205 protein-coding genes, 6 tRNA genes and 1 riboswitch (1 of these 212 running past the window's edge) are annotated in these 229,172 nt (G+C 60.1%); of the genes, 86 read left to right on the forward strand and 125 right to left on the reverse strand.

Annotated features, from left to right (window positions below; genetic code table 11):
• Nucleotides 1-233: 233 nt before the first annotated feature.
• The 27 genes from F3H58_RS13405 to F3H58_RS13530 form a co-directional block, all read right to left on the reverse strand.
• Entirely contained in the window at nt 234-497 is a 264-nt protein-coding gene (locus tag F3H58_RS13405) for a hypothetical protein (RefSeq protein ID WP_149741357.1), read from the reverse strand.
• Nucleotides 498-617: 120 nt separating this feature from the next.
• Entirely contained in the window at nt 618-1,991 is a 1,374-nt protein-coding gene (locus tag F3H58_RS13410; protein ID WP_149741356.1) for an ISNCY family transposase, read from the reverse strand.
• A 295-nt stretch (nt 1,992-2,286) separates the two neighbouring features.
• Nucleotides 2,287-3,015, reverse strand: coding sequence for an arsenical resistance protein ArsH (gene arsH, locus F3H58_RS13415; RefSeq protein WP_286169556.1), 729 nt, complete (start codon nt 3,013-3,015; stop codon nt 2,287-2,289).
• Entirely contained in the window at nt 2,990-3,412 is a 423-nt protein-coding gene (gene arsC / locus F3H58_RS13420; RefSeq protein ID WP_149742546.1) for an arsenate reductase (glutaredoxin), read from the reverse strand. Before arsC ends, arsH begins: the two co-directional genes overlap by 26 nt.
• A 2-nt stretch (nt 3,413-3,414) precedes the next feature.
• Nucleotides 3,415-4,473 (reverse strand): ACR3 family arsenite efflux transporter, encoded by a 1,059-nt coding sequence (gene arsB / locus F3H58_RS13425; protein ID WP_149742547.1) that lies wholly within the window; start codon nt 4,471-4,473, stop codon nt 3,415-3,417.
• On the reverse strand, nt 4,473-5,000 hold the full coding sequence (locus F3H58_RS13430; protein WP_149742548.1) for an arsenate reductase ArsC: 528 nt from the start codon (nt 4,998-5,000) through the stop codon (nt 4,473-4,475). The genes arsB and F3H58_RS13430 overlap by 1 nt, the downstream gene beginning before the upstream one ends.
• A gap of 83 nt (nt 5,001-5,083) precedes the next feature.
• Entirely contained in the window at nt 5,084-5,437 is a 354-nt protein-coding gene (locus tag F3H58_RS13435; protein WP_149742549.1) for an ArsR/SmtB family transcription factor, read from the reverse strand.
• Nucleotides 5,438-5,538: 101 nt separating this feature from the next.
• Nucleotides 5,539-6,768 carry an SDR family oxidoreductase gene (locus tag F3H58_RS13440; protein ID WP_149742550.1) on the reverse strand — a complete coding sequence of 410 codons (1,230 nt, stop codon included), beginning with the start codon at nt 6,766-6,768 and terminating at the stop codon, nt 5,539-5,541.
• Nucleotides 6,769-6,781: 13 nt separating this feature from the next.
• The gene (locus tag F3H58_RS13445) at nt 6,782-7,549 is read right to left on the reverse strand and encodes an SDR family NAD(P)-dependent oxidoreductase (protein ID WP_149742551.1); all 768 of its coding nucleotides are present in this window, start codon (nt 7,547-7,549) and stop codon (nt 6,782-6,784) included.
• Nucleotides 7,546-8,910 carry an aspartate aminotransferase family protein gene (locus tag F3H58_RS27385; RefSeq protein WP_210246917.1) on the reverse strand — a complete coding sequence of 455 codons (1,365 nt, stop codon included), beginning with the start codon at nt 8,908-8,910 and terminating at the stop codon, nt 7,546-7,548. The genes F3H58_RS13445 and F3H58_RS27385 overlap by 4 nt, the downstream gene beginning before the upstream one ends.
• Before the next feature lie 17 nt (nt 8,911-8,927).
• Entirely contained in the window at nt 8,928-10,601 is a 1,674-nt protein-coding gene (locus F3H58_RS27390) for a PfaD family polyunsaturated fatty acid/polyketide biosynthesis protein (RefSeq protein ID WP_210246918.1), read from the reverse strand.
• Nucleotides 10,598-14,761, reverse strand: coding sequence for a hotdog fold thioesterase (locus F3H58_RS13455; RefSeq protein WP_149742552.1), 4,164 nt, complete (start codon nt 14,759-14,761; stop codon nt 10,598-10,600). The genes F3H58_RS27390 and F3H58_RS13455 overlap by 4 nt, the downstream gene beginning before the upstream one ends.
• A gap of 143 nt (nt 14,762-14,904) precedes the next feature.
• On the reverse strand, nt 14,905-22,002 hold the full coding sequence (locus F3H58_RS13460; protein ID WP_149742553.1) for a type I polyketide synthase: 7,098 nt from the start codon (nt 22,000-22,002) through the stop codon (nt 14,905-14,907).
• A gap of 405 nt (nt 22,003-22,407) precedes the next feature.
• The gene (locus F3H58_RS13465; RefSeq protein WP_149742554.1) at nt 22,408-23,067 is read right to left on the reverse strand and encodes a TetR/AcrR family transcriptional regulator; all 660 of its coding nucleotides are present in this window, start codon (nt 23,065-23,067) and stop codon (nt 22,408-22,410) included.
• A 134-nt stretch (nt 23,068-23,201) separates the two neighbouring features.
• Nucleotides 23,202-23,981 carry an amidohydrolase gene (locus tag F3H58_RS13470; protein WP_149742555.1) on the reverse strand — a complete coding sequence of 260 codons (780 nt, stop codon included), beginning with the start codon at nt 23,979-23,981 and terminating at the stop codon, nt 23,202-23,204.
• Between the two features lie 24 nt (nt 23,982-24,005).
• Nucleotides 24,006-24,770, reverse strand: a complete 765-nt coding sequence (locus F3H58_RS13475; protein ID WP_188128909.1) for a 4'-phosphopantetheinyl transferase family protein — start codon at nt 24,768-24,770, stop codon at nt 24,006-24,008.
• Nucleotides 24,770-27,904 (reverse strand): efflux RND transporter permease subunit, encoded by a 3,135-nt coding sequence (locus F3H58_RS13480; RefSeq protein ID WP_286169507.1) that lies wholly within the window; start codon nt 27,902-27,904, stop codon nt 24,770-24,772. The genes F3H58_RS13475 and F3H58_RS13480 overlap by 1 nt, the downstream gene beginning before the upstream one ends.
• On the reverse strand, nt 27,904-28,968 hold the full coding sequence (locus F3H58_RS13485) for an efflux RND transporter periplasmic adaptor subunit (protein ID WP_286169558.1): 1,065 nt from the start codon (nt 28,966-28,968) through the stop codon (nt 27,904-27,906). The genes F3H58_RS13480 and F3H58_RS13485 overlap by 1 nt, the downstream gene beginning before the upstream one ends.
• Before the next feature lie 274 nt (nt 28,969-29,242).
• On the reverse strand, nt 29,243-30,544 hold the full coding sequence (locus tag F3H58_RS13490) for an MFS transporter (protein ID WP_149742559.1): 1,302 nt from the start codon (nt 30,542-30,544) through the stop codon (nt 29,243-29,245).
• A gap of 489 nt (nt 30,545-31,033) precedes the next feature.
• Nucleotides 31,034-32,815: a chloride channel protein gene (locus tag F3H58_RS13495; protein WP_149742560.1), complete on the reverse strand. Its 1,782-nt coding sequence runs from the start codon at nt 32,813-32,815 to the stop codon at nt 31,034-31,036.
• Between the two features lie 21 nt (nt 32,816-32,836).
• A complete protein-coding gene (locus F3H58_RS13500; protein ID WP_149742561.1) occupies nt 32,837-33,661 on the reverse strand; it encodes an MBL fold metallo-hydrolase in 825 nt (274 codons plus the stop codon).
• A gap of 2 nt (nt 33,662-33,663) precedes the next feature.
• Entirely contained in the window at nt 33,664-34,446 is a 783-nt protein-coding gene (locus F3H58_RS13505; RefSeq protein WP_149742562.1) for a TatD family hydrolase, read from the reverse strand.
• Nucleotides 34,447-34,457: 11 nt separating this feature from the next.
• Nucleotides 34,458-36,008, reverse strand: coding sequence for a methionine--tRNA ligase (gene metG / locus F3H58_RS13510; RefSeq protein WP_149742563.1), 1,551 nt, complete (start codon nt 36,006-36,008; stop codon nt 34,458-34,460).
• A 270-nt stretch (nt 36,009-36,278) separates the two neighbouring features.
• Nucleotides 36,279-37,304 carry a DNA polymerase III subunit delta' gene (locus tag F3H58_RS13515; RefSeq protein ID WP_149742564.1) on the reverse strand — a complete coding sequence of 342 codons (1,026 nt, stop codon included), beginning with the start codon at nt 37,302-37,304 and terminating at the stop codon, nt 36,279-36,281.
• Nucleotides 37,297-37,971, reverse strand: a complete 675-nt coding sequence (gene tmk / locus F3H58_RS13520; protein ID WP_065655460.1) for a dTMP kinase — start codon at nt 37,969-37,971, stop codon at nt 37,297-37,299. Before tmk ends, F3H58_RS13515 begins: the two co-directional genes overlap by 8 nt.
• 135 nt (nt 37,972-38,106) lie before the next feature.
• Nucleotides 38,107-39,279, reverse strand: a complete 1,173-nt coding sequence (locus tag F3H58_RS13525) for a D-alanyl-D-alanine carboxypeptidase family protein (RefSeq protein WP_137451954.1) — start codon at nt 39,277-39,279, stop codon at nt 38,107-38,109.
• A 75-nt stretch (nt 39,280-39,354) separates the two neighbouring features.
• Complete coding sequence (locus F3H58_RS13530) at nt 39,355-40,443, reverse strand: septal ring lytic transglycosylase RlpA family protein (protein ID WP_149742565.1); 1,089 nt, start codon at nt 40,441-40,443, stop codon at nt 39,355-39,357.
• 318 nt (nt 40,444-40,761) lie between these two features.
• On the opposite strand from F3H58_RS13530, the gene F3H58_RS13535 reads away from it, so the two are divergent.
• Nucleotides 40,762-41,100 carry a hypothetical protein gene (locus tag F3H58_RS13535; RefSeq protein ID WP_149742566.1) on the forward strand — a complete coding sequence of 113 codons (339 nt, stop codon included), beginning with the start codon at nt 40,762-40,764 and terminating at the stop codon, nt 41,098-41,100.
• Nucleotides 41,101-41,230: 130 nt separating this feature from the next.
• Here the strand turns inward: F3H58_RS13535 and F3H58_RS13540 are convergent.
• The 4 genes from F3H58_RS13540 to F3H58_RS13555 form a co-directional block, all read right to left on the reverse strand.
• Nucleotides 41,231-41,320, reverse strand: a tRNA-Ser gene (locus F3H58_RS13540).
• A gap of 87 nt (nt 41,321-41,407) precedes the next feature.
• Nucleotides 41,408-41,560 (reverse strand): hypothetical protein, encoded by a 153-nt coding sequence (locus F3H58_RS13545; protein WP_162856850.1) that lies wholly within the window; start codon nt 41,558-41,560, stop codon nt 41,408-41,410.
• A gap of 342 nt (nt 41,561-41,902) precedes the next feature.
• The gene (locus tag F3H58_RS13550) at nt 41,903-42,130 is read right to left on the reverse strand and encodes a hypothetical protein (protein WP_149742567.1); all 228 of its coding nucleotides are present in this window, start codon (nt 42,128-42,130) and stop codon (nt 41,903-41,905) included.
• Nucleotides 42,131-42,145: 15 nt separating this feature from the next.
• Nucleotides 42,146-42,409, reverse strand: a complete 264-nt coding sequence (locus F3H58_RS13555; RefSeq protein WP_035261275.1) for a hypothetical protein — start codon at nt 42,407-42,409, stop codon at nt 42,146-42,148.
• A 137-nt stretch (nt 42,410-42,546) separates the two neighbouring features.
• On the opposite strand from F3H58_RS13555, the gene F3H58_RS13560 reads away from it, so the two are divergent.
• The 3 genes from F3H58_RS13560 to F3H58_RS13570 all read left to right on the forward strand — a co-directional run bounded on the left by F3H58_RS13560 (nt 42,547) and on the right by F3H58_RS13570 (nt 45,242).
• Entirely contained in the window at nt 42,547-43,266 is a 720-nt protein-coding gene (locus F3H58_RS13560; RefSeq protein ID WP_149742568.1) for a hypothetical protein, read from the forward strand.
• Nucleotides 43,267-43,404: 138 nt separating this feature from the next.
• Nucleotides 43,405-44,898 (forward strand): D-alanyl-D-alanine carboxypeptidase family protein, encoded by a 1,494-nt coding sequence (locus F3H58_RS13565; protein ID WP_149742569.1) that lies wholly within the window; start codon nt 43,405-43,407, stop codon nt 44,896-44,898.
• 83 nt (nt 44,899-44,981) lie between these two features.
• The gene (locus F3H58_RS13570) at nt 44,982-45,242 is read left to right on the forward strand and encodes a hypothetical protein (protein WP_003502750.1); all 261 of its coding nucleotides are present in this window, start codon (nt 44,982-44,984) and stop codon (nt 45,240-45,242) included.
• A 96-nt stretch (nt 45,243-45,338) separates the two neighbouring features.
• Here the strand turns inward: F3H58_RS13570 and gyrA are convergent, their stop codons facing one another.
• On the reverse strand, nt 45,339-48,131 hold the full coding sequence (gyrA, locus tag F3H58_RS13575; protein WP_035261270.1) for a DNA gyrase subunit A: 2,793 nt from the start codon (nt 48,129-48,131) through the stop codon (nt 45,339-45,341).
• Nucleotides 48,132-48,348: 217 nt separating this feature from the next.
• Here gyrA and F3H58_RS13580 point away from each other — a divergent pair, with 217 nt between their 5' ends.
• Both F3H58_RS13580 and F3H58_RS13585 read left to right on the forward strand, forming a co-directional pair.
• The gene (locus F3H58_RS13580) at nt 48,349-48,978 is read left to right on the forward strand and encodes a MarC family protein (protein WP_003525062.1); all 630 of its coding nucleotides are present in this window, start codon (nt 48,349-48,351) and stop codon (nt 48,976-48,978) included.
• 132 nt (nt 48,979-49,110) lie between these two features.
• Nucleotides 49,111-50,259 (forward strand): CBS domain-containing protein, encoded by a 1,149-nt coding sequence (locus F3H58_RS13585; RefSeq protein WP_065655438.1) that lies wholly within the window; start codon nt 49,111-49,113, stop codon nt 50,257-50,259.
• 77 nt (nt 50,260-50,336) lie between these two features.
• On the opposite strand, the gene F3H58_RS13590 is transcribed toward F3H58_RS13585, so the two are convergent.
• The 3 genes from F3H58_RS13590 to F3H58_RS13600 form a co-directional block, all read right to left on the reverse strand.
• A complete protein-coding gene (locus F3H58_RS13590) occupies nt 50,337-50,627 on the reverse strand; it encodes a type II toxin-antitoxin system RelE/ParE family toxin (RefSeq protein WP_149742570.1) in 291 nt (96 codons plus the stop codon).
• Entirely contained in the window at nt 50,620-50,886 is a 267-nt protein-coding gene (locus tag F3H58_RS13595; protein WP_149742571.1) for a type II toxin-antitoxin system ParD family antitoxin, read from the reverse strand. Before F3H58_RS13595 ends, F3H58_RS13590 begins: the two co-directional genes overlap by 8 nt.
• 93 nt (nt 50,887-50,979) lie before the next feature.
• A complete protein-coding gene (locus F3H58_RS13600; RefSeq protein WP_065655441.1) occupies nt 50,980-51,555 on the reverse strand; it encodes a single-stranded DNA-binding protein in 576 nt (191 codons plus the stop codon).
• Between the two features lie 264 nt (nt 51,556-51,819).
• Between F3H58_RS13600 and uvrA the strand changes: the two genes are divergently transcribed.
• Both uvrA and F3H58_RS13610 read left to right on the forward strand, forming a co-directional pair.
• The gene (uvrA, locus tag F3H58_RS13605; protein ID WP_020809937.1) at nt 51,820-54,741 is read left to right on the forward strand and encodes an excinuclease ABC subunit UvrA; all 2,922 of its coding nucleotides are present in this window, start codon (nt 51,820-51,822) and stop codon (nt 54,739-54,741) included.
• 56 nt (nt 54,742-54,797) lie between these two features.
• Nucleotides 54,798-55,598, forward strand: a complete 801-nt coding sequence (locus tag F3H58_RS13610) for a DUF72 domain-containing protein (protein WP_149742572.1) — start codon at nt 54,798-54,800, stop codon at nt 55,596-55,598.
• A gap of 6 nt (nt 55,599-55,604) precedes the next feature.
• On the opposite strand, the gene dusA is transcribed toward F3H58_RS13610, so the two are convergent.
• On the reverse strand, nt 55,605-56,615 hold the full coding sequence (gene dusA / locus F3H58_RS13615) for a tRNA dihydrouridine(20/20a) synthase DusA (RefSeq protein WP_149742573.1): 1,011 nt from the start codon (nt 56,613-56,615) through the stop codon (nt 55,605-55,607).
• A 137-nt stretch (nt 56,616-56,752) separates the two neighbouring features.
• Between dusA and F3H58_RS13620 the strand changes: the two genes are divergently transcribed.
• Entirely contained in the window at nt 56,753-57,442 is a 690-nt protein-coding gene (locus tag F3H58_RS13620; RefSeq protein WP_149742574.1) for a fumarylacetoacetate hydrolase family protein, read from the forward strand.
• Nucleotides 57,443-57,475: 33 nt separating this feature from the next.
• Nucleotides 57,476-58,009 (forward strand): gamma carbonic anhydrase family protein, encoded by a 534-nt coding sequence (locus F3H58_RS13625; protein WP_149742575.1) that lies wholly within the window; start codon nt 57,476-57,478, stop codon nt 58,007-58,009.
• A 36-nt stretch (nt 58,010-58,045) separates the two neighbouring features.
• Here the strand turns inward: F3H58_RS13625 and zur are convergent, their stop codons facing one another.
• The 3 genes from zur to znuC are packed head-to-tail and all read right to left on the reverse strand — an operon-like array spanning nt 58,046 to nt 60,181.
• Complete coding sequence (gene zur, locus F3H58_RS13630) at nt 58,046-58,459, reverse strand: zinc uptake transcriptional repressor Zur (protein WP_020809932.1); 414 nt, start codon at nt 58,457-58,459, stop codon at nt 58,046-58,048.
• Nucleotides 58,456-59,274, reverse strand: a complete 819-nt coding sequence (gene znuB, locus F3H58_RS13635) for a zinc ABC transporter permease subunit ZnuB (protein ID WP_149742576.1) — start codon at nt 59,272-59,274, stop codon at nt 58,456-58,458. Before znuB ends, zur begins: the two co-directional genes overlap by 4 nt.
• Complete coding sequence (znuC, locus tag F3H58_RS13640) at nt 59,267-60,181, reverse strand: zinc ABC transporter ATP-binding protein ZnuC (protein ID WP_149742577.1); 915 nt, start codon at nt 60,179-60,181, stop codon at nt 59,267-59,269. The genes znuB and znuC overlap by 8 nt, the downstream gene beginning before the upstream one ends.
• Nucleotides 60,182-60,285: 104 nt before the next feature.
• Between znuC and znuA the strand changes: the two genes are divergently transcribed.
• Complete coding sequence (gene znuA / locus F3H58_RS13645; RefSeq protein WP_149742578.1) at nt 60,286-61,278, forward strand: zinc ABC transporter substrate-binding protein ZnuA; 993 nt, start codon at nt 60,286-60,288, stop codon at nt 61,276-61,278.
• A gap of 196 nt (nt 61,279-61,474) precedes the next feature.
• Here znuA and F3H58_RS13650 read toward each other — a convergent pair whose 3' ends face one another.
• The gene (locus F3H58_RS13650; protein WP_188128911.1) at nt 61,475-62,527 is read right to left on the reverse strand and encodes a LacI family transcriptional regulator; all 1,053 of its coding nucleotides are present in this window, start codon (nt 62,525-62,527) and stop codon (nt 61,475-61,477) included.
• Between the two features lie 489 nt (nt 62,528-63,016).
• On the opposite strand from F3H58_RS13650, the gene F3H58_RS13655 reads away from it, so the two are divergent.
• From F3H58_RS13655 to F3H58_RS13665, 3 genes are all read left to right on the forward strand, one after another.
• Complete coding sequence (locus F3H58_RS13655; RefSeq protein ID WP_188128912.1) at nt 63,017-65,515, forward strand: beta-mannosidase; 2,499 nt, start codon at nt 63,017-63,019, stop codon at nt 65,513-65,515.
• Nucleotides 65,516-65,618: 103 nt separating this feature from the next.
• Nucleotides 65,619-66,650, forward strand: coding sequence for an L-glyceraldehyde 3-phosphate reductase (gene mgrA / locus F3H58_RS13660; RefSeq protein WP_149742580.1), 1,032 nt, complete (start codon nt 65,619-65,621; stop codon nt 66,648-66,650).
• 190 nt (nt 66,651-66,840) lie between these two features.
• The gene (locus F3H58_RS13665) at nt 66,841-67,167 is read left to right on the forward strand and encodes an RcnB family protein (RefSeq protein ID WP_003525025.1); all 327 of its coding nucleotides are present in this window, start codon (nt 66,841-66,843) and stop codon (nt 67,165-67,167) included.
• A 69-nt stretch (nt 67,168-67,236) separates the two neighbouring features.
• Here the strand turns inward: F3H58_RS13665 and gnd are convergent, their stop codons facing one another.
• From gnd to ccoG, 5 genes are all read right to left on the reverse strand, one after another.
• Nucleotides 67,237-68,667: an NADP-dependent phosphogluconate dehydrogenase gene (gene gnd, locus F3H58_RS13670; protein ID WP_003525022.1), complete on the reverse strand. Its 1,431-nt coding sequence runs from the start codon at nt 68,665-68,667 to the stop codon at nt 67,237-67,239.
• A gap of 164 nt (nt 68,668-68,831) precedes the next feature.
• Complete coding sequence (ccoS, locus tag F3H58_RS13675; RefSeq protein WP_003502794.1) at nt 68,832-68,990, reverse strand: cbb3-type cytochrome oxidase assembly protein CcoS; 159 nt, start codon at nt 68,988-68,990, stop codon at nt 68,832-68,834.
• A complete protein-coding gene (locus tag F3H58_RS13680) occupies nt 68,987-71,278 on the reverse strand; it encodes a cation-translocating P-type ATPase (RefSeq protein ID WP_149742581.1) in 2,292 nt (763 codons plus the stop codon). The genes ccoS and F3H58_RS13680 overlap by 4 nt, the downstream gene beginning before the upstream one ends.
• Nucleotides 71,275-71,775, reverse strand: coding sequence for a FixH family protein (locus F3H58_RS13685; RefSeq protein ID WP_149742582.1), 501 nt, complete (start codon nt 71,773-71,775; stop codon nt 71,275-71,277). The genes F3H58_RS13680 and F3H58_RS13685 overlap by 4 nt, the downstream gene beginning before the upstream one ends.
• Nucleotides 71,772-73,355 (reverse strand): cytochrome c oxidase accessory protein CcoG, encoded by a 1,584-nt coding sequence (gene ccoG, locus F3H58_RS13690; RefSeq protein ID WP_149742583.1) that lies wholly within the window; start codon nt 73,353-73,355, stop codon nt 71,772-71,774. Before ccoG ends, F3H58_RS13685 begins: the two co-directional genes overlap by 4 nt.
• A 119-nt stretch (nt 73,356-73,474) precedes the next feature.
• Here ccoG and F3H58_RS13695 point away from each other — a divergent pair, with 119 nt between their 5' ends.
• Nucleotides 73,475-73,879, forward strand: a complete 405-nt coding sequence (locus F3H58_RS13695) for an SRPBCC family protein (RefSeq protein WP_149742584.1) — start codon at nt 73,475-73,477, stop codon at nt 73,877-73,879.
• 10 nt (nt 73,880-73,889) lie between these two features.
• Entirely contained in the window at nt 73,890-74,246 is a 357-nt protein-coding gene (locus tag F3H58_RS13700; protein WP_149742585.1) for a VOC family protein, read from the forward strand.
• A 217-nt stretch (nt 74,247-74,463) separates the two neighbouring features.
• Here F3H58_RS13700 and ccoP read toward each other — a convergent pair whose 3' ends face one another.
• From ccoP to cobU, 5 genes are all read right to left on the reverse strand, one after another.
• A complete protein-coding gene (ccoP, locus tag F3H58_RS13705) occupies nt 74,464-75,327 on the reverse strand; it encodes a cytochrome-c oxidase, cbb3-type subunit III (RefSeq protein WP_149742586.1) in 864 nt (287 codons plus the stop codon).
• 3 nt (nt 75,328-75,330) lie between these two features.
• The gene (locus tag F3H58_RS13710) at nt 75,331-75,483 is read right to left on the reverse strand and encodes a CcoQ/FixQ family Cbb3-type cytochrome c oxidase assembly chaperone (RefSeq protein ID WP_003502810.1); all 153 of its coding nucleotides are present in this window, start codon (nt 75,481-75,483) and stop codon (nt 75,331-75,333) included.
• 13 nt (nt 75,484-75,496) lie between these two features.
• Entirely contained in the window at nt 75,497-76,228 is a 732-nt protein-coding gene (ccoO, locus tag F3H58_RS13715; protein WP_149742587.1) for a cytochrome-c oxidase, cbb3-type subunit II, read from the reverse strand.
• A 10-nt stretch (nt 76,229-76,238) separates the two neighbouring features.
• Nucleotides 76,239-77,861, reverse strand: a complete 1,623-nt coding sequence (gene ccoN, locus F3H58_RS13720) for a cytochrome-c oxidase, cbb3-type subunit I (protein WP_149742589.1) — start codon at nt 77,859-77,861, stop codon at nt 76,239-76,241.
• Between the two features lie 239 nt (nt 77,862-78,100).
• Entirely contained in the window at nt 78,101-78,622 is a 522-nt protein-coding gene (gene cobU / locus F3H58_RS13725; protein ID WP_149742590.1) for a bifunctional adenosylcobinamide kinase/adenosylcobinamide-phosphate guanylyltransferase, read from the reverse strand.
• A 503-nt stretch (nt 78,623-79,125) separates the two neighbouring features.
• Here cobU and F3H58_RS13735 point away from each other — a divergent pair.
• A complete protein-coding gene (locus F3H58_RS13735; protein WP_003524993.1) occupies nt 79,126-79,818 on the forward strand; it encodes a DUF599 domain-containing protein in 693 nt (230 codons plus the stop codon).
• A 91-nt stretch (nt 79,819-79,909) separates the two neighbouring features.
• The gene (locus F3H58_RS13740) at nt 79,910-80,875 is read left to right on the forward strand and encodes a heparan-alpha-glucosaminide N-acetyltransferase (RefSeq protein WP_149742591.1); all 966 of its coding nucleotides are present in this window, start codon (nt 79,910-79,912) and stop codon (nt 80,873-80,875) included.
• 171 nt (nt 80,876-81,046) lie between these two features.
• Here F3H58_RS13740 and F3H58_RS13745 read toward each other — a convergent pair whose 3' ends face one another.
• Nucleotides 81,047-81,433, reverse strand: coding sequence for a MerR family transcriptional regulator (locus F3H58_RS13745; protein ID WP_003524989.1), 387 nt, complete (start codon nt 81,431-81,433; stop codon nt 81,047-81,049).
• A gap of 72 nt (nt 81,434-81,505) precedes the next feature.
• The gene (gene mgtE, locus F3H58_RS13750; protein WP_149742592.1) at nt 81,506-82,933 is read right to left on the reverse strand and encodes a magnesium transporter; all 1,428 of its coding nucleotides are present in this window, start codon (nt 82,931-82,933) and stop codon (nt 81,506-81,508) included.
• Between the two features lie 393 nt (nt 82,934-83,326).
• Between mgtE and F3H58_RS13755 the strand changes: the two genes are divergently transcribed.
• Genes F3H58_RS13755 through F3H58_RS13765 form a run of 3 tightly spaced genes read left to right on the forward strand, consistent with a single transcriptional unit; the run spans nt 83,327 to nt 86,441 of the window.
• A complete protein-coding gene (locus F3H58_RS13755) occupies nt 83,327-85,627 on the forward strand; it encodes an FdhF/YdeP family oxidoreductase (RefSeq protein ID WP_188128913.1) in 2,301 nt (766 codons plus the stop codon).
• The gene (locus F3H58_RS13760) at nt 85,627-85,929 is read left to right on the forward strand and encodes a hypothetical protein (protein ID WP_149742594.1); all 303 of its coding nucleotides are present in this window, start codon (nt 85,627-85,629) and stop codon (nt 85,927-85,929) included. The genes F3H58_RS13755 and F3H58_RS13760 overlap by 1 nt, the downstream gene beginning before the upstream one ends.
• Nucleotides 85,930-85,946: 17 nt before the next feature.
• The gene (locus F3H58_RS13765) at nt 85,947-86,441 is read left to right on the forward strand and encodes a peptide deformylase (RefSeq protein WP_149742595.1); all 495 of its coding nucleotides are present in this window, start codon (nt 85,947-85,949) and stop codon (nt 86,439-86,441) included.
• A gap of 3 nt (nt 86,442-86,444) precedes the next feature.
• Here the strand turns inward: F3H58_RS13765 and F3H58_RS13770 are convergent, their stop codons facing one another.
• Nucleotides 86,445-86,870 carry an OsmC family protein gene (locus tag F3H58_RS13770; protein WP_149742597.1) on the reverse strand — a complete coding sequence of 142 codons (426 nt, stop codon included), beginning with the start codon at nt 86,868-86,870 and terminating at the stop codon, nt 86,445-86,447.
• Between the two features lie 111 nt (nt 86,871-86,981).
• Here F3H58_RS13770 and F3H58_RS13775 point away from each other — a divergent pair, with 111 nt between their 5' ends.
• Nucleotides 86,982-87,149, forward strand: a complete 168-nt coding sequence (locus F3H58_RS13775; RefSeq protein WP_003502827.1) for a Thivi_2564 family membrane protein — start codon at nt 86,982-86,984, stop codon at nt 87,147-87,149.
• Between the two features lie 76 nt (nt 87,150-87,225).
• On the opposite strand, the gene F3H58_RS13780 is transcribed toward F3H58_RS13775, so the two are convergent.
• Nucleotides 87,226-87,651 (reverse strand): PAS domain-containing protein, encoded by a 426-nt coding sequence (locus F3H58_RS13780; protein WP_003524978.1) that lies wholly within the window; start codon nt 87,649-87,651, stop codon nt 87,226-87,228.
• A gap of 260 nt (nt 87,652-87,911) precedes the next feature.
• Between F3H58_RS13780 and F3H58_RS13785 the strand changes: the two genes are divergently transcribed.
• Entirely contained in the window at nt 87,912-88,073 is a 162-nt protein-coding gene (locus F3H58_RS13785) for a hypothetical protein (protein ID WP_149742598.1), read from the forward strand.
• A 198-nt stretch (nt 88,074-88,271) separates the two neighbouring features.
• Here the strand turns inward: F3H58_RS13785 and F3H58_RS13790 are convergent.
• Nucleotides 88,272-88,356 (reverse strand) — tRNA-Leu (locus F3H58_RS13790).
• A 189-nt stretch (nt 88,357-88,545) separates the two neighbouring features.
• On the opposite strand from F3H58_RS13790, the gene lipB reads away from it, so the two are divergent.
• The 3 genes from lipB (at nt 88,546) to F3H58_RS13805 (ending at nt 91,436) form a co-directional block, all read left to right on the forward strand.
• Nucleotides 88,546-89,277, forward strand: a complete 732-nt coding sequence (gene lipB, locus F3H58_RS13795; protein ID WP_149742599.1) for a lipoyl(octanoyl) transferase LipB — start codon at nt 88,546-88,548, stop codon at nt 89,275-89,277.
• Between the two features lie 66 nt (nt 89,278-89,343).
• Nucleotides 89,344-90,411 carry an NAD(P)-dependent alcohol dehydrogenase gene (locus tag F3H58_RS13800; protein WP_149742600.1) on the forward strand — a complete coding sequence of 356 codons (1,068 nt, stop codon included), beginning with the start codon at nt 89,344-89,346 and terminating at the stop codon, nt 90,409-90,411.
• An 89-nt stretch (nt 90,412-90,500) separates the two neighbouring features.
• Nucleotides 90,501-91,436, forward strand: coding sequence for a DMT family transporter (locus F3H58_RS13805; RefSeq protein WP_188128926.1), 936 nt, complete (start codon nt 90,501-90,503; stop codon nt 91,434-91,436).
• A gap of 20 nt (nt 91,437-91,456) precedes the next feature.
• On the opposite strand, the gene F3H58_RS13810 is transcribed toward F3H58_RS13805, so the two are convergent.
• The 5 genes from F3H58_RS13810 to yajC form a co-directional block, all read right to left on the reverse strand.
• Entirely contained in the window at nt 91,457-91,915 is a 459-nt protein-coding gene (locus tag F3H58_RS13810) for a hypothetical protein (RefSeq protein ID WP_059753108.1), read from the reverse strand.
• Nucleotides 91,916-92,060: 145 nt separating this feature from the next.
• Complete coding sequence (locus F3H58_RS13815; RefSeq protein ID WP_149742601.1) at nt 92,061-92,906, reverse strand: phytoene/squalene synthase family protein; 846 nt, start codon at nt 92,904-92,906, stop codon at nt 92,061-92,063.
• Between the two features lie 23 nt (nt 92,907-92,929).
• Nucleotides 92,930-93,322: an Mth938-like domain-containing protein gene (locus F3H58_RS13820; RefSeq protein ID WP_149742602.1), complete on the reverse strand. Its 393-nt coding sequence runs from the start codon at nt 93,320-93,322 to the stop codon at nt 92,930-92,932.
• Nucleotides 93,322-95,895, reverse strand: a complete 2,574-nt coding sequence (gene secDF / locus F3H58_RS13825) for a protein translocase subunit SecDF (protein ID WP_149742603.1) — start codon at nt 95,893-95,895, stop codon at nt 93,322-93,324. Before secDF ends, F3H58_RS13820 begins: the two co-directional genes overlap by 1 nt.
• A gap of 80 nt (nt 95,896-95,975) precedes the next feature.
• Nucleotides 95,976-96,323, reverse strand: coding sequence for a preprotein translocase subunit YajC (gene yajC / locus F3H58_RS13830; RefSeq protein ID WP_149742604.1), 348 nt, complete (start codon nt 96,321-96,323; stop codon nt 95,976-95,978).
• 206 nt (nt 96,324-96,529) lie between these two features.
• Between yajC and F3H58_RS13835 the strand changes: the two genes are divergently transcribed.
• A complete protein-coding gene (locus tag F3H58_RS13835) occupies nt 96,530-97,402 on the forward strand; it encodes an ATP-binding protein (protein WP_149742605.1) in 873 nt (290 codons plus the stop codon).
• Nucleotides 97,403-97,563: 161 nt separating this feature from the next.
• The gene (gene fdhA, locus F3H58_RS13840) at nt 97,564-98,754 is read left to right on the forward strand and encodes a formaldehyde dehydrogenase, glutathione-independent (RefSeq protein ID WP_188128914.1); all 1,191 of its coding nucleotides are present in this window, start codon (nt 97,564-97,566) and stop codon (nt 98,752-98,754) included.
• Nucleotides 98,755-98,852: 98 nt separating this feature from the next.
• Here the strand turns inward: fdhA and F3H58_RS13845 are convergent, their stop codons facing one another.
• Nucleotides 98,853-99,512 carry a TetR/AcrR family transcriptional regulator gene (locus F3H58_RS13845; RefSeq protein WP_149742606.1) on the reverse strand — a complete coding sequence of 220 codons (660 nt, stop codon included), beginning with the start codon at nt 99,510-99,512 and terminating at the stop codon, nt 98,853-98,855.
• Between the two features lie 111 nt (nt 99,513-99,623).
• Between F3H58_RS13845 and F3H58_RS13850 the strand changes: the two genes are divergently transcribed.
• Complete coding sequence (locus F3H58_RS13850; RefSeq protein ID WP_149742607.1) at nt 99,624-101,018, forward strand: cytochrome P450; 1,395 nt, start codon at nt 99,624-99,626, stop codon at nt 101,016-101,018.
• 55 nt (nt 101,019-101,073) lie between these two features.
• On the opposite strand, the gene F3H58_RS13855 is transcribed toward F3H58_RS13850, so the two are convergent.
• The 3 genes from F3H58_RS13855 to F3H58_RS13865 all read right to left on the reverse strand — a co-directional run bounded on the left by F3H58_RS13855 (nt 101,074) and on the right by F3H58_RS13865 (nt 103,223).
• Nucleotides 101,074-101,277 carry a DUF3126 family protein gene (locus F3H58_RS13855; RefSeq protein ID WP_003524869.1) on the reverse strand — a complete coding sequence of 68 codons (204 nt, stop codon included), beginning with the start codon at nt 101,275-101,277 and terminating at the stop codon, nt 101,074-101,076.
• Nucleotides 101,278-101,419: 142 nt separating this feature from the next.
• Nucleotides 101,420-102,244, reverse strand: a complete 825-nt coding sequence (gene cysE / locus F3H58_RS13860) for a serine O-acetyltransferase (protein ID WP_080816963.1) — start codon at nt 102,242-102,244, stop codon at nt 101,420-101,422.
• Nucleotides 102,245-102,446: 202 nt separating this feature from the next.
• On the reverse strand, nt 102,447-103,223 hold the full coding sequence (locus F3H58_RS13865) for an alpha/beta fold hydrolase (RefSeq protein WP_149742608.1): 777 nt from the start codon (nt 103,221-103,223) through the stop codon (nt 102,447-102,449).
• Nucleotides 103,224-103,393: 170 nt separating this feature from the next.
• Between F3H58_RS13865 and F3H58_RS13870 the strand changes: the two genes are divergently transcribed.
• Nucleotides 103,394-103,639 carry a zinc-finger domain-containing protein gene (locus F3H58_RS13870; RefSeq protein ID WP_035261222.1) on the forward strand — a complete coding sequence of 82 codons (246 nt, stop codon included), beginning with the start codon at nt 103,394-103,396 and terminating at the stop codon, nt 103,637-103,639.
• Between the two features lie 29 nt (nt 103,640-103,668).
• Entirely contained in the window at nt 103,669-104,850 is a 1,182-nt protein-coding gene (locus F3H58_RS13875; protein WP_149742609.1) for an FAD-dependent monooxygenase, read from the forward strand.
• A gap of 2 nt (nt 104,851-104,852) precedes the next feature.
• Here F3H58_RS13875 and F3H58_RS13880 read toward each other — a convergent pair whose 3' ends face one another.
• On the reverse strand, nt 104,853-106,040 hold the full coding sequence (locus tag F3H58_RS13880; protein WP_149742610.1) for a cystathionine beta-lyase: 1,188 nt from the start codon (nt 106,038-106,040) through the stop codon (nt 104,853-104,855).
• Between the two features lie 376 nt (nt 106,041-106,416).
• Between F3H58_RS13880 and F3H58_RS13885 the strand changes: the two genes are divergently transcribed.
• The 7 genes from F3H58_RS13885 to F3H58_RS13915 all read left to right on the forward strand — a co-directional run bounded on the left by F3H58_RS13885 (nt 106,417) and on the right by F3H58_RS13915 (nt 111,590).
• Nucleotides 106,417-107,439 carry an amino acid ABC transporter substrate-binding protein gene (locus F3H58_RS13885; RefSeq protein WP_003524863.1) on the forward strand — a complete coding sequence of 341 codons (1,023 nt, stop codon included), beginning with the start codon at nt 106,417-106,419 and terminating at the stop codon, nt 107,437-107,439.
• A gap of 105 nt (nt 107,440-107,544) precedes the next feature.
• Nucleotides 107,545-108,741 carry an amino acid ABC transporter permease gene (locus F3H58_RS13890; RefSeq protein WP_065655014.1) on the forward strand — a complete coding sequence of 399 codons (1,197 nt, stop codon included), beginning with the start codon at nt 107,545-107,547 and terminating at the stop codon, nt 108,739-108,741.
• Between the two features lie 2 nt (nt 108,742-108,743).
• A complete protein-coding gene (locus tag F3H58_RS13895; RefSeq protein WP_149742611.1) occupies nt 108,744-109,901 on the forward strand; it encodes an amino acid ABC transporter permease in 1,158 nt (385 codons plus the stop codon).
• Nucleotides 109,902-109,912: 11 nt separating this feature from the next.
• Nucleotides 109,913-110,686, forward strand: coding sequence for an amino acid ABC transporter ATP-binding protein (locus tag F3H58_RS13900; RefSeq protein ID WP_003524857.1), 774 nt, complete (start codon nt 109,913-109,915; stop codon nt 110,684-110,686).
• A 303-nt stretch (nt 110,687-110,989) separates the two neighbouring features.
• Nucleotides 110,990-111,064 (forward strand) — tRNA-Glu (locus tag F3H58_RS13905).
• A gap of 107 nt (nt 111,065-111,171) precedes the next feature.
• On the forward strand, nt 111,172-111,297 hold the full coding sequence (locus F3H58_RS27540) for a hypothetical protein (protein ID WP_272872066.1): 126 nt from the start codon (nt 111,172-111,174) through the stop codon (nt 111,295-111,297).
• Nucleotides 111,298-111,515: 218 nt separating this feature from the next.
• Nucleotides 111,516-111,590, forward strand: a tRNA-Glu gene (locus F3H58_RS13915).
• 142 nt (nt 111,591-111,732) lie between these two features.
• Here the strand turns inward: F3H58_RS13915 and recJ are convergent.
• The 5 genes from recJ to F3H58_RS13940 all read right to left on the reverse strand — a co-directional run bounded on the left by recJ (nt 111,733) and on the right by F3H58_RS13940 (nt 117,901).
• Nucleotides 111,733-113,541, reverse strand: a complete 1,809-nt coding sequence (gene recJ, locus F3H58_RS13920) for a single-stranded-DNA-specific exonuclease RecJ (protein WP_127756171.1) — start codon at nt 113,539-113,541, stop codon at nt 111,733-111,735.
• Nucleotides 113,542-113,635: 94 nt separating this feature from the next.
• Entirely contained in the window at nt 113,636-113,860 is a 225-nt protein-coding gene (locus F3H58_RS27240) for a hypothetical protein (protein WP_174036016.1), read from the reverse strand.
• Between the two features lie 187 nt (nt 113,861-114,047).
• Entirely contained in the window at nt 114,048-115,358 is a 1,311-nt protein-coding gene (locus F3H58_RS13930) for a homoserine dehydrogenase (protein WP_003524852.1), read from the reverse strand.
• Between the two features lie 60 nt (nt 115,359-115,418).
• On the reverse strand, nt 115,419-116,639 hold the full coding sequence (locus F3H58_RS13935) for an LL-diaminopimelate aminotransferase (RefSeq protein WP_035260789.1): 1,221 nt from the start codon (nt 116,637-116,639) through the stop codon (nt 115,419-115,421).
• 302 nt (nt 116,640-116,941) lie between these two features.
• Nucleotides 116,942-117,901 carry a nucleoside hydrolase gene (locus F3H58_RS13940; RefSeq protein ID WP_149742612.1) on the reverse strand — a complete coding sequence of 320 codons (960 nt, stop codon included), beginning with the start codon at nt 117,899-117,901 and terminating at the stop codon, nt 116,942-116,944.
• 183 nt (nt 117,902-118,084) lie between these two features.
• On the opposite strand from F3H58_RS13940, the gene F3H58_RS13945 reads away from it, so the two are divergent.
• A complete protein-coding gene (locus tag F3H58_RS13945) occupies nt 118,085-118,888 on the forward strand; it encodes a TSUP family transporter (RefSeq protein ID WP_149742613.1) in 804 nt (267 codons plus the stop codon).
• Nucleotides 118,889-118,920: 32 nt separating this feature from the next.
• On the opposite strand, the gene F3H58_RS13950 is transcribed toward F3H58_RS13945, so the two are convergent.
• The 8 genes from F3H58_RS13950 to hemN form a co-directional block, all read right to left on the reverse strand.
• Entirely contained in the window at nt 118,921-119,616 is a 696-nt protein-coding gene (locus tag F3H58_RS13950) for a hypothetical protein (RefSeq protein ID WP_035240634.1), read from the reverse strand.
• Between the two features lie 279 nt (nt 119,617-119,895).
• Complete coding sequence (locus F3H58_RS13955; RefSeq protein WP_188128915.1) at nt 119,896-120,825, reverse strand: lipid A biosynthesis lauroyl acyltransferase; 930 nt, start codon at nt 120,823-120,825, stop codon at nt 119,896-119,898.
• A 5-nt stretch (nt 120,826-120,830) separates the two neighbouring features.
• Entirely contained in the window at nt 120,831-121,859 is a 1,029-nt protein-coding gene (locus F3H58_RS13960) for a zinc-binding dehydrogenase (RefSeq protein WP_149742615.1), read from the reverse strand.
• A gap of 145 nt (nt 121,860-122,004) precedes the next feature.
• Nucleotides 122,005-123,288 carry a beta-ketoacyl-ACP synthase gene (locus F3H58_RS13965; RefSeq protein ID WP_149742616.1) on the reverse strand — a complete coding sequence of 428 codons (1,284 nt, stop codon included), beginning with the start codon at nt 123,286-123,288 and terminating at the stop codon, nt 122,005-122,007.
• An 11-nt stretch (nt 123,289-123,299) separates the two neighbouring features.
• Nucleotides 123,300-124,496 carry a beta-ketoacyl-ACP synthase gene (locus tag F3H58_RS13970; protein ID WP_149742617.1) on the reverse strand — a complete coding sequence of 399 codons (1,197 nt, stop codon included), beginning with the start codon at nt 124,494-124,496 and terminating at the stop codon, nt 123,300-123,302.
• Nucleotides 124,497-124,705: 209 nt separating this feature from the next.
• Nucleotides 124,706-125,185 (reverse strand): 3-hydroxyacyl-ACP dehydratase FabZ family protein, encoded by a 480-nt coding sequence (locus tag F3H58_RS13975; protein ID WP_020810293.1) that lies wholly within the window; start codon nt 125,183-125,185, stop codon nt 124,706-124,708.
• A gap of 88 nt (nt 125,186-125,273) precedes the next feature.
• Nucleotides 125,274-125,558 (reverse strand): acyl carrier protein, encoded by a 285-nt coding sequence (locus F3H58_RS13980; protein WP_003495848.1) that lies wholly within the window; start codon nt 125,556-125,558, stop codon nt 125,274-125,276.
• Nucleotides 125,559-125,672: 114 nt separating this feature from the next.
• Entirely contained in the window at nt 125,673-127,022 is a 1,350-nt protein-coding gene (gene hemN / locus F3H58_RS13985) for an oxygen-independent coproporphyrinogen III oxidase (protein ID WP_149742618.1), read from the reverse strand.
• Between the two features lie 213 nt (nt 127,023-127,235).
• On the opposite strand from hemN, the gene fnrN reads away from it, so the two are divergent.
• A complete protein-coding gene (gene fnrN / locus F3H58_RS13990) occupies nt 127,236-127,961 on the forward strand; it encodes a transcriptional regulator FnrN (RefSeq protein WP_149742619.1) in 726 nt (241 codons plus the stop codon).
• A gap of 611 nt (nt 127,962-128,572) precedes the next feature.
• Here fnrN and F3H58_RS13995 read toward each other — a convergent pair.
• Nucleotides 128,573-129,100, reverse strand: coding sequence for a hypothetical protein (locus F3H58_RS13995; protein WP_149742620.1), 528 nt, complete (start codon nt 129,098-129,100; stop codon nt 128,573-128,575).
• A 38-nt stretch (nt 129,101-129,138) separates the two neighbouring features.
• Here F3H58_RS13995 and F3H58_RS14000 point away from each other — a divergent pair, with 38 nt between their 5' ends.
• The 6 genes from F3H58_RS14000 (at nt 129,139) to F3H58_RS14025 (ending at nt 135,770) form a co-directional block, all read left to right on the forward strand.
• A complete protein-coding gene (locus tag F3H58_RS14000) occupies nt 129,139-130,998 on the forward strand; it encodes a PHA/PHB synthase family protein (protein WP_149742621.1) in 1,860 nt (619 codons plus the stop codon).
• A 32-nt stretch (nt 130,999-131,030) separates the two neighbouring features.
• Complete coding sequence (gene sfsA / locus F3H58_RS14005) at nt 131,031-131,750, forward strand: DNA/RNA nuclease SfsA (protein WP_149742622.1); 720 nt, start codon at nt 131,031-131,033, stop codon at nt 131,748-131,750.
• A 31-nt stretch (nt 131,751-131,781) separates the two neighbouring features.
• Entirely contained in the window at nt 131,782-132,621 is an 840-nt protein-coding gene (map, locus tag F3H58_RS14010; protein ID WP_149742623.1) for a type I methionyl aminopeptidase, read from the forward strand.
• Between the two features lie 14 nt (nt 132,622-132,635).
• On the forward strand, nt 132,636-133,469 hold the full coding sequence (radC, locus tag F3H58_RS14015; RefSeq protein ID WP_149742624.1) for a RadC family protein: 834 nt from the start codon (nt 132,636-132,638) through the stop codon (nt 133,467-133,469).
• 137 nt (nt 133,470-133,606) lie between these two features.
• On the forward strand, nt 133,607-134,029 hold the full coding sequence (locus tag F3H58_RS14020) for a TadE/TadG family type IV pilus assembly protein (RefSeq protein ID WP_003524819.1): 423 nt from the start codon (nt 133,607-133,609) through the stop codon (nt 134,027-134,029).
• A 1-nt stretch (nt 134,030) separates the two neighbouring features.
• Nucleotides 134,031-135,770, forward strand: a complete 1,740-nt coding sequence (locus F3H58_RS14025) for a TadG family pilus assembly protein (protein ID WP_149742625.1) — start codon at nt 134,031-134,033, stop codon at nt 135,768-135,770.
• A gap of 169 nt (nt 135,771-135,939) precedes the next feature.
• On the opposite strand, the gene F3H58_RS14030 is transcribed toward F3H58_RS14025, so the two are convergent.
• From F3H58_RS14030 to rpiA, 4 genes are all read right to left on the reverse strand, one after another.
• Nucleotides 135,940-137,316 carry a class II 3-deoxy-7-phosphoheptulonate synthase gene (locus F3H58_RS14030; protein WP_065654997.1) on the reverse strand — a complete coding sequence of 459 codons (1,377 nt, stop codon included), beginning with the start codon at nt 137,314-137,316 and terminating at the stop codon, nt 135,940-135,942.
• 247 nt (nt 137,317-137,563) lie between these two features.
• Nucleotides 137,564-138,952, reverse strand: coding sequence for a glutathione-disulfide reductase (gene gor / locus F3H58_RS14035; protein WP_149742626.1), 1,389 nt, complete (start codon nt 138,950-138,952; stop codon nt 137,564-137,566).
• Between the two features lie 147 nt (nt 138,953-139,099).
• Nucleotides 139,100-139,669: a DUF2059 domain-containing protein gene (locus tag F3H58_RS14040; RefSeq protein WP_003524811.1), complete on the reverse strand. Its 570-nt coding sequence runs from the start codon at nt 139,667-139,669 to the stop codon at nt 139,100-139,102.
• Nucleotides 139,670-139,685: 16 nt separating this feature from the next.
• Nucleotides 139,686-140,381: a ribose-5-phosphate isomerase RpiA gene (gene rpiA / locus F3H58_RS14045; protein WP_065654995.1), complete on the reverse strand. Its 696-nt coding sequence runs from the start codon at nt 140,379-140,381 to the stop codon at nt 139,686-139,688.
• Between the two features lie 190 nt (nt 140,382-140,571).
• Here rpiA and F3H58_RS14050 point away from each other — a divergent pair, with 190 nt between their 5' ends.
• Nucleotides 140,572-141,273, forward strand: a complete 702-nt coding sequence (locus tag F3H58_RS14050; RefSeq protein WP_149742627.1) for a phosphoglycolate phosphatase — start codon at nt 140,572-140,574, stop codon at nt 141,271-141,273.
• A gap of 67 nt (nt 141,274-141,340) precedes the next feature.
• Here F3H58_RS14050 and F3H58_RS14055 read toward each other — a convergent pair whose 3' ends face one another.
• Nucleotides 141,341-143,290 (reverse strand): L,D-transpeptidase family protein, encoded by a 1,950-nt coding sequence (locus tag F3H58_RS14055; RefSeq protein WP_502706418.1) that lies wholly within the window; start codon nt 143,288-143,290, stop codon nt 141,341-141,343.
• Nucleotides 143,291-143,702: 412 nt separating this feature from the next.
• Here F3H58_RS14055 and fumC point away from each other — a divergent pair, with 412 nt between their 5' ends.
• Nucleotides 143,703-145,094, forward strand: a complete 1,392-nt coding sequence (gene fumC / locus F3H58_RS14060) for a class II fumarate hydratase (RefSeq protein ID WP_149742628.1) — start codon at nt 143,703-143,705, stop codon at nt 145,092-145,094.
• A gap of 300 nt (nt 145,095-145,394) precedes the next feature.
• On the opposite strand, the gene pyrG is transcribed toward fumC, so the two are convergent.
• From pyrG to F3H58_RS14080, 4 genes are all read right to left on the reverse strand, one after another.
• Nucleotides 145,395-147,023, reverse strand: coding sequence for a CTP synthase (gene pyrG / locus F3H58_RS14065; RefSeq protein WP_188128916.1), 1,629 nt, complete (start codon nt 147,021-147,023; stop codon nt 145,395-145,397).
• Between the two features lie 161 nt (nt 147,024-147,184).
• Nucleotides 147,185-147,646 carry a preprotein translocase subunit SecG gene (gene secG / locus F3H58_RS14070; protein WP_149742630.1) on the reverse strand — a complete coding sequence of 154 codons (462 nt, stop codon included), beginning with the start codon at nt 147,644-147,646 and terminating at the stop codon, nt 147,185-147,187.
• A gap of 116 nt (nt 147,647-147,762) precedes the next feature.
• On the reverse strand, nt 147,763-148,533 hold the full coding sequence (gene tpiA, locus F3H58_RS14075) for a triose-phosphate isomerase (protein WP_149742631.1): 771 nt from the start codon (nt 148,531-148,533) through the stop codon (nt 147,763-147,765).
• Nucleotides 148,534-148,746: 213 nt separating this feature from the next.
• Complete coding sequence (locus tag F3H58_RS14080; protein WP_149742632.1) at nt 148,747-149,628, reverse strand: alpha/beta fold hydrolase; 882 nt, start codon at nt 149,626-149,628, stop codon at nt 148,747-148,749.
• A 225-nt stretch (nt 149,629-149,853) separates the two neighbouring features.
• Here F3H58_RS14080 and parE point away from each other — a divergent pair, with 225 nt between their 5' ends.
• On the forward strand, nt 149,854-151,974 hold the full coding sequence (gene parE / locus F3H58_RS14085) for a DNA topoisomerase IV subunit B (protein ID WP_149742633.1): 2,121 nt from the start codon (nt 149,854-149,856) through the stop codon (nt 151,972-151,974).
• A gap of 42 nt (nt 151,975-152,016) precedes the next feature.
• On the opposite strand, the gene F3H58_RS14090 is transcribed toward parE, so the two are convergent.
• The 3 genes from F3H58_RS14090 to F3H58_RS14100 are packed head-to-tail and all read right to left on the reverse strand — an operon-like array spanning nt 152,017 to nt 153,337.
• Nucleotides 152,017-152,628 carry an ATP-dependent Clp protease proteolytic subunit gene (locus F3H58_RS14090; RefSeq protein ID WP_149742634.1) on the reverse strand — a complete coding sequence of 204 codons (612 nt, stop codon included), beginning with the start codon at nt 152,626-152,628 and terminating at the stop codon, nt 152,017-152,019.
• Nucleotides 152,629-152,669: 41 nt separating this feature from the next.
• Nucleotides 152,670-153,026: an SRPBCC family protein gene (locus F3H58_RS14095; protein ID WP_149742635.1), complete on the reverse strand. Its 357-nt coding sequence runs from the start codon at nt 153,024-153,026 to the stop codon at nt 152,670-152,672.
• The gene (locus F3H58_RS14100; RefSeq protein WP_003524773.1) at nt 153,023-153,337 is read right to left on the reverse strand and encodes an ArsR/SmtB family transcription factor; all 315 of its coding nucleotides are present in this window, start codon (nt 153,335-153,337) and stop codon (nt 153,023-153,025) included. The genes F3H58_RS14095 and F3H58_RS14100 overlap by 4 nt, the downstream gene beginning before the upstream one ends.
• Nucleotides 153,338-153,496: 159 nt before the next feature.
• Between F3H58_RS14100 and F3H58_RS14105 the strand changes: the two genes are divergently transcribed.
• Nucleotides 153,497-155,053, forward strand: a complete 1,557-nt coding sequence (locus tag F3H58_RS14105; protein WP_149742636.1) for a phospholipase D family protein — start codon at nt 153,497-153,499, stop codon at nt 155,051-155,053.
• A gap of 16 nt (nt 155,054-155,069) precedes the next feature.
• On the opposite strand, the gene F3H58_RS14110 is transcribed toward F3H58_RS14105, so the two are convergent.
• The 3 genes from F3H58_RS14110 to F3H58_RS14120 form a co-directional block, all read right to left on the reverse strand.
• Nucleotides 155,070-155,903 (reverse strand): response regulator, encoded by an 834-nt coding sequence (locus F3H58_RS14110; RefSeq protein WP_149742637.1) that lies wholly within the window; start codon nt 155,901-155,903, stop codon nt 155,070-155,072.
• Between the two features lie 160 nt (nt 155,904-156,063).
• Nucleotides 156,064-158,577, reverse strand: coding sequence for a GcvT family protein (locus F3H58_RS14115; protein WP_149742638.1), 2,514 nt, complete (start codon nt 158,575-158,577; stop codon nt 156,064-156,066).
• 252 nt (nt 158,578-158,829) lie between these two features.
• Nucleotides 158,830-161,337, reverse strand: coding sequence for a mechanosensitive ion channel family protein (locus F3H58_RS14120; protein WP_502706419.1), 2,508 nt, complete (start codon nt 161,335-161,337; stop codon nt 158,830-158,832).
• On the opposite strand from F3H58_RS14120, the gene F3H58_RS27545 reads away from it, so the two are divergent.
• The 3 genes from F3H58_RS27545 to F3H58_RS14130 all read left to right on the forward strand — a co-directional run bounded on the left by F3H58_RS27545 (nt 161,336) and on the right by F3H58_RS14130 (nt 162,074).
• On the forward strand, nt 161,336-161,563 hold the full coding sequence (locus tag F3H58_RS27545; protein WP_286169564.1) for a hypothetical protein: 228 nt from the start codon (nt 161,336-161,338) through the stop codon (nt 161,561-161,563). The two genes, F3H58_RS14120 and F3H58_RS27545, sit on opposite strands and share 2 nt — an antisense overlap.
• 25 nt (nt 161,564-161,588) lie before the next feature.
• Nucleotides 161,589-161,843: a GlsB/YeaQ/YmgE family stress response membrane protein gene (locus F3H58_RS14125; RefSeq protein WP_149742702.1), complete on the forward strand. Its 255-nt coding sequence runs from the start codon at nt 161,589-161,591 to the stop codon at nt 161,841-161,843.
• 155 nt (nt 161,844-161,998) lie between these two features.
• Nucleotides 161,999-162,074 (forward strand) — tRNA-Lys (locus F3H58_RS14130).
• A 176-nt stretch (nt 162,075-162,250) separates the two neighbouring features.
• On the opposite strand, the gene tolA is transcribed toward F3H58_RS14130, so the two are convergent.
• Nucleotides 162,251-162,694 (reverse strand): cell envelope integrity protein TolA, encoded by a 444-nt coding sequence (gene tolA, locus F3H58_RS14135; protein WP_286169539.1) that lies wholly within the window; start codon nt 162,692-162,694, stop codon nt 162,251-162,253.
• Between the two features lie 497 nt (nt 162,695-163,191).
• Here tolA and F3H58_RS14140 point away from each other — a divergent pair, with 497 nt between their 5' ends.
• From F3H58_RS14140 to F3H58_RS14150, 3 genes are all read left to right on the forward strand, one after another.
• Complete coding sequence (locus F3H58_RS14140; RefSeq protein ID WP_020810465.1) at nt 163,192-163,443, forward strand: hypothetical protein; 252 nt, start codon at nt 163,192-163,194, stop codon at nt 163,441-163,443.
• 200 nt (nt 163,444-163,643) lie between these two features.
• Nucleotides 163,644-163,874, forward strand: coding sequence for a hypothetical protein (locus F3H58_RS14145; protein ID WP_003524760.1), 231 nt, complete (start codon nt 163,644-163,646; stop codon nt 163,872-163,874).
• A gap of 278 nt (nt 163,875-164,152) precedes the next feature.
• Nucleotides 164,153-164,341 (forward strand): hypothetical protein, encoded by a 189-nt coding sequence (locus F3H58_RS14150; protein ID WP_149742640.1) that lies wholly within the window; start codon nt 164,153-164,155, stop codon nt 164,339-164,341.
• 236 nt (nt 164,342-164,577) lie between these two features.
• Here the strand turns inward: F3H58_RS14150 and F3H58_RS14155 are convergent, their stop codons facing one another.
• Nucleotides 164,578-164,826: a hypothetical protein gene (locus F3H58_RS14155; protein WP_003502962.1), complete on the reverse strand. Its 249-nt coding sequence runs from the start codon at nt 164,824-164,826 to the stop codon at nt 164,578-164,580.
• 590 nt (nt 164,827-165,416) lie between these two features.
• Between F3H58_RS14155 and F3H58_RS14170 the strand changes: the two genes are divergently transcribed.
• Complete coding sequence (locus F3H58_RS14170; protein WP_149742642.1) at nt 165,417-165,854, forward strand: PACE efflux transporter; 438 nt, start codon at nt 165,417-165,419, stop codon at nt 165,852-165,854.
• 23 nt (nt 165,855-165,877) lie between these two features.
• Here the strand turns inward: F3H58_RS14170 and F3H58_RS14175 are convergent, their stop codons facing one another.
• The 5 genes from F3H58_RS14175 to F3H58_RS14195 all read right to left on the reverse strand — a co-directional run bounded on the left by F3H58_RS14175 (nt 165,878) and on the right by F3H58_RS14195 (nt 170,947).
• Nucleotides 165,878-166,840, reverse strand: a complete 963-nt coding sequence (locus tag F3H58_RS14175; protein WP_149742643.1) for an alpha/beta hydrolase family protein — start codon at nt 166,838-166,840, stop codon at nt 165,878-165,880.
• Nucleotides 166,841-166,939: 99 nt separating this feature from the next.
• Nucleotides 166,940-167,545 carry an ABC-type transport auxiliary lipoprotein family protein gene (locus F3H58_RS14180; protein ID WP_149742644.1) on the reverse strand — a complete coding sequence of 202 codons (606 nt, stop codon included), beginning with the start codon at nt 167,543-167,545 and terminating at the stop codon, nt 166,940-166,942.
• Between the two features lie 15 nt (nt 167,546-167,560).
• Nucleotides 167,561-168,931 carry an MlaD family protein gene (locus tag F3H58_RS14185; protein ID WP_149742645.1) on the reverse strand — a complete coding sequence of 457 codons (1,371 nt, stop codon included), beginning with the start codon at nt 168,929-168,931 and terminating at the stop codon, nt 167,561-167,563.
• 8 nt (nt 168,932-168,939) lie between these two features.
• Nucleotides 168,940-169,776 carry an ABC transporter ATP-binding protein gene (locus tag F3H58_RS14190; RefSeq protein ID WP_003502972.1) on the reverse strand — a complete coding sequence of 279 codons (837 nt, stop codon included), beginning with the start codon at nt 169,774-169,776 and terminating at the stop codon, nt 168,940-168,942.
• Between the two features lie 10 nt (nt 169,777-169,786).
• Nucleotides 169,787-170,947, reverse strand: a complete 1,161-nt coding sequence (locus tag F3H58_RS14195; protein WP_149742646.1) for an ABC transporter permease — start codon at nt 170,945-170,947, stop codon at nt 169,787-169,789.
• Between the two features lie 143 nt (nt 170,948-171,090).
• On the opposite strand from F3H58_RS14195, the gene dgcA reads away from it, so the two are divergent.
• Nucleotides 171,091-172,074 (forward strand): N-acetyl-D-Glu racemase DgcA, encoded by a 984-nt coding sequence (gene dgcA / locus F3H58_RS14200; RefSeq protein WP_149742647.1) that lies wholly within the window; start codon nt 171,091-171,093, stop codon nt 172,072-172,074.
• 245 nt (nt 172,075-172,319) lie between these two features.
• On the opposite strand, the gene F3H58_RS14205 is transcribed toward dgcA, so the two are convergent.
• Nucleotides 172,320-173,159 (reverse strand): UDP-2,3-diacylglucosamine diphosphatase, encoded by an 840-nt coding sequence (locus F3H58_RS14205; RefSeq protein WP_188128917.1) that lies wholly within the window; start codon nt 173,157-173,159, stop codon nt 172,320-172,322.
• 228 nt (nt 173,160-173,387) lie between these two features.
• Between F3H58_RS14205 and F3H58_RS14210 the strand changes: the two genes are divergently transcribed.
• Together F3H58_RS14210 and F3H58_RS14215 are read left to right on the forward strand one after the other, a co-directional pair.
• Nucleotides 173,388-175,703, forward strand: a complete 2,316-nt coding sequence (locus F3H58_RS14210) for an NADP-dependent malic enzyme (protein ID WP_149742649.1) — start codon at nt 173,388-173,390, stop codon at nt 175,701-175,703.
• Nucleotides 175,704-175,838: 135 nt separating this feature from the next.
• Nucleotides 175,839-176,939, forward strand: a complete 1,101-nt coding sequence (locus F3H58_RS14215; protein ID WP_188128918.1) for a DUF2865 domain-containing protein — start codon at nt 175,839-175,841, stop codon at nt 176,937-176,939.
• 191 nt (nt 176,940-177,130) lie between these two features.
• On the opposite strand, the gene bluB is transcribed toward F3H58_RS14215, so the two are convergent.
• Nucleotides 177,131-177,847 (reverse strand): 5,6-dimethylbenzimidazole synthase, encoded by a 717-nt coding sequence (bluB, locus tag F3H58_RS14220; protein WP_149742650.1) that lies wholly within the window; start codon nt 177,845-177,847, stop codon nt 177,131-177,133.
• 95 nt (nt 177,848-177,942) lie between these two features.
• Nucleotides 177,943-178,125: riboswitch (cobalamin riboswitch) on the reverse strand.
• Between the two features lie 70 nt (nt 178,126-178,195).
• Nucleotides 178,196-179,026, reverse strand: a complete 831-nt coding sequence (locus tag F3H58_RS14225) for a TolB family protein (RefSeq protein ID WP_149742651.1) — start codon at nt 179,024-179,026, stop codon at nt 178,196-178,198.
• A 191-nt stretch (nt 179,027-179,217) separates the two neighbouring features.
• On the opposite strand from F3H58_RS14225, the gene F3H58_RS14230 reads away from it, so the two are divergent.
• Nucleotides 179,218-179,595, forward strand: coding sequence for a glyoxalase superfamily protein (locus tag F3H58_RS14230; RefSeq protein WP_149742652.1), 378 nt, complete (start codon nt 179,218-179,220; stop codon nt 179,593-179,595).
• Between the two features lie 253 nt (nt 179,596-179,848).
• Here the strand turns inward: F3H58_RS14230 and F3H58_RS14235 are convergent, their stop codons facing one another.
• Complete coding sequence (locus F3H58_RS14235; RefSeq protein WP_149742653.1) at nt 179,849-181,528, reverse strand: NAD+ synthase; 1,680 nt, start codon at nt 181,526-181,528, stop codon at nt 179,849-179,851.
• Nucleotides 181,529-181,750: 222 nt separating this feature from the next.
• Here F3H58_RS14235 and F3H58_RS14240 point away from each other — a divergent pair, with 222 nt between their 5' ends.
• The 3 genes from F3H58_RS14240 to sthA all read left to right on the forward strand — a co-directional run bounded on the left by F3H58_RS14240 (nt 181,751) and on the right by sthA (nt 186,500).
• A complete protein-coding gene (locus F3H58_RS14240) occupies nt 181,751-183,691 on the forward strand; it encodes an LTA synthase family protein (protein WP_188128919.1) in 1,941 nt (646 codons plus the stop codon).
• A gap of 115 nt (nt 183,692-183,806) precedes the next feature.
• A complete protein-coding gene (locus F3H58_RS14245; protein WP_149742654.1) occupies nt 183,807-184,340 on the forward strand; it encodes a DUF1003 domain-containing protein in 534 nt (177 codons plus the stop codon).
• A gap of 756 nt (nt 184,341-185,096) precedes the next feature.
• Nucleotides 185,097-186,500, forward strand: coding sequence for a Si-specific NAD(P)(+) transhydrogenase (sthA, locus tag F3H58_RS14250; RefSeq protein ID WP_149742655.1), 1,404 nt, complete (start codon nt 185,097-185,099; stop codon nt 186,498-186,500).
• Nucleotides 186,501-186,731: 231 nt separating this feature from the next.
• On the opposite strand, the gene F3H58_RS14255 is transcribed toward sthA, so the two are convergent.
• Nucleotides 186,732-187,379 (reverse strand): hypothetical protein, encoded by a 648-nt coding sequence (locus F3H58_RS14255; protein ID WP_149742656.1) that lies wholly within the window; start codon nt 187,377-187,379, stop codon nt 186,732-186,734.
• A gap of 438 nt (nt 187,380-187,817) precedes the next feature.
• On the opposite strand from F3H58_RS14255, the gene F3H58_RS14260 reads away from it, so the two are divergent.
• Entirely contained in the window at nt 187,818-188,807 is a 990-nt protein-coding gene (locus F3H58_RS14260) for a carbon-nitrogen hydrolase family protein (protein WP_149742657.1), read from the forward strand.
• Nucleotides 188,808-188,939: 132 nt separating this feature from the next.
• Here the strand turns inward: F3H58_RS14260 and tig are convergent, their stop codons facing one another.
• Nucleotides 188,940-190,418 carry a trigger factor gene (gene tig, locus F3H58_RS14265; RefSeq protein ID WP_078053057.1) on the reverse strand — a complete coding sequence of 493 codons (1,479 nt, stop codon included), beginning with the start codon at nt 190,416-190,418 and terminating at the stop codon, nt 188,940-188,942.
• A gap of 228 nt (nt 190,419-190,646) precedes the next feature.
• Nucleotides 190,647-190,729: transfer RNA gene (locus tag F3H58_RS14270), tRNA-Leu, on the reverse strand.
• Between the two features lie 665 nt (nt 190,730-191,394).
• On the opposite strand from F3H58_RS14270, the gene F3H58_RS14280 reads away from it, so the two are divergent.
• The 3 genes from F3H58_RS14280 (at nt 191,395) to trmFO (ending at nt 194,106) form a co-directional block, all read left to right on the forward strand.
• Nucleotides 191,395-191,541, forward strand: coding sequence for a DUF1127 domain-containing protein (locus tag F3H58_RS14280; RefSeq protein WP_004433052.1), 147 nt, complete (start codon nt 191,395-191,397; stop codon nt 191,539-191,541).
• A gap of 481 nt (nt 191,542-192,022) precedes the next feature.
• Nucleotides 192,023-192,166 carry a DUF1127 domain-containing protein gene (locus tag F3H58_RS14285; RefSeq protein WP_003495735.1) on the forward strand — a complete coding sequence of 48 codons (144 nt, stop codon included), beginning with the start codon at nt 192,023-192,025 and terminating at the stop codon, nt 192,164-192,166.
• A 482-nt stretch (nt 192,167-192,648) separates the two neighbouring features.
• Entirely contained in the window at nt 192,649-194,106 is a 1,458-nt protein-coding gene (gene trmFO, locus F3H58_RS14290) for a methylenetetrahydrofolate--tRNA-(uracil(54)-C(5))-methyltransferase (FADH(2)-oxidizing) TrmFO (RefSeq protein WP_188128920.1), read from the forward strand.
• Between the two features lie 43 nt (nt 194,107-194,149).
• On the opposite strand, the gene F3H58_RS14295 is transcribed toward trmFO, so the two are convergent.
• The 3 genes from F3H58_RS14295 to F3H58_RS14305 are packed head-to-tail and all read right to left on the reverse strand — an operon-like array spanning nt 194,150 to nt 196,318.
• Nucleotides 194,150-194,728 carry a TadE/TadG family type IV pilus assembly protein gene (locus F3H58_RS14295; protein ID WP_149742659.1) on the reverse strand — a complete coding sequence of 193 codons (579 nt, stop codon included), beginning with the start codon at nt 194,726-194,728 and terminating at the stop codon, nt 194,150-194,152.
• Entirely contained in the window at nt 194,725-195,252 is a 528-nt protein-coding gene (locus F3H58_RS14300; protein WP_149742660.1) for a TadE/TadG family type IV pilus assembly protein, read from the reverse strand. The genes F3H58_RS14295 and F3H58_RS14300 overlap by 4 nt, the downstream gene beginning before the upstream one ends.
• Nucleotides 195,233-196,318, reverse strand: coding sequence for a TadE/TadG family type IV pilus assembly protein (locus F3H58_RS14305; RefSeq protein WP_149742706.1), 1,086 nt, complete (start codon nt 196,316-196,318; stop codon nt 195,233-195,235). Before F3H58_RS14305 ends, F3H58_RS14300 begins: the two co-directional genes overlap by 20 nt.
• Nucleotides 196,319-196,867: 549 nt before the next feature.
• On the opposite strand from F3H58_RS14305, the gene F3H58_RS14310 reads away from it, so the two are divergent.
• The 5 genes from F3H58_RS14310 to F3H58_RS14330 all read left to right on the forward strand — a co-directional run bounded on the left by F3H58_RS14310 (nt 196,868) and on the right by F3H58_RS14330 (nt 202,179).
• Nucleotides 196,868-197,995 carry an S-(hydroxymethyl)glutathione dehydrogenase/class III alcohol dehydrogenase gene (locus F3H58_RS14310; protein ID WP_003525152.1) on the forward strand — a complete coding sequence of 376 codons (1,128 nt, stop codon included), beginning with the start codon at nt 196,868-196,870 and terminating at the stop codon, nt 197,993-197,995.
• 287 nt (nt 197,996-198,282) lie between these two features.
• The gene (locus F3H58_RS14315) at nt 198,283-199,023 is read left to right on the forward strand and encodes a hypothetical protein (RefSeq protein ID WP_188128921.1); all 741 of its coding nucleotides are present in this window, start codon (nt 198,283-198,285) and stop codon (nt 199,021-199,023) included.
• A gap of 105 nt (nt 199,024-199,128) precedes the next feature.
• The gene (locus F3H58_RS14320; protein ID WP_127756912.1) at nt 199,129-199,392 is read left to right on the forward strand and encodes an acyl carrier protein; all 264 of its coding nucleotides are present in this window, start codon (nt 199,129-199,131) and stop codon (nt 199,390-199,392) included.
• Nucleotides 199,389-200,918, forward strand: a complete 1,530-nt coding sequence (locus tag F3H58_RS14325; protein WP_149742662.1) for an AMP-binding protein — start codon at nt 199,389-199,391, stop codon at nt 200,916-200,918. Before F3H58_RS14320 ends, F3H58_RS14325 begins: the two co-directional genes overlap by 4 nt.
• Nucleotides 200,902-202,179, forward strand: coding sequence for a type III PLP-dependent enzyme (locus F3H58_RS14330; RefSeq protein ID WP_188128922.1), 1,278 nt, complete (start codon nt 200,902-200,904; stop codon nt 202,177-202,179). Before F3H58_RS14325 ends, F3H58_RS14330 begins: the two co-directional genes overlap by 17 nt.
• Nucleotides 202,180-202,383: 204 nt before the next feature.
• Here the strand turns inward: F3H58_RS14330 and F3H58_RS14340 are convergent, their stop codons facing one another.
• From F3H58_RS14340 to coaD, 6 genes are all read right to left on the reverse strand, one after another.
• Nucleotides 202,384-203,541: an aminodeoxychorismate synthase component I gene (locus F3H58_RS14340; RefSeq protein ID WP_149742663.1), complete on the reverse strand. Its 1,158-nt coding sequence runs from the start codon at nt 203,539-203,541 to the stop codon at nt 202,384-202,386.
• A gap of 37 nt (nt 203,542-203,578) precedes the next feature.
• Entirely contained in the window at nt 203,579-204,709 is a 1,131-nt protein-coding gene (gene tgt / locus F3H58_RS14345; protein WP_080856425.1) for a tRNA guanosine(34) transglycosylase Tgt, read from the reverse strand.
• Nucleotides 204,709-205,791, reverse strand: coding sequence for a tRNA preQ1(34) S-adenosylmethionine ribosyltransferase-isomerase QueA (gene queA / locus F3H58_RS14350; RefSeq protein WP_149742664.1), 1,083 nt, complete (start codon nt 205,789-205,791; stop codon nt 204,709-204,711). Before queA ends, tgt begins: the two co-directional genes overlap by 1 nt.
• Before the next feature lie 192 nt (nt 205,792-205,983).
• Nucleotides 205,984-206,493, reverse strand: coding sequence for a peptidylprolyl isomerase (locus F3H58_RS14355; protein ID WP_149742665.1), 510 nt, complete (start codon nt 206,491-206,493; stop codon nt 205,984-205,986).
• 36 nt (nt 206,494-206,529) lie between these two features.
• Nucleotides 206,530-207,099, reverse strand: a complete 570-nt coding sequence (locus F3H58_RS14360) for a peptidylprolyl isomerase (RefSeq protein ID WP_004442095.1) — start codon at nt 207,097-207,099, stop codon at nt 206,530-206,532.
• Between the two features lie 29 nt (nt 207,100-207,128).
• Entirely contained in the window at nt 207,129-207,623 is a 495-nt protein-coding gene (gene coaD / locus F3H58_RS14365) for a pantetheine-phosphate adenylyltransferase (RefSeq protein WP_149742666.1), read from the reverse strand.
• Nucleotides 207,624-208,059: 436 nt separating this feature from the next.
• On the opposite strand from coaD, the gene F3H58_RS14375 reads away from it, so the two are divergent.
• From F3H58_RS14375 to F3H58_RS14410, 8 genes are all read left to right on the forward strand, one after another.
• Entirely contained in the window at nt 208,060-208,239 is a 180-nt protein-coding gene (locus F3H58_RS14375; protein WP_004442101.1) for a hypothetical protein, read from the forward strand.
• Nucleotides 208,240-208,279: 40 nt separating this feature from the next.
• On the forward strand, nt 208,280-208,414 hold the full coding sequence (locus F3H58_RS27550) for a hypothetical protein (RefSeq protein WP_256387174.1): 135 nt from the start codon (nt 208,280-208,282) through the stop codon (nt 208,412-208,414).
• A 268-nt stretch (nt 208,415-208,682) separates the two neighbouring features.
• Complete coding sequence (locus F3H58_RS14385) at nt 208,683-210,575, forward strand: peptidylprolyl isomerase (RefSeq protein ID WP_149742670.1); 1,893 nt, start codon at nt 208,683-208,685, stop codon at nt 210,573-210,575.
• 16 nt (nt 210,576-210,591) lie between these two features.
• Nucleotides 210,592-211,611, forward strand: a complete 1,020-nt coding sequence (gene trpD / locus F3H58_RS14390; protein WP_127756917.1) for an anthranilate phosphoribosyltransferase — start codon at nt 210,592-210,594, stop codon at nt 211,609-211,611.
• A 10-nt stretch (nt 211,612-211,621) separates the two neighbouring features.
• Nucleotides 211,622-212,437 carry an indole-3-glycerol phosphate synthase TrpC gene (gene trpC / locus F3H58_RS14395; protein ID WP_149742671.1) on the forward strand — a complete coding sequence of 272 codons (816 nt, stop codon included), beginning with the start codon at nt 211,622-211,624 and terminating at the stop codon, nt 212,435-212,437.
• 7 nt (nt 212,438-212,444) lie between these two features.
• Complete coding sequence (gene moaC / locus F3H58_RS14400) at nt 212,445-212,936, forward strand: cyclic pyranopterin monophosphate synthase MoaC (protein ID WP_065655981.1); 492 nt, start codon at nt 212,445-212,447, stop codon at nt 212,934-212,936.
• Nucleotides 212,937-214,154: a molybdopterin molybdotransferase MoeA gene (locus tag F3H58_RS14405; protein WP_149742672.1), complete on the forward strand. Its 1,218-nt coding sequence runs from the start codon at nt 212,937-212,939 to the stop codon at nt 214,152-214,154.
• 506 nt (nt 214,155-214,660) lie between these two features.
• Complete coding sequence (locus F3H58_RS14410; protein WP_149742673.1) at nt 214,661-215,731, forward strand: GGDEF domain-containing protein; 1,071 nt, start codon at nt 214,661-214,663, stop codon at nt 215,729-215,731.
• Nucleotides 215,732-215,956: 225 nt separating this feature from the next.
• Here F3H58_RS14410 and F3H58_RS14415 read toward each other — a convergent pair whose 3' ends face one another.
• The 3 genes from F3H58_RS14415 to F3H58_RS14425 all read right to left on the reverse strand — a co-directional run bounded on the left by F3H58_RS14415 (nt 215,957) and on the right by F3H58_RS14425 (nt 219,078).
• The gene (locus F3H58_RS14415; RefSeq protein ID WP_149742674.1) at nt 215,957-216,565 is read right to left on the reverse strand and encodes a pyridoxamine 5'-phosphate oxidase family protein; all 609 of its coding nucleotides are present in this window, start codon (nt 216,563-216,565) and stop codon (nt 215,957-215,959) included.
• Nucleotides 216,566-216,619: 54 nt separating this feature from the next.
• A complete protein-coding gene (locus F3H58_RS14420; protein WP_149742675.1) occupies nt 216,620-218,431 on the reverse strand; it encodes a monovalent cation:proton antiporter-2 (CPA2) family protein in 1,812 nt (603 codons plus the stop codon).
• A gap of 278 nt (nt 218,432-218,709) precedes the next feature.
• Nucleotides 218,710-219,078, reverse strand: a complete 369-nt coding sequence (locus F3H58_RS14425; protein ID WP_003522738.1) for a gamma-butyrobetaine hydroxylase family protein — start codon at nt 219,076-219,078, stop codon at nt 218,710-218,712.
• Nucleotides 219,079-219,210: 132 nt separating this feature from the next.
• On the opposite strand from F3H58_RS14425, the gene moaA reads away from it, so the two are divergent.
• The 5 genes from moaA to mobB all read left to right on the forward strand — a co-directional run bounded on the left by moaA (nt 219,211) and on the right by mobB (nt 223,736).
• Nucleotides 219,211-220,260: a GTP 3',8-cyclase MoaA gene (moaA, locus tag F3H58_RS14430; protein ID WP_149742676.1), complete on the forward strand. Its 1,050-nt coding sequence runs from the start codon at nt 219,211-219,213 to the stop codon at nt 220,258-220,260.
• Between the two features lie 171 nt (nt 220,261-220,431).
• Nucleotides 220,432-221,400 carry a DMT family transporter gene (locus F3H58_RS14435; RefSeq protein WP_149742677.1) on the forward strand — a complete coding sequence of 323 codons (969 nt, stop codon included), beginning with the start codon at nt 220,432-220,434 and terminating at the stop codon, nt 221,398-221,400.
• A gap of 1 nt (nt 221,401) precedes the next feature.
• Nucleotides 221,402-222,601 carry a multidrug effflux MFS transporter gene (locus F3H58_RS14440; protein ID WP_078053076.1) on the forward strand — a complete coding sequence of 400 codons (1,200 nt, stop codon included), beginning with the start codon at nt 221,402-221,404 and terminating at the stop codon, nt 222,599-222,601.
• On the forward strand, nt 222,598-223,224 hold the full coding sequence (gene mobA, locus F3H58_RS14445; protein WP_149742678.1) for a molybdenum cofactor guanylyltransferase MobA: 627 nt from the start codon (nt 222,598-222,600) through the stop codon (nt 223,222-223,224). The genes F3H58_RS14440 and mobA overlap by 4 nt, the downstream gene beginning before the upstream one ends.
• The gene (gene mobB, locus F3H58_RS14450) at nt 223,221-223,736 is read left to right on the forward strand and encodes a molybdopterin-guanine dinucleotide biosynthesis protein B (RefSeq protein WP_149742679.1); all 516 of its coding nucleotides are present in this window, start codon (nt 223,221-223,223) and stop codon (nt 223,734-223,736) included. Before mobA ends, mobB begins: the two co-directional genes overlap by 4 nt.
• Before the next feature lie 303 nt (nt 223,737-224,039).
• Here mobB and F3H58_RS14455 read toward each other — a convergent pair whose 3' ends face one another.
• The 5 genes from F3H58_RS14455 to tatC all read right to left on the reverse strand — a co-directional run.
• Complete coding sequence (locus F3H58_RS14455) at nt 224,040-225,605, reverse strand: peptidoglycan DD-metalloendopeptidase family protein (protein ID WP_188128923.1); 1,566 nt, start codon at nt 225,603-225,605, stop codon at nt 224,040-224,042.
• Between the two features lie 345 nt (nt 225,606-225,950).
• Nucleotides 225,951-226,604 (reverse strand): protein-L-isoaspartate(D-aspartate) O-methyltransferase, encoded by a 654-nt coding sequence (locus tag F3H58_RS14460; RefSeq protein WP_003522731.1) that lies wholly within the window; start codon nt 226,602-226,604, stop codon nt 225,951-225,953.
• Complete coding sequence (surE, locus tag F3H58_RS14465; protein ID WP_065655992.1) at nt 226,601-227,371, reverse strand: 5'/3'-nucleotidase SurE; 771 nt, start codon at nt 227,369-227,371, stop codon at nt 226,601-226,603. The genes F3H58_RS14460 and surE overlap by 4 nt, the downstream gene beginning before the upstream one ends.
• Before the next feature lie 175 nt (nt 227,372-227,546).
• The gene (gene serS, locus F3H58_RS14470) at nt 227,547-228,830 is read right to left on the reverse strand and encodes a serine--tRNA ligase (protein WP_149742681.1); all 1,284 of its coding nucleotides are present in this window, start codon (nt 228,828-228,830) and stop codon (nt 227,547-227,549) included.
• 102 nt (nt 228,831-228,932) lie between these two features.
• Nucleotides 228,933-229,172 carry the 3' end of a twin-arginine translocase subunit TatC gene (tatC, locus tag F3H58_RS14475; protein ID WP_065655994.1) on the reverse strand. 564 nt of this gene lie beyond the right edge of the window, so the window shows 240 of its 804 coding nt (coding positions 565-804); its start codon lies off the right edge, out of view — the gene reads right to left on this strand; it ends in the stop codon at nt 228,933-228,935.

Below are 229,172 nucleotides of genomic sequence, written 5' to 3' on the forward strand. Positions count from 1 at the left end.
TGTGGCGGCAAGGTTGGAATGTCGCGGATCGTGCAAAGTTAAAATGTCATCTGTCGCTCTGCCAGCCAGTTAGAAATGCGACACTGGCGCCGACGGCCAGCCCCCGACCGGACCGGCTGGGCCGGGTTGCAAGGGCAGGGAGGGGGCGGGTGATGGAACCCCCCTTCGGCTTTAGCTTCCTCAGCGTCTTGGCTGCTTTGCGCCAATAACGGCCATCAGCTCTCAGCGAAAAGTTACCGAGGAACCTTCGCCAGCCACTCTTCTGCACGGGAGATAACAGGGCCAATATGTGGACTAAACTCTTCTTTATCGTGCCAAGCCGCAATCTCAAGGTCCATTCCGATGTCTTCCATCTCTTTGACGAGATGATACGGGAGTGCTTCCAGCGCCCGTCCGTTAAGCAGGAAGGAACTTGCAGCAGATGACGGAAGAATTTCCCGACGACATAATGACAAAAGCGATTGCTCAATTTTTTGTACGAGCGACGCGTTTGACAATGGCGACTCCTGTATCTCTGGATCAGAGTGCCAATTGTCTATCATTTTTACTCGATCTGAAAAGCGGGCGGGTATCGTATCAGTCTAGTACAAATGTCTCCTTCGGGCCAAAAGCGGCCTTCACTCAGCCGCATCCATTTGAGCAAGAGCCTTTTGCCGTCTCGCAATGACGTCCGGATCATTCATGAAATCCGTCCGCCGACCGGGCTTGCGACCTGTTGGCTTATAGCCGTTCTTGTTGCTGTTGGTCTTCGGCTTCCCGACGTGGTGTCGATCTTGCTGATCTTTTATGTAAGCCAACACATCACTGAGACGCTTGTTCTCCACGACCGCCGCATGTGTCACGCTTTGGTCCTTATCGAAGGTTCTGTGAGGTAAAGAGTGACCTTTCCATCGGATATCCAGCCGACCATCGGCGTAAGCATATGTCTCGACATACTTTCCGACCAGGCCGCGTGTGATGTCGTTCTCCTCGAGCATGATGCGTTTGCGCTCATAAGAGAACGTCAGCTGCGCACCGACATAACGTTGCTCCCGTTTGCAGAGCACGTCGTTCAGCCTGTTTGCTGCCAGACTGACGGGTCGATGACGGTTCTCGGGGCGGGTAGGGGTCACCGCAAAGCGGTCATTGTATCGCTCGATGAAAGCAGGCACGAAGGCATTGCCGGCCTCCACGTCACTGATATTGGCAAGTCGCAATTCCTTGACCAAGCGATCTTGCAAGGTCCGGTTCATGCGCTCGACGCGTCCCTTGGCCTGGCTGGAATTGGCGCAAAGAATCTCGATATGCAGCTCCGATAGAGCGCGGCCGAACTGCGTCATGCCTTGGCCGCCCTTGGGGTCTTTCTTTGCCACCCGAAAGACCGAATGCTTGTCGGAATAGAAGGCAATCGGTGCGCCATGCTCTTTGAGGTAAAGCGCCAATGCCTCGAAATACGTAAACGCGCTCTCAGATCGAACAAACCGGAGCTGCATCAGCTTACCGGTCGCGTCGTCAACGAATACCAGTAGAGAGCAGGCCGGACCACGATCCTCGAACCAGCGATGCTCCGACCCGTCGATCTGCACCAACTCGCCATAGGCCTCACGCCGCAACCGCGGCTGATGAAACGTTCGCCGCTGCTTTCTCGAAAGCCATATGCCGGCATCCTGCATCCATTTGCGCAGCGTCTCACGCGAGATTGTGACGCCATGCTCTTCCTGAAGCTTCTCGGCCGCGAACGTAGGTCCGAAATCAAGGTAGCGTTCACGCACCAGCATCAAAACGTAATCACGGACGCCGGTGGCTATTTTATTGTTGGACGGTCGACCGATCGCTTTATGTCTGATCGAGGCAGCGCCGGTAGCCTCAATACGACCAATCAGTCTCTGAACATGCCGAACGCTGATTGCCAGTACATGTGCCGCTGCGACAATGGTCATGCGGCCATCAACGACTTTCGACAAAACCTCGATCCGCTGCAAATCGCGCTCACTCATCGTGATCAATCCCATCTGCATCTCCCAGGCATCGTTCAGACCCGGGGAGTGTGACATTCCAACTTTGCAGAAACAGGACACTTTAACTTTGCGGCTACAAGGAATAATCGCATAAGATAGATTATGGAACTTATTCGATGATGTAGTACCGGATTTTTACGGCTCTTGCTCATTACATATGTCGCCGAAAAATCGAGCCATGGCTGGTTCAACGCCTCGAAACCCTGCGTATATCTTCTCCCGCCGCAATCGAACTGATCATATGGTTCCGGAATTGAAAAGCACGAAGCGTTGAACTGAACTCACCTTGTCAGATTGATTTTAGCGAAACACGTTTCTCAAGTTCATCTGCCAACTCTTTGCGTTCGCTATATCGATCTGTGAGATAGCTGGAAGCGTCACGCGTCAGCAGCGTGAATTTTACCAGTTCCTCACAGACATCCACGACACGGTTATAATAGGATGACGGCTTCATCCGGCCTTCCGCGTCGAACTCCTGATACGCCCTTGCCACTGACGACTGGTTGGGAATGGTGATCATCCGCATCCATCGGCCGAGAATTCGCATCTGGTTCACGGCGTTGAAGGACTGGCTGCCGCCGGACACTTCCATGACGGCGAGCGTCTTGCCCTGTGTCGGCCGTACAGAACCGATTGCAAGAGGAATCCAGTCGATCTGCGACTTCATGATGCCGGTCATCGCGCCATGACGTTCCGGGCTTACCCAGACCTGTCCTTCCGACCATTCTGAAAGTTCACGCAGTTCCTGCACCTTGGCATGGCTGGCTGGCGCTTCATCGGGCAAAGGCAGGCACTTCGGATCGAATATCCGAACCTCGCAACCGAGCCGTTCGAGCAGCCGCCCAGCCTCGAATGCCAGCAGACGGCTATAGGACACCTCGCGCAGCGAGCCATAAAGGATCAGGATGCGTGGTTTATGGGTCGAAAACGCCGGACGCAGAGCCTCCGGGTCAATGCTGTGCAGGTGATGCGCCTGCAACGCGGGAAATCTGTCAGACAATGCGCTTTCCTTCATTATCGAGAACCTGCTCGCCATCCTCCTTGAAGAATGGCCCTTTGAAAGCGTCCGGCAGAATATCCAGCACGACCTCTGAAGGACGGGCGAGCCTGGTGCCGAGCGGTGTTAAGACAAAGGGGCGATTGATGAGGATCGGCGTTTCCATCATCGCATCGAGCAACTGATCGTCATTCAGGTCCGGATTGTCGAGACCGAGCTCGGCATAGGGCGTCCCCTTCTCGCGCATGGCTTCGCGCACCGTCAGGCCAGCATCCGCAATCATTCTTGCGAGATTCTCGCGTGTCGGCGGTTCCCGCAGATATTCGATCACGGTCGGTTCGATCCCCGCCGCGCGGATCAGCGCCAGCGTGTTGCGCGACGTCCCGCAGGACGGGTTGTGATGGATGGTGATTTCCATGGTCACTGCCTTTCGGTCATTATCGTTCGGGAAACGGCGGGTGCGGCCTCATACCAGCCCTTCGAGCGGTTCACGATCCAGACGACCGAAAGCATGACCGGAACTTCGACGAGGACGCCGACAACGGTTGCCAGCGCCGCACCTGACTGAAAGCCGAACAGGCTAATGGCGGCCGCTACCGCGAGTTCGAAGAAGTTGCTGGCGCCAATGAGTGCGGAAGGCCCGGCGACGCAATGGCGCTCACCCGTCATGCGGTTCAGGAGGTAGGCAAACCCCGAATTCAGATAGACCTGGATGAGGATGGGAATGGTGAGCAGGCCGATGATGGCCGGCTGGGCGATGATTTGCTCGCCCTGAAAGGCGAAGAGAAGAATGAGTGTCGTAAGCAGCGCCGCCAGAGAAACCGGCTGCAGCTTTGCGAGCACGCAATCCAGCATCCGTGAGGTTCCGTCAGTCATGAGCCGATGCCTGATCAGCTGCGCAAGGATGACCGGAACGACAATATAGAGCGCAACGGAGAGAACAAGCGTATCCCAGGGCACGGTAATGGCGGAGAGGCCAAGCAGCAGGCCGACCACGGGAGCAAAGGCCACGACCATGATCGCATCGTTGAGCGCGACCTGCGACAGCGTAAACAACGGGTCACCGCGTGTAAGGTTGCTCCAGACGAAGACCATGGCGGTGCATGGAGCAGCGGCAAGGATGATCAACCCGGCAACATAGGAATCGATCTCTCCAGCCGGAAGATAAGGGCGGAACAGCCAGCCGATGAAAAACCAGCCCAGCAGCGCCATCGAGAACGGCTTGACGGCCCAGTTGATGAACAACGTCACGCCAATGCCGCGCCAGAATATGCCGACCTGCGAAAGAGACCGGAAATCGATCTTGAGCAGCATCGGAATGATCATCAGCCAGATCAGGATCGCGACCGGAATATTCACTTTGGCGATCTCGGCCGTAGCGATGAGCTGAAAGACGCCGGGCATCAAATGGCCGAGCGCGACACCGGCGACGATGCACAGAAACACCCAGACGGTCAGATATCGTTCGAACAAGGACATCAGGCCGACTTTCCTTCAGGATTGGTGGTTCCATCCAATGCACCGATCTGTCGAAGCCGGGCTTCCAGCGCCATTCGATCGATGGATTGCAGGGGTAGGCTGACGAAAGCCGCGATCCTGTTCTTGAGGAAACGCGCGGCCTGCGCGAAGGCGCGCTGAACCTCGATCTCCGAGCCGACCACAGCGGCAGGATCCTCTATCCCCCAATGGGCCGTCATCGGATGGCCGATCCAGACCGGACAGGCTTCGCCGGCGGCGCTGTCGCACACAGTGAAGATGAAATCCATCCGTGGCGCATCGGGCCCGGCAAACACGTCCCAGCTTTTCGAGGTGAAGCCGCTGGTAGGATACCCCAGCACCGCCAGTTCCTTCAGGGCGTGAGGATTTACCTCTCCCTTCGGCTGGCTGCCGGCCGAATAGGCATTGAACCTCCCCTCACCTTCCTTGGCGAGAATGGATTCGGCAAGAATGGAGCGAGCGGAATTGCCCGTGCACAAAAAGAGCACGTTATAGATCTTGTCGGTCATGGTTTCGGTCCGTGGTTAGATCGGTGGTCTGGCAAGCGCCGCGATCGAAGCAGAAGAAATGGTGGACACCAGCCCGGCGGCGTTCATGACGGCTTTACCTGCGGGCTGCAGCAGGGTGTCAGCTCAGCAATCAACGGCGCGCAAAGCTCCGTCGAACCACCGCAGCAATCCTTCAGCAAAAACAGGGTCAGCAGGCGCAACCCGTCAAGATCGGCGCGATAGATGATAGAACGGCTCTGCCGCTCACTCTTGACCAGACCGGCCCGGGAAAGCGTGGCGAGATGCGCAGACATCGTGTTCTGTGGAACGTCGACAAGACGCGCGAGCTCACCGGCCGGAATGCCATCCGGCTCGTGGCGCACGAGAAGCCGGAAGGTCTCCAGACGGGTAGATTGGGCGAGCGCGCCAAGCGCGGTTATTGCACTACTTTTATCCATATATCCAGAATAATGGATATATTGATTGTGTCAAGTGACGGATATCGTCATGGTCGACAGGTCGGGCGAAGGAATCCCCCTCGCCCTGCCCCTGTAAGCGCTTAAACCAGCTTCGCGTCGTAAAGCCGTTCCATGAAACCGCGCGGCACGACGGTCCTGGAAATTTCAGCCAGCGGAAAGCCGCTACCGGCGAGCGGCAGAAAACCTTTTTCGAAGGCATAGTCGAGATAGCGCATCATCAGCATGACATCGCATTCATGGCAGCTTATACCGCTTCCCGCGAGCGCCTTCCGGGTGTTGGCAGTATCGTATTTGCCGCTGTCGCGTACATAGTCGCCATTTCCCAGCATTGACAGCAGATCGGTGAAGACCGAGCTGTATGCCTTGCCCTCCCGCAGCATCCGGCCCTGATTGAGCGCATCGAAATAATTGTCGCGCGAGAGTTCGCGGATCACGTAGCCGCAATCGCGCACCTGTTCCACCAACGTATTCCAGTCGATGGGCTTCGGGTTGACGAGATTGAAGATGCGGCGGTTATGCACACGCCAGTTCATGGCGAGGTGAAGGCTTGCCCGCGCCACATAATCGACCGGCGTGATGTCGAAATCCTCATCAGACGCGAAGGTGAAGCCGGTTTCCACGATGGCGCGCACCGCTTCGTAATAAATGCCCTTCACCTTGGTCTGAGTCAACGGATAACGCCCGGTGCGGCTGTCGCCCCAGATATTGCCCGGCCGCACGATAATGAAATCGAGGCCCTTTTGCCCGGCGGCATGCATCAGCTTTTCCGACTCGAATTTGGAGCGTTCATAATCCATGTCGGGAAAACGTTGCCCGACATCGAGCGCATCCTCATAAAGCGTGAAATCCTCATAGATCTTGTCGCCAATGACGCTGAAGCTCGATGTGTGCAAAAGGGGAATTTTCCCCTCGAGGCAGAGCTCCACCATGTTAGTCGAACCGCCGACATTGACCGGCGCGATCCTGCTATAGGAGGCGATCAGATTGACATTGGCCGCGCAATGCAGCGCAAGGTCGATCCTGGCGGCAAGATCGCGCCACACCTGCCGTTGCAAGCCTAGATTGGACCGGGAAACATCGCCGAGAACCGGCACGATACGCGCGTCGGCCTCCTGCTTCAGGCTTCGCTCCTCATCGTAGCAGAACAAAACGCTTTCAATCTTGCTTTTTGCCTCTGCCGCATCGGTCGCGCGTACAAGGCAATAAATCGTCGCTTTCGTCGCGCTCAATAGTTCCTGCAGCAGACGGCCGCCCATCACGCCGGTGGCGCCGGTCAGCAGGATGTTTTCTACATCGTTCCCATATGTCATCGCCGATCTCCGTTCACAGCGTTCCGACCCGCATGCCGCCATCCATGGGGATCACCGCGGCATTGAGATAATTGGTTTTGCAGGTGGCGAGGAAAGTCACGACTTCCGCCACATCCTCAGGCGTGCCCCAGCGCCCGACCGGCACGATGGAGCGCACCAGACGTTCATCGGCCACCGTGTCGTTGATGCCCTCCTGTTCGAAAGGCTTCGACATGTTGGTCTTGCAGATACCCGGCGCAATCGCCGTGACGCTGATGTTGAACTGGCCGAGTTCCTGCGCCCAGGATTCCGAAGCCTTGATGAGACCGGCCTTGGAGGCGGCATAGGCCGCCCCTCCCCCTGCCCCCCAGATGCCCGCAATCGAGGCGATGTTGATGACGCGCCCGTAACGCTGGCGCACCATCGAGCGTGTGAATACGCCGGTGCAGTTGAACGCGCCCGCAAGGTTGACGTCGATGACCTTGCGGGACTGCGTCTGTCTGCGATCGTTGACGCAATAGGTGCGGTCGAGAATGCCGGCATTATTGACCAGCACGGTCACCGGCAGTCCCATTTTATCGGCAATGGCGCCGGATGCCTGCTCGACGCTGCCATGGTCCGTCACATCCATGGCGAAAATGCCGAGCCGCTCCGGATTGCCGGTCTCCCGCGCGAGGCGTTGCAGCGCGGCGACGTCGATATCCGTCGCCGCAACCGCATAACCCACCTCGAGCAATGAGAGGGTAATGGCGGCGCCAAAGCCGCCAGAAGCACCGGTAACGACCGCGATTTGCTGGCTCACGCGACTTCCTCGTCCTTGAAGGCGATTTCCATGACCTTGCGTGCATTGACGAGTGCGTCGGAAATGCGTTCCTCAAAGAAATGCACATCGTCCTGGTTCATCAGGAGGTTGGAATAGATGCGCGACAGCGGCGAGAACTGGATGCCGTGGCGCTTGCTCACCTCACGGATGATGATGTCGCAGAATTTCACCTTGTGCGAATAGCCTTCGGAACGATCCACCGGCTCTTCCTGCGAGTGATAGACCAGCGCCGTCGGCATGCCCTGAATGACGAGCGGCATGCCGGCGGCCTTGGCCGCGCGAGTGAAAACGCCGGAAATCTGTTCGGTGTAGCGGCGCATCCGCTCGTAGCAACCGGGGTCCTTTTCGACGATATCGAAAGTCGCCTTGATTGCGGCGAGACCCAGCGGATAACCGTTGAAGGTGCCGGCATGGATGACCTTGCCGCGCGTATAAAGGTCCATGATATCGCGCCGGCCGGCGATGGCGGAAATCGGCATCGATCCGCCGCCGAGCGCCTTGCCGAAGGTGGCGAGATGCGGGGTGACGCCCAGAATATCCTGCGCGCCACCGAGACCCAACCGCACGCCGGTAATGATCTCGTCGAAGATCAACACGATATTATGCTCTTCGCACAGTTCCTTGGTCCGCTCCAGATACCCTTCGACCGGGAAGATGCCGCCGCCATTGATGCAGATCGGCTCCATCAGCACGGCGGCGATTTCGTTGCCGTAGCGGCGGATGGTGGCTTCCAGCGCATCGATATCGTTCCACGGCAACATGAAACTCTGGCTTTCGAGCACGCCTTCGGCACGGCCGAGCGTATCGAGCATGTCGCCCTGGTATTTTTCCGGTACGGGAAAATCGAGATTGTCCTTCTTGCGGAAGCCCATGACGTTGTCGGCGTTGCCGTGGTAGTGGCCATGGAAGCGGATGAAACGGTTCTTGCCGGTAAAGCCGCGCGCAAGCCGCAGCGCATTTTGCACGGCTTCCGTGCCGCTCAGGCAAAAGCGCACCATCTCGGCGCAGGGAATATGCTTGATCATCAGTTCCGCCACCTCGATCTCCAGATCGCAGGTATCGACGGAGGTGACCTTTTCCATGTAGCGGATGAGCGCCTCATTATAGGCTTCATTGTGGTGGCCGACGAAAAGCGCGCCGAACTTGCAGAACAGGTCCAGATGTTCGTTGCCGTCCAGATCCCATACGCGGGAATTGCGGCCCTTGTTGAAAGGCACCACGAAGGCGCGCTCGGCATCGCCGAAATTATAATGGGTGCCGCCCGGCATCAGTTCCCAGAGGCGCTTGTAGAAATCGCGCGAAATCTTCAGCGTCAGCTTGCTGTCTGTATCCGTGATCATGGCTGTGCTTTCTCCAGTTAGGCCGGCTGTGCTGCCGGCACGGTTCCGATTGGCAGGGAGGAATTGGCTGAGGACGGTATCAGGTGCGGCGCGAAATTCTCCGCCCAGGGCCGGTAGCGATAAAGCGCTTCTGGCACCGGCATGCCCGCATGTTTGAGGGAGGCAAGCCGCGCCAGATAGGCCGCATTGCGCATTAGGAGATCTGCGATCGCGACGACGGAGCGGCTTTCGACCGCCTCATAGGGACTCCCGCGCAGCCATTCATTGATCGCGCCCATGGCGGGGCCGCACCATATCTGGTAGTCGACCGCGCGGGTTTTCTCGCCGGCAATCGCCCAGCGGGAGGATTGGCCGAGATACCACTGGAAGACCAGCGCCATGCGTTTCTTCGGATGCGCTTCCGCCGCTTCCACAATTTTAGGGTTGCCGCGCGACTGGAAAAACTGCCGTGTCTCCTCCCAGACCTGCGGCAGCGACTTCTGGAAAATCACGCTTTCCAGACTGGCGATCTCGACGGCGGGAATATCTTCGAGGCCGTCATATTGCTTGTAGAGATTGTAGAGCTTCTGCGCCCGCATGGCATACATGGTGCCGCTCTTCAGCACCTGCACCCTGGCCCCGATCTCGAACATGTCGGCGGAAGGTGCCATCGCCACATCGTCCGTTTTCGCGCGTCCGAGCAGCGTCTTCACCTGCGGCGAGGTGCCCGCCTCCATGCAGGCCTGATTGATCGAACCGGTGCAGACATAGGCCGCACCCATGGCGAAGGCCGCGTAAACCGCCTGCGGATTGCCAATGCCGCCCGCCGCACCGATACGAATGCAGAAGGCTTCGCCGCGAGCTTCGACGATCTCATCGCGCAGCGCCGCAATGGAAGGAAAGGCGCAGCTCAGCACGCCATTATCGGTATGGCCGCCGGAATTCGCCTCGACGGTGATATCGTCGGCCATCGACACCTCGCCCGCCATCGCCGCCTGCTCAGTGGAGATCAGGCCGTCCTCGACCAGCCTCGCCAGGATTTTTTCCGGGGCCGGATGGATGAAATGCTGCGCCACCTCGCGCCGCGAAACCTTGGCGATGATGCGGTGGCGGATGTCGATGCCGCCCTGCCCGCTTCGGACAAGCCCGGACGCACGCCAGTAAACGATGGCCGGCGAAAGGTTCATATAGGCTGAGGCTTCCACCACCCTGACCCCGTGGCGGATGCACAGGCGCACCACATCCATCTCCCATTCGGCGTCGCCGGGATTGTGCAGGAGATTGACGCCCCACGGCCCCTGCGGCAACGCCGCGCCGATGCGCGCCAGCGCCGATGCGACACGCTCGCGGCCGAGCCCGCCCGCGCCGAGAAAGCCGAGAAGCCCCTGCCGGCCAAGCGCAATCACCATGTCTTCGGAATTGATGCCGTTGGCCATCGCGCCGGCGTAATAGGCCATGCGCACGCCGTAATCGTGACGGAACGCCGGATCGCCAAGCTGCTGCGGTTCCAGTGCCGGCACCATGCCCTCGCATGCCTGCGCATTGTCGCAGGCTGTTTCAAGCGACAGCCGATCGCCGGTATTCACCACATAGAGCCGCTGGCCGAGATCGGCGAGAAGCCGGCCGGTCGCCTCGACGGAAGCGGCGCTATCGGCCTGTTTCCGCCATGCCCGCAGAAGCGGTGTGGAATTGATGTGCAGGTTCTCGTTCATGCTGCGGCCACCCATGGTGATTGGTCGTTGCGGCGACGGGAAAAACCGGCGCCGAGATTGTCGCAAATGCCGATGACATTGTCCTTGTGGATGATCTCGGCGACGAAGACGAAGGCTGCGCGCTCCAGCGTGACGCCATCCTCGCCATAGGCGACGTCGATCGACTTGCAGGTCAGGCGGTAGCGCAGCGTATCGCGCTGCGGCTTCACTTCGCCGCGGAACTTGGCGCTATACTGGTGATCGGTCAGCGTGTGGCCATCGAGACCGGGAGCCGAATAGAGCCCGAGATAGGCCAGATAGAATTTGAGGAGCTGTTCGCAGCCTTCCACCAGAAGCGTTCCCGGCAAGCAGGGGTCGTTCTTGAAATGCGCCCTGAAAGCCCAATGGCCGGGATCAATATCGCGCTCGCCCACCACCACGCCGAGGCCGAACGCCCCGCCTTTGGCATCGACGGACACCACCCGGTCGAGCATCCGCGCCATCGGCGTCCAGAGCTTTGGCGGAACGGCCTCGGTCCGATAGTCGGTCCCGAAGCAGCCGGCGGGATCGCCGGCGCCCAGCGCCTCGATCTCGGCCTCGCCAAAACGCTGTTTCGCGCAGGTGAGAAGCGGCACGAACGGGCTTCGCGCCGTGCCGTCATTCTTGAGGAACGATGAGGAATCCACGCCTTTGGACCGTTCCAGATCGCGCGGCAGGAAGAAGCCGGAATTCGCCTCCAGCCGGAAGACGGGACGCTCATCCGCAAGGCACCAATATTCATAGGAGACCAGAATATTGCGCCCGACCTTGAGGAAGGACTTGATATCCACCCGCCCCCGCAGCAATTCGCCGGCGCGCGGCATTTCGCCGTAAACGAAGGTGCGGCTGTCCACGGCCCGGTAGCGCAATTCGCCCCGGAAAAGCTGGTCGCAGCCGATGAGCGTGAAGGCGACGATCATCGCATGCGAGGATTCCAGCGCCACGAAAGCCGGAACCTTGCCCTCGCACATGAACCAGGCACCGTCAGGCAAATCGAGTTCCCATTCGATGCGGCACGGCTCCAACGCACCTGCTTTTGCGGTCGTACCGGTGATGCGTGACGCGAACATATAGGGCGGCGACGGCATGCGCGTGCGGATCGCGTAGCTATCGGCCAGCGCATAATCCGGCCCGAGCACGCGGCTCACCGAACCGTCCGTCAGTTCGATCAGTTGCGCTTCGTCGAACAGCGCGAGACGCGAAGGCACGGCCGTTTCGCTGGCCATCATTTGGCGCAGGCAGCGATAAAACGCCTGTTCGGTTTGCATGAAGCGCAGATTGGTGCGGGCATTGCGGACCGCCTGCCGCTGCTGCCAATCCAGCGGCAGGCGTTGGAGGCAGTCGGTAACCGGATTGGGGAAAGATTCGGCCACCACTGCCGGGGACGGCCGAAGCGGCGTCCCGAAGCGCGATTTTTGAAAGAGGGTTATATTGGCGGGATCGAGAATGATCTCGGGGATGGTGCGCTCGCGTCCAGTGAAAACCCTGACCAGCAGCGGATCGGCCGCCGGCGTCTGCGCCGCTGAGCGCGCGGCATGCGGCCGTGCCACGGCCGGGCTTTCCAGCACGATATGCGCATAAGCCCGGTCGACACCCATGCCGCTGATGGCCGCCAGCTGCCGCCCATTGGTGGATCGCGGCGACAGGCCGTAATGCAGAACCAGTGCCGAATGAATGAGGCTGAGCATGCCGGATGCCGCACCGAGATGCCCGTAATTGTTCTTTGAACTTCCTGCGGGAACCGCCGCGCCATAAACCTGCGCCAGCCCTTCCGCCTCGACACGCGCCTCCGTGTCCTGCGCCATGCTGTAGCGCTCGATATAGCTGATATCCGCAGGTCCGACGCCGGCTTTTTGCAGGCAGGTTTGCACCGTGCGCGCCACCGCATCCGCCGATGGCTGGAAGGTCACGCCAGGGGTCGTGTCGTGCTGAATTTCGAGCCCGCGCAGGCGCGCATAGGCACGGCCCGCCGCCCCACTCCCGGCCTTTTCCAGCATCAGCACGCCGCAGCCCTCACCCACGGGCTGGCTGCGATGGGGCGTGGCATAGACCATGTTTTCAAGCCCGCCGTCGCAGGCACTGCTCGCGAGAATGACCGCATCGACCATATTTTCGGAGAGCATGTAGCGCGCCAGTTGCAGCCCCTTGAAAGCCGAGCTTTCATGCGAGCAGAGCGCAAAGGCCGGTCCGTCGAGCCGAAGATGCGCGGCGACGCGGCTTGCGGCGATATTGCCGACCCCACCGGTAATGCCTTCCGCAAAAGGTTCCGGAAACAGGCTGTCCTTGACGATGCCTTGCAGCGCCTGCATCTGCTCGGCGGAAAGTGCGACGCCGCAGCGCTCGAGGCTGTCGCGCAATTGCCAGCCGATCTCGTTGCGCGCCTGATAGCGCAGGCAGCTATGATCGACATCCCGCGCGACGATCACCGCAATATTGCGTCTCTGCCCGTCAAGCGCATAACCCGCATCGAGAAACGCCCGCTCTGCCACGGGCAGCAGGAAGGCATGGGCGAGAAGATGATTGCCGATGACCTTGGGCGGCAGCTTGAAATGGCGGCAATCGAAATCGAAGCTCTCGATATAGCCGCCCTTCGGCGCTTCTTCCATGCCGCCGATGGCGAGAATATCGCGGCGCGGTTCGAGGCCGAGCCAGCGCGTGCGCGGCAGGGGCTGGAACCATTGGCGTCCGGTGGCGACGGTCTCGCGGAAGGTTTCGACATTGTCGGTTCCCGGCAGAGCCATGGCGATGCCGACAATATCCAGTTCGGCCGGGGCAGCAATCGGGGTGGTGGCAACGGCCGGAGCGGCTTCGCCGGCAACATGTTCGCGCAGCACCATATGGCCGTTGACACCACCGAAACCGAAGGCGTTGATACCGGCGCGGCGCGGTTTCGCCCTCTTCGCCCAGGGCCGGTTCTCACGCACGATATGATCGCGGTTGACGAGGCCCTTCGGCGTGGCGACGAGGTTTTCGATATCCAGCGTCGCCGGTATCAGGTCATGGCGCATTGCCAGAAGCACTTTTAGAAGGCTCGCCATGCCGGATGCGGTGAGGCTGTGGCCGTTATTGGCCTTGTTCGCGCCGAGAAGCGGCAGCGCGGCTTCGCCGAAAAAGCGCTCGATGGTGGAAAGCTCCACCTGATCGCCGGCCGGCGTGCCGGTCGCATGGCATTCCAGATAATCGATCTCAGGCGAAATGCCGGCATAGGCGCGCTGCAGCGCCAGCATCTGCCCATGCGGGTCCGGCAACAGCATATGTTTGGCGCCGCCATCGTTGGAAACGCCGATCGCCTCGATGACGCCGTAAATCCGGTCGCCGTCGCGGAGTGCATCCTCGTAACGTTTAAGTGCCACGATGCCGGCGCCCTCCCCGGCCTTCAGCCCCTGCGAGGCCCGGTCGAAGGGAACCGAGCGCCCGTCGGACGGAAACGCCTGCAACACGTTGAAGCCGTGGTCGAGATAAATATGATCGGCATGGCAGACCGCGCCGGCCAGCATCATGTCGGCGCTGCCATCGAGAAGGTAGGAACTCGCGACGCGGATGGCGTAAAGCGCCGAGGAGCACGCAGCATCGATGGCATAAGTCGGGCCGGACAGGCCGAGCGCCAGAGCCGCAATGGTGGCGTTGTGACTGCCGGTCATGAGGTTGAGCCCGGAAAGACCCGAGGCATCCCAATAGGAGGCGAAAGTAAAATCCGGCCTGTCGAGCAATTCGCGCAGATAAGGCTCGAGGATGCGATGGTAAAAACCCGACATCAGCCGTTTGCCCGAATGGGTCGGCATGCCGATATTGCCGGCAATCAGGCCGCAGCGCTGCGGCGACGAGCCGCTATCCTCAAGCGCCTGCCGTGCGGCATGCATCGTCCAGTGAAACAGCGGATCGAGCGCGCGAAGCTCATTTGGCAGCAGCCGGTAACCCTCGGCATCGAAACGGAAGTCACGCACATGCCCATTGCGGGTATAGCAGATGTGATCGGGCGTTCCCGGCTCGGGATGATGGTAAAGGCCGGGATCGACGCCCAGTTCGACGGCGGAAAGCAGGGAGGTGCAGTCCCTGCCCTCGACCAGATTTTGCCAGTAACGGTCGGGCGAATCCGCTCCGGGAAAAACGCATCCAAGACCCGTGATTGCTATCTGTCCCATCGCCATCGTCCTTCGTCAAATTGCGCGCAGAAGAGAGCGTTTCCGGCCTCAACGACCAGATACGGAATGCGGAAACGCGTCTCTCTGCCTGTTGTTACGATTGCCCCGGAAAGCCTTCGCTTTTCCGAAGAATTGTCGGGCGGTTATTCGGCCGCCTCGACCTTGTCTTCACGCCCCACCAGCCGCTCGCGCAATTGCCGGGAAACGGTGAACTGGACATCCAACAGCCGGAAATAAAGCTGCCCCACCTCGTCATGCACGGCGATATCCACCAGCAGGCTTGCCTGTGTGAGCGATTTGATCGTCATCGAGAGGAAGAACTTCTCACCGAAACCCAGCGTGGCGAAACGGTCGATGCGGCCGATGGCGGAAGGCAATCCGACATAGTCGCTGCCGAGGATCAGCCACAGCCACGGCGCCTGCATGAAGACGTCACCGAGATAGGCGTTGAAGGATGTGGTGCGGAACTGCCCCTGCATCGCCTCTTCCACCGGCGTCAGCTCGCAGGCGAGCGTCAGACCCTGCTCGCCGCCATTCAGCACCTCCCGCAGCCCTCGGAAACTCGGACCGTGGAACAGCAACGGGCCTTCCTGCGGCGTGCCATAGAGCGGATAACCCAAGGGCTCGTCATCCTTGCGCAGATCGAAGGAGCCGAGACGCGGGCGAAAGCTCATTTCACGGCTCAAGACCACGGTGCCGATATAGCGGTTGTGACGTTCGGATTCCGACCGGCTGGAAACCGAGATCGTCAGCGCATGCCGGTCGCCGGCAGCCAACGTCTCCGCCGCCGGCTCGATATGCGCTTCCAGCAGGCAGGTTTCCCCGCTCTCAAGGGCGACGCCCTTCAGAACCTTGAAGCCGAGCAGGGTCTCGAAACGGTAGCCGGGCAACATGTCTTCCGCAAGCTTTACCAGCCAGCTCGCCGCCGCCGTCGCCGGCAGGACGAAGCGCCCGTCGACCATATGGTCGGCGAGGAAAGGCGCGGTCCGGAGATCGACACTGCGCTCGACGATGCGCGATGTAGTGACGGTCTTGACCGTCCGCGCCACCTTGTAGCTTTCGCCACCCACCAGGATTTGCGCACCGTCGCCAGAGCCGAATTCGTCTGCGAAGAACTTGATACCTGTCTCCACCGGGATGATCGCCAGCCCGCGCTCGCTATAGGCTTTCTTGAGCACGTCATTGACCATGCCGCTATCCCATGGACCCCAGCCGATGCTGCGGACGAAAGCGTCGGGATAGTCCGCCTTGAACATATGCGCGAACTTGTTCAGCACCTCGTTCGCCATGGCATAGTCGGTCTGCCCGGCATTACCAAAGAAACCCGAGACGGAGGAAAACAGCACCAGATGTTTTATCGCCTCCGGCTGGAGCGCCTGCATGAGGTTTTGCAGGCCGCGCACCTTGGTATCGAAAACCGCAGTGAAATCCTCAGCCGTCTTTTTCTCGATGCGTTTGTCGGCCAGAAGACCAGCGCCGTGGACGATGCCGGTGATCTTGCCGAGGGTTTCCTCGACAGCGGCGACCGTGTGTTCGACATCCTTGGCGTCGGCGATATCGCAGGCGAAATAAGCCGCCTTGCCGCCAAGTTCCTCGATCCTTGCCAAGGTCTGGCGGATTTGCGCCGCATGGCGCGAGCCATTCAGCATTTTTTCCACTTTTACCGGCGTCGGCTGCTCGCCTTCGGCCTTTAAGGCTGCAATCGCCGCTGCCTTGAGGGCCTCATCGCCCTCAATGCCCTCGGCCCATTCGGGCAGCGGCGCGTCGATATCGGTGCGTCCCAGCAGGGCGAAACGGACTGGATGACGTTCGGCAAGGGCGATCACGCAATCGGCGGTAATGCCGCGAGCGCCGCCGCTGACGAGAAGCACGCTGTCCGCATCAAGCCCAGTGTCCTGCTGCGTGGCCACCGGTTCGGCGCGGCATATCAGGGTTATACGCGATCCTTCAGGACCACGTCCAACCTCCACCAGCGCCGTCTGCGGGTCTTCCAGCTCCTCGACGATGAGGTCGGCCGTCTCTTCGGCCGTCAGGTCCGGATCGATATCCACCCAGCGGCAAAAGACGTCTTCCCATTCGACGACGAGCGATTTCGTCAATCCGCCGACACTCGCGCCGGCCGCATTGAAGAGACCCCTGCCCGCCGTTCCCAGCGCACCGTCATATTGGCTGACGGCAAAGAAGGTGCTGCGTCCCTCCGCATTCGTCAGTCTCGGCCGCAGGACGCCGGCCAGGGTGAAAAGCGTCACGGCGGCGTCATAACCCGCCTCGGCAAAGACCTCGCCCATCGATGCCGCAGCGGTTGCGGGCTGCAGGTGGATGAACCCGCCGATGGGGCCTTCCGCCCGTTCGATTTCGGCGATCAAAGCCTCGACACCCGCTTTGCTTCGGTCCTGGAGACTGTAATCTCTCACACCGTCAATAGCCGTTCCGGCGGCTTGCTTTCTTTTGCCCTTTGCCGGTTTGGCCAGCGCGGACAACTGAATACGGACGACTCTCTGACCCTGCGCCAGCAGGCGCGTGGCCAATATATCGCTCAATCGCTTGCCGTCATCGACAAGCAACCAGATGCGGCCGGCGGCGAGCGAAAGCGGCATTCTGTCCGGCCGTGCAAGGTCCTGACGCACCACAATGTGACGATAGACGGAAGGGACAGCGATAACCGGCTGAGCAAGAGGTGCGAAGGCATCCTGCTCAGCCAAAGCTTTTTTTGGCTGGGAGGTCTCCTCGTCGCCGGTGCCGGAGAGCTTCGTGGATGTCACCACGCCGAGACGCTGGAGAGTCACGACGGAAGCGCCGGCCACGGCAGGCGCGCTGCCGGGGGCAGCAGGCTTCGGCGTTTCCGTAACGGCGGTCAGGGTCGACACGCCTTTGATATCGGCCAGCAATTCGTCGATGGTGCGCAGGAAGAACTGCGTCATCTTGTGGATATTGCTCATGGTTTCGATGTCAAAATTCTCGTCGTTGCGGTTCTTGTCCGCATCCTCCAGAAGCCGGGTGCCATTCGATAGACGGTCGAACATCGCACCGAAAATCTCCAGACGCTTTATGGAATCGATACCTAGATCGGCCTCGAGATCCATCTGATCACCGATCATGTCGACCGGATATCCCGTTCGCTCGCTGACGATTTCCGTCAATTCCCGCACCAGCCGCTCTTCGGTGATCCCTTCAAGCGTCGAAATTCGCGCCTGATCGTCGGGGCTGAGAACCCGAGCCGGCATCGCTATCGGCGTTACGATCTCTGCGGCGGGTGTGACGGCGGGCGACGAGCCTTTGATGCCGGCGAGCAATTCGTCGACCGTGCGCAGGAAGAACTGCGTCATCTTGCGGATATTGCTCATGGTTTCGATATCAAAATTCTCGTCGTTGCGGTTCTTGTCCGCATCTTCCAGAAGCCGGGTGCCATTCGACAGACGGTCGAACATCGCACCGAAAATCTCCAGACGCTTGATGGAATCGATACCTAGATCAGCCTCGAGATCCATCTGATCGCCGATCATGTCGACCGGATATCCCGTTCGCTCGCTGACGATTTCCGTCAATTGGCGGATCAGCCGCTCTTCGGTGATGGCTTCAAGAACGGCGATCCTCGACTGATCCTCGGCGCTGAGAACTGGAGCCTGAGCGGCGGCCGGCACTGGCTGAGGATCGGCTATTGCCGGCACAACCGGTTTCGGAGCGACAATGGCCGTAACCGGCGCAGCGAGAGGCTGCGGAGCCGGGACAATAGCGGGTTTCGCTACGGCCTGGGTTGCGGGCGCAAAACTCTGCTGATGCGGCAATGCCAGCGGCTCCGCCGGTTTCGGCATTTCCAGCGTGTTCGGCAAAAGGGCCGGAATAGGCGGGCGGCTGCGAACCGCCTCGCCGCTCATCAGCGACATCTGGTTATCGAAGTAGCGCTCATGGTTGAGATGGTAGAGTTCCTGATTGCGCTCCAGCAATTGCAGGCTGCGGGCCAGACTTGCGGTCATGCTCTCCATCTGCGGATGGCCGTGGAACTTCTCCAGCAGGCTGTGCTGCTTGCTGACCAGAGACCCCAGCATGTCGATATAATCTTTCTGGTTGGTCTGGAACTGCTGGTGAAGCTGGCTGAGCAAATTCTGGCTTTCGATCTGCCTGTCCATCTGGTCCGGCTTCGGAATATTCTCGGATTGGCGCGTCATTGCTATCTCGATCCTGTCAGTGGCATGGGAGGACAAAGTGTGGAGAACGGGTTTGGCAACCGACGGGAAAACCGGAATGTTCTGCGTCGGCTGAGGCTCGGCCTTGGGGTCCGGATAAACAATCGGGCCGGGCATATTTCGTGCGGTGCGCTCGGCGAGGAATTTCTCCACCACGCGCGTATCGTGGCGCAGCGCATGTTCGCGCCGCTTGCGGTTCTTCTCGGTCAGGTAAAAGCCGCCCTGAAGGGTGAAGCTGGAAGCCTGTCTGGTCGGCCGCTCCTCCGGCGGGCGCTTGCGGGCATAGGGGTCGGCGTCAGAGAGGGCAACGCCCTCCACCACCAGCTTCGCCAGCGCCCGGCGCAATTGCACCGCTTCTTCGCCATTGGCGCTCGGATTGAGCGAAACCACCGCATGCGGTTTGCCCTTCAGAATGTCGGCGGTCAGTTTGCCGAGAATGCCCTTGGGTCCAATCTCGACGAACAGATAACCGCCATCGGCGTAGAGCCGCTCGATCATTTCTCGAAAACGCACTGGCTGTACGAGTTGCCCAACCAGCGCATCGCGATAATGCGCAGGGTCTTCGCCATAGGGTTCGGCCGTTGCGCTGGAATAAAGCGCGCAGCGCGGTCTTGCGAACTCGACGCCGGCAATACCTTCCCGGTAGGGATCGGCCGCATGGCTGACATAGGATGTGTGGAAGGCTGTCGAAACCGGCAGGGTCTGGCTGCGGCGGCCACGCTGCGAAAGCCAGGCATGGGCGCGCGCAATCGCCTCGGTCGAGCCGCCGAAAACAAGCTGTTCCGGCGCATTGTCATTGGCGATCACGATATCCGGAACGGCGGCAAGCAATTCCCCGGCTTCCTCATAACGCATCTGCGCGGCAAGCATCGCGCCCGGATCGGCAAGACCGCTCGGCATCTCGACCGCGCGGCCGCGGGCAAGCGAGGCCCGGTGAAAATCCGCATCCGAAAGCACGCCCGCCGCCCAGAGCGCGGTCAGTTCGCCATAGCTGTGCCCGGCGACGAAATCCGGGGTAAAGCCGAGACGTTGCAGCAGCCGGAAATAACCGGCGCTCACCGCGCCGATGGCCGGCTGGGCATTGGCGGTGCGGGTCAGTTCACGGGCCTGCGCAAAAGTTTCCTCATCGGAAAAGGCCGGCGGCGGATAAATGACAGCCGACAAAGGCGGCAGGCCGACGTCGCGCGCCACGGCATCGGCATCTTCCACCGCCTGACGCAGCTCCGGATAATCGAGGGTCACGCCCGCGCCCATATTGACATATTGCGCGCCCTGCCCCGGGAAAAGCGCAACGACACGGCCCGCGACCAGCGCCGCCTCGGGCCTGTAATAAATACCCGCCGGATGTTCCAAACTATTGTCGGGTTCGGATTGCAGCAGGGTCAAGGCCTGCGCCAGCAGCTCGGAGGCCTCTTCCGGCGTCACTGCGGCGAAAGCCAGACGAGCGGAGGATGGCGCAGGTGCGAGCCTGCCGCTATCAGCCAGATGGGCTTCGAAAAAGGCGGTCTTCGCCTCCCCGGAAAGCTGTGAAAGAGCGTCGCGGCAGGTCGCCTCCAGCATGGCCGGGTTCGGTGCGTGAAACGCCAGAACCTGCGCCGACCGGCTCAGCCTGTAGGCCTGCTCGCGCGTTTCCGGTTCATATTCTTCCAGAATGACGTGGAAATTGGTGCCGCCAAAACCGAAGGCGCTCAAGGCGCCGCGCCGCAATTCGCCGCCCTGCGGACGCATCCATGGCCGCGCCAGCGTGTTGACGTAGAATGGCTTGGTCAAAATCTCGGTGGGTTCTTCCACATTGATCGTCGGCGGCAGGACCTTGTGATAAAGGCCAAGCGCCACTTTCATCATCGCGACAGCACCGGCGGCACAACGCGTATGGCCGATCTGCGATTTGATGCTGCCGACAGCGATGGAATGGCTCGTATCGATACCTTGTTCTTCGGACAGCCTGATAAGGCTTTTGATCTCAGTCTCGTCGCCGGATTCCGTGCCGGTGCCATGCGCCTCGATCAATTGAATATCCGCCAGCGTCAATCCCGCTTGGGCATAGGCGCGCTTCAGTGCCTTGACCTGCCCCTCGGAACGCGGCGCGAAAATGCTCTTGGCGCGGCCGTCGCTGGAAGCGCCGAGCGCCCGGATCACCGCATAGATGCGGTCGCCGTCGCGCTCCGCATCCGCAAGCCGCTTCAGCACCAGATAACCGACGCCATCGCCCAGCATCATGCCGTCGGATTTTTTGTCGAAAGGCCGCGAACGGTTGCTTTTCGACAAAGCGGGCGTCTTGCTGAAGCACAGGAACGAGAAAATCGAATTTTCGAGATTGACGCCGCCGGTCAACACGGCGTCGCAGCTGCCATCCGCCAATTCGCCGATGGCGGCCTTGATAGCGGCAAGACTGCTCGCGCAGGCGGCATCGACCATATAAGAGGTGCCGCCGAGATCGAAATAGCTGGCGATGCGGCCGCAGGCCACATTGCCGAGAAAGCCGGGAAAACTATCCTCGTTCCATTCCAGCGACAGGCCCTGCAACCGCTCGATCGTGTCCTCCGCCACCTCTGCGGACAGGCCGCTATTGAGGAGGATATTGCGCAGGAACGGTATCTGCTGACGCACCGCCAGCGAAAACGCCGTATTGCCGTTGCCGGAACCGCCCAGAATGACGCCGATCCGGTCGCGGTCGATCTTGTCGGCCCCCGCCCCCAGAAGACCGGCATCCGCCATGGCCTGTTTTGCCACATGCAGCGCGAAAAGCTGCGCCGTGCTGATCGATTGCATCATCAGAGGCGGCAGTTTGAAACCGACGGGATCGAAATCGATCGGCGGCACGAAGCCCGCCTTGCGGCCATAGACCTTGTCGGCAGCGCGCGGATCCGGATCGTAAAAATCTTCCGGCCTCCAATATTCGACCGGATCGACCGTATCGACGTCGCGGATCGCGTCGTGACCGTTCACGATATTGGACCAGAAATCATAGAGATCGGCTGCATCGGGAAAATGGCTGGCCATGCCGACGATAGCGATCTCCAGAGGCGGCGGTGCGGGAGTGTGGTTCTGCGGCATCACAATAATAGTCCTTCCCTGGGGACGGAAAGCAGCGCTCCCGTCAGAGACAAGAAAAATCAGGATGTAATTCGAGTTTTCCGCGCCGTAGCGCGTACATAGGCCCAATCAATACTCCAAAATCGGAATATTAATTCAGTGTATTGATCACTTAATTTCGCACTTAGGCGTCTAAGGACGTATAAAACATATATTCATTCACTTGAAAAGCATTAATATACTTTACGTTGAAGTTTTCATAATTCAGACATCTTTGGTTGAGTTGGTGAAAACTGGCAATCAAAATCCACACATCAACGATCGGATTTCTCGTGGACACAAGCGAGCCCGCCGCCGCATGTCGGCGGCTGCCGGAGACAAGAAATAAAAACCGCAGTCCGGTTTTCCAGGACTATTCGTACGGGCCTATGCCCCAGCCGTTGCCGGCGTCGGACATCGTCCGGTTTCATCCGCTGCATTGGAATATTGCCGTGCCGAAAGGAAGCGGCCGATGACCAGATGCATCATCTCGGCTTCTTTCAGGGGCTGGAAATCGGGATCGACCGCCAGACGCGAGAAAACACCGTCAATCAATGCGGCAATCCAGGTGGCGGCGCGCTCGGCGTCGAGATTGGCGTCGATCTGTTCGCGCTCCATTCCCTTGCGCACGAGATCGGCGATGCCCGCGCGAATTTCCTGGTCGGCGGTGCGTACAAGCGCGTGAATGGCTGGATTGCGAATGGCTTCGGAAGCGATTTCCAGCACCAGCCGGGCATAAGTCGGATCGGTCGCAAGCTCCAGCGAGGCGTCGACGAAACCCAAAATCGCACCGAACTGATCGTCCGCTGCGCCGAGTTCGGCGAAATAGTCGGCGGTTTCCCGTCGCTCTTCGGCAACGATCGTTTCGATGATCGCTTCCTTGCTGTCGAAATAATGGAAGAGATTGCCGGAGCTCATACCGACCGCCGCGCAAATCTGCGCCGTGGTGGTCTGGTGAAAGCCGTTTTGCGCGAAGCAGGTGATGGCGGCCTCGATAATCTGCTGCCGCTTGGCTTCATGCTTGGCTGGATCCAGCTTGCGGGCCATGATTGCTCCTATAAATTAATTGAGCACTTAATCCATTAATTATATCGCGGTCGCCTGTCAACCCGTCCTACCCGTAAAAGGCGAATGGGGGCGGAGAAGAACCCGCCCCGCTAGGATTTTGGCTGCCAGACGTATCAGGCGGTCAATTCAAACCGCTCGCATTCGCGAAGAAAAGGCAGTTTTATCCGGGTTTCATCCAGCAATTGGCGGGAGAGCCGCCGCTGATGCACGGTTGGCTTCACATTGGCGTGAAAACATATCTCGCCCAAGGGGTCGATGACCATGCTGTCGCCGTCATAGGAGAGATCGTTGCCATCGATACCCACACGGTTGACGCCGATGACATAGGACTGGTTTTCGATGGCCCGGGCCGGCAGCAGCGTTTTCCAGTGGGAAGCCCGGCGGGCGGGCCAGCTCGCTATATAGATCGCCGCATCATATTGGCCGCGATTGCGCGACCAGACCGGAAAGCGCAGATCGAAGCAGATGAAGGGAGCGATGCTCCAGCCCTTCAGCTCTATCAACTGCTGCGCCTGCCCCGGTGTGTAATGCTCGTGCTCGCCCGCATAGGTGAACAGATGCCGCTTATCGTAATGAATGAGCGTGCTGTCCGGGCGCGCCCAGATCAGCCGATTGAAATAACGCCCGTCCTCGGCAATCGCCACGCTGCCCACGATATCCGCGTCGTGCCGGCGCGCGGTCTCCAGCAGCCAGTTTACCGCAAGCCCATCCATGGGTTCCGCCACGGCCTTCGGGTTCATGCTGAAACCCGTGGTGAACATCTCTGGCAGGACGATCAGATCCGTCGCCTCGATCTCATCGAGATGCCGGTCAAATTGCTGCAAATTCCGCTCGGTATTTTCCCAGGCCAGATCGGCCTGCACGAGCGTTACGCGAAGATCCTTATCACTCATCAATATCTCCTTGAAAACATGGGTTTAACGACAAACAAGCCAGGTGCGGACAAAACTGCCCGTCACCAAAAAACGGATGGAAAAACGGCGTCCCGCCGGAAGCAAGCGATGCAGCGGGCGCGTCAGGTCCAACCGCAATTCATCGCGGCCGGGCTTTTCGAAAAGGCGCGCCGCCTGGAAATCGAAATGGCGTCCAACCACCGGATAAAGCGCCTTGAACAGCGTCTCCTTGGCGGAAAACACCAGAAAAGGCAGTATGCCTGCGTCACACTCCTCGCGGTCGGCGATCAGCCTGCGCTCTAGCGGCTCGAGGGCGCGCTTCAGGATGACCTCCATTACCGCTCCCGGCTCGATTTTTTCGATATCGACGCCGACCCTCACGTCGCAATCATGCGTTACCATGCAGACGCAGATGCCGTGGGAATGGCTGATCGAACCGCTTATGCCTGATGGCCATACCGGCTCGCGCTTGTTGCCGATGCCGATCGGCTGAGGGCCATGCCCGAAAAACGTGAGCGCCGCCTGCCCCAGAAAACGGCCCGCGAGAAACTCCGCCTGCCGCTTGGGAACCGCTTCGGCCAGGAGTTTCGGCATCGCCACCTCCAGTCGGTCGAACAGGGCCGTCCGGTAGAATGGCAGATGATATTGCACCTCGAGCGCGATGACGTTTTCCGATCCGGTATCGAGAAAAACCGGACCAGAGAGGAAACCCTCGGATCGTCCGACGGTGGCGGCGATATGCTCGTGCACGGCGGGCGCCTTCAGGCCTGATATCCGATAATCCGCCATCATCCCTGCCCCTGCACCGTTGCGGCCTCGCCTTCGGCTATCCGACGCTCCGCCCCTGCCCGGTCTGCGGCGGTCACGGAAGTGAGATGCTGCAGCCTGCGGCCGAGCCAGCCGCGCAGATCGTCCATATAGGTGAAGACCACGGGCACGAAAACGAGGCTCAGCAGGGTGGATGTAATCAGGCCGCCGATCACGGCAATCGCCATGGGCGCGCGGAAACCGGCATCCGCCCCCACCCCCAGCGCCGCCGGCATCATGCCGGCAACCATGGCAAGCGTGGTCATGATGATCGGGCGCGCGCGCTCGACGCCGGACTCCACCAGCGCCCGTTGGCGGCTCAGCCCGCCATTGCGCTTCTCGATGGCGAATTCCACCAGCAGGATGGAGTTCTTGGTGACGATCCCCATCAGCATCAGCAACCCGATGACCGCCGGCAGATCGAGCGCGCCGCCATAAAGCAACAGGCCGACGATTGCGCCGCCCACCGAAAGCGGCAATGCCACGAGAATGGTGATCGGCTGGAGAAAATCCTTGAAGAGAACGATCAGCACAGCCAAAACCATCATCAGGCCAAACAGCATGGCGGCGCTGAAACTCTGGAACATCTCGCCAATATATTCGGCATCGCCATATTGCACCTGCCGCACACCGGCCGGAAGCGAGGCCACGGCGTCGAGCGCATTGATGCGCTCCAGCGCGACGCCAAGCGGAATGCCGGCGAGATCGGCGCTGATCGTCACCCGCCGCTGGCGGTCGAAGCGATTGAGCTGCCCCGGCCCTTCCGAGACCGAAAGATCGGCGACCGACATCAGCGGCAGGCTGCCATTCGCCACCGATACCCTCAGCATGCCGAGCGTATCGAGATTGCTCTGCGCTCCCCGTTCGATCATCACGCGGATCGGCACCTGCCGGTCGCCGATATTGAACTTGGCGGAATTGGCGTCCGTATCGCCAGTGGTGGCAATGCGCGTGACGGCGGCGATGGATTGCGTGGACACGCCAAGCCGGGCCGCCTCGTCAAAACGCGGCCTGATCTGCAATTCCGCCCGCGGCAGGGGCTCGGTGGTCTGCACATTGGCGATGCCCTCGATGCCGCGCATGCCGGTTTCCACGGCAAGAGCCGCAGTGGCGAGCTTCTCAGGCTCATCGCCGACGAGGATGATGGAAATATCGCGCGCCGCATTTTCATTCTGGAAGGCGAAGCGGATATTGGGGGTGCGGGCAATCAGGCCTGCTGCGCCAAGCTCGAACTGACGCTGGGAAAACGAACGCTCGGAAGTCGGCACGAGAGTGACCAACAGCGAGGCACGGGCAACGTCGGGGCCGTCATCCGTCCTGCCGATGGAGGCGAAGACGCTTTTGACCTCCGGCATTTCCCGGAGCGCTGATGTCACCGACTGCACGGCACTGTCGGTATCGCGCAGCGTCGAGTCCGGCGGCAACTCGATCAGGATACGCGACAGGCTGCGGTCGTCGCTCGGCAGGAAGCCCGAGGGCAGAAGCGGCACCAGCAGGAAGGAACCGACGAGCACCAGAACGCCGATGCCGCAGGTTTTCAGCCGATGGCGAAGCGCAAGTTCCAGAAGCGCCACGTAACCCCGGCCTATACGGGATTTTGGCTGGGATTTCAGCGCGCCGTGCTCTTCATGCTTCACCGCCTTCGGCACGAGAATATAGGCGGCCATCAACGGCGTCACGAGACGCGCCACCAGCATGCTGGCGAGTACGGCGACGGAGACGGTCAGCCCGAACTGCTTGAAATATTGGCCGATGACGCCGCCGATGAAGCTGACCGGCAGAAACACCGCGACGATGGTTGCGGTGATGGCGAGAACCGCAAAACCGATCTGGTCCGCCGCATCGATAGACGCCTGAAACGGCCGTTTGCCCATATGCAAATGCCGGTCGATGTTCTCCACCTCGACGATTGCGTCATCCACCAGAATGCCGATCACCAGCGTCAGCGCCAGAAGGGTGATGCTGTTGAGGGTAAAATCGAACCACAACATCACTGCAAAGGTGGGCAGGATCGAAAGCGGCATGGCGACAGCCGCGATCAGCGTCGCCCGCCAGTCGCGCAGGAACAGGAAGACGACAACGACGGTCAGCGCAGCACCTTCGATCAGCGTCTCCATGGCGACCTGATAGCTCGCCCGGGTATAATCGACGGTCGAGAGCACCCGGTCGATCTCGACACCCGGATAGATGTCGACCAACCGCGCAATCGTGGCATTGACGGCGTCTTCAACCGCCGTGTCGCTCGACCCCTTGGCGCGAAACACGGAAAAGCCGACCACCGGCTCGCCGTCGAGACGCGATAATTCGCGCGGCTCGGCCTCACCGTCCGTTACCTTGCCGAGCGTCGCGAGCGTCGTCCATTGGCCGTTCGGAAGGCTGATGGGCCGCTCCGCCAGTTCGGCGGCGGTGATCGCGCCGCCAACCGCGCGGATCGACTGTTCCTTCTCGTTGAGCCGGCTTCTGCCGCCGGGCACATTGGTGTTGAAGGCCTGAACCTGATTGTTGATATCCTCGGCATTGATGCCGAAGGCGATCAGCTGGTCCGGATCGAGCTGGACGGTGATTTCGCGGCTCACACCGCCGATACGCTGCACCCGCTGCACGCCCTTGGTTGTCAGCAATTCGCGGCCGATGATCTCGTCGACGAACCAGGAGAGATCGACGGGCGACATCTGCGCGGCGCGGACCGCGAAATAGAGGATCGCCCCGCCCTCGACATCGAGGCTGGCGATTGTCGGCTCCTCGATGTCACGCGGCATTTCGGAGCGTATCTGCGAGACGGCCTGGCGCACGTCATTGGTGGCGCGGGCCGTATCGATGCCAAGCTGGAATTCCACCGTCGTGGTGGAAAGCCCGTCGCCAATGGTCGACTGGATATGTCTTATGCCGGCAAGGCCGGAAATCGCGCCTTCGACCCGCCGCGTCACCTGTGTTTCCAGTTCCGCCGGCGCGGCGCCCGCCTGAACGATGGAGACAGTGACAATCGGAAAATCGACGCGCGGATTGGCGTTGACTGGCAGCTTCATGAAGGACTGGATGCCGACAAGCGTCAAAAGCAGGAACAGGACGATGGTGGGGATGGGGCGGCGGATGGCCCATGAGGAAATATTGGTCATCAGCGATCCGCCTCCTTCTGCGCGACTTCGCTGACGCCGACGATCTCATCGCCGTCGCGCAGGAAGGCGCTCGCGCTTTCCACGATGCGCTCGCCGGCACTCAACCCTTCGAGGATTTCAACGACGCCGTTCTGCGCCTGCCCCACACGAACGGCGCGGCGCGCCACCCTGTTCTCATCATCGACCACCACAAGTTGGGCCGCACCTTCGCGGCGCAGCCGCAATGCTGCTTCAGGAACGGAGACGAGGAAGCGGCGCTCGCCGAGATCGACCTTGCCGCGCGCGAAAGCCCCGGCCCTGAGATCGGCGGAGGGCGGAACCGCGATGCGCACGATGCCGAGGCGGCTCTGGGTGTTGACCGCCGGTTCGACGACACGGATGGTCCCCTGAATGGCCCGACTGACGCCATTGACCGCGATTGCCACGGATTGACCGGTTTGCAGGGACGGCAGCACCCGTTCCGGCGCTTCGGCGAGAAATTCCAGTTCGCCATCCTGCAACAGGCGAAACAGCGGCTCAGTACTATCCGGCATCGCGCCGATACGGGCATGGCGCTTCCTGATGAGGCCGGGTTTCGGCGAGAGGATCTCGGTCCGCTCCAGTTCGAGACGGTGCTGGGTCAATTGCGCCTGCGCGCCCGCCAGTTCGGCACGCGCGCCCTCGATCTTGGCCTGTGCCATGGCCGCCGCGGCGCGGCGCTGGCCAAGCTGTTCCTTGCTGACGCTGGAGCCGGAAAGACCTTCGGCGCGACGCAGATTCTCGCTCGCCTCGATCTCCGCCGCCTCGGCCTCGGCGAGTGTGGCATGGGCGCGGGCGACGGTCGCCTCCGTCTGTTCGACCTGGGCCGCGAGCGTCTTGCTTTCCAGCCGCGCCAGCAATTGCCCGGCCGCAACCGTATCGCCGACATCGACAAAAACCTCGACGATGCGCTGGCCGGTCACGGCCGTACCGATGGAAATATCGTTGCGGGCGGCGAGAAGGCCGGCAACGTCCTGCCCGGCGTTGAAACCATAAGGCGCTGAGGTGACGACGGACACATGCGGCCGCACCTTGACGGGCGTCATGCTCACGGCGGGCGCCTCCTCAACCGGCAGTATCAGGCAGGCCCCGCCGCCTGCAAGTCCAATGGCGAGCAGCGCCCACCAGAACAGGCGTCGCGAAGGTCGTCGTCCGGTCGTTTCTCCGGGTAGTGGCCGAGGGTTTGCAAGCTGAGGATTTGGGAAAGAGGAATTCAGGTCGTTCATGGCAGGACGGGTCCGGGTTTGAACATCGGGTGCGGCAAAAACTGCGGCGCACGGGTGGTTTGATCGCATCTCGAAGGAACAGGTGGTCGCCCGCTCATGGCGGCGATTTCGCCAGCGCACGTGCGGCCGGGCTGAGGAAAACCCAGAACACCAGCAGGCAGAGCGTGGCGCTGAGCCCCCACAAGAACCAGGCGGCGCCGGCGGCCTGGAGGCCGAAACCGGCGATCAGCACGGCAAGCGGCGTCGCCATCATCGCAATCGCCGCCGTGGTTCCAAGCACGCTGCCGCGGATCGCAGCCGGCGCGCGTTTCAGAAACATCGCATTGGCGAGCGGGCCGAGCGCCCCGGTGGAAAGACCGATCAGGGCGGCCGCGATGAGCAGCAAAGGACCGCTCTCAAAGAACGCGATGAGGCCGATGGAGAGCGTCGCGCCGGATATGCCGGCGAGCAGCACGGCCCGGCTGTTCCACGAGTGGCCGCGAATGGCGAAAACCACCGCAGACAAAGCCGCCCCTGCCCCGGAAACCGAGAGAAACAGCCCGAGGTCGAGGACATCCGCTCCGCTGGCCTTAAACAGTACCGGCAGGACAACGGCGTTGAGCGCCCCGAAAACCGCCAGCATCACCATGGCGACGACAAGCAGAAGACGCAAAAGCGGCTCCGTCAGCAGAAAGCGCAGACCTGCAAATGTCGCATCGCCGCGATCCGCACCGGCGGATTTGCGCCTATGACGCGGCAAACAGATCGCGCCGATCACGGCAGCGAGCAGCGAACAGGCCGCCGTGATCAGCAGGGCATATTCCATCCCGAAAGCGGCAATGGCGATGCCCGCGACCGGCGGGCCAAAAATCATCGCCGCATTTTCAAGCAATTCATCTATCGAGGTGACCCGCTCGATCGGCATCCGGGCGATGCGGGCAAGTTCCGGCACCCTTGCATCATGGGCGATCATGCCCGGACCGTCGAGCAGCGCCCCGACCACGATCAGGCCGAGCAGAAGGCCGATATCCATGTGCCCCGCCATCATGAGAAAGGGAATGGCCACGACGCTCAGGGCGCTGGCGAGATCGGCGGTAACCGCAACGATGCGCGAACCGAAACGGTCGACGACGGGGCCGCCACAGAAAGCGCCGATAACCAGCGGTATCATGCCCGCCGCCGCCGCCATCCCAGTCCAGGCGGCATTGCCGGTCAGGGACAGCACGATCCACGGCAGCGCAACGGCCGCCACCGCATTGCCGAAAAGCGACAGGCCTCCGGCAAGGATGACGCCATAAAGCGGCGCACGGCGATGCGGAAGGCCGAGCCCGCGATAACCGGATGCGGAAACCGTTTCGAGTTGGCAGCAGGACGTCGCAAGAGGCATCGTCTCAACCGTGCTGCTGTCTGAAGGCATAACACTCTCCAAGTTTCATCTGCTCACGGCGCCGCCGGTAAGGAGGGAAGGCGGTAAATATCCGGCCGCACAGGTTCCCGGAGCGACGCGTATGAACGATCCTCACACCTCGCCCGCCCGGCTTATTTCAGCCACTTATTTCATTAATTAAGTAGTCAGTCTATTTATTGCGACGGATGTTTTTTTTGTCAAGCGGGGCTTGAGAAAAATGACAGGGTGACGGGAAATGTCGTTTGCGGTCGCGTGTGCAGGCGATGTCAGGCGATGGTGAAGGCTGGACATTGGGGCAGCTTTTTCTGCGCCCATACGCGACAAATTGGCTCCCCGTGCCGGAGCCAGTCCTCGACCCTCATTTCCGTGCTTGTCACAGGGATTCAGCCGACGCGTGTTTGCGCGGAGAAAAGCCTCTTTTCCGCGAAGAATTGGGGTGAATATGGATAGAAATAATATAATTATATCAAAATTTAAACCAGACAATATAATGTAATTTCAAAACTCACCAGACGCCTCCCGGCGTCTCAGGTCCAGTTCTTCGCTATAGCGCCTCAGCGTATGGCTTTCGGTAAGCAATCCGACAGGGCGATTTTCGATCTTGTCATTAACGACAACCAGCGCTTCGCTCTCCGCCGCATCAAAGGCTGCCGCCGCCTGGCGGGCATTCATGGTCGGCAGCAACACATCGTTCTTGTATTGCAGATAGGTTTCGAGGCTGATCTTGCTGGGGTCGCGATCCATCGGGTCGGCGTAAATTTCCGGCACGAGGACGATGCCGGCATAACGCCCGTCATCATGGGTCATGATTACCCGTTGCGTCGAGCCGAGCGGGAACTTCTCCTTGAAGGCCGGGAGGCCCATGCTGACATTGGCCTTGCGGATATCGGCGCGCATCATCCTGCCGACCGTCAGGTCGCGGATCCAGCCAATATCATGGGCGCTGCGAATGCTCTCACCCCGCAGGTGAAAACGCCAGGTGGCGAAGGAGTAACCGAAGGTCGTGCGCACCACGAGCGAAGTGGTGATGACGGCGGCAAGCACCAGCGCCGTGATCTGAAAGTCGCCTGTCAGTTCCAGCGCCAGAAACGTCATCGTCAGCGGACCGCCGATAATGGCGGCGGCAAAGGCGCTCATACCGATCACGGCATAGACGATAGGCGCTGTCGACCCATAGCCGATATACGGTGCGCAGAGCGCGAAAATCTTGCCGAGCAGCGAGCCCATGAACAACGACGCGAAAAACAGGCCGCCGCGGAAATTCGAACCGATGGAAATGGCGCTGGCCGCCGCCTTCAACAGGAACAGTCCGGCCACCCCGTATATCGTCAGTTCCGCATCGATATTGAGATGCAGCGCGCCATGGCCGCTCGACAGCACCTGCGGTGAAATCAGCGCGAGCCCGCCCACCGCCACGCCGCCGATGGCAGGACGCAGCCAGCTCGGAATGGCGCTTTTGCGTGCGGTTTCTTCGATGAAGGACACCGCCTGCATCAGCACGATGCCGATGGCCGCACATACGACGCCGAGAAAGATGGCGGGCACATAATCCGCCGGTGTTACACGGCTGGCATCGACAATATCGATCGAGATACCATGGCCGCCGATGATCCCGATGACCGTCGTCGCCACCAGTGCCGAGACGATGAGCGGCGCAAGCGTCACCACGGTATAGGTGCCGATGATGAGTTCGATGGCGTAGAACGCCCCGGTCAGAGGCGCATTGAAGGCAGCAGCAATCGCGCCCGCCGCACCGCAGCCGACAAGGATACGCATGTCCCCTCGCCGCAGCTTCAGCTTGATGCCGATCTTCGAGGCGACGCCGCTGGCGATCTGGGTGTAACCGGCCTCCAGCCCGACGGACGCGCCAAAACCGTTGGAAACGACATTCTGCACGCAGACGATGATACTGTCCGTCAACGACAACCGGCCGCCATGCAGCGCATTCGCCTCGATGGGGTCGACCATGGGTTTCTTGCGGGTCTTCGAAAGGATGAAGATGATCAGCCCGAGCACGATGCCGCCGATGATTGGGCCGGCAAGCACGATCCGTCCGGAAAGATCGCTGCTGCTCAACCGCTCGACGCCGAAAACCAGCAGATGCAACGCCGTGCTCAAGGCGCCGATCAGCGCCACCAGAAAGCCCGCCGCAATGCCGATGAAGACGGCAAGGAGCACCAGTCCCAGCTCGCCCCGCCGAAACATCGCCCGCAGGCGACTGGCGCGCAGATTGTCGAAAAAGCTCGCCATACTGGGTGCACGGAAAGGCTTGGTCGACATGCTGTTCCTTTTCAGGCGGCGTCAGGCTGCTTCGAACTCGATCTCGAAACGCATCTGATCATAGGCCGGTTCGACATGATCAGGCGTTTCCCGCATCACCGTCTCATAATCGAGCGGAATATGCATGTGGGTCAAGATCGCCCTTTTGGGTGCGAATCTCTCGATCCAGCCAAGCGCCTGTTCCAGTGAAAGATGGCTGGGGTGATACCGGTGCTGCAGCGCGTCGATGACGAGGACATCGAGACCGGCAAGCTTCGGCAGGCTTTCTGCCGGAAAATCGCTGACATCGGTGCAATAGGCGACGTCACCAATGCGGAAGCCCAGCGAATGCACATCGCCATGCTGCTGCATATGCACGTTGAACGGGATCGGCCCGCCTGCCCCATCGACGATCAGCGCCGCGTCGATATCGGCGATGATCCGCGGTTCGACGATGGGCGGATAGCTGCTGCCCGGCGGGGTCTCCAGGCAATAGGCGAAACCGTCCTTTATCCGCGCCATGGTAATGGGATCGGCATAGATCGGAATGCGGTTTTGCTGAAGGGCGAAATAGATGCGCAGATCGTCGATACCGTGCAGATGGTCGGCATGGGCATGGGTGTAAAGCACCGCATCCACCGCCTCCACCTTGGCCGCGATCATCTGCTCGCGAAAATCCGGGCCGGTATCGATGACGACAGTCGTCCTGCCGCCATCCGGGCCGATCTGCTCCACCATGAAGGCCGTTCGCGTGCGCCGGTTCTTCGGGTTTTCGGGATCGCAGGCGCCCCAGTCGCCGTTGATGCGCGGCACGCCGGGCGACGACGCGCAACCGAGAACCGTGAAGCGACGACGGTAGATTGCCACACCTACACCCTTGTCATCTTGGAAAAGCAGCGGAAGGCGTTTTCGGTGGTGATTTCGGCCATGCGCTCATAGGAAACGCCATGCACCTCGGCCAGAACCTCAGCGGTATTGACCACATAGGACGGCTCGTTGCGCTTTCCCCGCCAGCGCTTCGGCGCAAGATAGGGCGCATCCGTTTCCACCAGCAGCCGGTCCAGCGGCACGGTGGCGGCGATATCGCGGATGTCCTGCGATTTAGGAAAGGTCAGAATGCCGGAAAAGGACACATAACCGCCAAGCTCGACACCGGTTTTCGCCAGCTCGGGACCAGCGGAAAAGCAGTGGAGAATGAAGGGGAATGGTCCCTTGTCGCTTTCGGCGCGCAAAATAGCGGCCATGTCGTCATCGGCGCTGCGGCTGTGGATGACAAGCGGAAGCTTCGTTCGTCTTGCTGCCTCGATGTGGCGAATGAGGCCGGTCTTCTGGTCTTCCGGCTTCTGCGTATCGTAGAAATAATCCAGACCCGCCTCGCCGATTGCCACGATCTTGTCATGGCTCTCCGCCAGCCGCACAAGCTCGTCGGCGGAAATATCCAGTTCCTCATCGGCATTGTTCGGATGCGTGCCGACCGAACAGAAGACCGACGGATATTTTTCCGTGATCTTCAAGAGTTCGGGCAGCCGGCGCACCCGGGTCGAGATCGTCACCATCTGGCTCACACCCGAAGCATGGGCGCGGGCGATGATATCGTCGCGCTCAGCCTCGAAATCGGGAAAATCCAGATGGCAATGTGTATCGATCAGCATGGGTCTGGCCTTCACGCTTCCGGTGCGACGTAACGCGGGAAGACCGGCTTCGGTGCTTCCAGCGGCGTGCCCGGAACCAGACGGCCCGCTTCGCCGAGTGCGGCAAAATCACGTTTGTCGGCAGGGGCAGCAACGAGATCGAGCAGCTTCCCGCAGGATTCCGGCATGAAGGGCTGCAGGAGAATGCCGATCTGGCGCACCACTTCTGCCGTAACGTAAAGCACGGTGCCCATGCGCTCGGGATCGGTCTTCTTCAGTGCCCACGGCTCCTGAGAGGCAAAATAGCGGTCGGTCTCCGAGACAACGGCGATGATGGCCGCAAGCGCGCGGTGGATGAGCTGCTTGCCCATTTCCTCGCGGCAAATTTCAAGCAGCCCATCGGCGGAAGCCAGCATCGCCTTGTCTTCTTCGGTGAACTCACCGGGCGTCGGGATCTGGCCTTCGCAATTCTTGACGATCATCGACAGCGAACGGCTGGCGAGATTGCCGATACCGTTGGCAAGATCGGCATTGATGCGGGTGGCGATGCCCTCTTCGCTATAGCTGCCGTCCTGGCCGAAGGAGACTTCGCGCAGGAAGAAATAACGGACCTGATCGAGACCGAAATGGTTCACCAGATTGGCCGGATCGACGACGTTGCCGAGCGACTTAGACATCTTCTCGCCCTTGTTGAGCAGGAAGCCATGCGCATAGACCCGCTTGGGCAACGGCAGCTTCGCGCTCATCAGGAAAGCCGGCCAATAGACCGCGTGGAAGCGGATGATGTCCTTGCCGATGATATGCACGTCGGCCGGCCAATATTTCGCACGCGGGCCGTTCCTGTCTTCGATGTAACCCGTGGCGGTGATGTAGTTGGTCAGCGCATCGACCCAGACATACATGACGTGTTTCGGATCGTTCGGAACCTTGATGCCCCAGTCGAAGGTGGTGCGGGAAATCGACAGGTCCTTGAGGCCGGATTTGACGAAGGAGATGATTTCGTTGCGGCGTTCTGCCGGGCCGATGAACTCCGGGTTCTCCTCGTAGAGCTTCAGCAGCTTGTCCTGATATTCGGAGAGCTTGAAGAAGTAGCTTTCCTCCTCCACCCACTCGACCGGCGTGCCCTGCGGCCCGTAGCGAACGCCGTCAGCGCGCACTTCCGTCTCGTCCTCGGCGTAATAGGCCTCGTCGCGCACGGAATACCAGCCGGCATAGCTGTCCTTGTAGATGTCGCCGCTGTCGGCCATCAGGTTCCAGATATTGCGCGAGGTCTCGTGGTGACGCTCTTCCGTGGTGCGGATGAAATCGTCGTTCGAGGCGTTGAGCAGCTTGCCCATCGCCCGGAACTGGTCGGAATTGCGCTCAGCCAGTTCTTCCGGCGAAATGCCTTCCGCCCGCGCCGTCTGCTGCATCTTCTGGCCGTGTTCGTCGGTGCCGGTCAGGAAGAACACATCCATTCCGTCCAGGCGCTGAAAGCGTGCCATGGCGTCCGTCGCAATCAACTCATAGGCATGGCCGATATGCGGCTTGCCGTTAGGATAGGAGATCGCGGTGGTGATGTAGAATGGTGTCTTGTCTGTCATGACGGTCTATCGACTTTACAGGCTGTTTTTTGGATAGACCGCTCTTAAACCATTGTTCGCAGCAGCGAAAGGCAGAGCGTACGTTTTGTACGACAGCTTGCAGACAAAGCGGATTTGGCGAGCGCTTGGCTCCGCACTCCGTCACCCCGGACCTGATCCGGGGTCCAGCCACGGCACGGACGCGCCGTGGCTGGATGCCGGATCCAGTCCGGCATGACGGAGGAGAATTTATCCACCGTCGAATCGTACATTCCGCACGATCCCTCGCCTTCAAGCGCCGCGAATATCTTCCAGAATGGAAAGCACCATCTGCTTCTTGTCGAGATTATAGGCCTGCGCCACGGTGATGCGTTCCGAGAGCGCCGAGGAAAGCCGTGCATGTTTCTCTGCCGCTGCAATATCGCCCGCCATCGCCGCCGCCCTTGCGCGTTCCATCAACTCTTCCGTCACATGCTCCATGAAGAAGCCGAGAACGATGTCGCCATCCTTCTGTGCCAGAACCTCGGCAAGCTTATGCATCTGCTTGCGCACGCCGGGCCCTTCGGAAGCCATGACCTCCGCAAAGGCCTCGACAATGTCGGAGCCGCCGTAATTCATCAGCTTCAACGCCTGCGCCACGCTGCCCTTGGAGGCGGCGAGCAGGGCGTCGCGTTTTTCGCCTTCCGGGCTGATGCCGAGATGATCGAGGGACTGCACCATGGCCGCATCAGAAAGCGGCAGGAGCCTGAGCGGCATGCAGCGTGAACGGATGGTCGGCAGCAATTTTCCCGGCGCATGGGAGAGAACGAGGAACATCGCCCGTTTCGGTGGCTCCTCCAGTATTTTGAGGATCGCATTCGCGGCGTTGCGGTTGAGATCGTCGGCGGGATCGATGATGACGATACGCCAGTTGCCGGTGCCGGAGGTCTGCGAAAAGAAGTGCCCTGCCCGCCGCACCTCGTCCACGGTGATGGCGGATTTCACACGGCCGGTCTTTTCATCCACCGGACGGGTCAGATGCAGCAGATTATGCGAGGCCCCGGCAGTGATCTGGCGGCTGACGAGAGATTGCGGATTAGGATCGGCGAGAAAATCCGGCGCCAGCGAGGGATCGGGATGGTTGAGCACATGATTGGCGAAACGGAAGGCAAGCGTCGCCTTGCCGATCCCCTCCGGCCCTTCGATCAGAATGGCATGATGGCCCTTGCCGGAGCGATAGGACTGCGCGAGGAAGGCTTCCGCTTCCTCATGCCCGAAAAGCTTCGTGTTCTGCTGCGGCGCAATCGCACCGTCGAGAACGCCCTGGACCTCACTCATGCGCCGCGCCCGCTGCTGTTTTCAGCTGTTCGAGCAAGGGTTCGACAAAGGACATGACATCCTCCGCCACTTTTTCTTCCGGCTGATCGGCGTTGACGATCCGGCAACGACGCGGCTCGGCAAGCGCGATGTCGAGATAGGCCTCACGCCGCTTCTCGTGGGTCTCGATTTCCTCTTTTTCGAACCGGTCCGGCGCAGCGCCTTCATCCGCGCGCTTTCTGGCGCGGGCGAGCCCCTTTTCGGCGGCAATATCGAAAATCAACGTCAGTTCCGGCACGACGCCGTCAATCGCAATGCGTTGCAACGTCTCGATGAAATCCGGCTCCAGATTGCCGGTCGTGCCCTGATAGACACGCGACGAATCGAGGAACCGGTCGCAGAGCACGATCTCACCGCGCGCAAGTGCCGGGCGAATGACCTCTTCGACATGGTCGTTGCGCGCCGCCGCAAACAGGATCGCTTCCATGCGCACCCCGAAGGATTCCGCAGCGCCGGATAGAAGAACATGACGAACGGCCTCCGCACCTGGCGAGCCGCCCGGCTCACGCGTCACGACCACCTCGAAACCACGGCCGCGAAGCGCCTCGGCAAGCGTGCGAATCTGCGTCGACTTGCCGGCGCCTTCGCCGCCTTCGAAGCTGATGAACAATCCGGTCTTTTCGGCCAATGTCACGTCCTGCACGGGTTTCCTCGAATTCGAAATGCCTGTTTACAGCATCGAACCGAAATCTGTGAAGCGCTTTTCAGAAAAACCGATGCCTGAACAAAAGCATAGGAACAAGGTCGCGCATGGAACAGGCTTTCAGAGCCAGAACAGCAGCAGTTCCTTCAGCGCACCTGTCGCATTCTGGGTGAGAGACCCCTTGCCGACTGCCGCCTTCGTATAAAGCGGCACTTCCCGCAACAGGCGCTCGCCCGAAAAAATCTTGAGCGTTCCGGCATTCGCCCCGACGTCCAGCGGCGCATTCAGGGGCCAGCGATAGACGATACGGCCGGAAATACGATCCGGATTATTGACCGGCACCAGCACGCTGACATCTTCCTTCGGCGAAAGATCGATATGCGAAACATCGCCGCCATAAACGCTGACAGACCCGACGGCTTCGTCCTTGCTGAAGAGATGGCGTTTTTCAAAGGCGGTCAGGCCCCAGTCCACCACCCGGCGGGCCTCTTCCTGCCGCGTCTTGTCGTCCACGATGCCGGCAAGCGCCAGATAGACCCGGCGGCCTTCCCGCTCGGCCGAAACGACAGCGGCAAAACCGCTGCCTTCCGCAAAACCGAGACCGAGACCGTCGATACCGCTGCCGGGCATTAGCAGCGTATTCTTGTTGCGCTGGAAAATCCGGTTCCATTCGAAATCCGGTTTGGTGAAAAGCCCGTAACGCTCGGGATAGGTATCACGCAGATGTTGCGCAAGACGCACCATGTCCCTCGCGGTCGTCCGGTTGCCGGGGTCGGGAAGCCCGGTCGAATTGGTGAAGGTGCTGCTGCTCATGCCCAGTTCGCCCGCCCGCGCCGTCATGCGCTTGGCGAAGGAGGCATCCGAACCCGCCATGCCTTCGGCAACGACGATGCAGCCGTCATTGGCGTTCTGCACGATGATGCCGGTCAAAAGATCGTTGATGCCGACGGAGGATTTCAGCGCCGCGAACATGGTCGAGGTGCGCGAGGGCGCGCCGCCCGTGCGCCAGGCATATTCCGAGACGGGGTAAGCCGTCTCTGCCGTCACCTGCCCCTTTGACAACGCATCCAGCACCACTTCCACCGTCATCAGCTTGGCAAGCGAAGCGGGCGGAAAAGGCTGATTCTCGTTTTGCGAAAGAAGCACCGTGCCGGTTTCGGCATCGATCATATAGGCCTGTTCGGCCTTTGCGATGAAGGGGCCGGTCTGCGATTGCACCGGGCCTGCACTGAAAAACGCAAACGCTGCCGCTGCGACGACCGAACAATAGGAGCGATGAATGGCCTTGCGCATGAAACCGCCCAGTTCTGCCTGCCGTAACCGGCTGCCCGCGATAAAGGCGAGAGGCCGGCCGTATCCTTCAATTCGTCAGCGCGACTTCGCCTGCTGACGCTTCACATGGGCGAGTATCGATTGCTCGTTGAGCGCGCCACGGTCGACGAGCACGCTGTCGAAGGCGCTCGCGGTCCTGGAGACCGTAGCCGATTCTTCGGCATAGGCCGCCGCAAATTTGGAAGAAGGCGTCGGCACGCGCAGATAATTGCCGCCAGGCGCCGCCGGCTCACGCATGAAATTGCCTTCCGGGCGCTCCGCCAGGATAGGACCGATTTCCGGCAGGATCGCGAACTGCTCGAAAGCCGGCGCCGGGCCGTTGACCAGCGGCATGGCCTGAAGCGCCGCATTCTTCTTGGAACCGACGAGCGCCGTCTGTGTGGAGCCGCCATAATTCGGGTTGGACGCAGGAGCCGGAACGAAATTCGGCGAGGCCGAAGCCACCATCACGCCCGTCGCGATCTGCCCTTCGGGCGCCACACCCGGCGAGCGCGAACCCTTCGGAATATAGGATGCCATCAGATAAGGCATGTCGTGACCATCGAGCGGTGCGCGACCGGCATATTGTACCCGCACATTGGCCGTGCCGGTGGCCTTCATGTCGAGAAGATCGGCCGTCTTGCTGGAAACGTCGATCAGGCGGCCTTCGTGGAACGGTCCGCGATCGTTGACGCGCACCAGAACCGAAGCGCCATTTTCCATGTTGGTGATGCGCGCGTAGCTCGGCAGGGGAAATGTCGGATGTGCGGCAGAAAGATGTTCTTTGTCGTAGACCTCGCCATTGGCGGTCAGGCGACCATGGAAGGCGGAACCGTACCAGGAAGCAAGACCGGTTTTATTGTAACCCGGCTCTTCCTTCGGGAAATAACGGCGGCCCTTGACGGTATAGGCATTGCCGATCAGCTCTCGCCCGCCACCCTTGGGTATGGCCTTGCCATCGGCCACACGCGGACTAGCTTTGACGCCATATTCGGATTCGGAAAAATATTCCTTGCTGCGCTTGGGCTTAGGCTTGGTCTCGGATGTCGTGGAACACGATGCGGTTGCGGCGCAAAGCACGGAAATTGCAAGCCACTTCACGCCCGACCTGGCGTTGATGCCGAGTTTCTTGACCGTAGAATTCAAATCGTCTGCCCCACGCTGCTATTGGCTCGGAGAACCGCACCCTCACTTGCCTCGATTATTTGCCCCTGCCATCGAAGCACCTAACAGTCGCTTAATCTTGTGCATAACGTGGCGAAAATGCGAACGACTTCTGCAAATTCGATAAAATTGTAACGAACGTGGTTAATGATTTCTATCTTTTGAGCCCACCCGTCGGGCCGGATTTACCCGCCTCAACATCTCCCGCTCACCGCGTCTGCAAGGAACAAACGGACGGCAACCGCGTTCTCTTCCCGCAAACAAACGAGCTTTCCGCCGGTTTCGGCTGAGGGAGGAAACATGATCAAGATTATGAAAACCACAGCTCTTGCGATGGGCATCGCCCTGGTATCCTTCGCCGCGCCGATCCCCGCAGGTGCGCAGGACATGGAACTCAGAATCGGCCCCGACGGCGTTCGCCCCGTCATCCGCGATCGCGACCGGGACTTAGACCGCCGCGGCCCGCCTCGCATGCGTGGCTGCAGCGAACGCGAAGCCCGCGCCGCCGCCCGTGAAGCAGGCCTGCGCGATCCCGAGGTCGTGCGCGTCACCCCGGGCCGTGTCGTCGTCGAAGGCTTCACGCGCCGGGGACCGGATCGCATCACCTTCGCCAATGAACGGGGCTGCCCGGAAATCTGATTGGATGAACACATGGAACCCGCCACAAGGCGGGTTTCTCATTGGCGCTGAATTCGAGCCATTCCAAAGCTGATTAACGCGATCGAGGCATCCCTCGTCGCAGCGTTGTTCGAATGATTTTTGCGCTTTATGGCAGATGGGGTGGGATTCGAACCCACGGTACGCTCTCACGCACGCCGGTTTTCAAGACCGGTTCCTTAAACCACTCGGACACCCATCCATCGGTGGTGACGCTTTATAGCGGTTTGAAAAAGGCCGTCAATCCCGCCCGGGCGAGCCGTGTCGCCCTTCTCTTACGGCTGGCATATCATTGCCCCGGGGTCGTTGCCGGCGGCAGCAGGGATCCGTCACCTGAAGGTATCGAGGGCACCTGCTGAGCCGTATCGAATAGCGTCAGGCTCAAAACGATTGCGACAAGCACCAGCAAAAGCGCCACGAAGAGGATTCCCGATTTATCCATGCGTCTGCTCATGTCACGTTATGTTAAAGGCGAATATGTGCAATTCGAGGCAATGCGAAGAATAAAGCGAAAGTCTGTCAAGTTGTCTTACAGATTGTCCAAACTCATCGTTTAAAAATCTGCTGGTTGAGCGAAATTTATGCATAGGCGTACTGTTTGGGGCGGAAATGGCCTATCGCGTCAGCACTATTGTCACTTATATCAACCCATCGCTCCCGGGCATTGCCCAACTTTCCCCGAGCGATCAACCTGCCCCGCCTCTTTGCGGGGCTTTTTTCTTTTTTGGCCCAGAAGGCGAAGCGCGGCCAAAAAAGGCCAGCGGCTCTCCATACCGCCCTCACCTCAGACGCCGATGCTCGGCCCGCCATTGCCATGCCGCCCGTCACCGCGGAGAATATCTTCGAACAGGTTCAGCAGCGCCGGCGGCAAGGTGTCGGACAATTCCGAGATGATTTCGTTGGCGCGATTATAGGAGTAAATGGCTGAGAGCGTCAGCACCAGCAGCACGATCCACGGCCAGATCGGCTTGCGCCTTTGCGGCGCTCCGTTCGGTTGTTGCGGTAAAGTCATGCTGGCACCTTCCCTTCAGGCCTTCACGCGCGGCTCGCCTCCGGGCGCATAGGCGGTTTTCTGCAGGAAACGGAATATATTGCCGCACTGGGCGCAGCGGATCATGAAATCCGTCGGATCGCCCGAGGCGCGCTCCGCGCGAAATCCACGCGGCATTTCATCGATGCGAAAATCGACGTCCCGGCGGCTCTTGTCATCCGATTCCGACGCTTCGGCAAAACCCTGATGACCACATCTGGAACATTCGAGCTTCCGGGAATATCTGTCGCGCGCTGCCATATGCCGTCCTTTGCTTGGTGGTTATCAGGTAGCAGCGGCAAAACATCATTTCAATGCCGATCGCCCCGGGTTAAAGCTTTGCACGGCTATTTCCCGGCCGGAAACCCATCCGGCGGCCGGAACGAATATGGAAGCCCATGAACGACCAGAAACCCCTGCTTTCATCGTCACTCATGCTCCGGGCCGCTCTCATCGCCGGAATTCTTCTGGTCTTTCTCGGCCTCCTCAATGTCGGCATCAAATGGTATGGCGAGCGGATTCTCCAGGCGGGCCATACGACGGCCACCGAGGAGGTTGAGATCGTCATCGGCAACGACCGGCTGAAGCTTGCCAAAAACACCCTGCGGGCGCCTTCCGAGCGCCTCGGCGGGGAACGCGAGCGCGTCGACCTTTATCTGAGCTGGCCTGACCTCAAGGGTTATGAGGAAGCGAATCGCGCCGTCTTCGACGATCCGGCGCAGGCGGCCGGGCTGATCTTCATCCAGCTTTCGCAAAGCACCATGTCCAAGGACATGTCCGGTCGTTTCGGGCCGATCTATTCGCGGCTGACGGAAGGAGAGCCCGCGCCGCTAAAGCACGGCCTGCTGCTGCACCGCCTGCGCGCCGATTCCGGTTACGGCAAGGAAGTCATATTGACCGGCGAGCGCGAAGGCAAAAGCGCCTATGTGGTGCGCTGCCTGCTGCCGCAAACGCCGCAGGCGGCCACCGGCAGCGATTGCCAGAGGGATATTCACGCCGGACAGGACCTTAGCCTGTTCTATCGTTTCTCCTCCGCCCTGCTGCCACAATGGCAAAAGCTGGACGCGGATGTGAAAAACTATATCGAGCGCCGCCTCGTAAAAGACGGAAATCGGTGAAACAGCACGGCACAGATTGCGTGCGAAAAGTCGCATTTTATGGAAGGCAGATACCTTTCATAAACCACTTGGTAACGCCATCCCGATAAAGTTTCTTCCCGGAGCATCGGGCGGGGCGTGTCCGAGCGGAACAGAAATATGCGATTGAAGAGTTCAGCAGTGTTGAAAAGTCTATCTGGGGCACATTCGCGCAAAGCGGGTGCGACGTCTTTCGTAAGGTTTATTGCGCTAACCCTTGCTGCGGCGTTCATAACCGCAACATCCGTTCAGACCGCAAAGGCCGATCCGAAATATGCGGGCATCGTCATCGATGCCAAGACCGGCAAGGTCCTCTATGGCGAGGATCCGGACGGGCTGCGTTATCCGGCTTCGCTGACGAAGATGATGACGCTTTATCTGACATTCGAAGCGCTCAATACCGGACGTATCTCGCTCGATTCCAAGGTACCGGTGTCAGCCAACGCCGCCAAGGAGCCGCCATCCAAGCTCGGCGTGCGCGCAGGCGGCAGCATCACCGTGGAACAGGCTATCCTTGCACTCGTCACCCGGTCCGCAAATGACATGGCAACCGCGCTCGGCGAATATCTCGGCGGCTCGGAAGACCGTTTCGCCAGAATGATGACCGCCAAGGCCCGCGCACTCGGCATGACCCGCACGACCTATCGCAACGCCAACGGCCTGCCCAACACGGCGCAGATGACGACGGCACGCGATCAGGCCCGTCTCGGCGTCGCGCTTCGCCAGCATTTCCCGCAATATTACGGCTATTTCTCCACCCGCACCTTCAATTTCGGCAAGCAGGTTATCGGCAACCATAACCGCCTCGTCGGAACTGTGAAGGGTGTGGATGGCATCAAGACCGGTTACACACGTGCAGCCGGCAGCAACCTTGCCACATCGGCACAGCTTGACGGCCGCTCCATCGTCGCCGTCGTTCTCGGCGGCCGCTCCAGCGCTGCCCGTGACGCCACCATGCGCAAGCTTGTCGCAACCTACCTGCCGCAGGCATCGCGTGGCGGCAACAGCAACCTCATCGCGCAGACCCGCTCAGCGCCTGTCGAAGAGCCCGTCGCCGTGGCCGCTGCTGTTCCGTCTGTGGCAGTTGCAGCAACCGCAGCCGGCCTGCCCAATTCCGGTCCGGTGCCGCAGACCCGTTACGAAGAAGCGCCGGTTACCGCCTTTGCAGGATCCTCTTCCAATGCAGCCGTCAAGGCCATGGAAGCCGCCACCTGGCAGAAGGGCAAGGATCCGATCAATCAGGCGCCCGCTGCGCCGGACCCCAAGTTGATCACCAACTCGACCAAGGTGGACAATATCGTCACCGCCTCCACCACGGCGCCTGTCGTCTCCGCCCCTTCGGTTTCGGCCAGGTCCGAGGCTCCGCAGGGCGGCTGGGTGATCCAGATCGGTGCATCTCCCGATGAGAACTCCGCGCGTGGCCTGTTGCAGAATGCGCAGGAAAAGGGCGGCGCGGCACTGCGCTCCGCAAAACCCTTCACGGTCGCCTTCAGCAAGGACGGCTCCCAGATCTACCGCGCCCGTTTCGGCGGTTTCGATGGCCAGAACGCCGCGGTAAATGCATGCAATGTATTGAAAAAGAAAGGCGTCAGCTGCTGGGCGTCACTCCAGTAACAGACGTTTCCACAGGCGGTGGTTCATGGTCGAAACATCGCCTGTATCCTCGAAGTTTGTAATGTGTAGCGAGGCTTTCCAAGATGGCAGTCAACGAGAATTATTCGGACATTGCGTCTGGCAACGGGCATGGCAGCCTGTCGGTTCTGCATCCCATTCACGAGGCGGCGATGCGTATCGCCGATCTCGGTCTTAATCGTTCCAAGGCGAAGACACGCGATCTCGTGGCGCTGCTTCTGTCGCATGGCGCCCGCGCCTGGCGCTCCAATCAGCCGGAAGCGAACATCCACCTTCATGTCGCGAGCCGCTCGGGTCGCGCTCCGGTCCATATTCGCATTCGCTGAAAATCAAACGCAATCGACAAGACACAAACAAAAAACCCGCGGAGCCTGAGCGCCGCGGGGTTTTTCTTGATTGGTCACCGAAGATGACGAGGCGGCTTACGCCTCGTTTTCCGGTGCCTCCGGTGTATCGGGCAGATCGTCGGCGGCATCTTCGCCATTGCCGTTCTCTGCTTCGTCATCGCCTTCCGGCTCGTTGATGCGCTCCACGGAAACCACCTTCTCATCCTTCGCGGTCGAGAAGATCGTCACACCCTTGGTGGCGCGGCTGGCGATGCGGATGCCGTTGACCGGCACGCGGATGAGCTGACCGCCATCGGAAACCAGCATGATCTGATCGCCTTCTTCCACGGGGAAGGCCGCGACAAGTTCGCCGATCTCGTTGGTCTTGGAGGTATCGGTGGCGCGGATGCCCTTGCCGCCGCGACCAGAGGTGCGGAAGTCGTAAGAAGAGGAACGCTTGCCGAAGCCCTTCACGGAAACCGTCAGCACGAATTCTTCGCGTGCCTTCAGTTCCTGATAGCGCTCTTCGCTGAGTTCACCCTCTTCCGTCACTTCCTCGCCGACGAGCGCGATATCGTCCTCATCCACGCCTGCGGCACGCCGTTCGGTAGCCGAGCGCTTCAGATAGGCCGCACGCTCCCACGGTTCAGCTTCCACATGGCCCACGATGGTCATGGAGATGATGCGGTCGCCCTCGGCCATGTTGATGCCGCGCACGCCGACGGAGTTGCGGCCGGCAAAGACGCGCACATCGTCCACGGGGAAACGGATGCACTGGCCGAGCGCGGTCGTCAGCAGCACGTCGTCGCGGTCCGTACAGGTTTCGACGGAGAGGATTTCATCGCCCTCCTCGTCCAGCTTCATGGCGATCTTGCCATTGCGGTTGACCTGCACGAAATCGCCGAGCTTGTTGCGGCGAACCGTGCCGCGCGTCGTCGAGAACATCACATCCAGCGTTTCCCAGGTCGTTTCGTCCTCGGGCAACGGCATGATGGTGGTGATGCGCTCGCCGGGCTCCAGCGGCAGCATGTTGATGAGGGCCTTGCCCTTGGACTGCGGCGTGCCGATCGGCAGGCGCCAGACCTTTTCCTTGTAGACGATGCCACGCGAGGAGAAGAACAGCACCGGCGTATGGGTATTGGCAACGAAGAGACGGTTGACGAAATCCTCGTCGCGCGTCGCCATGCCGGAACGGCCCTTGCCGCCGCGACGCTGCGCCCGGTACGTGGTCAGCGGCACGCGCTTGATATAGCCGAGATGCGAAACGGTGACGACCATGTCCTCGCGGGCGATGAGGTCTTCATCGTCCATATCGGGACCGCCCTCGACGATCTCGGACCGGCGCGGCGTGCCGAACTCGTCGCGGATGGCGACAAGCTCGTCCTTGACGATCTGCTGGATACGCAGGCGCGACGACAGGATTTCGAGGTACTCGGAAATTTCGGCACCGATCTTGTTCAGCTCGTCGCCGATTTCATCGCGGCCGAGCGCCGTGAGGCGGGCAAGGCGCAGTTCGAGAATGGCGCGGGCCTGCTCTTCCGAGAGATTATAGGTGCCGTCTTCATTGATGCGGTGGCGCGGATCGTCGATCAGACGGATCAGGCTTTCCACATCCTGCGCCGGCCAGCGCCGCGTCATCAGCTCTTCGCGGGCCGAAGCGGGATCGGGCGCATGACGGATAACCCGGATGACCTCGTCGATATTGGCAACCGCAATCGCCAGACCAACCAACACATGCGCACGCTCGCGCGCCTTGCGCAGCAGATATTTCGTACGACGGCTGACGACATCTTCACGGAAGGCCACGAAGGCGCGCAGCATGTCGATGAGCGTCATCTGCTCCGGCTTGCCGCCGTTCAGCGCCACCATGTTGCAGCCGAAGGAGGTCTGCAGCGGCGTATAGCGGTAAAGCTGGTTCAGGATGACTTCGGCATTGGCGTCGCGCTTCAATTCGATGACGACGCGATAGCCCTGACGGTCGGATTCGTCGCGCAGGTCGGAAATACCCTCAATGCGCTTTTCCTTGACCAGTTCGGCCATCTTTTCGATCATGTTCGCCTTGTTCACCTGATAGGGAACTTCGGTGATGATGATCTGCTCGCGGTCGCCGCGCATCGGCTCGATGGTGGCGCGGCCGCGCATGATGACCGAGCCGCGGCCGGTCTCATAGGCCGAACGGATGCCGGAACGGCCCATGATCAGCGCACCGGTCGGGAAATCCGGGCCGGGAATGATCTGCATCAACTCCGGCAGCTCGATCGCCGGATTGTCGATCATGGCGATACAGCCGTCGATGACTTCCGAGAGATTGTGCGGCGGAATATTGGTGGCCATGCCGACCGCAATGCCGCCTGCCCCGTTGACAAGAAGGTTCGGGAACTTCGCCGGAATGACGACCGGCTCCTGCAGGGTGCCGTCATAGTTGTCGCGGAAATCGACCGTTTCCTTGTCGAGATCGTCAAGCAGCGAATGGGCGGCCTTTTCCAGACGGCATTCGGTATAACGTTCTGCCGCCGGCGGATCGCCGTCGATGGAGCCGAAATTGCCCTGCCCGTCGATCAGCGGCAGGCGGAGCGACCAGTCCTGCGCCATACGCGCCAAAGCGTCATAGATCGCTGCATTGCCGTGCGGATGGAATTTACCCATCACGTCCCCGGTAACGCGGGCGCATTTGACGTATTTCTTGTTCCAGTCGATGCCGAGTTCGGACATGCCGTAAAGAATACGGCGATGAACCGGCTTCAGGCCGTCTCGCACATCGGGAAGCGCGCGGGACACGATGACGCTCATGGCGTAATCGAGATACGACCGCTGCATTTCCTCCATGATGGAAATCGGTTCAATGCCTGGCGGAAGTTTTCCGCCGCCGGGGGGGCTCTGGTCAGTCAAAACGGATCACATTCTCTGTTAAGAATCGGATGGATTTTTATAGCGGAAACAGCCACGTTAAGCCAATTTCCCGGCGAGTTTTGAACAGGCTTTTGCGTCATTTGCAAGACGAACGCCGCTTTTCACGATTTAGCCCGGCAAAAGCGCCGCCGCTCCCTTTCAAAGTGCCGGCGACTTGCGTAGGCTCCGCCCTAAAAACAGATAAGACGGGGAAAGAATGGCCAGCAGCGAAACGCTCATCAACGCGCTTACCACACTTCTGGTCACGCTCGATCCGCCGGGCCTTGCCCCCGTCTTTCTGGCGCTGACCGCCGGCATGACGCGCGACCAGCGCAGCCAGGTGGCGCTGCGCGGCTCCATCATTGCCTTCGGCATTCTCGCCGTTTTCGCGCTCTTCGGCCTTGCCATCCTCAATCTTCTTGGCATCTCGCTCGGCGCTTTCCGCATCGCCGGCGGCCTGTTGCTGTTCTGGATCTCGTTCGAGATGATTTTCGAAAAACGCCAGGAGCGCAAGGAAAAGACCTCCGAGATCGCCATCACCAAAGACCACCTCCACAATCTGGCGGTCTTTCCGCTGGCGCTGCCCCTGATCGCCGGGCCGGGCGCCATTTCCGCCACCGTGCTACTTGCCGGCTCGATGAAAACCACCGTCGAGATGCTGGTGCTCATCCTGATCCTCGCTTTCGCCATGGCCCTCGTTTATGCCGCGTTGATCGTCTCGGAACGGATGGACCGTTTTCTCGGCAATACCGGCCGCGCGATCCTGACCCGTCTGCTCGGCGTGCTGCTTGCCGCCCTTTCCGTGCAATTCGTGGTCGATGGCATAAAATCGGCCTTCGCTTTTTGAAAGGCCGACCTTTGGCGGTGCCTGCGCAATAAATTCCCGCCAACCGCTGAAATGCCGGAAAATCCTCCCTTTAAATCCGACCGCCGCTTCGGCTAAAAGACGCATGTTTTTTCGGATTCGAAAGTTATCTCCATGCGTTCCACGCTGCGTCGCCTCATCCCGGATGCCGCACCCGTCAGCAACAGGGAAAGGCTGCGCTCCGCAACCGGCGCCTTTGTCGGCATTCTGCTGACCGGCCTTCTGGGAAGTCTCGCTCTGCGTTTCGATCCCACCCTGCCCGCCATGATCGCGCCGATGGGCGCTTCGGCCGTGCTTCTGTTCGCCGTGCCCTCCAGCCCGCTGGCGCAGCCCTGGTCGATCCTCTGCGGCAACCTCGTTTCGGCCTTCGTGGGCGTAACCGTGGCGTTGCTGGTTCCGGATCTATTCCTTGCCAGCGCGCTTGCCATCAGTCTTGCCATCGCCGCGATGATGGCTTTGCGCTGCCTGCACCCGCCAAGCGGTGCTGTGGCGCTGACCGCCGTTCTCGGCGGCCCTGCCGTTCACAGCCTCGGTTATGGCTTTCTGCTGTGGCCGGTCGCCGGAAATTCGCTGATCCTTCTTGCCTTGGCCCTCGCCTATAACAATGCCACCGGCCGCGCCTACCCACACGGCCTGAAGCTCGGCAAGGCCGCCCATGGCACCACCGATCCGACCCCCATCCAGAAAATCGGCTTTTCCTCCAACGACCTCGACGAGGTGCTGAAGGAATATGACCAGGTCCTCGATATCGACCGTGACGAGCTCGAAACCATTTTACGCAAGACCGAACTGCGCTCCTGGCGTCGCCGTGCGCTGCATCTCGATTGCGCCAGCGTCATGTCGCGCGATGTCGTCGGTGTTGCGCCCGATGACAGTCTGCGACACGCCCACGCGCTGATGCACAGCCACCATTTCAAGGCATTGCCGGTCACCAACGATAAAGCGGAGATCGTCGGCATCGTCACCCAGACGGATTTTCTGGAAAAGGCAAGCTGGAGAAACGGCCGTCCCTCCATCGGTTTCCTGCAGCGGCTGCGCCTCATCCTCTCCGGCGCAAGCGCCCCCAACGATACCGTCAAGGACATCATGACATCGCCGGTCAGAACCGTACGGCCTGAAACGGCAATCGAAGAGGCCATCATCCGCTTTGCCGAAGAAGGACTGCACTACCTGCCGGTCATCGACGCCAGAGGCAAGATGGTGGGCATCGTGTCGCAATCCGATGTCATGGTCGCGATGCTGGCCGACAAGGTGGCGGCATAAGCGGCAGCACTCAAGCCAATGAACGGTAAGAACACACGCTGAAAAATTCCAGGGACGTCAACCGCTACCCGAAAGCGTCAAAGCTTCAGGCGGCGGATGCTTCTACCATGCACCACCGTGAGAATGAGGACGCCTGAACCGTCAATTTCATAGAGGACGATATGGCTTCCATGCTCATGTCGGCGCACACCTTCCCCAATCGCCGGGGCAAGACGTCCCATGCGCGGATTCTCGCCAAGCAACTGGAAACAGCTTTCCATTTCATTCTTGTAAAAATGTGCCTGTCTCAATCCGAACTGTTCAACGCCATAGATAAAGATATCGAGAATTTCGCTTTCGGCCTGTTTAGTCAGCCGATAGCTATTCACGCACAACTCCACGTGCCGCTGTTATCCGTTCGGCTTCCGCAAACAGATCATCCATACTGCGGGAACCGATGCCGCTCGCGCGGGAATCCGCGACGATCTGGCGAAGCTCATCAACGCTGAACTCCTGCCCCCGCCGCGCCCGGTCACGACGCACCAGATCGCGCACATAGTCGCTAACGCTGGCATATTCGCCTGTCAGGACCTGGGTCTCGATCCATTCTTTCATGGGATCTGGCAAGGAAACGGTCATGGTCGCCATGTGTGTAAATCTCCCGTCAGTCCTCCCAAGATACCAGAGAATATGAAAAAATCACAAAGATTCCGACTTGTGATAGTTTCCTCGATATCAGAGTCAGAACGGAATATCGTCATCCATATCGTTGGAGAAGCCGCCGGAAGGCTGGCCGCCGCCACGGGAAGAGCCGCCGCGCGACGAGGACTGCTGGTCGTAACCGCCGCCATAGCTGGAGCCGCCGCCGCTGCCATAATCGTTGCCGCCGCCGAAATCGCCGCCGCTGCGGCCACCGCCCTCACCGCGACCATCGAGCATCGTCAGCGTGGAGTTGAAGCCCTGCAGCACGATTTCAGTGGAATAACGGTCGTTGCCGGTCTGGTCCTGCCATTTGCGCGTCTGCAGCTGGCCTTCAATATAGAGCTTGGCGCCCTTCTTGACATATTGCTCGACGACCTTGCACAGGCCTTCGTTGAAGACGACGACGGTGTGCCATTCGGTCTTCTCGCGGCGCTCGCCGCTGTTGCGGTCCCGCCAGGTCTCCGAGGTGGCAATGCGCAGATTGGCAATGGGGCGGCCATCCTGCGTCCGGCGGATTTCGGGATCGGCGCCCACGTTCCCGATCAGAATTACCTTGTTTACGCTACCAGCCATCTCGTCATCCTGTCCGCCGGCCATCATGACCGGCAATTGCATTTCAAAAAATTCGCCACACAATAGCTGCCGCCGCCCGCAAAGGGCACCGCAAGCATGGAACTATCCACAAAGAATAATCTTAAGCTGCGGGAGCAGACATTCGCGCTTGCAATTCGTTCCTTTTTTGTTCTATTAAATCGCAGATTTCGAGTCAAGCATTCCGAAAAGCTGCGACCGATTGGGAATAGACCTCGACACATCCGGCTGCGTCACTACATAAGGACGCGCTGCCATCAAGCCTGTTATTTTTGTCCGAGCCTTGTCATGAGTGAACTGAAGACGATTTCCATCCGTGGCGCCCGCGAGCATAACCTCAAGGGCATCGATCTGGACCTGCCGCGCAACAAGCTGATCGTCATGACCGGCCTTTCCGGTTCGGGCAAGTCGTCGCTTGCCTTCGACACGATCTATGCCGAAGGTCAGCGCCGTTATGTCGAGAGCCTTTCGGCCTATGCGCGCCAGTTCCTGGAAATGATGCAGAAGCCGGATGTCGACCAGATCGACGGCCTCTCGCCAGCGATCTCCATCGAGCAGAAGACCACCTCGCGCAATCCGCGTTCCACGGTCGGCACGGTCACTGAAATCTACGACTATATGCGCCTGCTGTTCGCACGTGTCGGCGTCCCCTATTCGCCGGCCACGGGCCTGCCGATCGAAAGCCAGACGGTGAGCCAGATGGTCGACCGCATCCTCGCTTTCGAGGAAGGCACACGTCTTTATATTCTCGCGCCGATGGTGCGCGGCCGCAAAGGCGAATATAAAAAGGAACTCGCCGATCTGATGAAGAAGGGCTTCCAGCGCGTCAAGGTGGATGGCCAGTTCTACGAAATCGCCGACGTGCCCGCCCTCGACAAGAAATACAAGCACGATATCGACGTTGTGGTCGACCGTGCGGTGGTGCGCCCGGATATGGCCGCGCGCCTTGCCGACAGTCTCGAGACCTGCCTCAAGCTCGCCGATGGTCTGGCGGTTGCCGAATTCGCCGACAAGCCCCTGCCGCCGGAAGAAACCGCCGCTGGCGGCTCCGCCAACAAGTCGCTCAACGAAACCCATGAGCGGGTGCTGTTTTCGGAAAAATTCGCCTGCCCCGTTTCCGGTTTCACCATTCCGGAAATCGAGCCGCGGCTGTTCTCCTTCAACAATCCCTTCGGCGCCTGCCCGAGCTGCGATGGCCTCGGCTCGCAGCAGAAAGTGGATGAAAACCTGATCGTGCCGGAGCCCGCCCGTACCCTGCGCGACGGCGCCATCGCTCCCTGGGCCAAATCCTCCTCGCCCTATTACAATCAGACGCTGGAAGCACTCGGCAAAGCTTTCGGTTTCAAGCTGTCGAGCAAGTGGTCGGATCTCTCGAAAGAGGCGCAGCACGCCATTCTGCAGGGCACCGATGACAAGATCGAATTCAACTATCAGGACGGCGCTCGCTCCTACAAGACGGTGAAGAATTTCGAAGGCATCGTGCCCAATCTGGAGCGTCGCTGGAAAGAGACCGACAGCGCCTGGGCGCGCGAGGAAATCGAACGCTACATGTCGGCGGCCCCCTGCCCGGCCTGCGCCGGCTATCGCCTGAAGCCGGAAGCGCTCGCCGTCAAGATCAACAGGCTGCATATCGGCGAAGTCACCGAAATGTCGATCCGCACCGCGCGCGACTGGTTCGAGGTACTGCCGGAAAGCCTCAACGCCAAGCAGAACGAGATCGCAGTCCGCATCCTCAAGGAAATCCGCGAACGCCTGCGCTTCCTCAACGATGTCGGGCTGGATTATCTCAGCCTGTCGCGCAATTCCGGCACGCTTTCCGGCGGTGAAAGCCAGCGCATCCGGCTGGCCTCGCAGATCGGTTCGGGCCTCACCGGCGTTCTCTATGTTCTCGACGAACCCTCGATCGGCCTGCACCAGCGCGACAATGCCCGCCTGCTCGATACGCTGAAACACCTGCGCGATATCGGCAATACCGTCATCGTGGTCGAACACGACGAAGATGCCATTCTGACGGCGGATTATGTGGTCGATATCGGCCCGGCCGCCGGCATTCATGGCGGTCAGGTGATCGCTGAGGGCTCACCGCAGGAGGTGATGGCCAATCCAAAATCGCTGACCGGCAAATATCTGTCCGGCGAACTCGGCGTTGCCGTGCCGGCGGAGCGCCGCAAGCCCAAGAAGGGCCGCGAGATCAAGGTGTTCGGTGCACGCGGCAACAATCTGAAGAATGTCACCGCAGCTGTGCCGCTTGGCGTCTTCACCGCCGTAACCGGCGTATCTGGCGGCGGCAAGTCCACCTTCCTAATCGAGACGCTCTATAAATCGGCGGCGCGCCGGGTGATGGGTGCGCGCGAAATCCCGGCCGAACACGACCGCATCGACGGTTTCGAATTCATCGACAAGGTCATCGATATCGACCAGTCGCCGATTGGCCGCACGCCGCGTTCCAACCCGGCCACCTATACCGGCGCCTTCACCCCGATCCGCGACTGGTTCGCCGGTCTGCCGGAAGCGAAGGCGCGCGGTTATGCGCCGGGCCGTTTCTCCTTCAACGTCAAGGGTGGCCGCTGCGAGGCCTGCCAGGGTGATGGCGTCATCAAGATCGAGATGCACTTCCTGCCTGACGTCTACGTCACCTGCGATGTCTGTCACGGCAAGCGTTACAATCGCGAGACGCTCGATGTCACCTTCAAGGGCAAGTCCATCGCCGATGTGCTGGATATGACGGTGGAGGAAGGCGTGGAGTTCTTCGCCGCCGTGCCGGCCGTGCGCGACAAGCTGCAATCGCTTTTCGATGTCGGCCTCGGTTACATCAAGGTCGGCCAGCAGGCCAATACGCTCTCCGGCGGCGAGGCGCAGCGCGTCAAGCTCGCCAAGGAACTGTCGAAGCGCTCGACGGGCCGCACGCTCTATATTCTCGACGAGCCGACGACCGGCCTGCATTTCCACGATGTCAACAAGCTCCTGGAAATGCTGCATGCGCTGGTCGAACAGGGCAATTCCGTCGTGGTGATCGAACATAATCTCGAAGTCATCAAGACGGCTGACTGGATCATCGATATCGGGCCCGAAGGCGGCACGGGCGGCGGCGAGGTGGTGGCGACCGGCACGCCGGAGGACATCGTCAAGGTCGAGCGTTCCTATACCGGTCACTTCCTGAAGGAGCTTCTCGAGCGCCGGCCGGCCGGAAAACGGGAGGCTGCGGAGTAATCCACAGCTTTCGTCGCAAGGGTTCGATAGGCCGAAGGCCGGAGGAGGAACAGCATATGTCGACATCAGGCACGATCCGCACCGGTATCGGCGGCTGGACCTTTGAGCCATGGGAAGGCACGTTTTATCCCGAAAAATTGCCGAAGAAGCGCCAGTTGGAGCATGCGAGCAGGCAGCTCACGGCCATCGAGGTGAACGGCACCTATTACAGCAGCCAGAAGCCGGAAACTTTTGCCAAATGGGCTTCCGAAGTGCCCGAGGATTTCGTCTTCTCGCTAAAGGCGAGCCGTTTCGTCACCAACCGCAGGGTTCTGGCCGAGGCCGGTGAATCGATGACGAAGTTTCTGACGCAGGGGCTGACGGAACTCGGGTCCCACCTCGGTCCGATCCTCTGGCAATTCGCGCCCACGAAAAAATTCGACGCGGAGGATTTTGGCGCATTTCTGTCCCTGTTGCCCGAGAAGCAGGACGGCATCCGTCTTCGCCATGTCGTCGAGGTACGCAACGAGACATTTCAGGTTCCGGAATTCATCGATCTTCTCGCCAAACACAAGGTCGCCGTCGTCTGCGCCGACCATCATGACTATCCGATGCTGCCGGATGTGACGGCCGATTTCGTCTATTGCCGCCTGCAGAAGGGCGAGGACGATATCAAGACATGTTACCCGAAAAAGGACATCGACCACTGGGCCGAGCGGGTAAAGACCTATGCGAAGGGCGGCGTGCCGGACGATCTGCCGCTGATAGCGCCGGATCGGAAGGTCGAAAAGACACCGCGCGATGTCTTCGCCTTCTTCATCACCGGCGGCAAGGTGAACGCGCCTGTTGGTGCACAGGAACTGCAAAAGGCGATCTGAGCGCTTTTAGCCCGCCATGTCTTTCGTCGGGCTGAAATCGATGGCCGAAAAAGCGGCTTCGATCACCTCCGGGCCAGCGCCCGGCCGAGTGGCGTCGCTGGAGAGGATTTGCCGGAAACGGCGCGCGCCGGGCATGCCCTGAAACAGCCCGACCATGTGGCGGGTGACGTGGTTGAGGCGTCCGCCTGCGGCAATATAGTCGGCGGCATAGGCCATCATCGCGTCACGCAGCGCCATCCAGTCCGGCTGGCGAGCCTCTTCGCCATAGATGCGATGGTCGACATCGGCAAGAATGGACGTGTTGTGATAAGCGGTACGGCCGAGCATCACGCCATCCATATGCTGGAGATGCCCGCTCGCCTGATCGAGATCGGCGATACCGCCATTGATGCCGATAAAGACATCAGGGTTTTCCCGCTTCATGCGATAGACGAGATCGTAATCGAGCGGCGGCACTTCGCGGTTTTCCTTCGGCGAAAGCCCCTGCAGCCAGGCTTTTCGCGCATGAACCCAGACCGCGTCCGCGCCCGCCGCAACAACCCGTCTCAGAAAATCCGGCAGAACCGCTTCCGGCTCCTGCTCATCCACCCCGATCCGGCATTTCACGGTAACCGGCACGCTGGCGGCAGCCTTCATTGCGGCCACACATTGCGCCACCACATCGGGCTCGCGCATCAGGCAAGCGCCGAAGGTGCCGGATTGCACCCGATCCGAGGGACAGCCAACATTCAGATTGATTTCATCATAACCGTAGTCCCCGGCGATCCGCACCGCTTCGGCAAGCTTGGCCGGATCCGATCCGCCAAGTTGCAGCGCAACGGGATGTTCCTCAGGGTGATAACCGAGCAGCCTGTCGCGCTGGCCATGGATGATGGCGTCGGCGACGATCATTTCGGTATAAAGCAGCGCGCGCTTCGACAATTGCCGGTGCAAAAATCTGCAGCGGGTATCGGTCCAGTCGATCATGGGGGCCACGGCGAAGATTTTTTCGCCGTTTGCAAGCGCTTGTCTGTACATGAATTAACCTCTTTGCGCCGGCTTCTACAGCAAAGGACCGTAAAAAGCCAGTTTTGCAGCCAGGGTCATTTTGAACTGGAAATCGCCCCGGAATCGCGGGACAAGAATTGCACCGAAAAAGACGACAGGAAATCCACATGGCCGCCACCGTCATCCCCGCTGCGAAACCCGTTCTCCTGCCCGTGGAAGGCACGGACGATCTGTTCCCCGTACGGCGGGTCTATTGCGTCGGCCGCAATTATGCCGATCACGCGATTGAGATGGGCCACGATCCCTCGCGCGAGCCGCCCTTTTATTTCCAGAAAAACCCGGACAATCTGCTGCCCGCCGGTCAGGATTTCCCCTACCCGCCGCTGTCGTCGAATGTGCACTACGAAGTCGAGTGTGTCGTGGTTCTGAAAAGCGGCGGTGCCGATATCCCGGCGTCCAAGGCGCTGGACCATGTCTGGGGTTATGCCGTCGGTATCGACATGACCCGCCGCGACCTTCAGGACGGCCTGAAGAAGATGGGCCGTTCCTGGGAAGGCGCAAAGGCTTTCGAATATTCCGCACCGGTCTCCCCCATCGTCCCGGCAGACAGGATTGGCCATCCCGCTACCGGCGCGATCTGGCTCGACGTCAATGGTGAACGCAAGCAGACGGGCGATCTTGCCCAGATGATCTGGAAGGTGCCGGAAGTGATTGCCGAGCTTTCCAAGCTGTTCACGCTTGCCGCCGGTGACGTCATCATGACCGGCACGCCGGCCGGCGTCGGCCCCATCGTGCGTGGCGACCGCATCGAATGCGGCGTCGAGGGTGTCGGCACGCTGGGCGTGACGGTTGCCTGAGGCCGTCAAAAAAACAAAAGGGAGGAGACCACCATGCCGCTTTACCGCCTCGCCCACCGGGTGCCGCAGACCCCTGCGCCTGATCGCTACTGGGTTGCCCCGGATGCCAATGTCATCGGCTCGGTGACGCTCGGTGAGGATGTCGGCATATGGTTCGGCGCAACGCTGCGCGGCGATAACGAGCCGATCAGCATCGGGCGCGGCACCAATATTCAGGAAGGCGTGATGGTGCATAGCGACCCCGGTTTTCCCGCCGTCATCGGCGAAATGTGCACCATCGGCCACCATGCCATCGTGCATGGCTGCACCATTGGCGACAATTCGCTCATCGGCATGGGTGCGACGATCCTGAATGGCTCGAAGATCGGCCGCAACTGCCTCGTCGGCGCCAATGCGCTGGTGACGGAGGGCAAGGAATTTCCGGACAATTCCCTGATTGTCGGCTCGCCGGCGCGCGCCATCCGCACGCTGGATGATGAGGCCGCCGCGGGGCTCCGCCGCTCGGCGGAAAAATACATCGAAAACTGGAAGCGTTTTTCAAAAGATCTGGCGATCGTCGAAGGATAGGAAACGGCGGGCATCCACGCCCGCCCTGCCATGAGACTAAGCCGAGCAGGCGGCGCAGAGGCCGCGAATTTCAATGGTGGTCTTTTCCGCCTTGAACTTGCTGTCCTTCACCCAGCGCTCGAGGCGGTGGTCGATTTCATGATCGTGGAATTCCGTCACCTGCCCACAGGATTCGCAGATGGCGAAAGCCACCGTGCCATGGTGGTGCGAGCAGCACTCCGCCTGCGTATGGGTGCAGGCAACGAAGGCGTTGAGGCTCTCAAGCCGGTGCACGAGACCAAACTCCACAAGCTTTTCCAGCGCCCGGTAAACCTGCAGCGGCGCACGAAAACCCTCATCCCGCAGCTTGTCGAGGATCATATAGGCGCTGAGCGGCTGATGCGCGTTTGAGAGGGCATTCATGACCAGCGACTGGTTCTTGGTGAGGTTCTGCTGGGTCTGCGCATTCATGATTTGCCTCCTTCATCCGCGGCGCGGGAAAAACCCGGCGCCGGCAACAGGCTTATAACGAAGAGGATCACCGCGGCAACCACGATGGATGGGCCGGACGGTGTATCGTAGGTGAGCGAGCCGAACAGGCCGCCGACAACGGCGACCGCGCCGATCAGCGAAGCCACCACCGCCATCACCTCAGGCGTCGCGGAAAAACGTCTGGCGGTCGCCGCCGGTATGATGAGCAGCGACGTGATGAGCATGATGCCGACCACCTTCATGGCAATGGCGATCACCAGCGCCATCAACAGCGTGAAGATCAGCTTTGCACGCTCCGGGTTCAACCCCTCGGCTTCGGCCAGCTCCGTATCGACGGTGGAGGCGAGCAGCGACCGCCACAGGAACACCATGGAGACGATGACCACGAGTCCGCCGCCCCAAATTAGGGCGATATCGCTGCGGGTGACGGCGAGAATATCGCCGAAAAGGAACGAGACGAGATCGATGCGCACCCAGCTCATGAAAGCGACGATAACGAGACCGATCGCCAGCGCCGAATGGGACAAGATACCAAGCAGCGCATCGGCGGAGAGCGCCTGCCGCCGTTGCAAAAAGAGCAGCAGGATCGAAACCGCCGACGCCACAAGAAAGACGCTGACGATGAGGTTGAGCTGCAACAGCAGCGACAGCGCGACGCCGAGCAGCGCCGAATGCGCCATTGTATCGCCGAAATAGGCCATGCGCCGCCAGACGACGAAACAGCCGAGAGGACCGGCAGTGAGCGCAACGCCGATACCGGCGACCATGGCGCGAACGAAAAAATCGTCAAACATGGCGCTCTCCCTGTCCGTGGCTGGGTGGCGTATGGCCCTCATGCTCATGGCCGCAGCCGCATTCGTCATGGCTGTCGTGATGGTGGCCGTGGTCATGCATATGGTGGTGCCCATCCTCGGGGTGGCAATGATCGGTCACCGAACCATCCGCATGCTGCACCCGGCCATCGGGCAAATGGGTATGATCGTGATGGTGGCTATAGACGGCAAGCGCCTTGGCAGCGGCGCCGCCGAACAGCCGCATATATTCCGGGCTCTGGCTCACCGCCTGCGGCGTGCCCCGGCAGCAGACATGGCCGTTCAGGCATATGACGGTGTCGGTTTCGGCCATTACCACATGCAGGTCATGTGAGATTAACAGAATTCCGCAATTATTTGAATTTCTGATATTTTTTATCAGATCATAGAGCGCGATCTCGCCGGAGAAATCGACCCCCTGCACAGGCTCGTCAAGAACCAGCAGATCGGGCTTGCGGGCGATGGCGCGGGCCAGAAGTGCGCGCTGGAACTCGCCGCCGGAAAGGTGCTGGACCTCGGCATTGGCGAGATGCGCAATGCCCGTCGCATTCAGCGCCGCATCGATTTCGCGGGCTGGCAGCGGGCCGGTCAGTGTCATCAGCCGCCGCACCGAAAGCGGCATGGTCCAGTCCACGGCAAGCTTCTGCGGCACATAACCGACCTTCAGACCGGCAATGCGCGAAACCTCGCCCTCGGTCGGCTTCACCACGCCGATCGCCATTTTCGCGCTGGTGGATTTGCCGGAACCGTTCGGCCCGATCAGCGTGACGATCTCGCCTTTGCTGACGGAAAACTCCACGCCGCGCACCAGCCAGCGGCCATTGCGCTGCACGCCGGCATTGGCAAGGGAAACCAGTATCTCTTTGCCCCGATGGGCGGAATGAAGCATGGGATTGTCCGTTTGGCGATGTTGCTTACCGCTATTGCATACGTTATAGAGTTACGCAATAAATGTAATAACATAACTATACTTCTTCAAGTGGAGTGCATTTCATGAAATCGTTCCTGATCCCGCTCATGGCATCGGTGGCAATAGCGGCCGCCGCTTCCGGCGCCACCGCCGCGCCCGATGTCGTGGTCTCGATCAAGCCCGTCCATTCCCTCGTCGCCGCCATCATGCGGGGCGTCGGCGAACCGCAGCTCATCGTCGACGGCGCGGCTTCGCCGCACACCTATAATCTCAGACCGTCCAATGCCCGCAAGCTGGAAAAGGCCGATGTGGTCTTCTGGGTTGGGCCGGGACTGGAAGCATTCCTGGAAAAGCCGCTCGAAGCGCTTGCCAGCAAGGCAACCGTGGTGGAACTGGAAGACGCAAAGGGTCTGGAAAAGCTGCCCTTCCGCGAAGGCGGCCCCTTCGAAGCACACGACCATGGCGATGAAGGCCATGAGGCGCATGACGGCCACGCTGAAGAGGAAGGCGCACACAATCATGGACACGACCATGCGGAGGGTCACGAGGACCATGACCATGGCGCATACGACACCCATCTCTGGCTCGATCCTGCCAATGCCAAGGCCATGGCGCAGACGATAGAAACCGCGCTGATCGCCGCCGATGCCGGCAATGCCGCTACCTATCAGGCCAACACCAAAAAACTGATCGACGACCTCGATGCGCTCGATACCGAACTCAGGGAAACGGTCAAGCCGGTGAAGGACAAGCCCTTCATCGTCTTCCACGATGCCTATCAATATTTCGAGCATCGTTACGGCGTGAAGACGGCGGGATCGATCACCGTCAGCCCCGAAACCCTGCCGGGTGCGGACCGCGTCAAACAGATGCAGGAAAAGGTTCGCCAGCCTGGCGCAACCTGCGTTTTCGCTGAACCGCAATTCGAGCCTAAGCTGATTTCGGTTATCACCGAAGGCACCGCCGCGAAATCGGCGACGCTCGATCCGGAGGCCGCGACACTGGAACCCGGCCCGGACCTCTATTTCAAGCTGATGCGCGGCATTGCAGGCTCGCTGAAGGATTGCCTGTCCTGATGCGCATTGCCGCCCCTAACGCCCCGGCTCCGTCATTCCGGCTTTGAATCGGAGTACGGGCCGAGGCGTGATTGATCGGAATAATATATATTTCACACCAATTACTTGCGCTTGAAATATAAAGCACTGCATAAGGAAACGAGGCGCGACAATCGCTGGGTAAGAGACGTCGCGCCATCAATCGAAAGGCAGCTCCTTACGGCTTCGGCGCCATTGAAGACCAGACAGGGCTGCTGATGCTCTGCAGGGTTTCCGGCGGCGCGCCGTTGATGCGCGCCAGAAGGGCCTTCGCAAGCTCCCTGCCCGCCAGCTTGATATCCTCATTGACGGTGTGGATCTGCGGTTTGATCCAGTTCAGGAACTCGGCGGACTGTTTCGAGACGATATCGATATCTTCGCCGATTTTCACACCGGCTGCCTCAAAACCAGCCACCAGCGCAATGGTGCTGCTGCCGCTGATCGAAACGATGCCGTCGGGACGGTCATCGGATTGCATCAGCCGCTGGCCGAAATCGCGGATTTTTTCGAGCGGCGTTTCGATGGTGATGGCATCCAGCGGAAATTCGCTAAGGCCGAAATCCCTGATCGCCCTCATGAACCCCTTGCGGGCGTGATCGTGGAACGAAAACCGCGATGGCGGCACGACGACGGCGATCCTTTTGCGCCCGCATTGCGCCAGCCGCTCGACCGCCTCATAGGCATAGGCCTCATTGTCAAAATCATGAAAGGCATGGTCGATGCCCATATCGGAGCGCCCATGGGTGACGAAGGGCATGTTGCGCTCCGTCATGAAACGAACACGCGGATCGTTGGGCTCGATCTTCGAAATAATGACCCCGTCCGCCGAACCGGTATCGAGAATATAGCGGATCGGCACCATCGAATCCTTGGCATGGATGTGGGGCGTTACGACCAGGTGATATTGTGTCGTGGAAAGAACCTCAGTGATGCCGAAGACCATCTGGCTGGTGAAACCCATCAGTTCTTCATCGACGCTCAGCACAAGGGCAATCACATTGGTCTTACCGGTGCGAAGGCGCACCCCGGCGCGGTTTGGCTGGTAACCGATCTGCCTTGCGATCAGCCGCACGCGCTCCTTGGTTTCAGCGCCGATATCGGGCGCATCCTTCAGTGCGCGCGAGACGGTGGTGATGCCGAGACCCGTCATATAGGCGATTGTCTTCAAGGTCGGACGCTCGCCCGTGGTCGCGGGTATGTCGTTCCCGCCGGATTTGCCAGTATCGTTCATGTCATTTCGCCACGCTTTACCGAACGATAATCATAGATAGCTTTTGCTCCGTTGCAAAGGCAAAGGTCCGCGGTCAAAGGTCGGTCTTGTCCGGCTATCGGCTAATTCAGCTAAAACGATATAGGCCGGAAAATATTTCCCGACCGCGTTCCTTTTCTTACGGGGCCAAAAGTCCGGATATCATTGGATGAATTTCCTCATTATATAGATAAAAAAATTCACATAACACGCTAATATAAAATGATAAAAATCGATAATTTTTGGACGATGCAACAGCATTGTCAAGACCCGCCGTTCCCCGGCATTTTTCATGGTACCGATTGTCACTCAAAGGAATGACGGAACGATTGTTTTACGGTAACGTTGCCGAAGGGAGGAAATCGCAAAGCCGGATAAATGTGAGGCAGCCGCTTTGCGAGCGTCCATTCCCCCCAGATTCTGACACAAGCTTGCACCATGATGCAGGCCAGTCTTCTTCGAATTCATATTATGCAGGGTCCGATTATGATTTCTTCTTCCTCGCCCGAAACCGTCATCGATCTGGCCGGGTCCTGGCGCCTGACCTCGGTGGAAGGAGACCACGCCACCCAGCTTTCCGTACCGGGCGATATTCACACCGCGCTCAAAAATGCGGGCATCATTCCGGATCCCTATCACGGCGCCAATGAGAAGGCGGTACAATGGGTCGCGCAGCAGGACTGGATCCTCGAGCGCACATTCATTCTCGATGAGGCGGATGCCAGCTGGTATCTCGATATCGATTACCTCGATACCGTCGCCATCGTCTTCGTCAACGACATCCCGGTGCTGAGCGCCGACAATTGTTTCCGCCGTTACCGCCCGGATGTTTCGCGGGCTGTGCGGCCGGGTGAAAACACCATCCGCATCCATTTCCATTCCAACATCGCCGCCGGTGCGGAACGGCAGGCACGCCAGCCTTTCTATATTCCCTATCACCCAGGCAATTCGCCGATTGCCAATGGTAACATGCTGCGCAAGCCGCAATGCCATTTCGGCTGGGACTGGAATATCGCGATTGCCCCGCTCGGCCTTTACGGCAAAATCCTGCTGAAGCGCCTCGATACAGCCCGCATCGAACATATCGTCACCTCGCAGCACCATGTCGAAGGCGGCGTGGAACTGCATGTGGCTGTCACGCTGTTTGCCGAAGGCCCCGCGAGCTTACCGGTCTATCTGTCGCTGAATGACGAAAGGCTCAGGCTCGATTGCGGCGTCGGCGCCGGCGAAACGGTGGTGCGCCATGTCTTCTTCGTGGAAAATCCGGAACTCTGGTGGCCAGCCGGCAGTGGCGAACAGACGCTCTACGGGCTGACTGTGGAAGTGCCCGATGAGACCGTGACCCGCCAGATCGGCTTCAGGACCATCGAGCTTCTGACGGACAAGGACGAGGCCGGCAGCCGCTTCGCCTTCCGCATCAACGGCCGGGAAATCTTCTGCCGCGGCGCCAACTGGATCCCCGCCGATGCGCTTTATTCGCTGACCAGCCGGGAAAAGACCGAAGACCTTCTCTGCTCTGCGGTCGAGGCCAATATGAACATGATCCGCGTCTGGGGCGGCGGGTTCTATGAGGAAGACTGGTTCTATGATCTCTGCGACCGCCTCGGCCTGCTGGTCTGGCAGGATTTCATGTTCGCCTGCAATCTCTATCCCTGCAGCGATGATTTCCTCGACAATGTCGAACACGAGGTCGACTATCAGGTCAAACGCCTCTCCTCACATCCCTCCATCGCGCTCTGGTGCGGTGATAACGAGCTGGTGGGTGCGCTGACCTGGTTCGATGAATCCCGCAACAATCGCGACCGTTATCTCGTGGCCTATGACCGCCTGAACCGCACCATCGAACGGGCCCTGAAAAAAGCCGCTCCCGAAGCGCACTGGTGGCCATCGAGCCCCGCGTCGGGTTATCTCGATTATGGCGATGCCTGGCATGCTGATGGTTCCGGCGACATGCATTACTGGTCCGTCTGGCACGAGAACAAGTCGTTCGACAATTATCGTTCGGTGAAACCGCGCTTCTGCTCCGAATTTGGGTTCCAGTCCTATACATCCATGCCCGTCATCCGCACCTACGCGGAAGACCGGGACATGAACATCGCCTCTCCTGTCATCGAGCTGCACCAGAAGAATGTCGGCGGCAATGAGCGGATTGCGGGCACCATGTTCCGCTATTTCCGCTTCCCGAAGGATTTCGAGAATTTCGTTTATCTCAGTCAGGTCCAGCAGGCGCTGGCGATCCGCACGGCTGTCGATTACTGGCGCTCGCTGAAGCCCCATTGCATGGGCACGCTTTATTGGCAGCTAAACGACACCTGGCCGGTCGCCTCATGGTCGAGCCTTGATTATGGCGGCGGCTGGAAAGCGCTGCATTATGCCGCCCGCCGTTTCTTCCAGCCGGTTACAGTCTCGGCCATCCCTTCAGAAGATGGAGGCCGGGTGAGCTTCTCCATGGTCAACGACACGGCGGAGGATGTGGAAATCGACATGAACATCGTTGCGCTGACCATGGACGGCAACCGCGTGCCACTGAAATCCGCCAACGGCACCTGCGCGACCGACAGGGCCGCCATGCTGACCGATATCGACATGGACAGCCTGCCTGATGGCGCCGTCCTTGCCTGGAGCTTCATCGCCTCGAACGGCATGACAGGCGAAGGCCACCATGTGCGCGACACTTACAAGGCGCTGGAACTTCAGCCTGCCGGCCTGACATTCACAACCAGCACATTGAAAAACGGCCAGTTCGAAATCGATGTCACCGCCACCGGTCTCGCCCTCTTTGTCATGCTGGAGGCAGATCAGCCCGGACGTTATTCCGACAATCTCTTCGATCTTGCCGCCGGCGAAACGCGCCGCATCATCTTCACCTCGAAAGCGGACGGCCCCCAGCCGCACTTCCGCATCTTCGATCTTCATACCTGCCAATCCTCGCCCAATCCCGGCATTGAAAGCATGCGGAGAAAGGCATAACCATCCCTCTCGGGAATGACAGGTGAACCCACGCCTGTCTTCATCAGTTCAAAAGGTTGCCGGGTTCTCCGGCAGCCAGTCATCAGCAAGCGGAGGAAGACCCATGGTTTGGCAACCGGCCGAAAACCGATATGCATCCATGAAATACAATCATTGCGGCAAGACCGGCCTGAAGCTGCCGGCGATTTCGCTGGGGCTCTGGCACAACTTCGGCAACGACACGCCGCACCAGACCAAACAGGCCATATGCCGTCGCGCTTTCGATCTCGGCATCACCCATTTCGATCTCGCGAACAATTACGGCCCGCCGCCCGGCAGCGCCGAAACCGCCTTCGGCGAAATTCTGAAGACGGATTTCAGAGGGTATCGCGACGAGATGATCATCTCCTCCAAGGCCGGTTACAACATGTGGCCCGGTCCTTACGGTGAATGGGGCAGCCGCAAATATCTTATCTCCTCCTGCGACCAGAGCCTGAAGCGCATGGGGCTGGACTACGTCGATATTTTCTACTCCCACCGTTTCGACCCCAACACGCCGCTTGAGGAAACCTGCGGCGCACTGGACCAAATCGTGCGCTCGGGCAAGGCGCTTTATGTCGGCATCTCGTCCTACAACTCGAAGCGCACCCGCGAGGCCGCCGCGATCCTCAAGGGCTTCGGCACGCCCTGCATCATCCATCAGCCGAGCTATTCGATGATCAACCGCTGGATCGAGGAAGACGGTCTCGTCGACACGCTGGAAGAACTGGGCATCGGCTCCATCGTCTTCTCGCCGCTGGCGCAGGGCATGCTGACGACGAAATATCTCGGCGGCGTGCCGGATGGCAGCCGTGCCTCGCAGAGCAAGTCTCTCAACCCGGCCTTCCTCAACGAGCGCAATGTCGAGAACATCCGTGCACTCAACAGCATTGCCGAGCGGCGTGGCCAGACGCTGGCGCAGATGGCGATTGCCTGGGTTCTGCGCGGCGGCCGCATCACCTCGGCGCTGATTGGCGCAAGCCGTGTCGAACAGGTCGAGGATTGCGTGAAGGCGCTCGACAAGCCGGATTTCACGGCAGAAGAGCTTGCCGAAATCGATCGTTACGCCAAGGACGCGGATATCAACCTCTGGGCAAAATCCGCCGAACGCGTCTGACTGAGGAGAGACCGCCCGGTTATGCCGGGCGGTCTGCACATTGCAAAAGCCGGGCCGAAAATCTCAAAACAAAAGATTAACTCCCTCCCCTAACCGTTAATAACCATTACATAAATGTAATTTTAAATTCAGTTTCCGTTCATTCGTTTATTCGTAAGTTCTCCTCATCGAAACACGAGAGGAAACTTCCATGAAAAAGTTCGTCACCATTCTTCTGGCTGCCACCGTTCTCGCCGCTCCGATGGCTCAGGCCCAAAGCCGCCACGACGATCGCCATCGCGGTGTTACCGTCGAGCGTCAGGTCACCACCAAGAAGGTCATCGTCAAGAAGCACCGCTGGGATCGCGGCCAGCGCCTTTCGGCCCGTGAACGCCGCAACATGGTAGACCGTCGTGACTACCGCCGTTACCACCTTGCAGAACCGCGCCGCGACCAGCGCTGGGTACGCGTCGACAACCAGTTCCTGCTCATCAACGCCGTCAGCGGCCTGATCGTCGGCCTCGCCGCCGCCCGCTAATCCAGGCATCGATGAAATCAAAAAAAGGCCCGCTCGCGCGGGCCTTTTGTCGTTTGTTGTTTCAGCCGATCAGAAAATGTCGGCGCCGCTGCCCCACGGGCCGTGCGGCTTGTCTACACCGTCGGTGCGTTCGAAACCATGGGCACCGAAGAAGTCGCGCTGCGCCTGAATGAGGTTGGCGCTGCCGCGGCCACGGCGATAGGCGTCGAAATAACCGAGCGCCGAAGCCAGCGCCGAAACCGGCAGACCGGAGAGAACGGCATAGGAGACGACACGGCGCAGCGGCGCGTCGGTATCCTTGACGATGCCGGCAAAGGCAGGCGTCACGATGAGGTTGGCCACATGCGGGTCCTTGGTGAAGGCCGAGGTGATCTCGTCGAGGAATTCCGAGCGGATGATGCAACCGGCGCGCCAGATGCGGGCGATCGTCGGCATCGGCAGGTTCCAGTTGAACTCCTTGGAAGCGGCCGACATGATGGCGAAGCCCTGCGCATAAGCGCCGACCTTGGCGGCCAGAAGCGCGCTTTCCAGATCGGCGATAAAAGCCTTTTTGTCAGCCGGTGCAGGCGCAACGGTCGGCAGGCCGAAGATCTTCTCGGCAGCTTCACGCTCGTCCTTTTGCGAGGAGAGAATACGCGCAGCCACGGCCGCCTCGATGGCGGTTGCGGCGACGCCCATGTTCTGCGCCTCGATGACCGACCACTTGCCGGTGCCCTTCTGGCCGGCCTTGTCGAGGATCAGATCGACCATCGGCTTGCCGGTGATCGGATCGGCGGCGCGCAGAACCTTCTCGGTGATTTCGATCAGGTAGGAATTCAGGCGGCCCTTGTTCCATTCGGCGAAGACATCGGCGATTTCGACGGCGCTCATGCCAAGGCCGTCACGCAGGATGCCGTAGATTTCGGCGATCATCTGCATGTCGGCATATTCGATGCCGTTATGGATGGTCTTGACGAAATGGCCAGCGCCGTCATTGCCGAGCCATGCCACGCACGGATCGTTATTGTACTTGGCGGAAATGGAAGTCAGCACCTTCTCGACGCGCTTCCAGCTGTCCTCGGTGCCGCCGACCATGATCGACGGTCCATGGCGCGCACCTTCTTCACCGCCGGAAACGCCCATGCCGATAAAGGTCAGGCCGCTATCCTTCAGATTGTCGAAACGGCGGATCGTATCGCGGAAATTGGCATTGCCGGCATCGATCATGATGTCGCCATTGGCGAGATGGGGTTTCAGGATTTCCATCTGCTGGTCGACCGGATCGCCGGCCTTGATCATGATGATGATCGGGCGCGGAGGGCGAATGGCGGCGACGAATTCCTCGATGGTTTCGCAGGGGATCAACTGTCCCTGCAAGTCCCCGGCCTCGGCGTAGAATTTTTTCGTCGCTTCAGGGGTTCGGTTGAATACGGCAATCTTGTTGCCCTTTTCCGCGATGTTCAACGCCAGGTTCGAGCCCATGACGCCGAGACCGATCAAACCGATTTCTGCCTGTTCCACGGATGTGCCTCCATCTTGCTTTTTGGTGGTCGTGTTGTGGCACTGTAATGAACAAACGGCAAGGCTAGCCGCGACTGAAACGATTAAATTTTGATGACGCAAATCAGCTTTGCATATTTGCGACAGGTCGAGGCCGGCTCAAAACGGCAAGCCCGACTCGCCTTTCATGATCGTCGGGGCCGGTCGTCACCATCATCCAGCGCCCGCCAGGCGGCCCCGTCCATATCTTCATATTGGCCGGAGCGCACCGACCAGAGGAAGGCGAAAAGGCCGAGCGCTCCTAAAAACAGCGCGACGGGAATGAGATAGATCAGCATGTTCATGCCAGTTGCGCCCCCTCGCCTGCAAATCCGGTCTTCGCTTCATTCTGAGGACGGACGGTTTCAGCCGTACCGGCAAGCCGCAGGGCATTGGCGACGACGATCAGCGAGGACGTCGACATGGCGATGGCCGCGATCATCGGCGTCGCATAACCGGCAATCGCAATCGGCACGGCGATGATGTTGTAGCCGATGGCAAGCGCGAAGTTCTGCCGGATCAACCGTCCGGCCCGTTGCGATGTTTCGATTGCGAAAGGCACGGCATCGAGATCCTCCTGCATGAACACGAAATCGGCGGCCTGCCGGCCGATATCGGCGGCGGTGGCGGGCGCCATGGACACATGCGCGGCGGCGAGCGCCGGCGCGTCGTTGATACCGTCTCCCACCATCAGTACCCGCCGCCCCTCGCCCGCAAGCTCGGCGCAACGCGCCGCCTTGTCCTTCGGCGACAGATCCGCACGCCAGTTACCGATCCCCAGCCGCTGCGCCATGGCGCTGACGGCTGCGGCCCGGTCGCCCGAAACGATTTCCTGCATCAGACCCCGCACCGATAGGCTGCGCAAAGCCGCAACCGCACCCGCCCGCGGATTATCCTCGAAACCGAAGCTCGCCAGATGCCGACCTTCGAGAGATAGCACCACTTCCGACCGCGCATCGCCATTATCGACGCTCGCTTCACTTGGGCACGCGAAACGGCGATTGCCCAGCCGATAGGTTCCGGCTTCCGTCTCCGCCTCGACACCGGAGCCCGGAATTTCCCGCACCGCCTCATAGGCCGGCACCGCGCCGCTATAGGCAGCATGCAGGGCTTTCGACAGGGGATGCCGCGAATGGGCGGCAAGCCCCGCTGCAATCGCAATGGTCGCGGGCTTCACATCTCCAGTCTCAACCAACCCCGGTTTACCGATAGTCAGGGTGCCGGTCTTGTCGAACAGCACGGTGTCGATTTCGGCCAGCCGCTCCATGGCCGAGCCTTCCTTGACCATGATGCCGTGCCGGAAGAGCCTTCCGGCGGCCACCACCTGCACGACGGGAACGGCAAGGCCAAGCGCGCAAGGGCAGGTGATGATGAGAACCGCAATGGCGATCAGCATCGCCTGTTTCCAGTCGCCACCGAAAATGCCCCAGCCGAGAAACGTCACCAGCGCAAGAAGATGCACCACGGGAGAATAATAGCTTGCGGCACGGTCGGCGATGCGGCGGTAACGCGCCCGCCCACCTTCGGCCGCCTCCATCAGCCCGATCACTTCCGAAAGAAAGGAATCCTTCGCCGATGCCGTCACCCGTGCAGTGAGCGAACCGGTGAGATTGAGCGTGCCAGCCTGAAGGCTGTCGCCTGCCGTAACGCGGCGCGGCGCGCTTTCACCGTTTACGATGGACATGTCGAGATCGCTGCTGCCGGAGACGACCACGGCATCCACCGCCACGCGGTCCCCGGCCGCAATCGCAATCGACATTCCCGGCTGGATATCGGCAAGCGGCCGATACTCCCGCGTTCCATTCTCACCGATCACCGTTGCCCCGCGCGGCGAAAGCCGGGCAAGCCCGGCAATGGCCGAGCGCGCCTTGTCGCGCATGATATGATCCAACGTGCGGCCGATCAGCAGGAAGAACAGCAGCGAGACGGTCGCATCGAACCATGCATGTTCGCCGTGATGGATCGTCTCCCACAGGGAAACGGCATAGGAAAGCGTGATGGCGAGGGCGATCGGCACATCCATATTGGTGCGGCCATGTTTCAGCGCGTTCCAGGCCGACTGGTAAAAGAAACGCCCGCCATAGATCAGCGCCGGCGCGGCGATCATCGCCGAAATCCAGTGGAACATGTCGCGCGTCGCCGCATCCGCCCCCGACCAGACGGAGACGGACAGAAGCATGATATTGGCGGAAGCAAAACCGCACAGCGCCACCGCCCTGATCAGCTGCGAACGCAAGGCGTCCGAGGCATCCTGCCCGCTGACGAAAAGATGCGTGCGATATCCCGTCGCAAGAATGGCGCGGGCAATCTCGGAAGGGTCAGTCCTGACGCCATCGACTTCTTCTTTCCAGACGACCGCCACGCGTTTGGACGACAGGTTAACGCGCGCCCGCTCCACTTGGCCAAGACGGTCGAGCGCGGTCTCGATGGTGGTGATGCAGGCGCCGCAATACACATCCGGCACGCTGAGGTCGGTCTGGCGCAGCCCCTGCCCCAGATCGCGGCTTGCCAGCAGCAATTCCTCCGACGATGGCGGATTGATCCGCTCGCCAAGTTGCAGCGAACCTTCCGTTCCCGGTGCGCAGCAGCTCATTTGCGCCCCCTGATGACGGCAATCCGCGTGCCCTCATGCACGATAATCCGGCCGTCCTTGACGGCGGTAACCTCAACGATCCATTGGCCCGGCAGCATGTCATGCGGGCCGGTGAAGAGGCCGGTGGAAACCGGGGTCAGTTCCATGTCGAAATTCTGGCTTTCCCCGACAGGCCGGCGAAAATGCGCCGTCACCTTATCGGTGTCGACCTGGCCGGTGTCGGGATGAAACACCTCGTAACGCACCGTCTTTTCATCCACGATAAGCTTGCCCTTGATACCGGTCGCAGCCCTTGCCTTGGCGGCTTCCGCCTTGGCGTTGAACTGCTGGCTGGCCACATAGGTATTGGGCACGACAAGCCCGCTCCAGCTGTTGACCGCGTTCCAGGCCATCACCATGTTGACGGTGATGACGGTGCCGAAAAACAGCAGCATGACACCCAGCATATGCCAGCCGGTGAACGTGAAACCGGACGTCTGGCGATTGTTCACGGTCATTTTTTCACTCCCGGAGCGTTGAAGACAGCATCGTAGCGGGCCGTCTCATGGCCGCCCGTATCGCTGACGATGAATTCGAAATTTTCCGCCGCCCGTGCAACATCTTTGCCCGGCAGTGTGACAAAGACCTTCAGCGTCGTCGCCTCGTCCGGCTCAACAGTCACCTCGAAGGTGCGCGCGGCCGTATCCGGCATGCCGTTGATCTTCATCACCGCATTCGGAATACCCTCGATGGTCAGGCTCATTGTGCGTGGCTGCGGCACCATGTTCAGAATGCGCACCGTATAGCCGTTGCGAATGGAGCCGTTCGATTCCAGCACATATTGCGGATTGCGGTCATGCAGGACATTCAGCGCCAGCCGCTCGCGCGTCACCAGCGCAAACAGCATGCCGATGCCGACCGCCGACCAGATGGCCGTGTAAAGCAGCGTGCGCGGCCGGAAGACGATGCGCCAGTTGAAGTGGCGGACACTCTGCCTGAAGCTGCCGTCCTCCTCGCGCACATTGGCGGGGCGGATGGCATGCTCACCATTGCCGGTCGCGAGCGCCATGTTGGACTGGTATTCGGAAAGCGTCGCATAGGCGATCAGCCCGCGCGGCTTGCCGATCTTGTCCATCACCCCGTCGCAGGCATCGATGCAGAGCGCGCAGGTGATGCATTCCAGCTGCTGCCCGTCCCTGATGTCGATGCCCATGGGACAGACCGCGACGCAGGCATTGCAATCGACGCAGTCGCCGATGCTCTCCCCTGCCGCCGCAGCCTTCTTGGCATGCCGCGAGCGCGGCTCGCCGCGCCAGTCATTATAGGTGACGACAAGCGAGTTCTCATCCAGCATCGCCGCCTGAATGCGAGGCCAGGGACACATGTAGGTGCAGACCTGTTCCCGCATCAGCCCCCCGAAAACATAGGTGGTGGCGGTCAGGATGGCGACGGTCGAATAGGCGATCATCGGCGCCTGACCCGTGACAAATTCCCTTGCCAGCGTTGGCGCATCGGCGAAATAGAAAATCCAGGCGCCGCCGGTCAGAACGCCGATCACCAGCCAGATCGCATGTTTCAGCACCCGCTTGCGCAATTTGCCGAATGTGAAGGGCGCGGCATCCAGTTTCATGCGCGCGTTCCTGTCACCCTCTATCGCCCGCTCGACCACCAGAAACAGGTCGACCCAGACGGTCTGCGGACAGGTGTAACCGCACCATGCGCGCCCGACAGCGGAAGTCACGAGAAAGAGCCCCAGCCCGGCCATGACCAGCAATCCGGCGACGAAGAAGAACTCCTGCGGCCAGATTTCGATGAAGAAGAAATAAAAGCGCCGGTTGGCGATATCGATCAGCACCGCCTGATCCGGCGCATAGGGACCGCGATCCCAGCGCAGGAACGGCGTCAGATAATAAATGCCGAGCGTGACCAGCATCACCAGCCATTTGAAGCGCCGAAACCTGCCCTCGGCGCGCTTGGGAAAAATCTTCCTGCGTGCCTCGTAGAGCGGTTTGCGCGTTTTTGCGGAATTGACGGCTTCCGCCTCCAGCCTTTCGACAGGCTGTTGCGGGCGATCCTGTCCGGCGCGATAGATGTTCATGATAGGAGTCCGTTTTTATCTCCTTGCTTTCTCCCATCTCCCCGGTGAAACATCCTTGACTTACATCAAGTGACGACAAAGTGGCGCAGTATGGGAACGCGCCGCCAAGGGAGGATGAAATGCCTGTCATGCAGTCGAGAATCATTCATCTGTCGGTCGAAAAACCCTGGAGCCACGTCTATGACTTCGCCTCCAACCCGCAGAACATGCCGCACTGGGCCGCAGGCCTTGCGGGCGGCCTCACACCGGACGGCGAGGACTGGATCGCCGAGGACGGGCCGCTTGGCGAAGTGCGCGTCAATTTCGCGCCCGCAAACGAGTTCGGCGTCATCGACCATGTCGTGACATTGCCGGATGGTGTGAAGGTTTATAACGCGCTACGGGTAACGCCGAACGGCAGCGGCACGGAGGTGAGTTTCACCCTGCTTCGCCTTCAGGACATGACGGACGAGGATTTCGAGCAGGATGCAAAAGCGATCACGGCCGATCTCGAAACGCTGAAGGCGCTGCTCGAAAAGGATTGATGGAGGAACCATGACCACGAATACGAACGACCGGCGGATCGACTATGTCGAATTCAACGTCGCCGATATCGAGCGCAGCAAGGAATTTTACGGCGGCGCCTTCGGCTGGTCCTTCAAGGATTACGGTCCGCAATATTGCGAATTTTCCGATGGCCGGCTGACCGGCGGTTTCACCACGACGGCTCCGGTCTCGGCCCAGGGCGGACCGCTCGTCATTCTCTACGCCGCCGATATCGAGGATGTGCAACGACGCGTCGAAGCCGCCGGCGGGCAAATCAGCGTCGCAATCTTCGAGTTTCCGGGCGGCCGGCGTTTTCACTTCACTGATCCGGACGGGTATGAACTGGCCGTCTGGTCGGACAAATAAAAAAAGGGCCGCATAGCGGCCCTTTGAGTGTAATGGCAAAGCTTCTTTACACTCGACGTCATCCTTGGGCTTGTCCCAAGGATCTAATCACGTCCAATTAAATCGAGACGTTGCAGATGCTCGGGACAGGCCAGAGCATGACGGGGGAGAACTTTCAGGCCGCTGTCATCTATCCGGGGCGGCATGACACGGCCCTCTCCATTTCCTGTCTCTGCTATCACTCGCCCCCGCCAAGCGAGTGCACGAAGATCGCCAGCTGCTTGACCGTCGTATCGCCGAGACGCTCACCCCAGGCGGGCATGACCCCGTGTTTGGGCGAACGGATCTGCGCGACGATGCCTTCCTCCCCATGCGACTTCAGCCAGATCGCATCGGCCAGATTGGGCGCGCCGAATTCGCGATTACCCTTGGCGTCTTCGCCGTGGCAGGAGGCGCAATTGTCGGCAAAGAGTTGCTTGCCTGGCTCCACCAGAGCCGGGTTGGATGGGGTGCCGGTGAGGCTGACGACATAGGCCGCAACCTCGCGGATTTCGTCCGATTTCAGAATTTCACCGAAAGCGGGCATTTCCGAAGCACGCGTATCCGCATCGTCGGCAAAACGAATGCCGTGCTTCACCGTCGTATAGATGTCGTCGACGCTGCCGCCCCACATCCAGTCGTCATCGTTGAGGTTGGGATAGCCCTGCCCGCCTTCCGCGCCCGAACCGTGACACTGAATGCAATTGACCTTGAAAGCGGCAGCGCCGCCGGAAAGGGCAAATTGCATCAGGGTCGGGTCGGCCTGAATTTCGGCAAGCGACGAATTGACGATCTTGTCGACAAAGACGCTCTGCGACTGTTTTGCATCGGCAATTTCGGCGGCAATATCGCCGCGGCTGTTCCAGCCGAGCAACCCTTGCGTCGCCCCATTGATCAGCGGCCATGCCGGATAGGCGATGGTATAGCCGATGGCCCAGAGGATCGTGAAATAGAAGGTCCAGACCCACCAGCGCGGCATGGGATTGTTCAGCTCGCGGATACCGTCCCATTCATGGCCGGTGGTTTCGACGCCGCTGATGTCATCAATGTGTTTTTCGGACATATCCTAGTCCTCCTTGAGCGGAATACTGGCGGCATCGTCCGCGGCCTTCTTCGAGCCGGGGCGAAGGGTGAAAACGACGACGCCGGCAAAGAACAGGGTCATGGCAAGCAGGCCCCAGCTATCGGCGAAGTGGCGCATGGCCGTGTAGGTTTCCATGGCTCACACCTCCTCACCGGTATCCGGTGGCATCGTCATAGGTCGAGAAATCGACCAGCGTGCCGAGCATCTGCAGATAGGCGACCAGAGCATCCATTTCGGTGAGCCTGGCCGGATCGCCGTCGAAATCGCCCACCTTCGCCTTGGGGTAACGCGCCAGAAGTTCCGATGAATCCGCATTCGGGTCGGCCTGGGCGGCAAGATCGGCAGCGGATTTCTCGATCATCTCGTCGCTATAGGGCACACCGACAGCGCGGTTGGCCTTCAGCTCCATGGAAACGTCGGTGATCTTCAGCGGCGTGGTCTTCAGGAACGCATAGGAGGGCATGACCGATTCCGGCACCACAGAACGCGGATCGGCCAGATGCTGCACATGCCATTCGTTCGAATAACGGTCGCCGACGCGCGCAAGGTCAGGCCCCGTGCGCTTGGAACCCCACTGGAACGGATGATCGTACATGGATTCGGCTGCCAGGCTGTAATGCCCGTAACGCTCCACCTCGTCGCGGAACGGCCGGATCATCTGGCTGTGGCAGACGTAACATCCCTCGCGGATGTAGATGTTGCGCCCGGCCAGTTCCAGCGGCGTGTAGGGCCGCATGCCCTCCACCTTCTCGATGGTGTTTTCGAGATAAAAGAGCGGTGCGATTTCCACGATACCGCCGATGGAAACGACCAGCAGGGAGCCGACCAGTAGCAGCGTGGCATTGCGTTCGATGACGCCGTGTTTGTCAAGTATGGACATCGGCCTCTCCTTATTCAGCAGGCTGCAGCGAAGGGGTCGCGTCCTTGCTGGCGCCCTCCTCGCGTTGATGACCGAGGATGGTCATCGTGACGTTGTAGGCCATGATCAGCGCGCCGCTGAGGAACATCAGGCCGCCCAATGCACGCATCACGTAATAGGGAAACAACGCCGCGACCGATTCCGCGAAGGAATAGACGAGGAAACCTTGGCTATCATATTCGCGCCACATCAGCGCCTGCTGGATGCCGGCCACCCACATGACAGCGGCGTAAACGACGATGCCGAGCGTGGCGAGCCAGAAGTGCCAGTTGACCAGCTGCAGGCTATAGAGGCGCTCCCTGCCCCACAGTTTCGGCGTCAGATAATAGATCGCGCCGAAGGTGATCATGCCGTTCCAGCCGAGAGCGCCGGAATGAACATGGCCGATGGTCCAGTCGGTATAGTGGCTGAGCGAGTTGACGGCCTTGATCGACATCATCGGGCCTTCGAATGTCGCCATGCCGTAGAAGGCGACCGCCATCACCATCATGCGAACGACGGGATCGGTACGGATCTTGTCCCATGCGCCCGAAAGCGTCATCAGACCGTTGATCATGCCGCCCCACGAGGGCATCCACAGCATCACCGAGAACACCATGCCGAGCGTCTGCGCCCAGTCCGGCAGCGCTGTATAGTGCAGGTGGTGCGGGCCGGCCCAGATATACATGAAGATCAGCGCCCAGAAGTGGATGATCGACAGGCGATAGGAATAGACCGGACGGTTCACCTGCTTCGGGATGAAATAATACATCATGCCGAGGAAGCCGGCCGTCAGGAAGAAGCCGACGGCATTGTGGCCGTACCACCATTGCGTCAGCGCATCCTGCACGCCCGAAAAGGCCGAGTAGCTCTTGACGCCGAGGAACGAGACCGGAATGGCGAGATTATTGACGATATGCAGCATGGCAATCGTGACGATGAATCCCAGGTAGAACCAGTTCGCCACATAGATATGCGGCTCCTTGCGCATGAAAATGGTGCCGAGGAAGGCGACGAGATAGGCAACCCAGACGATGGTTAGCCAGATATCGACATACCATTCCGGCTCCGCATATTCGCGGCCCTGCGTGATGCCGAGCAGATAGCCGGTGGCGGCCATGACGATGAAGAGATTGTAGCCCCAGAACACGAACCAGCCGAGATTGCCGCCGAACAGGCGTGCCCGACAGGTTCTCTGCACCACGTAAAAGGAGGTGGCGATCAGCGCATTTCCCCCGAAAGCGAAGATCACCGCCGATGTGTGCAGCGGCCGCATCCGGCCGAAATTGAAATAGGGCGCGATATTGAGATCGGGAAAGGCGAGCTGAAGCGCCACCACGACGCCGACCAGAAAGCCGACGATACCCCAGAACACGGTGGCGATGACGCCGTATTTCACCACCTCATCGAAATATTCCGATTTGAGGCGGGCACGCGCGGCTGAATCGACAGGCGCGAAGGAGACACGGCGCAGCAGAAGCACCGTGCTGACCAGAAGCGTAAAGAACAGCACCCACATATGGGCGGCGAAAAGACTGTCATGGGCAAAGGCTGCCCCAAGCAACGCGAGAAAGGCCCCAAGGGCCACGATCGCGGTTTCTAACGTGTAATTCATTGTTGGTTTCCCCCAACGTGCAAGCCGACCGACGAAAGGCACGGCACGCGCCTGGGAGAGCGGAAACGCGCCTTTGCGTCGGTTGGAGCATTGCCACCGGCAGGGGAACGCCACCTTGATCCAGATCAAGAAAGCAAAGCTGTCGCAGCCCCGGCAAAACGGGGCGCGGCTTTATGAGAGGAATTTGCGTAAGAGCAAAAATACACGGCGACGTCGGCCCCGCTTTCGCGGGTGCCGCTTCAGCCCTTCATCTTCAGGGGCAGACCGGCGGCGACAAAATAGACCTCACCGGCAATGGCGGCGATTCGCTGATGCAGGCGTCCGGCGTGGTCGCGGAATTCCCGCGCCATGCGGTTTTCCGGCACGATGCCGAGACCGACTTCGTTGGAAACGAAAATCAGCCTCGCCCGAGCCGACACAATCGCCGCCTCGAGCGCCGCAAAGGCAACCTCGATATCGGCATTCTCCATCATCAGATTGGTGAGCCACAGGGTGAGGCAATCGATGAGAACGACATTTTCCGGCGCATCGAGCTGCTCCAGCACGGCGGCAATATCGACGGGCGCTTCATGCGTGGTCCATTCGCCGCCGCGCCGCCCCTGATGATGGACGATGCGCTCACGCATCTCGTCATCCCATGCCCGGCCGGTGGCCAGATAATGCAGGCTTCCACCGGACTTGCCCGCAAGCTCCTCCGCAAAACGGGACTTGCCGGAGCGCGCGCCGCCAAGAATGAAAACGGAGCGGTTTTTATCTGTCATCTAAAACCTGAAGGAAGAGAATGAAGCGGACCGGCATCTTCGCCGTGTCGCAAGCCAAAGACAGGCAGACATGAAGGGAACGATTCGTAGAAAAAGGCGTCCCCCGGTTGCTCATGCCGGACTGCCGCTGATACCGGGCCGGAGAAAACAAGACCTGCCTGCAGGATGCGGGGCATATCAGCCTTGGCGACTCCGGATACCGGAAACACCGGTCCTGATGAAAGGCTAGGTGCGAACGGCCATCCTGTCAATCGGTCCCTGACGTTAGCCAAAAATCAGGCGGAACCGGAACGCAAAACCTTAATCCGGAACCGGCAGACCTGTCGTCCGCGACTGGATTGATAAAGCGACTTAGTTACTGGAAAGTTAGCGAAAAACCGAATGATGAAACCGCAACGCCAAAGGAGAATATGGAGTGACGGCAGCCGCCGCCATTGCCTTGCCATGGCCTTCAAATCAATATGCTTTCAAAGATTCGCAAACAGCAAGGTGGCCTGCCCGTGATGACCGTCATGGACTATATCTCGATCGTCGTTTTCATCCTGTTATGGGCCGTCTATACCCATGTCACGACGGGAACGAGGCTGTTTTCGAGAGCCAGCCTCAATCAGGCCATGGCCGAGCGTCGGCGAGACTGGATCATGAATTCGCTGAAGCGCGACCTGAAGATGATCGACACCCAGATCATGGCCGGCCTGCAGAACGGCACGGCCTTTTTCGCTTCCACCTCCATCTTCGCCATCGGCGGATGTTTCGCACTTCTGGGCGCGACCGAACAGGTCGAATCGGTATTTCGCGACATGCCTTTCGTGCATTATGCCGGGCGCACGGCTTTCGAACTGAAGGTCATCGGGCTCACCTGTCTTTTCGGTTATTCCTTCTTCAAATTCGGCTGGTCCTATCGCCTGTTCAACTATTGCACGATCCTGTTCGGCGCCATCCCCATGGTCCACGATGTCGGTGCGGATCGCGAAGCGGCGGAGCGGGCGGCCGAAAACGTCATAAAGATGAACATCATCGCTGCTAAGAACTTCAATGACGGCCTGCGGACGATCTTCCTGTCCATCGGTTATCTCGGCTGGTTCATCAGCCCTTACGTCTTCATCGCCAGCACGGTCATCATCATCGTGGCGCTGTTACGCCGCCAGTTCTTTTCCGAAGCGCGACGCGCCATCATGGAAGAAAACAGGCCTTGAAATAGCCGCACTTAAAGGGCCAAGCCCACACGTCATTTCAAGCGAATCCAAGTGAATGTCGGCCCCTCGAAAAGCTGAAAAAGCGGAAAACATGGACACAGACGCAGCCGCAAATGAAAACCGCCGCAAAGGCCGCATCGGCGGGCTGGATACGCTCAGAGGGATCGCCCTTCTCGCCATGGCGTCCTACCATTTCACATGGAATCTGGAATATTTCGGCTATCTCGAACCCGGCACGGCAACCACGGGTCTCTGGAAGCTCTATGCGCGCGGCATCGCCAGCTCGTTCCTGTTTCTTGCCGGCTTCAGCCTGTTTCTGGCCCATGGCAAGGGTCTGAACTGGCCGTCTTTCGGCAAGCGTTTTGCGATGGTGGCGGGGTCTGCCCTGCTCATCACCGTCGCCACCTATTTCGCCTTTCCGGACAGCTTCATCTTCTTCGGCATATTGCACAATATCGCCGCTGCAAGCCTTGTCGGGCTGCTGTTCCTGCGTGCGCCCGCACCCGTGACGCTGCTTTTTGCGGTGGTTGCTTTCATCCTGCCGCACTATCTGCAATCGGAGCTGTTCAACGCAAAATGGCTGGCCTGGATCGGTTTTTCCACCATGCCCCCCCGCTCGAACGATTATGTGCCACTGCTGCCCTGGCTTGCGCCCTTCCTCGCCGGACTTGCGGTCTCGCAATTCGTCACGCCGCGCGACTGGCTCGACCGCTTTCGAAGCCCAAGTTCGCCTCGCAACCTGATCGCAGGCGCCGGCCGTCACAGCCTTGCCTTTTACCTCATCCACCAGCCGGTGCTGATCGGCCTCGTCTACACCCTGTCGCTCATCGCCCCGCCCCCGCCTGTCGATCAGGTAGAGCTTTACAAATCGAGCTGTGAAAAGAGCTGCGTCGAGCAGGCGAACGGACTGGAACTGTGCCAACGTTTCTGCGGCTGCACGCTGGAGAAGCTGCAGGCGGAAAACCTGTTCGACACTATGATGGAAGGCAAGCTCAGCGCCGATCAGCAGACGAAGGTCAGCGAGGTGGCGCAGCAGTGCACTGTTGAAGCGCAGTAGGCTCAGGTAGCCAGAACGTTAGCGCTTGCCGCCTTTTCTTCTCCCCGCCGGGGAGAAGAGACAAGCGAAACCCGCTCGTTCCATATGCAACAAAAGTGAAATGGCTTCGGAGCCATTCTTGACAGCTACGTCAACGGAATAGCCAACACCGCTATAGGGCCGGGGCCGGCTTCACGTCCCCACGCCGATTTCGGCAAGCCGCGTCAGACAGGCTTCTTCGACATTGTCGAGTTCCGCCAGCGTCTCTTCGATGTCCTTGCGTTTTTGCCGAAGCTCGGCGCGCTTTTCATCGACCTTCTTCATCAGAAGCACCAATTGGCCCGATTCGCCCGGCGGTTCCTTGTAGACGTGAATGATTTCGCGAATTTCGGAGATCGTGAAACCGATACGGCGGCCGCGCAGGATTTCCTGAATGAGGCGGCGGTCCGCAGCCCTGAAAAGCCGTGTGCGCCCGCGACGCTCAGGGTGAATCAGCCCCTCGTCCTCGTAAAATCTCAAGGTACGGGTGGAAACACCGAATTCGCGTGTCAGTTCGGTTATGCTATAATACTTGTCCAAGGGCCTATCCGATTCATAACCGGATGATATTATTTGACCTTCACGTAAAAGTCAATTTTCGCCCGCTTGGCCCTACCCGGAAATACCGTACCACCAGGTCGCGATCCCCAGAAAGGCGAAAAAGCCGACAATATCGGTGACCGCCGTGACGAAGACCGCCGAGGAGACCGCCGGGTCCGCCCCGAACTTGTCGAGCACCAGCGGAATGAGAATGCCCGCCAGCGCCGCCGCCAGCATGTTGAGACACATGGCCGTGGCGATGATGCCGCCAATATGGATATCTTGAAACCAGACGCCGGCAACAATGCCGATGGCGCAGCCGAACAGCATGCCGTTCAGGATACCCACACCCGCCTCGCGCCGGATGATGCGCGCGGCGTTGTGAATATCGAGGCTTTTGGTGGCAAGTGCCCGCACCGACACCGTCATGGTCTGCGACCCGGCATTGCCGCCCATGCCGGCCACCGCCGGCATCAGGATTGCCAGCGCGACGATCTGCTGGATCGTCGCATCGAACAGGCTGATGACAGAGGCGGAGAGAAAGGCGGTGATGAGATTGACCGCAAGCCAGGGCACGCGTGAACGGGACGTGCTGGCAATCGAGTCCGACAGTTCTTCGTCACCGACACCGCCAAGGCGCAGCAGATCCTCTTCGGCCTCTTCCTGAATGACGTCCACCACGTCATCGATGGTCAGCACGCCCACCAGTCGGCCGTTGTCATCGACCACGGCAGCAGAGAGAAGGTCGTATTGCTCGAAAAGCTGCGCGGCCTCTTCCTGGTCCATTTCCGCTGGAATGGAGTGGTTGGTCTCGTGCATGATCGTTTCGATCTTCACCTGACGCTTGGCGCGCAGCACCTTGTCGAGATCGAGCGCGCCGACCAGCTTGAAGGTGGGGTCGATGACGAAGATCTGCGTGAAGGAATCCGGCAGCTCCTCCTCCTCGCGCAAATAATCGATGGTCTGCCCCACGGTCCAGAACGGCGGCACGGCCACGAATTCCGTCTGCATGCGGCGGCCGGCCGAGCTTTCCGGATAATCCAGAGCCCGCATCAGCCGCACACGTTCGGTGAACGGCAGTTGCGAGAGAATATCCTCGCGGTCCTCGTCGTCGAGGTCCTCGAGAATATAGACGGCGTCGTCCGAATCCAGCTCGCCGATACCGGCGGCGATCTGCTCGTTCGACATCTGGTCGACGATATCGAGGCGGATACCCTCATCCACCTCGGTCAGCGCCGTCATGTCGAAGTCGGAACCGAGAAGGCGCACCAGCGCATGGCGCTGTTCCGGCTGGATGGATTCCAGCAGGTCGCCGAGTTCGGATTCGTGCAGCCGCGCCACGTTCTTGCGCAGGAAAAGCAGATCGCGGTCAGCGATCGCGGCACCCACCATCGTCAGAAAATCCGAGCGGACGGAGCCGTCTTCTGCGTAAATATCGGAGGGCGCTTCCGCAGGCTTCATGTCCTCGGGCGCGACAGGATCGTCGTCACGGTCTGTCATCTGGCGTCCCCTTGTATTCAAATGCCGCAGTGCACGGATGCGCAGGCAGAATGGCGTTAAAAGGTTTATTGTCAACAACCGGATAGCGGCAAATGAACAAGCTCTCCGGCTGCGACGAAAAATCCATTCGACATTCCTCTTCCTGTTCGCAGGCTTAGCCACGGCCAGCGGCTATAGGCATGTTTAGCCAGGCTTTGCAGCTTGTTTTACGACAACGCCCACCCCCTTTACGCCGTTCCCGTTTTAAATGTCGAACGGGCGAACAAAGGTTTCGCCGCAATGCACAATTAAGACATTGACAGGCAGCGTGGAACGGCGCTTCTGGATAGGCATTTGACAAACGGCAAGCGCCGACAGGCGGGCACGAGAAGACAGATTCCGGGAATCAGGAACATGAGCAAGACGGACTTCATTGGCAAGGCATCGACAGCCGCAGGCGGCTGGGGCGCACTCAAAAGCGTCGGTAAACGCCTTCTCGAATCCGGCGCCCCGATTTCCGGCGCCCGCACGCTTTTGAAGACCAACCAGCCGGATGGATTCGACTGCCCGGGCTGCGCCTGGGGCGACCCGGAACACGGCTCCTCTTTCGAATTTTGCGAGAACGGCGTCAAGGCCGTTTCATGGGAAGCGACGGAGGCCCGCGTGCCGCCGGACTTCTTCGCCAGCCGCACCGTCTCGGAACTGCGCGGCTGGTCCGATTACGATCTGGAAAAACAGGGCCGCCTCACCCATCCCATGCGTTATGACCGGGCGAGCGACAAATATCTGCCCGTCTCCTGGGACGATGCCTTCGCCGAAATCGGCCGTATCCTCAACAGCCTCGACAGCCCGGACCGCGCGGAGTTCTATACCTCCGGCCGCGCCTCCAACGAGGCGGCCTTCCTTTATCAGTTGATGGTCCGGCTTTACGGCACCAACAATTTCCCCGATTGTTCGAACATGTGCCACGAAGCGAGCGGCGTCGGCCTGAAGGCTTCGATCGGCGTCGGCAAAGGCACCGTGCTGCTTGAGGATTTCGAGCAGACGGACGCCATTTTTGTCATCGGGCAAAATCCCGGCACCAACCATCCCCGCATGTTGGGCGACCTGCGCCGCGCCGCCCTTCGCGGCGCTCGCATCGCCGTTTTCAACCCCATCCGTGAAAAGGGTCTGGAACGCTTTGCCGACCCGCAGGACAAGGTGGAGATGATTACCGGCGGCAGCACCCGCATCGCCACCAATTATTACCAGCCGCGCCAGGGCGGCGACATGGCGGCCGTGCGCGGCATGAGCAAGGCGGTCTTCGCCGCCGACGATGCCGCAAGGGCAGCGGGCGAACCCGCCATCATCGATTACGACTTCATCGCCGAACACGCGGCGGAGTTCGAGGCCTATCGCGCCGCCGTCGATGCGACGAACTGGGAAAGCATCCTCGACCAGTCCGGCCTCACCCGCGCGGAGATCGAGGAAGCCGCCCGCATCTACATGAATGCCGGTTCCGTCATCGCCACCTGGGCCATGGGCGTCACCCAGCACAGGCATTCGGTCATCATCGTTCGCGAGATCACCAATTTCATGCTGCTGCGCGGTAATATTGGCCGTCCGGGCGCCGGCCTCTGCCCGGTGCGCGGCCATTCCAACGTGCAGGGCGACCGCACCGTCGGTATCGACGAAAAGGCCCCGCCAGCGCTTCTCGACGCGCTGGAGAAGGAACTCGGCGTCCCCATGCCGCGCAAGCCCGGCCACAATACAGTCGAAGCCGTCGCCGCCATGCTGGACGGCGAGGCTCAGACCTTCATCGCGCTCGGCGGTAATTTCATGCGCGCGACGCCCGACAGCCCGCTGATCGTCAAGGCCTTCGAAAAGCAGAAGCTGACCGTCAACATCGCTACCAAGCTCAACCATTCGCATCTGGTGCCGGGCGAAACCTCCTTCGTGCTGCCCTGCCTCGGCCGAACGGAAATCGACCGCAATTCGGCCGGCCGGTCGCAGATCGTCACGGTGGAAGATTCCATGAGCATGGTGCACGGTTCCGGCGGCATCAATTCGCCGGCTTCGGATGAGCTGCGTTCGGAAGTCGCCATCGTCGCCGGCATCGCCGAGGCGACGCTTGGCAATGCCCAAGTCGACTGGAAGGCGCTTGCCGATGACTACGATCTCATCCGCGACATGATCGAGCGGGTCATTCCCGGTTTCGATAATTTCAACGAGCGCGTCCGCGTGCCGCGCGGTTTTCATCTGCGCAACGCAGCAGCCGAACGGGAATGGAACACGCCGGCAAAAAAGGCCACCTTCTACAGCGGCCCCTTGCCCGAACAGACAGAACACCAGCAGGCGCTCACGCGCGATGACCTGTTCGTATTGCAGACCTTCCGCAGCCACGATCAGTACAACACCACGATCTACGGCATGGACGACCGTTATCGCGGCGTCTATGGCGAGCGCCACGTCATCTTCATGAACCCGAAAGACATGGAAGCGCTCGGCGCCCATTCCCGCCAGCGCGTCGATGTCATCGGCGAATATGGCGACGGCATGGAGCGCATTGCGCGGAATTTCCGGCTGGTGCCCTATAATATCCCGCAGGGCAGCATCGGCGGTTATTATCCGGAACTGAACGTGCTGGTGCCGCTGTCGAGCTATGGCGAAGGCAGCTTCACGCCGACATCGAAATCGGTGCTCGTCTCCGTTCGCCTGCGCCGGGATGCCTCCTGATGGAAGAGGAGCAATCCACTGCGGCGTTCATGGCGGCGGTGGAGCGGGTTCAGGAAAGCTCCTCACGGGCGCTGACCGCCACGGGCGCGGCTATCCTTCTTTCGGTTCATCTGAACATCGCCGCTGACAGCCGCAGCATCGCCAACCGGCTGGGGCTTGCACACGCCCTCATTCTGCGCGAAATCATGGCCCTGTCGCCGCGTTTCGTGCGGATGGTAAAACGCGATGCCCGCACCCAGCGCAGCTTTCTGGAGGCAACCGAAGAAGGACAGGCCCTTGCGGCGGCGTCCCTGCGGATTTGAAACGAACGGAGCATTCCTTGGCAATCAGGCCGATCCTGCCCTACCCCCATCCCGGCCTCTCCGAAATCTGCGCGCCGGTCACGGCCTTCGACGGGCAATTGCAGGAGCTGGTGAGCGACCTCATCGATACGATGCGCGCCGCACCCGGCGTCGGCATCACCGCCGCCCATATCGGCGTCAAACAGCGAGTCTTCGTGCTGGAGCTGACACCGGGAACCGTGCTCACCTACATCAATCCTGAAGTCGTCAGCCAATCCACGCAGACCATGCGCCATATGGAGGGCAGCGTCTCCATGCCGGGCTTCACGGAGGAAGTGGAGCGGCCATCCGAAATCGAGGTGACATTTCAGGACATAGCCGGCGGCGAACACCGACAGACCGCCGAGGGATTTCACGCCATCTGCATACAGCACGAGATCGACCAGCTGGACGGCATTTTCTGGCTGAAGCGCCTCTCGAAGCTCAAGCGTGACCGGATGGTGAGAAAATGGGAAAAATCCCGGAAATCCTGATGGTCAGCCGGTAATCGATAGCGCAAATTCCGCATCGCCCTTCAGCGTGTTGCTGACGGTACAGATATCCTCCGCCATGTGGGCGATGGCGCCGCGCGTGGCCTCATCGAAATCCCCCTTTATCTCTATCCGGACATCGAAACGCACGATCCGCGACGGCTCCTCCTCAGCCTTTTCGCCAGATACATGCACCACGACCTTTTCGAACCGGTCGAGCACGCCCATGCGGCTCGCCGCAATCCGGGCACTGAGCGCCAGACAGGCCGACAGCGACGAATAAAGAAGATCGAGCGGATTGAAACCCGGCTCCGAGGCCGCCGTCACCACCGTCAGGGCGCCTCCGGTGGCCGTGACGATATCGGGATGCCCGAGACGGCCAAGAGTGACGACAGCGCCCGTCGGCCGCTTTTTAACCCTGAACTGATTCATGCCCGACCTCACACCGCGATTTCACCCGATGGAACCAAAATTAGCCTCGCGCTTTTACTCACGCAACGGTGAACGACCGTTGAGTATTGATTGAAAAGGGAGCTGGGACATATGGTTACATCTACGCTCGTCAGCATTCTGATCACCTTCCTGGTGATTGTGCTCGTCTTGTGGCTTATCGCGCGACTGCCGGTCGGCGGCGGTGCGAAACAGATCGCACAGGTGATCGTCATCATCATCGGCATTATTTCGCTGCTGAAATATCTCGCCGTCTTCTGATGTCCCCGCACGGTGCAGACGAAAAAAGGCGGCGAAAGCCGCCTCTTTTTATGCGCGGTTTTCACTCGTCCGGTCGCTATTGCCGAGGCTCGAACTGATAGGTTTTTTTCAGGGTAATATCCCGAACGCTGCCAATACCCAGAAACGGCGTATTGTCAGCATCAAAAATCGCCCTGCCCTTCGCCACGATCCACCGATCCGACCCATCCGGCAGATTGACCTTGTAGCGCTGGTCGAAAAACACACCGGTAGTGATGCTCTCAAAAATGGCCTGCGCCACCTGATCGCGCATCTCGACATCGATTCTTTCGAGAATCTCCTCGATCGTCACCCCACGCGACGCAACCGGCTCCGAAAACCCATGGCATTCCGCAGTGACCGCATCCATGATCAGCCTGTTATCGGAAATACTCCACATGTAATAGCCAAGCGCATTGTCTGAATCCGTTTTGTCCCCCTGCACGAAAACCCCCAGACATATTTTCCTGACAAAAGCTAACATCGGACCTCTAATATTCCACCCCTCCTTTTTGTAGGGGGAAACGCACGGCTACTACAGCGTGCATCGATATCCACTGAAATTTGACGATGAGCGAATCCAGCTCGAGCATTTCCAGTAAAAGCGATAGAGCACGCCCCACGATTCCGTTTTGACCGGACGTGCTCCAGGGTTCCGAAATGGACGATAAATTTCGAAGAGGCATCGCAAACCCACCTGCCTGCGCCTACATGGCCTGTGATGACATGTCGAAGGAGTTCAATATGGTGCGAGCCGCCCTCACTCTCGGATTGCTGATCGCAACCGTCTTTCTGGCCGGGTGCCAGACGTGGCATAGTCCATATCGTGGAAACGAGTGGCGCATGGATCAGGTCATGGATGGTGACCCGTACCGTGTCGGTGACGGCCAGCGCAACCGACGCTGATCCACCTCGTCCATTCAATTCGAACGGCGGCAGGTCGATAATTTGCCGCCGTTAATTCGTGGCGCTCTGGCCACGGGATAAAGCAGATTGGTCTGGTTTGGGACACATCCAATACGGCCCAACGAACCGGGGACAGAAAACAGAGAGCAAGCTAAACGACTGGCTAAAAAAGAAAAAACCCGCCGAAGCGGGTTTCTTTGGTGCGGTCGAGAAGACTCGAACTTCCACGGGTTGCCCCACAGCGACCTCAACGCTGCGCGTCTACCAATTCCGCCACGACCGCATCGTGGTAGGCGTCGACTTGCGCCGACGGGGGTGCATGTAGCAAAAGGATTTTCGGTGCACAAGAGCGTCGTGACAGTTTTTTGAAATTAAAAATCGCACCGCACCATCCTATATGCAGGAAGCCCGGAAATGCTGGGGTTGCGGCCCTGTCGCCATTTTGCGAGAAGGCTGTGGAAAGGACTTTTTCATGCTCACACGCACCGATATCGAGACAAACATGCTCCCCGCCGCCGGTTCGCCGCCCGTTCGCTGGCGAATCTCGGAAGGCCTCGTCCCCTATGAGCAGGCGATTGAGGAAATGGAGCGTGAAGTCGCCGCCATTGCCAGCGGCGAAGCAGACGAACTCGTCTGGCTTCTGGAACATCCGCCGCTCTATACCGCCGGCACCAGCGCCGATGCCGCCGATCTCATAGAGCCGGAGCGTTTCCCCGTCTTCGCCACGGGTCGTGGCGGCGAATATACCTATCATGGGCCGGGACAGCGGGTCGTCTATGTCATGCTCGATCTGAAGCGGCGGCGGCAGGATGTCCGCGCCTATGTTGCGGCGCTGGAGGATGTCATAATCCGTACGCTCGACAAGATGAATGTGCGTGGCGAGCGGCGCGAGGATCGCGTCGGCGTCTGGGTCAGGCGCCCGGAAAAACCGCTGCTTCCCGATGGCGGCATGGCCGAGGACAAGATCGCGGCACTTGGCATCAGGCTGCGCAAATGGGTGAGCTTCCACGGGCTCTCGATCAACGTCGATCCGGACCTCGCGCATTTTTCCGGCATCGTTCCCTGCGGCATCAGCGCCTATGGCGTCACCAGCCTTGTCGATCTTGGATTGCCGGTTATGATCGGCGACGTCGACGTTCTGCTGCGCGAGGCCTTTGAGGAAGTGTTTGGCGAGGCAGTGCCCGAAACCGGCGCAAGCGGCTGATCCCACCGCAACCTTTGCCGCAGGCCGGTGTTTCCAGCATCGATCACCACAAGAGGAGGAACGATCATGTTCACTACGTCCGCCTACGCCTGCGATGACGGTTCTTCGCCGATGAAGCTTGCGACCATCAAGCGTCGCGATCCCGGCCCGCGCGATGTCGAAATCGAGATCGAATTCTGTGGCGTCTGCCACTCCGATATCCACACTGCCCGCAGCGAATGGCCGGGCTCCCTCTATCCCTGCGTTCCCGGCCACGAAATCATCGGCCGCGTCGGCCGTGTCGGCGCGAAGGTCACCCGGTTCAAGGCGGGCGACCGCGTCGGCGTCGGCTGCATCGTCGATAGCTGCCGGGAATGCGCAAGCTGCGCCGAGGGGCTGGAGCAATATTGCGAAAACGGCATGACCGGCACCTATAATTCGCCCGACAAAGCGATGGGCGGCGGCGCGCATACGCTCGGCGGTTATTCCGCCCACGTCGTCGTCGACGACCGTTACGTCCTCAACATTCCCGAAGGCCTCGATCCGGCAGCAGCAGCACCCCTGCTCTGCGCGGGTATCACCACCTATTCGCCACTGCGCCACTGGAACGCCGGACCCGGCAAGCGTGTCGGCGTCGTCGGTCTTGGCGGTCTTGGCCATATGGCCGTCAAGCTCGCCAATGCCATGGGCGCGACCGTGGTGATGATCACGACCTCGCCCGCCAAAGCGGAGGATGCGAAAAAGCTCGGCGCCCACGAGGTGATCGTCTCGCGCGATGCCGAGCAGATGAAAAAGGCCGCCTCGAGCCTCGATCTCATCATCGACGCCGTGGCCGCCGACCATGACATCAACGCCTATCTGGCGCTGCTGAAACGTGACGGCGCGCTGGTGCAGGTGGGCGCGCCTGAAAAGCCGCTCTCGGTTATGGCCTTCAGCCTCATTCCCGGCCGCAAGACCTTTGCCGGCTCGATGATCGGCGGCATTCCCGAGACGCAGGAAATGCTGGATTTCTGCGCCGAAAAAGGCATCGCCGCCGAAATCGAGATGATCGATATCGATCAGATCAACGACGCTTATGAACGCATGATAAAAAGCGATGTGCGTTATCGTTTCGTCATTGATATGAAGAGCCTGCCGCGCCAGAAGGCCGCCTGACCCCGGAAGGGGGGGCGACCTTGCGGGCGTCCCCTCTCCCGTCGGACCTTTTGGTCGAAAGCGCAGCCTGACCCATGACTCCCCGATCCATGACCAGCCTGACCGGTTTCAACGATATAGCCAAGGGCATGACCATCATGGCGGGTTGCATGCTGGTGCTGCCGGTCATGGATGCGATTGCCAAATATATGGCGGTGAGCGGCGGCATGTCGCCGGCGCAGGTGACCTTCTACCGTTTCTTTTTCCAGGTGCTCTGCACCCTGCCGCTGCTGATCGTGGTGTCGCCCAGGGCGCTGTTCAGCGCCAAAAGGCCGTGGATGAACTGCCTGCGCGGCGTGCTGCACGCCTCGGCCAGCCTGATGTTTTTCGCCGCCGTCAAATACATGCCGCTCGCCGATGTCTTCGCGATCTATTTCGTCGAACCTTTCATGCTGACGATGATGTCGGCCCTCTTCCTCGGCGACAAGGTGGGCTGGAAGCGCTGGACGGCGATTGCGGTCGGCTTCGGCGGCGCGCTGATCGTCATACAGCCCAGCTTCGAAATCTTCGGCTGGACATCGCTCCTGCCGGTCGCCTGCGCCTTTCTTTATACGCTCTACCTCTTCCTGAACCGCGCCATCGGCGATGCCGACAGCCCGTTGGTCATGCAGACAATGTCCGGCATTGCGGGAACCGTGTTCATGGGCGCCGCACTTTTCGCCGGCGATGCGCTGGGCGACAAGGATTTTGCCGTCTCGCTGCCGCAATCCGGCTTCGCACTTGCCCTGCTCGTATTGTTGGGATCGATATCCGGCTACATGCACCTGTTGATCGTCAGGGCCTTCCGGCTGGCGCCGCTCTCTCTGCTGGCGCCGTTCCAGTATTTCGAGATCATCTCGGCGACGATCCTCGGTTATGCGCTGTTTTCGGATTTCCCGACGCCGTCGAAATGGCTCGGCATCCTCATCATCGTCGCATCCGGCCTGTTCATCATCTGGCGCGAGCGCCAGCAGGCCGGTGCGAACCCGCCGCTTGACGGGCAGTGACAGCCGACACCTGACGTGCCTCAACCGTTCGAGGGCAGCGGGCCTTCGTCGTGATGGTCCTGCGCCTCCACAAGGCTGCCGAGCAGCCAGAGGGAAACCTCGGCCGCTTCTCCGGCCGATTTGAAACGGTATGAGCCGCTATATTTCGGCATGTCGAAAAAGGTGACGACGAAACCGTCGCCGCTTTCAAGACTTTCGACCCGGATGCGCTCGGGATCGATCATCACGCACACATAATGCGACCCCATATTGCGCATGAAGCCGGCCTTGTTGTCGTGCAGCCGCACGAAGGCTGCGCCGCCATCCGCCGTCATATGCAGACTTCTGATCGCCTCATTGGGAAAGGCGCGGGCGAAATCCATGATCGCCTGCCCCACATCATGACTGTTATCCTCATCCGTCGCCCGCGACATGCGCCAGGCATAAACAGCGAAGACCGAAAGCAGCACGAAAACGATAATCCAGATCGCAATACTCATCCGGGACGCTCCCTCAGCATCGAAACATCAAGATTCGCGAATCGAAACGATGCGAACCCGGTTCAGGTTCATATAGACCGAGGCTTGTGTGAAGTGTGGCTTTGTGGGATCGACGTCGTTTCGCCGCCTGGCACGGTCCGCACCATCATAAACGCTTGAGGAACGAAGCCTTCGCCAGCAGCCATTGCCGGCGAAGCTGCGACAGTTGCAGGTCTCCGTCGAATACGCCGCTCCCCGCCTTTCTCGCGGCGGCGATGACCGGCGCGGACAGGGCGACGGGAAGATAGGCGGCAAAGACATTTTTTGAAATCTTCGCGCGTCTCGCCTTCTCAATATGATCCAGCGCATGGGCCGCGAAAATTTCGATGGCGATGCCGATGCGCTGCCTGTCCTGCCCTTCAAGAAAGGTCTCGCGGTCGAGCCCGGCCGCAGCCAGCATATCGGCGGGAATATAGACCTGCCCGCGACGCCGGTGCAGCGGCATGAGCAGCAGCATGCCGGCCATGGCCTGCGCCACGCCCGCGTGCCCTGCTGCCTCCGCGCTGGATGCGGCGTCTTCGGCGGAAAGCACGAGGCTTGCAAGCTGGATCAATGCGGATGCGGTCTCTCCGGCATAGCCTTCCAGCGCATTGCGATCCTCGAACAGGTCGTCATAGAGATCGAAGATACGCGCCTCGATCATATTGGCGAGAACCGGGCGCGGCAGGCGATAGTGCTCGATCGTCGTCAAAAGCGCTGCAGCCACCGGGTGGGACTGGCTGTCGCCATGTGGATTGCCGTCGAGAAGATCGCGCCACCATTGCATGCGCACCTCACCGGGCAGCGCTTCGCGCACGGAATCGCGGATACGGGCGATCTCGGCATTGAAGGCGTATAGCGCGGCAAGCGCATTACGCCTGTCGGCAGGCGACAAAAGACAGGCGAGATAGCGGTCGCGATCGGTATCGCGCAGCGTCGCGAGGCAGACGTCGAGATTTTCTGTGGGTGCCATGGTTCCCCGCGCGAAACGTCCTGTCAGCCTTCGACGGCAATCAGCGCCGCAGCCACGGCGCGCGATTCCGACAGCATAATATTATAGGTGCGCACGGCAGCACCCGTGCTCATAGGGTCAACGGAAATGCCCGCTTCCTTGAAGGCGGCGCGCAATTCCTTCGGCAGAACCCGCATGCCGTCGCCCGTGCCGATCAGCAGCACTTCGATATCCTGCGCTTCCGCCAGAACCTTTTCGAAATGTCCGACCGTCAGTTCTGTCGCATCGACAGGCTCCCACCCGTAGATGCCCGAAGGCAGGAGCAGAAGCGAACCGCGATGCGACATGTCGGCAAAACGGAACCCGCCATTGCCATAGGCATCGATGGGCGCCCGGCCGGGAAAATGGGCCGGGCGTATTTCAATCCCGCCGGCCATCAGACGGCAGGCTTGCCGCCAATGGCGCCGGTGTTGTTTTCTTTCTTGTCGTCCTTCTCATCTTCCGCATCCTTGGTATCAGGACGCAGCTTGAAGGCGATCAGCACCGGAGCGGCGATGTAGACCGAGGAGAACACGCCGATACCGACACCGAACAGCATGGCGAAGGTGAAGGAACGGATGACCTCGCCGCCGAAGAGATAAAGCGCCAGCAGTGCCAGAAGTACGGTCAGACCGGTAAGGATCGTACGCGACAGAGTCTGGTTCAGCGACACGTCGATGATCATGGAAAGCGGCATCTTCTTGTATCGCCTGAGGTTTTCACGGACACGGTCGTAGATGACCACGGTATCGTTCAGCGAATAACCGATGATCGTAAGGATCGCCGCGATACTGGTCAGATTGAACTCTATCCCAAGGAAGACGAACAGGCCGATAGTGAAGACCACGTCGTGCACCATGGAGATGACCGCGCCGAGTGCAAACTGCCACTCGAAGCGAACCCAGATGTAGACCATGATCGCCGCCATCGCGAGCATAACGCCGATGGTGGAGGTAACGGTCAGGTCGCCGGAAACGGCAGGACCGACGACTTCCACGCGACGGAAGTCATAGTTGTCCTCAAGCTCGCCGCGCACCATGGTGATGGCGGACTGCTCGGCATTTTCGCCGCCGTCCTGCGCCTGGATGCGGATGAGAACATCCTGCGGCGTACCGAAGTTCTGCGCCTGGATTTCACCGAGGTTGAGCTGGTTCAGACGATCGCGAATATCGGCGAGATCGGCCTCGCCCTGCTTGGCGCGCACTTCGATGACCGAGCCGCCCTGGAAATCGATACCGAGGTTCAGACCCTTGGCCACGAAACCGCCGACGCAGGCGAGCATGATCGCGCCGGTAATCATGAACACCACGCGGCGATAACGCATGAAGGGAATGTCGCGACCGTCGAACATGGCGGTGCGGACACCTTTCGGCAGGTGTTTCGGACGGCTGCGGCGAACCCAGTAGCCGAACATCCACGCTGTCAGCGTATAGGCGGTGAAGACGGTGGTGATGATACCGACAGCCAGCGTAACGGCGAAGCCCTTGACGGGGCCGGTGCCCATATAGAACAGCACGCTTGCCACGATCAGCGTCGTCAGGTTGGCGTCGATAATGGTCGCAAAGGCGCGGGTGAAGCCGTTATCCAGTGACTGGATCAGCGGTTTGCCGCTCTTCACCTCCTCGCGTATGCGTTCATAGATGAGAACGTTCGAATCCACGGCCATGCCGATGGTCAAGACGATACCGGCGATACCCGGCAAGGTCAGCGTCGAACCGATCACACTGAGGACGGCGAGAAGCATGACGACGTTGACGATGAGCGCGATATTCGCCAGCAGGCCGAAGAAGCCATAAAAGACGAACATGAAGATGAGGACGCCAACCGCGCCGATGGCGCTGGCCGTCAGGCCGGCGGTGATGGAGTCGTTACCGAGGCTCGGGCCGACGGTGCGTTCTTCAACCACGGTCAGCGTGGCCGGCAGCGCGCCGGCGCGCAGCAGAACCGCGAGGTCGTTGGCGCCCTGCACCGAGAAATTACCCGAAATCTGCCCCGAACCGCCGATGATCGGCTCGCGGATGACAGGTGCGGAAATGACCTGGTTATCGAGAACGATGGCGAAAGGCTTGCCGACATTCTGCTGCGTCGCCTGCGCGAAGCGCTGCGCACCGCGGCTGTCGAAGCGGAAGGTGACGACCGGTTCGTTGGTCTGCTGGTTGAAGCTTGCCTGTGCGTCGACGAGATTGTCGCCGGAAACCAGGGCACGGCGTTCCACCAGATAGGGAACCGGCGGATCGTCCTGCGAATAGAGAACCTCGGAGGTCGCGGGCGGACGGCCGTTCATGGCTTCCTGTACCGGCATCGTCGTATCGACCATGCGGAAGGACAGCTTTGCCGTCTGGTTCAGAAGCGATTTCAGGCGCTGCGGATCCTGAAGGCCGGGTACCTGCACGATGATGCGGTCCGAACCCTGACGCTGGATGAGCGGTTCGGTGGTGCCGACTTCGTCAACGCGACGGCGCACGACTTCGATCGACTGCGAAACGGCGGACGACAGGCGGTAGTCGATGCCTTCATCCGTCAGGTTGAGCCGGAGCAGATTGTCGCCGCCGTCATTCATCGTCACTTCGGTGATCGAGCCGCCGACCAGCGTGCCGGCGGACACCGGCTGCGTCAGGTCGCGAAGCGCGTTCTTGGCGGCCTCCACCTGAGCGGGATCGCTGATGCGAACCTGAATCTGCTGGCCGTTGCCGGTCAGCCCCGAATAGCGGATGTTGGCGTCGCGAAGCTGCGTGCGCACATCGCCGACGATCGTTTCAAGCCGTTCCTTGACGATGTCGGAACGCTCGATCTTGAGCATGATGTGCGAACCGCCCTGAAGGTCGAGACCGAGCGTTACCTTGTTGTCCTTGTACCAGGCAGGCATGCCCTCCAGCTGTTTGTCCGTAAACAGGTTGGGAGAGGCGATGAAGACGCTTGCCAGCACAAGCAGCCAGATGAAGACTGTTTTCCAACGGGAAAAATGAAGCATTTCGATCTCGGTCAGGGTTGGGGTAGCGCTTTGCGCAACCCGTCAAAATTCGCAATCGGGCATTCGATAATCCGGCAGGATCAGGAAGCGGCTTCCGTCTTGACCACTTCGCCCTTCACACGCACTTCGGCAATGTAGGCACGGGCGGCACGGATTTTCACGCCTTCGGCGATTTCGACTTCGAGTTCATTGTCATCGATGACCTTGGTCACCTTGCCGACGATGCCGCCGCCGAGAACGACCTGATCGCCACGGCGAATATTGGTGAGCGTTTCCTGGCGCTTCTTCATCTGCGCGCGCTGCGGGCGGATAAGGAAAAAGTACCAGACCACCATGAGCGGCGCAAACAGGAAAAGCATTTCAAGGCCGGAACCGAAGGCCGATGCGCCGCCCGCTACGTCCTGGGCAAAAGCTTGACTAATGAACATATAAAACTCCTCAGAATTACGGCACGACCTTGGATGCCGCCCCAGCTTTCAAGCCGCCGGAATATAGTGGGGAACGCCGGGATTGCAACAGATGCAGGGCCCTCGCCGTACCGATTCCGGACCTCTTAACCTTTATGGGCCTGAAACACCATGCTAGGCCGGGCGCAAAACAGAGTTTTGAACACCAGACAAGCGGAAGAAACACCATGATTCGAGAAGAAACGGCCTCCCTGCTTCTTTCAGAACTGCGCCGGCTCACCATTGCCGTGGAACGTCTGGCCGGACCGGCGCCCGCCGTAAACGACTGGAATGCGGCCGATTGTTTCGTCTGGGTACCAGCCAACTCGTTTATCCAGCCGGTTGCCCGCCCCAACCGCATCGCACTGAAGCTGATCCGTGGCGTCGACCATGTCCGCGACATTCTCCACGAAAACACGCTGCGTTTCGCGGAAGGTTTTGCCGCCAATAACGTGCTTCTGTGGGGTGCGCGCGGCATGGGCAAATCCTCGCTGGTCAAGGCCGTTCACGAAGATGTGCGCGCCGCAAGCGGCGTTTCCCTGAAACTCGTGGAAGTGCATCGCGAGGACATCCACACCCTGCCCGCCTTGCTCGACATATTGAAGGCGTCAGGTCACCGCGTCATCGTCTTCTGCGACGACCTCTCCTTCGACCATGACGACACCGCCTATAAATCGCTGAAGGCGGCGCTTGACGGCGGCATCGAGGGCCGGCCGGACAATGTGCTGTTTTATGCGACCTCCAACCGCCGCCATCTTCTGCCGCGCCACATGATGGAAAACGAGCAGTCCACCGCCATCAACCCTTCGGAAGCGGTGGAGGAGAAGGTCTCGCTTTCGGACCGTTTCGGCCTGTGGCTCGGCTTCCACAAATGCGGCCAGGAAGATTATCTGACGATGATCGACAGCTATGCCGCCCATTTCGATCTGGGGCTGGACCGCGAAACGCTGCATCACGAGGCGCTGGAATGGGCGACCACGCGCGGCGGCCGCTCGGGCCGTGTCGCCTGGCAATATATTCAGGACGCCGCCGGCCGCCTCAGAAAACCGCTCGACAGATAACGCCACCGTGACATCGGGCGAAACGCGGTGTCGTTACGACCACACCGCGTGTCGTATTCCCGAACGCCACATCTCCCCTCACATGGTTTGCTGCACCCATGGAGTCACCTGTTTCCGGAGGAGCGGACAGGTACGGTGTTCAAACCATGGAGGAGATGGATATGAGCAGGAACAGAGGCGTCGTTTACATGCGGCCGGGTCAGGTCGAGGTTCGCGATATCGATGACCCGAAGCTTGAGGCGCCGGACGGCCGCCGCATTGAGCACGGCGTCATTCTCAAGGTGATTTCCACCAATATCTGCGGTTCCGACCAGCATATGGTGCGCGGCCGCACCACGGCGATGCCGGGTCTCGTCCTCGGCCATGAAATCACCGGTGAAGTCATCGAAAAAGGCGTCGATGTCGAGATGCTGAAAATCGGCGATATCGTCTCGGTGCCCTTCAACGTCGCCTGCGGCCGCTGCCGCTGCTGCAAGTCGCAGGATACCGGCGTCTGCCTGACCGTGAACCCGTCCCGCGCCGGCGGCGCTTATGGTTATGTCGATATGGGCGGCTGGATCGGCGGACAGGCCCGTTATGTCACCATTCCCTATGCCGATTTCAACCTGCTGAAGTTCCCGGACCGCGACAAGGCGATGTCGAAGATCCGCGACCTCACCATGCTGTCCGACATTCTGCCGACCGGTTTCCATGGCGCGGTCAAGGCGGGCGTCGGCGTCGGCTCCACGGTCTATGTCGCGGGCGCCGGTCCGGTCGGCCTTGCCGCCGCCGCATCCGCCCGTATTCTGGGTGCTGCGGTCGTCATGATCGGCGATTTCAACAAGGATCGCCTTGCGCACGCGGCAAAAGTCGGTTTTGAACCCGTCGATCTTTCCAAGGGCGACCGGCTGGGCGATATGATCGCCGAAATCGTCGGCACCAATGAGGTGGATAGCGCCATCGACGCCGTCGGCTTCGAAGCGCGCGGCCATGCGGGCGGCGAACAGCCGGCCATCGTTCTCAACCAGATGATGGAAATCACCCGCGCCGCGGGCTCCATCGGCATTCCGGGCCTCTATGTCACCGAAGACCCCGGCGCGGTGGATGCGGCGGCAAAACAGGGCAGCCTGTCGCTGCGCTTCGGCCTCGGCTGGGCCAAGGCGCAATCCTTCCACACTGGACAGACGCCGGTGCTGAAATATAACCGCCAGCTCATGCAGGCGATCCTGCATGACCGCCTGCCGATTGCCGATATCGTCAACGCCAAGATCATCGCGCTCGACGATGCGGTGCAGGGCTATGAAAGCTTCGATCAGGGCGCAGCCACCAAGTTCGTTCTCGATCCGCATGGCGATCTGCTGAAGGCTGCCTGATACTTCAGCGGGATATGGCTGATAATCGTAAAAAGCGCCCGCGACGGATATCGTCGCGGGCGCCCTTGTTTTCCGGCCCTGTCACTACCCGGTGAAATTTACGGCTCCCCTACCAGCAGCGCCTCCAGCTCGGCTTTCGCTTCCGGAGAGAGATAAGGTCTGAACAGGCTTGAGACCTGCTTCAATCCCCAGTCCAGCTGCGGCGGACCGAACTCGGTGATGCCTTCCTGAAGGTTGAGATAGGACGCCCAATAGGTGGAGACGATCCAGAGGTTCGTCAGAACGGCGGGCCGTTCTTCCTCGGGTATCGCGGCGAGGCCCGCTTTCTCCATGCGCGCGACGATATCGCCGACGGCAAGGCGCATCGCAGCGCTTATGGTTCGCACGGGCTCCACCAGCGCCGGGGCAGAAGAGATAAGACCGACCAGATCGCGAAACAGGAAACGATAGTCCCACACCAGCGAAAACCAGAGCCGCAGAAAACCGGCATAGGTTGCCGCCGCTCCCTCATCGGCCCCTTTAATCTTTCCAACAATTGCCAGCGCATCGGCCTCGAACCGGGCAAACAACGCCAGAACCAGCGCTTCCTTGGTGCGGAAGTGATAATAGAGATTGCCCTCATTGATCTCCACCGCCCTTGCGATTTCGGCGGTCGTCACATGGTCAGGCCCGCGCTCGTTAAACAGAGTAAGAGCGGCGTCGAGAATTCTCTGGCGTGTGGGACGTGCTGCCGTCCGCCCGGTACTGCTTTTCTTCATTGATTTCGAACCCGACCGTTGAAATATAAGGTACGCACCTTAAATGCCCATAATAAGGTATACACCTTAACAGGAAATGTAAGTGTTCAACGCGGACAAAGGACCTGTAAAATGACCGGAACCGACCTTCGCACCGCCTCCCCGGATACGCCCGGAATCGCTCCCATCTCCAAATTCGCAACCGCCCGCGTCGCGCTGTCGCTCATCCGCAATCCGTTGAAGGCTTTGCCACCGGAAATTTTCAGCGAGCCGGCGGTCTTTACCCGTCTCGGCGGCGTCATGCGGGTTCATCTTGCCGATCCCGCGCTTATTCATGAGGCATTGGTCAAGAACGCCCATCTGCTCGGCAAGGGGGAAGATGTGCGCCGCGCCCTCGGCCCCGCGCTCGGCCAGGGGCTTCTGACAGCCGATGGCGATCACTGGAAGTGGCAAAGGCAATCCGTCGCCGCAGCGTTCCGGCACGAGAAGCTGCTGGAATTGCTGCCGGTCATGATCGACGCCGCGCGCCGCACGCAACAGCGCTGGCACGCATCGCCTGCCGGCGACATCGATATCGGCCATGAGATGATGCGGACGACCTTCGATATCATCGTCGAAACCATGATGTCCGGCGGCCATGAGATCGATATAGCCCGCGTCGAGCAAAGCATCACCGATTATCTGAAACCCACGGGCTGGACCTTCGCACTCGCCATGCTGGGCGCACCGGAATGGCTTCCGCATCCGGGCCGGCGCAAGGCGCGCGCGGCGGTGGACTATCTTCGCTCCAGCCTTGCAACCGTCATTTCCGAAAGGCGACAAAATCCGATTGAGAGGAACGATCTGGTTTCCATGCTGCTAGAAGCGAAAGATCCGGAAACCGGGCGCATGATGAGCGACACGGAAATCATCGACAATCTCCTGACCTTCATCACCGCCGGGCATGAAACCACGGCCCTCGGCCTTGCCTGGACCTTCCATCTGCTCTCGCAAAACAGCGACGTGGAGCGCAAGGTCATCGACGAGATCGAAACCGTTACCGCCGGTGAACCGGTCGCGGCCGACCATATCGCCCGCCTGACCTATACCAGACAGGTATTTTCGGAAGCGATGCGGCTTTACCCGCCCGCCCCTGTCGTGACACGCACGGCATTGCAGGACTTCAGGCTCGGCGAACACGACATCTCGGCCGGCACCGTTCTTTATGTGCCGATCTACGCCGTCCACCGGCACACAACACTGTGGGAAGAACCCGACCGCTTCGACCCGTCGCGCTTCGAGCCAGAAAAGGTCACGGCGCGTCACCGCTATGCCTATATGCCCTTCGGCGCTGGCCCGCGCGTCTGCATCGGCAATGCCTTTGCCATGATGGAGGCTGTTGCGATCCTTGCCGTTCTTTTGCAGAACGACCACCTCAGGAACAAAAGCCCGACAAATACCGAGCCGCTGATGCGGGTTACCTTGCGGCCGGAAAACCGCCTGATGATGCAGGTCAGCAGCCGAAAAAACAAATCGCCCGCGGCGTAACCGCCACGGGCGACTGGTTCAGTGCGAAGCTCCATCCGTCACCGGATGGTGACGATCACAGATCGACGTCGAGGATCGCCATGGAGAAGTTGTAGGAGCGGTCGCCGTCTTCGTCATCGATATAAACGACGCCGAGAAACTCTTCGCCAAGATACACTTCGGCGGAATCGTCCTTGCGCGGACGCGCCTTGACCACCATCGTCGGGTTGAAGGTGCGCTTGAAATAGGCGTCGAGTTTTTTGATTTCGTCGGCTTTCACCACTATTCTCCTGTGCGGTTCGCGTTGGCCCGCTTTTGGCATGGGACAAAGGCCAAAGTAAAGTGAAAGCGGCAAGTCATCCGTGTCTTCCACACGGACGACCGTGAAAAATGCCGGCCCCATCGGGGCGCGACAGGACCGGTCAGATATCGGCCCCGATAAGCTGGTCCATCAGGCGCGAGGGTTCGGAACACCCTGCTTCTCCCACCACACGCGCCGGCACGCCGGCAACGGTCGTCTTGGGCGGAACCGGCTTCAGCACCACCGAGCCGGCGGCGATGCGCGAGCAGCTGCCGATCTCGATATTGCCGAGGATTTTTGCCCCTGCCCCGATCATCACGCCATTGGCGATCTTCGGATGGCGGTCCGCGCCTTCCTTGCCGGTACCGCCGAGCGTGACGCCGTGAAGGATGGAGACGTTGTCGCCGATCACGGCGGTCTCACCGACCACCAGCCCGGTGGCATGATCGAGGAAGATGCCCTTGCCGATGCGCGCGGCCGGATTGATATCGGTCTGGAAAATGCTCGATGAGCGGCTTTGCAGATAAAACGCGAAGTCCCTTCGGCCCTTCTGCAGCAGCCAGTGGGCGAGCCTGTGGGTCTGGATGGCCTGGAACCCCTTGAAATAGAGGAGCGGCTCCATGAAGCGCGTGCAGGCGGGATCGCGGTCGTAAACGGCCTGGATGTCGACGCGCAGCACGCTTCCCCATTCCGGCCAGTCATCCAGCATGTCCTGGAAGGTCTGGCGCAGAAGCACGGCCTGCATGTCGGGATGATCGAGGAGTTCGCAGATGCGGTAGATCACACATTCTTCGAGAGACCGGTGATTGAGGATCGTCGAATAAAGAAAGGCCGAAAGCAGCGGGTCCTGCGCCGCGGCGCTGCGGGCTTCATTGAGCAGGCTGCCCCAGATGGGATCGACGATCGCCAGCTGTTCGGGCTGACGGGCCTCGGTACGTGCGACCATGAATGGTCTCCTCGTTTGCAGTGGTCGTTCTTTATACAGAAAAAGACGTGCATTAGAAATGGGATTCGAATGACGACTTTAAAGGCGGCAAGGCTTCAGTTTTTCTTCATGCAGCATGAAAAACCGTTTCTTACCGTGCCCTCAGCGTTGCCACATTTCCGCACGGAAAACCGGGCTCCGCTTTTCCTGAAAATGCTCCTGATCAAAACGAGCGGTAAAATTCCAGCACCGCCGCCTTGAACACCCGATCGCCGACGGCCAGCATGTGGTCGCGGCCGGGAATATCGATCGCCCGCGCATGCGGCATGATCGCGGCAAGCTCCGCGCCTGATCCGGCGATATCGTCCTTCGTTCCAACCGCTATCAGCGTTGGCGCATCGATTTTCTCAGCCTGTTCGCGGGTGACGAGAACCCGCGACGTCTCGATACAGGCGGCCAGCGCCAGCCGGTCGCTTTTCGTCTGGTCGGCAAAGGCGCGGAACATACGGCCGCGCTCATGGGTGACGACATCGAGCGAAGGTGCGAGAAGCGCCTCGGCAATCGGGTCCCAGTCGCCGACACCTTCGACCATGCCGATGCCGAGCCCGCCGAAGACCAGCGAACGCACGCGCTCCGGATGCGCCATGGCCAGAAAGGCGGAAATGCGCGCGCCCATGGAATAGCCCATGACATGCGCTTCGGCGATGCCGAGATGGTTGAGCAGCGCCACCGCATCCCCGGCCATGACCGGAGGATAATAGGCTTCGGAATCGTGCGGCTTGTCGCTTGCGCCGTGGCCGCGATTGTCGATGGCGATCACCCGGTAGCCCGCATCCCCCAGTGTTTTCAGCCAGCCGGGATGCACCCAGTTGACATTGGCGCTGGAGGCAAAGCCGTGGATCAGCAGAACCGGTTCGCCCGCCGGATCGCCCTCGTCGAAATAGGCAAGACGAAGGCCGTTATGGGAAAAATCGGAAAACTGCGGCGTGTTGAGATTCATCAAGGACATCCTTTTTGCCGGACCATATGGCAGGAATTAGCAATGTTGAACATGTTTTGCTGACGATTTTTATGGAGATGCAATGCGTTTGAGGCTACATATCCGCAACGACGGGCCGGCACGCGAAGACGGATTGCGGCTCGATAACGATATTGCATTTGGAGACGAACATGGCCGGGCATTCCATTCCCCACTTCCAGAACGATGGCGGACACCGCATGATCGAGATCGGCGTCAAGGAATTCATGTGCACCGGCGCTTCCGTTCCTTACGATCATCCGCATATCTTCATCGATATGGGCGACGACAACGAGAAGGTCTGTTCCTACTGCTCCACCCTTTACCGCTACAATCCGTCGCTGAAGGCCGAGCAGACCAATCCTCCGGGCTGCGTTTTCCACGTGAAGGCCGCCTGACCTTCCCCTCTTCCTGATCGGGGCGCAGCATGCCCATAAAATCCGTAGCCATTGTCGGTGCCGGCATTGCCGGTCTCACCGCGGCCCTTTCTTTTGCCCGGTACGGTATCGACTGTGACATCATCGAGCAGGCCGGTGAGCTGACGGAAGTGGGCGCAGGCCTGCAACTCTCGCCCAATGCCGCACGCATTCTCGCCGAACTCGGCGTGCTGCCGGAAATCGAAGCGCGCTGGACCGAACCGGTCAGCGTCGAACTCGCCTCCGGAAAATCGCTTGCCACGCTGCTCTCGCTGCCGATGGGCGCGGTGGCGCGCACACGCTGGGGCGCACCCTATGGCGTGCTGCACCGCTCGACGCTGCAGAATGCGCTTCTCCAGGCGGTGACACGCAACCCGCTCTGCCGCCTGCATCTCGGCAAGCGCATCGAAAACGCGACGGTGGACGTGATTGCCGCAACTACCTTTCGTGACCATGATCTGATCGTCGGCGCGGACGGCGTCTGGTCGGCGGCCCGCTTCGCGGTCCCTTCCGCCCCCACAGCCACCTTCTCCGGCAATATTGCCTGGCGCTTCACCGTTGCCGCAAATGACGTGCCGTCAGCCATCAACAAGAGCGCAGTAACCGCCTATCTCGGTTCCGGCGGCCATATCGTCGCCTATCCGCTGAAGGAAGTCGGCGGTTTCAACATCGTCGCCATCGCGCTCGGTGCCGACCCCGGCGCAACCTGGCGGGCGGAATCGAGCGGGCGGCAGAAAGCCATGCTGCTGGAACAGTTTCGCGGCTTCAGCCCGGATATCGTCCGATTGCTCGATTCGTCAGAGAATCCGACTTTCTGGCCGCTCTATCAGGCCGGCCCGGGCCGCTGGCACAATGGCCGCGACACGGTGCTGATCGGCGATGCGGCGCATGCCATGATGCCCTTCGCCGCACAGGGCGCGGCCATGGCGATAGAGGATGCTTTCGAACTTGCGGGAGCGACGGCAGGCGGCAATGCCGAAAAGCCCCTGCCCTTGCCGCAGGCCCTTGCCAGCTTCGAGGCCCTGCGCTCGCCGCGCATAGAAAAGGCCCGCAAGCGGGCCTCTCTCAATCGTTTTGCCTATCACGCGAGAGGCCCGGTGCGTATTGCGCGGGACTTCGTGTTTTCCACGCGGCCCACCGACGCCTTCCTGAAGGACTTCGACTGGCTCTACGGCTATCGCGCCAAAGGCTGAGGTCAAACCCCGGCCGCTGCAGCAAACCCGGCCTCAAGGTCCTTCTTGAGATCGGCGATATCCTCAAGCCCGATCTGCAGGCGGATAACCGGCCCTTCCGAGGGGCCCTTGGCAATGGTTCTGTCGACAAGCGAGACCGAAACGGCAAGCGATTCGTATCCGCCCCAGGAATAGCCGAGCCCGAAGAAGGTCAGCGCATTGAGGAAGGCGGCCGCCGCCTGCTTGTATTTGCCTTCTTCCGCCTTCAGCACGAAGGAGAAGACACCGCTTGCGCCCTTGAAATCGCGTTTCCAGAGTTCGTGCCCGGCAAAACTCGGCAGCGCGGGATGCAGCACACGGACGACGTCGTCACGGCTCTCCAGCCATGTGGCGATATCGAGCGCGCTTTTCTGGTGGTGCTCCAGCCTTATTCCCATGGTGCGCATGCCGCGCAGGATCTGGTAGGCATCGTCAGAGGTGACGCAGATGCCGAGATTGGCATTGGCCTGATAAAGCGCCTTCCAGTGCTTTTCATTGGCCGAAACGAAGCCCATCAGCACATCCGAATGACCCGAAGGATATTTGGTGGCGGCGTGAATGGAGACATCGACGCCAAAATCGAGCGGCTTGAAATAAAGCGGCGTCGCCCAGGTATTGTCCATCGTCACCACGCAATCATGGCGATGAGCGATATCGGTGATCAGCCTGACATCCTGAATCTCGAAGGTGTTGGAGCCCGGCGCTTCCAGATGTACCAGCTTGGTGTTCGGCCGGATGAGAGCCTCAATGCCCTCCCCGATTGCCGGGTCGTAATATTCCACCTCAACACCGAGCTTCTTCAGCATCGTGTTGCAGAAACGGCGCGTCGGAAAATAGACGGAATCGACGATCAGCGCATGATCGCCGGCGCCAAGATAGGCAAGGAACGGCACGGTGATGGCCGCAAGGCCCGAGGGCACGAGAATGGTTCGGGCAGACCCTTCCAGCTCGTTGACGAGATTGCACAAAGCGTCCGTCGTCGGCGTGCCGTGCGTGCCATAGGTATATTTCTGGTTTTCGGTCGAAAGCGTCTCCGCGTCAGGAAAAAGCACTGTCGAACCGCGCACGATGGGCGGATTGACGAAACCGAAACAGTCCGCGGGATCGTTGCCGCCATGGGTCAGGCGCGTATTCACACCTGCGGCGGAAAGCAGGTCATTTGTCTTGGTCATTTCAGATCAGCTTTCGAAGGAACATTGACGCGTGCGACAATGCTAAGAGCGCAACGCAAGGTCAAGTCCCGCAGGGACGCCTGAGCAGGTCGGATTGACGCATCGCCGATCAGAATACAAGAAGTATACAAATACTGTGCAAGTGCAAATTTCCGAAAAAATATGCTTATATTTTCACCCTTTGCACACTTCCCGACCAAAATTTGGAAAATTCCGTTTTATAGGCACAATTATTGCCCGCACGTCTTGACCCCGCTGCCAATTGCGATTGTGATAGAAAAAGCGGATCGAAAAAGATCTCGCTGAAGGGGGAGCTGGGGAAGACAAACATGCCGGTCCCCTTCCAAGTGACGATAACAAACAAAGGTTGGGAAAAATGAAAAAGGCAATTCTGTCGGCCGCCATCGGCGCAGCAGTTTTGGGAGGAGCCTCGGTCGCTTCGGCTGCGACGCTTCAGGATGTGAAGGGCAAGGGTTTCGTCACCTGCGGCGTCAGCGCCGGCATTCCGGGATTTTCCAATCCCGATGACAAGGGCGAATGGTCCGGTATCGACGTGGACTATTGCCGTGGTATTGCCACAGCGGTTTTCGGAGATCCTTCGAAAGCCAAGTTCGTCGCACTTTCGAGCAAGGACCGATTCCCGGCTCTCCAGTCCGGTGAAGTCGACGTTCTGACACGTAACACCACCTGGACGATCAGCCGCGACACGTCGCTGGGCTTCAACTTCCGTACCGTCAACTACTACGACGGCCAGGGCTTCATCGCCAAGAAGAGCCTTAACGTGAAGTCCGCTCTCGAGCTCTCCGGCGCCGCCGTCTGCGTTCAGACCGGCACGACCACCGAGCTCAACCTGGCCGACTACTTCAAGACCAACAATCTGCAGTACAACCCGGTCGTTTTCGAAAAGGAATCCGACGCAACCTCCGCCTATGATTCGGGCCGTTGCGACGTTTACACCACCGACCAGTCGGGTCTCTATGCAATCCGTCTGAAGCTGAAGAACCCGGACGAAAACGTCGTTCTGCCGGAAGTCATCTCCAAGGAACCGCTTGGCCCGGCCGTTCGCCAGGGTGACGACCAGTGGTTCGACATCGTGACCTGGGTTCACTATGCGATGGTCAACGCCGAAGAACTTGGCGTCACCTCCAAGAATGTCGATGAGCAGAAGAACAGCGCCAATCCGGACGTGAAGCGCCTGCTCGGCACGGAAGAAGGCACCAAGATCGGTACCGATCTCGGCGTGACCAACGACTGGGCCTACAACATCATCAAGCTGGTGGGTAACTACGGCGAAGTCTTCGACCGCAACGTCGGCGCTGGCTCTCCGCTGAAGATCGAGCGTGGCCAGAATGCGCTGTGGACCAAGGGCGGCCTGCAATACGCACCGCCGGTCCGTTGATCGGCCCCATTACCGGCTAGATCATAAGGAGGCTGGGCAACGCCCGGCCTCCGTTCAAATTATATAAATAAGCTCGCAAAGAGCACATAAAAGGGAAAGGTGCCTATGGCAGGCAACGCGGTCAGTTCGCAACGATCGCGCGCGCAAAGCGCGTCGTCACTTATCTACGATCCACGCATACGCGGCATTTTTTATCAGGTCCTGACAGTCGTCGTCCTGGCCGCTTTCGTCTGGATCATCGTGACGAATACGATCACCAATCTTCAACGGTCAAACATCTCGTCCGGCTTCGGCTTCCTCAACGGAAGAGCCGGTTTCGATATCGGCCAGTCGCTGATCGCTTATACCAGCGACGCGACCTATGGCCGGGCATTGCTCGTTGGCATTCTCAACACGATCCAGGTTGCATTTTTCGGCATCATCGCCGCCTCGATCATCGGTTTCATCGTCGGCATCGCCCGGCTGTCCAATAACTGGCTGATTTCGAAACTCGCGCAGGCCTATGTGGAAATCTTCCGCAACATCCCGCCGCTGCTCGTCATCTTCTTCTGGTACAAGGGCGTCATCTCGGTTCTGCCGCAGGCGCGCGAGTCGCTCGAGCTTCCGCTTGGAGCCTACCTCAATAATCGCGGCTTCTTCTATCCCAAGCCGCTGTGGGGAGAAGGCACCTGGCTCGTGCCGCTGGCCTTCCTGGTCGCCATCGTTCTCAGCGTCTTCGTTTACCGCTGGGCGAAAGCCAGACAGGAAAGAACCGGACAGCAGTTCCGCACCGGCATAACGGTGACGCTTCTCATCATCGGCCTGCCGCTGGCGACATTTCTGGCGCTCGGGGCGCCGCTGACATTCGACTATCCGATTGCCGGGCGATTCAATCTCTCGGGCGGCGCGGTTGTCGCACCTGAATTCATGTCGCTGTTCCTGGCGCTTTCCTTCTACACCGCCTCCTTTATCGCCGAAATCGTTCGCGGCGGCATCAAGGCTGTGGCGAAGGGTCAGACGGAAGCTGCGGATGCACTGGGACTTCGCTCCAGCACCACGACGCGCCTGATCGTCGTTCCGCAGGCGATGCGCATCATCATCCCGCCGCTGACGAGCCAGTATCTCAACCTGACCAAGAACTCCTCGCTTGCGGTCGCTGTCGGCTTCGCCGACATCGTCTCGGTCGGCGGCACGATCCTGAACCAGACGGGACAGGCAGTCGAAGTCGTTGCAATCTGGCTGGTCATCTATCTCTCGCTGTCCCTGCTCACGGCCGTGGTCATGAATTGGTTCAATGCGAAAATGGCCCTGGTGGAGCGATAACGATGACGATCAGCAATCACGCATTCGTACGACAGACCATCGAGGACGCCAAACCCGCGCCCTCGAGCGCGGTCGGCTTCGGCCATTGGCTGCGCACCAAACTCTTCGCCACGCCGAAGGACACCGTTCTCACGGTTATCGCCCTTGCCCTGCTCGCCTTTCTGGTGCCGCCGATCATCAAGTGGCTGTTCATCGACGCGGTATGGACCGGCAGTGATCGTATCGCCTGCCTGACCGCTTCGCAGGGCGGCGCGCTGCCGGACGGCCAGTCCGGTGCGTGCTGGGCTTTCGTTTCGGCAAAGCTCGGCCAATTCGTCTTCGGCCGCTATCCGATCGACGAACGCTGGCGTCCCATCTTGGTGATGGTGACGTTTGCCATCCTGCTTATACCGATGCTGATTCCAAAAGCGCCGTTCAAGCGACTGAATGCGCTGGCGCTTTTCATCATCCTGCCCTTCATTGCGTTCTTCCTGCTCATCGGCGGCGTCTTCGGCCTTCCGAAGGTGGAGACGCAGCTGTGGGGCGGCCTGATGGTGACCCTCATCCTATCGTTCTTCGGGATCACGGTGTCGCTCCCCTTCGGCATTCTTCTGGCGCTCGGCCGGCGGTCGAACCTGCCGGTGATCAAGATGCTCTGCGTGCTCTTCATTGAGGTCATTCGTGGCATTCCGCTGATTACCGTCCTGTTCTTCGCCAGCATCATGCTGCCGCTGTTCCTGCCCGACGGCTGGACCTTCGACAAGTTCCTGCGCGCGCTCGTCGGCGTGTCGCTGTTCTCCTCGGCCTATATGGCGGAGGTGATCCGCGGCGGCCTGCAGGCCATTCCGAAGGGACAATATGAAGGTGCGGATTCGCTCGGCCTGAACTACTGGCAGAAGACGAGATTGATCGTGCTGCCGCAGGCGCTGAAGCTAGTCATTCCGGGCATCGTCAACACCTTCATCGGGCTGTTCAAGGACACGTCGCTGGTTTCGATCATCGGCATGTTCGACCTGCTCGGCATTGTCACACTCAACCAATCGGATGCGAACTGGGCCACGCCCGTCACCGCCATGACTGGCTATATTTTCGCAGGCTTCGTATTCTGGATATTCTGCTTCGGCATGTCGCGTTATTCGCTGTTCATGGAACGGCACCTCGACACCGGGCATAAACGATAAGGGACGCTCAAATGGCAGAAACCCAAGCAAAAAAACTGACCGTCTCGACAACGGACGTGGCGATCGAACTCATCGGCATGAACAAGTGGTATGGCGACTTCCACGTGCTGCGCGATATCAACCTGAAGGTCATGAAGGGCGAGCGCATCGTTATCGCCGGTCCTTCCGGGTCGGGCAAATCGACCATGATCCGCTGCATCAACCGGCTTGAAGAACATCAGTCGGGCACGATCAATGTCGATGGCATCGAACTCACCAACGACCTTAAGAAGATCGATGAGGTGCGTCGTGAAGTCGGCATGGTGTTCCAGCACTTCAACCTCTTCCCGCATCTGACGATCCTCGAAAACTGCACGCTGGCGCCGATCTGGGTTCGCAAGATGCCCAAGAAGGAAGCCGAAGAAGTGGCGATGCACTATCTGAAGCGCGTCAAGATCCCCGAGCAGGCGAACAAATATCCCGGCCAGCTCTCCGGCGGCCAGCAGCAGCGCGTGGCGATTGCCCGCTCGCTCTGCATGAAGCCGAAGATCATGCTGTTCGACGAGCCGACCTCGGCGCTCGACCCGGAAATGGTCAAGGAAGTGCTCGACACCATGGTCAGCCTCGCCGAAGACGGCATGACCATGCTGTGCGTCACCCACGAAATGGGCTTCGCCCGCCAGGTGGCAAACCGCGTCATCTTCATGGACCAGGGCCAGATCGTCGAACAGAACTCGCCCGCCGAATTCTTCGACAATCCGCAGCACGAGCGCACCCGGCTGTTCCTCAGCCAGATTCTGCACTGAGCCGCAGTTCAATACGCATATCGAGCGGGGCCGTTTCGGCCCCGTTTTCGTTTCTGGAGACCTGCTGAAATCCTTATCTCCATGCACGAGCGCGCCGATTTCGATTCCGTGATTCCACCGTTCTCGAAGCGCCAAGAGCACGAAAATGAGCGCGGCGCAGCAGTTTAACCATTTGTTACGAAACAGGAATCCTTGTTTTTCAGGGCTTCTGGCGGCCCATGTCATTTTTTTGTCAAATCATGCATTTTTCCGCTTGCAGACCTTCGGGAGCCTGACTATAAGGGCGCCACACCACAAGCGCACGCGCCCTTCGTCTATCGGTTAGGACGTCAGATTTTCATTCTGAAAAGAGGGGTTCGACTCCCCTAGGGCGTGCCACTTGCCTTCGTGTTCTCCCCCTTCAAAATATGACAGCATCGCATCAGCTCGCAAAATCGCTAAGCGTGTTCAATGCGCCGGAACCGATTCCCGCCGGGCACGTTAGAATGCTGTCCCCCCCGATGGAAGGCAAGCCGGACGAAACGCCAACAGGCAAATCGACCGGCTTGCCTTTCCCCTTCAGCTCTCCCCACAGCATCCGCTTCATCGAGCCGGCCGCCTTTGCCAGCTAAGGGTTAGAGACTGCGTCCCCGGACTCCTGCAAGGCATGGGGGCACTACTGAGGCGCAGCGATAGGGGCGATATTTCAAGGCCTTGGCCATTTCTCGCGCAGTTTTCCACAGCCCTTCCGGCCTCCATAAAAAAACTCGTCACGAAGCGAGAAAAATCAATTTTTCCGCTTGCGGACCAACCGGAGCCTGACTATAAGGGCGCCACACCACAAGCGCACGCGCCCTTCGTCTATCGGTTAGGACGTCAGATTTTCATTCTGAAAAGAGGGGTTCGACTCCCCTAGGGCGTGCCACTTGCTTCTCCTTTAAAATCAGCTGCCTGCACGAAAATCTTCACGCATCGCGTAAAGAAGTCTCGTTGCACCTCATCCACTCGCCTGGGCCAGTGTCCGGTGAAATTCCAAGATAGCTGGAAGGCCCTGTCAGTGCGCAAAGTCAGGGCGCGAAAGCCGCGTCCAGGACGCGCAGTTGAACGCGCCTCTGGCCCTGCCAGAGATCGGCGCCCACGGTGCCGGCGACGTGAATGTTCCGGCCACGCGCATTCAGCAGCATCTGCCCCAAAGGCGCTTCTGCGGCGCGAAAAGCGATGCCGTCCAGCCGCGAGCCGTCCATGGCCTCCAGCGTGATCTTGACGTGAGCTGTACCCACAAGCCGCACATCGCGCAGACGATGTGCCGGCACGGCAAAGATGGGCTGCGAATGACCGGAGCCATATGGACCGGCCTGCTCCAGCTGGTCGACAAGCTGCAATGTGGCACCCGACGCGCCGATAGCGCCGTCAATTTTCAGCACGCTGCTTTCCACCAGCTCGTTCACGGTCTTTGCCGCCGCTTCCTCGAAGAAAGTCCTGAGCTTGCCGAGATTGGCGCGCTCCACCGTCAGGCCGGCCGCCATGGCGTGACCGCCGCCCTTGACCAGCAAGCCGGCCTCCACGGCGGCGCGCACCATGCGCCCCATATCGAAGCCGTTGATCGAACGGCCTGAACCGGTGCCCTTGCCGGAGGGATCGAAGGCAATGGCGAAGGCGGGACGGCGGAAGCGATCCTTCAGACGCGAGGCAAGCAGACCGACAATGCCGGGATGCCAGTTTTCACGCGCAGTAACGATGACACCCGCACCCGAGCCGTCGCCATATTCGAACAGCGCCTCCGCTTCGGCTTCCGCAAGCATGGCCGCTTCCATGGCCTGCCGCTCGCGGTTCAGCTCATCCAGCCTCTCGGCAATGACCTCGGCCTGCGACGCATCGTCGATGGTCAGGAGACGGCTGCCGAGCGCAGCGTCGCCAATGCGGCCGCCGGCATTGATGCGCGGCCCGATCAGGAAACCGAAATGATAAGGCGTCACGGGCCCGCCCAGCCCCGCTTTCTTGAAGAGAGCAGCAAGCCCGGCATTGTTCATATGGCGCGCGGCAATCAGCCCCTTCACCACATAGGCGCGGTTGAGCCCCTTCAGCGGCACCACATCGCACACGGTGGCAAGCGCAACGATATCGAGAAGCGACAGCAGATCGAGCGTGAAGGCCTGCCTGTGCCGCTTCTCCTTCAACAGCCGCAGGGTGGCCACCAGCACGAGGAACACGACGCCGGCGGCGCAGAGATGCCCCTGCCCCGAAAGATCGTCCTCGCGGTTGGGATTGACCAGCGCCACGGCCGGCGGCAGCTCCGTGCCGACCTGGTGGTGGTCTATCACCACCACATCCGTTCCCGCATCCCTGGCGGCCTTCAGCGATTCATGGCTGGTGGAGCCGCAATCGACCGTCACGATCAGCGTAGCGCCATTGGCGGCAAGTTGCTGCATCGCCGCCGGGTTCGGCCCATAGCCCTCGAAAATGCGGTCTGGAATATAGATTTCTGGTGTCAGACCGAAATGCGCGAGAAACCGGTACATCAAAGCGGAGGAAGCAGCGCCGTCGACGTCGTAGTCGCCAAAGATTGCCACCTTCTCGCCTGTCTCGATGGCCCGCACCAACCGCTCGGCGGCCTTTTCGCAATCGGTCAGCACATGCGGATCGGGCATCAGGGAACGGATGGTCGGATCGAGGAACGCCAAGGCGTCATCAACACCCACACCGCGCCCGGCAAGCACCCGGGCGATCAGTTCTGGAATGGCGTGGATCTGGGACATCGCCAGCGCACGGTTCTGCCCGGCCTGATCCAGCCGCGAGACCCAGCGCTGTTCTGTCGCCGACCGCTCCACGCTGAGAAACGCGCGGGCCACGGTATCGGCCGGCTCCATCATTGCCATCCTGTCCATTCATCCTGTCATGCGCCCAATCGCGCTTTAAAACGGGCTAAATGGCGACGGCACGTTTTTCAAGCAAAAACGCGCTTATGAGGATTCACACCGAAAAAATCGAGAAAAACGGGCTGACGATCGAGACCGCGCCAACAAGCAGCAGCAGCGAGAACACGGCAAGCGAACACCAGTTGCGCTCATGCTCCCCCATATCGAATTCCATGCTGCGAATATTGTCATTGGCATTGTGAGGCCGCGCCCGGTGATGGGCGGCCGCAAAGCCTGCGCGCTTATTGTCCTTGAATAGGATGATCGATGTCACGGCCACGCCTCCCTCGCTTGGTGAACAGGATTAACCATAGTGCCGAATCGCCTTGTTTTCCAGCGCTTCCGACGCCGTCCCCCCAAATTTTATGGGCGTGAGATTCCCGGCATGATGCAGGCAGTCATAGAACGAAAAACCACGCCTCCATCCGGAAGCGCGGCCCTCGATAACATCAAGATAACGAAGCGTTTCAGGTGCGCTCGATGCGGATAACCTGCGGCTCGCTCACGAGATATTTCTCGTTCTTGATCGCCTTCACGGCCTTGCGGATCGCATCTTCCATCGTCGCGTGGGTAACGAGAATGATGGTCTGCGGCGCGCCCTCCACATGCACGCGCTGGCGCTGCACGATGGATTCCAGCGAGATGTTGTTATCCGCCATGCGGGTGGCGATGGAGGCGAAGACGCCGGCCTGATCCTTCACCGTAAGGCGAATGAAATAACCGCCCTCGTGGCTCTTCATCTTGGCGCGGCGGTATTCCGTCAGTGATTTCGCCGGACGGCCGAGAACGGGCACCTGCTGGGCGCCCGGACGGCTCTTGGCGATATCGGCAATGTCGCCCAGAACGGCGGACGCCGTGGCGTTGCCGCCCGCACCCGGGCCAACCATCAACAATTCGCCGAGAATGTCGGATTCGATTGCCACCGCATTGGTGACGCCATCCACCTGGGCGATAACGGAATCGAGCGGCACCATGGTCGGATGCACGCGCTGCTCAATGCCGGATTCGGTCACCTGCGCCACGCCGAGAAGCTTGATGCGGTAACCGAGTTCGGCGGCCGCCTGAATGTCCTCGCTGGAGATATTGGTGATGCCTTCCAGATAGATGTCATCGGCCGAAATCTTGTTGCCGAAGGCAAGCGTCGTCAAAATGGCGAGCTTGTGAGCGGTATCGTTGCCCTCGATATCGAAGGCCGGATCGGCCTCCGCGTAACCCAGCCGCTGCGCTTCCTTCAGACAGGCCTCGAAGGACAGCCCTTCCTTCTCCATCTTGGTCAGGATGTAGTTGCAAGTGCCGTTCATGATGCCATAGATGCGCGACACATGGTTGCCGGTGAGAGACTCACGCAGCGCCTTGATGACGGGGATGCCACCGGCCACCGCCGCTTCGAAATTGAGAAGCGCGCCCTTGTCTTCGGCAATGGTCGCCAATTCGACGCCATGTTTGGCCAGCAGCGCCTTGTTGGCTGTCACCACATGGAGACCGCGTGCAAGTGCCGCGCGCACCGCATTTTCCGCCTGACCGGAAGCACCGCCGACCAGTTCGACGAAGACGTCGATCTCGGCTTCGCTCGCCAGCTGCTCCGGCGTGTCGAACCAGGTAATACCCTTGAGATCGATGCCGCGGTCACGCGAACGGTCGCGCGCGCTCACCGCAATAATCTCAATCGCGCGTCCGCAGGTAATCGCAAGTTCGTTGCTTCTCTGCTGGAGGATGCGCACGAGCGAAGCGCCGACAGTGCCGAGCCCCGCTATGCCGATTCTCAATGAATCTGCCATGGGTATGTTCCTGATTGCTGTTGATGGTGGCGGCCGGGACCCGGCCGCCTTGGGTTGCCCTTATCTGTGGGCGTTGAGCGAAACGACATTGTGCATCGTTTCGTCTGCGCTCGACAGGAAACGCTTCAGATTGCGCGCTGCCTGACGAATTCGATGCTCGTTTTCCACGAGCGCGAGACGGACGTAATCGTCGCCCATCTCGCCAAAGCCGATGCCGGGAGCAACGGCGATATCTGCCTTCTCGACCAGAAGCTTGGAGAATTCCAGGCTGCCGAGATGACGGAATTTTTCCGGGATCTTCGCCCAGGCGAACATCGTCGCCGCCGGCGGCGGAACTTCGAAACCGGCCTTGCCGAAGGTGTCGACCATCACATCGCGGCGGCGGCGATAGACATTGCGCACTTCGGCGATGTCGGAACCGTCACCGTTCAGCGCATGGGTCGCCGCAACCTGGATCGGCGTGAAGGCGCCGTAATCCAGATAGGACTTCACACGCGTCAGCGCCGCGATCAGCCGCTCGTTGCCGACGGCAAAGCCCATGCGCCAGCCGGGCATGGAGAAGGTCTTCGACATGGAGGTGAACTCCACCGCAACGTCGATTGCGCCGGGAACTTCGAGAACCGATGGCGGCGGATTGTTTTCGTCGAAATAGATTTCCGAATAGGCAAGGTCGGAAAGCACGATGATCTCGTGCTTCTTCGCAAATGCGATGACGTCCTTGTAGAAATCCAGCGAGGCGACATGCGCCGTAGGGTTCGACGGGTAGTTGACAATCAGCGCCAGTGGCTTCGGAATGGAATGGCGCACCGCGCGCTCCAGCGGTCCGAAGAAGCTGTCGTCCGGCTCGACATTCATCGAACGGATAACGCCGCCCGCCATCAGGAAGCCGAAGGCATGGATCGGATAGGTGGGGTTCGGACACAGGATCACGTCACCCGGTGCGGTGATGGCCTGCGCCATATTGGCGAAGCCTTCCTTGGAGCCGAGCGTGGCGACGACCTGGGTATCAGGGTTCAGCTTCACGCCGAAACGGCGGGCATAATAGGCTGCCTGCGCGCGGCGAAGGCCGGGAATGCCCTTGGACGAGGAATAACGATGGGTGCGCGGGTCCTGAACGACCTCGCAAAGCTTGTCGACGATGGCCTTCGGGGTCGGAAGGTCTGGGTTGCCCATGCCGAGATCGATGATATCGGCCCCGGCCGCTCGCGCGCTCGCTTTCAAACGGTTGACCTGTTCGAAGACGTATTGCGGCAGACGCCGGACCTTGTGAAACTCTTCCATCTCTTTCCTCATGGGAATGGACCGGTTCTGCCGGCCCATAACGAAGGTTCGTTTTTTGTTGTTAAACGCCGCCGACACGAACCGACCCGGCAGGCGTTATTCATTGTAGCGCAAAGCACGGGAAAACCTACAAGGCTTTTCTCGGCCCACGCCGCATAGCGGTGATCCGCCCGTCCTTCCCGCAGGGCCTTCTCAGCCCCGCCGGCAAGGCGGATCGCGCGCTATGATCAGGGAACTTGCATAACGCCAGATTCTTGGAAAATGCAAGGCAAGCCATGCTCAAGAACGGCCATTCCTGTCCTTCAGCCGCGCTCACCCTTCACAATTGCCGCGCGGATGACCGAAAGCACGCGCTCCGGCTCGATATCCGTGCAGATGAGCTGGCTCGGATGCCCGTCCCAGTCGCCCGGCGGAAAGGCGCGGCCATCCGGCTTCTGGATCGTCTGGCCGTCGGCAAGACCGCCGCAGACCACACGCACCGGGCCGCTGCGGGTGGTAAACAGTTCCGGCGCGACGAGATAAACGCAGGCGCAGCTATCATGCACCACCATGCCGTCACCGGTGCGGGTCTTGTAGAAATCGATATAGAATTGCGACAGGTCCGAAAGCAGCTGCACCGGCTTACCGCCCGCCTCTGCCATCTCAGCCATGAAGGCGCTCGTCATCACGGTTTTCGTCGTGACATCGAGACCGACGACAACCACGCGCCACGGCGCGGTGAAGACAAGATCGGCCGCTTCCGGATCGCCATGAATATTGGCCTCGGCCGCCGGCGAGACATTGCCGTTCATATCGAAAGCGCCGCCCATGACGATGACTTCCTTCACCAGAGCGGCGAAGTCGGGTTCTTCGCGCAAAGCCAGCGCCAGATTGGTCATGCGGCCGACGGCGATGAGCGTCACCTCGCCGGGATTTGCCTTCACCGTCTCGATGATGAAGCGATGCGCCGGGCGCGAATCGAGCGGCAGATCGATGGTTTCAGGGATATCGATATCGCCGAGGCCGTTTTCGCCGTGGATGAAGGTCGGCCAATGGCCTTCCTTGCGGGCAGGATCGAAGGTCACCCCGGCGCCTCTCGCCACCGGTGCATTCATCTGCCATTCCCGTTTGAGAAAGAGTGCATTGCGGGTGGTGATATCGATGGGGGCGTTGCCGAAAACCGTGGTGACGCCGATCAGATCGATATCGGGGTGACGATGCAGGAACAGAAGCGCCATGGCGTCGTCTACACCGGGATCCGTATCGAATATCACTTTATGCATAATGCCCTCATCCATATGTCTTCAAGCGCCATCCGCTTCCGCCGGCGACGCGCCACGGAAACATAACGATAAGCGGCAACACCGCAATCCCCCCGCAGGCGGCATATCATGCAGAAAAATATTGCGTGGCGGTCTTTTCAGTGAAAGAAGAAGCCCTCTCCTGCCGCTGCCCGGACATCCCCAGTGCAAGACATCGCCCTCAACGTATTTCTCGTCCTTTTCTGCGTCGCCATCTTTGCCGGCTTTATCGATTCCATTGCCGGCGGCGGCGGTCTCATCACCATTCCGGCGATGCTGATCATGGGCATTGCACCGCTCGATACGCTCGGCACCAACAAGCTGCAATCGCAGTTCGGCTCTGCCTCCGCCACCATCGCTTATGCCCGGCGCGGCCATGTCAATCTGAGGGAACAATTGCCGATGGCCGTCATGGCCATGCTTGGTGGCGGGCTCGGCGCGGTCACCGCCGCCTTCGTGCCTTCGAGCGTGCTGCGCACCATCATGCCGTTCCTGCTGATCGCGATTGCAATCTATTTCGCCTTCAAGCCGCAGCTCAGCGATATCGACAGCCACCGCCGCATCACGCCCTTCGTGTTCGGTTTCACCGTCGCGCCGCTGGTGGGCTTCTACGACGGCGTTTTCGGCCCCGGCGCGGGCTCCTTCTATATGCTCGCCTTCGTGGCGCTTGCCGGTTTCGGCATGTTGAAGGCAACCGCCCACACCAAGCTTCTGAACCTCGGCTCGAACTTCGGCGGTTTCGTTGTGTTTGCGATAGGTGGTGCGGTTTTGTGGAAGCTCGGCCTCGCCATGGGCGTCGGCCAGTTCATCGGCGCACAGATCGGCTCCCGCTTCGCCATGAAGAACGGCGCGAAGATCATCCGCCCGCTGCTGGTGCTTTCCTGCCTGGCCATGGCGACGAAGCTCCTTGCGGATGCATCATCCGCATGGTCCATCGCCGCGATATGGGAAACGATATTCCCAAAATAAACGGGAGTGTCGTCAGAGACAGGCGTGCAGCGTCACGCCGTGGCGCGGCGTCTGCGATCCTCGATTTCTCGGATGACGACCATCGCGCCAACAAGCTTGTAGGCAGATGAATAACACGGCGACATTTCCAACGATTTCACGATCGTACGGCCGTTCTGATCTTCCGCGTAGGTATACTTCGACGTATCACCCTTGAAACAATTGTCGAGCTTGTCCCTGAGGTCGTTCTGGAAACGGTGGACGCCAACCAGCTCCGCAATATGGCAACCCACAAGCCCTTCCGGCGCATTGCGCTGAAACGCGTCAAGAGAATTGGCGAACGAAACGCGATAGCCGGGTGTAACGATCACGACAGGATCGTCCAGATCGTTCAGCATGTCTTCATCGAGGATCAGGTGGCGATGGTGCCACTCCAGCGTGTCCTCGTCCTCGTCACCAACGACTTTGGCCTTCGAAGGCATGCCGACGTAACGATCAACGAGCGTTCGCAGAAGCTCGGAGTTGCGCTGCACGCAGCCCAGATCCTCCGCCTCGTGGTTGAGGAGGTCGATGGCAAAACGGAACTGCTCGCGAATATCTTCGGAATTTTCTGTCTTGCGTCCGACGACCCGCTCGAGAAGCTGCTCCAGTTCACGCTCCAGCACTGCAATCTTGTCGGCTTCGTTCTTACCAACGGCAGATTGCAGTTCCGTATAACGCAGCCAGAACAACTCAATCAAATCTTTCAACCCAACTCTCCCTGAACGGGCATAACCCGGTTCCCAATGCGAACGGATTAACCCTTTGCCCCCTGATTATAGCGTCTTTGCGCTTAAAAATGACGTAACGAAACGCAGGAACGCCGCGAGGATTGTTGTCCAAAATATCACAGCAGCCGCCAATTTTTCAATTTCGATAATCCATGAACGAAAAATGAGGTTCCACTAATATGGAAAAAACATCGAAACACATCATTTTACGGCCGAATTTCGAAAAAATCGCCGAAGATCGGGCCGCACGGCATCACCTTAAATCTGGTGCTTCACGTCCCAGCGGTCGTGATACCACAGCCATTGTCCGGGGTATTCGCGCACCCAGCTTTCCACCTTGTCGTTCAGAAGCTGCGCCGTCGCCTGAATGTCGACATTACCCTTCTCATCGCGCGGAATTTCAACCTTGGGCTCTATTTCCAACCTGTAGCGATTGTCGGGAAGACGAACGCAACGGGCCGGATAGACATCGCAGTTGAACTGCCGCACCAGCTTGGCAAGCAGCGGGTTGGTGCGAACCTCAAGGCCGAAAAATTTCGTCGTCAGACCCTTGCCGAACTTCTGGTCAACGAGCACGCCCACGCCGCCGCCCTTTTCCAGCTGCCGCGCCAGCGCGAAGGAGGAACCGGCGTGCGAGGGCACCAGATTGCCCATGCGCTCCTTGCGGAAATTGAACACCTTGTCGGCCACGAAAGGATTGTTCGGCGGACGGAACAGCACCGTAACATCGAGACCGAAAGCCGAGCCGGCAACCGGCAGCAATTCGAAATTGCCGCTATGGGCGGTAAAGACGATGAAGGGTCGCGGATTGTCGCGCAGCTCGAGGAAGGTCGGAATGCCCTCGACCTCGATACGGCCCGTTTCGTTCTTTTCCGGATCGAAATCGAACAGCCGGTCGAGAAACACATATTCCGCCGCAAGCCGGCCCATATTGGCCCAGCTATCCATGGCGATCTCAAGCCGCTCCTCCTCGGATTTCTCCGGAAAGGCACGCGCCAGATTATGAAGCATCAGCTTGTGGCGTCCGGTTTTCGGCCCCACAAAGCGCGCCAGCCGGTCGGCGGCGCGAATACCCGCATCAGCGGGAAAGAGCTTCAGCAGGTTGAGAAGGCCGAAGGCGAATGTCGCAATCAGCCACTGCCGGAAGTGGTCCAGTTTCAGGACAATCCGTGTCAGGAACAGCTTCAAGATGCTCAGTCCATTCGCAGAACGATCTTGCCGAACACCTGGCGCGTCTCCATGCGCTCCAGCGCCCGGTCGATATCGTCGAAGGTCACTTCGGTGTCGATGACGGGATGAACGATGCCACGAGCCATCTTCTGCATGGCGTTGGCCATGTTTTCCATGCGGCAGCCGAACGAGCCGAGCAGCTTCAGCTGCTGCTGGAACAGCATCATCAGGTTGATATCGGTGGAGACGCCCGACGTGGAGCCGCAGGTGACGAGACGGCCGCCGCGCTTCAGCGAGAACATCGAACCCGCCCAGGTGTCCTTGCCGACATGTTCGAACACGACATCGACACCCTTCTTTTTCGTCAGCTTGCGCACGACGCCTTCGAAACGGTCGGTCCGGTAGTTGATGACGTGATCGGCGCCCAGCGCCTTCGCCCGTTCGATCTTGTCGTCGGAACCGACAGTGGTGATGACGGTGCAGCCCATCTTCTTGGCAAGCTGGATCGCCGCCGTGCCAATGCCGGAACCGCCGGCATGGATGAGAATGGTTTCGCCAGACTCCAGCTTGGCATTGTCGAACAGCATGTGCTCGACGGTGCCGAAGGTCACCGGCGCGAGAGCCGCTGCAACGGCATCGACGCCATGCGGCGCGGGCACCAGCTGGCGGGCGGGAATATTGATCTTTTCCTGCGCGAAACCGTCAAGGTGGAAACCGTGCACACCCTGCACATGTTCGCACAGATTGTCACGGCCTTCGCGACAAGGCTTGCACAGCCCGCAGGTGCGCGCGCCGTAGATCGACACGAGCTGGCCTGGCAGCACATTAGAAACGCCCGGACCGATGGCTTCGACCACGCCCGAAGCCTCGGCACCGATGGTGAGCGGCATCTTGCGCTTGGCGAAAGCCATGCCGCGCCAGCCCCATACATCGATGTGGTTGAGCGCAACCGCCTTGACGCGCAGCGTCACCTCACCCGGCGCCGGTGCATCCGGTTCGGGCAGCTCCACTTTTTCGAGCTTCCGGTCGTCCACGAGTTGAAGAGCGCGCATATATCAGTCCTTCGCCCGAAGGCGTTAATCTCTAGTGCGATTCCAGCAAAACTCTGTAACCGTTTTGCGGCCGGAATGCGTAATCAAAGAAGCGAGAGCGTTTCCGCAGTTGCCCCGGAAACGCTCCTGTTGATGGCGAAATCGGTTAAGCCGGTTCCCGCGTCATGACAAGGCTTGCATTCTGCCCACCGAACCCGAAGGAGTTGGACAGAACCGCACTCACCTGAGCATCCCGCTTTACATTCGGCACCACGTCGAGCGTGATGGTCGGATCGGGATTGTTATAGTTGATCGTCGGCGGCAGCGTGCCGGTCAGCATGGTCTGCAGCGAGAACACCGCTTCCACGGCGCCGGCGGCGGTGAGCGTATGACCGATCATCGACTTGTTGGACGACAGCGGAATATTCTTCAGGCCCTCGCCGAAGACGGCGAGCATGGAGCCATATTCCATTTTGTCGTTCTCAGGCGTCGAAGTGCCGTGGGCGTTGATGTAACCGATATCGCTTTCGGCCACGCCCGCATCGGCCAGTGCCGCGCGGATCGTCGCAATCGCCGGGCCGCCATCGGGCGAAGACCGCGTGCGGTGGAAGCTGTCGGCCTTCTCGCCCGCACCCTTGATGATGCCGAGCACCTTCGCACCGCGTGCAACGGCGGCTTCCAGCGATTCCAGCACCAGCGTTGCGGCACCTTCGGCGATCACGAAACCGTCGCGGTCCTTGCTGAATGGCTTGGAGGCCTTTTCCGGCGGCTCGTTCTGGGTAGAAAGCGCGGAAAGAAGCGAGAAGCGAATAAGCGCCTCGGCACTGACCGAACCGTCAGTCGCAACCGTCAGCGCCCGCTCGGTGCGGCCCTGGCGGATCGCCTCGACGCCGAGCTGGATCGCGGTCGCGCCAGATGCACAGGCCGTAGACAACGTGACCGGCAGGCCGCGTGTGCCGAAACGGTCGGAAAGACGCTCGGAAATCGCGCCGAACAGGGCGGCTTCCTGGAATGCCGGGTCGGGACGCTGGCGGAAGGCCGTCAGGAACCGCTCATAGGCATCGCCCGGCTGGGCGGCCGGCGGAGACCGGTCGGCAAGCTCGAAACGGGCACTCCATTCCGGCTCGATAGGCGGCGCTGCAAGAAACAGCGGGCCGTCGAAATCGCCGGAGATACCGGCCTGCGCCAGCGCCTCGATGGTGGTTTCGCGCGCGAAGGCATAGGAACGCTCGACCGAATTCGGAACGGGGATATCGATGAAATCCACCGTGCCGCTGATGCGGGTCGAAAGCCCCTCGGTGGGGAAACGGGTGATTTTGTGGATGCCCGATTTGCCCGATGTCAGCGCCGCCCAGTTATCGGCAAGCCCCTGCCCGAGCGATGTGATGATGCCCATGCCGGTGACGGCGACGATGGGACGACCGAGATGATCCCTGAAATTGGAAGTCATGGTCTTTCTCCTCAAACGTCGCGGGACAAAACGGCGACACCTTCGCCGCGCACATGGCCGACGGTGGTGACGACGGCTTCGCTGGCCGCCTCGCCCATGGGCTTTTCCTCAGCCGCATCGAAGGTAGGCACCTTCGCGCCACTTTCAAGCGTCAGCGCGGCAAGCGCCAGCCCGAGCGGAAACTGTGCTTCCAACCCATGACCGGTGACGCCGCCAAAACCGCGAATGACGGCATTCGGCAGGGCCTTTTCGAGAATGTCCTTCTCGCGGGTCGTCACGCCGTCATAACCGCTCGCGCCGGAGAATACGACGGTCGCCGCGCTGTCCTTGGCGGGAGCAAGCAGCCGCTCCATGCGCTTTTCCATCTTGCCTTCGTCGCGGCTGCCGCGGTCGCCCTCGATGGCGTCGATGCGGGCATAAATGCGCGCGCCGCGCTCGCTGGCGTGCTTGCGCGATTCCAGCACCAGGAATGCTCCGAGCGAACCGGAAACCATGCCGCCGCCTTCCTGGCCTTCGCGCGACCACAGCGGCTGCCAGCCGCCCTGCGCATGTGCGCCGATGGCTTCGAACAGCAGGATCATGTCGGGACGTTCCGCCGAGAAAGCGCCGCCCACCAGCGCATGGCTCGATTCGCCGGAGCGGATGCGGTGGAACGCGGTTTCGACGGCGGAAATGCCGGCCGCTTCCTCGCCCATGAAGGTGCGGGAAGAGCCGGTGACCTTGTGCACGATGGAGATATTGCCGGCCATCAGGTTGGAAAGCTGGGCGAGAAACAACGTCGGGCGCAGCTCCGTCGTCAGCTTCTCATTGAGCAGCTTTTCGCGGTCATTGCGCTTCAGCGCCTCGTCGACGATCAGCGTATCGACATTGATGTCGCGCTCACCGCCGCCGGCGGCAACGATCATGTCCATGGTGGCGCAGGCTTCGGCATCTTCCTTCAAGCCAGCATCATCAAGTGCAAGACCGGCGGCGAAAACGCCGAGACGCTGCCAGTTTTCCATCTGGCGCTGGTCGCCGCGCTTGGCGATCTGCGCGGACCAGTCGATCTCCGGCATGGGATGGACCGGATAGGGCTTGAACTTTTCGGTCTCGACCACCGGCTCCGGCACGGCGGTTCCGGAAAGAAGCGCCACATGCGCCTGGCTGCCGACGCCGTGACAGGTCACGATGCCGACCCCTGTTATCACCACATCATTGTCAGATTTCATCGTCTGTCATCCTTTGCAGCCGGCCCCGTCGAAACGGTCACGGCTATCCAACAGCGGTCGCGAACAACCACTTCATGCGTTGCGGAATAAAGCGCGCGATGCGGATTGGCAATGGTGAAGGCCTGATCCGCCGTCGCGAGCCCACGATTTTCGCGCTCAAAAGCCGGGCCGGCGGGAAAAACGCTCCCCTTCGAAACGGACGGAAACGCTTATTTCTGCGCATCCGCGGCAATCGCCGCCATCAGGCCGACTTCCTCGGCCCGCTTCTTGACGATAGGCCCAAGCGGAATTTCGCTGAAGGGCATGGTCCTGAGCTTAAGCTGCGCGTCGCAGACCTTCTTGCCATCCGAGGTGATCTTCGCCTTGGTAACGGCAAAGCCGGAGCCGTCATGCTCCAGCACCGCCTCGATGTCCAGAACAGCGCCCGGCTCCACGAAGGTACGCATCTTGGCGCCGTCGACCGACATCAGGAACGGCATGGACGCAAAATCGGAAAACGCCAGAACCAGCATGCCGGAAGCCTGCGCCATGGTCTCGATCAGAAGCACGCCCGGAACGAGCGGCATGCCGGGAAAGTGGCCTTCGAAAACCGGGCTTTTGTCGGGAACGACAGACTGCGCCTTCAACGTGCGCGTCGTCATGTCCACGGCCTCGACCTTGTCGATCATCTGAAAATATTCAAGCAGCATCCGTCCGGCCCGTCTCTGGTCGGTTAGTCATGGTTTGCCCGCAGGCGGCATCAAAAGAAAATGCCCGCTGCAAGCGGGCATTGTCACATCAGCCCTTGGCTGCGCGCAATTCGTCAATCTTGGCGCAAAGGTTCTTCAACACGAAATATTCTTCGGTGGAAACCTTGCCTTCGTTGACTTCCTGCGTCCACTGCTCGAGCGGAATCTTGATGCCGAATTCCTTGTCGATCGCGAAAACGATATCAAGAAAGTCGAGGCTGTCGATGCCCAGATCGTCGATCGTGTGGCTCTCCGGCGTAATGGTTTCGCGGTCGATTTCGCTGGTTTCGGCGATAATGTCGGCAACCTTGTCGAATGTAGCTGTCACGCCCATAATCCTTATTGTCGTTCGTATGAATTATCCTGTCTGACGCACCACATAGGCAAGTCGCACAAAAAAGCCAATGGTTTCGTGACGTAACTTTGAAATTTGCCCCAAAACTGTTGCCTAAACAGCAACCGAATGACGGCCGCGTCCATTGCCGAGATAAGCGTCGAAGATTGCCGCGATGTTACGCACGAAGGGCTTTCCAGCCTCCGTCACCGCAAAAATATTGGCGTCCATCCGCACCACGCCGTCCCTGTCGCTTGCGGCAAAATGCTGCGCCTGGGCTCTCACGGAATGGCTGACCTTGCCGAAACGGTGCTGCAACTGCGAAAGATCGATAGCGAAATCGCACATCAGCCTTTCGATGACATGCGAGCGCAGATGATCGTCCTGCGACAACTCTATGCCCTTGACGGCGGCAAGACCGCCCTCGCCCACCATCCGCTGATATTCCCCCGTCGCCACCATGTTCTGCACATAACCCTGCGGCAGCCTGCCGATGGACGATGCACCAAGCCCGATCAGCGCATCGGCCGTGTCGGTCGTATAGCCCTGAAAATTCCGCCGCAGGGCGCCCGCTTCGGCGGCCTGGCATAATGTATCGGTCGGCTTGGCGAAATGATCGATGCCGATGGCCTCGTAACCCGCCTGTTTCAGCATCTCCGCCGCCATCGTCATCTGGCGGTAGCGTTCGGCAATATCCGGCAGGGCATGCTCCGGGATCAGCGACTGGTGTTTTTTCATCCACGGAACATGCGCATAACCGAAAAGCGCAATGCGATCGGGGTCGAGCGACACGATCTGGTTCACCGTCTTTTCCAATGTCCCGCAGGTCTGGAACGGCAACCCATAAAGAATGTCGCAATTGACCGAATGAACGCCCCTCGCCCGCACCGCATCCACCACGGATTTCGTCTGTTCGAAGGACTGGATGCGGTTGATGGTTTTTTGCACTTTGTCATCGAAGTCCTGAACCCCGAGGCTCGCCCGCGACACGCCGATGGCGGCAAGCGCATCGTAGCGGCTGTCATCCAGATCGTTGGGGTCCATCTCGACGCTGATCTCGGGTGCGAGGCCGAAGGTGAAATGACGCCGCAGACAGTCCATTAGGCTCTGCATGTCCTCTGGCTTCAACATGGTGGGCGAGCCGCCGCCGAAATGCACGGCACCCACCACCGCATCCGGCGAAACAAGCGCGCCGACGGCTTCGACCTCCTGCTTAAGTGCTTCAAGATAAACGGCAATCGGCTCGTATTTCAGCGTGTGCTTGGTGTGGCAGGCGCAGAACCAGCACAGCCGGTCGCAATAGGGAATATGCAGATAAAGCGACAGGCGATTCCTGTAACCGAGCGCGCCGAGCCAGCGGCGATAGGTGCCATTATCGATTCCCTCGTGGAAATGCGGCGCGGTCGGATAGCTTGTGTAGCGCGGCACTGCACCCGAATATTTGTGAAGAAGTTCGGTATTCATCGCCCGATTTGCCTTTTATCAAGAAAATGTCGATTTCCTCTCTTTCAGTAACGGCTGCGACAGTTTGCAACTTTGACTTCAATCAAATTGCACCGTAAGTTCTTGCTAAAGTAGACGCAGGGGCGACGGCTACGTGGCGAAAGCCTTGCATCAGACCGGATTTGACACCCACGGTCGTAATCGTCCTGAAAAAGCCAGCATTGGAAAAGGCTTATGGACACGCTGCAGAAGACCATCCACAATTCGGAAGAACCCGTTGTTTGCCGCTCCTGCGAGGCGCGTCACGGCGGTCTTTGCAGCACGCTGACGCCGCAGCAGCTCTGTGACCTCAATCGCCATTCCAGCCGCAAGAAACTGGAAGCGGGCAACGAGCTTCTTGGCCAGGGCGAACTCGTCACCTCCTATGGCAATATCCTGAACGGCGTGGTGAAGCTGTCAAAAATGATGTCGGATGGCCGCCAGCAGATCGTCGGCCTGCAATTCGCGCCGGACTTTCTCGGCCGACCATTCATGGCGGAAAGCAAGATGACGGCGGAAGCCGCAACCGATGTGGAAATTTGTCTCTTCCCGCGCCGCGTCGTCGACCGCATGGTTTCCGAAGTGCCCGATATGGAACGCAAGCTCCACAGCCAGTCCCTGAAGGAACTGGACGAGGCTCGCGACTGGATGCTGACGCTGGGGCGCAAATCGGCGCAGGAAAAGGTTGCCAGCTTCCTTTATATGATCGCCACCCATATCGACCCGGAAAACGACGACAAATCCTGCTTCGACCTGCCGCTTTCACGCGCCGATATTGCCGATTTCCTCGGTCTCACCATCGAGACAGTTAGCCGGCAAATGACAAAGCTGCGCAAGGAAGGCATTATCCGCATCGAGAACAACCGCCATATCACGGTGCCCGATCTCGACGTTCTGAGCGAAGCCGCCGGTAACGACTGACGCATTTTCCCCTGTCACTGCCCCTGAAACGCGGATGCCCCGAAATTGATGTGCGGCGCCCGCGCCTGAGCGGGTGCGAGCGCAAAACCGGCAAGAACCAGCAAAGCGGCGATGCATTTCATGATATTTCACCCCGTGCCCCGCTGTTTCAGCGGCCTGTTTGTTATGGCTGCATCCTAAACGGCAAAACGCCTCCATCCGCTTAACATCTTGGGTAAGCGGATGGTTCAGAGGCAGGGTAAAGAAGGGGTTAGGATTGCCGCGCCTTTAGACAAACCTCTCGAGGTAATCAGGCCCTGAACGTGGCGAGCAATAGCAGGACAAGAGAAAGAGGGCTGGACATACCAAACAGCACAAAAGCGAAGACGCAGGCAACTCCATAGGCCAGCCACACGAAACGATATCTCGTGGCCGCGCCCAACAAACAAACTACAAGATTCAGAAAGAAGATGAATGTACCCGACGCCAACGACGGGCTCACATCAAATAGGCGTATGATAAGAGGCAAAACGCCCAAAAAAACTATCAGGGCTAAAAGCACCCTGGGATCGCGCGTTGAGATCAAAACCGATTTTCTCATAGCTCAGCGCCAAAGCAAATTACGTCAGGAGCTATTGCGAGGCGGCAGGCGTCGCAACCGGCTTCTGGTTTTCGGCAAGCGCCCGTAACTCTGCCACCCGGCGCTTGTATTCGGCTTCCGAAATCTGGCCGTTGCGCCGGGCCGCACCAAGGCGCGAAAGGCTTGTTTCCATCTTGGAGGCTTCATCCTCACCCATCTGGGTACCGGCGGCCGTCAGCGGCTGCGAGAAGGTCGGATAGGTGCCGGTGTCGCGCTTCTGGCTGACCGCAGTGTCGCTGACGGGGCGCGGACCGACGATTTCGGCCGTCGGGCGGCGCATATGGGCGGGGGCGACGATGGGCTCCGGGGCCTTGCAGGCCGCAAGCGTGGTGGCGAGCATGGCGCCGGAGAGCGAAAGCACAGCGATTCTCGCGGCATTTTCCGCATATGTCCCGAATGTGCCCATCTGCTTGCCCATCGTCATGTTCCGCCTGTAAGGATATCTGCCGATATCGAATTCGACCGCGGTTCGGCGCTTTACGCGCCTCCCCTTGCTGGTGGAACTTGTATTCGTTTTCATGCAGAATGTGCAAACACAAATTTGGTGGAGGATCGTGCATGGCAGGTGTTGACGGCGGGGGGGCGAAAAAGGGTCGCAAAACGCCCGGCTTCGACGCCAGTTCCGCCGAGGCCTACCTGATCCGCGACCCGGAAACCTTCGCGATCAACATCGCCCGCGCGCTCGAGAATCTCGGCAAGGCCGCCTCCGAATGGCTGGCGCCACGCGAGCGTGGCGAAATCCCGCAGGCAAGCGCCGATCCGGTGGCCGATCTCGTCAAGACGCTCTCCGATGTCGCCGAATACTGGATGGCCGAACCGAAGCGGTCTCTGGAAGCACAAACCCATCTGCTTTCGAGCTATTACGATCTCTGGGCGAAATCGGTGGCGCAGTTTTCCGGCGATGCCGATTCGGCCCCGGAAAAACCCGCCGAAAGCGGCCCTGCGGAACGCAGGAGCAGGCGTTTTGCCGATGCCGACTGGCAGGCCAATCCGTTCTTCGATTTTCTCCTGAAGGCCTACCAGACCACCGTCGGTTTCGCCGACAGGATGGTGACGGAGGCAGACGGGCTGGACGAACATACCCGCACCAAGGCGCTGTTTTATATGCGCCAGGTGACGGAGGCCCTTTCGCCGGCCAATTTCGTCTTCACCAATCCGCAGGTCTTCCGCGAAACGGTCGCCTCCAGCGGCGCCAATCTCGTCAAGGGCATGGCGCAGCTGGCGGAAGATGTCGCGGCCGGAAACGGCCACCTGAAACTGCGCCAGACCGATTACAGCAAATTCGTCATCGGCCAGAATATCGCCGTCACGCCCGGCAAGGTGGTGGCAAAAAGCCCGCTCTGCGAAATCATCCATTATGCGCCGACAACGCAAAAGGCCTTCAAACGGCCTTTGCTGATCGTGCCGCCATGGATCAACAAATTCTACATTCTCGATCTCAACCCGCAGAAATCCTTCGTCGGCTGGTGCCTCGAGCAGGGTCACAGCGTCTTCATGGTCTCCTGGATCAACCCGGATGCCCGCCTCGCCGACAAGGGCTGGGATGATTACGTTCGCGAAGGCATCGATTTTGCGCTGGATACCATCGAGGAGCGGACCGGCGAAAAAGAAATCAACGCCATCGGTTATTGCGTCGGCGGCACGCTTTTATCCTCGGCGCTGGCGCTGCATGCGCAGCAAGGCGATGAACGCATCCGCAGCGCCACGCTGCTGGCCGCCCAGACCGATTTCATCCATGCCGGCGACCTCAAGGTGTTCATAGACGAAGGCCAGCTTGCGGCGCTGGACAAGCACATGCAGGCGGTCGGTTATCTCGACGGCTCGATCATGGCCACCGTCTTCAACATGCTGCGCGCCTCTGATCTCATCTGGCCCTATGTGGTCGATAACTACCTGCGCGGCGCCGAGCCGCTGCCCTTCGACCTGCTCTACTGGAACTCCGATTCGACCCGGGTGACGGCCGCCAGCCACTCGTTTTATCTGCGCAATTGTTACCTTGAGAACAAGCTCGCCCGCGGGCTGATGCGGGTCGCCGGCAAGCGGATCAATCTCGGCGACATCAAAATCCCGATCTATGACCTCGCCACCCGCGACGACCATATCGCCCCGGCGAAATCGGTCTTCACGGGTGCCGCCCTGTTCGGCGGGCCGGTGGAATTCGTGCTCGGCGCATCCGGCCACATAGCCGGCGTCATCAATCCGCCGCAGCTTGAAAAATACCAATATTGGACAGGCCCGTCACCGGCCGGAGACTTCGACGGCTGGCAGGCCACCGCCATCCCGCATAAAGGCTCCTGGTGGGTGCACTGGCAGAACTGGATCGAAAGCCAGAGCGCTGAAAAGGTGACGGCGCGAAAACCGGAAGACGGCAAGCGCCCCGTGCTCGGCGATGCGCCGGGAACCTATGTCCTTTCCTGACCGCACCCATCATTTCTCATCTTTCAGGCATCATGTTCTTCACGCCTCCGCTTACTCCCGCCACGCTGATCGCCCGCTACAAGCGCTTCCTGTTCGACGCCGTTCTGGAAGACGGCACCGCGATCACCGGCTCCTGCCCCAATACCGGCTCCATGCGCGGGCTCACGACACCGGGCTCCCGCATATGGCTGTCGGAACATGACGGCCCTACCCGCAAGTACCGGCACATGCTGGAAATGGTCGAGGCCGATGGCACCACGGTCGGCATCAATACCGGCATGCCGAACCGGCTGGCGGAAGAAGCGATCCTGAACGGCCTCATCCCTGAACTTACCGGCTATTCGACGATCCGGCGCGAACAGAAATACGGCCGCAATTCCCGCATCGATTTCCTGTTGTCCGAGCCAGGCCGGCCGGACGCCTATGTGGAAGTCAAGAACGTCCATTTCATGCGCGAGCAAGGCCTCGCCGAATTTCCCGATACCGCCACCAAACGCGGCGCGAAACATCTGGAGGAACTGGGTGACGCTGCGGAAGCAGGTTACCGTTCGGTGATGCTCTATCTCATCCAGCGCGACGATTGCGACCGGATGCGCATCTGCGACGATCTCGATCCCGTCTATGCGCTGGCGTTTCAGCGGGCGATTGCGCGCGGCGTGGAGGCCTATGCGGTGAAATGCACGGTCTCCCCGGCACAAATTTCGGTCAGCGGAACGGTTAAGATGGACGAATGGCGTTCGGCTGTTTTATGAACAGGGACGTAAAGAGACAGAAAGCACCAAGATGGTCACCTATATCGACGCAGCCTCCGCCCCCCTCAAGAATACCGGCGTTATCCGCCTCTATACCCCTGAGGACTTCGACGGGATGCGCAAGGCGTGCCAGCTGACAGCGCGTTGCCTCGATGAACTTGCCGCAATCGTCAAGCCGGGCGTGACGACCGACGCCATCGACCGTTTCGTCTTCGAATTCGGCGCCGACCACGGCGCGCTGCCCGCGACGCTGAATTATCGCGGTTATACCAAATCCGTCTGCACCTCGATCAACCACGTCGTCTGCCACGGCATTCCGGATGCAAAGCCACTGCGCGAAGGCGATATCGTCAATATCGACGTGACCTATGTGCTGGACGGATGGCATGGCGATTCGAGCCGCATGTATCCGGTCGGCCAGATCAAGCGCGCCGCCGAGCGGCTGATGGAAGTGACCTATGAATGCCTGCTGCGCGGCATCGCGGCGGTGAAGCCCGGCATGCGCACCGGCGCAATCGGCGCGGCGATCCAGGCCTATGCGGAAGCGGAGCGCTGCTCTGTCGTGCGCGATTTCTGCGGCCATGGCGTCGGACGCCTGTTCCACGACACGCCGAACATCCTGCATTACGGCCGCCCGGACGAAGGGCCGGAAATCCGCGAAGGCATGATCTTCACCATCGAGCCGATGATCAATCTCGGCAAACCGCATGTGAAGGTGCTTTCCGACGGCTGGACGGCGGTAACGCGCGACAGGTCGCTCTCCGCCCAATATGAACATGCCGTCGGCGTCACGGCCACGGGCTGCGAAATCTTCACACTGTCGCCCGGCGGCTTCGACCGTCCGGGCCTGCCGCCGCTTCCCCCCGCATAAGGCCAGACCCGCCTATGGCAAAACGCCCCGCCCCGCCTTCCGCCGATCTTTCCAAAACTCCCGGCTTTCAGGCGGGCGAAGGCGATCTGTTCAACGGAGCGGATGAGCGCGGCTTTTTCGCCGAATCGCGAAGCGGCGCGAAGAGGCCGGCAGCCGTGGTCGATCAGGAAACGGATGCCGCCCATTATCATGGACATCGCGACCGGCTGCGGGCGCGTTATCGCGATGGCGGCGACGCGGCGCTCGCCGATTACGAATTGCTGGAGCTTCTTCTCTTCCGGCTGATCCCGAGGCGCGATACCAAACCCATCGCCAAGGCCCTGATCGCCCGTTTCGGAACACTTGGCGGCGTGCTCGGCGCTCCCTTGCCGTTGTTGCAGGAGGTGAAGGGCGTGGGCGAAACCGTGGCGCTCGATCTGAAGCTCGTCGCCTCCGTTTCCCAGCGCATGCTGAAAAGCGAAATCCGCAACAAGCAGGTGCTCGGCTCCTGGTCCTCGGTCATCGATTATTGCCACGCCGCCATGGCCCATGAAACGCGCGAACAGTTCCGCGTCCTGTTCCTCGACAAGCGCAACGTCCTAATCGCCGATGAGGTGCAGGGCCAGGGAACCGTGGATCATACGCCGGTCTACCCGCGCGAGGTCGTGCGCCGCGCCCTTGAACTTTCATCTACCGCATTGATTTTAATACATAATCATCCAAGTGGAGACCCCACCCCTTCGCGCGCGGATATCGAGATGACCAAGACCATCATCGATACGGCAAAGCCGCTCGGCATCACCGTCCACGACCACATCATCATCGGCAAGGACGGCCACGCCAGTTTCAAAGGCCTTCGGCTGATTTGAAGTAGACGCGAAAGCTTAAGAAGAGCTGCAACCCATAGGAGCGGCATCAACACAAAATTAACACCTATAAATTAGCATTTCCGAAAATAATAAATCAAGGCATCGAACCTTGATGCCTGAAGGAACGGGGGTGCTTTATGTTTAATGGAGTGCGTTTCTTTCGCGATAGATCTGGCTCGTCTGCTGTCGAGTTCGCCATCGTCGCACCGATATTCTTTCTCGTCCTGCTCACCATGATCGCCTACGGCATTTATCTGATGGCGGCCTATTCGGTGCAGCAGATCGCCGCCGACGCGGCGCGCACAGCGGTTGCCGGCCTCAACACAACCGAGCGCCAGCAGCTTGCCCGGGATTTCGTCACCAAAAGCGACCTCAGCTACGCCTTCATGGACAAGAGCCGCTTCACCGTCGATGTCGCGACGGATCCCGCCAATGCCAACCAGTTCACGGTGAAGGTCGAATATGACGCCCGCGATCTGCCGATCTGGAGCCTCTACAGCTACACCCTGCCCGAGCCGGTCATCCGGCGTTTTTCCACCATCCGGATCGGAGGAGCATGACATGCGAGATATTCATTCCCTGCTTCCCCGCTTCCTCAAGAATAAAACGGGCAACATCGCCATTTCGGCGGGGCTCACCGCACCGCTCTTCATCGGCATATTGGCGCTCGGCGTCGACTACGGTTATCTGACATTGCAAAAACGGCAATTGCAGCAGACCGCCGATCTCGCGGCCATATCGGCAGCAGCCAACGCCGCTGACGCCGAAAAGGCGGTTCAGCAATATTTCGCCCTCAATGGCATGAATCTCGGTGTCAGGACGGCGCAGGGACTTTTGACCGAAAAGGGCCTGCAACCCTTCGACCCGCTGAATGAATTCGCCAACAGCAAGGGTTATGCCGAGGTCATCAAGGGTCATTACGAGCCGGATGCGACAGTCCCGGTCGGCCAGCGTTTCGTCGATAACGCCCTGCCCACCAATGCGATAAAGGTGAACATCGTTGAACAGGGCCAGATATTCTTCGCTTCCGCCTTCACCAAGCCGCCAAAGGTCTCGGCGGTCGGAACGGCCTCGTCCCAAAGGATCGCGGCATTTTCGGTGGGATCGCGCCTCGCCAGCCTTGATGAGGGAATTCTCAACAGCCTGCTCGGCGGTCTGCTCGGCACCACGGTTTCATTGAAACTCATGGATTATCAGGCGCTTCTCGCCGCCGATGTCAATGCGCTGAAGATCGTCGAGGCGCTGGCCATCGATCTCAACCTCACCGCCGGCACCTATAAGGATGTTCTGAAGACGGAAATCAGCTACGGCAAATTCCTCGACGTGCTGACGAAAACCGCAGGCTTGCAGCCGGCGGTCGTCAACATTTTGAATGCGCTGCAAAAAACCGTCAACAAGAGCAACGTGAAAATCAAGCTCGAGGAGATCCTCAATCTCGGCCCGTTCTCGGACAAGCTGATCGGTACGGGCGAAAACCTCAAGGTCACCGCTGGCGTCTTCGATCTCATCAATGCCGCCGCCGTGGCGGGCAATGGCGGTAACCAGCTGGGGCTTAACATCAACGCCAATCTTCTCGGCCTCGCCTCGGTCAAGGCAACGCTCGCCATCGGTGAACCGCCGGTCGAAACGCCGTCGCTCGCCGTTGGCGGTCAGGGCACCGTCGTGCGCACCGCACAGACCCGTCTTGCGGTCAGTGTCGTGGTGGACGGGCTTCAGGCCATTGCCGGCCTCAAGGTCAATCTCCCGCTCTATGTGGAAGTCGCCCATGCCGAAGCGCGGCTTGCCGATATTCGCTGCACGGGTGGCGGACAGGGCACCGTCGATGTCGAGGTCGTTCCTGGCATCGCCGAAATCGCCCTTGGCAATGTCGATACCACCGCCTTTGCCAATTTCGGCAGGGACCCGCGCGTCACCAAGGCCGCAATCGTGGATTCAGCACTGCTCGCCATCAATGGCAGCGCCCTCATCAATGCCACCAACATGACCAAGACCAAGCTGACCTTCACGCAGTCCGATATTACCCAGGCCAAGATCAAGAGTGTATCCACCAAGGACACCGTCACCACTCTTGTCAGTTCACTGCTGAAGAACCTCAATCTCGATATAAGGCTTCTCTTCCTTAACCTGGATTTGGGAGGTCTGGCGGGCATTCAGTCGGCGCTTGCCAACACGCTTGCGGCAGTCATCGCTCCGGTCGATCAGCTGCTCTACAACGTGCTTCTGGTTCTCGGCGTCAAGATCGGCGAAGCCGATGTACGGGTCACGGATGTCCGCTGCCAGCAGCCGGCGCTGGTGCAATAAAGCATGTCTCCCAAAAGTGTGCAGCGGTTTTGGGACAAAGACATGCGTCAAAACAAAAATATAAAGCGCGTCGCATGAATCAGATTAAACGCGAGGCGCTTTAGGTCAGCGCCGCGCATGAAAAAGCCGCCGGAGGGTCTCCCGGCGGCTTTTTTGTTTATGGTGTCAGTCAGGCGTTGGCGATTGCCAGACGCTTCTCATCGCGGCCGCTCTTCATGCGCTCGGACAGCAGGAACGCCAGTTCCAGCGCCTGATCGGCATTGAGGCGCGGATCGCAGTGGGTGTGGTAACGGTCGGACAGCGAATCCGCCGTCACGGCGCGCGCACCGCCCGTGCATTCCGTCACGTCCTTGCCGGTCATCTCGATATGGATGCCGCCCGGATGCGTGCCCTCGGCGCGATGGATCTGGAAGAAGCTTTCGACTTCCGACAGGATGCGCTCGAAAGGACGCGTCTTGTAGTGGTTGAGCGTGATCGTGTTGCCATGCATCGGATCGCAGGACCAGACGACCTTGCGGCCTTCCTTCTCAACGGCGCGGATGAGCTTCGGCAGGCTGTCCGCCACCTTGTCATGGCCGAAACGGCAAATCAGCGTCAGGCGGCCGGCCTCGTTTGCCGGGTTCAGCGCATCGATCAGCTCGATCAGATTGTCAGGCGTCAGCGACGGACCGCATTTCAGGCCGATCGGGTTCTTGATGCCACGGAAATATTCCACATGCGCATGGTCGAGCTGGCGCGTGCGGTCGCCGATCCACAGCATGTGGCCGGATGTGGCATACCAGTCACCGGAGGTGGAATCGACGCGGGTCAGCGCCTCTTCGTAACCGAGCAGCAGCGCTTCATGGCTGGTGAAGAAGTCGGTTTCGCGCAGGCTCGGATTATTGTCCGCGCTGATGCCGATCGCCTTCATGAAGTCCATGGTTTCGGAAATCCGGTCGGCCAGCTTGCGGTAACGGTCCGCCTGCGGGCTGTCCTTGATGAAACCGAGCATCCACTGGTGAACGTTTTCAAGGTTGGCGTAACCGCCCATCGCGAAAGCGCGCAGCAGGTTCAGCGTCGCAGCCGACTGGCGGTAGGCGTCGAGCTGGCGCTCCGGGTTCGGAATGCGCGAAGCCTCGTTGAATTCGATGCCGTTGATGATGTCGCCGCGGTAAGACGGCAGCGTCACGCCATCCTGCGCTTCCACGTTGGAAGAGCGCGGCTTGGCGAACTGACCGGCAATGCGCCCGACCTTCACGACAGGCAGCTGCGCGCCATAGGTCAGGACGACGGCCATCTGCAGGAACGCGCGGAAAAAGTCGCGGATGTTGTCCGCGCCATGCTCGAGGAAGCTTTCGGCGCAATCCCCGCCCTGCAGCAGGAAGGCGTTGCCTTCCGCCACATTGGCAAGCTGCTTTTTCAGGCGGCGTGCTTCACCGGCAAAGACCAGGGGCGGATAGGTCGCAAGCGTGGCTTCCGTTGCCGCAAGCGCTGCCGCATCCGGATATTCGGGAACCTGCTGGATCGGTTTCTGCCGCCAGCTGCCGGGGGTCCAATTCTGTGCCATGTTCTCACCCTTTTCTCGCCCACGCGACGTCGCGCGGCCGCCTCGAAAAATTGAGCGGCTTATAGCTCCAAGCATCGGCTTTGCATAGCCGATCCCCGAGCCATCCGGCTCATTCTGCCCGTTTTGAGCGCTCCAGACGCACAAAAGTCAATTCAAACGATTTAACAACCCCGCCGCCATTCGAAAACTTCGCTTTCAAAGGGCGGCAGGCGATGTGGGCGGCGATTATATCACGCCCGAACCGGCGTTACACACGCTCGCCATTCACGACGCGATAGCTCGGCGAATACATCGTCACCAGCTCTTCGGCGGCTGTGGGATGAACCGCCATGGTGCGGTCGAAATCATCCTTGGTGCAGCCGGCTTTCAGCGTGATGCCGAGAAGCTGCGCCATCTCGCCCGCCTCATGGCCGAGAATATGGACGCCAACAACCTTGCGGTCGGCGGCATTGACGATCAGCTTCATGATCGTCTTTTCCTGACGGCCGGAAAGCGTCGCCTTCATCGGCCGGAACTGGGCGCGATAAACCTCCAGTTCCGGATATTTCTTGCCGGCTTCCTCTTCCGAAAGGCCGACGGTGCCAATTTCCGGCTGCGAGAACACCGCCGTCGCGATCAGCTCGTGATCCGGCTTGGTCGGGTTGTTCTTGTATTCGGTTTCGATGAAGCACATGGCCTCATGGATTGCCACCGGCGTCAGTTGTACCCGGTCGGTGACGTCGCCCAGCGCGTAGATGTTCGGCACATTCGTGCGCGAATAATCGTCGACGATGATCGCACCGCGCGCATCCACCTTCACACCGGCATTTTCCAGACCCAGACCCTTGGTGTTCGGATCGCGGCCGAGCGCCAGCATCACCAGGCCCACATGCAGCGAGGCACCCTGCTTGGTGCGGGCCACGAAACCGCCGGCGCCATCCTTGCTGACGTCCTCGATGATATCTTCCAGAAGGATGCGGATGCCCTTGGCTTCCATGGCCTCGTGCAGACCCTTGCGCATGTCGTGATCGAAACGCGACAGGATTTCCTTGCCGCGATAGATCAGGGTCGTTTCGACGCCGAGCCCATGGAAGATATTGGCGAATTCCACCGCGATATAACCGCCGCCGGCGATCAGGATCGATTTCGGCAGCTCTTCCAGGTCGAAAGCCTCGTTGGACGAGATCGTCAACTCATGGCCGGGCAGCGCCTTGTGCTCGTTCGGCGTGCCGCCGACGGCAATCACGATGCGTTCGGCGGTGAAGGTCTCGCCGGTTTTCGTCAACTTCACGGTATGGGCATCGACCAGTTCCGCCCGGCTGTCGAAAATATCGGCCTTGGCGTTTTCCAGTCCCTTGCGGTAGAGCCCTTCGAGACGGGTGATTTCCTTATCCTTGGCCGCGATGAGCTTCTTCCAGTCGAAGCTGCGCTCGCCGACGCTCCAGCCGAATCCTTCCGAATCCTCGAAATGCTCAGGGAATTGCGAGGCGTAGACGAACAGCTTCTTCGGCACGCAGCCGCGGATGACGCAGGTTCCGCCATAGCGGTACTCCTCGGCGATTGCGACGCGCTTGCCGAGCGAGGCCGCCACGCGGCCGCTGCGCACGCCGCCGGAACCGCCACCGATGACGAAAAGATCGTAGTCATAAGCTGTCATAGTCAAAACCCCTGATCAAAACCGCCGCTATCAGCCTCTAGACGGGCGGCGGCGCATTCACGGCACATATAGGTGCTGCGACGCACAAATGAAAAGCCCGGTCTTGCGGCCGGGCTTTGAATATTTCTGAATTGTCCGTTCACCCAATCAGGGCTTGGGAGCAGCCGGAGCGCCACCGGTGGCGTTCTGATCGGCCGGAAGCGGCTTCAGATCGGCGCCGGCAACCTTCTGCAGTTCGGACATGCTGGAAGCGTTGAGGTCGCGGTTGATGCCGGCGGCCCAGATATCGGCGGCCTTCATCAGTTCGCGCGTGGCGATCGGGCCGTCCTTCAGAAGCTTCTTGCCGGCTTCGCTGCTGTAGAAGGTGGAAATGGCGTTCAGCTCTTCAACGGTGAAGGCGCGCGCATAGGTGAGCGCTGCTTCGCGCTCCAGATCGGCGCGGCGCGGCGCAAGCTCGAGAGCCTTCGCATCGACGGTCTCGGTGATCGCGTCCTGAACGTTCGGCGAAGCCTGAATGAGTTCGGCCTTCAGACGCTCCGCCAGACCCGGCAGAATGTCGTCGAAACGGTCGGTAACGCCAAGAGAGGTGATCGCCTGCCGTGCGGCAGCGATATGCGCTTCCGAAATTTCCTGAGCGCGTGCGGCAGTACCGAACACGATGCCGGAAATGAGGATCGAAGCAGCGGCAGCTTTGCCCAGTCCCGCTAGTTTGACCATGAAAATCTCGCTCCTGTTATACTGCCTGCATCACGCGGGCGCCTTCAGGACCCGCGATAATGGCAAGCGATGCCAAATTTATGAAAAGTCCGTGCTCGACGACACCGGGAATCGTGTTCAGCTCGCGTGCTAGCGCTTCTGCATCAGGAATACGGCCAAAAGATGCGTCGAGGATAAGGTGTCCGCCATCGGTCATGAAGGCGCCGTCGCCCGACGAACGCATCGTCAGCGCGCCGGAAAGCCCGGAACGCGACGCCAGTTTTTCGATGGCGATACGCGTCGCCACCTGGCCGAACGGGTTGATTTCGATGGGCAGCGGAAAGGCGCCCAGCGTCTCCACCACCTTGCTCTGGTCGGCGATCACGATCATGCGGGCGGATGCCGCCGCAACGATCTTTTCGCGCAGCAGCGCGCCGCCGCCGCCCTTGACGAGACGCAGCGCATGATCGACCTCATCCGCACCGTCGATGGTAAGATCCAGTTCCGGCAATTCATCCAGCGATTTCAGCGGAACGCCAAGCTCGACGCACAGGCGCGCTGTGCGCTCGGATGTCGGCACGCCCTCGACTTTCAGACCGGCGGCGACCTTTTCGGCCAGAAGCCTGACGAATTCCTCGGCCGTCGAACCCGTGCCGATACCGAGCCGCATCCCATCCTGTACGTGGGACAATGCGGCCTCGGCGGCCTTGATCTTCATCTGGCGGGCATCCATGTGCCTGAAACTCCGGTAACTTTGTCGTCGCCGTGCTGTTTACACGGGTCGAAAGCCAAACGAAAGCCTTTTTCAAGCCAACGAACAGAACGTTGTGACGCGGTTGCAAAGACAGGCCCGTTTGCCTAGGCTTGGCGTGAATGAAAGCACCGATACATCAGTTACACGCATTCCCGAGAGGCCAGTTCCCGTGACATCCCGCCCGCTCTCCCCGCTCGCCATTTTCGATCTCGACGGCACGCTGGTCGATACCGCCGCCGATCTGGTTTCGAGCCTCAACCACACCATTGCCGCAGCCGGGCTTGCTCCCGTCACCTATGACGACCTGACCCACCTCGTCGGCCAGGGTGCGCGGGTAATGATCAAGCGCGCCTTCGCGCTTCGCGAGACGGAACTGCCGGAAGCCGAAATCGAGCCGCTCTATGAGCGCTTCATCACCCATTACCGCGCCGAAATGCCCGGCAAAAGCCGCCCCTATCCGGGCATCGTCGATACTTTGGATGCGCTTTCCGAAGCCGGCATCACGCTCGCCGTCTGCACCAACAAGACTGAAATCCTCGCTCTACCGCTACTCGAAGAACTCGGCCTGACACGCTATTTCGCCACCATAACCTGCGGCGACACTTTCTCCTTCCGCAAGCCGGATGCCCGCCATATTCTCGGCACCATCGAAAAGGCCGGGGGCGACGTCCAGCGCTCCATCATGGTCGGCGACAGCATCAACGACATTCTCGCGGCAAAGAACGCCGCCGTGCCGTCGATTGGCGTCACTTTCGGTTATTCGGATGTGCCAATGGTTGAACTCGAACCGGATGTCGTGATCGACGATTTCACTGCGCTGACGCCGGCGCTGTTCGAGAAGCTGATTAGCAAGGGCGCCGCTGCGGCCTGAATGGGAGGCCTGTCTCCAAAACAAAAAAGCGCCGTCTCCGGCGCTTCTTCTCTTGATGCTATTCTGATCAGATCGACGCGGCCCGCGCCTTCGTCGTCACGGCAAAGGCCTTCTGCACGTAGCTGTCACGATCATAGACATCGTCAAAGAACTGCACCTTGCCATCCTTGTCCGGCCAGGCCGTGAAATAGGCAACGTAAACAGGTATCTTCACCGGAACCTGTACGGCGCGGTTCTTGCCGGAAGCGATCTGCTCGCCGACCTTGTCGACGCTGGTGCCAAGAACGGCGGCGGCCATGCGACGCGGATCGACCAGACGGATACAGCCGTGGCTCAGCGCCCGCATGTCGCGGTTAAAGAAGCTCTTGGCAGGCGTGTCATGCATGTAGATGGCATGCGCATTGGGGAACAGGATTTTCAGGTCGCCCAGCGCATTGTCGCTGCTCGGCGGCTGGCGCACGGAAACGGCATTGGTCGAGCCATACCAGTTGACGCTGGTGGAGGAGACGGCACGACCGCCCACCTGCACTTCGTAGCCCAGCCGGTCGAGATAGGACGGATCGCGGCGTAGCTTCGGCAGCATTTCGTTGACGATGATCGACTGCGGCACGCCCCAATAGGGGTTGAACTCGACGGTCTGGATTTCGTCCTGGAAGAAATAGGTCTGGTTGGCCTTGGAGCCGACGACCACCTTCATGCCGAACTGTTCCACGCCATCATTGTGGTAATAGGCCATGAAAGCGGGCTGGTTGATGAAGACATAACGCTGGCCAAGATCGGCCGGCAGCCAGCGGACCTGCTCCATGGCGACCTGCACCTTGGCGATCTTCGCGTCATTGCTTTCGCCGACCATGGCGCGCACGGTGGCGCGGCCGATGACGCCGTCGGGCTTCAGACCGTTCTCGCTCTGGAACGCCTTCACCAGATCGACGAGATCGGGCGTATAATCCGGCGTCTGCTGATAACCAGAAATGATCGCCGCATGCTCCGCCTTGAAGGCGGGCGATGCGCGATGTTCGATGGCCTTGACGACATTGGCCATATCAGCGCTGCTGTTGCCGGGCTTCAGCACCAGATCGGCGGGAACGCGGACGACATGCGCCGCATCGCCTTCGCCGCGCAGGCGGGCAAGCTCCGCTTTCAGCGCCAGATATTCGGCGCCCGACGGTTCGCGGCTGCGCAGATAGGCGGCAACATCCGGGCTCAGGCCCGCAAGCTTCAGCACTGGTGCGAGGTTCACCGTCTTGCGCTTGAAATCGTGATAGCCGGAAAGCCGGTTCGGATCGACACGGCCACGGGCCGTATCCTGCACATAGGCGAGAACCTTGGCGGAAAGCGCCAGCTCGAACTGCATCTGCGCCCGCTGATAGGCGTCGGACACGGGCGCCGAGGCCGTCTCCACCGGCGTACCGGTCGCAGCCGAACCGGAAGCGTTGCTGATGCTGGCAGTCACATCCTTTGCCGGCGGCGAAATGCTGTAATCGGCCGGATCGAGGCCGCTTTCTCCGACCGTCTCGAGAAAGGCGATGACAGCATTGGCGCGCGCGGTCAGCTCGCCTTCCGAAATCCAGAGCGTCTTGCCGCCGGCGCCGTAATAGGCTTCCAGCGCCTTGGCGATCTCGGGGGTGGCGCTGAATTTCAGATTGGCAAGGCCTTCACCGAAATTCGCCGTGTTCACCGCACGGGCCGTATCCGCCTTGTAGTCGTAATAACGCGGGCCGGAAACACGCGGCAGCGGCTCGGGATCGGAAGCATCGGCACTTTGGCCAGCGCTCGATCCGGAGGGCGAGGTGACGATGCCGGCCGGCGGCAATTCACCGCGATCGCGCGCGATCTTGCCAGGGCCGCCGCGCAGGAGGTCCATCAGCGTTACCGCACCGGCGCTGCCGGGAAGAGCGGTGGAAACGGAAAGACCGAGAGCCAGCACCAGTGCTGCCGATGTTTTTCCAGATGTGACTTGCAATTTGATCCTCGTAGCACCCAGCACCGCCAGCGAAAGGGCGGGCATCAGTTTCATGCCTGTCTAGCCGATCGACGGCCCGTTGAAAAGAAAACGCGAAAAGGCCCACAACCGTGCCGAAATGAACCTTATGATACAGCCAAAGCCGTAAAAACGTAATTTCCAGAATTGGCGAGAATGGTTAAATTTCCATTTATTTCATTCACTTTGCCCTGCCCCGCCCGACCTTCCCAGCACCCCGGAAAGCCCGGTTTTCCAGCCATTTCGCGTCGTAGTAAAAATGACACGCCGGCGCCTTTTTCACCCTGCACCGCGCCTTAAGGCGAAATCGCTTTTGCGCGGCGGGAAATATCTGCCTCCGCTGCGTTGCAGCGCTTTCATTGCCGGCGCGATGATTCTATATATCGGCCGCGCAAGGCGGGCGAAGGCGCCGTTTTGGCGGAGGAAAACGAGTAAAAAGGCAAGATTGATGACAGCCACACGGACGGAAACCGATACATTTGGACCCATTGAAGTTCAGGCCGATCGCTATTGGGGCGCGCAGGCGCAGCGCTCGCTCGGCAACTTCAAGATCGGCTGGGAAAAGCAGCCCGCCTCTGTCGTTCGCGCGCTCGGCATCGTCAAGCAGGCAGCCGCTCGCGCCAACATGGCGCTGGCAGGCCTCGACCCCAAGGTCGGCGAGGCCATCATCGCCGCCGCGCAGGAAGTCATCGACGGCAAGCTGACCGAGCATTTCCCGCTCGTCGTCTGGCAGACCGGTTCCGGCACCCAGTCCAACATGAACGCCAATGAGGTGATTTCCAACCGCGCAATCGAGATGCTCGGCGGCGAAATGGGCACCAAGAAGCCCGTCCACCCCAATGACCACGTCAATATGAGCCAGTCCTCGAACGACACCTATCCCACCGCGATGCACATCGCCTGCGTGGAAGAGATCGTTCATCACCTGCTGCCGAGCCTCAAGCACCTGCACAAGGCGCTGGAAGCCAAGGTCAAGCAGTTCGAAAAGATCATCAAGATCGGCCGCACCCACACGCAGGATGCAACGCCGCTGACGCTCGGCCAGGAATTCTCCGGTTATGCCGCGCAGGTCGCATCCGCCATCGCCAATATCGAAACCACCCTGCCCGCGCTCTCCAAGCTCGCCCAGGGCGGCACCGCCGTCGGCACGGGCCTCAACGCTCCCATCGGCTTTGCCGAAAAGGTCGCCGAGGAAATCTCCAAGATCACCGGCCTGCCCTTCGTGACCGCGCCGAACAAGTTCGAAGCGCTCGCCTCGCACGATTCCATGGTCTTCTCCCATGGCGCGATCAATGCGGCTGCGGCTGCACTCTTCAAGATCGCCAACGACATCCGCTTCCTCGGCTCCGGTCCGCGCGCCGGTCTCGGCGAATTGTCGCTGCCGGAAAACGAACCCGGCTCGTCGATCATGCCCGGCAAGGTCAACCCCACCCAGTCGGAAGCGCTGACGCAGGTGTGCGCCCACATCTTCGGCAACAATGCGGCACTGTCCTTCGCCGGTTCGCAGGGTCACTTCGAGCTCAACGTCTATAACCCGATGATGGCCTACAACTTCCTGCAGTCGGTCCAGCTTCTGGGCGATGCGGCCGTCTCCTTCACCGACAATTGCGTCGTCGGCATCGAGGCCCGGGAAGACAACATCAAAAAGGGCGTCGAGAACTCGCTGATGCTGGTGACGGCGCTCAACAGCAAGCTCGGCTACGACATCTGCGCCAAGATCGCCAAGACCGCACACAAGAACGGCACAACCCTGCGCGAAGAAGCCGTTGGCGGCGGATACCTCACCAACGAGGAATTCGATCAGTATGTGCGCCCGGAAAACATGATCGGGCCGAAGTAATCGGCTTGGATTTTGGTGGAATAGAGAACGGGCCTTCGGGCCCGTTTTTTGTTTGCTCAACAAAAGACAAGCCCATCCAGAACGAACCTCAGGATGATCAGTCGGGGAAGAGTTCTCCGTCATGCCGGACTTGATCCGGCATCCAGCTACGGCGCGTCTGCGCCGTGAAAAGAGTCTTTTGCGATCAAAGACTTGATCGCACTGGACCCCGGATCAAGTCCGGGGTGACGGAGGAGGTGTCTAGACGTCCCACAATAAAAAAGGGCCGCTGTCGCGACCCTCTTCGTCTCATTCAAACCGTCAAACCAGCCGGCTCTGCTCCACCGCCGCTTCCACGAAGCTGGCAAACAGCGGATGCGGGTCGAGCGGACGGCTCTTCAGTTCCGGGTGGTACTGAACGCCGATGAACCACGGGTGATCGGGATATTCCACCGTTTCCGGCAGGACACCGTCGGGAGACATTCCCGAGAAGACCAGGCCACATTCTTCCAGCCGGTCCTTGTAGTCCACATTCACCTCATAGCGGTGGCGGTGGCGCTCGGAAATATCCGTGGTGCCGTAGATTTCGGCGATCTTGGTGTCTTTCTTCAGCGCCGCCTTGTAGGCACCGAGACGCATGGTGCCGCCGAGATCGCCCTTGGAGGAACGCTTCTCCAGCTCGTTGCCCTTGACCCATTCGGTCATGAGGCCGACAACCGGCTCAGAGGTCGGACCGAATTCGGTGGAGGAGGCATTTTCGATGCCGGCAAGGTGACGGGCCGCTTCCACGACCGCCATCTGCATGCCGAAGCAGATGCCGAAATAGGGCACGTTGCGCTCACGCGCGAACTGCGCCGCCATGATCTTGCCTTCCGAACCGCGCTCGCCGAAACCGCCGGGCACCAGAATGCCGTTGACCTTTTCGAGATAAGGCGTCGGGTCTTCCTTTTCGAAGACTTCCGACTCGATCCACTCGAGCTTGACCTTGACGCGGTTGGCAAAGCCACCGTGATGCAGCGCCTCGATCAGCGACTTATAGGCGTCCTTGAGGCCGGTATATTTGCCGACGATCGCAATCGTTATCTCGCCTTCCGGCGTGCGAATGCGGTTGCAGACCTCTTCCCAGGGCTCCAGACGCGGCTTCGGCGCCGGCTCGATGCCGAAAGCGGCCAGCACTTCCGAATCGAGACCTTCCTTGTGATAGGCAATCGGAACGTCATAGATGTTCGCCACATCCAGCGCCTGGATGACGGCGGACGGACGCACATTGCAGAACAGCGAAAGCTTGCGGCGTTCCGCTTCCGGGATTTCCCGGTCGGCACGCACTAGCAGAATGTCGGGATGAATGCCGAGTGCCTGCAGTTCCTTGACGGAATGCTGGGTCGGCTTGGTCTTCAATTCGCCTGCTGCCGGAATGTAGGGCATCAGCGTCAGGTGAAGATAGATCGCCGTGCCACGCGGCAGGTCGTTGCCGAGCTGACGGATCGCTTCCATGAACGGCATCGCCTCGATGTCACCCACCGTGCCGCCGATTTCGCAGATGACGAAGTCGTAATCGTCATTGCCTTCGATCACGAAATCCTTGATCTCGTTGGTGACATGCGGAATGACCTGAACCGTTGCGCCGAGATAGTCGCCGCGCCGTTCCTTGTCGATGATGTTCTTGTAGATGCGGCCGGTGGTGATGTTGTCGGTCTTGGTTGCCGAACGCCCCGTAAAGCGCTCGTAATGGCCAAGGTCGAGGTCCGTCTCGGCACCGTCATCCGTCACGAACACTTCGCCGTGCTGTGTCGGGCTCATGGTGCCGGGATCGACGTTCAGATAGGGGTCGAGTTTACGAAGCCGCACCCGATAACCACGGGATTGCAACAAAGCTCCGAGTGCTGCCGCAGCGATGCCCTTGCCTAGAGAGGAGACCACGCCGCCTGTGATGAATACATATCGCGCCATGGGATTCACCGGATACCTTTTTACCTCTGATTCCGCCAGCCCAAATTTCATGCTTTCGAAAATTCGCTGTTGACGAATTTGCGATGGGTCACAGGCCGGAATGCGAACAAAAGAAAACCGGCAGGCTTTTGGCCTGCCGGAGCGTTAAATCAAAACCGGGCTTATTGACCGGTCGGAACTGCGTTCGGATCGGCTGGCTGCGCCGGGGCCGGAGCGGCCGTGCCGGAAGCGGCCGGAGCCGGGGTCGTCTGAGCCGGTGCGGCTGCACCATTGGTCGGAACGCCATTCTCAGCCGGAGCCGGAGCGGGCGTCGAAGGCGTCGTCGCCGGGCCGAGCGTATCGAGAATGCCGTTACCCTGGCCCTGCGTGGCCGGAATACGGTTCAGAATGTCGGTCGGGCGCGATTCGTAGCGCGTCAGGAGACCGAGGCCGAGCGAGGTCGCGAAGAACAACGCGGCAAGGATCGCCGTGGTGCGCGTCAGCGCATTGGCCGTTCCGCGCGCGGACATGAAGCCCGAACCGCCGCCGATACCGAGGCCGCCGCCTTCGGAGCGCTGGATCAGGACCACGCCGACAAGCGCCAGCACGATCATGAGGTGAATAACAATCAAAACGGTCTGCATGACAATCCATTCCATGCCCCGCGCGGAGCACTACAAAGAAGGTTTCGCGGCTCTTTACATGAGGCGAAGGCTTATTCCAAGCCCCTTTCCCGCCATCTGTAACAGGAAAACCTGTCTCAGGCCGTCAGTTGCTCGTATGCCGCATAGATGGACAGGAAGTCTGAAGCTTTCAAGCTCGCGCCGCCGATCAGCGCGCCATCCACGTTCTCGACGCCCATCAGTTCCAGCGCATTGGCGGGCTTCACAGAGCCGCCATAGAGGATGCGCATGGTCTTGCCGGCGTCGCCGAAGCGCTTGACGAGTTCGTCGCGCATGAAGGCATGGGCCTCGCGCACATCGTCCACGGTGGGTGTCAGACCCGTGCCGATCGCCCAGACGGGCTCGTAGGCGATGACGGTGTTTTCGGCGGTAGCCTCATCCGGCAGGGAGCCGGCGAGCTGGCGCTTGAGAATATCGAGCGTCTGGCCCGCCTTGCGCTCATCCGCGGTTTCGCCGATGCAGACGATGGCGATGAGATCGGCCTGATGGGCGGCAACGGCCTTGGCGCGCACCAGATGATCCGTCTCTGCATGGTCGGTGCGGCGCTCGGAATGGCCGACGATGACATGGGTGCCGAAGCAGTCGGCGATCATCTCGGCGGAAATATCGCCGGTATGGGCGCCGGAGGCGTTCTGGTGGCAATCCTGCGCGCCGATCATCAGCGGGCTGTCATCGCAAAGCGCCGTTGAGACGTAGAGCAATGTCGAGGGCGGGCAGATCAGCGCATCCACCTTTTCGGACAGCGCGCCCTTGACGCCCTCTGCCATGGCCTTGATCTGATCGAGCGAGGCACGGGTGCCGTTCATCTTCCAGTTTCCGGCAACAAGCGGTCGAACATTCGGCGTCATGCGTATCCCATTCCCTTTGTCTTGAGGCCGCCTGTGGCGGCGCCCCTTCCCTCAGCCGTATCACGGCCCATAATCGCGACAGAAACACTGCCGGAAATCCCGGGATATTCCTTTAAACGGCCCCGGCAATAAATGGTACAAAAAAGCGGCCCGAAGGTTCAAAACGACGGCCAATTTCTGAAAATTCGCCGCCGCTGACCCGAAACAGCGGCCTCAGCGGCTCAAAATCCAGTTCAAAACCGCCCGCCAGTCGGTCATGCGCACCGGTGTGCCGTGGCTGCCGGTCTCGTAACGCGTGAACCGCGCCGGCTCGCCGGCCTTCAGCAAGGAGCGGAAGATCGTCGCTTGGCTGTCGGCGGAATAGACCTTGTCGGCGCTGCCATGGGTGAACCAGACCGGCTTCTTCGCCCTGGCAAAGACGCTTTTCGGAAAATCCGGATCGACCGCACCGCCAAGGATCGCCATGCCCTTGAGATTGGCGACGGCAGCCTTGTCGCGGCTGATGCCGTAGCAGATGAAACTGCCCATGGAGGCACAGGTCAAAATGACAGGCTTGCCGCCCGATTTTTTCGCCGCATCGGCAATCAGCGCCGCAACATCGGCAACGCCGTTTTCATCGAAGGAGCGCACGCTCGGCGCATAATAGGTGCCGCCATTGGCCACAGCGAGGTTTTTCAGCCGGTTGAAATTGCCGCCGAAGGTGTAGTCGTTCATGCCGAGCCGCCGGTCGCCGCCGCGTCCGTGGATGAAGATGACCGTGAAGGCCTGCCCGCTAGCCGGCCCGACGCGGCCGACCTCAAGCGCCCTGCCCTCAACGGACATTGTTTCCAGCGCCTGTGCCTTCTTCGGCGCCATATCCACATATTGCCGCTTCACCCGACGCTCCGGCACCTCGTCGCGGCCGTTGATATCGCGCATCTCCTGATAGTCGATGACTTCGGATGCGCCGCCATCGCCCGTGGAAAGCACCGTCTGTGCGGAGAACAACTCGTCCTTGAAAGGCCGCAGCGGCCCGTCGGCGGCGGAGACTGCGACGGGCATGGCCGCCACAGTCAGGCTGAAAAGAGTACAAAACGTGAAATGAGCTGTGGACATGCCTTGCCTAACCGTTCATTCGTGGCTGCGAGACTTGCCATTGCAACCTCGCCAGCGCAATCCTCCTGTTGCGAAACCCTGACACAATCGTGGCATAGGATGCGCCGCGTCTCCCAGACAGGCCCACTTCAAATCGGACGGGAACCGCGTTTGGCGTTATGATTGACGCTATTGGCATAATGATTCGCATGGCGAAATTCTGACACACGCTTTTGAACTTTGGACATGATGGACGACAGCAACGATCTCTTTTCCGGTCTTCCGGCAGCACGAAACAGCGATACGGAAACGAACGAGGACGCGGCGAAAACCGCGAAGGCCCCGGCGACCGCTGCTGCCAATGTAAACGTGCAGCCGAAACCGGCAGCCGTTGGCCCTGTCGCTTCGTCCGCTCCCCCGCCGCCCATGTCTCCCACCGGTGACGACTACGGCGCCTCGTCGATCCGCGTACTCGAGGGCCTCGAGCCGGTACGCATGCGCCCGGGCATGTATATTGGCGGCACCGATGAAAAGGCGTTGCACCATCTCTTCGCCGAAGTCATCGACAACTCCATGGACGAGGCCGTCGCCGGCCACGCCAATTTCATCGAGGTTCACCTCGACGCCGAAGGTTTCCTGACGGTCACCGACAATGGCCGCGGCATTCCGGTGGAAAACCACCCGCAGGTACCCGGCAAGTCGACGCTCGAAGTCATCATGACCAAGCTGCATGCCGGCGGCAAATTCGACGGCAAGGCCTATGAGACATCGGGCGGCCTGCACGGCGTCGGCGTTTCCGTGGTCAATGCGCTCTCCGATCTTCTCGAAGTGGAAGTGGCCCGTAACCGCAAGCTTTACCGCCAACGTTTCTCGCGCGGCCTGCCGATCGGTCCGCTGGAAGAGCTGGGCGACGTGCACAATCGCCGCGGCACCCGCGTGCGTTTCCATCCCGATCCGCAAATCTTCGGCGACCACGCGAAGTTCGAACCGGCCCGCATCTTCCGCATGGCCCGGTCCAAGGCCTATCTCTTCGGCGGCGTCGAAATCCGCTGGAGCTGCGATCCCGGCATGGTGCCGGCCGGTGGTGAAATCCCCGAAAAGGCCGTTTTCCATTTCCCCGGCGGCCTGAAGGATTATCTTGCCGCCACGCTCGGCAAGGAATTCACCGTCACCCGCGAGATTTTCTCGGGCCGCACGGAAAAGACCGGCGGCCACGGCGCGCTGGAATGGGCCGTCACCTGGTATGGCGGCGATACGCAGATCCATTCCTATTGCAACACCATTCCGACGCCCGAAGGCGGCACGCATGAGGCCGGCCTGCGCATCGCGCTCACCAAGGGCCTGAAGAATTATGCGGACCTGACGCAGAACAAGCGCGCCAAGGACATCACCACCGATGACGTGATGATCTCGGCCGCCGGCATGCTCTCCGTCTTCATCCGCGAGCCGGAATTCGTCGGCCAGACCAAGGACAAGCTCGCAACCGTCGAGGCCCAGCGCATCGTCGAAAACGCGCTGCGCGATCCCTTCGACCATTATCTCGCCGGCAATCCGGGCGAAGCGGCAAAGCTGCTCGACTGGGTGATCGAGCGGGCCGAAGAGCGCCTGCGCCGCCGCAAGGAAAAGGAAGTCAACCGCAAGACCGCCGTGCGCAAGCTGCGCCTGCCCGGCAAGCTGGCGGATTGCGCCCAGAACACCGCAGAAGGGGCCGAGCTTTTCATAGTAGAGGGCGACTCGGCCGGCGGCTCGGCCAAGCAGGCGCGCAACCGCGCCAACCAGGCCATCCTGCCGCTGCGCGGCAAAATCCTCAACGTCGGCAGCGCCAGCCGCGAAAAGCTCTCCGCCAACCAGCAGATTGCCGATCTCATCCAGGCGCTCGGCTGCGGCACGCGCACCAAGTACCGCGAAGAAGACCTGCGATATGAGCGCATCATCATCATGACCGATGCCGATGTCGACGGCGCGCATATCGCCTCACTGCTCATCACCTTCTTCTATCAGGAAATGCCGGAACTCATTCGCGGCAACCATCTCTATCTCGCCGTGCCGCCGCTTTATGTCATCCGTCAGGGTGCCAAGAGCGCCTATGCCCGCGACGACGCCCACCGCGCCGAGCTGATGGAAACCGTCTTCAAGGGCAAGAAAGTCGAAATCGGCCGCTTCAAAGGCCTCGGCGAAATGATGGCCCAGCAGCTGAAGGAAACCACCATGGATCCCGAAAAGCGCACCCTGCTGCGCGTCGAGATCGACGATGTGGATTTCGAAGGCACCCGCGAGGCCGTCGACAACCTGATGGGCACCAAGGCCGATGCCCGCTTCCGTTTCATTCAGGAACGGGCGGCATTCGCTGATAATCTGGATATCTGACTGTCCGTCCCGGCCCGCGATATGCGGGCGGGACACTTTAACTTATGCCGCAGCAACATCCTCACGAACACGCAGAATGCGGTCGATCAGACCCCATTCTTGCGCTTCCTCCGCCGTCATGAAAAAATCCCGGTCCATGGCCGCTTCGAATTTTTCATAACTGCGTTTGCAATGTTCGGAATAAAGCCGCGTCATACGGTGCTTGGTCTGCTTCATCTCTTCGGCATGGATCAGCATGTCCGACGCCTGCCCCTGGAAACCGCCCAGCGGTTGATGAGTGTGGATGCTGGCATTGGGAAGGGCGCTCCGCTCGCCCGGTTCCCCCGCCATTAGCAGAAACGATCCCATGGAGCGGGCCGTTCCCATGCAGAGCGTATGAACCGGTGCGCGGATATAATGCATGGTGTCATACATGGCGAGACCGCTGGTCACCACACCGCCTGGCGAATTGATATAGAGATGGATCGGCTTCTTCGGGTTTTCGGCCTCCAGAAAAAGCAATTGCGCACAGACCAGCGCCGAAACCGCATCGTTCACCTCGCCGTTGAGGAAGATGATCCTTTCCCGCAACAGCCGGGAGTAGATATCGAAAGACCTTTCTCCCCTTGACGATTGTTCGACTACCATAGGGACGAGTTGCATCGCTTCGCGCATCGGCGAACTCCTGTCGTTGAAATGTCGGGGAACGTTCCGGATCAGGCGGCGAGCTTGATCGGCGAACCGTTATGGTTTGCGGCGGCTTTTATCATACGGCCGGTATTGACGGGCAGGTCATGAATGATGCGCAGGCTGGTGCCGCCATGGGCGTTCGCCGCGATCCTGAAGGTGACGGTGCTTTCCAGAAAGGGCGGATTATCCTCGCGCAGCCGGTAGCGAACCTCCTCGCCGGGCTTGATATCGATCGCATCGGGTTCCGCCAAAGCCGCCTTCGGCAGCCAGTTTTCACGAAACGCCGGAATGCTGATGGCGCGCCAGACCTTTTGCGGCGGCTCGTCCAGATCATATTCAAGCTCGATGCCGTTTTTCGGCGCTTCCGGTGTCTGCCTGTTCATTGGTCCATATCCTTCAGCAGGAGTTTGAGAGCCTCAATGCGCTGCGGCCAGTAGGCGCGATATTTGCCGAGCCAGGCCGCAATGCGCGTCAGCCCGTCCGGATCCACCTCATAATTGACGAAACGGCCCTGCCGTTTCTCGACGACCAACCCTGCCCCGCGCAACACCGAAAGATGCTGTGACATGGCCGGCTGGCTGATCTCGATCCCCTCACGCAGGGCGGAAGCGTTCATGGCGCCATCCGCCAGCTTTTCGAAGATGGCGCGGCGCGTCGGATCGGCCAGCGCCCGGAAAATATCGTTCTCAGTCATGACAACACATAAGCACACACTTATCTGATTCACAAGCCCTTTCGGCGCGTGCAAAACGCGTCTTTTTCACGCTGATGGCAGGAGATGCCGTGAACGCTTTATCCCCTCGCGCGTTTTCATTCCGCCTGATACTCTTCGGGCCGGGAGCGATCAAAACAAGTGACTGCATTTACGGTCTTCATCATCATTCTTCTCATGGTCATCGGGCCGAGCCTGTTTGTCGTCATCGGCAAACAGCGGGAAAAGGCCATTCCCAAGCGCCCCTCCACCGCCCTGCCCCTTGCCGAAGACGCGACGACGCTGGACCGGCACTGGCAATCGATAAGAAACGGCTGGAACGAGAAAAATGCGCTCTGCCTGCTGCATTCCAACCTCGATGCCTTTGCGGTGCGCGTGGCGGCGGCGCGTGCCGCCGGGCGCAGCCTCGATCTGATGTATTACATGTGGAATGCCGACCTGACCGGACGGCTGATGATGCGCGAAGTCATCGCCGCCGCCGATCGCGGCGTACGCGTACGCCTGCTGCTCGACGATCTCGGCGTCTCCATCTCCGACCGCATCTTCCACGCCATCGACAGCCACCCGAATATAGAGTTGCGACTGTTCAACCCCACCCGGGCGCGGGAAAACATTCTGCATCGAAGCATCGAGCTGGTGCTGCGCTTCCGAAGCGTCAACCGGCGCATGCACAACAAAGCCTGGATTGCCGATGGCCGGGCCGTGATCGTCGGCGGGCGCAACATTGGCGACGCCTATTTCGACGCTGCCGAGCGGGCAAATTTCCACGATTTCGATATTCTCGGCTTCGGCAACATCGTCGCCGACGCCACGGAAATCTTCGACGATTACTGGAACAGCGCCGTTTCCGTGCCCGTGCGTTCGCTATTGGCGCGCAGACCGAGCAAACTCGCAAAGCTGCGGCGCGAACTCGATGCCCTGCCGAAAAGCGAAGCGGCAAAACCCTATCTGGAGCGGGTCGAAAGCCAGTATGGCCGCGACCATTTCCTGATGTCGGACCGTCTGCACTGGGTCGAGGCGGCGGATATCCTCGCCGACCCGCCGGAAAAGGCGGCGGGCAAACGCCGCAAGGGTCATAACTTCCTGATGGAAAGCCTGCTGCCGCTGATGCAGGCGGCAAGCGACAGCCTGCACATTACCTCCCCCTATTTCATTCCCGGCAAACAGGGTGTGGGGATATTTCAACAGCTCGCAGAAAACGGCGTGTCGGTCGCCATCCTCACCAATTCGCTGGCCGCGACAGATGTGGCCGCCGTGCACGCCGGTTATGCCCGCTATCGAAAACCGCTTCTCTCCGGCGGGGTGCGCCTGCACGAGCTGCGCGCGCAGGCGGAGCAGTCCAACTTCACCCTGCGAGGCTCGGGACAGGCGAGCCTGCACACCAAGGCCTTCACCCGCGATGGCAGGACCGGCTATATCGGTTCGCTCAATTTCGATCCGCGTTCCGCCTCGCTGAATACGGAAATGGGCGTCGTCTTCAACTCGGCGCCGCTGGTTGCCTGTATGGACGAGATATTCGCCGGCGAAATCCGCCGCACCATGAGCTTCGAGCTGGAAATCGACAAAGGCAGGCACATCGTCTGGATGACGGAAGAACAGGGGCGGACAAGGACATACCGGCGCGAACCCGACGCTGCCATCAGCCGCCGCATCGTTGCCGGTATCATGCGCTTCCTGCCGCTGGAATCGCAGCTTTAGCGGGAAAAGCCTGGGCTCAGGCCGCCGGCCTTACCCCCGCTTTCGCCAGCTGTATCTGCACCAGCGTATCGAGGTTCTGGTTGACCCGGCAATAAAACTCCTCGTCGATGAAGGGGCGCAGCATGAAATCGTTGCCGCCCGCCTTCAAAAACCGCGCCGAAAGCAGCCGGTTGGTGGAGGAAGACACCCCGATGATGCGCAGCTCATGCGACCCGCGCATGGTGCGGATGCGCCGTGTCAGTTCGAAGCCGTCAATATCGGGCATGTTGTAATCGGTCACCACGAGGCCGATATCGGGATTGGCCTTCAGAATATCGAGCGCCTTCGCACCGCTATCCGCCAGGCTGACGCGGAAATTATAACGCTTGAGACGGCTCGAAAGCAGCGCCCGCGCCGTCGGGCTGTCATCAACGATCAGCACGTGATGGCGGTGGTTGGTGAGAAAGCGGCAGACGGATTCCGTCAGCATATCCACGGCGAAAATATTGTCCTTCAGAATATAATCGACCACATCCTTGGCGATCAGCGTTTCACGCGTCGCCTCATGAAAAGTGCTGGTGAAAACGATGGTCGGGATCGAAAGATCGATCAGATATTCCAGCGCCTCTCCCTTTTCCGCCCCGGGCAGGTTGATATTGGAAATGGCAAGTGTCACCGGCTCGGACGAATGTTCGTAACAGGCCTGCAACTCTTCGAAGGAGCGGCAAACCTCCACGGAAACGCCCAGCATCTCATTGAGCCGCCTGCTCACCATCTGGGTGAACACGTTGCTGTCTTCCGCCAGCAAAATCCGGCTATTTGTAAAAGGCACGCCCGAATACTGCATGCCCGTTATGCCCAGGAAATTCATTCTGTCCCGACCCCCATCGAATGTCAGCTTAAGATAGCAGGCTCATTTTTCAGAATGATTAATAGCACTATTTCTGAAGCTTCAGTTGAGCACATGCTTACTTAAACGGAAATACGGCCCGCGAGGGGCCGTATTCCAAGTTTGGGAGGGGATTTCTGTCTTATACGCGCAGAAGTGCGTTATCGGTGTCGAACGGGCTCTCTTCCACCACTTCGGCATCGTAGGACGTGCCGAGAATGCGGATCTTGAGCTTGGTACCGACTGCTGCGTATTCCGGCTTGAGCATGGCAAGCGCGATGGATTTGCCCATGCGCCAGCCGAAGCCACCGCTTGTCGCACGACCGGCAAGCACGCCGTTTTCATCGAAGATTGCTTCCGAACCGCGCGCATCGACGTCTGTATTGCCAGACACGGTCAGCGTCGAGAACACCCACTTCGCACCGGCTTCCTTGTAAGCTACCAGCGCATCGCGGCCGATGAAGGATTTTTCCGGGCGCACGAAGCGAGCAAGACCGGATTCATAGGCGTTGTATTCCACCGACAGCTCGCGGCCCATGTTGCGATAGGATTTTTCGAGCGACATGGAGACCATGGCGCGGATACCGAATGGCTTGATCCCGAATTCGGCGCCCGCTTCCATCAGCCGGTCGAAGATGTAGTTCTGCATCTCGATCGGATGGTGCAGTTCCCAGCCAAGTTCGCCCACGAAGTTGACGCGCAACGCATGCGCCGTCGCCACGCCGACGGAAATCTGCTTGCCGGTGAGCCAGGGGAAGTCCTTGTTCTCAAGGCTGGTGCGGGTCAACTTCTTAAGCAGATCACGCGATTTCGGACCGGCCAGAACCAGCACGCCGTATTTCTGCGTGATCGGCTGCAGCACAACCGAACCATCGGTGGGCGCAAGGCGGCGCAGCACGTCATGGTCATGGGCTTCGAGACCACCGGCCGAAACCATGTAGAAGCGGCCCGGCGCCCATTCATAGACCGTGAATTCCGCTTTCACGCCGCCATTCGGCGTCAGGAGATGGGTAAGCGCGATACGGCCGCGCTTCTTCGGGATGGCATTGGCGAGAATGCTGTCCAGCCATGCCCGCGCACCGGGGCCGGAAACCTCCATCTTGGCGAAGGCCGACATATCGAGCACGCCGACATTCTGATGCACGTTCTTCACTTCGTTGCCGACATGCTCGAAGTAGTTCGAGCGGCGGAACGACCACTTCTCAACGATACGGCCATCATCCAGAGCCGGTGCATGGTTATGACTGGTGATGACATCGGCGCCAACGCCGAGGTCTTCCTCACGCAGCGCGTAACCTTCGGGCGCATACCAGTTGGCGCGCTCCCAGCCATAGACGGAGCCGAACACGCCGCCGAGCTTCTTCAGACGGTCGTAAACCGGCGTCGTCTTCAGCGGACGGGCGGCAGAGCGCTCTTCATCCGGGTAATGCATGGTGAAGACGTTGGCATAGGCTTCCTCGTTCTTGGCGATGAGGTAACCTTCCGTTGCGTAAGGGCCGAAGCGGCGCGGATCGACGCCCATCAGGTCGAGCGTCGGCTCGCCATCGACGATCCATTCGGCCAGCTGCCAGCCTGCACCACCAGCGGCGGTGATGCCGAAGGAGTGGCCTTCGTTCAGCCAGAAATTCTTCAGGCCCGGCGCAGGACCGACGATTGGATTGCCATCAGGCGTATAGGCAATCGCGCCGTTATAGACCTTCTTGATGCCGACTTCGCCGAAGGCCGGAACGCGCACCATGGCGGTTTCGATATGCGGCATCAGTCGATCGAGTTCTTCCTGGAACAGCTCATATTCGCTGTCATCGGATGGACCGTCGACATAACAGACCGGCGCGCCAACTTCATAAGGACCGAGGATCAGCCCGCCCGCTTCTTCACGCATGTACCAGGCCGAGTCGGATTCGCGCAGCACGCCCATTTCCGGCAGGCCCTGGCGGCGGCGTTCCTGAATGGCCGGATGCGGCTCGGTGACGATATATTGATGCTCGACCGGAATGACCGGAATGTTGATGCCGACCATCTCGCCGGTCTTGCGGGCAAAGGAGCCCGTGCAGGAGATGATGTGTTCGGCGATGATCTCGCCCTTGTCCGTCGTCACCTTCCAGTGACCGTCTTCAAGCTGCTCGATGGCGGTGACTGTCGTGTTGCGATAGATGGTGGCACCGCGATCGCGCGCGCCCTTGGCGAGCGCCTGCGTCAGATCGGCAGGCTGGATATAACCGTCATCGGGATGCTGGATGGCGCCGAGCAGGCCGTCCGTCTCGCAGAGCGGCCAGATTTCCTTCACCTGCTCCGGCGTCAGCATGTTGACGCGCACGCCGATGGTCTCGGCGATACCGGCATAATACATATATTCGTCCCAGCGATCCTTGGTGCGGGCGAGACGGATATTCGAGACCTTGGAGAAGCCGACATTCATGCCGGTCTCTTCCTGAAGCTCCTCATAGAACTTCACGGAATATTTGTGAATCTGGCCAACCGAATAGCTCATGTTGAACAGCGGCAGAAGCCCGGCCGCATGCCAGGTGGAACCCGAAGTCAGCTCCTTGCGCTCGATGAGCACGCTGTCGCTCCAGCCCTTCTTGGCAAGATGATAAAGCGTCGAAACGCCAACGACGCCGCCACCGATCACCACCGCCCGTGCATGTGTCTTCATTTACAGAACCCCTGAAAAGCGCCGGCCTTGCCTTATTCCGCCGACATTGGATGGGAGGAATATGAAGCGCTTGCGGGTTGTTCAGCCGCCTGATTGCGACATGGCCATAGGGTGCTGCGACAGGGAAGAAAATGCGGAGCCTGCCGGATGAATGCAGGACAGCTTCGCCGCTCGTTTCTTCTCCCCGGCGAGGCGAAAGCGACAAGCGGCGAGTCCCTGGCCGGGAACTCGACGTCCACAAGCAACAGCGATCTACGCTTTCGCGCCGGGTTTCTCCTTCGGCTCAGTCGGCTTGTCGCTCTTCGATGCCTCTTTCTCCGGCGCTGCGGCACCCGTATGGGCCACCACCGCCTTGTCGCCCTCCTCCGAAAGCAGCGCCGCCAGCATCTGCGGGTTCGCGTCGCCTTCCACGTGGATATTGAGGTTGCGCTGCGGGAACGGGATGTCGATCCCCTCCTCCCGGAAGCGCTGGAGGATTGCGATACGCAGCGCGTTTTTCACGCCGAGACCGTTCGAGAGATCGGCAAGGTGGAAACGCAGTTCGAAATCCAGCGAAAAATCGCCGAAGCGCAGGAACTCCACATGCGGCTCGGGATTGCGCAGGACCGGCGGCTGGGCGCGCACGAGTTCCAGCAGAATATCCATCACCTTCTGCGGATCGGAATCGTAAGAGACGGAAACGGGAATTTCCGCGCGCATGATGCGGTTGCGGTGTGTCCAGTTGCCGACCGAGGAATTGATGAACTCCGAATTCGGCACGATGATCGACTGGCCGCGGAAGGTTTCGATTTCGGTGGCGCGCACGGAAAGCCGCTTGACGGTGCCTTCCGTTGTGCCCGTTACCACCCAGTCTCCTACCTTGAAGGGGCGTTCGACCAGCAGGATGAGGCCGGAGACGAAGTTGGAGACGATGTTCTGCAGGCCGAAACCGATACCGACCGAAAGGGCCGACGCCACCAGCGCCAGGCTGGAGAGGTTGAGACCGGCCGAAGATACGCCGAAGATGGCCGCCACCGCGATACCGAGATAACCGATACCGGTCTTGACCGAGTTGCGCACCCCAGCATCCACCTGGCCGCGCGCCATGACGTTATTGTCCAGCCACTTCTGGAACCAGCGGGTGATGATGTAACCAATGGCGAAGACGAGGACGCCGCCGAAGAGGCCGATCAGCGAAATGGAGGCATTGCCGACGGTGATGCCGGTCAACAGGCGATAGGCCCAGCTTTCGATATCGCCCGGCTGGAAGCCCCAGGAAAACAGGATGAGCGGCACGCCGAAGGCAAGCGCGACGGCATAAATGCCAAGCCCCGCGGCAAGACCGGCCTGATCGAGCGCCACCACGCCGAGACCGAAACGCCGCGCGAGATAACGTCCGGCAAGCGATTCCGCAAAGGCGCCCTGTCGCGAAATCGCCTTGCCGGAGAGAATGCCGATATACATCGTCGCCAGCACCGCGCCGGTGGCGACGATCTGGGTGGCAAGGAAGCGCGCAAGCCCGACATAACCCGTCAGGCAGGCGCCGATGAGAATGAGGCCGCCCACCCGCAGCAGGATGACCAGCCAGCGCGGCAGGCGCTGATTGCCGGTGTCATAATCCTGCCCCTCGCCGATCACCGGCCGAAGGAACGATACGGTCAGCAGGATAAGGCCAATGATGATCGAGGCGAGGAAACTCTTGGCAACCGTGACGATCAGCGGCGAATAAAGCGTCTCGCTGATCGTGCCGAACAGGTAATCGAGCCCGTTGACGAGCGCCATCAGCAGCACCGCCGAGGACAGCGTGTGCGCGCCCTTGTTGGACACCTTCAGAAGGCGCCATTCCGCCTGCGTCGGCGCAAAGATCGCATAGCTCAGCCGCGAGACGAAATAAACGAAACCGGTGACCGCCATCGCCCCGAACAGGATCGGCGCGATGTCCGACCGCAGCACGTTGAAATTATCGAGGAAGAAGGCGGAAGTGACGAGAAACAGGAACAGTGACAGCGACTGCACCATGGTGGACCAGAAGGCCACCGAAAGCCGTCTAAGATAGGAAGGCTCGCCCGTAAAGGCCCGCCGGTCCATGCGGCTGCCGAAAAAGCGGTAACCGCCCACGAGAAACAGCAGGGCAGCCATGATCGACAGCGTCACCGCCCCGAACATCGGCAGGCGCTTGTAATTCCAGACGAAGCTCGCCCAGCTGCTGAAAGCGTTGTTGAGGTTGGTCAATTCGGTCAGAAAGGCGGAGGAGGCATCGCCCAGTGTCTGCGCCGAAACTTCGGTGCGCTTGAACAGCGTGGCGGCGAAAAGCGCCCGGCGAACGGCGGTGATGTTATTGGAAATCTGCGCGGCATTGGTGGCCGTGCTCTCCACCTCGCCGGCAATCGCATTCACCTCGGCCCGTTCCGCCGTCAGCCGGTTTCGCTCCTCCGTCACCATGCTCGCCTCCGGCGGCTGGTCGTCCGCAGGCGCCGCACCCAGCGCATCCAGCCGGGTCTTGATCTGGTCGAGGCGGGTGCGCAGCTTGGTGTTGGCGGCGGCGGCATCGGCGGCAATGGTGTCGGCGCGGCCCTTTAGGTCCACAAGCTGCACATCGTCGCTGCCGCCCGCTTCCACCTGTTTGGCAATCGCCGCGACATCGGCCTTCCATTTCTCCAGTTCCGCCCTCGCCTGTTCGACGGTCGAGGCCTGGATCGCCACCGGGGCGGGCGATGTTGTTTCCCCCTGCGCCGCAGCCGGCAATGCCGACAAGAGACCGCCGGCCAGAAAAAGCGCCATGGCCATTATCACCGCCATGGCGCTCCTTTGCCGCCGATCCCGCACCAGGCCGTCGAACATCCTTCTGCCGTCCATCAATCCGCCGAACATCAACCGCACATCCATGCCTTTCGTCTCTTTGCGCCGCATCAGGCTTTTTAGCGCCTGCCGCGCGGAAAACCACCCGCATAAAGCGAGGTTTTCAGGAGTTTGCCTTGCTTTTCACCACGAGAATCATCACCTTTGATGATGCAGCAATATGGGAGGAAATCATGGAATCTGCTGGCATTGGCTGGATCGCAGCCATCATCATCGGTGGTGTCGCCGGGTGGCTCGCCGAACAATTCATGAAAAGCAATATGGGTGTTTTCATGAACATCCTTCTTGGAATCGTCGGCGCGATCGTCGCCAACGCCATCCTTTCGGTATTTGGAATCGTTCTGCAAGGTTGGCTCGGTTATCTCATCGCCGGCTTCATCGGCGCCAGCATCCTCATTCTTATCGGCCGGGCTTTCAGGCGCGGATGAATAAAAGGAAAAATCCGTAAAACCCCGGATTTCCAGACTTTTCCAGCGCGACTGAAATTTTTTCGTCACAAAAATCGAAGAAATTTCATTTCCGCGCTGGACAAGCCCAAACTTCCCCTTTATACGCCCCCTCACACCGCCACACGGTGCCGGTCGGGTGATTAGCTCAGTTGGTAGAGCAGCTGACTCTTAATCAGCGGGTCGTAGGTTCGAGCCCTACATCACCCACCAAATTCCTCCTGAAATGACAAGACGTTGCGATGCTAACTTAAAGCATCGCATAAACGCACCGGGCTTTCGCCAAGGCCTCCGCTTTCGACAATGTTTCGATAGTGGTTGCGCATAGAGCCGCCCTCGTCACCTGCAACGCGCGGCTGCGCCAACGGTCGGGCTGGTGCCAAACGCGCCTATAATTCCGTTTCCGGCACCTTAAGATCTGCCCCGACAAAACGCGGCGCCAGCGGCCGCCCCGCGATGCGGCTTCCAAATTGCTCGGTGAAAGGCACAGGTGCCGCCCGTTTGACCGCCTCGATGGCGGAATCGATGAAGGCCTTGCGCCTCGGGCTGTCTTCCTGTGGGCGCGCGGCGGTGACCACCACCTTGCCCCTTATCTGTCCGTCCTTGTGCAGAATGAACTGCAATGTCACGACCAGCCCCGCCGTGTCTTCCGGCGGCACCCAGCAGGCGTAGATCGCATCGAACATTTCATTGATATTGCCGGCCGGTGTCGGGTCGTTGCAGACCCGTGACTGGCCTGAGGCCTGCGTCGAAAAACCGGCGGACAACAGGACCAGCGCCACGAGGCCTGACAGCCTGAACGCGCTGGCGAATGGAAACCAATGCGGGATCAAATCAATACCCTCTACCGAAGCTCGATCTGCCTGCTTGGCCAGACCTGCCGTCACCGTTTCTTGAAATCAATTTCGTCAATAAGAATTCAGCGGAGCATTGCGTAGTTTCCCCGCTCTTAGTTTCATGATCACAGCAAGCCCAAATATATCGATAAAAAACTAAAAACAAAACAATTTTAAATTAAAACAAAATGAAAATTGAAATAAACTACTAGAATTCACACCAAAATCATCAATAAAATCCGAATTTAGAAACGTAAAATACAGAGATATACAAATAAACGATACCATAAACACGGAAACATACACTACCATCCACTCTCCACGCGAAGTGAAGCGCCAGCCTGGACATATACATCCCCGGCCCGCGCAATCACGACCCTTTCCGTAAGAGCACGGGGCTCAACTGCAGCAACCGGCTTTCCGTGTGGCCGCCGAAAAGATGATTATTGGCGTTGCGGCATCGCCCGTTCCCCAAAGCTGTCTCAATCGTCATTATGATCGGGACCATGAGATTGCTCATCAACATATTGCTTTTCATTCTCGGCGCGGTCGGGAGCGGGATATGTGCGTTTTTATTATCGGCAGCGCTTGCCGATTCCGGATTTCTCGGCTCCTGTTTTGAAGGAAATTGCGCTTATGCGGCGCTTTTCATGGTGCTGCCCGTCACATGGTTCGTGCTTTTTGCGCTTTATGTGATGGCGCTGCTGATCTGGCGGCGAAAGCCTTTCCGGAACGGAAGGCTCTGAAAACGGAGGTGGCGACGTCATCGCCGCCGCGCACGCGTTGACAGCGATCAAGACTTGCCGCTAACGTCCGCCTGCTGGGGGATTCGCTGCCAGTGATATGCGGGCCTCATGAGCAACCCGATATCACCGGCCTCTGAATGTGCATGTTCCGATTTGCGTCTCGCGTATGTGGACATGACGGAAAACAGGGAGACCAAAGGATGCGGGCCGCAATCAATTCCCCGTCGCTTTCGATCGACACCATGGACTATCAGGCCGAGTGCCAGTTTGCGCTGGAACCTTCCATTCACGGGCTGATCGAAAAAGCCGAACATGCCGGCTGGAACCGCCAGCAGGCCGCCCTTGCCATCGTCGCGCTCGCCAGCGAGCATCTCACCGATCTATTGTCCGCCGGCGGCGTTCCCGCGCCGGATCAACGCCCCCTCTCCTGATACCCTCCTCAAGCCGGTGGATCAGCGCCGGCGTCATCGAAACAACATCGTAAAAATCAACACAGCAGGTCCGGAGTGTCCCTGTCGACACTGCCGGAACAGGTTCGTGCTGTGAAGGCCGACGTGTGGGCAAAGTCGATCCCGCACGGCACCCGGACGCAGCCCGTCGCGCCGCCTTCATCGCGCCGGGCGCCAAACCGCCTGCCGGCAACCCTGCCATAGTGTTGACACAAGCCACTAATAATGAGAACATAAAGTGAACATTATGGAGGTCAGCGATGAACACAGCAGACGCAGCCATAGAAAATGCCCTTTCCGTTGTCGCCCGCTCCCGCGATATGCGCGAACGCGCGCTCGAGCGGCGGCGCGAGCTGCAACGGAGAACGGAAGTCATCATCACCCGGCCGCTTTACGTGCTCAAAAAGAACGAGGAGCCGAAACAGCTGTCGCTGAAACTCGACAGCTAGGGCACGCCCGGTTTAAACGGAATGGGTGGACGTGCTCTACCTCTTTGTTTTTACGCACTTTCCGGACGTAAAACCGCTTCGCACTTTTACTGGAAATGCTCTACTCGCCGATGCAAAGAACCGGCAAGCGTGGCGCTGTGAAAGCGAAGGCTGCCCCACGTTCCCCCTGAAAGCAAAATCCCGTGCGGATCACCTCACACACGGGATTTTTAGAATGAAGAGGTTGTGGTGCCTGTTTATTGCATGCGTTGCATTGCGGCTTCTGGTTCACCGGTCGTCGCAACCGCTGCCGGAAGGCGGTCGGTCTTTTTCAGGATGACGACTGGCTTTTCCACCGGATCTGTCGGCGGAACGATGCTTGCGGTTTTGAATTCACGGTCTACGGCAGGAACGGAAGCGTTGATCTGTTGATGACCTGCGCATTCCGCAAGCGCTGCACTGGCGGAAAAACCAAAGACAGCGGCGATAATGAGAACTGATTTCATGTCATTCTCCCTTCGCTCTTGTGGCGATCTCCAGTCTAGGTGGAGACGGGCCGGATTGAAAATCACACTTTAGAGACATCTAAAGCTCATGATCATTTCGGCAGTCGTCGTCATCGATGTGCGTGGCAGGCAACAGGCAAATGCCGTCGCCCTTATTTCTTCCGCACATCCAGCGGATTTCGGCAAAGCGGTCTGCGAAATATCATCGCCACATAACTTCCCTTAAGAGAAATGAGGCTTGGCGTGTAAGTCGAAACCTTCGCCGTGTTGGCGGCCTTTATCGTTCTCCCCTCAGAGGAATTCTGCTGCATGGCACGCCTCCTTCCATGAGCGATAACGAAAATGCGCCGGTCTTGTTCCGCGCTCACGCGAAACAACGGTCAAGCAAGATGAAGATAAGGTGCTGCCGCGTGTTTCTTCTCCCCGCCGGTGAGAAGAAACACGCGGCGACCTTCCAGCCATATCCGAGGCCCCAAATGCGCAGTGCTTGAAAATTCCGCCCAAAACCTCTATATGCCTCAGCGCGAGGACGACCTCGGCCACAGTGGCGACAGCATGCGGGACGGCCCGGTCACATACCGGAGAATGAAATGCGCTCCCTGCAAGATCGTATCCGCCACGCCCTCAGCTTCGAAATCATCGGCCTTCTACTCGTCATTCCCTTGGGCGCGCTGCTTTTTGGCATGCCTATGGAAGATATCGGCATTGTCGGCATCGTCAGCGCCACGCTGGCGACGGTCTGGAACTACATCTACAATCTCGGTTTCGACCACGCCATGCAGCGGCTGAAAGGCACGACGCTGAAGACGCCCGCCCTTCGGGTCGCTCATGCCGTGCTGTTCGAACTCGGTCTGCTGATCGTGCTGATGCCCTTCATCGCCTGGTATCTGAATATCAGCCTTGCCCACGCGCTGGTGATGGATATCTCGTTTGCGCTGTTTTACGTGGTCTATGCTTTTGTCTTCAACTGGAGCTACGACCGGGTTTTCCCGCTGCCGGAATGGAAGTCGCAGCAGGACGCCGCCTGACCGGCACGGAAAGGAACAGCGCCTCAGCGCAGCGACGCCTTGAAGAAGCTGACCACCTCGGCGTTTAAGCTGCGGTGAAACCCCGCCCGGTCGAAACCCGCCGCATCGCTGCAAATCTGGGGCACGGCCTTTTCCATCTCGGCGGGGCAAGGGGCGATAAAGGAAAAGTGCCCCGCCCCTTTTACCATCCGATAGTCCGGTTTCACCGGCAGATCGTCGCGCAGCCTTGCAACATCCTGCGGTGCGACACCATCGCCGCCGCGTTCCGAACTCCAGAGCTGGACGGGGATCGTGATATTCTTCAGGTCGCCCGCGCCGGGAAATGCATTCAACGGGTCGGCGGTAACCACAGCCTTTATCCGCGCATCCTGACCGCCATGCTGCGGCAATGTCGTCCTCTGCCGCATCTGCGTGCAAATCGGCGCCTGCGGGTCGGGACAGGGCAGCCCGGCATTGGCAAAATCAGGCGTGCCGCCAGCAAGCACCAGCGCGGTATAACCGCCGCGCGAAAATCCGAAGACGCCGATCCGCCCGGCATCGATGGAACCGGCGTCGCTAAAACCTTCAAGCAGATGATCGAGCAACCGGGCAATATCCGCCGGACGCCCCGTCAGCGCGGAAAGCTCGCCCGCCTTCTTCATTTCAAGCGCATTGTCTCCGGGGTGATTGATAGCCGCAACAATGAAGCCGGCATCCGCCAGCGCCGCCGCCGTGTCCCGATGGCTGAAATAGGTGCCGCCAAAGCCATGGGAGATGACGACGAGCGGATACTTCCCTTTAGGAACAGGGCAATCGCGCACGGCGGGCAAAATAAAGGGGCCGATCCTCACCTCTTCCGGCGCGGCCGCGCAGGGCGACCATACCGCAGCCTTCATGGCGGCTTTGCCGTTCGCGGCTGGAACGTCGATCAGCCGAAGACCGGCCGCCGTGGCGGCGCCCGTTCCAGACAGGGCGGAAAACATAAGGCAAAGCAGCAGAAATCGCATCGCCAACTCACGGATCGGGACCATTATGCACAGGCCGATCGGTGACCGGCGCTACGCGAACATAAAGCGGTTTCCTGTGGCGGCCATAACGCCGAGCGCTTAAAGGGATTTCAGCGTCCAGGCTACGATGTCGCGCGTGGCGGCGGCAAAGGCCTGATCCAGCGCCTTCACGAAGTTGGCGTTGCCGGAACCGCTGACGCGGGCGCTGGCGCGGAACACTTCCTGCGCCTTCACCGTGCCGTTGCGGTCGTTCAGGAGCTTCACCGATATTTCGATATTGGCGATATTCTTCGCCGTATCGATTTCGAAGGCGCGGATATCGGTCACGACCTGATAGTCGATTGCCAGCCCCTGCCCCGGCCGGCCGACGCCGCCGAGCTTGCCGGTATCCTCGAAGGCTTCCACCAGCTTGGACTGTACCATGCGCGGCAGGCGGTCGCTCCATTGCGAATTGCCGAGATATTGCACCTCCGAGCCGGAAAGGCGCACCACGATGTTTTCGCTGTCGAGCGCCTTCAGGGCGGTCGGATCGGCAATCAGCAATTGCCGGCTTTTCAGCGAAGGCCCCTGGGTAACCGCCGCCGAAGAGACGGAAAGATCGAAAGTATCGTTCTTCGGCGCACCCGCGCAGCCGGCCATCAAGGCGGCAAACAGCGGAGCCAGAATGAGGGCGCGTCGCTGACGGCCGTTCATCGATCGTGTCATTGGCCCATACCCCTCTTAGCGCCTTGTTCTGCCATCATATTGTTTCACGGTTTCGCCGCCGAAAATCAACCGCTGCGGATCGCGGTCGATATTGGTGATGGCATTGTTGAGATTGTCGACCGTAACCCGCGTGCTGCCGATCAGCGCCTGGAAATCCTTCAGGCCCGAGCTGGAGAAACGCGTCAGATTGTCGGCAATCGGCCCGATGCGGGCATTGAGATTGTCCGCCACCGCCTTGAAGGAGGTGAGCGTTTCACGCGCCTTGGCAAACAGCGAATTGGCATCATCGGTGCCGAGCATGCCGTCCACCTTGGCAAGAATGCCGTCGACGCGGCTGGAGGCGAGGTTCAGCTTGCGGCCCATTTCGGTAAAGTCGGAAACCGCCTGGTCGATATCGGCACGGCGGGCGCCGACATCGTCAGCGATCCGTTTGAAGTTCGCCACGGCATCGCGCGCATCGGCGGTCGCAGAGGAAACGTCATCAACCACGGTGCCCACCTTGGCCGGATCGACGGAGGCGAGAAGCTCATCCGCGCGCTTCACCACGGTCTGCACCTCGGTGCTCGCCGCTTCGAAATTGCGCGCCGTGCTCTGTACCGTCTCCATGATGCCCTGAATATCGCTGGAAGCGGAAGCGACATCCTTCGTCACCTTGTCGACATTCGACAGGATGGAATCGATCTTGCCGGCATCCACCGCCTTAACCAGATCCTCGATGGCCGTCAGCGTACCGCCGAGACGCACCGAGACCGACTGCACCGTTGTGGAAAGCGAGCTGAGGCTGGCGATGAAATTCTTGATGCCGTCGGAATTGGCCGCCAGCGCATCGGAGAATTTCTCGGCATTGCGCACCGTCTGCGTCAGCGGGCCGCGCGCATCCTGCACGAAGCCCTGCAATTCGCCGATCGCGCCATCGGCGCGTTTCAAAATCTTGTCGGCCGTGGCGAGCAGGTTGGTGACGCTGGAAAGATCGGCCGTCAGTTCCGCCGGAACGCCGCTTTCGACAGCTTTCTGCAGAATGCGCTCGCCATCCTTGTTGCCGCCGGAAAGCTCGATATAGGCGGCACCCGTCAGGCCCTGAATTTCAAGCACGGCGCGTGTGGACGGGAAAACCGGGGCATCGGCCTGCACTTCGGTAAAGGCGATGGAATAGGCCGGATCGTCGCGGTCGATCGCAAGCCCGCGCACCGTGCCGACCGGAATACCGTTGAAGCGCACGGGAGACCCGACGGAAAGACCGTTCGCCGAACCGGGAATACGCACGACAAGCTGCGCCGTCGGGCCACCTCGGCCAAACTCGGCCATCCAGTAAACGAAGCCGAATGCGGCGGCGATCACGATCAGCGTGAAAATTCCGACTATGGTGTAGTTCGCCTTGGTTTCCATGCTTCTTGTTACTCCACCGGATTTTCGTGTTTGCCGTCCGGAAGAACGACAGAGCGGGCCCGTTTGCCGCGGAAATAGGACTGCACCCACGGATCGTCGCAGGCGAACATGTCCTGCAATGTCCCTTCTACCAGCACTTTCTTCTGGCCCAGCACCGCAATGCGGTCACAGACGGAGAACAGGCTGTCGAGGTCGTGCGTCACCATATAGACGGTCAGGCCGAGCGAATCGCGCAAGCGCGCAATCAGCATATCAAATTCCGCCGCCCCGATGGGATCGAGGCCGGAAGTCGGCTCATCGAGGAAGACGAGGTCGGGATCGAGGGACAGCGCCCGGGCAAGGGCCGCACGCTTGATCATGCCGCCGGAAAGCTCGGAAGGATACTTGTCGCCCGCATCGGGCTTCAGCCCCACCATCTCGATCTTCAGATAGGCAAGCTCGTCCATCAGCTTCTTCGGCAGGTCGAGATATTCCCGCATCGGCAGCTGGATGTTTTCCTTCACCGTCAGGCCGGAAAACAGTGCGCCCTGCTGGAACAGCACGCCAAGCCGCTGGTCGAGCATCATACGGTCGTCTTCGCTCGCCTTGTCGTAATCGGTGCCGAGAATGCGGATCGCACCCGCCTGCCGTGGCAGCAGCCGCAAGATCGCACGCATCAACACGGATTTGCCAGCGCCGGAGGGGCCGATGAAGCCGAGAATTTCACCGCGATAGACATCGAGGTCGAGATTTTCGAGCACGTTGCGGCCGTTGAAGCCGACGGTCACACCCTCGACGGAAAGCACCACCTCGCGGCCGTCTTTCCCGGTTCTTGTCTCATGCGGTTTCTGGTCCAGTTTCTCCAACGCGCCCTCCTTAAAAATCGATGGCTGCGTAGAAGATGGCGAAAAGACCATCGACCAGAATAACGACGAAGATCGACTTCACCACCGAGGAGGTGACGTGCTGACCAAGCGATTCGGCCGAACCGCCCACCTTCATGCCCTCAACGGCCGCGACGATGCCGATGATGAGCGCCATGAACGGCGCCTTGATCATGCCGGCGGCAATGGTCGATTCCTCCACGGCACCATGCAGGCGCGACAGGAACACCTCGAAGGTTATGCCGGAATAGGCAAAGGCCACGATGGCCGCACCGAAAAGCGCTGCGAAATTGGCGAGAATGGTCAAAAGCGGCAGCGCGATGGTGAGCGCCACCAGCCGCGGAAACACCAGCACGCCGACGGGGTTGAGGCCGATCACCTTCAGCGCGTCGATTTCCTCGCGCATCTTCATCGAGCCGATTTCCGCCGTAATCGCGCTGCCGGAGCGGCCGGCGATCATGATCGCGGTCAGAAGCACACCGATTTCACGCAATTGCAGAATGCCGACGAGATCGACAACGAAGACTTCCGCACCGAAATAACGCAGCTGAAACGCACCCTGCTGGGCGATGATCGCACCAATCAGGAACGACATCAGCATGATGATTGGCACGGCGCGCACGCCCATATGGTCGATCTGGTTGACGATCGCCGCCGGCGAGACGCCGCGCCCGCGCCCGAGCTTCATCTGCGCGCCGCGCACGGCCGAGCCGAGAATATACATGCCCGCCAGGAAATCCGCGCCGTTCTGGACGACGGCCTGGCCAATCGGTGCAAAGATGCGCTCGGCGAGCCCCACCTTCTTCGGCGCCTCGCCCTCCATCTCCACCTTTTCAGGCAATTGGGAAATGACCTCTTCAATCTGGTCATTGCCCGTCACGGTGACGGTGGCCCCCTTCGCCTCAAGATCGCGGCGCAGACGCTGGATGATCCAGGCGCCGGTGGTGTCGATCGCCTCGATGGACGAGAGATCGATTTCCGCAGCGCTGGAAGATGCGTCTTTCTCGATCTTGTCGAGAATGGGAAAAATGCCGGAGAGATTGCTATTGCGCCAGGAACCGCTCAGCACAAAACGCGACGCGCCGCCGGAGACGGTATCGTCTGCGGAAATTGCGGCCGGGTTCGCCTGTTGCCGTGTGTCCTGTTCTTGCATAATGCTCCGAGCGAGTGCAGCCGTCACGAGATTCTTAATGGTTTCATAACGGTTTGGCCTCCGGCAGGCCACAGTGACGGCCGACAATTCGTGATAAATTTGGCGTCATGTGTCTTTTGCCGCCCAATCGGAAGTGAAAAAACATGCCCCGTTACCTTCAAGCCACAACTGAACGTTTCCCCGTTGCCGGCAGCTTCACCATTTCACGCGGCACCCGCACGCATGCGGATGTCGTAACGTGCACCATCCGGGATGGTTCCTTTACCGGTAAAGGTGAATGTGTGCCCTACCCGCGTTATGGCGAAAGCATTGAGGGCGTCATCGCCGATATAAAGGCGGTTGCCGAGCAGATCTCCGGCAGCCTGACACGGCACGAATTGCAGCAGGCGATGAAACCAGGCGCTGCGCGCAATGCGGTCGATTGCGCGCTGTGGGACCTCGAAGCAAAAATGAGCGGCAAGAGCGCCGCCGAGCAGGTTCTGGGACAGGCGGCAAAGCCGCTCGTCACTGCCTATACGATCTCGCTTGCCGATCCAGAAACCATGGCCGCAAAGACGGCTGAAAATGCCGGACGACCGCTGCTGAAGATCAAGACCGGCACCGCCGACGATGAAGCCCGCCTGCGCGCCGTTCGTGCCGCCGCGCCCGAGGCGCGCATCATCATCGATGCCAATGAAGGCTGGAATGACGAGAATATCGAATATTATCTGCGGCTTGCGGCGGAATTGAAGATATCGCTGATCGAACAGCCGCTTCCCGCCGGCAAGGACGCGATTCTCGCCCGCATCGACCATCCGGTGCTGATCTGCGCCGACGAAAGCGTACATTCCACCAAGGACCTCGCCGCCCTGCGCGATCGTTACGATGCCATCAACATCAAGCTCGACAAGACCGGCGGCCTGACGGAAGCGCTTGTCATGAAGGCGGAGGCCGAACGGCTCGGCTTCACCATCATGGTCGGCTGCATGCTCGGCACCTCGCTCGGCATGGCGCCCGCCGTGCTCGTCGCGCAGGGCACGGCCTTTGCCGATCTCGACGGGCCGTTGCTTTTGGCTGAGGACCGGGAGCCTGGGCTGGTTTATGAGGGGTCCCTGGTCTATCCGGCACGGCCGGAGTTGTGGGGGTAAGAACCGTCGTTCGAGTTTCGTGTGAAAGCACTACGCCGAACATCGCAATAATCTTTGCAATATCACGTAAACTGTATGGCCAACCTTGCCTCACACTCGACGTCATCCTCGGGCTTGTCCCAAGGATCTATCCACGTCGCGCGAAATCAATCGGTTGCAGATCCTTGGGACAAGCCCAAGGATGACGACAGAGAGCTGAACCATGCCGCCCTTAGGGATCGCCCTGCCTGTTGAACCACCCCCAATCAGGCCGCATGTTTCCCGATCAGCCCCGGAATATTCACCGGCTCCATCTCGTCCGATGTCTGCTCGGCAACCACTTCGCTCGTCTGCATCCAGGTGATCAGCTCGAACGTGCCATCGGCGTTTTCGGCAATCGCCGTGCAGCTTTCCACCCAGTCGCCGGTGTTGATGTAGCGGATGCCATCCATGTCTTCCATGACGGCGTGGTGAATATGGCCACAGATCACGCCATCGACATTGTTGCGCCGGGCCTCATCCGCCACCACGCGCTGGAATTCGCCGATGAAGTTGACGGCGTGTTTGACCTGCAGCTTGGCCCAGGCCGAAAACGACCAGTAAGGCAGACCTATGCGGCGGCGCACGGCGGCGATGGCGATGTTGATGGCGATCGCCGCGTCATAGGCCCAGTCGCCGAGATAGGCGAGCAGGCGGGCATTGCGCACAACCACGTCGAACTCGTCGCCATGGATGACTAGATATTTCTTGCCGTCGGCCGCCTCGTGGATCATGCGCTCGGCCACTTCGATGCCGCCAAAATGCATGCCAGGAAATTCCCGCAGGAATTCGTCGTGGTTTCCGGGAATGTAGACGATGCGCGTTCCCTTGCGGGCCTTGCGCAGCAGCTTCTGCACCACGTCGTTGCAGCCCTGCGGCCAGTACCAGCTGCGGCGCAGACGCCAGCCGTCGACGATGTCGCCGACGAGAATGATCGTCTCGGCCTCGTGATATTTCAGGAAGTCGAGCAGATAATCCGTCTTGGCCGCCTTGGAGCCAAGATGGACATCCGAAATGAAAAGCGTTCTGAACTGTCTGGTTTCGATTTGACCGGCCACGGATTTCATCCCCCTGTTCGGTTGCGTCCCTGCGGCTTTCTTACCTCTCAGAACCAGACTCGTGTTTCAGCAACATGACAGACGCAGGTTTTTATAGGGAATATGACGAAAGCCTTCACGAAAACGCGAATAAGCCATGGCCGCATTTGCATAAGGTACGGTCAAATAACGGCTGTACCACGGGGAAGTTTGTTGTATTCAGGGGTCCGGAATTGAACCAGACATGACGGTGGAAGAATGACCTCTCACGATAAGAACAACACGCCCGCCAACACGGCAAAGGCCGACATCGAGGAACAGGCGCTCTTTTTCCACCGCTATCCGCGCCCCGGCAAGCTGGAAATCCAGGCCACCAAGCCGCTCGGCAACCAGCGCGATCTGGCGCTGGCCTACTCGCCGGGTGTTGCCGCCCCCTGCCTCGCCATCCATGAAAATCCGGAAACGGCGGCGGAATATACCGCCCGCGCCAACCTCGTCGCCGTCATTTCCAACGGCACGGCGGTGCTCGGCCTCGGCAATATCGGCCCGCTCGCTTCCAAGCCGGTGATGGAAGGCAAGGCCGTCCTTTTCAAGAAATTCGCCGGCATCGACGTTTTCGATATCGAAATCGATGCGCCCGGCATCAACGACATGGTCTCCACCATCGCAGCGCTGGAGCCCACCTTCGGCGGCATCAACCTTGAGGACATCAAGGCGCCGGAATGTTTCGAGGTGGAACGCCAGCTGCGCGAAAAGATGAATATCCCGGTCTTTCACGATGACCAGCACGGCACCGCGATCATCGTCGCCGCTGCAGTCACCAACGCGCTGGAACTCGCCGGCAAGTCTCTGTCCAGCGTCAAGATCGTCGCCTCGGGCGCCGGCGCGGCAGCCCTTGCCTGCCTCAACCTGCTCGTTTCCATGGGCGCGAAGAAAGAAAACATCTGGGTCCACGACATTGAAGGCCTCGTTTACGATGGCCGCAATACGCTGATGGACGAGTGGAAGGAAGTTTACGCCCAGAAGACCGACAAGCGCGTTCTCTCCGAAACCATCGACGGCGCGGATGTCTTCCTCGGCCTTTCCGCCGCCGGCGTGCTGAAGCCGGAACTGCTGGAGCGCATGGCGGAAAACCCGCTGATCCTGGCGCTTGCCAACCCCAACCCGGAAATCATGCCGGAAGCGGCGCGTGCAGCCCGTCCGGATGCGATGATCTGCACCGGCCGTTCGGATTTCCCGAACCAGGTGAACAACGTTCTCTGCTTCCCCTATATCTTCCGCGGCGCGCTGGATTGCGGCGCAACCACGATCAACGAGGAAATGAAGATGGCCGCCGTGCAGGCCATCGCCGAACTCGCGCGTGAGGAAGTTTCCGAAGTGGCCGCAAAGGCCTATAGCGGCGAAACGCCAGTCTTCGGCCCGAACTACCTCATCCCCTCGCCCTTCGATCCGCGCCTTATCCTGCGCATTGCGCCTGCCGTTGCCCGTGCTGCCGCCGCAAGCGGCGTCGCCGCCCGGCCGATCACCGATTTCGAAGCCTATCTCGACCAGCTGAACCGCTTCGTCTGGCGCTCCGGCTTCATCATGAAGCCTGTCTTCAACGCCGCCAAGGCCGCGGAAAAGAAGCGCATCATCTTTGCCGAAGGCGAAGACGAACGCGTGCTGCGCGCCGCCCAGGTGCTTCTGGAAGAAGGCACCGGCATCCCGATCCTCATCGGCCGCCCGCAGATCATCGAAACGCGCCTAAAGCGCTTCGGCCTGCGCATCCGCCCGCATACGGATTTCGCCGTCGTCAACCCGGAAGACGATCCGCGCTACCGCGAATACGTGGATGACTATTTTGCCCTCGTTGGCCGCGCCGGCATCAATCCGGAAGCGGCGCGTACCATCGTGCGCACCAACACGACCGTCATCGGCGCGCTGTCGGTGAAGCGCGGTGAAGCGGATGCGCTGATCTGCGGCCTCGAAGGCCGTTATGACCGCCACCTGCGCGACGTCAACCAGATCATCGGCAAGCAGGAAGGCGTGCGTTCCTTCGCCGGCCTCAGCCTGCTCATCACCCAGCAGGGCGCGCTGTTCCTCACCGATACCTTCGTCAACAACGACCCGACATCAGAGGAAGTGGCCGAGATGGCGATCCTCGCGGCCAAGGAAATCCGCCGCTTCGGCATCACGCCAAAGATCGCGCTCGCCAGCCATTCCAATTTCGGCTCGCGCGATTCCGAAAGCGCCCGCAAGATGCGCCGCGCCCTGAAGATCGTGCAGGAAGCCGCACCGGAACTGGAAGTGGATGGCGAAATGCAGGGCGGCTCGGCCCTTTCGGAAGCGCTGCGCAAGCGCGCCATGCCCAACAGCGTGCTGACAGGCGAAGCGAACCTTCTGGTCTTCCCGAACCTCGATGCCGCAAACATCACGCTCGGCGTCACCCGCACGCTGACGGAAGGCCTGCATGTCGGCCCCATCCTGCTCGGCACGGCCCTGCCCGCCCATATCCTGTCGCCCAGCGTCACCTCGCGCGGTGTCGTCAACATGGCGGCCTTTGCCGTGGTGCAGGCCTCGCACCCTTCGGTGTGATGAAGGCGTATTAACGCAGTTTTGAACATGCTGTTGCCGCATTGCGGCAACAGCTTATGTTATCTTCCTGAAACACGGATTTCCTGAAGCGTAACACCCCTGCCACCGGCCGGGGACATCGAACGGATCGCACAATTGACCCGGCGCAGCCGCATCATCGGCCTCCTGCTTCCCCTTGTTTTCATCACCCCGGCCGCCGCTTTCGCGGATCAGGTCTGCGATATGCTTTATCAACAGCTGCGCGAGCCGCCGCGTGTCATCGGCAACACGGCCGAGGTGCGGCGTTACGCCAATGCGCTCGCCCGCCAGAACATCGTCATCCGCAAGATCAGGAACGACATGCGCAGCTATGGCTGCTCATCAGGCAGCGTCATCGTTTATGGCAATCCCAATGCCGGCCTCTGCGCCGAGATCGGCGATGCGCTGGTGGATGCCGAGGCTGAACGTGACGCGATCATCCGCGATCGCGACGACGCCATGGCGGCAGCACGCAGTGACGACGTCGACGTGAGGCGCGAGCGCATTCTCGCCGCCCTCGATGCCAATGGCTGCACGACGATGCCGGAAACGGACACGCAACCGCCGCAGGCTCCCGACGTGACCCGTTATCCCGATGCCTTCAGGCAGGGCGGCGTTGAGCCGGGACAGGTAGGACTTTCGCCCTACCCCAACGCCTCCGCCGAGGGCGGGCTTCGTACCCTCTGCGTGAGAACCTGCGACGGATCGTTCTTCCCGATCGCCTCCAATGCCTCGCCGCTTGATTTCCGCGCCCAGGCCGAACAGTGCCAGAAAATGTGCCCGGGAACCGAGACGGAACTTTATTTCCATTCCATGACGGATCAGGAAACAGCAGACATGGTTTCCGCCGAGACCGGCAAACCCTACAAGGACCTGCCGACCGCCTTCGCCTATCGCAATGCCTCAACGAAAGCGCCCGGCTGCGCCTGCAACATGGCCGCCTATCACGAGCAGATGCAAAAGCAGGAACAGGCGTCCCGGCCGGAAGCCGAAAAGCCCTATTCCAGCATCACCACCATTCCATCACCCCAAGGTGACAAGGCTCCGAAGCCCGCCGAGCAGCAGGCCGCAAAGCCGCCGGAACAACCCGTTCCTGAGCGCGACTATGACCCGAACGATGCAAAAGTGCGTGTCATCGGCCCCAAATTCCTGCCGGACCAGACCGGCAAGATCGACCTGAAAAACCCGGCGCTGAAAGGCATCCAGCCGCAGCAGTGACTACGTCGTGAGCGAGCGCGCGAGGCGTATTTCTTCTCCCCGCCGGGGAGAAGTACGCGGCAGCGGGATGAGGGGGCAAGCTCTCCGCAAATCTCTACCGTTACCCCCTCATCCGACCCTTCGGGCCACCTTCTCCCCGGCGGGGAGAAGAATGCACGGCAATGTCCCGACCTATTCGTAGGCATCCGTGTCTACACCCCACCCCAGCGGTTCCGAAACACAAGCTCCTCCAGCGGTACACGCTGCCGCCAGCCCTTCACCGCCAGTTCCGGTTCGGTGTAAAGCGTATCGACGCGACCGAGGCACAGCCAGGCGACGATCTCGATATGATCAGGAATATCCAGAATGGCCCGGACATCGCTGTCATGGAAAATGCTGACCCAGCCGACGCCGACGCCTTCGGCCCGGGCCGCGAGCCAGAGGTTCTGAATGGCGCAGACGGTGGAATAGACATCCGTACGTGGATTATGGGTGCGGCCCAGCACCACCTTGCCCCCCCGTGTCGGATCGCAGGTGACGCAGATGCTGAGCGGCGCCTTGCGGATGCCTTCGAGCTTCAGGCTGCGATAAAGCGCCTGCTTTTCACCCGCAAACATCGCCGCCGCCTCTTCATTGGCGCGGCTGAAGGCCACCCATGCCGCCTGGCGCACGGCGCCGTCGGTGACGAGGGTGAAGTTCCACGGCTGCATGAAACCGACGGAGGGAGCGGCATGCGCCGCTTTCAGGAGGCGCTCGACGAGATCATCCGGCAGCGGGTCTGGCAGGAACTGGTCGCGCACATCACGCCGCGTCTCGATGGCGCGGTAGATCGCCTCGCGCTCGTCCGCGGAAAACGGGCGGGCGGGTGAAAGCGCGTGATCGAAGGGGTTGGTGTCGTGTGGCGTGGTGACGGGCGGTTCGGTCGGCATCGTTTATCCCTAACAATGCGGGCGGGCCGGTGCCGAAACCATGGAAGGTTTGCAGCGACGACTCGCTTTCCAGCAACCTGCCGCCGTCCGCGCGGTTCGGTCTATTTTGCCAGGCCGGTCTTCTGACTAGGCTTCATCCGCCCCTTTCGCCTTCCCGAATAACTTCAGTGGCATGTGAAAAAGGGCATCCGCCTCACAGCGTTGGGCACGTTCCGGTCTCTCACCGGATTCCCGATTCTCCCGCCGCAAAGGCGGGCACCTGACGGGTGAAGCTATGGGCAAAATAGCGTGCGAACGCAAGTGTCGTGCAGGCGGTGCGGCAATGTGGCCTGCCGCACCTTGCCTTCATCATTCCACCGGGAAATATCTGACATAAGCGAACTCATCCCCATCAGGTGACCAGTTGGGAGAGTTCATCGTGCCCTGCCCGCCAAACAGCTCGAAAAGCGTTTCGACATTGCCGCCATCCATATCCATCAACCGCACCCGCACGTCGAGATCGCGCGGATGGTCGAAAACGTCGCCATCATAGGAAATGAACACCACCTTGTCTCCTTTTGGTGACGGGTGCGGAAACCAGTCGCCATAGGGGCTGTCGGTGATACGCTCCACGGCTGAGCCATCCACCCGCACCCGCCAGATCTGCATTTGCCCCGTGCGGCTGGAATTGAAATAGATCCACATACCGTCAGGCGAATAGTCAGGACCGTCATTGCGGCCATCACCATGGGTAAGGCGTGTTTCAACGCCGCTGTCTATGTCCATGGAATAGATATCGAAAACCTGATCGCGAATACCGCAATAGGCAAAGCTTTTCCCGTTGGGGGACCAGCCATGCCAATAGGAGGGCAGGTTCTTCGTCATCAGCTGCGGCGCGCCGCCCGCCGAGGACAGAAGATAGATGGCGCTTTTGCCGAATTCCACCTTGTCTGAAATGGCGTAAAGCGAACCGTCGGGCGAAATGCCGTGATCGTTGTTGCACTGGATTGCGAAACCCGTATCGACCTTTTGTGGCGACGCGTCACCGGAAAGGGACAGGCTATAAAGCAGCCCATCGCTGTTCAACAGCAGATATTGTCCATCCGGCGACCAGTTCGGCGCTTCGAAAAGAGCGGGCGTCTGCCACACCACCCGCATCTGCCGGGTGCGGATGTTGAAGATTTCGATGGAGCTACGCATTCTGCCTCCCGGGCGTGTCCGTGTGTCGTTCAAAGCGCCCGGCAATGCAGACATTCCGTTTGCATCCACCATCGCCTCGATTATGATCCTAGGGCGGCAGGCACCGTCCTGCAAATTCAAACCGGAAAAAACGCCAGCGCTCCGGCACCGTCCGTGACCCTTGCCGTTTCTCCTAAAACCGAGGTTCCGCGATGAATACCATCGCCGATCACGGCATCCGCTTCGGCCGGATCGCCGCAATGCTTCCTGTCAAAAACATCGAAAAGGCCCATGATTTTTACGTTGGCGTGCTGGGCTTCGAAAAGACCTTCGAAAACGGCAACCCTGTCGGCTTCATGATTCTCAAACAGGGCAATGCCGAACTGCACCTGACATTGCAGCCCACCCACAAGGCAGCGCCTTTCAATGTGGCGCATATGATGGTGAGCGATGTCGATGCGCTGCATGCGCTCTGCGAGAGCCAGGGCTTGCGCATCATCAAGGGCCTGCAGGACAAGGATTACGGCCTGCGCGCCTTTGTGTTTGAGGACCCGGATGGCAACCGCATCGATGTGGGGCAGGTTATTTGAGATCAGCGAACGGCGCGGAGTTTTCTCCGCGCCGCTTGCTTAAACGCGAAGGCTTGTTGTGGAACGAGCGTATGCCCCGTGTTTCTTCTCCCCGCCGGGGAGAAGTCCGCGGCAGCGGGATGAGGGGGCAAGGGCAGTGAGTTACGGCAACGTTGCCCCCTCATCCGACCCTTCGGGCCACCTTCTCCCCGGCGGGGAGAAGAAACGAGCGGCAACGCCGGGCAAAACATCCGCTACCAGCGTCTTCCTTCAATCACCGATCCCGGAACCGGTTGGTGATCGGATAACGCCGATCCCTTCCAAAGTTCTTCTTGGTGATCTTCACGCCCGGAGCTGATTGGCGACGTTTGTATTCGGCGAGGTAAAGCAGATGCTCCACCCGGTGCACGGTCGCCACATCATGACCGCGCGCCAGAATTTCCTCGACCGACATTTCCTTCTCGACGAGGCATTCCAGAATATCGTCCAGCACCGGATAGGGCGGCAGCGAATCCTGGTCGGTCTGGTTGGGGCGCAATTCGGCAGACGGGGCCTTGGAAATGATATTGGCCGGGATCACCTCGCCGGAAGGGCCGAGTGCACCCGGCGGCACATGGGCGTTGCGCCAGCTGGAAATGGCATAGACCTGCATCTTGTAGAGGTCCTTGATGGGATTGAAACCTCCATTCATGTCACCATAAAGCGTGGCGTAACCCACCGACATTTCTGACTTGTTGCCCGTCGTCACCACCATTGAGCCGAACTTGTTAGAAACGGCCATCAAAATGGTGCCGCGCGTGCGGCTCTGCAGGTTTTCCTCGGTGATGCCCTCTTCCGTGCCCTCGAAGAGATCGGAAAGCGCCGAGAGGAATCCTTCCACCGGCTCGACGATCGGCACGATGTCGTAACGGCAGCCCAGCGCTTTCGCGCAATCGGCCGCATCCTTCAGCGATTCTTCCGAAGTATAACGATAAGGCAGCATGATGCAGCGCACCCGCTCCTCGCCCAGCGCATCGACGGCAAGGGCGGCACAGATCGCCGAATCGATGCCGCCGGAAAGGCCGAGAACCACGCTCTTGAAGCCGTTCTTGTTGACGTAATCGCGGAAGCCCAGCATGCAGGCGCGGTAATCCGCCTCCTCGCCTTCGGGAATCTTCGAGAATGGCCCGCTGTCGCAATGCCAGCCGTCCGCGGTACGTTTCCAGTCGGTGACGGCAAGCGTGGCCTCGAACTGGCTCATCTGGAAAGCGAGCGTCTTATCGGCATTGAAGCCGAAGCTCGCGCCGTCGAACACCAGCTCATCCTGCCCGCCCAGCTGGTTGGCGAAAACGAGAGGCAGGCCGCTTTCGATAACCTGCCGCAACGCCACTTGATGGCGCACATCCAGCTTGCCGCGATAATAGGGCGAACCGTTCGGCACCAGCAGGATTTCCGCCCCGCTTTCGGCGAGCGTCTCGCACACGCCCATGTCGTTCCAGATTTCCTCGCAGATCGGAATACCGATCCTGACCCCACGGAAATTATAGGGACCGGAAATCGATCCTTCGGCGAAAACGCGTTTTTCGTCGAATTCGCCGTAATTGGGCAGGTCGATCTTGTCACGCAGCGCGATGATCTTGCCGCCATCCAGAAGCGCCACGGAATTGTGCCGGCCCGTCTCACCCTGTCGCGGAAAACCGATGACGATGCCCGGCCCGCCATCGGCGGTTTCCGCCGCCAGCTCTTCCACGGCTTTCAGGCATGCTTTCAGGAAAGCCGGCTTCAGCACCAGATCTTCCGGCGGATAGCCCGATATGAACAGCTCGGTCAGCAGCAGAAGATCGGCGCCCTGCGTCGCCGCATCGGCCCTTGCCTCGCGCGCCTTGGCGAGATTGCCCGCCACGTCGCCAACGGTGGGATTGAACTGCCCGACGGCAATCCGGAGATGGTTCTCTATATCGTGTCTGTCGCTCATGGCTTTTCAATACCGCGCCCGTGGCCGCTCCGCAACGCGGCAATTGCATGGCGACGCCCGTTACGCTTCGTCCGCGCGCGTTCACGCTAAGGTTATCGCCGCACCGGCCAGGTTGCGCAAAGTTCATGTCGCGTTCATCGCGCTTATGTGACAGTTACATGACACTGTTGCGACACCCGATTCACCTCCCCGGATCGGCCGTGCCGCCTGCAATACCGGAGTATGGGTTTGAGAGATTCGGCGCCAAAAACAACGGCTTCCGAAAAGGCTGGTTTCGTCTTTTCGCCTGCATGGACAAGGAGCCTTTCCAAGCTTTCGGGCATCGCCTATCCGCTCGCCAATCTGACGGTCGCGTCCGTCGTGCTGGTCGTGGCGCTGGAGTGGATCGCCCGCGGTTCGCTCACCGATGTCGGCGCTTTTCTCACCTCCTCCGCCCGCCCCGGCGTGACCACCATTGCCGCCGTGCTTGCCCTTCTCGTGGCGCTGGATGCACTTCTTGGCAGGCGTTACCTGTCGCTGATCGCGCTTGCGCCGCTCTGCGCGCTGACGGGGCTGATTTCGGCGCAGAAACAGACCTATCTTTCCGATCCGCTTTATCCTTCGGACCTGCTGTTCGGCCGGCAGATCCTCGAGCTTCTGCCGACCATGCTGAAAGCCCAGCCGATGACGGCAGCCTTCGTCGCCCTCGGCATCTGCGCCACGATTGCGGCACTTACGGGCCTCTGGCTGCTGGCGCGCCGCCACTCCCCGGGCTTGAGCTGGCGCGAACGCGCCGCCGGTCTCGCGCTGGCGCTGCCGCTTCTTGCCGGTCTCGCCTCGCTGATGGACTATTCGCATTATTCCTGGGTGCGCGATCGCCTCAACATCATTCCCATGATGTGGGATCAGCAGGAAAATTACCGCCATAACGGCTTCCTGATGGCCTTCGCCTTCAATATTCCGATGGCCAATGTCTCGGCGCCGCAGGGTTACGGCGAAAACACCATTGCCGACCTGACCTCCGAGCCCGCCGCCTTCGCCGCCAACAAGGGCGATTACCCCGATGTCATCATGCTGATGAGCGAATCGCTGTGGGATCCGACGCGGCTGGAAAATGTGAGCCTCTCCGCCGATCCCATGCCGACGATCCGCGCCAAACAGTCCGGCAACGTCTTTTCCCCGGAATTCGGCGGCATGACGGCGAATGTGGAATTCGAGGCGCTGACCGGCTTTTCCAACGCCTTCCTGCCCTATGGCAGCATTCCCTATCAGCAATATATCCGCCGCCCCGTGCCCTCGCTCGCCAGCTTCTTCCGTGGCGAAGGTTATTCCGCCATCGCCATGCACCCGTTCCAGGAATGGTTCTGGAACCGCAAGCAGGTCTACAAAAACTTCGGCTTCGAGGAATTCCGCTCCGAAGAGACGCTGCCGGCCATGGAAAAACGTGGCAACTTCGCCTCCGACGATGCGCTGATGGACCAGATCATGGCGACGGCCGAAAAGGCGCAGAACCCGCTCTTCCTCTTCGCCGTCACCCTTCAGGGACACGGCCCCTACGAGGCGACCCGTTACGCCGAAAACACCATCGGCGTCGAAGGCGATCTTTCCGCCTCGGCCTCGCAGGCGCTGGCCACCTATTCCCAAGGGGTGGCGGAAGCTGACGAAGCGCTGCTGAAACTGATGCGCTGGGCGAAGAAGCGCGACCGGGAAACCATCGTCGTCCTCTTCGGCGATCACCTGCCGCCGCTCGGCCAGACCTTCGTGGAAAGCGGCTATATGCCCGGCATGGTGGCCAGCCGCCGCGCGCCGCTGGAGGTGATGAAGAAGGAACACGAGACGCCGCTCGTCGTCTGGTCCTCAAAGCAGGGCGTGCGCAAGAATATCGGCACCATCAGCCCGGCACTTTTGCCCTATCACGTACTGAAAACGGCGGGCTTCTCCGATCCCTTCTATACCGGCACGCTTGGCGACGTGCAGCAGGCCTTTTCCGTCATCGACCGGCATATGCTGGTGGCAACCGACGGCAAGGCCCTGCCCGACTGGTCGATTGCCCCGAACGCCGTTCCCGACGTGGTGCGCGACTACCGCCTGCTGCAATTCGACATGATGTTCGGCCAGCAATATGGCCGCGAACGCTTCTTCCCCGGTTTCAACTGGCTGCACGAGGGCGCGCCATCGGTCTGATGTTTTTCGGCGGGGACGCCTGAACCGCATGGCGGTGGAAATCGTTTGAATTCCGCCGCCATGCGGGTTTATCTCGGGAACATCCGCATCGCCCCATCAGAACCGGAGACACACCGTGTCAGATATCTCCGACTATATCGTTTCGCATTTCAAGCGTTCCTCTCGCGAAATCGGCGAAGTGGAGCGGCGCATTCTGGAACTGTCGCACCAGAAGAAACTGATTTCGAGCGACACCAATGCCGAATTTTCCGCCGGCGCGAGTTTCGGCGACAGGCTGGCCGACAATATCGCCAAGGTCGGCGGCTCCTGGGGTTTCATCCTCGGTTTCTGCTTTTTCCTGATCTTCTGGGCTATCATCAACACCATCATCCTGACGACCGGCGCCTTCGATCCCTACCCCTTCATCTTCCTCAACCTGCTGCTTTCCATGCTGGCGGCCATTCAGGCGCCGATCATCATGATGTCGCAGAACCGCCAGGCCGCCCGCGACCGTTTCGAGGCCGCCAAGGATTATGAGGTGAACCTGAAGGCCGAGCTTGAGGTTCTTTCCCTGCATGAAAAGATCGATGTGAAAGTGCTGGCTGAACTGGCCGCGCTCCGGCAGGACCTTGCGGCACTTCACCGCCATGTCACCCGGAAGGAAGACTGACGCCGGAAAATTCATCCCCGCTTTTCCCCACCCCGCGACGCGCTGTTAGATTAAACGCAGTCCCGCCGGGTGGACGCCAGACGTGGCGGAAACCGAGGGACGGTCCTGGTGGTGGGAACGCTGGCAACGTTCGTGGAAAGGACCATTTCGCAAAAGGCGGTGCACCGCCACTTGCGAAATACGGCATGGTGAAAGACCCGGCTGCGCAACGCATCCGACCCACACCAACCTCAACCGAAGCGCAGCCGGGCACTCGCCCGACGCACGCTGAGTATCCCCCGACCGGCAGCGCCGGGCGGGATGAAGCTGTTGGGGTTTTAGGGCGTTTTCAGGAGTGGACGGAGGAGCGTGGGGCTTACCCCCCTCTGCCCTGCCGGGCATCTCCCCCTCAAGGGGGGAGATCGGCAGGAGGCGCGACCACCACTTCATTCGCAAATGTAGAGATGGGCGAAACCTGCCCGCGAGTCGATCTCCCCCCTTGAGGGGGAGATGCCCGGCAGGGCAGAGAGGGGTAAGCCACACGCACCTCCGCATTCCCATGAATCGCACAACCTCCCGAAACCTCACCCCCCAGTTACGAATCCGTCAGATTCTTGCGCTACAGATTGACGCAGGCGTTTGTTGCATTGCACTCTTGCGGGCAAGGCTGAAGGGGAATCACTCCCCATCGTCAAAATGGCATCACGACCATTTCGCGGCGACGCCATGCCGGATGCGACATCCGGTCATCGCAATAATTCTGTTCCGGGGTTTTTCATGCACCAGTTCGATCTGATTGTTGTCGGCAGCGGTCCGGCGGGAAGACGGGCCGCCATTCAGGCCGCCAAGCTCGAAAAGAGGGTTCTGGTCATCGAGAAAGGCAGCCGCGTCGGCGGCGTTTCGGTGCACACCGGCACCATTCCATCCAAGACCCTGCGCGAGACGGCGCTCAATCTCACCGGCTGGCGCGAGCGCGGTTTTTACGGCCGCGCCTATCGCGTCAAGCAGGAGATCGATGCCGAAGACCTGCGCCGCCGCCTGCTCATCACGCTGGATCACGAAGTGGAAGTGCTGGAACACCAGTTCGCCCGCAACCGCGTGCAGCACATTCGCGCCACGGCGAGCTTCATCGACTCCAACACCATGAAGGTGGTGAAGAGCGACGGCGAGATCATGACCGTGACGGGCACCTCCATCCTGCTGACCATCGGCACCCGCCCCTACCGGCCGCCGCATATTCCCTTCGATGGCGAAGCGGTGCTCGATTCGGACGAGATTCTCGAGATCAAGGAACTGCCGCGCTCCATGATCGTCGTTGGCGCCGGCGTCATCGGCATCGAATATGCCACCATTTTCAGCGCGCTCGATACGCAGGTGACGGTGGTGGAGCCGCGCGAAACCATGCTGGAATTCATCGACAAGGAAATCGTCGAGGACTTCACCTATCAGCTGCGCGACCGCAACATGAAACTGATCTTCGGCCAGAAGGCGGAAAAGGTGGAACGCGACGAGAGCGGCAAGTGCCTCGTCTCGCTCGGCAATGGCCGCGTGCTGAAGGCCGAGACGGTGCTGTTTGCCGCCGGCCGTGTCGGCGCCACCGATACGCTCAATCTTTCGGCCTGCGGGCTGGAAGCCGACAGCCGCGGCCGCCTGAAGGTCGATCCCGAAACCTTCCAGACGTCTGTACCGAACATCTATGCCGCCGGCGACATCATCGGTTTCCCGAGCCTTGCCTCCACCTCCATGGAACAGGGCCGCATCGCCGCCCGCCATGCCGTCGGCGCCCCTGCCGGCGAGCCGCCGCAATTCTTCCCCTATGGCATCTATGCCGTGCCGGAGATCTCCACCTGCGGCCTGACGGAAGAAGAAGTCATCGAACGCGGCATTCCCTATGAATGCGGCATCGCCCATTTCCGCGAAACCTCGCGCGGCCACATCATGGGCCTCGACAGCGGCCTGTTGAAGATGATCTTCTCGCTCAAAACCCGCCGCCTGCTCGGCGTCCACATCGTCGGCGAAGGCGCGACCGAACTGGTGCATATCGGCCAGGCGGTGCTGAACCTGAAAGGCACGGTGGAATATTTCGTCGAGAATACGTTCAACTATCCGACGCTTGCCGAAGCCTACAAGATTGCCGGGCTGGATGCGTGGAACCGAATGGGTGAGATCAAGAAGGATTAAGCGGAGTATTCAGCGGGACGGCACAACGCCATGCGGGCGCTTGTGGTAAGGTCGTAGCCTCCTCTCCCCGTCACCCCGGACTTGATCCGGGGTCCAGCCAGCCCAAGTCCTTGGGCTGAAAAGACGCGCCGTGGCTGGATGCCGGATCAGGTCCGGGGTGACGGAAGAGAGACATTCATCTGCACCTTCCCACTCATCTAGGGACGGTCCCGGCGTAGGCACTTCGTCCCCTCACCAGCGGATACTATACCGCGCACTCACCCCCGGCCGGAAATGATCCGCATAGCCCTGATCGAGCGTCCCGCGCACAGTCAGGTGATCGCCCAGTTTCTGCTCCACCGCCACGCCGCTGCTGAACTCGTTGAAACTGTTACGGCTAGCCCCCGTCAGCACAAAGGCCGTGCCGGTCTCGGAGCGGGAAAGACGCAACGACTGTGACACATCAAGCCCGTTCCATTGCTGCGCCGTGCCGTCATAACGCACGGTGAAATTGCGGTTCGCCTCGATATCCAGCTCCGGCGTGACGATGCGCTTCTGCTGCGAGGTCACGGAAACGCTGCTCGACCCCGTCAGCGCATTGAAGATGACGCCGACATCGCGAGCGAGCGAGACGCCTGGCAACTGTTCGGCCAGCAGCGTGACATTACCCCACACCCGCACCGGTGTATCCACCACCTGCCCCGTTTTGGAAGCGCTCATGCCCATCTCCAGCCCCGCGCGAATGGGCGTATCGACCGGCAGTTTCGCGCCAATGCGCGCCGTATAGGAACGGTCGGAATTCTTGACCGGCTTCCAGATCAACCCGGCCTCATCGGCATGGGCGGCCGTGGCTGCGGTGAAGAACAATAATGCAAGGGCAGAACCCGTTCGGAGCGACATATTTGTCCCCTGGCAAATTAAGGGCGCGCCAGGAGAACCCGGCAGGCACGGTAAAAGCTCAAGGCCAATGGTTTGGCAGCGATGAGGCCACATGAAAGCGACGCGCAATGCCCGAACAACCGCATGCAGCGGCCGGGGCAAATCATGCTGCGCAGGGTGCCAGATGAACGGGAGATGAACAAGAGCAGATGCAGCAAAAAATCATGCTGCACTGCATTGTGATCGGTAAGCTTCCCATGAGCGGTGCGCCGACCGCTTGACGAATCGGCTTTTTCCAACGGATATTTGTCAACGCGTAGCCTGCGCCTAACCTCCACGACCTTCCCCAGCAAGGTCTTCAATGGAGGCAAAGGGACCATTGTCTCAGGCAATTGTCTTGGTCCGATCGTTTCGGGCGGGTTGCTGGGGAACTGCGTCCGGGACGTGAAAGGCCTGACAATGACGCAAAATAGCAATCTAAAACGGCGTGTAAGAGCGCGCGCAGCCAAAACCGGCGAATCTTATACAGCTGCTCTCCAGCATATTCGCGGAATATCGGACGCTCCTTTGAGCAACTTAATACGAGTGGCGGTCGCGCAGACATCCTTGTTCAACGACCCTCGTGACGTCTCCGCCCTAAAAATTTGCGGACAAGAAATACGCCGTCTCATGGACGATGCCCACAAAGCTGGCGCTCGTCTCATACATTTCCCTGAAGGGGCAACGTGCTGGCCACATAAACGGATCATGTCAGAGACTGGTCCGGGGCAAATCGGACCATCCGACTGGACACGCTTTGAATGGGAGACTCTGCGCGAAGAACTGGAGGCGATCAGAAAACTCGCGCGTAAGCTGAAGCTTTGGACAGTTCTGGGTGCGGTCCATCGACTGACAGCGCCGCACCGGCCATATAACAGCCTGTATGTCGTCTCCGATCGTGGGAAGCTCGTCACCCGCTACGATGAGCGTCTTTTGTCGAAAACCAAAATCTCGTTCATGTACTCACCGGGACACATTCCGGTGACGTTCGAAGTCGATGGCTTCCGTTTCGGTTGCGCGCTTGGCATGGAAGCGCACTATCCGGAAATATTCATGGAGTATGAGAAGCTGAATGTCGATTGCATGCTGTTTTCGACCGCAGGCGAAGATGCTTCCAATGCCCCTGCGTTTGCCGCCGAGATATTGGGACATGCAGCGAGCAACACCTATTGGGTCAGCTATTCAACCCTTGCCGCCCAGAGCCCCGGCGCGCCTTCCGGAATCGCAGCGCCGGATGGTCAATGGGTGGCGCAATGCCCGATGAACGGTTTACCAGCTATCGCCCTCGCAGATGTCATCATAGATCGCGAACATCCCGCGCGACCATGGCGCAGAAAAGCTCGCACCGATCTCTACACCCCTCATCAGGTGGATAACGATCCGAGAAGCGACGGCCGGAAGGAGTTCTAGCATAGCGGCCAGTGGCGATGATTATGCCGCTGGCCAACCGGTTCAAGGCCGACCACATCGCATCCTGAAACAAACAAAAAGGCCGCAGCTTTCGCTACGGCCCCTTGTTCAATCAGCTTGCACTGAAGAAGATTATTCGGCGTCGCCTTCGGCGGCCTTCTTCTTGGCCGGAGCCTTCTTCTTCGGAGCGGCTTCTTCGCCTTCAGCGGCGTCGTCAGCCTTGGCAGCAGCCTTTTTCTTGGCCGGGGCCTTCTTCTTGGTTTCCGTTGCTTCTTCGGCGTCGTCAGCCAGCAGCTCTTCCTTGGAAACGGTCTTGTCCGTTACCGAGATTTCGGAGAGCAGCTTATCGATGACCTTTTCTTCGAAGATCGGAGCGCGCAGCGAAGCGGAAGCGCCAGGCGTGTTGCGGAAGAAATCGAGGATTTCCTTCTGCTGGCCCGGGAACTGCTGCAGCTGCTGGAACAGCGCGCGCTGCATTTCTTCTTCGGTCACTTCAACGCCGGCCTTTTCGCCGATTTCGGAGAGAACGAGGCCGAGACGGACGCGGCGTTCAGCAAGCTTGCGATATTCTTCGCGGGCTTCTTCTTCGGTCGTGTCTTCGTCAGCGAAGGTCTTGCCGGACTGAGCGAGATCGGTGTTGATCTGGCGCCAGATATTGTCGAACTCGGCGTCGACGAGACCGGCCGGCGTGTCGAACTTGTACATCTCGTCCAGCTGGTCGAGGATCTGACGCTTGACCTTCTGGCGGGTGATGTTGCCGTACTGGCTTTCGATCTGGCCCTTGACGATTTCCTTCAGCTTTTCAGCCGATTCGAGACCGAGCTTGGTGGCCAGTTCGTCGTTGATTTCAACAGCAGCGGCAGCAGCGACTTCCTTGACGGTGATGTCGAAGTTGGCTTCCTTGCCGGCAAGGTTTGCAGCCGGGTAGTCAGCCGGGAAGGTCACGGTGATGGTCTTTTCATCGCCAGCCTTGACGCCGACCAGCTGGTCTTCGAAGCCGGGGATGAAGCGGCCCGAACCGAGAACCAGTTCGGCATCTTCGGCAGCGCCGCCGTCGAAGGCAACGCCGTCAACCTTGCCGAGATAGTTCATGGTGACGCGGTCGCCATCGGCGGCCTTGCCCTTCTTGGGCTCGTAGGTGCGGGCGCTTTCGGCGATCTTCAGGATCTGCTCATTGATTTCGTCTTCAGAGACTTCAACAACTTCGCGGGTAACCTTGATGCCGTCATTGGCCTTCAGTTCGATGGCCGGAATGATTTCATAGGCAACGGTGAATTCGAAATCGGATTCAGCCGACAGGATCTTTTCGGCTTCCTGCTCGTCTTCGGTCATGGAGATGGCCGGCTGCGTCGCAGACTTTTCGCCGCGGCTGGAGAGGATTTCGGTCGGCTTTTCACGAACCAGCTCGTTGACGAGGTCGGCCATGATGGACTTGCCGTACATCTTCTTCAGGTGGCCCATCGGCACCTTGCCGGGACGGAAACCGTTGATGCGAACCTTGTCCTTGGCGTCAACCAGGCGCTCGTCCAGACGGGCCTTCATGTCGGCAGCCGGGATAACGACCTTGAGTTCGCGCTTCAGCCCTTCAGCGAGCGTTTCGATAACCTGCATTTTCTCAAACCTTCACATCATGGCGGCGGTGCTCAGACAGCCGTTGGTTTACTTTCGAGCACTGCACTGGAACAACGTTCCGGCCGTGGCTTCTGTTATTTCGTTGCACAAGCGCCTGCCGGACACCTTAGCGCCCGCGCCCGAAAAAGCTTGAGGGACACCCCGAAGCTCCCCGCATCTTATAAAGATGCACTCTGGCGCAAGCGTGGCGCAGCCATGCCTTGCTTGTGGTGCGGGTAGAGAGACTCGAACTCCCACGCCGAAGCGTTGGTACCTAAAACCAATGCGTCTACCAATTCCGCCATACCCGCACGTTGGGCGGCGGTATGTCACAATGTTCAGAAAGGGTCAAGCACGCCTTATCGCCGCCTTTCGTTTCCTCCGGACTTTTCTCATCCCCCGCGCGGGTGGCGGGAGGCGGCCGCCCTCTCCGCTTATGCGCGGCCCGCGCCGGGGGACAGGGCGAAACAGCCGGACAGAGGCGATTTGGCACGGAAAACGGCAAGCGGCACCGCATCCGCCTCCCATCGCCTTCCCGATCCACCTCGCCCGGCGCATCGCATGCAGGCGGGCGGAGAAAACAGGCAATATTTATGCGGCTACATTGACATTATATATACCGCGCGCCCCAGCCCAGTTACCCGATTGCCGGCCCCTGCTGCAGACCAGCAATTGGGGGGGCTTCCGCACCCTGCCCCGCCCCTTATCCGGTCATCCCTCAAGCCTTCGCACTGCCGAAGCCCCGGGCGACCACCAAAAGCACACAAATTGGTCACAAATTATGCATGAATCGCCGCAATCGGCTCGTTTTTCGGGCTTGCATTGCAATGCGTGCATAGGTGACATCTTGCTTTGTCTGTTTTTGTTTTGATTAAACCGATTATATTCATGGTCATACAGAGATCGAGTTCAGCCCCGGACCAAAGCCTCCCAAGACTGGCCGCAGAGACTGAACAGCACGAAGAGGAAGATGAAAATGAACATTGCACGCTCGCTCACCAACTGGCGCAAGTATCGTCAGACCGTAACCGAACTCGGCCGCATGACCGACCGCGAACTGAGTGACCTCGGCATTGGCCGTCAGGACATCCGCCGCGTCGCCAAGACCGCCGTCGGCTTCTGATTATACGCCCCGCCGCTTCTTGCGGCGGATGCGAGACGACCTACCCAAAAAGGCCTGAGGCTCCCGCCTCCGGCCTTTTTTCGTTTTGGGCGGTTCTCCAGGTCGAAGCGGCATTGCCACAGCCGCTCGCGGGGTCGGCAGATGAAAAATGCATCGATGGCCGACAATCTGCGCAGCGCCCGGATAGCGTCCGAGCCCTCCCCGACGCACCTTTTTTACACCGGAAAGTCCCTTTAGCGCCGCCAAAGGCTGCCAAACCCGTCAGAACCGCCTGAAACACAGGCATTTCCGCTCATATTTTGCTCAGATGATATTCAAAGCCGCAAATTTAGCCGACATACTGCACAAATGCATGGCAGTAGCCTAAATTCTGCACTGCACAACATGGCTCAATGTCTATATATAAACCTCAACAGCCGAGAGCACAGAGAAACGCTGAGCCGGCAGACGAAATCAACAGAGATAGATTGAGGAAACGACCATGAACCCCATCCGCATCGCAAAGAACTGGATCTCCTACCGCCGCACGATCAACGAACTTGGCAGCCTTTCCAACCAGGCTCTGAGCGACATCGGCCTGACCCGTTACGACATCCGTAACGTAGCAGCCCGTTCGTTCCGCTAAGGCGTAAACGATCGTCCCGCTGCCCGACCTCCAGGGCGCGACGATTGAGCGACAGGTAAAAAAAGCGGCGCCTCTGGCGCCGTTTTTGATTCTGGGGTTTGGCTGGAGGAACCAGCCTTTTAGAAAGGCGCCCGGCATCGCGGCATATTTCTTCTCCCCGCCGGGGAGAAGGTGGCCCGAAGGGTCGGATGAGGGGGCAACGCCAGCGATAGACCGCACGCTCGCCCCCTCATCCCGCTGCCGCGACCTTCTCCCCGGCGGGGAGAAGAAACAAGTGGCAGCCGCTCGCTTCAAAATGCGCGCCTGCTCCTCGATCCCGTCGGGAGCTTGGCGGCCCCCAAGCCTCCATTCTCAAAAACATTTGGCTGCCCCGGCCATGCATGCTAGTGCATCCGCAAACAATGCCGCGTCCCTCGGGACCCGTGCGGAACAATCACTCGAAAGACAGCCGCCGGACGGGAGCCTTTGCCCCGCGGAGGCCCATGGACGCCAGCATGCAAGACAAGACCACTTCTCCCATTCACGTCGTGGGCGGCGGGCTGGCCGGCTCGGAAGCCGCATGGCAGATCGCGCAGAGCGGTGTGCCCGTCATCCTGCATGAAATGCGCGGCGTGCGCGGCACGGATGCGCATAAGGGCGATACGCTGGCGGAACTGGTCTGTTCCAACTCCTTCCGCTCGGACGATGCGACGGCGAATGCGGTCGGCGTCATCCATGCCGAAATGCGGCTCGCCGGTTCTCTGATCATGGCCTGCGCCGACAGGCACCAGGTGCCGGCCGGCGGCGCGCTTGCCGTCGACCGCGACGGATTTTCCGAGGCCGTAACGAAAGAGCTGGAAAGTCACCCATTGGTGACAATCATCCGCGAAGAGGTGAACGGTCTGCCGCCGAAGGAATGGGGCAACTCGATCATCGCCACCGGCCCGCTCACCTCGCCGGATCTCGCCGCCGCCATCCAGGCCGAGACAGGTGAGGATGCGCTTGCCTTTTTCGACGCCATCGCCCCCATCGTCCACCGCGACAGCATCAATATGGATATCTGCTGGTACCAGTCGCGTTACGATAAAGTCGGCCCCGGCGGCACCGGCAAGGATTACATCAACTGCCCGCTGAACGAAGAGCAGTATAACGCCTTCATCGACGCGCTGATTGCCGGCGATACGGTGGGTTTCAAGGAATGGGAAGGCACGCCCTATTTCGATGGCTGCCTGCCTATCGAGATCATGGCCGAGCGCGGCCGCGAGACGCTGCGCCACGGCCCGATGAAGCCGATGGGACTGACCAACGCCCATAACCCCACGGTCAAGGCCTATGCCGTCGTGCAGCTGCGACAGGACAATGCGCTCGGCACGCTCTACAACATGGTCGGTTTCCAGACCAAACTGAAATACGGCGTTCAGGCGGATGTATTCCGCATGATACCGGGCCTCGAAAATGCGGAATTCGCCCGCCTCGGCGGCCTGCACCGCAACACCTATATCGATTCCCCGATCCTGCTCGACCGCTCGCTGAAGCTGAAATCGCGGCCGGATCTGCGCTTTGCAGGCCAGATCACCGGCTGCGAAGGTTATGTGGAAAGCGCCTCCGTCGGCCTCCTCGCCGGCCGCTTCGCCGCCGCCGAACAGAAGGGCGAGGCCCCGAGCCTGCCGCCGGCCACCACCGCGCTCGGCTCGCTCCTCAACCACATCACCGGCGGCCACCTCTCTTCCGATGATGAGCCGGGAAAACGCTCCTTCCAGCCGATGAACATCAATTTCGGCCTGTTCCCGGAACTGGAGCCTGGCTCCATCGTCAAGCCGGAGGGCGTGAAGCGTTTTCGCGGCAAGGACAAGACGATCATGAAACGCCAGCTCATTGCAGCGCGGGCGTTGCGGGATTGCGCGCAGTGGCTGGGGACGGTCGAGACCGCCCCGGCAGCCGGTGCCGCGCAGGATCATTGAATGATCGAAGTACTGGCCAGGCAGCGTTCCGTGGCCAATACCGTCAGCGAACATTCCAGAAGGACCAGTCCGACTTGCCCTTCTGATATTTGTAGTGCCGCGAGAAATACGGATTGACCGTCGCGACATATTCGAACTCGATGGTCGTAGGGCGCAGGAACGAGAATAACGGGCTATATTTATAACGCCCCGAAATTACGATGACGGCTTCTTCTTCCTTGAAATTCCCCGCCTTCAGCATCTTGTCCCAGGTGACGGCTTCTGCAGAACCGAAGAAGTTGTAAGGCGCAAATTCGACAGTTGCGACACCGCCCACGAGCTTGGCGCTCCGCAAGGTCAGGTCGAGCTTGTCCGGATTGAGAGGCTGCCCGGCCTCAATGACGAAGGTTTTGACCCCTGTCCGCACCCGTTCCTCAAATTCCGGGAAACGGGCGGACCAGCGGGCAGTATTATCGACGACAGTAACGAAACGATCGTAACTCAGCCAGCCACGACCGGTCTCGATCATCACCGCCAGAAAAATGATCAGCATCGGCAAGAGCAGGGAGAATTCCACCGCGGCCACGCCGGCGCGCGACCGAACCATGGCGACGATGACGGATTTCAGCCGAAACACCATCATTCCGTCACCCGAACAGCGGTGATCGCCAGAGAGATATTCTGCAATTGCGGCTGCTTGCCGTCGACGCTGGGGATCAGCAGACGCGTGGTGGGCAGAATGAACTGCCAGTTGTAACCCAGCGCCAGAAGATATTGCCCGGCTTTTTTATCCGGCGCCTGAAACTTGTTCTCGACCGGAAATGTCAGCGGCACGGTGGTGAAATCCGCATCCGGGATCGGGACAAGCGTTATCTTCATGGTCTTTTCAGTCGTACCGAGCAGGAAATTTGCGGCGATGACCTGCCTGAACTCGGCTTCGGTAACTGCCGTGTGGCTTGCCACTGCCTTGCGCAGCATTTCCGCGCCGGCATTGGCCGCCGTTGCCAGATTGAGAGTAAGCAGCAGCGCCAGACCGACTTCGAAAATGCCGAAGACCAGCAGAAAATAGACCGGCATGAGCAGCCCGAACTCGACGGCGGTGGCCGCCCGGATGTCGAGTGCATAAGAGCGGAACCACGCGAGCCCTTTATTTCGGTGAATCGACATACGTCACCTCAAAAGCCGTGATGATGCCGCCGAGACTGTCGCTTTTCCCACCTGCGGCAATCGTCAGCTTGTAAAGGGAATAGATATCGACTGTGATCGAATAGCTGCGGCGTTCCCAGTAGACCTTGTCCTTTTGGGCCATTGCGATGATCTTCTTTTCCGAACCCAGCTTCGGACGCAGAACCTGCAGGGAGATATCGACGTCGTTGGTGCCGCCATAGGCGTCGTTACGGCCATTGTACCAGACCGAAACCTCATATGTGCCGGGATGCAGTTCCACATATTTGAAGATCGAACTGTTGGCGTCCCGTCCGCCTCTCCCTTCCCAGTCGCTGTCCAGTTCCACCACATATTTGGTCGGCGGTATCCGGGCATTCTGGCCAGTTAGCTTCCCCGACTCTACATCATAGCCCTGCCAGTTATGTCTTGCCCGGCACTCGGCATTGCTCCAGTCCTGAAGCTCGATGCCCGGCCCCGTGCCGCCATCCCATCCGATTTCCGCATAGGTGTAGACGCCCCAGCACCCTTTCGGAGTCCTGGCGCTCTTACCGTATTTCAGAACCCGCTCGACGCCGTTCAGCCGGTCGAATGTGTTGTTGACGATCACCTCGCCATCATAGGGATAGGGAGGAATGCCGCCGCAGCGGTAGGCCAGCTTGTAATCTATCTTTTCGACGTTGAATAATGATCCCAGCATCGTCCTGTAGGTGAACTCCGCCTTGATATCGGTGGTCAGCCAGTCGATCGTCGCATCGCGGCTCACCACCTGCTGTTTGGTGGAGCTGATGAGCGCATCGAACGTATCGAGCACATTTTTGCGGCGCACTTCATCGAGAGGCACATTCGTCCGGGTCGGTTTGGTCGAACGCTCACAGGCCTGCGCTATCACCCGCTTTGACTGGCTGTAATAGGCCAGCGCCCGGCCGCCTTCGAAAAGCAGCCCGAAAGTGAACAGAAAAATCGGCATCAACAATGCCGTGATAATCGCAAAATTTGCCCGCCGATCCTGAAGAAGCAAGCGGAAATGACACGCCAACACGTTCAATTTTCTCTCAATATGAAACATCTGCGATGATCGCTTTTCATCCAACCGCCACGGATCGCCCCGGCTCCTCCCCAGCCGGACACACAAAGACTGCAGCTCGGCGAAATCCCCCGGACCACAGGATACAAACTCAGCAAAATAGCTGAGGCTCGCCGCGATCATGGCGGCGCGACACAAGTGGCGAAGGCCAGTTGTACTCGGGAGATAAAGGTATTTTACGGAACCACCGATCGATGGCAGCCCAATTTCATTCGTCATTTTATATGGCGAATTAAACACCAGATTCGTAAATTAAAGATCACCCGAACGTAGAAAATAGTATTTAAAATCATATATTTAAATCAGATATTCGTAATTTATTATAGTCGAAATATTCACGGGAATACGCGAGGTCGATATTCGACTGCGGATACAATCTTGCCGAGGCTCGCTCTTCTCCTCCGGCAGGGGGACGGCTTCACTTTTTTGGTCGTAACTGAGACGTGAAGGTCGCTTTTGCCCCTTGTCCCTCCAGCCAAGCTCGGGCAAAACAGCCCTGTTCAATCACAAGACAATGCCAGGAGATAAGATATGGACGTTCGCGCCGCCGTTGCCATTCAGGCCGGAAAGCCGCTTGAGGTCATGACCGTTCAACTCGAAGGCCCGCGCGCCGGCGAAGTGCTGGTTGAGGTCAAGGCGACCGGCATCTGCCATACAGACGATTTCACCCTGTCGGGTGCCGATCCGGAGGGCCTGTTCCCGGCCATTCTCGGCCATGAGGGCGCGGGCGTCGTCGTCGATGTCGGACCGGGCGTCACCTCGGTCAAGAAGGGCGACCATGTCATTCCGCTCTACACGCCGGAATGCCGCGAATGCTATTCCTGCACCTCGCGCAAGACCAATCTGTGCACCTCCATCCGCGCCACACAAGGACAGGGCGTGATGCCGGACGGCACCTCGCGCTTCTCCATCGGCAAGGACAAGATCCATCATTATATGGGCTGCTCGACCTTCTCGAACTATACGGTTCTGCCGGAGATCGCGCTCGCCAAGATCAATCCCGACGCGCCCTTCGACAAGGTCTGCTACATCGGCTGCGGCGTGACGACCGGTATCGGCGCGGTCATCAACACCGCCAAGGTCGAGATCGGCTCCACAGCGATTGTCTTCGGTCTCGGCGGCATCGGCCTCAACGTGCTGCAGGGCTTGCGCCTTGCCGGCGCGGACATGATCATCGGCGTGGATATCAACCCCGACCGCAAGGCCTGGGGCGAGAAGTTCGGCATGACCCACTTCGTCAACCCGAAGGAAGTCGGCGACGACATCGTGCCCTATCTCGTCAACATGACGAAGCGCAATGGCGACCTGATCGGCGGCGCGGATTACACATTCGATTGCACCGGCAATACCAAAGTCATGCGCCAGGCGCTGGAAGCCTCGCATCGCGGCTGGGGCAAGTCGGTCATCATCGGCGTTGCCGGCGCCGGCCAGGAAATCTCCACGCGCCCGTTCCAGCTCGTCACAGGCCGCAACTGGATGGGCACTGCCTTTGGCGGCGCACGCGGCCGCACGGATGTGCCGAAGATCGTCGACTGGTACATGGAAGGCAAGATCCAGATCGACCCGATGATCACCCACACCATGCCGCTCGAAGACATCAACAAGGGCTTCGACCTGATGCACAAGGGCGAAAGCATTCGCGGCGTCGTGGTTTATTGATTGGATAAGACAGAGGCGGACGCGCGTAACCGCGCGCGCCCGCGTTTCATACAAATGTGATCGCCTCCAACCCGCTGCAGCCATTGCGATTAACGGGACGGTAAATCTATCGTCGTAAGCCGATACTACGCGGCGGAGTTGAAAATCCCTCCCCGCCCAGAACGACGCCAGACCTGCGGAGAGCGACCCTGAAAATCGTACCGATCGACAACGCAAACCGCGTCGCCGCCGTCGCTCTTCTGGCGAAAGGCTTCCCGGAAAAAACCGAGGCCTTCTGGTCGCGCGGTTTGTCGCTCGTCAGCGAACATCACGAGCGGCGCGAACTCGGCGCTATCGGGCAATTGCTGATGAAGGGCGACGATGCCGCAGGCGTTCTGCTGACGATAAAAAGCCGTCTGCCGCAGACCGGCAGGATCGTCGTCAACCTGTCCAGCTGGTATGTGGAGCCTTCCTGCCGCTGGTTCGCCCCGCGCATGTTGCAGATGGCTTCCTCCAGCGAGGATGAACTCTTCACCGACCTCACCCCCTCTCCCGAAGCCTGCAAGCTGAATGAGAGGCTGGGCTTTGCGACGGTGACCGATTGCACGCTTTTTTATCCGCTGCCCTTTGCAGCGCTTCGCCCGGCAAGCGCACGGCTGCGGCCGCCAGGCGAGATAAAACCGGAAATACTCTCCGCCGAAATGCGCGACATGCTGGAAGACCACGCCCGTCTCGGCTGCATCGTGGCCGTGATGGAGGCGGAGAACCGCCATTACCCGCTGGTCTTCCTGAAAACCACGACCAAAAGATTGCCATCCGCGCGCCTCATCCATTGTGAAGACCGGCAGGTCGCGCAAAGGCACATATCCGCAATTGCCCGCCACCTTCTTGGCCATGGCCGGCTTGCGCTGACCATGGCGGCAATGGGCGCAGAGCGAAAGGCCGGCGGGCTTGCCGCACATAAATCTGCACCGATACAAGTAAAAGGCGCATGGAACCCACAATTTATTAACGAAACATACTCAGAGTTGGTGTTATTGCCACCGTAGGTATTCTAGTGAATCGTGCGCGACTTGACGGAATCTTGGCCTTTACAGAAAAAGTGCCGTTCCGGGCAGGTCATTGGGAAAGACGTGGGAAATCGGAGAACGAGCATGCTTGCAGCGAAAAAGAGTGAAATCGACGTTGCCGATACCATCTATTCCTATCTCTCCAACCGTTTTCCCGCCTATGCCCCCTTTTCCGCCGATACGCTGCTTCTCGAAGGCGGCGTAATCGATTCGCTCGGCTTTCTGGAACTGATGATTTTCCTCGGCGAAAGTTTCGGCATCATTCTCGATGACGAACATTTCACGCCCGACAATCTCGGCACACCGGCCGATCTCATCGCCTTCGTCCTCAGGGAACGGAGGAGATGACACCCCATTTCCTGCTGCACCACCTGCTTACCGCACATGCACTAAACGACGATCAGGCCCTCGTTTATAAAGAACACTCTTTGAGTTATCGCGGATTCGCTGTAGCTGCTGCGTGGTATGCCGCAGCATTGCAGGCAAAGGGAGCGGAACGCGGAGACCGCGTCGTCATCTATCTACCGCGCGGCCTTGAGGAATGCTGGTCGATCTTCGGTGTTAGCATGGCCGGCGGCGTTTTCGTTCCCGTCAATGCGCTGCTGAAGGCGCAGCAGATCCGCCATATCGTTAGCGATTGTGGCGCGAAAATCGTCATCAGCAGCGCGGCGATGATGGATGAGTTGAAGGCGGCGCTGGTAGACCTTCCCGATGTCACGGTGCTGCTGGCGGAAGAGATCGAAACCCGCGCAACGCCTGCCCGCCCTTCAGCGGCAATCGGCGAAGACCTGGCCGCCATTCTTTATACCTCCGGCTCCACCGGCTCGCCGAAGGGCGTGATGCTGTCGCACCGCAATCTTCTGGCCGGCGCGCGCATCGTGCGTACCTATCTGGAGATTACGGCCAAGGACCGCATTCTCTCCCTCCTGCCCTTCAGCTTCGATTATGGCCTGAACCAGTTGCTGACGGCGGTGGAACAGGGTGCGGCCACGATCATCTCCACCTTCCGGCTGGGCGATGAGATCGTCCGCGATCTGCGCGACCATGCCATCACCGGTCTCGCCGGCGTGCCGACGATCTGGGCGATCCTGACGAAAGCGGCCCCGTCGCTCACAAAGACGCCTCTGCCGCATCTGCGTTACATCACCAATTCCGGCGGACGCGTGCCGCAGGAAACCGTAAAAGCGCTGCGCGAGAAGCTGCCGGATACGAAAATCTACCTGATGTACGGCCTCACGGAAGCCTTCCGCTCCACCTTTCTGCCGCCCGATGAAATCGACCGCCGCCCGACCTCCATCGGCAAGGCCATTCCCGAATGCGAAATCTTCATCGTCACCGCCGAGGGACAAAGGGCAAAGCCGGGTGAGCACGGTATTCTCGTGCATCGCGGTCCGACCGTCTCGCTGGGTTACTGGAACCGGCCGGAGGATACGGCAAAGGTGCTGCGCCCTCACCCCTTCATTCCGGCGGCAATGGGCGGTGAGACCGTGTGTTATTCCGGCGATCTGGCGGTGGAGGACGAGGATGGTTTCTTCAGCTTCGTCGCCCGCAACGATGCGATGATCAAATCGTCGGGCTATCGCATCAGCCCGACCGAGGTTGAGGAAAGCCTGATGTCGACAGGCCTTTTCCAGCAGGTCGCCGTCATCGGCCTGCCGGACCCCTTTGCGGGCGAGAAGGTCCATGCCGTGGCGACTGCCGCCAACCAGAATATCGATGTAACGGCGGCTCTGAAGAAGGCCGCCGAAATGCTCGCCCCCTTCATGATCCCGCGCGCCATAGAACTGGTGGAACGGCTGCCGGTCACGGCCAATGGCAAGGTGGATTACCGCGCGCTGGTGCGCGAACGGACGGACAATGGCGCCAACGGATAAATCCCAGAGCCACGGCCCGGCCTTTGCAGCCGCGTTATTCGACACAAGCGAGAACGATCTGATGATCGGCGGACTTCCGGTGCGCGATATTGTCGCCGGGACCGGAACGCCTTGCTTCCTCTACGACGCCGCCGCCATGCGCCGCGCCTATCGCGATCTCGAAACCGCGCTCGGCGGCTTTGCCGATATCTATTATTCGGTGAAGGCCAATCCCCTGCCCGCCATCGTCTCGCTTTTCCGGCAGGAAGGTGCGGGTGCAGAAATCGCGTCCGTCGGTGAATACCGCGCCGCCATCAAGGCCGGTGTCGCAGCGGAGAACATCATCTTCGCTGGCCCCGGCAAAGGCATGGCCGAGCTGCGCGAAGTGATCGAGGGCGGCATCGGCGAAATCCACATCGAAAGCGCCGAGGAAATCACCCGCCTCGAGGCAATCGGCAAGCCGGTCAAAGCCTCGATCCGCATCAATCCGGTGCCGGATGCACAGGCCGGCGCAATGCGCATGGGCGGCAAGGCCACGGCCTTCGGTTTCGATGAGGAAGAGCTGGAAAATGTCCTGCCGCTCTTCAAGGACGCCCGATATATCGATCTCGTCGGCGTTCATATTTACGGCGGCACGCAGATCCTCGATGCCGACATGCTTGTCTCCCAGTGGAGACACGGCATTTCCCTTGCCGCGCGCTTGGCCGGGATGCTCGGCAGGCCGCTCGAAACCATCGATCTCGGCGGCGGTCTCGGCATTCCCTATTTCGCAGGCGAAACGCCGCTCGATCTTGAAAAAGTCAGCGCCGCCATTCCCGACCTCAAGGCGCTCGTAAAGGCGCATCCGCTGATAACCGACGCCCATGTCATCGTCGAACCCGGCCGTTTCCTCGCCGGTCCCGGCGGCGTCTATGTGGCGGAGGTGAATTCGGTAAAGACCTCGCGCGGCACTACCTTCGTGGTGATGGATGGCGGCATGCACCATCACCTGGCCGCCTCCGGCAATCTCGGCCAGATCGTCAAGCGCAACTATCCCATCGTCGCACCTGCCATGATGCAGGCGGAGCATGAGGAAACGGCAACCATCGTCGGCCCGCTCTGCACGCCGCTCGATACGCTCGCCCGCAATGCGGCGCTGCCGAAGCTCAAGGCCGGCGATCTCCTCGCCATCCTGCAATCGGGCGCCTATGGCGCCAGCGCCAGCCCTGCGGGTTTTCTGAGCCATGCGGCGGCGAAGGAAGTGCTGGTGGAAAATGGGGTGTTTGAGGTAATCGGGCGCTGAGGGCGTTTGGTAGCGAAAACCGTAGCCGGCTTTCCTAGGGGCATACATTTGGCGGCCTACCTCGGAGCTTCCTCCAACCTCCCTCATTCCTGTGCTTGTCACAGGAATCCAGTCGACGCACGTCTGTGCGGCGGGAGAAGTCTTTTCAGCCAAGGACTTGGGCTGGCTGGATTCCTGTGACAAGCACAGGAATGAGGGAGGCGACTAACCCCGCAGCAACCTGTCCCCCACCGCGAATTTCGATTTCAGCAGACACTCGTCATATTCCGCCTCGGCAACGGAATCGAACACGATACCGCCGCCGACATTGAAGACGGCACGGCCGTCGTCGAACAGGCTGAGCGTGCGGATCGCCACGGAGAACCGCATCTCACCACTTGGAGACATGAAGCCGATTGCGCCGCAATAGGCGTCGCGCGGCGTCGCTTCCAGCTCGCGCAGGATTTTCATGGCCCACATTTTGGGCGCGCCCGTTACCGAGCCGCAGGGAAACAAGGCGGCGAAGATGTCTTCCACCGTCACCTCTGGCAGAAGCTTCGCCCTGACGTGGCTGACCATCTGGTGTACGGTCGGATAGGACTCGATATCGAACAGGCGCGGCACATGCAGGCTGCCGACCTCGGTGATGCGCGAAATATCGTTGCGCAGCAGATCGACAATCATGCGGTTTTCGGCGAGCGTCTTTTCATCCGCAAGCATCGCCGCGATAATCGCCCGGTCTTCTGCCGCATCGGCCCCGCGCGGCGTCGTTCCCTTCATCGGATGGGTTTCGATGAAACCTTGCCCGTCAACCGAGAAGAACAGTTCCGGTGAGCGCGACAGGATGACCGGGCCGCCGAGATCGACCAGCGCGCCATATTTCACCGGCTGCCGTTCGATCAGCGACCAGAAGGCCGTCAGCGGATCGCCGCTCCAGCGGGCATGGACCGGCATGGTCAAATTGCCCTGGTAACAGTCGCCGCGACGCAGATGCCCGTGCAGACGCTCGAAACGCTGGCAATAGTCTTCAAGGCTCCATGCCGGCACGGGATCGGACAGAAACGCATCCGCATCCGGCAGATTTGTCAGGCGCGCGAACCGACCCTCATCCGGCTGCGGGCCGGAAAAGACGCCGAAATTGAGAAACGGCATGTTGCGAGGCTCGTCCGCGAAAGGCGCAAGCTTCGGCTCGAACAGGAAACCCGCTTCGTAGGACATATAGCCGGCGAGGTATTTCCCGGCCCGGCGCAGCTCTTCCATGCGCTTGAGCGCAGCAAAAAACGACGCCGGCTCGTCCGCGACGATGATCTCTTCCGGCTCGGTGAAGGCTGTCACCGTGCCGGTCGTGTCATCCCGGAAAAGAACGTAAGGCGCGTGTGCCAAGGAAAGCGTCCGAAACAGGAGAAAAAGTCGGGAAGAGTCAGATGGGGTCTATATCGCCCCGCGCCCACATTTCGATGGTTTCCGCATAAAAATCGGCGAAACGGCCTTCCTCGATAGACTTGCGGATACCCTGCATCAGCTCCTGATAATAGGCAAGATTGTGCCAGGAAAGCAGCATGCCGCCCAGCGCCTCATTGGCGCGGGTGAGATGGTGCAGATAGGCACGGGAATAATCGCGCGAGGCCGGGCAGTTGGACTGCTCGTCGAGCGGGCGCATATCCTCGGCATGGCGGGCATTGCGGATATTGACCTTGCCGCGACGGGTAAAGGCAAGCCCGTGACGGCCGGAACGGGTCGGCATCACGCAGTCGAACATGTCGATACCCCGCGCCACCGATTTCAGGATGTCATCGGGCGTGCCGACGCCCATCAGGTAACGCGGCTTTTCGGTGGGCAGCACCGGCAGGGTGATATCGAGCATGCCGAGCATCACATCCTGCGGCTCGCCAACGGCAAGGCCGCCCACCGCGTAACCCTTGAGATCGAGCTGCTTGAGGCCCTCTGCGGAACGGATGCGCAGATCCGGCTGGTCGCCGCCCTGCACGATGCCGAACATGGCCTTGCCGGGCTGCTCGCCAAAGGCGACGCGGCAGCGCTCGGCCCAGCGCAGCGACATTTCCATGGCGCGCTCGATTTCCTTGCGCTCGGCCGGCAGCGCGATGCATTCATCGAGCTGCATCTGGATATCCGAATCGAGCATGCCCTGAATTTCAATCGAGCGTTCCGGCGACATATGATGCAGCGAACCGTCCACATGGCTCTTGAAGGTCACGCCCTTCTCGTCGAGCTTGCGCAGGCCGGAAAGCGACATCACCTGAAAACCGCCGCTATCGGTGAGGATCGGATGCGGCCAGCGGATCAGCTCATGCAGACCGCCAAGGCGGGCAACACGCTCCGGACCCGGCCGCAGCATCAGGTGATAGGTATTGCCGAGAATGATATCGGCCCCCAGCTCCCGCACCTGATCGAGATACATGGCCTTGACGGTGCCGACCGTGCCGACCGGCATGAAGGCGGGCGTGCGGATGACGCCGCGCGGCATGGCGACTTCGCCGAGGCGCGCGCCGCCGCTCGTGGCTTTCAGGGTGAAGGTGAATTTGTCGTGCATCAGTTTTTCCGGAACAACAGGCTGGAATCGCCATAGGAATAGAAGCGGTATCCGGTTTCGATGGCGTGCCTGTAAGCGTCACGCATCGTTTCGAGACCGCAGAAAGCCGAAACCAGCATGAACAGCGTCGATTTCGGCAGGTGGAAATTCGTCATCAGAATATCGACCGCGCGGAAGCGGTATCCCGGCGTGATGAAGATGCCGGTCGCATCCGACCATGGGTGAATGGTGCCATCTTCGGCCGCCGCACTTTCGATCAGGCGCAGCGAGGTGGTGCCGACGCAGACGATGCGCCCGCCGCGCGCCTTCACCGCATTCAGCTTGTCGGCCGTTTCCCGCGAAACATGGCCGATCTCGAAATGCATCTTGTGGTCGTCGGTATCGTCAGCCTTCACCGGGAGGAAGGTGCCTGCCCCAACGTGAAGCGTCACGAAATGCCTCTCGATACCGGCCTTGTCCAGTGCTTCGAACAGATCGGGTGTGAAGTGCAGCCCGGCGGTGGGAGCGGCAACCGCACCCTTCTCGCGGGCGTAGATGGTCTGGTAGTCCGTCTGGTCCTGCGCATCTTCCGGTCGCTTGGCGGCGATATAGGGCGGCAGCGGAATATGGCCGACCGAGGCAATCGCCTCATCCAGCACCGGGCCGGAGACGTCGAACAGCAGCGTGATCTCGCCCTCCTCGCCCTTTTCCTCGACGGTGGCTTCCAGATGGGCAAGGCCGCAGGCATTGTCCCGCTCGTAACCGAAACGGATGCGGTCGCCCTGCTTGATGCGCTTGCCGGGACGCGCGAAGGCTTTCCAGCGGGATTGATCGGCGCGCATGTGCAGCGTGGCCGAAACCGCCGTCTCCGGCGCGCCTTCGCGCAGTCGCACACCTTCAAGCTGGGCGGGAATGACGCGGGTGTCGTTGAACACCAGCGCATCGCCAGGCTTCAGGAAGGATGGCAGATCGAAGACGCGATGGTCTTCCATGCGGTTCTCATTCGGATCGACCACCAACAGGCGCGCGCTGTCGCGCGGGTTCGCCGGGCGCAGGGCAATATTTTCCTCGGGCAGATCGAAATCGAACAGGTCTACACGCATTGCAAGGGCTCTCGAAAATATCAAAACCCGCCCTCAATGGGGCGGGTGGTGGGTAGTGACAAGGCTTCGTCTAACGAGACATCATCCTCGGGCTTGTCCCGAGGATGACGGCTGAGAGGTTGGCACCCTTGTCATCAATGTGAAACGCCCCGCAGTTTCCTGCGGAGCGGGTAAACACTTTATACGCTATCCTCAGGCCGCAGAAGCGAGCTTGATGGAAACGATCGAATCGGGGTCCTTCACCGGCTCGCCGCGCTTGACCTTGTCGATGGCTTCCATGCCTTCGATGACCTGGCCCCAGACGGTGTACTGCTTGTTGAGCCACGGAGAATCCGTGAAGCAGATGAAGAACTGCGAGTTGGCGGAGTTCGGGTTCTGCGAACGGGCCATGGAGCAGGTACCGCGCACGTGCGGAATGGCGGAGAACTCGGCCTTCAGGTCCGGCTTGTCGGAGCCGCCCATGCCGGCGCGTGCCGGGTTGAAGCTTTCCGAACCCTTCTTGCCGAACTTCACGTCGCCCGTCTGGGCCATGAAGTCTTCGATGACGCGGTGGAAAACGACGCCATCGTAAGCGCCTTCCGAGACGAGTTCCTTGATGCGGGCAACGTGGCCAGGCGCAACTTCCGGAAGCAGCTGGATCACGACCTTGCCGGTCGTCGTTTCCATGATGATGGTGTTTTCCGGATCCTTGATCTCGGCCATGGTTATTCTCCTCTGTTCGGGCTCTATTGCCCTACCTTACTTCTTGCCGACGGTGACCTTGATCATCCGGTCGGGGTTGGAAACTTCGCCGTTGCTGCCCTGCCCGCGCTTGATCTTGTCCACGGCTTCCATGCCGGACACGACCTTGCCGACCACGGTATATTGGCCGTTCAGGAACGGACCGTCGGCAAACATGATGAAGAACTGCGAATTGGCGGAATTCGGATCCTGCGAGCGGGCCATGCCGACCACGCCGCGCGTGAATGGAACCTTGGAGAATTCGGCCGGAATATCCGGCAGGTCGGAACCGCCGGTGCCCGCACGCTGGGCGCTGAAGCCCTTCTCCATGTTGCCATACTGCACGTCGCCGGTCTGCGCCATGAAACCGTCGATGACGCGGTGGAAGGCGACATTGTCATAAGCGCCCTTCTTGGCCAGCGCCTCGATCTGCGCCACGTGCTTGGGCGCGACATCCGGCATCAGTTCGATGACAACGGGGCCGTCCTTCAACTGCACGGTCAGGAGTTCGGCGGCGGAAGCGAAGGTGCTGGCGGCGAGAGCGCCTGCAAACATGGCGCCGGCAAAGGCAAATCGAACGAGTTTCATCGGATTGGCTCCAGAATGTGAGGCTGAAGTCAGCGCTTCAGCTTGGCGTTGAGGGCTTCAAGCACGGCTTTCGGCACGAAGGCGTCGACATTGCCGCCCATGGCGGCGATCTGCCGGACCAATGTGGCTGTAATGGGTCGCGACGAGGTGCCGGCGGGCAGGAATACGGTCTGGATATCGGGCGCCATCTGGCGGTTCATCCCGGCCATCTGCATTTCATAATCGAGATCGGTGCCGTCGCGCAGGCCGCGCAGCAGAAGGCGCGCGCCGTGCTGGCGGGCGGCATCGACGACGAGATTATCGAAGGAGACGACTTCCATGCGGGACGCTTCGCCCGGCAGATGTTCGGCAAGCGCCCGCTTTATCAGCCCTGCCCGCTCCTCGAAGCTGAACAGCGGCGCTTTTCCGGGATGAATGCCGACCGCAACGATGACTTTCGACGCCACGTTCAGCGCCTGAATAAGCACATCCAGATGTCCGTTGGTCATCGGATCGAAGGATCCTGGATAAAAGGCAATCGTCATATCGCTCTCAGATGGTGGGCGCGTCTCGACGCTTCAGCATATGTGCCGCCTTTTGTCATGGAGAGGCACGCGGCGCAAGACTTTATAACCACCCCTCACAAGCGCGGCTGCGGCGTGAACCCGCGATGAATGGGCCGTTCAGTGCGGTTTCACAGCTATTTTGTTTAAATGCACGGCATCGGGAAACCGAAACGCCCCTCACTCGTTAAGCATCCGGAGAATTGAAAATGCTCGCCTTCATGATCGTCCTTTCGATCATCGCTTCATTCGCTGCCGAGTATATTTTTCTCGAATGACGGCCTTAGCCAGTTTCCTGAACGCCAGATGAACGAACCATTCAAGGAAGTTTCACAGGCGCGATGCTAATCGATTTTTACGATTGACGCGGAACATGTTTGGACATGGCGCGTTAAAAAAGAACCAAAGGAACGGACAGATGTTTGTAAGAGAAAAACAGTCTACTTCGGCGAAAATCAGCGTCATCAGCACCGCCTGGACAGTACTGGTTATCGCAATGGTAGCAACGACGTTTAGCCTTTATGAACAGAAGCCTGAAAAGCTGGGCCCGGATTATCCGCAGCTGACCGCCCGTTATCAGTATATGAATTACTACTGATAACGGAGAGAATTTTCTCGAAACTCCCGGAGACGATATCATGTTCACATTTCTGACAATGCTTCTTGCCCTGATCAGCGTTATGTTCGTGACATCGATGATCTCCGTGGTCGCCGAAATGCGACGTGAAGACGAGGAATTCAAGGCGATGATCCGGCGCGACCGCGCCTTCTGAGCGCGGCAGCCGGGCAGACGGCCGCTTAAAAGTGATGCTTTTCAACCGCCTGGACCTTCCGGGCGGTTTTATTTTGCGCTTCGCGGGGGCAACGCGGCGAAGATGATGGCGGAAAATCCCGCCTCCAATCACACAAGCGTTTTCAAAACCCCGTTTTTCCAAGGCAAATTCCCTTCAATTTCCGTTTGGATTGATTTAAGGAACGCCGATACGTTGCGGGCCGGACAGCCGGCGACCGCAATGACGTTCCTGTGAGGTTTGCATAACGATGCTCGATTCCCTGAGAAATGCTTCTCGAACCATGGCAGCCAAGCTGCTGCTTCTCCTGCTTGTTGTCTCTTTTGGCATCTGGGGCGTTTCCGCATCGCTTGTCACCGCCAATTCCCACGCCGTCATGACGGTGGGCGACCAGACGGTCAGCCCGGAGGAATTCCGCCTCGCCTATCAGCGCCAGATTTCCGATCTCAGCCGCCAGTTCGGCACAAGGCTGACGACCGAGCAGGCCAAGGCCTTCGGCATCGACCGCCAGGTGTTCAGCCAGCTTGCGGCCGGTGCAGCGCTTGACGAGCTGGCCTCGAAGATGAATCTCGGCCTTTCGGAAAACCGCCTCGCCAATCTCATCGCCGAAGACCCGGCCTTCAAGGCGGTCAACGGCCAGTTCGACCGCAATCTCTTCAGCGAGCGCCTGCGCAATTCCGGTTTCCGCGAGGATGACTATATCAAGGAACGCAGCAAGGTGGCCGTCCGCAGCCAGATCGTCGAAGCCGTTTCCGACGGTTTTGCCGCGCCGCAGGTGCTGGTGGATGCGCTGAAGCAATATCGCAACGAGCAGCGCGCCGTCGATTACGTCATTCTTTCGAACGCCGTCATTCCGCCGGTCAAGGCGCCGGGCGACGACGTGCTTGCCCCCTGGTTCGAAACCAACAAGACGAAATATCGCGCGCCCGAGTTCCGCAAGTTCACCTATGTGAAGCTTGAGCCGTCCGATATCGCCGATCAGGCAGCCGTCACCGACGCCCAGATCGCCGATTATTATAACAGCCACAAGGATAGCTTCCGCACCGCCGGCCGCCGCACGGTGGAGCAGCTGACCTTCCCCGAAAAGGAAATGGCGGAGGCCGCCGCCGAGCAGATCCGCCTCGGCAACACCACCTATGACCAGGTGGTGAAGGATCAGGGCAAGACCGCTTCCGACGTGACCCTCGGCGAATTCACCAGGGATACCATCCCCGATCAGTCGATTGCCGAGGCCGCTTTCGCCATCCAGAAGGATGGCGGCGTATCGCCGGTGGTCCAGGGTTCCTTCGGCCCCGTCCTCCTGCGCGTCACCGGCATCAAGCCGGAAACGACCCGCACGCTGGAAGAGGCGAAGGAAGATATCCGCAAGGACCTCGCCACCGCCGCCGCTGCGGAAGAAATCACCAATGTTCACGACCGTTACGAGGATCTGCGCGCCGGCGGTTCTTCACTCGCCGATGCCGCAACTCAGCTGAACCTGAAACCCGTCACCATCGCCGCCATCGACGCTTCCGGCCTCGATGAAAAGGGCGATGCGGTTCAGGGCCTGCCCTCCCCGCAGCTCGCGCAGGAGGTCTTCAAGACCGAACCCGGCACGGAAGCGCTGCCGATCAATCTCGGCCGTGAAGGCTACATCTGGTTCGATGTCGACCAGATCATCGCCGCCCGCGACCGCACACTTGCCGAAGTTCGCGACGATGTCGTGGCTGACTGGACGGCGGAGCAGCAGCGCAACGCGCTTGCCGCCAAGGCCGAGGAACTGAAGGCGCGCGTCGAAAAGGGCGACACGCTGGAAACCGTGGCCGGTGAGCTGAGCCTTGCCGTCGAACAGAAGTCCGGCCTGCGCCGCAACAGCGAAGACGCCATTTTCGGCCAGCAGACGATCGCGGCGGTCTTCTCCGGCGCGGAGGGCAAGGTGGGCACGGCGGCCGATGCCGACGGTTCCAGCCGTATCCTCTTCAAGGTCACCTCGGTCGACACCAATGCGCCTGCCGACGCGCTCGCCAATGACGACCAGCAGTTCGCCGCCATTGCCCGCGCGGCCGGCGACGACATGCTGGACCAGATGGTCAACCGCCTGCAGAATGACTATGGTGTCACCATCAATCAGGCCCTCGCCGATCAGGCGATGGTCGGCTTCTAACGCGGGGGGCGACAAGATGGCCGAACTGAAGCCGCTGATCGCCAAGGTCGCCAATGGAGAAAGCCTGAACCGCGAGGAATCGCGGGCGGCTTTCGACATTCTGATGTCGGGCGAAGCCACGCCGTCGCAGATCGGCGGTTTCCTGATGGCGCTGCGCGTGCGCGGGGAAACGGTGGACGAAATCGTCGGCGCCGTCTCCTCCATGCGCTCCCGCATGCTGCCGGTTTCCGCCCCCGCCAATGCCATCGATATCGTCGGCACCGGCGGTGACGGCATCGGCACCTATAATATCTCGACGCTCGCCTCGATCATCGTCGCCGGCACGGGCCTGCCGGTCGCCAAGCACGGCAACCGGGCGCTGAGCTCCAAATCCGGCACGGCGGATGCGCTCTCCGCGCTCGGCGTGAAGCTCGATATCGGTCCGGAACTCATCGCCCGCTGCATCAGTGAGGCGGGTCTCGGTTTCATGTTCGCGCAGCTCCACCATTCGGCCATGCGCCATGTCGGCCCAAGCCGCGTCGAACTCGGCACGCGCACAATCTTCAACCTGCTCGGCCCCCTCTCCAACCCGGCGGGCGCCAAACGGCAACTGCTCGGCGTCTTTTCGCCGCGCTGGCTGGTGCCGCTTGCCGAAGTGCTGCGCGATCTGGGTTCGGAAAGCATCTGGGTCGTGCATGGCGACGGCATGGACGAGGTGACGACCACGGGCGTTACCCATGTCGCAGCACTGGAAAATGGCAAGATCCGCACCTTCGACCTGACGCCGAAGGATTTCGGTGTCGAGCCCGCTTCCATGGAAGATCTGAAGGGCGGAGACGGCATTGCCAATGCGGCGGCGCTGCGCGAGGTTCTGTCCGGCAAACGCAACGCCTATCGTGACGTGTCGCTGTGCAATGCGGCCGCAGCACTGGTTATCGCCGGCAAGGCCGAAACCCTGTCTCAGGCGATGGCGATCGTCAGCGAGGCGCTGGACAGCGGCAAGGCCGCAGCCGCGCTCGACCGTCTGGTTGCCGTGTCCAACGAGGATCAGGAATGAGAGCGAGATCATGAGCGACATTCTGAAAAAGATCGAAATTTACAAGCGCGAGGAAATCGCCGCCGCCAAGGCGAAGGTTTCGCTGGCCGACCTGAAGGCCATGGCCGCAGGCCAGAGCACACCGCGCGGTTTCTACAGGGCGCTCCGGACAAAGCAGGCCGAAGGCAAGTTCGGCCTGATCGCCGAAATCAAGAAGGCCAGCCCCTCCAAGGGCCTCATCCGTCCGGATTTCGATCCGCCGGCGCTGGCCGCCGCCTATGAAGCCGGTGGCGCCGCCTGTCTTTCGGTGCTGACGGATAGCCCAAGCTTTCAGGGCGCCCCGGAATTCCTGACCGCCGCCCGCAATGCCTGCGCCCTGCCGGCGCTGCGAAAGGATTTCATGTTCGAGACCTATCAGGTGCATGAGGCCCGCGCCTGGGGCGCGGACTGCATTCTCCTCATCATGGCCTCGCTGTCCGACGACGAGGCGAAACGCCTTGAAGACGAGGCTTTCGCGCTCGGCATGGATGTGCTGGTGGAAGTGCATGATGAGGAAGAAACGGAACGGGCGCTAAAGCTCGCCTCGCCGCTTCTCGGCATCAACAACCGCAACCTGCGCACCTTCGAAGTCAGCCTCGAAACCAGCGAGAAGCTCGCAGGCCTCGTGCCGGCGGAAAAGCTGCTGGTCGGCGAAAGCGGCATCTTCACCTTCGAGGATTGTAAGCGTCTCGAAAAAAGCGGCATCGGCACCTTCCTCGTCGGCGAAAGCCTGATGCGCAAGGACGATGTGACAGCGGCCACCAAAGCGCTGCTGACCGGCCAATCCGGCATTCTGGCAGCGGAATAATGCACCGATGAGCGAAGCGGGAAAGCTCACCCATATCGATGCCGGCGGCGAAGCGCATATGGTCGATGTCGGCGACAAGGCCGAGACCGTCCGTGTTGCCGTCGCCGAAGGCTTCGTGAAGATGAAGCCGGAAACGCTGGCGCTCATCCGCGAGGGCAACGCCAAGAAGGGCGATGTCATCGGCACTGCACGCCTCGCCGGCATCATGGCCGCCAAGCAGACGGCAAACCTCATCCCCCTCTGCCATCCGCTGATGCTGACAAAGGTGGCGGTGGATATTACCGAAGACGCCGCCCTGCCCGGCCTGCGGGTCGAAGCGCTGGTAAAACTGTCCGGCAAGACCGGCGTGGAGATGGAAGCGCTGACCGCCGTATCCATCGCCTGCCTGACGATCTATGACATGGCCAAGGCCGCCGACAAGGCGATGGAAATCGTCAATATCCGCCTTCTGGAAAAGAGCGGCGGCAAATCCGGCGATTTCCGGCGACAGGAGACGTGAATGAAACCGCTGCTGCCCGTGGATGAGGCCATAAGACGCCTTCTGGAGGCAGCGGTTCCGGTGACCGAAAGCGAAACCCTGCCGCTTACCGAATGCGATGGCCGGGTTCTTTCGGCCGATCTCAGTGCACGCCTCACCCAGCCCCCCTTCGATGCCTCGGCCATGGACGGTTATGCGCTGCGCAGCGCCGATGCGGCGGAGATCGGCTCGGTCCTCACCGTCATCGGTCAGGCCGCCGCCGGCCATGCTTTTACCGGCACGGTGGGTGAAGGCCAGGCCGTGCGCATCTTCACCGGCGCGCCCGTGCCGCAGGGTGCGGACACCGTTCTCATTCAGGAAGATGCCGAAGTGCTGGAGGGCGGAAAAATCCGCACCGCCTTCGACGTCACCGCCGGGCGACATATCCGCCCGCGCGGACAGGATTTTGCCGAAGGCGAAGCGGCCCTGAAGGCCGGGCGGGAACTCGGTTTCACCGACCTGACGCTCGCGGCGGCTATGAACCATGCCGCGCTCACCGTCTATCGCAGGCCGCGCATCGCCATCCTCGCCACCGGCGATGAGTTGCTGCCGCCGGGAAGCGCGCCGCAGCCCGCCCAGATCATCGCCTCCAACACCTTCGGCGTCGCAGCCCTTGCCCGGCAGGCCGGGGCCGAGGTTATCGATCTCGGCATCGTCGCCGATAATGACAGGCTGATCCGCGCCGCCATCGGCAAGGCGGTCGCGGCGAAGGTCGATGTGCTGGTGACGCTCGGCGGCGCCTCCGTCGGCGACCATGACCTCGTTCAGGCAGCCTTGAAGGCGGAAGGCATGCAGCTCGATTTCTGGCGCATTGCCATGCGTCCGGGAAAACCGCTGATGGTCGGGTCCATCGGCGCCATGCAGGTTCTGGGCCTGCCCGGAAACCCGGTTGCCAGCCTTGTCTGCGGCCTACTGTTCCTCGAACCGCTGCTCCGCAGCATCGCCCGCCGCGCACCGCTGCAACGCACGACGACCGCCCGCACCGCCACGCCGTTGAAAGCGAATGATCACCGGCAGGATTATCTGCGCGCCCGTTTCAGCACGGACGAAAACGGCCTGCTGGTGGCAGAAGCCCATTCGAAGCAGGATTCATCGATGATGAAGATATTGGCCCATTCCGACGGCTTGATCGTGCGCCCGCCGAATGCGCCGGCGGCGGCGGCCGGGGCGGAATGCGCGGTCATCAGGCTGAGATCCTGACACGCAGGCGATACGGCCGGACCTGCGGCCGGCAACATAACTGGCCTCTTCCTGAACCTTACCGAATGTTTGCCGCGCCGTCACTAAACGGCACCGCCGCGTGCCGCATGGCACGGGAACCGAAGACAAGACTGTAACATTCCTGTATCACGACAGGAATGATAAAAAAAAACGCGTATAGGCGGGATTTCCACGAATTCAAAAACCACCATGGCTTTCCGTCGCGGAATTATTTCTACATATTGTTGTGCCAAAATAAATCACACGAATCCCGTTATTGGGATTGACAGAATAAATACGATGCTGTCACCAAGGCGAATAGTAGAGGTAAAAATTTCCGGAATTCTTCAGAATGAAAATTACTTATATTTATCAATTAAATAAGATAAAAAGTGACGGAAATGAAGTTTCCGGGCACAAAAATTAGTTTCCCATAAATTAAGCTTTCCAAAACGACCTTCATAATAATAATCATAGTCGATAAGCAGACTCACTGGAGTTTCTTGATGAACACGGCATCCACGCCCAAAACCACGGGGCCCGACATTGCCGGGCAGATTGCCTATGCCATGCGGAGCATGGGTGTTTCGCCGATCCCGCGTAACTACAGCCTCTTTTACGAAGCCTATATCGGTTCGAACCCTGCCCTGACGAAGGATCTGGCAGCGCTTGGAAACCGGGTCACGCAGGAGGATCTGGACGAGCTGTCCTCACGTTACGGGGAAGGCAATCCCGCCCGGTCCGTCGACGATGCCCATGAGAAGCTCAGACGCGAACTGGAGGGCCTTCTGGGCACGCTGAGGCGCGAACAATCCTCCATCGAGAACTACAACAGGATTCTCGGCGAAACGCGCCAGCGCATCGATGACAAGAATGCCGCCAGCAGCAATATTCTGAGGAACGCGATTTCACTACTGGCCGAGGCCACCGGCTCGAAGATCATCGACGGCGAAAAGACCTTCAACGATGTCAACCGCCATGCCGAGGAAATGCATCAGGTGCGTCTTGAGCTGGATGAGTACAAGCGCATCGCCAATACGGATTCGCTGACGCGCCTGTCCAACCGGCGCGCTTTCGACGACCGGCTGGCATCCATCTATGACAGCTCCATCGGCCTGCAATATACCACGCTCGTCCTGCTCGATATCGATCATTTCAAGCGGATCAACGACACTTTCGGCCATCCGGTCGGCGACAAGATTCTCGCCACCGTCGCCTCGGTCATCCGCGCCAATGTCCGCAAGGATGGTTTTGTCGCCAGAAGCGGCGGAGAGGAATTCGCCATCATTCTGGACGGCAATACGCCGGAAGAGGTGATGGTGATGTGCGAGCGCATCCGCCTGTCGCTGGAAAGCACGCCCTTCCGCAATTCGAGATCGGGCGCCGACTACGGCACGGTGACGATCTCCCTCGGCTTCGCTTCCGCCGCACAGGCCACCAACCCGAGCGAGCTTTACGGCCATGCCGACACCGCGCTCTACCATGCCAAGGAAACCGGCCGGAACCGCTCCGTCTATTACGAGGACGGCATGCAGAAGAACTATACCGGCAAGAACTGGCTGATTTATCGGACGTAAGGATGGTGGTGTGTGCACCACTATCTCCTCCGTCATGCCGGACTTGATCCGGCATCCAGTCACGGCGCGTCTGCGCCGTGAAAAAAGCCTCTTGCGATCAAGGAATTGATCGCGCTAGACCCCGGATCCAGTCCGGGGTGACGGAGTGAGGCGCTCCGTTTTCGCCAATGGCGTAAGCCATGCGAGGATTACCTCAGCGGTCCGATGGTCGGTTGTTACTGCGCCTCACCACATGGTCTTCGCCGCCCGCGCCGCCCATTCCCGGTCATAGGTCTCCTGATCGAATTCCGCCTTGGCCGCCTTGAGCAGAAGACCGGGTGTCGGAAGCGAGGCCGGGTCGACGAAATTATCGGGGTTCCATAGTTCCGAGCGCATCAGCGCCCGGGCGCACTGGAAATAGACTTCATCGATTGTCACCACGATGACGGTGCGCGGATGTTTGCCGTCCATCTCGAAGCTTTCCAGCAGATCCGGATCGACGGAGACCACAGCACGGCCGTTAATGCGCATCGTCGTATTCGAGCCGGGTATCAGGAACATCAGCGCCATGCGCGGATCGCGCACGATGTTCAGAAGCGAATCCACGCGGTTATTGCCGCGCCAGTCCGGCAGAAGCACCGTCCTGTCATCCGCCACCCGGACCACGCCACCCTTGTCGCCGCGCGGCGAACAGTCCATGCCTTCCGGCCCGACCGTCGCCAACGCCAGAAAGGGCGAAGTCTCGATCATCAGCCGGTATTCGGCCGTCAGCGTGGCCGTCACCTTGGCGATCGATGCCTCGCTCGTGCCGTCATAGATGGCCTTCAATTCCTCAACCGTGCGAATGATCGTCATGTGCGTTCCTATCCCTGCCAATTCCCTCTGTCGCCGCCGAAAGACCGGGGCGTCTTATTCCTCTGCCGCTTCCGCCTTTTCCCGCTCGGCCCGCTCGCGCGCGGTGCGGGCGGCAACGAGGTCGGCCGGCTGGGCATTGCCACGGATCAGCGAACGGCCGGCATAGATGCCGCCGACGACTTCCATGGCGAAACGCTCCTCGTCGCGGTCGCGGAATTCTTCCACCAGACGCGCGGCGTCTTCCCGCTCCTCACCTATGGCGCCCAGCACTTCCTCGCTGAAATTCAGCGCCGATTCCAGCGTTTCGCGGATCTGGTAATCGACGCCGGCCTTCAGCAGATCGATGGCATGGCCGCGGTCGTAAGCACGGGCGAGAACGGGCACCAGCGGGAATTCGTGCTTGACGATCTCCGCGATCCTGACGGCCGCCTCCTTGTCGTCGACGCAGATAAGCACGGCACGCGCCGTGCTCGCACCGGCAGCATGCAGGATTTCCGCCCGCGAACCGTCGCCATAATAGACCTTGAAACCGAATTCCGCCGCATCGCGCACGAAGTCCGCATCCTTGTCGATCAGCGACAGCGTATAGCCCCGCGCCAGAAGCGGCTGGCTGACGATCTGGCCGAAACGGCCGAAGCCGATAAGGAGAATGCTGCCCTCGACATTTTCAGGCACGTCGAGATCGTCGGTATTGGGAACCGCCGCCGGCACCAGCCGGTCATGCAGGATGACCATCAGCGGCGTCAGCACCATGGAGATGATGATGGTCGCCGTCAGGATGGCGTTCGCCTCCCGGTCGAGAATGCCGGCGCTGACGGCGGCAGAATAGAGCACGAAGGCGAATTCGCCGCCCTGCGCCATCAGCACCGCCCGTTCCAGGCTTTCGCGCCGGGTGGTGCCGAGCGCCCGCGCCACGCCATAGATCAGGAAGGCCTTGAGCAGCATGTAGCCCGCAACGCTGATGACCACGAGTTGCCAGTTGGAGGCGATGACGGCAAGATCGATCGCCATGCCGACGCCGAGGAAAAACAGGCCGAGCAGAATGCCGCGGAACGGCTCGATATCCGCCTCCAGCTGATGGCGGAAGGAGGATTCCGACAGCAGCACGCCGGCCAGAAACGCGCCCATGGCCATGGAAAGGCCACTCACCTGCATCAGAAGCGCCGAACCCAGCACCACCAGCAGCGCCGCGGCCGTCATCACCTCCCGCGCGCCGGAAGCCGCGAGCAGGCGAAAGAACGGGTTGAGAAGATAACGCCCGGCAAGGATGAGCGCGCCGACGGCGGCAAGCGCGATGCCGACGGAAGCCCAGCGCTCCGACGCCGTGACATGTTCGCCGCCCGAACCGAGGAAAGCGACAAGCGCCAGCAGCGGCACGATGGCCAGATCCTCGAACAGCAGGATGGCGATGATGCGCTGGCCTTTCAGGCTGGACATGCTGTTGCGCTCCTGCAGCATCTGCATGACGATCGCCGTCGATGTCAGCACGAAACCGGTGCCGGCGACGAAGGACATGATGACGGGAAAGCCGAGACCGACGCCGATCAATGTCAGGCCCGCCATGCAGACCAGCACCTGCAGCGCCCCCAGCCCGAAAATATCCTGCCGCATCGACCACAGCCGCGACGGCTGCATTTCAAGGCCGATGATGAACAGGAACATCACCACGCCGAGTTCCGCTATATGCAGAATGGCCTGCGAATCGGAGAAAAAACCAAGACCGTAAGGCCCGATCACCAGGCCGGCGGCCAGATAGCCGAGCACCGAACCGAGGCCGATACGCTTGAAGATCGGCGCGGCGACAACGCCCGCCGCCAGCAACACGACCACCTGGGCCAGATCATTTCCGTTCGCTTCTACAGCCACACGCCACCCCGTTTAAATAGTGAGACAAGAGCTTTGCCCTCGTCCGATTATCGGCAACGCGCAAGAACATTTCCTCCGTCATGCCGGACTAGATCCGGCATCCAGCCACGGCGCGTCTGCGCCATGAAAGGACTCTCCCGCGATCAAGGACTTGATCGCGCTGGCCCCCGGATCAAGTCCGGGGTGACGAAGCGCGGATGCAACAACGTTGCCAAACGCACCAGTTCTTCAACCCCTTTGCCATCATTCTCACAAGGGCGCTTCCCTCGATGTTTTCTCTACCGGTATCGCGGTTCCCTGCTCAAGCCCTTTTCGGCAAGCTGCCGCTCATAATCCGCAAACAGCGCATCCCCGGTCTCACCCAGTTCCTTCAGATATTTCCAGGTGTAGATGCCGCTATCGTGGCCATCATCGAAAACGATGCGAACCGCATAATTGCCGGTGGCGACCATGGAACGGATGGTAACATCGCGTTTGCCGGGCACTGTGACCTTTTGTCCCGGCCCATGGCCCTGCACCTCGGCCGAGGGCGAAAGCACACGCAGCATCTCGGCCTGAAGGCGGTAAACGCTTCCATCATCGAAGGAAACGGTCAGTTCGCGCCGGTCTTTCGACACAAGCAGCTCGGTCGGCCAGGCATCGCTCATTTTTCACTTCCGCAAGCTCGTCATATGCGTCAGAATTACGGACTTGCCTCACGATAGGCAAGCCACTACATCAGCTAATAGAGCACACATTTGGCGTGTGTGCCCGGCGCAAGGCGCATTGAGGATGGAGACGTGAACGGTTTCTCCGGCTCGCTTGAAGAAGCGAAAACCCTGACGGAAAACAGCACACCGATGGTGGACCCTTTCGGCCGCGCCATCACCTATCTGCGCGTTTCCGTCACCGACCGCTGCGATTTCCGCTGTACCTATTGCATGTCCGAACACATGACCTTCCTGCCGAAGAAGGACCTTCTGACGCTCGAAGAACTCGACCGGCTCTGTTCCGTCTTCATAACGCGCGGCGTGCGCAAGCTGAGGCTGACCGGCGGCGAGCCGCTGGTGCGCAAGAACATCATGTCGCTGGTAAGGAACCTCGGTCGGCACGTGCACACAGGCGCGCTCACCGAGCTGACGCTGACCACCAACGGCTCGCAGCTTGCGAAATTCGCCGCGGAACTCGCCGATTGCGGCGTGCGCCGCATCAACGTGTCGCTCGATACGCTCGACCGCGACAAATTCCGCCACATCACCCGCTGGGGCGATCTCGACCGCGTCATGGAGGGGCTCGACGCCGCCCAGGCCGCGGGCATCAAGGTCAAGCTGAACGCGGTGGCGCTGAAGGCCTTCAACGACGCCGAGATTCCCGATCTCATGCGTTTTGCCCATGGTCGCGGCATGGACCTGACGGTCATCGAAACCATGCCGATGGGCGAGATCGAGGAAGACCGGACAGACCGCTACCTGCCGCTTTCGCAGTTGCGCGCCGATCTGGAAAAGAGCTTCACACTTATCGACAGCGATTACCAGACCGGCGGTCCCGCCCGTTACGTGACGGTGAAGGAAACCGGAGGCCGGCTCGGCTTCATCACGCCGATGACGCATAATTTCTGCGAAAGCTGCAATCGCGTCCGCCTCACATGCACCGGCACGCTTTATATGTGCCTGGGCCAGGATGACGCCGCCGATCTGCGCACCGCGCTGCGCGCCTCCGACAGCGACGCCTATCTTTCCAGCGCCATCGATGAAGCCCTTCTGCGCAAGCCGAAGGGGCATGATTTCATCATCGACCGCACCCACAACCGGCCTGCCGTCTCCCGCCATATGAGCATGACCGGCGGCTGAGCGACGGCTGAAACTGTTTCTCGTCCACCCACCCATATAAACGGTTGAAATGCCGGCTGTGCCGTGCCACGTCTCTTTACATGGAGGAATGCGCGGTCACGCCGGAAAGGCGGCCCAAATCGCCCCGAAAGGGCGGGCGGGAAAACCGCGCATGGTCTGGGATATTTTGGAATGGCATTGACGGACAATACGCGCGGCGCCCTATTCATGGCGCTCGCCATGGCAAGCTTCACGGCCAATGACGCCCTGACGAAATCCGTCACCCCCTATATCAACACCGGCCAGATTATGTTCGTCCGCGGCATCATGACGGTGGTGCTGATCTACATCGCCGCCCGCCATTTCGGCGCGCTCCGGCCGCTGAAAACCCTCCTGCGCCCCATCATCATCCTGCGCTGTCTCTGCGAGGTAACGGCGGCCGTGCTCTACCTGACGGCGCTGGGCCTTATCGAATTCTCCAATGCTTCGGCCATATTGCAGTCCCTGCCCCTGGTGGTGACGCTGGGTGCGGCGCTGTTCCTGCGCGAACCCGTGGGCTGGCGGCGCTGGGTGGCGATCATCGTCGGTTTTATCGGCGTGCTCATCATCATCAGGCCCGGCCCCGAAGGCTTCACGCCGGGTGCGCTTCTGGTCGTCGCATCGCTCGCCGTCACCGCCGCGCGCGATCTGCTGACCCGGAAAATGTATGCCGATGTGCCCTCGCTCGCCATCACCGTCATCACCGCCTCCGTCAACATGGCGGTGGGCGGCCTGCTGATCGTGCCCTTCGGCGGCTGGCAACCGATGAACTTCATGATCGTGTCGCATCTGGCCGCTTCGGCCATTCTGGTGCTGGTCGGTTATCAGGCGATCATACTGTCGATGAGATCAGGCGAAATCTCCTTCGTCGCGCCGTTCCGTTATACCGGCCTACTCTGGGGTTTCATGATCGGCGTGTTCTTCTTCAACGAAAAGATCGACAATTACACCATCGTCGGCGCCATGATCGTCATCGGTTCGGGCCTTTATACCTTCTACCGCGAAAGCCTGCGCAAGCGCTCGCAGATGGCCAAGCGCGCAGCCGCCACACCTACCGCCGCAACCACGGTACGGCCGGCTTCCGTAACGAAAGCTGCCGTTACGGAAGAGGCGGGAGAATGACATGAACAGCGGCCGTTTTCTCGACAGGACCACCCCGCCCCACATCATCACGCTGGTCGTCATCGCCGGCGTTGCGGCGCTGTGCATGAATGTGTTTCTGCCCTCGCTTGCGGCCATGGCGGTTTATTTCGAGACCGACTACGCGGTGATGCAATTTGCCGTTTCGGGTTATCTTGCCGCCACCGCCTGCCTGCAGCTCATCATCGGCCCGCTTTCCGATCTCTTCGGACGCCGCCCGGTCATGCTGGCGAGCATCGCCATCATGATCGTCGCAACGCTCGTCTGCATGCTGGCGCCCAATATCACCGTCTTCATGATCGGGCGCGTCGCGCAGGCGGCCGTCGTTTCCGGCTTCGTGCTGGCGCGCGCCATCGTGCGCGACATGGTGCCGATGGAACAGGCGGCCTCGATGATCGGCTACGTGACCATGGGCATGTCCGTGGTACCGATGGTGGGGCCGACGGTTGGCGGGTTGCTTAACGACATTTCCGGCTGGCAGTCGAGCTTTGCCCTCCTCTCCCTGCTCGGCGTCGGCATTCTGGTGCTCGCCTGGTTCGATCTCGGCGAAACCAACCACAATAAGTCGGCGAGCTTTTCGCAGCAGTTTCACGCCTGGCCGGAACTGCTGCGCTCGCCGCTGTTTTGGGGTTATGCGCTGACCTCGACCTTCTCATCGGGCATGTTCTTCTCCTTCCTCGGCGGTGCGCCCTTTGTCGGCAGCGTGCTTTACGGGCTTGCGCCGGCCATGCTCGGCCTGCAATTCTTCTTCATGGCCAGCGGTTACATGCTCGGCAACTTCATCTCCGGCCGTTATGCCAGCGAAATCGGCATTACCCGCATGATGCTGTCGGGCAATGTCATCGCCATTGCGGGCATCGCCACGACCATGCTGCTGATCTCCGCCGGGGCGGAAAGCGCCTATGCGTTTTTCGTGCCGCTCGCCTTGATCGGCGTCGGCAACGGCGTGACACTGCCAAGCGCCAATGCCGGCATGGTCAGCGTCCAGCCGCATCTGGCCGGCTCCGCCTCCGGCCTCGGCGGCGCGATGACCATCGGCGGCGGCGCAGCCCTCTCGGTGCTCGCCTCCTCGGTCCTGTCCAGGGAGGACGGAACCTGGCCGCTTCTTCTGGTGATGCTGGCGACCGGCCTTGTCGCCCTCCTCACCACCTATGTCGTAAGGCTGCAGGAAAAGCGGGAATGAGGGCCCCATTCGAAATACCCGGTCTCGTGCTCGCCGGCGGGCTTTCGCGGCGCATGGGCAGCAACAAGGCGATGGTGCAGCTGGGCGATGCGCCCCTCATCTCCCATGTCATCAGCCGCATCACGCCGCAGGTCTCAGATGTCACCATCAACGCGGCCACTGGCTGGGCGGAGAGTTTCGGCCTGCCGCTGCTGCCCGATACGCTGAACGGCCATGCCGGGCCGCTTGCGGGTATTCTGGCCGGCATGCGCCATTTCCAGCACCGCGGGGATGCGGCGAGCCACTTCCTGACGGCGCCCGCCGACAGCCCGTTTTTCCCGGACGATCTCGTGGCGCGGCTTTGCGAACACCTGTCGGACAATGCAATCGTCATCGCCGCCTCCAGCGGCCAGCTTCACCCGGTTTTTGCGCTGTGGCCGCTGGCGCTGGCCGACGATCTCGAGGCGTGGCTGAAGAACGATGCGAACCGGCGCATCCGCGCCTATCTCGCCCGCCATGTCACCCTCGGCGTGGCCTTCCCGCCGCTGGAAACGGCAAAGGGCAGCCTCGATCCGTTCTTCAACATCAACACGCCGGATGAACTGGCGCTGGCGCGCAGCTATCTGGAGAACCTGCAATCATGACGGCACAAAAGGTCTTCGGCATCGCCGGCTGGAAGAACTCGGGCAAGACCGGCCTTGCGGTCCGTATCGTCACCGAGCTGACGGCGCGCGGCTACCGCGTCTCCACCATCAAGCACGCCCATCATGATTTCGATATCGACAAGGTCGGCGCGGATAGCTGGCGTCACCGCCAGGCCGGTGCACACGAGGTCACCATCGTTTCCGGCACCCGCTTCGCCATCATGCATGAATTGCGCGGCGAACCGGAACCCTCCTTCGAGGATATCCTCGCCCGCCTCGCCCCCTGCGATCTGGTGCTGATCGAAGGCTACAAATACGAGCCGGTGCCGAAGATCGAAGCACGCCGGCTGGAGGCCGCCAAGACCGAACCGCTTGCGCCGCTCGATCCGCATATCGTCGCCATTGCCGCAGATCATGCGGTAACGGACACGACCCTCCCCGTTTTCGATCTCGATGATACCGCGACGATTGCCGATTTCATCGAGAAGACGGTGGGGCTGGTGAGGGCATGAACAGGCATTGGAACGGAATGACTTCCTCCTTCCTCGTCCGGGCTCCCTCCCCACTTCCGTCATACCGGCCTTGAGCGGGTATCCAGCCAGCCCAAATCCTTGGGCTGAAAGGAGTCCTTCTCGCCGCGCAGACGCGCGTCGGCTGGATGCCGGATCAGGTCCGGCATGACGGAGGAGATGTGCCATGAAGCCGAAACCCACAACGCCTGCCGCAGCGACGACGCAATCTCCCGCGAAAACGCACCCCAAAAATGAAAAAGCCGGGCTCTTCACCCGGCTTCATCATTCCTTGAGACGCAATACCTATTCAAGGAAACTGGAGGGGTTCACCGGCGTCGCATCCTTGCGAACTTCGAAGTGAACTTGCGGACGCTTGGCGCTGCCGGTCATGCCCGATGTGGCGATTGTCTGACCACGCTGGACCTTCTGGCCGCGCTGCACGTCGAGATTGGCGGCGTTGCCGTAAACGGTGACCTTGCCGTCGTCATGACGGACGAGAACCGTGTTGCCGAGCTGCTTGAGGCCATTGCCCGCATAGATGACCACGCCGTTTTCGGCGGCCTTGATCGGCGTGCCTTCCGGAACGGAGATGTTGATGCCATCGTTGCGGCTGCCTTCGACATTGTCGCCGAAATTGTTGATGACCGCGCCGCGAACCGGCCAGCGATATTTGCCGATGCCCGTGGATTCCGGTGCGACGGAAGCCATGTCGGCCTTCTTTTCGATGTCGCTGACACTGGCGGTGGCCGGTGTGGCGGGCGCAGTCGGAGCCGCGGCGGCAGCCGGTGCCTTGTATGGCTCAGGCTTGGCCGATGCGGTTTCGACCGGCTTGGCCGCTTCCTTGGCGGGAACGGAAGCCGTCTTGATGGCATCCGTCGAAGCGCCCGGCATGTTGAGCGTCTGGCCGACGCGGATGCTTTCGTTGCTGAGACCGTTTGCCGCCTTGAGGGCAGCGACCGACACGCCGTTTTCGCGGGCGATCTTCGCCAGGCTATCGCCCGGCTGAACCTTGTAGCCGCCGGTGGGCGGCAGCGGCTTGCCGCCGGGAGGCGTCAGCTTGCCGGTCTCGGAGGAAACCTTGTCACGGGCGGCGGCCTGCGACGGCAGCACGGCCACGTTCCCTTCAGGACTACGCAGCGGAGTCGGCTGGTCGCCATTGCGGTTGAGTGCGATATCGCCGGCCGCGTCCTTGGCGGCATTGCGGACCTGACCGAACTTCGGAATGAGGATCGACTGGCCGGCCTGCGCGGCGGAAGCGGTCTTCAGACCGTTGACGCGCAGCAGTTCCTTTTCCGGAACGCCGTAGCGGTTGGAGAGGGTCGCGATGCTTTCGCCGGGACGCAGGGTCACGGAGGAAGCGCCATCGGTGTGCCAGCCATTCTTGTCGGAACGAACGGTTGCGGTCGTCAGATTGTCGGCAACGGGAGCGGCAGCCTGCCGGGCGGGCGCAGCAAGCGACGGCGCGGCCTTGGGCTGAGCTGACGGGAAAGGCTGGGCCATGGCTTCGTTGCGGGTCGACGGATCGCGGCTTGCCACCGCCGTCGGCGCCGACAGCTCGGAACGCTGCACCGGAGAGGCCGAAGCCGAGCGGGCCGTGGAAGGCTGAACGCCGCCATAACCACCCGACTGCGGATAGGAATTGCCCGCCATGTTCTGGTTGGCATAACCGCCCTGCGGTGCGGCAGAGGCGTAACCGCCATTCATGTCGCCCTGCGGAACCGGGGCCTGCCCGTAAGCACCGCCGCCCTGACGGGCAGGAATTGACGCCGTGGTCATCTGATCCGGTCCACTGGAAAAGAGGCCGCTGAACCGCGTTGCATCCGAGCTACAGCCCGTTGCGACGCTTGCCAGCAATGCCGCTGCGAACATTTTTGCGACTGATTTTCCGATTTTAGACGAATGTCTCATACGCATGACTCGATCTACACTGACGCCAACCCGCCGCATCGAGATCGATCCGGCACAAATTTCACTTCTTGCAAGGCCCATTTCCCGAGGTGGGGAAAACCATGCGTCGATGTTTATGATTAAAGCGCGTTAGTGTTACCACGCCGTTAAAACGTTAAGCCGTTCGGCGCTTTTTTGACACTTCGATAACCATGACGAAAACCGGATGCGTCATGTTGATACAATAATGATATTGAAAATCAGATAGTTGCGGCAATTCAGAACATTAGGAGACAAAAATAGAATGTCTCCAAAATTTTCATTTTGTCACAAATGACGCGCAATATGGGTGCTGAGCGGCAGATAAGGCGCCTCGAACAGCTCTTCCTTCTCGAAGCGGCTGCCGGTCTTGGAGAAGCGCGTCATCACGCAACGCTCGTCTTCGAGAATGATCGGCGCGATCATCATGCCGCCCGAAACGATCTGTTCGGCAAAGAAGCGGGGCATGGTGGTGAAGGCGGCGGTGGAAACGATTCGGTCGAAGGTGCCCTCGCCCACGAGGCCGTTGCTGCCATCCGCCTGGCGGATGACGACATTGCGGATGGAAAGATCGTCGAGACAGTTCTGCGCCTGCTGCACCAGCGTCTTGTAACGCTCCAGCGAAAAAACGCGCTCCACCCGGCGCGCGATGATAGCGGTCATGAAACCGCTGCCCGTGCCGATTTCCAGCACGCGCTGGCCGGGTTTCAGCTGCAGGCGGGCAAGAATCTTCACCGCCATGTCGGCGCCTTCCATGAAGGCGCCGCAGTCGATCGGGATCGTGCGGCTGGAATAGGCGTCCGCCGCAAATTGCGGCGGCACGAATTTGGAGCGCGGCGTCTGCTCGACCGCCGTCAGAAGGTCGAGATCGGAAATCCCCTCGCCCCTTAAGCGGAGAACGAGAGCGGCAAAACCTTCCTTTTCGACCATTGCGGATTTCAATCGGCGACTCCGAATCCAAGTGCTTGCGCAACCCGATCCTTCACCGTGTAGTCCGTCAGGTCAAGCTTAAGCGGCGTGACGGAAATCTTGCCATGTTTCAAAGCGTGGATATCGGTGCCTTCACGGAAGGTGCCGAGACGCTCGCCGAAGCGCAGCCAATAATAGGGAAAACCGCGGCCATCCTGACGTTCTTCCACCGTCAGGCCGAAATCGAGCTTGCCCTGCCCGGTTACCGAAACGCCCTGCACATCCTTGGGCGCGCAATTTGGGAAATTCAGATTGAGGAAGGTGCCATCAGGCAGTTCCACATTCATCAGCTTGCGCAGGAGGTCCGGCGCATAGGTCTCGGCGACTTCCCACGGCACGACGCGGCCGTCGACGTGGCTGAAGGCCTGGCTGAGCGCAAAGGAGCGCACGCCCTGCAGCGTGCCTTCGATGGCGCCGGCAATGGTGCCGGAATAGGTCACGTCATCGGCCATGTTGGCACCGGCATTGACGCCGGAGAGCACGAGATCCGGCTTTTCCGGCAGGACTTCGCGAATGCCCATGATGACGCAATCAGTCGGCGTGCCGCGCAGCGCGAAATGCTTGTCGGAAACTTTTCGCAGACGCAGCGGTTCGGACAGGGTCAGCGAGTGCGCGAGACCGCTCTGGTCGGTCTCCGGCGCGACGATCCAGACATCGTCGGACAGCGTGCGGGCGATACGCTCCAGCACGGCCAGACCTTCGGCGTGGATACCGTCGTCATTGGTCAGCAAAATCCGCATGTTTTCCTCCCGCTATTCATTTCGTTCAGGTACGGAGCACTCCCTCAACCGTCATGCCGGACTTGATCCGGCATCCAGTCGACGCGCGTCCGCGCGGCGGTAAGAGTCCTTCCAGCCCAAAGACTTGGGCTGGCTGGATGCCGGATCAAGTCCGGCATGACGGCATCGTCGAATCTCAAACCGCCTTCTCAATCCGCTTCAGACCGCCCATATAGGGCAGCAGCACGTCTGGAATTGTGACGGAACCGTCCTCGTTCAGATAATTTTCGAGAACCGCGATCAGGCAGCGGCCGACAGCCGTGCCGGAGCCGTTCAGCGTGTGCACGAACTTCGTCGCCTTGTCGTCCTTGCCGCGATAACGCGCATTCATGCGCCGCGCCTGGAAATCGCCGCAGACCGAGCAGGACGAAATTTCGCGATAGGTGTTCTGCCCGGGCAGCCACACTTCCAAATCGTAGGTCTTGCGGGCGCTGAAGCCCATATCGCCGGTGCAGAGCGTCATGGTGCGGAAATGCAGGCCGAGGCGCTTCAGCACCTCTTCGGCGCAGGCCGTCATGCGCTCATGTTCGGCAACGGCGCTTTCCGCATCGGTAATGGAGACGAGCTCGCACTTCCAGAACTGGTGCTGGCGCAGCATGCCGCGCGTGTCGCGGCCGGCCGAGCCCGCTTCCGAACGGAAGGACGGCGTCAGCGCCGTGAAGCGCAGCGGCAGCTTCTCCTGGTCGAGAATTTCACCGGAGACGAGATTGGTCAGCGTCACTTCCGCTGTCGGGATCAGCCAGCGGCCATCCGTGGTCCTGAACAGGTCCTCGGTAAACTTCGGCAATTGGCCGGTGCCGAACATCGCCTCGTCGCGCACCATCAGCGGCGAAGACACTTCGGTATAACCGTGTTCGCCGGTGTGGAGGTCGATCATGAACTGGCCGAGCGCCCGTTCCAGACGCGCGAGCTGGCTGGTCAGCACGGTGAAGCGCGAGCCGGAAAGCTTGGCGGCGCGCTCGAAATCCATATAGCCGAGCGCTTCGCCGATATCGAAGTGTTCCCTCGCCCCATGGTTCCAGCCGGGCTTCTGGCCGACCACGCGGGTCACCACATTGTCATGCTCGTCATTGCCATCGGGCACGTCGTCGAAGGGCATGTTGGGCAGGCGCGACAGGGCATCGTTGAGCTCGGCGGTGACCTGACGATCCTCCTCCTCCGCGCGCGGCATGTTTTCCTTGAGATCGGCGACTTCGGCTTTAAGCTTTTCGGCAAGCTCCATGTTCTTCTGCGCCATGGCGGCGCCGATTTCCTTGGAGGCGGCATTGCGGCGCGACTGCATGTCCTGCAGGGACTGGATGACGGAACGGCGCTTTTCATCGAGCGCGATCAGGCCGCTGGCGGCAGGCTCCGCACCTCGGCGTGCAAGCGCCGCATCGAAAGCTTCGGGGTTTTCGCGTATCCATTTAATGTCGTGCATCGTCGTTCCAGACCGTTGTTGCATCGTCCGTGTTTTACAGCAAAACGCCGGGCGTGAGCCCGGCGCGAGGAAATGTCGTGAGCGGCGAGACCTTCAAGAATGTCAGGTCTCCTCCAGCTCCGTGCTTGCGGATTCTGCCGCACGTTTCCTCTCCACGAGTCGAGCCATGTAGATGGAAATCTCGTAGAGAATGATCGCAGGCAGCGCAAGACCGATCTGGGACATGGGATCCGGCGGCGTCAGCACGGCGGCGACCACGAAGGCGAGGACGATCGCGAACTTGCGCTTTTCCCGCAGCCAGTCGCTGGTCAAAAGCCCAACGCGCGCCAGAAGCGTGGTGAC

It is taken from the genome of Rhizobium sp. NFACC06-2, from assembly GCF_900101425.1.
Classification (GTDB): domain Bacteria; phylum Pseudomonadota; class Alphaproteobacteria; order Rhizobiales; family Rhizobiaceae; genus Agrobacterium; species Agrobacterium leguminum.

What these genes read in the sequence shown, in the direction of transcription:
- F3H58_RS13410 (WP_149741356.1), bottom strand. Translation starts at nt 1,991, where the DNA reads ATGGGATTGATCACGATGAGTGAGCGCGATTTGCAGCGGATCGAGGTT.
- arsC (WP_149742546.1), bottom strand. Translation starts at nt 3,412, where the DNA reads ATGGAAATCACCATCCATCACAACCCGTCCTGCGGGACGTCGCGCAAC.
- arsB (WP_149742547.1), bottom strand. Translation starts at nt 4,473, where the DNA reads ATGTCCTTGTTCGAACGATATCTGACCGTCTGGGTGTTTCTGTGCATC.
- F3H58_RS13430 (WP_149742548.1), bottom strand. Translation starts at nt 5,000, where the DNA reads ATGACCGACAAGATCTATAACGTGCTCTTTTTGTGCACGGGCAATTCC.
- F3H58_RS13435 (WP_149742549.1), bottom strand. Translation starts at nt 5,437, where the DNA reads ATGGATAAAAGTAGTGCAATAACCGCGCTTGGCGCGCTCGCCCAATCT.
- F3H58_RS13440 (WP_149742550.1), bottom strand. Translation starts at nt 6,768, where the DNA reads ATGACATATGGGAACGATGTAGAAAACATCCTGCTGACCGGCGCCACC.
- F3H58_RS27385 (WP_210246917.1), bottom strand. Translation starts at nt 8,910, where the DNA reads ATGATCACGGATACAGACAGCAAGCTGACGCTGAAGATTTCGCGCGAT.
- F3H58_RS27390 (WP_210246918.1), bottom strand. Translation starts at nt 10,601, where the DNA reads ATGAACGAGAACCTGCACATCAATTCCACACCGCTTCTGCGGGCATGG.
- F3H58_RS13455 (WP_149742552.1), bottom strand. Translation starts at nt 14,761, where the DNA reads ATGGGACAGATAGCAATCACGGGTCTTGGATGCGTTTTTCCCGGAGCG.
- F3H58_RS13460 (WP_149742553.1), bottom strand. Translation starts at nt 22,002, where the DNA reads ATGCCGCAGAACCACACTCCCGCACCGCCGCCTCTGGAGATCGCTATC.
- F3H58_RS13465 (WP_149742554.1), bottom strand. Translation starts at nt 23,067, where the DNA reads ATGGCCCGCAAGCTGGATCCAGCCAAGCATGAAGCCAAGCGGCAGCAG.
- F3H58_RS13470 (WP_149742555.1), bottom strand. Translation starts at nt 23,981, where the DNA reads ATGAGTGATAAGGATCTTCGCGTAACGCTCGTGCAGGCCGATCTGGCC.
- F3H58_RS13475 (WP_188128909.1), bottom strand. Translation starts at nt 24,770, where the DNA reads ATGGCGGATTATCGGATATCAGGCCTGAAGGCGCCCGCCGTGCACGAG.
- F3H58_RS13480 (WP_286169507.1), bottom strand. Translation starts at nt 27,904, where the DNA reads ATGACCAATATTTCCTCATGGGCCATCCGCCGCCCCATCCCCACCATC.
- F3H58_RS13485 (WP_286169558.1), bottom strand. Translation starts at nt 28,968, where the DNA reads ATGACGCCCGTCAAGGTGCGGCCGCATGTGTCCGTCGTCACCTCAGCG.
- F3H58_RS13490 (WP_149742559.1), bottom strand. Translation starts at nt 30,544, where the DNA reads ATGCCTTCAGACAGCAGCACGGTTGAGACGATGCCTCTTGCGACGTCC.
- F3H58_RS13495 (WP_149742560.1), bottom strand. Translation starts at nt 32,815, where the DNA reads ATGTCGACCAAGCCTTTCCGTGCACCCAGTATGGCGAGCTTTTTCGAC.
- F3H58_RS13505 (WP_149742562.1), bottom strand. Translation starts at nt 34,446, where the DNA reads ATGCTGATCGATACACATTGCCATCTGGATTTTCCCGATTTCGAGGCT.
- metG (WP_149742563.1), bottom strand. Translation starts at nt 36,008, where the DNA reads ATGACAGACAAGACACCATTCTACATCACCACCGCGATCTCCTATCCT.
- F3H58_RS13515 (WP_149742564.1), bottom strand. Translation starts at nt 37,304, where the DNA reads ATGAGTGAGGTCCAGGGCGTTCTCGACGGTGCGATTGCGCCGCAGCAG.
- F3H58_RS13525 (WP_137451954.1), bottom strand. Translation starts at nt 39,279, where the DNA reads ATGCGCAAGGCCATTCATCGCTCCTATTGTTCGGTCGTCGCAGCGGCA.
- F3H58_RS13535 (WP_149742566.1), top strand. Translation starts at nt 40,762, where the DNA reads ATGATCAAGATTATGAAAACCACAGCTCTTGCGATGGGCATCGCCCTG.
- F3H58_RS13545 (WP_162856850.1), bottom strand. Translation starts at nt 41,560, where the DNA reads ATGGATAAATCGGGAATCCTCTTCGTGGCGCTTTTGCTGGTGCTTGTC.
- F3H58_RS13550 (WP_149742567.1), bottom strand. Translation starts at nt 42,130, where the DNA reads ATGACTTTACCGCAACAACCGAACGGAGCGCCGCAAAGGCGCAAGCCG.
- F3H58_RS13555 (WP_035261275.1), bottom strand. Translation starts at nt 42,409, where the DNA reads ATGGCAGCGCGCGACAGATATTCCCGGAAGCTCGAATGTTCCAGATGT.
- F3H58_RS13560 (WP_149742568.1), top strand. Translation starts at nt 42,547, where the DNA reads ATGAACGACCAGAAACCCCTGCTTTCATCGTCACTCATGCTCCGGGCC.
- F3H58_RS13565 (WP_149742569.1), top strand. Translation starts at nt 43,405, where the DNA reads ATGCGATTGAAGAGTTCAGCAGTGTTGAAAAGTCTATCTGGGGCACAT.
- F3H58_RS13570 (WP_003502750.1), top strand. Translation starts at nt 44,982, where the DNA reads ATGGCAGTCAACGAGAATTATTCGGACATTGCGTCTGGCAACGGGCAT.
- F3H58_RS13580 (WP_003525062.1), top strand. Translation starts at nt 48,349, where the DNA reads ATGGCCAGCAGCGAAACGCTCATCAACGCGCTTACCACACTTCTGGTC.
- F3H58_RS13585 (WP_065655438.1), top strand. Translation starts at nt 49,111, where the DNA reads ATGCGTTCCACGCTGCGTCGCCTCATCCCGGATGCCGCACCCGTCAGC.
- F3H58_RS13595 (WP_149742571.1), bottom strand. Translation starts at nt 50,886, where the DNA reads ATGGCGACCATGACCGTTTCCTTGCCAGATCCCATGAAAGAATGGATC.
- F3H58_RS13600 (WP_065655441.1), bottom strand. Translation starts at nt 51,555, where the DNA reads ATGCAATTGCCGGTCATGATGGCCGGCGGACAGGATGACGAGATGGCT.
- uvrA (WP_020809937.1), top strand. Translation starts at nt 51,820, where the DNA reads ATGAGTGAACTGAAGACGATTTCCATCCGTGGCGCCCGCGAGCATAAC.
- F3H58_RS13610 (WP_149742572.1), top strand. Translation starts at nt 54,798, where the DNA reads ATGTCGACATCAGGCACGATCCGCACCGGTATCGGCGGCTGGACCTTT.
- dusA (WP_149742573.1), bottom strand. Translation starts at nt 56,615, where the DNA reads ATGTACAGACAAGCGCTTGCAAACGGCGAAAAAATCTTCGCCGTGGCC.
- F3H58_RS13620 (WP_149742574.1), top strand. Translation starts at nt 56,753, where the DNA reads ATGGCCGCCACCGTCATCCCCGCTGCGAAACCCGTTCTCCTGCCCGTG.
- F3H58_RS13625 (WP_149742575.1), top strand. Translation starts at nt 57,476, where the DNA reads ATGCCGCTTTACCGCCTCGCCCACCGGGTGCCGCAGACCCCTGCGCCT.
- zur (WP_020809932.1), bottom strand. Translation starts at nt 58,459, where the DNA reads ATGAATGCGCAGACCCAGCAGAACCTCACCAAGAACCAGTCGCTGGTC.
- znuB (WP_149742576.1), bottom strand. Translation starts at nt 59,274, where the DNA reads ATGTTTGACGATTTTTTCGTTCGCGCCATGGTCGCCGGTATCGGCGTT.
- znuC (WP_149742577.1), bottom strand. Translation starts at nt 60,181, where the DNA reads ATGCTTCATTCCGCCCATCGGGGCAAAGAGATACTGGTTTCCCTTGCC.
- znuA (WP_149742578.1), top strand. Translation starts at nt 60,286, where the DNA reads ATGAAATCGTTCCTGATCCCGCTCATGGCATCGGTGGCAATAGCGGCC.
- F3H58_RS13650 (WP_188128911.1), bottom strand. Translation starts at nt 62,527, where the DNA reads ATGAACGATACTGGCAAATCCGGCGGGAACGACATACCCGCGACCACG.
- F3H58_RS13655 (WP_188128912.1), top strand. Translation starts at nt 63,017, where the DNA reads ATGCAGGGTCCGATTATGATTTCTTCTTCCTCGCCCGAAACCGTCATC.
- mgrA (WP_149742580.1), top strand. Translation starts at nt 65,619, where the DNA reads ATGGTTTGGCAACCGGCCGAAAACCGATATGCATCCATGAAATACAAT.
- F3H58_RS13665 (WP_003525025.1), top strand. Translation starts at nt 66,841, where the DNA reads ATGAAAAAGTTCGTCACCATTCTTCTGGCTGCCACCGTTCTCGCCGCT.
- ccoS (WP_003502794.1), bottom strand. Translation starts at nt 68,990, where the DNA reads ATGAACATGCTGATCTATCTCATTCCCGTCGCGCTGTTTTTAGGAGCG.
- F3H58_RS13680 (WP_149742581.1), bottom strand. Translation starts at nt 71,278, where the DNA reads ATGAGCTGCTGCGCACCGGGAACGGAAGGTTCGCTGCAACTTGGCGAG.
- F3H58_RS13685 (WP_149742582.1), bottom strand. Translation starts at nt 71,775, where the DNA reads ATGACCGTGAACAATCGCCAGACGTCCGGTTTCACGTTCACCGGCTGG.
- ccoG (WP_149742583.1), bottom strand. Translation starts at nt 73,355, where the DNA reads ATGAACATCTATCGCGCCGGACAGGATCGCCCGCAACAGCCTGTCGAA.
- F3H58_RS13695 (WP_149742584.1), top strand. Translation starts at nt 73,475, where the DNA reads ATGCCTGTCATGCAGTCGAGAATCATTCATCTGTCGGTCGAAAAACCC.
- F3H58_RS13700 (WP_149742585.1), top strand. Translation starts at nt 73,890, where the DNA reads ATGACCACGAATACGAACGACCGGCGGATCGACTATGTCGAATTCAAC.
- ccoP (WP_149742586.1), bottom strand. Translation starts at nt 75,327, where the DNA reads ATGTCCGAAAAACACATTGATGACATCAGCGGCGTCGAAACCACCGGC.
- F3H58_RS13710 (WP_003502810.1), bottom strand. Translation starts at nt 75,483, where the DNA reads ATGGAAACCTACACGGCCATGCGCCACTTCGCCGATAGCTGGGGCCTG.
- ccoO (WP_149742587.1), bottom strand. Translation starts at nt 76,228, where the DNA reads ATGTCCATACTTGACAAACACGGCGTCATCGAACGCAATGCCACGCTG.
- ccoN (WP_149742589.1), bottom strand. Translation starts at nt 77,861, where the DNA reads ATGAATTACACGTTAGAAACCGCGATCGTGGCCCTTGGGGCCTTTCTC.
- cobU (WP_149742590.1), bottom strand. Translation starts at nt 78,622, where the DNA reads ATGACAGATAAAAACCGCTCCGTTTTCATTCTTGGCGGCGCGCGCTCC.
- F3H58_RS13735 (WP_003524993.1), top strand. Translation starts at nt 79,126, where the DNA reads ATGACCGTCATGGACTATATCTCGATCGTCGTTTTCATCCTGTTATGG.
- F3H58_RS13740 (WP_149742591.1), top strand. Translation starts at nt 79,910, where the DNA reads ATGGACACAGACGCAGCCGCAAATGAAAACCGCCGCAAAGGCCGCATC.
- mgtE (WP_149742592.1), bottom strand. Translation starts at nt 82,933, where the DNA reads ATGACAGACCGTGACGACGATCCTGTCGCGCCCGAGGACATGAAGCCT.
- F3H58_RS13755 (WP_188128913.1), top strand. Translation starts at nt 83,327, where the DNA reads ATGAGCAAGACGGACTTCATTGGCAAGGCATCGACAGCCGCAGGCGGC.
- F3H58_RS13760 (WP_149742594.1), top strand. Translation starts at nt 85,627, where the DNA reads ATGGAAGAGGAGCAATCCACTGCGGCGTTCATGGCGGCGGTGGAGCGG.
- F3H58_RS13770 (WP_149742597.1), bottom strand. Translation starts at nt 86,870, where the DNA reads ATGAATCAGTTCAGGGTTAAAAAGCGGCCGACGGGCGCTGTCGTCACT.
- F3H58_RS13775 (WP_003502827.1), top strand. Translation starts at nt 86,982, where the DNA reads ATGGTTACATCTACGCTCGTCAGCATTCTGATCACCTTCCTGGTGATT.
- F3H58_RS13780 (WP_003524978.1), bottom strand. Translation starts at nt 87,651, where the DNA reads ATGTTAGCTTTTGTCAGGAAAATATGTCTGGGGGTTTTCGTGCAGGGG.
- F3H58_RS13785 (WP_149742598.1), top strand. Translation starts at nt 87,912, where the DNA reads ATGGTGCGAGCCGCCCTCACTCTCGGATTGCTGATCGCAACCGTCTTT.
- lipB (WP_149742599.1), top strand. Translation starts at nt 88,546, where the DNA reads ATGCTCACACGCACCGATATCGAGACAAACATGCTCCCCGCCGCCGGT.
- F3H58_RS13800 (WP_149742600.1), top strand. Translation starts at nt 89,344, where the DNA reads ATGTTCACTACGTCCGCCTACGCCTGCGATGACGGTTCTTCGCCGATG.
- F3H58_RS13805 (WP_188128926.1), top strand. Translation starts at nt 90,501, where the DNA reads ATGACCAGCCTGACCGGTTTCAACGATATAGCCAAGGGCATGACCATC.
- F3H58_RS13810 (WP_059753108.1), bottom strand. Translation starts at nt 91,915, where the DNA reads ATGAGTATTGCGATCTGGATTATCGTTTTCGTGCTGCTTTCGGTCTTC.
- F3H58_RS13815 (WP_149742601.1), bottom strand. Translation starts at nt 92,906, where the DNA reads ATGGCACCCACAGAAAATCTCGACGTCTGCCTCGCGACGCTGCGCGAT.
- F3H58_RS13820 (WP_149742602.1), bottom strand. Translation starts at nt 93,322, where the DNA reads ATGGCCGGCGGGATTGAAATACGCCCGGCCCATTTTCCCGGCCGGGCG.
- secDF (WP_149742603.1), bottom strand. Translation starts at nt 95,895, where the DNA reads ATGCTTCATTTTTCCCGTTGGAAAACAGTCTTCATCTGGCTGCTTGTG.
- yajC (WP_149742604.1), bottom strand. Translation starts at nt 96,323, where the DNA reads ATGTTCATTAGTCAAGCTTTTGCCCAGGACGTAGCGGGCGGCGCATCG.
- F3H58_RS13835 (WP_149742605.1), top strand. Translation starts at nt 96,530, where the DNA reads ATGATTCGAGAAGAAACGGCCTCCCTGCTTCTTTCAGAACTGCGCCGG.
- fdhA (WP_188128914.1), top strand. Translation starts at nt 97,564, where the DNA reads ATGAGCAGGAACAGAGGCGTCGTTTACATGCGGCCGGGTCAGGTCGAG.
- F3H58_RS13845 (WP_149742606.1), bottom strand. Translation starts at nt 99,512, where the DNA reads ATGAAGAAAAGCAGTACCGGGCGGACGGCAGCACGTCCCACACGCCAG.
- F3H58_RS13850 (WP_149742607.1), top strand. Translation starts at nt 99,624, where the DNA reads ATGACCGGAACCGACCTTCGCACCGCCTCCCCGGATACGCCCGGAATC.
- cysE (WP_080816963.1), bottom strand. Translation starts at nt 102,244, where the DNA reads ATGGTCGCACGTACCGAGGCCCGTCAGCCCGAACAGCTGGCGATCGTC.
- F3H58_RS13865 (WP_149742608.1), bottom strand. Translation starts at nt 103,223, where the DNA reads ATGAATCTCAACACGCCGCAGTTTTCCGATTTTTCCCATAACGGCCTT.
- F3H58_RS13870 (WP_035261222.1), top strand. Translation starts at nt 103,394, where the DNA reads ATGGCCGGGCATTCCATTCCCCACTTCCAGAACGATGGCGGACACCGC.
- F3H58_RS13875 (WP_149742609.1), top strand. Translation starts at nt 103,669, where the DNA reads ATGCCCATAAAATCCGTAGCCATTGTCGGTGCCGGCATTGCCGGTCTC.
- F3H58_RS13880 (WP_149742610.1), bottom strand. Translation starts at nt 106,040, where the DNA reads ATGACCAAGACAAATGACCTGCTTTCCGCCGCAGGTGTGAATACGCGC.
- F3H58_RS13885 (WP_003524863.1), top strand. Translation starts at nt 106,417, where the DNA reads ATGAAAAAGGCAATTCTGTCGGCCGCCATCGGCGCAGCAGTTTTGGGA.
- F3H58_RS13890 (WP_065655014.1), top strand. Translation starts at nt 107,545, where the DNA reads ATGGCAGGCAACGCGGTCAGTTCGCAACGATCGCGCGCGCAAAGCGCG.
- F3H58_RS13895 (WP_149742611.1), top strand. Translation starts at nt 108,744, where the DNA reads ATGACGATCAGCAATCACGCATTCGTACGACAGACCATCGAGGACGCC.
- F3H58_RS13900 (WP_003524857.1), top strand. Translation starts at nt 109,913, where the DNA reads ATGGCAGAAACCCAAGCAAAAAAACTGACCGTCTCGACAACGGACGTG.
- F3H58_RS27540 (WP_272872066.1), top strand. Translation starts at nt 111,172, where the DNA reads ATGCTGTCCCCCCCGATGGAAGGCAAGCCGGACGAAACGCCAACAGGC.
- recJ (WP_127756171.1), bottom strand. Translation starts at nt 113,541, where the DNA reads ATGGCAATGATGGAGCCGGCCGATACCGTGGCCCGCGCGTTTCTCAGC.
- F3H58_RS13930 (WP_003524852.1), bottom strand. Translation starts at nt 115,358, where the DNA reads ATGGCAGATTCATTGAGAATCGGCATAGCGGGGCTCGGCACTGTCGGC.
- F3H58_RS13935 (WP_035260789.1), bottom strand. Translation starts at nt 116,639, where the DNA reads ATGGAAGAGTTTCACAAGGTCCGGCGTCTGCCGCAATACGTCTTCGAA.
- F3H58_RS13940 (WP_149742612.1), bottom strand. Translation starts at nt 117,901, where the DNA reads ATGCATAAAGTGATATTCGATACGGATCCCGGTGTAGACGACGCCATG.
- F3H58_RS13960 (WP_149742615.1), bottom strand. Translation starts at nt 121,859, where the DNA reads ATGCGCGCTCTTCAACTCGTGGACGACCGGAAGCTCGAAAAAGTGGAG.
- F3H58_RS13965 (WP_149742616.1), bottom strand. Translation starts at nt 123,288, where the DNA reads ATGACTTCCAATTTCAGGGATCATCTCGGTCGTCCCATCGTCGCCGTC.
- F3H58_RS13970 (WP_149742617.1), bottom strand. Translation starts at nt 124,496, where the DNA reads ATGAAATCTGACAATGATGTGGTGATAACAGGGGTCGGCATCGTGACC.
- F3H58_RS13975 (WP_020810293.1), bottom strand. Translation starts at nt 125,185, where the DNA reads ATGCTGCTTGAATATTTTCAGATGATCGACAAGGTCGAGGCCGTGGAC.
- F3H58_RS13980 (WP_003495848.1), bottom strand. Translation starts at nt 125,558, where the DNA reads ATGGGCGTGACAGCTACATTCGACAAGGTTGCCGACATTATCGCCGAA.
- hemN (WP_149742618.1), bottom strand. Translation starts at nt 127,022, where the DNA reads ATGAATACCGAACTTCTTCACAAATATTCGGGTGCAGTGCCGCGCTAC.
- fnrN (WP_149742619.1), top strand. Translation starts at nt 127,236, where the DNA reads ATGGACACGCTGCAGAAGACCATCCACAATTCGGAAGAACCCGTTGTT.
- F3H58_RS13995 (WP_149742620.1), bottom strand. Translation starts at nt 129,100, where the DNA reads ATGAAAACGAATACAAGTTCCACCAGCAAGGGGAGGCGCGTAAAGCGC.
- F3H58_RS14000 (WP_149742621.1), top strand. Translation starts at nt 129,139, where the DNA reads ATGGCAGGTGTTGACGGCGGGGGGGCGAAAAAGGGTCGCAAAACGCCC.
- sfsA (WP_149742622.1), top strand. Translation starts at nt 131,031, where the DNA reads ATGTTCTTCACGCCTCCGCTTACTCCCGCCACGCTGATCGCCCGCTAC.
- map (WP_149742623.1), top strand. Translation starts at nt 131,782, where the DNA reads ATGGTCACCTATATCGACGCAGCCTCCGCCCCCCTCAAGAATACCGGC.
- radC (WP_149742624.1), top strand. Translation starts at nt 132,636, where the DNA reads ATGGCAAAACGCCCCGCCCCGCCTTCCGCCGATCTTTCCAAAACTCCC.
- F3H58_RS14020 (WP_003524819.1), top strand. Translation starts at nt 133,607, where the DNA reads ATGTTTAATGGAGTGCGTTTCTTTCGCGATAGATCTGGCTCGTCTGCT.
- F3H58_RS14025 (WP_149742625.1), top strand. Translation starts at nt 134,031, where the DNA reads ATGCGAGATATTCATTCCCTGCTTCCCCGCTTCCTCAAGAATAAAACG.
- F3H58_RS14030 (WP_065654997.1), bottom strand. Translation starts at nt 137,316, where the DNA reads ATGGCACAGAATTGGACCCCCGGCAGCTGGCGGCAGAAACCGATCCAG.
- gor (WP_149742626.1), bottom strand. Translation starts at nt 138,952, where the DNA reads ATGACAGCTTATGACTACGATCTTTTCGTCATCGGTGGCGGTTCCGGC.
- F3H58_RS14040 (WP_003524811.1), bottom strand. Translation starts at nt 139,669, where the DNA reads ATGGTCAAACTAGCGGGACTGGGCAAAGCTGCCGCTGCTTCGATCCTC.
- rpiA (WP_065654995.1), bottom strand. Translation starts at nt 140,381, where the DNA reads ATGGATGCCCGCCAGATGAAGATCAAGGCCGCCGAGGCCGCATTGTCC.
- F3H58_RS14055 (WP_502706418.1), bottom strand. Translation starts at nt 143,290, where the DNA reads ATGAAACTGATGCCCGCCCTTTCGCTGGCGGTGCTGGGTGCTACGAGG.
- fumC (WP_149742628.1), top strand. Translation starts at nt 143,703, where the DNA reads ATGACAGCCACACGGACGGAAACCGATACATTTGGACCCATTGAAGTT.
- pyrG (WP_188128916.1), bottom strand. Translation starts at nt 147,023, where the DNA reads ATGGCGCGATATGTATTCATCACAGGCGGCGTGGTCTCCTCTCTAGGC.
- secG (WP_149742630.1), bottom strand. Translation starts at nt 147,646, where the DNA reads ATGCAGACCGTTTTGATTGTTATTCACCTCATGATCGTGCTGGCGCTT.
- tpiA (WP_149742631.1), bottom strand. Translation starts at nt 148,533, where the DNA reads ATGACGCCGAATGTTCGACCGCTTGTTGCCGGAAACTGGAAGATGAAC.
- F3H58_RS14080 (WP_149742632.1), bottom strand. Translation starts at nt 149,628, where the DNA reads ATGTCCACAGCTCATTTCACGTTTTGTACTCTTTTCAGCCTGACTGTG.
- parE (WP_149742633.1), top strand. Translation starts at nt 149,854, where the DNA reads ATGATGGACGACAGCAACGATCTCTTTTCCGGTCTTCCGGCAGCACGA.
- F3H58_RS14090 (WP_149742634.1), bottom strand. Translation starts at nt 152,628, where the DNA reads ATGCGCGAAGCGATGCAACTCGTCCCTATGGTAGTCGAACAATCGTCA.
- F3H58_RS14095 (WP_149742635.1), bottom strand. Translation starts at nt 153,026, where the DNA reads ATGAACAGGCAGACACCGGAAGCGCCGAAAAACGGCATCGAGCTTGAA.
- F3H58_RS14100 (WP_003524773.1), bottom strand. Translation starts at nt 153,337, where the DNA reads ATGACTGAGAACGATATTTTCCGGGCGCTGGCCGATCCGACGCGCCGC.
- F3H58_RS14110 (WP_149742637.1), bottom strand. Translation starts at nt 155,903, where the DNA reads ATGAATTTCCTGGGCATAACGGGCATGCAGTATTCGGGCGTGCCTTTT.
- F3H58_RS14115 (WP_149742638.1), bottom strand. Translation starts at nt 158,577, where the DNA reads ATGAAGACACATGCACGGGCGGTGGTGATCGGTGGCGGCGTCGTTGGC.
- F3H58_RS27545 (WP_286169564.1), top strand. Translation starts at nt 161,336, where the DNA reads ATGGCCATTATCACCGCCATGGCGCTCCTTTGCCGCCGATCCCGCACC.
- F3H58_RS14120 (WP_502706419.1), bottom strand. Translation starts at nt 161,337, where the DNA reads ATGGCGCTTTTTCTGGCCGGCGGTCTCTTGTCGGCATTGCCGGCTGCG.
- F3H58_RS14125 (WP_149742702.1), top strand. Translation starts at nt 161,589, where the DNA reads ATGGAATCTGCTGGCATTGGCTGGATCGCAGCCATCATCATCGGTGGT.
- F3H58_RS14140 (WP_020810465.1), top strand. Translation starts at nt 163,192, where the DNA reads ATGATCGGGACCATGAGATTGCTCATCAACATATTGCTTTTCATTCTC.
- F3H58_RS14145 (WP_003524760.1), top strand. Translation starts at nt 163,644, where the DNA reads ATGCGGGCCGCAATCAATTCCCCGTCGCTTTCGATCGACACCATGGAC.
- F3H58_RS14150 (WP_149742640.1), top strand. Translation starts at nt 164,153, where the DNA reads ATGAACACAGCAGACGCAGCCATAGAAAATGCCCTTTCCGTTGTCGCC.
- F3H58_RS14155 (WP_003502962.1), bottom strand. Translation starts at nt 164,826, where the DNA reads ATGAAATCAGTTCTCATTATCGCCGCTGTCTTTGGTTTTTCCGCCAGT.
- F3H58_RS14170 (WP_149742642.1), top strand. Translation starts at nt 165,417, where the DNA reads ATGCGCTCCCTGCAAGATCGTATCCGCCACGCCCTCAGCTTCGAAATC.
- F3H58_RS14175 (WP_149742643.1), bottom strand. Translation starts at nt 166,840, where the DNA reads ATGCGATTTCTGCTGCTTTGCCTTATGTTTTCCGCCCTGTCTGGAACG.
- F3H58_RS14180 (WP_149742644.1), bottom strand. Translation starts at nt 167,545, where the DNA reads ATGACACGATCGATGAACGGCCGTCAGCGACGCGCCCTCATTCTGGCT.
- F3H58_RS14185 (WP_149742645.1), bottom strand. Translation starts at nt 168,931, where the DNA reads ATGGAAACCAAGGCGAACTACACCATAGTCGGAATTTTCACGCTGATC.
- F3H58_RS14195 (WP_149742646.1), bottom strand. Translation starts at nt 170,947, where the DNA reads ATGCAAGAACAGGACACACGGCAACAGGCGAACCCGGCCGCAATTTCC.
- dgcA (WP_149742647.1), top strand. Translation starts at nt 171,091, where the DNA reads ATGCCCCGTTACCTTCAAGCCACAACTGAACGTTTCCCCGTTGCCGGC.
- F3H58_RS14205 (WP_188128917.1), bottom strand. Translation starts at nt 173,159, where the DNA reads ATGAAATCCGTGGCCGGTCAAATCGAAACCAGACAGTTCAGAACGCTT.
- F3H58_RS14210 (WP_149742649.1), top strand. Translation starts at nt 173,388, where the DNA reads ATGACCTCTCACGATAAGAACAACACGCCCGCCAACACGGCAAAGGCC.
- bluB (WP_149742650.1), bottom strand. Translation starts at nt 177,847, where the DNA reads ATGCCGACCGAACCGCCCGTCACCACGCCACACGACACCAACCCCTTC.
- F3H58_RS14225 (WP_149742651.1), bottom strand. Translation starts at nt 179,026, where the DNA reads ATGCGTAGCTCCATCGAAATCTTCAACATCCGCACCCGGCAGATGCGG.
- F3H58_RS14230 (WP_149742652.1), top strand. Translation starts at nt 179,218, where the DNA reads ATGAATACCATCGCCGATCACGGCATCCGCTTCGGCCGGATCGCCGCA.
- F3H58_RS14235 (WP_149742653.1), bottom strand. Translation starts at nt 181,528, where the DNA reads ATGAGCGACAGACACGATATAGAGAACCATCTCCGGATTGCCGTCGGG.
- F3H58_RS14240 (WP_188128919.1), top strand. Translation starts at nt 181,751, where the DNA reads ATGGGTTTGAGAGATTCGGCGCCAAAAACAACGGCTTCCGAAAAGGCT.
- sthA (WP_149742655.1), top strand. Translation starts at nt 185,097, where the DNA reads ATGCACCAGTTCGATCTGATTGTTGTCGGCAGCGGTCCGGCGGGAAGA.
- F3H58_RS14255 (WP_149742656.1), bottom strand. Translation starts at nt 187,379, where the DNA reads ATGTCGCTCCGAACGGGTTCTGCCCTTGCATTATTGTTCTTCACCGCA.
- F3H58_RS14260 (WP_149742657.1), top strand. Translation starts at nt 187,818, where the DNA reads ATGACGCAAAATAGCAATCTAAAACGGCGTGTAAGAGCGCGCGCAGCC.
- tig (WP_078053057.1), bottom strand. Translation starts at nt 190,418, where the DNA reads ATGCAGGTTATCGAAACGCTCGCTGAAGGGCTGAAGCGCGAACTCAAG.
- F3H58_RS14280 (WP_004433052.1), top strand. Translation starts at nt 191,395, where the DNA reads ATGAACATTGCACGCTCGCTCACCAACTGGCGCAAGTATCGTCAGACC.
- F3H58_RS14285 (WP_003495735.1), top strand. Translation starts at nt 192,023, where the DNA reads ATGAACCCCATCCGCATCGCAAAGAACTGGATCTCCTACCGCCGCACG.
- trmFO (WP_188128920.1), top strand. Translation starts at nt 192,649, where the DNA reads ATGGACGCCAGCATGCAAGACAAGACCACTTCTCCCATTCACGTCGTG.
- F3H58_RS14295 (WP_149742659.1), bottom strand. Translation starts at nt 194,728, where the DNA reads ATGATGGTGTTTCGGCTGAAATCCGTCATCGTCGCCATGGTTCGGTCG.
- F3H58_RS14300 (WP_149742660.1), bottom strand. Translation starts at nt 195,252, where the DNA reads ATGTCGATTCACCGAAATAAAGGGCTCGCGTGGTTCCGCTCTTATGCA.
- F3H58_RS14305 (WP_149742706.1), bottom strand. Translation starts at nt 196,318, where the DNA reads ATGTTTCATATTGAGAGAAAATTGAACGTGTTGGCGTGTCATTTCCGC.
- F3H58_RS14310 (WP_003525152.1), top strand. Translation starts at nt 196,868, where the DNA reads ATGGACGTTCGCGCCGCCGTTGCCATTCAGGCCGGAAAGCCGCTTGAG.
- F3H58_RS14320 (WP_127756912.1), top strand. Translation starts at nt 199,129, where the DNA reads ATGCTTGCAGCGAAAAAGAGTGAAATCGACGTTGCCGATACCATCTAT.
- F3H58_RS14325 (WP_149742662.1), top strand. Translation starts at nt 199,389, where the DNA reads ATGACACCCCATTTCCTGCTGCACCACCTGCTTACCGCACATGCACTA.
- F3H58_RS14330 (WP_188128922.1), top strand. Translation starts at nt 200,902, where the DNA reads ATGGCGCCAACGGATAAATCCCAGAGCCACGGCCCGGCCTTTGCAGCC.
- tgt (WP_080856425.1), bottom strand. Translation starts at nt 204,709, where the DNA reads ATGCACGACAAATTCACCTTCACCCTGAAAGCCACGAGCGGCGGCGCG.
- queA (WP_149742664.1), bottom strand. Translation starts at nt 205,791, where the DNA reads ATGCGTGTAGACCTGTTCGATTTCGATCTGCCCGAGGAAAATATTGCC.
- F3H58_RS14355 (WP_149742665.1), bottom strand. Translation starts at nt 206,493, where the DNA reads ATGGCCGAGATCAAGGATCCGGAAAACACCATCATCATGGAAACGACG.
- F3H58_RS14360 (WP_004442095.1), bottom strand. Translation starts at nt 207,099, where the DNA reads ATGAAACTCGTTCGATTTGCCTTTGCCGGCGCCATGTTTGCAGGCGCT.
- coaD (WP_149742666.1), bottom strand. Translation starts at nt 207,623, where the DNA reads ATGACGATTGCCTTTTATCCAGGATCCTTCGATCCGATGACCAACGGA.
- F3H58_RS14375 (WP_004442101.1), top strand. Translation starts at nt 208,060, where the DNA reads ATGTTTGTAAGAGAAAAACAGTCTACTTCGGCGAAAATCAGCGTCATC.
- F3H58_RS27550 (WP_256387174.1), top strand. Translation starts at nt 208,280, where the DNA reads ATGTTCACATTTCTGACAATGCTTCTTGCCCTGATCAGCGTTATGTTC.
- F3H58_RS14385 (WP_149742670.1), top strand. Translation starts at nt 208,683, where the DNA reads ATGCTCGATTCCCTGAGAAATGCTTCTCGAACCATGGCAGCCAAGCTG.
- trpD (WP_127756917.1), top strand. Translation starts at nt 210,592, where the DNA reads ATGGCCGAACTGAAGCCGCTGATCGCCAAGGTCGCCAATGGAGAAAGC.
- trpC (WP_149742671.1), top strand. Translation starts at nt 211,622, where the DNA reads ATGAGCGACATTCTGAAAAAGATCGAAATTTACAAGCGCGAGGAAATC.
- moaC (WP_065655981.1), top strand. Translation starts at nt 212,445, where the DNA reads ATGAGCGAAGCGGGAAAGCTCACCCATATCGATGCCGGCGGCGAAGCG.
- F3H58_RS14405 (WP_149742672.1), top strand. Translation starts at nt 212,937, where the DNA reads ATGAAACCGCTGCTGCCCGTGGATGAGGCCATAAGACGCCTTCTGGAG.
- F3H58_RS14410 (WP_149742673.1), top strand. Translation starts at nt 214,661, where the DNA reads ATGAACACGGCATCCACGCCCAAAACCACGGGGCCCGACATTGCCGGG.
- F3H58_RS14415 (WP_149742674.1), bottom strand. Translation starts at nt 216,565, where the DNA reads ATGACGATCATTCGCACGGTTGAGGAATTGAAGGCCATCTATGACGGC.
- F3H58_RS14425 (WP_003522738.1), bottom strand. Translation starts at nt 219,078, where the DNA reads ATGAGCGATGCCTGGCCGACCGAGCTGCTTGTGTCGAAAGACCGGCGC.
- F3H58_RS14435 (WP_149742677.1), top strand. Translation starts at nt 220,432, where the DNA reads ATGGCATTGACGGACAATACGCGCGGCGCCCTATTCATGGCGCTCGCC.
- F3H58_RS14440 (WP_078053076.1), top strand. Translation starts at nt 221,402, where the DNA reads ATGAACAGCGGCCGTTTTCTCGACAGGACCACCCCGCCCCACATCATC.
- mobA (WP_149742678.1), top strand. Translation starts at nt 222,598, where the DNA reads ATGAGGGCCCCATTCGAAATACCCGGTCTCGTGCTCGCCGGCGGGCTT.
- mobB (WP_149742679.1), top strand. Translation starts at nt 223,221, where the DNA reads ATGACGGCACAAAAGGTCTTCGGCATCGCCGGCTGGAAGAACTCGGGC.
- F3H58_RS14455 (WP_188128923.1), bottom strand. Translation starts at nt 225,605, where the DNA reads ATGTTCGCAGCGGCATTGCTGGCAAGCGTCGCAACGGGCTGTAGCTCG.
- surE (WP_065655992.1), bottom strand. Translation starts at nt 227,371, where the DNA reads ATGCGGATTTTGCTGACCAATGACGACGGTATCCACGCCGAAGGTCTG.
- serS (WP_149742681.1), bottom strand. Translation starts at nt 228,830, where the DNA reads ATGCACGACATTAAATGGATACGCGAAAACCCCGAAGCTTTCGATGCG.